Raw genomic sequence first — 222,167 nt, forward strand, 5'->3', positions numbered from 1 at the left:
AAGGTGATCGCGAGCAGGATCACGGCGTTGGCCGCGGCGGCGGGAAATTGCAGCGCATTCACCCGCGTCTCGATGATCTTGCCGGCGGCGGCGATCTGCTGGCCGCCCATCACGCCAATGGTGATGAAGTCGCCCATCACGATGGTGATGACGAAGATCGAGCCGATCACGATGCCGGGTTTTGCCAGCGGGATGATCACGTTGACGAGTGTCTGGAAGCCGCTCGCGCCGGCGTCATAGGCGGCCTCGATCAGCGACTTGTCGATGCGCACCATCGAATTGAAGATCGGCACCACCATGAAAAAGGTGAAGAGGTGGACCAGCGCCAGCACCACGGAGAATTCGGAGAACAGCAGCCATTCCAAGGGATGGTTGATCAGGCCCGTCTTGATCAAGCCTGAGTTCACCAGGCCGTTGCGTCCCAGCAGTGGAATCCAGGCGATCATGCGGATCACGTTGGAGGTCCAGAACGGGATGGTGCACAGCAGCGACAATCCCATCTGCCAGGTCTTGGACTTGACGTGGAAGGCGAGGAAGTAGGCGACCCAGAAACCGATGAAGAGCGTGATGGCCCAGACCATGAAGCAGAGCTTCAGCGTCTTCACATAGGTCTTGCCGATGGTGCAGAGATCGGGGAGCTGCGCGACGCAGCCTTCGAACGTATCGGTATAGCCGCGGCCGGAGAAGGCCGGCAGCAGCTGGTATTCGTTGTAATCCCAGAACGAGACGATGACGACGAACACCAGCGGAATCAGGAAGAAGGCGAGAAACACCAGCATCATCGGTCCGGCCTGCAGCCAGGAGATGAAGGACGGCGACAGGCGCGTCGCTTTCGCGGCGCGCGCTGTGCCCGACCCCGGGATCAAGCCCGGGGATGCCTGTTGCAGGACTTCTTCCGACATATCCATTACGCCGCGATGAACTCATTCCACTTGCGGACCATGTAGTCGTTCTCGTCCATCACGGCGTTCCAGCAGGCGACGCCGCCCATGCGGTCCTCATAGGAACCGCCGTCGCGCACGGCGCCGGCCTTCTCGAGCAGCGAGCCGTCGGGCGCCTTGATGTCCTTCTCGGCCGGCTTGCCCTCCATCCAGTACGCCCACTCGTAGGGCTCCATGTGGGCCTTCGCGGTGGAGAGCACGGCCGAGTAGTAGCCCTGGCGGTTGAGATAGGCGCCGGCATAGCCGGACAGGAACCAGTTCACGAACTCATAGGCCCAGTCGAGCTTGGGACCCGAGACGCCCTTGGAGACGCAGAAGCCCGAGGCCCAGGAGCGGTAGCCTTCCTTGAGCGGCTGGAAAGTGCAGGCAATCCCCATCGAGCGCACCTTGGTCACCGCCGGCGACCACATCGACTGGATCACGGTTTCCCCTGAAGCCATCAGGTTGACGCTCTCGTTGAAGTCTTTCCAGAACGCGCGGAACTGGCCGGCCTTCTTGGCCTCGGTCATCACCTTCATGGTGAGATCGATCTCCTCCTTGGTCATGTTGCCCTTGTCGGCATATTTGTATTTGCCGGTGGCTTCCACGACCATGGCGGCATCCATGATGCCGATCGAGGGGATGTTGAGGATCGAGGCCTTGCCCTTGAATTCGGGATTGAGCAGCTCGGACCACGAGCTGATCGGCCGCTTGATCAGGTCGGGACGGATGCCGAGCGTGTCGGCGTTGTAGACGGTCGGGATCAGCGTCACGAATTCGGTCGCCGACGTCGCAAACTTCTTGGAGTCCTTGCCTTCGAGATAGAGCACCTTCCAGGGCGCGGTGCCCTGGCCTCCAATCTTCTTGCCGCCGGGCGTCTCGCCCTTGGTGAAGACCGGCGTGATGTTGTCGAACTCCTTGATCTTCTTGGCGTCGAGGGCAAGGATGTTGCCCGACGGCACGATCTTCTTCAGTGAGAAATATTCGGTGTCCAGCACGTCGAAGGAGTTCGGCTGGGTCATCACGCGCTTCGTGACGTCGTCGGTGGTTGCGGTGATGTATTCGATCTTGATGCCGGTATCCTTCAGGCACTGTTTGGAGATGTCATCGCCCTCGTTCACGGCGGTGCCGAGATAGCGCAGCACCTTCGCGTCGGCCGACTTCACATAGGGGAAGCCGGTAATGGCGCCGGAGCCGGCGGCAAGGCCGGCGAGACCCGCGGTGCCCTTGAGCAGCGTGCGGCGGCTGACGCCCTTCGTCCTGGTGGTCTCGGTCATATCAGTCACTCCTCTGTTGCGCATTCCAGTGATCGATCGGCGCTATTGCAGGCGTTGCGCCTTGGCGGGATCCCAGGTGGCCAGCACGCGATCGCCCGGACGGAACGGGTGGACGTCGAAGCTGGCTTCGGGAACGTGGGAGAACAGGGCGGTGCCGTCGTCGAGCGTGAGCGAGACGGCGACGTAGGAGCCCTGGTACTCGGTCTGGGTCAGCAGCGCCGGCGCGCCGAAGGCGCCGTCGGTGAACGGGACGATGCCGAGTTGATCGGCGCGCACGGCGATGAGCTTGCCGGCGTCGCTGAGCACGTTGTGGCCGCCGATGAAGCGCGCCACGAATTCGGTGCGGGGATGGTGGAAGATGTCGCGCGCCGTGCCCTGCTGCTCGATCCGGCCGTGGTTCATCACCACGATATGGTCGGCGAGCGCCATTGCCTCTTCCTGGCCATGGGTGACCTGGATGAAGCTGATGCCGAGCTCGCGCTGCAGCCGCTTCAGTTCGCCCCGCATCTTCACCCGCAGGAAGGGATCGAGCGCGGAGAGCGGCTCGTCGAGCAGCAGGATCTGCGGCTCGGTGATCAGCGCGCGGGCAAGCGCGACGCGCTGCTGCTGGCCGCCGGAGAGTTGCGCGGGCAGGCGCCCCGCATAGGGGCTCATCGCCACCAGTTCGAGCAATTCGCCGGCGCGCTTGTGGCGTGTCGGCTTGTCGATGCCGCGCATCTTCAGTGCGAAAGCGACGTTGTCGATGACGCTGAGATGCGGAAACAGCGCATAGGACTGAAACATCATCGCCGTGCCGCGCTTGGCGGGCTCGAGGTCGGTGACGTTCTGCGCGCCGAGGATGATATCGCCCTCGCTGACCGCCTCATGACCCGCGATCATGCGCAATGTCGAAGTCTTGCCGCAGCCGGAGGGGCCGAGCAGGCAGCAATAGGTGCCGGCCGGGATCTTCAGGTTGACATTGTCGACCGCCAGCGTCGTGTCGTAGCGCTTGGTGACGGCAACCAGTTCGAGAGCGGCGGGAGTGGCCATGGCGTGTCCGACAGGAGGGCGATGCTTCCCGCCTCTCTCCGCAAGGTCCGTGCCAACGGCTCTCGGCCGGTCAATTTTTCGAAACTGTGCAGCGGAGTCAGATCGTTAGATCAAATCTGGCGCAGCCAGGCTGCCTGCCGCATGCGCAGTCATCTGCACACAAAACGGGCGAAGATTGTATAAACTTTCGCCTGTGATTGGATACAGCTCGTCGACTAACATTCGCAGCGGAACGTTGTCGATCGAGCCTTACAACCATGGCCGCCAAGACCCGCCCGAAATCCGACGCGCCGGACGCTAGCGATCGCGTCAGCCGTATCCGGGAGGGCGTGACCGCGGCGATCCTCGAGCACCGCCTGTTGCCCGGCACGAAGCTCGGCGAGGACGAGATCGGCGACATCTACGGCGCCAGCCGAACGCTGGTCCGCACCGCGCTCCAGCAGCTCGCGCATGAGGGCATCGTCAATATCGAGAAGAACCGCGGCGCCTTCGTCGCGCGCCCGACACCCGCCGATGCCCGCGAAGTGTTCGAGGCGCGCCGCCTGATCGAGCCCACCATCGTCGATCACGCCATCGATGCGGCATCGCCGGCCTGGCTCGATCGCCTCCAGCGCCATCTCGCTGAAGAGCGAGAGGCCGAGCTGCGTGGCGATGCGCGCGCCTCGGTCCGCCTCTCCGGCGAGTTTCACCGCCTCGTCGCCGAGATGAGCGGCCACAGCATCTATCTCGGCTTCCTCAAGGAGCTGATCGCGCGCTCCTCGCTCATCATCCTGCTCTACCGCCGCCATGACACGCCGGCCTGCGGCACCGATCACCACGCAGGCATCGTCGCCGCGATCCGCAAGCGTGACAGAGAGGCGGCACGTGCGCAGATGCTGTCGCATCTGACCGAGATCGAGGCCGAGCTGTTCTTGAAGGATCCCGCCGCCGACGAGCTTCGGCTGGTCGACGTGCTCGGCGCCTGACCGGCACGGATCGCAAAGTCTGTAGGAGAAGTTGCGGCCGGACCTGCGCGACCGCATCAGCGGCTGAGCTCGCTCTCGGCGGCAAGCTGCCCGTCAGGCGTGATCTCGTATTCGCCGTCGTGCTTGGTCATCCATCCTGACCTGACCATCTCTCGTGCAAGCTGTATCGAGCAGATCGGATGATTGCCTCCTGGGTAATACAGCCTGTCATTCCGGACGAGCAGATGTCCGTACAATTGAGCCTGACGTAACGCCCTGCGCATTCCGGGTGATGGATTTTTCATGTCGTTTCAAGCGCGAGCGCGATGAAGGTTCCTAATGAACGCGGTGTCTCAATGCGATTTCCGCTCGCCGGCCGCCGGGGAGGAACCCTGTTCCTGCCGCCTCGTTTTTTCTTGCGAGGAGTACTGTCATGAATGTACGGGACGAGCACACCCGATCGCTCTGGATGGATGTTTCGGTTGCCGACGCGCCGGCGCTATCCGGTACGGTGGGTACGGACGTCGTCGTTGTCGGTTCTGGAATTGCCGGGATGTCGGTCGCCTATGAGCTTGCCAGCCACGGACGCTCGGTCGTGGTGCTGGACCGCGGCGGCATCGGCAGTGGGATGACGGCGCGCACCACCGCTCACCTGGCAACGGCGCTCGACGACGGCTACGACGAGTTGGTGAGGGTGCGCGGCCCTGACCGTGCGCGGCACTACTATCAGAGCGTCGCTGCCGCGATCGATCGCGCCGAGGTCATCCAGCTTGCCGAGCATATCGATTGCGATTTTCAACGCGTCGACGGTTACTGGGTGCTGTCGCCCGAAACGCCCGCATCCGAACTTGACGAGGAATTGGTTTGCTGTCGCAAGCTCGGAATTCCGGTCGAAAACCGGATCGAGCCAACGCCGTTCCATGCCGAGGGCCAGGTGCGTTCGCTACGCTTTGCCCGGCAGGCGCGCCTGCACCCGACCAAATACCTCGCGGGTCTGGCGAGCGCACTCGAGCGCCGGGGGGCGCGGCTCTACGCCGACACCTGTGTTGAGAGCATCCGTCAACAGCATGGCGACATGGTCGTGACGACCGCCTCAGGCCACGAGGTCCACGCTGCCGACGTGGTGGTCGCGACGAACTCGCCCGTCAATGTGCAGGTGGCGATCCACACCAAGCAGGCGCCTTATCGCACCTATGCGCTCGCCGCGAAGATTGCGGCCGGCGCGCTGGAGGATGCGCTCTATTGGGATACGCTCGATCCCTATCATTATGTCCGACTCCAGCCGTTCTCTGCCGACGAGGATATCGTGATCATCGGCGGGGAAGATCATAAATCGGGCGAAGCGAACGACGGCGTACAGCGCCTTGACGCGCTCGAGCGCTGGGCACGCGATCGCTTGACGGGGTTGAGCGAGGTCACCCATCGCTGGTCCGGCCAGGTGCTGGAGCCGGTCGATTTCACCGGCTTCATTGGCCGCAGCCCCGGCGAGGAGCATCTCTTCATCGTCAGCGGCGATTCCGGGCAGGGGATCACGAACGGGCTCGTCGCCGGCCTGTTGGTGACGGATCTGATCACGACGGGCGCGAGCCCTTGGGAAGAAGTCTACGCTCCGTCACGGAAGATTCAGAAGAACATCGGCGAGTTCATCAGCGAGAACATCACGCCGCTGAAGAATTTTGCGGAATATCTTGCGGCGAGCGAGATGGCGAGCGTCGAACGGCTGCGGCCGGGCGAGGGGCGTCTGGTCCGCAGCGGCCTGAAGAAGATTGCCGCTTGCCGGGACCGTAACGGACGTCTGCATCTGCACTCGGCAAGCTGCACCCATCTCGGCTGCGTCGTGCACTGGAATGCGCTGGAGCAGTGCTGGGATTGCCCGTGTCACGGCTCGCAATTCGCGCCCGACGGCACCGCACTCAATGGCCCGGCGGTGTCGCCGCTTGCGAGCGCGGAGAAGCCGGTCAATCTCGAAGCCGCGGAGTGAGCGGCAATCCCTCGAAAAGCTGCGGGCAGGCCTTTAAGGACCTCCGCCGCCGCTGAGCTGTGGTTCGCGGATGTGCGTCGCATGTGGACGATGATGCATTGCGACGTAACCTGACTATTCCTCGCGGGGCTTGCCGGCTATATGCTCGCGCTCTGTCATCGAACTGTCATGTACCCCAAAATGCTGAAGTCAGACTCAACACCGGCCCGCAAGACTCCGGGCGCGCCGGATGGGAATCCTGCTCCAAAGGACAACAAGAGAACGCAAGTCGTCGCCGGCTTCCTCAGGCAGATTGAACCCGCCGGGCCAGGCGCAGAACCTCGGATCGAGGACGCCGTGAGTGATCAGACGTCATCGCAAGAGACGACGCCCGATCCGGAACCAGCCCCGTCGAGCGTTGACGCGCGTTCGGCCGGTGAAATCGAACTCAAGCTTCTCGTCGATGCCGATCGCATGGCGCATTTCAACGCTGCGCCGGTCATCACGGCGAACGCGCGCAATAAGGGCACGCGCAAGCATCTCAAGTCCGTCTATTATGACACGCCCGACCGCGCGCTTAGGCGTAGCGGCCTTAGCTTGCGCGTACGCCAGAGCGGCGCGCGCTTCGTGCAGACCGTGAAGACTGACGCCGCGGACGATCCGCTGCGCCGCGGCGAGTGGGAGGCGAGCGTGCCGTCGCTGGCGCCCGATCTCGCTCTGGCGATGCCTTTCATTCCGGAGAATCTTCGCTGCCACCTCGAGGCGCGGCCGCTCGAAGCCGTCTTCACCGCCGACGTCCATCGTCATGCGCGGATGGTCGATCTGCCGTCCGGCACGGTCGAAGTCGCCTTCGACCAGGGCGAGCTGACGGCCGGCGATGGTTCGCTGCCGGTGAGCGAGATCGAGCTGGAGCTCAAGAGCGGCAGCGCAAGCGCGATCTATGAGGTCGCGCTGCGGCTTGCGGAACGCGGGGCGGTGAAGCCGTCCATCCGCACCAAGTCGGAGCGTGGCTTCGACCTTGCCGCCGGCAAGCCGCCCTCGGCACGGCGCCCGCGGAAACTTCGCCTCGATCCGTCCGTGACCCTTGACGAGGCCTTCGCGACGATCCTGCGCTCCTGCTTCCATCATCTGCTTCAGTCGCTGCCCGCCGCCGAGGACGGCCGCAATCCGGAAGGCGTCCATCAGCTTCGCGTTGCGCTGCGCCGGTTGCGCTCGGCGCTGGACCTGATGCGATCGGTCGGCGCGCTCAGCAATCTCGATGCGTTGCGGTCGGAGGCGCGCTGGCTGGCGCAGGATCTCTCCGCCGCGCGAGACTGGGATGTGTTCCAGCTCGAGACATTGCCGACAATCGCAAAAGCCTGTCCTTCGATCGCCGGCTTCGATGCGCTCGGCCGCGCCGCGGCCGGGCGTCAGGCTGACGCCTATCGCAAGGCGCATGATGCGCTCGCCGACCGCCGCTGCGCCGTGTTCCTGATCGGCCTCGGCGGCTGGATCGAGACACGCGGCTGGCGCAACGACGTCGCCGCCGAAGATCTCGGCCAGCTCGCCGAGCCCGCCGTCAACTTCGCGCAGCGCATCTTGTCGGAGCGATACGCCAAGGTGCTCAAGCGCGGGCGCCGCTTCAAGTCGCTCACGATCGAACAGCTGCACCGGGTGCGGCTCGCGACGAAGCGGCTGCGCTATCTCAGCGAGTTCCTGCTGCCGCTGTTTGCCGATCGGAAGTCTGCGAGAAAATTTGCCCGCAGGCTCGCCGGTTTGCAGGAGGAACTCGGCGCATTCAACGACATGGTCGTCACGGCATCGTTGCTGGATCGGCTCGATGCCGAGCCCGACAGCGCCATCGCCGCGGCGGCGATCGCCGGCTGGCAGGCGCGCGCGTCGGTTGGCGTGCAGCCCGCCTTGCAAAGTACGTGGCGCGATTTCACCGCGGCGCGCGTGCCCTGGTCTCGCCGGACCGCACAAGACTGATCGTATTCCTCAAAAAGTTGCGGCCAGCCATTGGGGGATGGCTGGCCGCGCGCGAACCGGTCTGGGACGGGGAGGGGTGGGGATGTGACCGGGTCGCGTAACCTGTTGTCTCGTTCCTAATCTCTGGCGCTGGCGGTGGAGACCGCCGGCTTGGTATCGCCGAGCGAGACCCAGACGTTGGGATCGCTCTGCGACTGGCGCTTGACGAAGCGGTAGCCGGTCTCGGTCCAGGCAACGACGCTCTCGTTCTGATTGTCGAGAACGAACTCGCCCTTGTCGGTCTTCACCGTCAGCACCGCGTGGCCTTCGCCCTTCTTGTCGCGCACGACGGTGATGAGCAGGGCCTCGCGCGGCCATCCGGCATCGATCAGCATCTTGCGCTTCAACAGCACGTAGTCTTCACAGTCGCCGTAACCGTCCGTCGGCAGCGACCACTTCTCGATCACGCCCCAGTGCTCCTGATCGGTCAAAGGCTTCACGGTCTCGTTGACCCAGCGATTGACCTTGACGAGGTCGCGCCATGCAGCCTGCGACATCACGATGTCGCGTGCCTGCGTCGGCCCGCCCTTGCACTGAGCGGCATTGTCCGCACAGAACTCGACCCAGCCGATCGGCGCACGCGTGGTGTCGCCGAGGCTCGCGTAGAGCAGACGGCCTTCGCCGGCCTGCGCTGTCGCGCTGATCCCGAAGAGCATGGCGGCCAGCGCCAGCCCTTTCCCCTGTCCCCTGAAGTCAAACATTGCGGCCCCCGTTTCTTGTTGGGACCACATTTCGCACGGAGCTTTTGAGTTGCCGCTAAGTCAGCCAAGTCAAGTCGAGACGAATGCAAGTAAAAGGCGCGGCGAATTCGATCTATACTTGAATCGAATTCTCATAAAATTTGAGATGACTGCAATTGATTCAAATTTTATCTATTAACACGCAAACGCTGGCGGAGCCGTTGTTTGCGCGCACGTGCACCCCTCGCGTTAACTCGCGTAGAGCGGGTCGCAACGCACGAAAAGGCGGCGTCCGCATCGCGGAGGCCGCCTTCGAGGCTGGAAATGCAGTGGTTTTGACGTCGTCGCGCTTTACCGCGCGGTAACGCTCTCTTCGAGTGTCTCGGCCGGCTGCTCGTGCATGAATTCGAGGGCGAAGCCGTCTTCGAGGTTTCGGACCACACGGCCCTGGACCCGGCCGAGCAGAACCGTCGATTTCAGCGGCGGGCGGTTCTCCGCGGCAATCGCGGCGCCTGACAGCGACAGGTCGATGATGCGGCAGGTCATCTTGGTGCCGTCCTCGAGCGTCAGCACCGCGATCGGATTGCGCGGCACGATACGATCGTGACGGCGGTCCTCCGGCAGGTTGAGGATGTCGCGGTTGGCGAGCCAGGTCAGCTGGGCCGCGAGCTTGTCGCGCTTCCTCGGCGTTGCCCCGATCGTCATGGCAAAGCCATTGTCGATGATCCGGGTGATCTTGCCCTCGACCCGGCCGATATGGTCGAGATAGGCGACGACGCGGTCGCCGACATTGCCGATGCCGGGGGCCAGCAGCGCGAGGCCGCCCGGCGACATGTTGATCACCTGGCAGGGGAATTCACGGCGGTCCGGCAGCATGTAGCGGCCGAGCAGGTGCACTTTCACCCGCTGGAAACGCCGACGCTCTTCGGCGGCCGGAAGAAATTTTCTGTTCGCTAACGCCATTTCCAACACCCGACCCCCCGCCCGGGCGGAGTCCGGCACGACCCTAAGGTGCATAGGGTTAATGCCGCGTTAGGATCGGCGCGCCGGTAACGGACAGACACAATGCGCTCGAAAAGCCACATCAAGGGCGGGCAGGCGAGGCCGCCGGGCGGGACCAGTCAAGCCGCTCGCAGGCGCCGCCGATATAGAAGACCCAGCAGCGCCAGCAGCACCACCGCCGAGAGCCCGAGCGACCAGTGAATGCCGATCGCGGCGCCCGATAGCCCGACGGTGATGCCGCTGAAGGCCCGCATGCCGAGTCCGGCCATGTTGTAGAGACCGACGACGCGGCCGCGGATGTCGGATGGTGCGTTCAGCTGCACCAGCGCCTGCGCCATGGTGTTGAACGAGAGCTCGAAGAAGCCCGCGCAGAACAACAGCACGATAGATCCGCACGGAGGCGAAGCCGAAGAGCGCCACGCTCCACAGCATCGCCAGCATGATCGCCGTGCGCGGCGTGCCCTTGAGGCGTCCCCAGGACTCCAGCGCGATGCCGGCGAGCAGCGCACCAGCCGCGTCAGCCGCGAGCAGCACGCTGTAGGAGACGCCGGGATCGCCATGGCCGAGGTCGCCGGCAAAGCCCGGCATCTGGGCGTGATAGGCGTTGCCGATCATGAAGGACGTGAGGCCGGCGAGCCACGTCATCGCTGACAGCACCGGCTGGGTGCCGATGGCGCGGATGGTCAGCACGATGTCGGCAAGGCCGCGCACCGCGAAACGCCGCACGGCGACGCTCTTGTCGCGCAGCGGTGCCCAGAACAGCCAGAGCAGCATCGGCAGATAGAACAGCGTGTTGAAGATGATGCCGTGCGAAGTGCCGAGCGTGAGCATGATGATTCCGCCGACGGCGGGGCCGACCAGGATGCCGAGATAGCGCGCCATCGCGTTCAGCCGCACCGCGCTCGGAAGATCGGCGGGGCCGACGAGGTCGTAGAGCAGCAGCTGGTTCGGCGTCTGCCACAACACGCCGGCGCAGCCGTGGATCACCAGCAACAGCATCGCGTGCCACATCTGGATCGTATCGGTGAGGAAGAAGAAGCCCCAGCCGGCGGAGGCGACGATGAACAGCACCATGCCGCACTGGATGATGCGGCGCGGATCGAACCGGTCGGCGAGCCCGCCCACCGCGACCGAGAACAATAGGAATGGCAGCCAGTGCGACAGCACCGCAAAGCCCGCCAGCGCCGGCGAATGGAATTTCTGGAACACCACCCAATAGCTGATCACATGCTCGACATTGTCGGCCATCATCGCCAGCACGTAGGCGACGAACTGGAGTCGGTAGGGCACCGACTTCATGGCCGCGAACGAGCCGGACGCGACCATGGGATTTTGAGGGAGGGGGTTCAAGTGGGCACCAAGGTAGGACTTGGGCCGCCTTACACGTTCGGCGTCAATGGCTCAAGACACTTGGGTGTGTGAGTTAGGAGCCCGTAGCCCGGATGGAGCCGACGCGTAGTCCGGGGCCGCCGGTCTCGCATTCCGCTTTGCTCCATGCGGGCTACGAGGCTGCCCGCTTGGCACCAGCCCGCATCTCACATACGCTTCGCTTCAGCCCGCACCAATCAATCATAACAGACGGGCATCGAGGAAACAGCCATGGAATCCATCCGCGTCTGCACCCATGCAGGGCCGGGCTCGGAGCCCGTCATCCGCACCGTGCCGTGGCCGAAGGTCGGCCGTAAGGCGGCGCTGATCAAGGTTGGCGCCTGCGGGGTCTGCGGTACCGATTTGCATATTCTCAAAGGACATTGGCCGAAGCCGCTGCCCTGGCCGTTCACGCTCGGCCATGAGCTCGGCGGCATCATCGTCGAATGCGGCGACGAGTTCACGGAGGACTTCATGAGCAAGCCGCTTACAGTCGGCTCGAAGGTGATGATCCCGCCGCTGATGCCTTGCGGACGCTGCTATTACTGCATCCACTATCCGCAGACAGCCAACAAGTGCCTGACGCCGGTCTATTACGGCCGCTATCTCGGCTTCGAGAAGCCACCTCACATGTGGGGCGGCTGGGCCGAATATGTCTATGTCGATCTCGACATGCTGCCGGGCACCAAAATCTACAAGCTGCCCGACGACATGTCGCTGCGGCTGGGTGCGCTGTCCGAGCCGCTGACGTCCTGCATCCGCGCCTTCAACCGCGCCAGCCGCGCCGGCGGTTTCAGCTGGGGCGTCACGGTGGTGATCCAGGGCTCGGGGCCGATCGGCATTCTGGCGATCGCGGCCGCGCAGGAGATGGGGGCAGGGCGGGTAATCTGCATCGGCGCGCCGGAGGAGCCGCGGCTTCGCCTCGCGCGCGAGTTCGGCGCGGAGGCGACTGTCAACATCGAGGAGATCAAATCGCCGCAGGAGCGCATTGCCCGGGTGCGCGAGATCGTCGGCGGCTTTGGCGCCGACCTGGTGATGGATTGTTCGGGACACCCTTCGGCCGGCCCCGAAGGCATCGAGATGCTGCGCGACGGCGGCACCTATGTCGAGATGGGTCAGTTCACCGACGCCGGCTCGATCGAGACCTCCTGGCACCGCATCTGCACCTCGGCTCCTGGGGGTTTACCGGCAACGACCTGCCGCTCGGCGTCGACATGCTTTACCGCACGCGCAACAAGTATCCGTGGCTGAATATGCAGACCATCTATCCGTTCACGGAAGCGGGCGTCGCGCAGGCGGTCAAGGACGCGATGGCGATGAAGACGGTGAAGTCGACCATCGTGCCGTGGCCGGAGCTGGTGGAGTAGGTCATGTCCTCCGTCCCCCACGATCTCGCCGCGTTCCTGGTCGAAGCCAAGCGGCGCACCTATGCCGGGCTGGATGACGATGCGACTATCGCCGTCCCGCTGCTCGCGGGCTCCAAACAGCTCGAGCACCGCGCGCCGCCTTATGCCTATCGTGATATCTATTTCGGCATGGGGTTTTTCGTCGGGCAGGAGACCGTGTCGCGCGATGATCGCATCATCTGGTCGATGAGCTACAGCGGCGGCGCACGTGCGGAGATCAGAGATCGGGACACTTTCCTCGCGATCTACAAATTCCTGCGCCAGGCGCTGCTCGCCGTAAACGCGGACGAGCCCTATCGGGGACCGCGCCGGTTCGAACAGAGCGGCATGGTCTACCGCAACGAGGTCGAAGGCGCACTGGATCGCTTCCACGGTGCCGAGACGATTGCGCGGGATGACAGCGCGCCGCTCTATGAGCTGCGCTATGGTGGTGGGCTGCTGAGATAAAGTCTCGCAAACTTCGCAAAATATTGTAGCCCGGATGAGCGAAGCGATATCCGGGGTGCTTGTGGATGGAGTTGCCCCGCATTCCGCTTCGCTCCATGCGGGCTACGCGTCGGGCTGGAATGAAGGACGAGATGTCAAGCGAACAAACAACCGAACCAACCCCGCGCCGTCGCTCTCCCTTCACCGCCATCTGCGCGATCGACTACACCGTCATCTTCGTGCGCGACATGGCGGCGATGCGGCGCTTCTACGAAGACGTTCTCGCCTTTCCGCTGCTGCGCGAGCTCTCGCCGAACTGGATCGAGTACGGCATAGGCTGCAACACGCTGGCGCTGGCAAGGCCGAGCCGGACCGCGGCCGATGCGCCGACGCCGACGGGGAGCGCTTCGCTGCAACTGGCCTTCAAGGTGTCGGCAACTGAAGTTGATGCGTGCGCCGACGAACTCGTGCGGCAGGGGGTGGCGCTGCTGTCGCCGCCGACGAACCAGGCGTTCGGTCATCGCACGCTGTTCTTCCGCGACCCCGACGGAAATCTGCTGGAGGTCTATGCGGAGATCTGAACAGCCCAAAAAGTTCCATCGGGAATCCGCGAACTCTTCACGCCGCGGTGAAACTTAGGCCCTAGTTCCGGATTTCAGTTCACGGGAGAGGTGCCGTGAAGCGAATTCTGAAACCCGTCACTTACGTCCTGGCCGTCATCTACTTCCTGGTGGACGCGGTCTTCATGGCCGTTGCGCGGCCCATCGCGCTCTGGCTTGGGCGGAACTTCCAATTCGAGCGATTGCGGGCCTGGATCAGGTCGCTGCCGCCTTATCCTTCGCTGGCCTTGTTTTCCGTGCCAGTCATCATTCTGGAGCCGATCAAGCCGCTGGCAGCTTACCTTGCCGCAACTGGCCAGGTCCTGAGCGGCGCGGCGACGTTGATCGTCGGTGAACTGCTCAAGCTCGTGCTGGTCGAGCGCCTGTTCCATCTCACGCGGGACAAGCTGATGCGGATTCCGGCATTCGCTTGGACATACGGGAAGTTCACCGAAATGAAGGCGTGGCTGCAGGCAACCGAAGCTTGGCGCGCCATCCGCGCCTTGAGCTTTGCAGCGAGAGACAGTGTTGCGAAGTTGGTCGGGAGCTTTAGCAAGCTGGCGACCTCCAGGGATTAGATCCGAGCCAGGCGCCCCTTCGCAACGACAGGGAAATCGTCGGTGTCGTGCTTGTGCACTCGCTAGCCGCGGCCGAGCTCGTTCTCCTTCACCACCGTCGCACCCACCACCTTCGTGCCCTCCAGCTCGCGCACGATTCGTTCGTCGGGGCCGACAATTCCAAGATCGAACTCGCGGTCCGGCGTGACCAGGATCATGCGCCGGCCGATGATCACGACAACCGTCATGTCGTTGGTTTCGCCTTCGACCGCCCATGCATGGATGTCTCCGGCATAGGGCTCCTTGCGCCAGGCGTTGGGCGAGCCTGGGTCGCATCGGATTTCGACGCCGTCCCCCGACGTCGTCACGACGAGCTTCGAGCGGCTCGGCTTCCAGCACAGGCAGGCGAAGTCCTCGCATTCGGTGGGCCGCGCAGCGTAGATCGCGCAGCCGCGGCCGGGCTGACAATGCGAGCACCAGGCATTAACCGGCTTGGCCAGCGCCTCGATGGCCATCAACTTGCAGCAAAGCGTGCAATCGCCGCAGCTGCGTTTGGCGGAGGACGTCACGCGGTCATTCCCTTGGGATCCGGTTGTGTTTCAGCTTAGTCGAGGTGGCCGCAAAAATCCGCTGCAACCTTCAGGCGCGGTTCTCATTGCAAAGCCATGCATCACAGGCATGGTGATTTCTGAGCGCTTGGCGTAAAGAGCGCCCAGATCAAATCCCGCGTGCGGTCGGGCCGTTTGCCGCGCATGCAGCTCAGGTCCGCCGGTCCACCGTTTGCGCGCCTGAATCAACCAAGGTTCTCCATCTCGTGTCTTTTCCGGCCCTGACCCCGCCGCTCGCCCGAGCTTTGGCCGAGCGGAACTATGATTCCCCGACTCCCGTTCAGCTCGCCGTGCTCACGGACGAAACCTCCAGGCGCGACCTCCTGGTTTCGGCCCAGACCGGCTCCGGCAAGACCCTGGCTTATGGCCTTGCCATGGCCAAGGGCTTGCTGGGCGAGGCCGAGGGGTTCGACCAGGCCGGCGCACCGCTCGCCCTGATCGTGGCGCCGACCCGCGAGCTCGCCTTGCAGGTTCAACGCGAACTGGCCTGGCTGTATGGGCATGCCGGCGGGCGCGTCGTCTCCTGTGTCGGCGGCATGGATCCGCGGCGCGAGCAGCGCGAGCTTGCGGCCGGCGCGCATATCGTCGTCGGCACGCCCGGCCGGCTGTGCGATCATTTGCGTCGCGGCCGCCTCGACATCTCCGAATTGAAGGTGGTCGTGCTCGACGAGGCCGACGAGATGCTCAATCTCGGCTTTCGCGAGGACATGGAATTCATCCTCGAGACCACGCCTGAGGCGCGCCGCACCCTGCTGTTCTCGGCGACGTTTCCGCGCGGCATCGTCGCGCTGGCCAGGCAATATCAGCGCGACGCATTCCGCATCGAGGTCGCGGGTGACGAAGGCGGTCACGCCGACATCGAGTACCGCGCGATCCGGATCGCGTCTGCCGACGTCGAGCACGCGGTCGTCAACGTGCTGCGCTTCTACGAGGCGCCGAGCGCGCTGGTGTTTTGCAGCACGCGCGAAGCCGTCAGGCATTTGCAGGCAGCGCTGCTGGAGCGCGGCTTCTCCGTGGTCGCTCTGTCGGGCGAATTGACGCAGAACGAACGCACCATGGCGCTGCAGTCGCTCCGGGACGGACGCTCCCGCGTCTGCGTCGCGACCGACGTCGCCGCCCGCGGCATCGATTTGCCGAGCCTCGACCTCGTCATCCATGCCGATCTGCCCAATGACGCCGAGGTCATGCAGCATCGCTCGGGCCGCACCGGGCGTGCGGGACGAAAGGGCACGAGCGTCCTCCTGGTGCCGCCGGCACGACGCCGGCGCGCGGAATTGCTGCTCAATCTCTCCGGCATCGAGGCGGCCTGGGGCATGGCGCCGCAGGCGGAGGACATCCGCAAGCTCGATCACGCGCGCATGAAGGACGTGCTGTTCACCGAGGACACCACCGCCGACGATCTGGTGCTGGCGCAGGCGTTGCTGGCCGAGCGCTCGCCCGAAGATATCGCCGCTGCGCTCGCGCGGCTCTATCGGGCCCGGCTGCCGTCGCCCGAGGACATCATCGATCCCGGCGAGCGCAGCGGCAAGCCGCGCGACGATCGCGGTCGTGACAGGTTTGAAGGTGAAGGCGGCGGCGATCGCCTCGGCAAGCCGCGATCGAAATCTGGCAAGTCATCGTCGAAACATGGCATGGCGGAGGCCAGTGTTTGGTTCCGTGCCGCCATCGGCCGGCGCAAGAATGCGGAGGCGCGCTGGCTGCTGCCGATGATCTGCCGCCGCGGCGGCATCGACAAGCGCGACATCGGCGCCATCAAGATCATGGACACCACCACCGAGTTCGAGATTTCCGAGCGGGTCGCGGATTCCTTCGCCGCCAAGATCAAGCGCCCGGACAAGGAAGACAGCATCCGCATCGAGCCGATGGCGGACGCACTGCCGCGGCAGGCGGCTTCGGAGCAGCGGTCATATGCGCCTCGGCGCGAGGCCCCTGACGATGATCACCGTGAGCGTCAGAGCGATCGCGCGCGCGAGGCAGGTGGATTCAAGCCACGCAGCAAGTCTCACGGCGAGCGTGGCCCGAAATTCGGCGAGGCTCCTTTTTTCGGGAAGAAAAAGAAGCATAAGAACAAGCAGGGCCACGCGGAGCCTTCGGTCACGCCGTGGCCTGTGAAGGGCGCGCCGGGAAAGAAGGCGAGGAAGAAACGGCGAGGCTGAGCGTCCGCCGTTCAGCTCAGACGGCAATGATACCGCCGGATTGCACCGGCGACATCATCTGAAGAGAGAGGCGTGAGTTCAGCGGCCACCACCGCCGCCGCCACCACCTCCGCCGCCGGCATCACGCATCGCGGAGCTGTAGCGAGGATCGCTCTGCTTCATGTAAGTCGGCGAGGTGTCGCGATGGGTGACCGTGCGTCGTCCGCCCTGGCTCGGCGTCTCGATCAGGCCGCTGCAGCCCTCGAAGAAGGCGAACTCGCAGCCGTAGGTCCGGTACTGCGCGGCGTTGGCACTGGTCGCGGTGAATGCGGTCGCCGCAACGAAGGCAATCAAGGCAACTTTCGGCAACGTGAGTTTCATGGACATTCTCCAGTCTCGGTTCGGCGAGACCAGAACGGCCCGCACGTTTCTTCGACGGAGGCTGCCTGAACCCGGTTCGAACTGGTGGCTTCACGCCCGCGTGAGCCGCGATCGGGGAGGGGGCTCACGTCGCAGCGAGATCGCGCAGCATGTAGGTCGCGCCTTCACCGTAACATGCGAGCTTTGCGCGCAACTCCGCATCCGTCGTGACGGGCCGAAAGCCGAAACGTTCCCATAGCGGCCGCGTAGCATAGACCGAGACCAGCGCGAGAGCCGCAATGCCCATTGAGCGTGCGAGTTGCTCGATCGTCGCGATATAGGCGCGCGCGACACCACCCCGGGCATCGGGCAGCACGGCGACGTCGTGCACGTAGAGGCAGTCAGCATCATCGGGCAAGCTTGCGAGGAAGCCGTCGAGCGGCGGGATCTGACGCTGCTTCCACGGATGGGCGAGCCCGTAGCCGACGATCCCTTCGTCCCCCGCGAGCACGCGGCAGCCATCGGGACAAAGCCGCATCTTCTCCGCGAACACATCAGGGCGCTCGGAAAGATCAGGATGGATGCGCGCCGCGATCGCGCCGATCGCAGCAAGGTCGGCCGTGCGCGCGCGACGCCAACGCGGCTTGCTCATGTGGATCCGTTCCAATCTATTCCGCCGCTAAGAATGAGATCAATCCGGCTTCGGATATTCCAGCTGCATCGCCACGAAGTCGGCCGTGCGCGATCCGTAGCGCGCGTCGATCGCACGCAGCGTTTCGTTCAGCGCCTGTGCCGGCGGGGAGGTGCCGGCTCCCGGCAGCGCCTGCTGCGCCGGCCAATCGTCAGCGATCCGATCCGGCAGGATGCCGAGGCCTCCGCGGCTCGTGCGCGCCTGCGCCGTGGCGGCGAAGGTGAGGGCGCGTGAGCGATAGGTCCGCGACCATGCATCGGCGATCAGTGCGAGCGAGACCTCGTCGACATCAGAGGTCAATGCGATTCCGAGCTGCTCGCGGTTCCAGAAGGCGAGCGTGTTCGCGATCGCCGTCAGCGCGAAGGGGCGCGTGAAGCTGAACGCGTCGCTGCGGTGGCGCGCATCCCACGCCGCAAGGCCGATGTCGCGGGCGACCGCCTCGGCCTTGGCCCGATCGGCAATGGCCTCGATCAGGGTGAGGGCCATCGGCATGGATGCGCTGATTCCGGTGGTCGTCGCGACGCCCTGGTCGACGACCAGTCTGCGGTCGGCCGTATAGCGGATCGTCGAATGCTTCTGCAGATCTCGTACGGAATACCAATGCGTCGTGGCCCGCTTGCCGTCGAGCAGCCCGGTGTTGGCAACGACCGTGGCGCCGACGCAGACGCCGATCACGATCGCGCCCTTGCCGGCCTGGCTCCTGATCCACTGCAGGGCGACTGCGTCGTCGTCGCGGCTCATCGCGGGCACGATGACGTAATCGGCGCCGTCGGGGTGCGCGGCGTCGAACTCGGCGATGGTCGCATGCGGCTGCACCCTCAGTGCGGGATAGAGCGTGACAGGTCCCGGCTGCGTCGCCAGGGTGAGGACGTCGGCGACGTTCGCCCGCGCGAGGATGCCGTAGGGCATCAGATAGTCGGTGGTCTCGCTCATGTCGTTGATGCCGACGATGGCGATCAGGGGTCGCTTTCGTTTCGGCGGTTTCAGCGCCGCCAGCGTCGCCTCGGCCTCGTCTCTGGAGATCGCAGGCGCGGTTCCCGATGCCGGCGTACCCGGCAGCAGGAGCAGCCAGGTTCCGCCGATCGCCACCAGCAATGCCATGCCGCCGAGGGCGGTCCACGCCAGAATGCGCCAGCTCATGATGTCACCCGCTCGTCGTCTCACGCGGCGCGGAAGCTATCCGGTCGCAACGATTTCAGGAATGACGCAAATCCGGCAGAATCGGTCATGGCGCGCGACGATCCATCGCACGATCACCGCCTGCGCAGGAGCTTTCGAAATCTACCGCAGGCCCTCATACACCATCAGCCCGCGTGCGATCTGCAATTTGCGGATCGCGCGCGGCAGCAGTTTCTCCGGCTGATGCAGATAGCGCCAGGAGCTCAGGGTGAAGGGGCCGAGCGCGCCGCATTCGTCGTCGAACGGAGCGAGCACGCCGGTCACGCTGACAGGCGTATGCGGACGGGCATTGAAGGGGAGCAGCAGCAGCTCGAGATGCGCCTTGCTGCCGTTCTCGCGTGTGGCCGTGACGCCGGCGATCGCACCCAACGTCTCGTCGGCGACAATCGTGGTGATCTCCTCGATCTCGCCGCGGCTGGCTTGTGTGAACAGCGCCGTAAAGCTCTGGTCCTTGAGATCGCCTCCGGCGAGCGCGCACACGCGTGTGCCGGCGACGCGGAACGGGAAGCCGAGGTGCTGCTCGCAGGACAGCACGAAGATGTCGCCGAGCAGGTCACGGACCGCGGCCGGATCGATGTCGGCGCGGTCAGGGGCCCGCGCCGTGCCGCGCTTGTCGTCCCAATACGCGAAGAACTCGCGGCTTGACGGATGTTTCATGACTGAACGCTTACCCCGGGGCGCATCCTCACGGCACAAACCTGTCCCGCTTCAGTGCACCCGCGATCCCTTTCGTTGTTGTGCAGGAGGGGATCTGCAGCGTCCATGCCGCGAGGGCGTTTTCGCACCCCTGGGCGCTGCTTTTGCGTCGTTAACGTTAAATTAACTATGCGCTTTGCGCCGGCGGCCCGCCTGCTATGGTGATCGCGGTCGCAAGTCCCGCCGGTTTTTCCAGGTTCTCGGCGAGGCCTGTACTTTTGCGTCAAACAGTTTGGTCACGGGACCGCGGGGAGGGGTGGGGATACACCTTATTCCCAGGGGTACCGGAAGTCCGACACGGACAGGCAGGGCTTTCCCAGGGCCCTGCCTTTTCCTTTTGTGCACTTGCGCAACGCCGGCAAAGGCGACTATCTCCAAGTGGATCGCTCCGATCGCGCCTGAAAGCGAAGCTGCCTTGGATTCCCCGCAAAATTCTCCGCCGCAGGATTCTCCGGATCTGCCGGCCGTCCAGGAGGCGCCGCGCGAGCCGATCCTGACGCTTCCCGTGGCGCTGACCGCCTATATCGCCCTGCTGGCGCTGATCCATCTGCGGGTGCTGCTGCCGCCGGAGATCGAGAACTGGACCATCGACGTCTTCGGGTTCATCCCGAAGCGCTACGATTCCTCGCTGCTCAATTTGCAGATCCCGGGCGGGGCGGGTGCGAAGGTCTGGACCTTCGTCACCTATTCGCTGTTGCACGCCAATTTGACCCATCTCGGCTTCAACGTGCTGTGGTTGCTGCCGTTCGGCAGTGCGCTGGCGCGGCGCTTCGGCGCCATCAGGTTCTTCGTGTTCATGGCGGTGACGGCGGCGGCCGGCGCGCTCGCCCATCTCGTCACCCATGAGCATGCGGTGGCGCCGATGATCGGCGCCTCGGCCTCGGTGTCGGGGGCGATGGCGGCGGCGATCCGCTTCGCCTTCGCCCGCGGCAGCTTCCTGTCGTTCAGCCGTTCGGACGCCGATACCGCCGCAAAGGTTCCGGCGCTGCCGCTGTCGCGCGCGCTGCGCGACGGACGGGTCGTCGGCTTCCTCAGCGTTTGGTTCGGCCTCAACATCATCTTCGGTGTCGGTGCGATCGGCGTCGATGCCGAAACCACGAGCGTGGCCTGGCAGGCGCATATCGGCGGCTTCTTCGCAGGGCTCCTGCTGTTCGCGCTGTTCGATCCCGTGCCGCGCGTGCGAAGCGATGCTGCGGATGCGTCATCACAGGACGTTTCAGACCGAATTTGAAGCGGCGCTTGCGGCGCGGCCCGAATTCATCCATCATTCCCGAGAAGAATGTTCCGAAAGCGAAGCAATGCTTCGCAAAGCGCACGAGCGTGAACCGGCGCTGAAACTGTTAGTTGAAGACTCGCGAACAAGTTCCGAACCGCCAAATGGCGGACGGCTCCGATTCAGGGAGACGACAATGACGGTACGTTCCATTCTCAACACCAAGGGCCATCAGATCATGAGCGTCGAGCCCGACGTCAAGCTGTCGGCCGCGATCAAGCTGCTCGTTGAGAAGAAGATCGGTGCGGTGCTGGTGATGAACCAGAGCCGGCTCGAAGGCATCCTGTCCGAGCGAGACATCGTGCGCGTGCTCGGCGAGCGCGGCGCCGGCGTCCTGGAGGAGCCGGTCGCAGAGGTCATGACCCGCAAGGTCGTCGCCTGCAAGGAGACCGATACGGTCGCCGAACTCATGGAGATGATGACGACAGGCAAGTTCCGCCATCTGCCCGTGATCGAGAATGGCAAGGTGGTTGGCCTGATCTCGATCGGCGACATCGTCAAGCGCCGCGTCCAGGAATACGAGGCCGAGCAGGAAGCCCTGCGCGACTACATCAAGACCGCCTGAGTGGACTTCACTCGTGTACTGTCGGCGCTGCGCCTTCAGGCGGCGGCGCCAGCACGTGGATCGCTTCCTGGATCGAATCCAATGCACGCTCTGCGGCACGCACGCCGTGCGCGATCAAATCCTCGGCGCGGTGGAAGTCGAACCAGCCGAACTGGCCGACCCGTGGCGTGATCAGCATATCGGGCGGATCGCCGGCGAGGCGGGCGCGGGTGATGCGGTCCTGCATGATGTTGAACGCATCCACCATCACCGAGGAGATGCCGGGGCGTCCGCCACCGCCGAAGAACTCGCGCTTCATGGTCTTCTCGGGCGAGAACAGCCGCGGGAAACGCCGTTTGGTCGTCGTCTCCTCGGCCACCGGCGCCACCGGAGTGGGCATCGCGCCGTGTGAATAGATCGTCGTGGAATGGGTGAAAATGTCGCTGGAAAGATTTGCGGCGATGACGATTTCGGCGCCGAGCGCGCGGGCGGCCGAGACCGGCACCGGATTGACCAGCGCGCCGTCGACCAGCCAGCGGTCGCCGATCAGCACGGGCGAGAAGATGCCCGGCAGCGCATAGGAGGCGCGCATCGCATCGACCACGCGGCCGCGCGTCAGCCAGATCTCGTGGCCGGTGCGCACCTCGGTCGCCACGCTGGCGAATTTGGCCGGGAGGTCCTCGATCAGGGTCTGGCCGACGGCTTCCTCGAGCCGGGTCGCCAGCTTCTCGCCGCCGATCAGGCCGGAGCCATTGAGGCGGATGTCGAGATAGCCGAGGATGTTGCGCATGCCTTGCAGGCTGCGCCCCCATTCTTCCAGCGTATCGAGCTGGCCGGCCGCATAGGCGCCGCCGACCACGGCGCCGATCGAGGTGCCGACCACGACGTCAGGCACGATGCCGTTGGCGAGCAGGGTCCTGATGATGCCGATATGGGCGAAGCCGCGCGCCGCGCCGCCCCCGAGGGCAAGGCCGATGACCGGCCGGCGGATGCTGCCCAAGCCAACTTTCTCGCCAACTTTCTCGCCGTTTGAGCCGTTCGCGCCCCGACCCTTCAAGATGTCCAGCACTGAAAAACTCCCCTACGCCGGGGCCAGGCCCGTATCACCAGACTAGGCGTCACACTGCCGCTCCGCCAGAACCGCGGCGAAGCATGGTTTATGCCGCTTTGGGAAGCGCACAGGGCAGGAGTATGGCGATGGACGGTTGCTTCGGGACTAATCACGCAGGCGTCAACCGGGTTCCAATGACCGTATTCGATCGGGTTCCTGAGGCTTGAATTTGCCGCGTTTTCGGTGAAAAGCAGGGGCATGACACGCGGGGGTGACGGCATCATCGGATGGCGGCGCAGCGTTCGGCTGCTGCCGGCGTTGATCCTCGCCGCATGCCTCATGTCCCTCGGCCCGGTTTTCCTTGGCCAAAACGCCGCGCAGGCGCAGCTTTTCTCCGATCGGCCGCCGCCGGTGCCCCCTGCATCGGTGCCGGATCCCGGCGGCGCCATCAATCTGGCACCGCCCTCCGGGCCGGGCGCCGGCCCCCCGAGCCTGCCGCCGACCCTGGCGCAGCCGGTTACGCCCAGCATGCCGCCGCCCGCAGTCACCTCCGTGCCGCCGGCCGCGCCGCTCAATGCGGCCGCGCCCGGTCAGGGCGTGCTGTCGCTGACCGCGAAATACGGCAAGGATTCTCCCGCGATCACCAGCGGCCTGGTCTGGCGCGTATTCGCCGACCGTCCCGACGAGAACGGCACCTTCAAGCTGATCCGCGAGGACCGCAACGCCACGCCCAACATCGTGCTGCCGCCGGGCACATACGTCGTGCACGTCGCCTTCGGCCTCGTCAGTGCAGTGCGCACCGTCAGCCTGAAGGCCGAGACCGACCGCGAATCCTTTGTGCTGCCGGCCGGCGGCCTGCGCATCGAAGGCCGGGTCGGCACCAGCCGCATCCCGCAGAATCAGATCTCATTCGCGATCTACAAGGGCAGCCAGTTCGAATCCGGCGAGCGCGCCTCCCTGGTACCGAACGTCGCCGCCGGCGACGTCGTGCTGATACCGGAGGGCACCTACTACATCGTCTCCAACTATGGCGATGCCAATTCGGTGGTGCGCTCGGACATCCGCGTCCAGGCCGGCAAGCTCACCGACGTCACCATCACCCACCGCGCTGCCGTCATCACACTCAAGCTCGTCAGCGACAGGGGCGGAGAGGCGCTCGCCAACACCGCCTGGTCGGTGCTGACCCCGGGCGGCGACGTCATCAAGGAATCGATCGGCGCCTTTCCGCGCGTCGTGCTCTCTGAAGGCGAATACCGCGCCATCGCCAAGAACGAGGGCAAGGTCTACGAGCGCGGTTTCAACGTCGTGAACGGCGTCGACGGCGAAGTCGAGGTCGTCGCGCGGTGATGCCTCGGCGGCGATGCCGCCGGTGGTGGTCTGGTCCGGATGCTGGGCTTCACGCCTCGGAAAATCCTCCGCTTCTCACATGGCGCACAAGCACACCATCTCCTGTTACCTCTGCGGTAGCGCCCAGGCCGCGTCTCAAGGCGCGAAGAAACCCGCCATCCGCGCCTTATTCCGGAAAACCACGTGAGTTCACCACGCCGGTGGACGATGCCCGATTCCGATCATCAATTTTATTCTCTTTCTATCCCGCTGGGTTATATGTCGCATCGGTCCAGGGGAGCCGGATGCGCAGACCATCGACGGCTGCACCAGCGGCAATGAGCAGGGGGCCCAGCCGGTCGGGATGTTCGAAGTGATCCTAACGAGGCGCAAGCGGTTTGGCTGGCGATGGCAGGTGAGCGACCAGTCCGGCAAGATATTTGCGGACGGGTTCGAGCGCACGCGTCCGTCCGCCAAATATCACGGCGAGCGCGCGCTGTTCTTCCTGCTGTCACAGGCCCATCTGAACGACCGCTCCGCCGCCTCGAGCGAGGAGTAGCGGCGGGAGAGCGCCTCGCCTTGCTTTGAGCGAGTACGGGCTACAAGACCTTGCGACTCCGCTCGCAATGATGACGTTGAAACAGTTGCGCGACAAACTCCGCTCTCGTGCCCCGGACGCAGCGCAGCGCTCCTTCAGCGGTGCGCTGCAGAGCCGGGGCCTACGCATCAGCGAATGCTTGGCTTGCTGGGTCCCGGCTCTGCGCAGCAACGCTCGCGCGTTGCAGCGCGTCCGGGACACGAGAGAGTCGCTCGCTATCGCCACATACTCCGTCATTGCGAGGAGCTCGCGACAAAATTGCAAAGCAATTTTGCGCTGATGCGACGAAGCAATCCAGACTGCCTCCGCGGAGGGATTCTGGATTGCTTCGCTGCGCTCGCAATGACGATGTTGATGCAGTCGCGCACGCTACCTCCCCACGTCGTCCTGGCGAAAGCCAGGACCCATTACCCGGTCAGCATTGTCGAAGCACGCTAACGGCCAAAGCGATCGCAACAACGATCTGCGGTGGTTATGGGTCATGGCTTTCGCCAGGACGACACCGGGGACGGCGACGCCGTCGCCAATGTCTCAGCACGTTTCGAAAACACAACCGTCATAGTCTCTAACGCCGACTAACCAACACCTGACTTAAAACTGTCATAATCACCGAACGGACCCCGCGTCCGTGTGCTCTTTACACGCCGTTAAGCGCAGCTGCATTGGATGCGCCGGGATAGTGCGTTGGGGACTGCCATGAGTGCCGCGAAGAAAGTGTCGGGAAAACCGGCCGCCGAAATGTTCGATGACATCCCGGTGCTTCAACGCAAATGGCGTGCCGCGTTGAAGCCGGGCGAACGGCTGCCGCGCTACGAGGACGTGATGCTCGGCAGTCTCGGACGGCTCGCCGATCACATCGCGCTGCTCAGGGGTGACGGCGCGCTCGAACTGTCGCGCAGCGGACGTTATGTGCAGAAATGGCTCGGCGAGGAGCGCTGGGACATTGCCGTCGCAGAGCTGTCGCCCGATTGCGCCACGGCGCTGACGGAAGCGGCGGCGATCGCGCTCGCAACGGGGCAGCCACATCATGCCAACGCGCATTGCGTGCGCGACGGCATGGTCAGGACCTACGACGTGCTGGCGCTGCCGACCGCCTCGCGCTGGGGCGCGACGCTGGTCGGCGCCTACATCAACGAGCGCGGCACGCAATACAATCTCCTGGATGCGATTTTCTCCGCGACCGACGACGCGGTGGTCTCGCTGGCGACGCTGCGCGATGCAAGCGGCAAGGCGTTCGATCTCCAGATCGTGCACCACAACAAGAGCGCGGGCGCGCTGCTGAAGGCCGCGACCGGAAGCCTGCTGTGGCGGAGGGTCGGTGAGGAGAGCACGCTGCTGGCCGCACCCGAGATCATGGACTTCCTGCTCAAGGCCGTCTCGGGCGACCGCGGCGAGCAGCTCGAGATCGAGAGCGACGGACGACACCTCCGCCTCGGCGCCACCGCCTTCGCCGACGTGGTCTCACTGACGATCTCCGACGTCACCGCGTTGAAGCGGCGTGACGCCTCGTTCCGCCTGCTGTTCGACAACAACCCGATGCCGATGTGGGTGTTCGACGCCGAGACCAAGCAGTTCCTCAGCGTCAACGACGCCGCGGTCCAGCATTACGGTTACAGCCGCGCCACCTTCCTGCGCATGAAGCTGCACGAGATCTGGCCCGAGGACGAGTGGGAGAGCCACGCCGAGGCGCTCGAGCGCGTCGGCGATGCCTATCATTCCTCGCGCAACTGGCGGCACTTGCGCGCCGACGGCAGCGAAATCGAGGTGCTCACCTTCGGCCGCCGCGTCGCCTTCGATGATCGCGATGGCTATCTGGTCGCGGTGGTCGACATCACCGAGCGGCGCAAGGCCGAGGCGCGGATCGCCCACATGGCCCATCATGACGGGCTCACCGACCTGCCGAACCGCGAATATTTCCAGCAGCGGCTGAAGCAGGCGCTCGACCAGGCCGGCGGAAAGCGGGTCGGCGTGCTCTACATCGATCTCGACTTGTTCAAGAACATCAATGATTCCTTCGGGCATCCATCGGGCGACCGCCTGCTCAAGCAAGTCGCCGAACGTCTGACCACCGCGGTCCGCGGTGCCAATCTCGCGGCCCGGCTCGGTGGCGACGAGTTCGCCGTCATCCTGGCGGCCGACGTCTCGCCGAACGAGGCCAGCGCCTGCGCGACCTTGCTGATCGACATGTTGAAGGCGCCCTATGAGATCGACGGCCAGGAGATGGTGATCGGCGCCAGCATCGGCATCGCGCTGTCACCGGGTGATGGCACAACGTCCGAGGAGTTGATGCGCAACGCCGACATGGCGCTGTACCGGGCCAAGTCCGACGGCGGCGGTGTGCACCATTTCTTCGAGCGCGAGATGGACCTCCAGGCGCAGAGGCGCCGCGACATGGAGCTCGACCTGCGCCGCGCCTTTGCCAATGGCGAGTTCGAGCTGCACTACCAGCCGCTGGTGTCGATCGCCTCCGACCGCATCTCCGGCTTCGAATCGCTCTTGCGCTGGCGGCACCCGGACAAGGGCATGATCTCGCCCGCCGAGTTCATTCCGGTCGCCGAGGACATCGGCCTGATCACCCAGCTCGGCGAATGGGTGCTGCGCGAGGCCTGCGCCGAAGCCGTGAAATGGCCTGTCGACATCAAGGTCGCGGTCAATTTGTCGCCGGCGCAATTCCGCAGCCGCAACCTGGTTCACGTCGTGATCTCGGCCCTGGCGCAGTCCGGCCTGTCGCCGAGGCGGCTCGAACTCGAGATCACCGAGTCGATCTTCCTGGCGGAGACCGAAGCCAACCTCGCCACGCTGCATCAGTTGCGCGAGCTCGGCGTCGGCATCTCCATGGATGATTTCGGCACCGGCTATTCCAGCCTGAGCTACTTGCGCAGCTTCCCCTTCGACAAGATCAAGATCGACCGGTCCTTCGTCAAGGATCTGGCGCAGCGGCCCGATTGCAGCGCGATCGTGCGCGCGATCTCCGGTCTCGGCCGCAGCCTCAACATCACCACCACGGCGGAAGGTGTCGAGACCGAGGATCAGCTCGACTGGCTGCGCGCCGAAGGCTGCAACGAGGTGCAAGGCTTCCTGTTCAGCGCGGCGCGGCCCGCAGCCGAGATCGGAAAGCTGCTCGCCGATTTCGGCCAGCGCGCCTCACGGGCGGCGTAGCGGAGGCGGGTAGCAATCGTAGACCAGCGCTTTGAACGCCGGCGTGATGCGGCCGCGCTCGCTCTGAGTCTGTTGCATCATGAGGTAGACCATGTCGAGCTTGGGATCGACGCCGAAATAGGTGCCGCTGCCGCTGTCCCATTTCAACTCGCCGATCGAACCAGGCGGCGGCGGTTTCGCGTTGCCGGGATCGGTGCGCACCGCAAGGCCGTAGCCATAGCCAAAACCGTCGCCGGGGAAATAGAAATAGTCGCGTCCGACGCCGGATCCGGGCCCGATGTGATCGGTCGTCATGGCCTTGAACGCAGCAGGGCTCAGATAATGCTTGCCCTCGAACTCGCCGCCGTTGAGCAACATCTGCGCGAAGCGCTGATAATCGGTGGTGGTCGAGAGCAGCCCGCCGCCGCCCGACTGCCATTCGGGATGGTCGAGGCGCTCGCGCTCGGCGGCGAGCAGGATGAAATCGTTCGGCAGCGGCCGCGCCATCCGCGCCAGTTCGTCCTCCGTCGCCAGCGCGAATTTGGTGCTGCTCATGCCGAGCGGATCCAAGATGCGTGCTTTCAGGAATTGGTACAGCGTCTGGCCCGAGATGATTTCGATGACGCTGCCGAGCACGTCGGTGGAATGACCGTAGCGCCACAACGTTCCCGGCTGCCGCGCCAGCGGCAGCTTCGCGATGCGGTCGGCGAATTCCCTGTTGTTGAACTGACCTTCGAAGATATCGGCAGCCTTGTAGGCCTGCTCGACCCATTTGCCGCCGATATAATCGTAGCTGATGCCCGAGGTGTGCCGCAGCAGATCCTCGATGTTGACGGGACGGACCGGCGGCACGAGATCGAGCTCCAGCTTGCCGTCCGGCTTGGTGATCTCAAGGCCCACCTTGGTGTCGGCAAAGAGCGGGACGTATTTCGACACGGGATCGGTGAGCGCGAGCTTACCCTCGTCGATCAGCATCATTGCGCCGAGGCACGTGATCGGCTTGGTCATCGAGTGGATGGCAAAGATCGTGTCCGGCGTCATGGCAAGGCCGGTCGTGACGTCGCGCACGCCGAACGTCTTGAGGTAGACCGGCTTGCCGTGCTGCTGGATCAGGATGACGGCGCCCGGCAGCCGGCCGCTCGTCACCTCGTTGTCGAAGAATGCCGTGATGCGATCGAGGCCATCGGGCGTTGGAGCGGGAGTCTCGGCGGCGCGGCCTCGCGCCATGGTGCTGGCCAGCAGCGTAGCCCCGACCAGAAATTCACGGCGTCTCATCCGGGCTTCCTCCCTGGGCGGGATGAAAGCCGGAAGACGCCAAAGGCGTCAACAAAACATCGCTTAAAAACGCGTCACGATTTCCGAAAGGAACGGTCGCGGACGGTCTTCGCTCGGCTTGGTCGGCGTGCCGATGTGGACGAAGCCGGCGAGCTTTTCGTCCGGCTTGAGGCCGAGGCCGTCAAGCACGTCGCGATCGAAGGCGAACCAGCCGGTCAGCCAGCAGGCGCCGTAGCCGAGGGCGGTTGCGGCCGTGACGATGTTCATGGCGCTGGCGCCGGCCGACAATTCCTGCTCGAAGGCCGGCACCTTCGGATGTGGCTTGGTGAAGCTGACGATGCCGATCACGAGCGGCGCGTCGGTGAGGCGCTTGCGCTCGGTCTCGACGTCGGCGGCAGGTGCGCCTGGGTTCTTCCGGGCGAAGACTTTTGCGATCACCTCGCCGGCGCGCTGGCGGGCATCGCCCTCGAAAATGATGAAACGCCAGGGCGTCAGCTTGCCATGGTCGGGCACGCGCGCGCCGATGGTGAGGATGGTCTCGAGCTCGGCTGCGGAGGGGCCGGGCCCGGTCATCTCGCGCGGCTTGACCGAGCGGCGGGTCTTCAGGAGTTCGATGGCATCTCGCACTGCGATATCCTCTTCAACTGGTCGGCGGACGTACAGACCCGAGATAGGTATGCACGCCCGCAACCGGAAGCGAATTTAGATCGATTTCAGGGCTCAGACGGCGCCACGCGCCCGCTGCACGTCCGGCGGGGTCGCCTCGTCGAGGAGGGCGGCGATCGCCTCCTGCGTCGTCATCACCTTCTGGCCGTCGCTGCCGAGCCGGCGGACCGAGACCGAATGCGTCTCGGCTTCCTTCTTGCCGACCACGAGCAGCGCCGGGATCTTGGCCAGCGAGTGCTCGCGGACCTTGTAGTTGATCTTTTCGTTCCGCAGGTCGATTTCGACCCGAAGGCCCGCGCGCCGCGCCTGCTCGACGACCTGCTTGGCGTATTCGTCGGCCTCCGAGGTGATGGTGGTGACCACGACCTGCACCGGGGAGAGCCAGAGCGGGAAGCTGCCGGCATAGTGCTCGATCAGGATGCCGATGTAGCGCTCCATCGAGCCACAGATCGCGCGGTGCACCATCACCGGCGGTTTCTTGCCGCCGTCATGGTCGATGTAGAACGCGCCGAACCGCTCCGGCAGGTTGAAGTCGACCTGCGTGGTGCCGCACTGCCAGTCGCGGCCGATGGCGTCGCGCAGCACATATTCGAACTTCGGGCCGTAGAAGGCGCCTTCGCCCGGATTGATCTCGGTCTTGATGTGATTGTTCTGCGACTGAATCTCGCGCAGCACGGTCGCCATCACCCGCTCGGCGTGATCCCACATCGCGTCGGTCCCGACGCGTTTCTCCGGCCGGGTCGACAGCTTCACGGTGAGATCGCCGGTGAAGCCGAAGTCGGCGTAAGTCGACAGGATCAGGTCGTTGATCTTCAGGCATTCCTCGGCGAGCTGATCCTCGGTGCAGAAGATGTGTGCGTCGTCCTGGGTGAAGCCGCGCACGCGCATCAGCCCGTGCATGGCCCCGGAGGGCTCATAACGATGCACCACGCCGAACTCGGCGAGGCGCAACGGCAGATCGCGATAGCTTTTCAGGCCGTGCTTGAAGATCTGCACGTGACCGGGGCAGTTCATGGGCTTGAGCGCAAACCAGCGCTTGTCCTCGGCCTCGTCGCCGGCCGACTGCGCCGCGAACATGTTCTCGCGATACCAGCCCCAATGGCCCGAAGTCTCCCACAGCACCTTGTCGAGGATCTGCGGCGCGTTGACCTCGCTGTAGTCGCCGGTGAGGCGCCGCCGCATATAGGCGATGAGCTGCTGGAAGATGGTCCAGCCCTTCGGGTGCCAGAACACGACGCCTGGACCTTCCTCCTGGAAGTGGAAGAGGTCGAGCTCGCGTCCGAGCTTGCGATGGTCGCGCTTCTCGGCTTCCTCGATCTGCTTGAGGTAGGCGTCGAGGTCCTCCTGCTTGGCGAAGGCGGTGCCGTAGATGCGGGTCAGCATCGGGTTGTTGCTGTCACCGCGCCAATAGGCGCCGGCCACCTTCATCAGCTTGAAGGCATTGCCGACCTTGCCGGTCGAGGTCATGTGCGGGCCGCGGCAGAGATCGAACCAGTCGCCCTGGTAGTAGATCTTGATCGGCTCGTTGCCGGGAATAGCGTCGACCAGCTCGACCTTGAAGGCTTCGCCCTTGTCGCGGAACACCTGTTTGGTCTTTTCGCGATCCCAAACCTCTTTGGTGAAAGGTTTGTCGCGCGCGATGATCTCGCGCATCTTTTTCTCGATCGCGGCAAAATCTTCCGGGGTGAACGGCTCGTTGCGGAAGAAGTCGTAGTAGAAGCCGTTCTCGATCACCGGGCCGATGGTGACCTGGGTGCCCGGCCACAGCGATTGCACGGCTTCGGCCAGCACGTGCGCGCAGTCGTGACGGATCAGCTCGAGCGCGCGGGGATCCTCGCGGTTGACGAGCTCGATCTTCGCATCGGCCTCGATCGGGTCATTGAGATCGGCGAGCGCGCCGTCGAGCGCCATCGCGACCGTGCGCTTGGCGAGCGACGGCGAGATGCCCTTGGCGATATCGAGGCCGGTGATGCCCTTGTCGAACTGGCGCTGGGCGCCGTCTGGGAAGGTGAGGGTGACCTTGGGGGCGGGAGACACGGGCTTCAGATTGGAGAGGCTGTACTGGAATCCGGATTCGGATTTTGGCTGGTCGGTCATGCTTTTCTCCTGAGGCTCACTCCTGCGAACGAGCGCAGGTAAGCGGGAACGAGCGATATATCAGGCGATTCGGCCTGCGCAATCCGGCAATTCCAAGAAAGTGGCGCGCAAAAGCTGGGACGGTGCACCAACTATTTCAGAGCGCGCCCTTTAATCGACCGCAGCTCTGCTCTACATGCACTTGCATGGAAAGATCGTCTGCTGCCCGCCGCTTCGCGCCAACCGCCCTGATGCTCGGCAATATCGTCACCGGCTGCTCGGTGCTGGCGCCGGCGGGCATGCTACCGGAATTGGCAACTGGGCTCGACGTCAGCATCCATGCGGCCGGGCTCCTGATCACCTTTGGCGCGATCACGCTGTGCATCGGCTCGCCGCTCACGGCCTGGCTGACCAGCCGCATCGAACGGCGCACGCTGCTCACGACCACGCTGGCCGTGCTCGCCGTCGGCAATCTTGCCTCGGCGTTTGTGCCCGACTATGCGAGCCTCCTTGCTATCCGTCTGGTGATGCTCGCGGTCGGTGCGCTCTATACGCCGCAGGCCGCCGGCACCGCGGCGCTGATCGTGCCGGTAGAGCGGCGCGGCAGCACCATCGCCTACATCTTTCTCGGCTGGTCGCTCGCTGCCGCCGTCGGCCTGCCGCTGATCACCTTCGTCGCCAGCCGCTACGGTTGGCGCGCCGCCTATGGCGAGATCGGCGCGCTCGCCTGCATCAGCTTCCTGTTGCTGCTGCTGCGCCTGCCATCGGGCCTGAAGGGCGCGCCAGTGGATATCAAGACCTGGACCGAGGTCGGCCGCAGCAAGACAATTCTGCTGCTGCTTGCGATCACCATGCTGCAAATGTCCGGGCAGTTCGTGGTGTTCACCTTCATGGGCCCGCTGCTCAACAAGCTCACCGGCGCCGGACCCGATGCCATCGGCATGGTGTTCGCGATTTACGGCGTCTGCGGCTTTCTCGGCGTCGCCATCGCGACCCGCGTTGTCGACACCTCGGGCCCTTATCGCACCTCGCTGCTGTTCACCTGCCTGCTGCTTGCGGGGATCACCGGCTGGGCGCTTGGCGCCGGCACGTTCGCATTGATGGCGGGCGCGGTCGCGGTCTGGGGCCTTGGCTTTGCCTCGACCAATTCGATGCAGCAGGTGCGGCTGGTCGCGGCCGCGCCGTCGCTGGCATCGGCGACCGTCGCGCTCAACACGTCCGTTCTCTATATCGGTCAGGCGGTCGGCTCGGCCATCGGCGGATTGCTGTTCGCCCGCGAGCTCCTGCACACGCTCGGCTTCGTCGCGGTCGGTTTCGTCGTGTTGGCGCTGCTCCTGGTGCTGTTGACCCGGCCCCGGTCGGCTGCCGCCGTGATGGCCTGAATCCCGCGGCTTCCGCGTGCAAGATGCTTGGCAAACCGCGCGGGAGAGCGCTAGAACGCCCATCATGGGGACCAGAGAGAGTTGACTGAGATGAGGATGATTTTGGCGGTTGCCGCGGTGCTCTATTCAGCCTCCGCGTTCGCGCAAGCCGACAAGCCACCGATGGTGGGGGACAAGCCGCTGGTGCAGGTCAAGCCCAAGGGGACTAAGGAGGCTGCGGCCAAGCCCGCCGCGGCGGCGAAGGGCAAGCCGCAATCGATCGCGGCGCGACTCCAGGCCTGCCTCGAGATCGATGACGGCACCAAGGACCGTCTCGACTGCTACGACGCCGTGATCCCGCCGGCGCCGAAGCCGAAGCCGGCGAAGGCCAAGGGCTACGCCGATTGCCGTTTCTTCAAGGAAGAGGACGAGCGGCTGGCCTGCTTCAACGGCTTTGCCGAGAGCATTCCGAAGCTGCCGAAAACCTAAGCGATAGACCGGGCCCTCAGCGCGCCACGGTCACGTCCGTTTAACGGCCCGATGCGGATGGATTGGTGGAGGCGACGCGCGTGAGCGCAAGCGCGGGCGTCGCCGACATCTTCACCAGGACGTCCTTGAGCGGATCCCGCGTCCAGGCCCTCGTCACGTAATCGCGATGAGTGATGCCCTCGCCAGTCTCGACGAACACCACGCTGCCGGGCCGCAATGGCCCGTCCATGTCTTCCGAGACGCTGATGCCCTTCTGCCTCAGCATGCTCATCAGCTCGCGGTCGCGCCGCGCGGTGTAGCGGGTGTAGGCACTGACGAAGAAGCCGGAACGGTGGCTCTCGATCCAGGACGCGAACTTGTCCATTTCGCCATAGACCGCGTCGAGCAGCACGACGCCGCGGACGCGGTCGCTGATGCCGCCGACCTCCAGGCTCCAGGCCGTCGGCAGGAAGCCGCCGCTGTAGCCGACGATCACGATTGGCATGTTGGCGAAGGCCCGCGCGCTGTTGGGATCGCCGGTCAGGCGGGCGAGGTGGTTGGCCGATTCCTCCATGAAGCGCTTGAGGCCGCCCGCCTGCCAGAACTTGCCGGCGCTGGAATCGGCGGCATCGACCGCCATCTGCGGCGCAAGCAGGATGGCATTGGCGCCGGAATCGGTGATCTGTTTCGGCACCAGCTGGCGGTCACGCACGTCGCGCTCGAGCGTCGCGCCATTGCCATGGAAGAACACCACGATCACGCCCGGCTTGCGGACGTCGAAATGCTCGGGGACGTGCACCAGCACGCGGCTGTCGCTGTAGGTTTCGTCCTGCCAGTAGACGCGCCCCGAATAGCTGCGGTGGCCGCGGCGGTCGCCCTTGGAGATGTTGAGGAAGGGCGCGTCGGAGGCGGGGTTGTTGCCGAAATAGGGAAAGGCCGACGACTTCATGCTGACGAGCGTCGTTAGGTCTTCGCGCGGCGGACGCTTGTAGGGGAGCTGCGGCTCGAGCGAAGCGACCTTGTAGGGTGCCTGCTCAGGTTGCGGCTGCTGGACGGCGCGCTTGGGCGAGAAGTCCGACATCTGCCGTTGCAGGAAGCTCTCGCTCGCCGAGGGGAAACGCTCCCTGAACTGCGGGGCAGGGAAGCGATCCTCGAACGTGTCGCCGCTTGCCGCCTGCGTATTTGTCTTGGCGACCACCTGCACGTTGGCCTGCGAGTTCGCCGCGAGCGCCGCCGGATTGGGCGCCTTGCCGCATTGAACCAGCGTCAGCGACATCGGTACCAAGGCTGAGATCAGGCCGATCCGGAGCACGCGACCGCGCGCGCCGGACATCGTCCGGTCTACACGAGTGTCAGCTCTCAATTTCGGAACGGCCCCGACCATCCACCCATGACCCCAAGTCACGTCCATCAAGTCGCGTCCATCGGCAATCTTGAGAAAATTGCGCCGACTAGCGTTTAGGCGACGTTAAGCGTCCGGTGAAACTTCCCCACATCCGGAACGCTCAAAGGGACCATGCAATCGTGTCCTGATTGTGGGGGATGAGAACGGGATTGTCCGGGATTTGCGCAGGTTTATTGCCCAAGACCGTGCATAAGAGGTGTCAAAATACCCGGTTCGCCTGCCTCATTTAACCCTTGTTAACCCTGCTTGAATTGACTGACCAATCTGCATGATGCTCCCCATGGGGCGAGACGCCTGAGGCTTGAGGACCCGATGACAGCATCAGATGCGGGTACCGCGCCCTGGACTGGCCGGCTGACCGGAAACGGGTCGGGGGTCTCCGTTCTGGTCGCAACCGCCATTGTCGTCGCCGACATGATCGGGGTCGGCGTCTTCACCAGCCTCGGCTTCCAGGTCAAGGACATCCCATCGGGCTTTTCGATCCTTCTGCTCTGGACAGTCGGCGGTATCGTCGCGCTGTGCGGGGTGTTCTCCTACAGCGAATTGGGCGCGATGTTTCCGCGCTCGAGCGGGGAATACAATTTCCTCGGCCGCGCCTATCATCCCGCCTTCGGCTTTCTCGCCGGCTGGGTCTCGGCGACGGTGGGATTTGCAGCGCCGGTCGCGCTCGCCGCAATGGCGTTCGGCGAATATGCTAAATCGGTCGTGCCCGAACTGCCGCCGATCCCGCTCGCCATCGGCGTGGTGTGGCTGGTTTCGCTCGTGCAACTGACCGGCGTCAGGCACTCCTCGACCTTCCAGCTGATCTCGACGATTATCAAGGTCGTGCTGATCGTCGCCTTCCTGGTGGCCGGCTTCGTTATCGGCGTGCCACAGCAGATCACCTTCATGCCGCAGTCGGGCGATCTCGCCCACATCGTCAGCGCGCCGTTCGCGATCGGGCTCGTCTTCGTGATGTACTCGTTCTCGGGCTGGAATGCCGCGACCTACATCATCGGCGAGATGAGCACGCCGCAGCGGAGCCTGCCGCGCGCGTTGCTCGCGGGCACGCTGATCGTGCTCGTGCTCTACGTCGCGCTGAACGCGGTGTTCCTCTACTCGACGCCTGTCAGCGCGCTGGCCGGCCAGCTCGACGTCGCCAGTGTCGCCGGCAGCGCCATCTTCGGCGGCCTCGGCGGCCGGATCGTCGGCGCGATGATCTGTGTCGGTCTGATCTCCTCGATCAGCGCGATGATGTGGATCGGCCCGCGCGTGATGATGACGATGGGCGAGGACATTCCGGCGCTGCGCGTGTTCTCGCAGAGGTCGGCGAACGGTGCGCCGGCCTATGCGATCCTGTTTCAGCTCGCCGTCGCGACCCTGCTGCTGTTCACGCGCAGCTTCGAGGCGGTGCTCGACTTCATCCAGTTCGCGCTGCTGTTCTGCTCGTTTTTCACCGTCGCCGGCGTCATCAAGCTTCGCATCACCGATCCCGATTTGCCGCGGCCCTATCGCGCCTGGGGATACCCGTTCACGCCGCTGGTTTTCCTGCTCGTGACCGCGTTCATGATGTACTACCTGTTGACCGAGCGGCCGGTGCAGTCGCTGTCGGGGATGCTCGTCATGCTCTCGGGCCTGCTGATTTATGTTGCATTCCGCAGGCGGCCGGTTGCCGCTGGCAATTCATCACATCGCGAATAGACATGTTTCGACCCCTGAGAATTGCAGCCATAGCCCTTGCCCTGCTGGCTGCGGCCGTCTCGTCCGCACGTGCCGCCGAGGTCACCTACGACGACACCGCGCGCTTCCTTGCAGGCATGCAGCCTTCGGCGGACTCGCCGCTGGTGCCGCTCACGAAGGATCCGGGCTGGCAGCGTCATGCGAAATTCTTCGATGGCGCCTTCGCCCAGCTCGAGCAACGGCAGCTCTCCAAGATCCGCAGCTGGGCCGACGTCAATCTCGCCGCGCCCCGGCCAACCATGTTCTACATGTTCAGTGGTCCGGATTTCCTCTATGCCAACGCCTTCTATGCCAAGGCCAGCACCTATGTGCTCGGCGCGCTCGAACCGGTGGGGGCGGTGCCCGACCTGACGCGGCTGCCGCGTGGTTCGGTCGGCACTGCGCTCTACAACGTCGAGCGCTCGCTCGCCTCGATCCTGAGTTTTTCGTTCTTCATCACCAAGCAGATGAAGGTCGACCTGCACGCCAATCAGGTCAACGGCACGCTGCCGATCCTCTATGTCTTCCTGGCGCGCTCCGGCAAGACCATCCGCAACGTCGAGATGATCGCGCTCGACGACAAGGGCGGGGTGCATACGGCCGGCGACAATCCGGGCCCCAACGCTACGCGCGGCGTCCGCATCACCTTCGCCGGGAGCGATGGGGAGGCGCGCACGCTGTATTATTTCTCGAATGATCTTTCCAATGCCGGTGCACGCGCGACCGGCTTCCTGAAATTTTGCGAGACGCTCGGGCCCGGCAACAGCCTGCTCAAGAGCGCGTCGTATCTGCTGCATTCCGGCAATTTCACCGTCGTGCGCGATTGGCTCCTCGCCAACAGCGCCACCATCATCCAGGACGATTCCGGCATTCCGCTCGCGAACTACAGCGCGCGGCAATGGCGGTTCTTCCCGTTCGGCCGTTATCTCGGTCCGATCGATGAATTCCCGGGTCGCTACCAGGAGCGCTACGCCGAACTGTTCACGCGCGCCCAACCGATCGATTTCGGCGTGGGCTACCGCTGGCGGACGCACGAGTCGAACCTGCTGCTCTCGGTGAAGGTGCCGGGGAGCGAGGCCGCGCCGGCGGAGACCACGTTCGCCGAGCCGTCGCCAAAGCCGCTACGGCCGAAGCGGCTACGTCCGCCCGAGTCGATCCCGCCGCAGTCCGGACGTTTCTTCTGGTTCCGTTAGCTACCAGTGCACGCTCTGGCTCGGCACGATGAACGCCGTCGTGCTTGGCGGCGTTGCGAGGCTCGTCGCTAGATACCAGCCGGAGCCGAGCACGAGCGCCAGCAGGGCGACGATTGCGAGCAGATCCATGGTTCTGGGGTCGTGGTGCCGCCTGGAGCCAGGATTTGGCTTAATCCTGAAGGGAAAATGAGGGCTGATTTTCCAGCGCATTGTTGTTTCCTCCCCTATGGGAGCATCACATCAACGCGAGCTGAGAGTTCCGGTTCCAGTCAAGACAGCGATGCGCGACGCACCGCAGCAGCTTAGGACGCGTTGACCCCGCGCCAACGGCCGTAGCGCCAAGGCAGGTACCAGCGCGCGCTTTGCGGCGCGGTGAGCGGTACGTTGTCGATGCCTGAGGTGCCGAAGGGATTGCAGCGCAATAGGCGCGCAAGCGTCATCCAGCCGCCGGCCCAGAGTCCGAACCGTTCGATCGCTTCGTCACCATAGACGGAGCAGGTCGGCAGGTGCCGGCAATTGTAACCGACCAGCGGCGAGAGCGTATGGCGGTAGAGCCAGATCAGAGCGCGGCCGAATCTGCGCGGGAGCCGGAGCGCGCCCGCAACGGGATTGGAACAATGCTCGCAGGCTGAATGCTTCTCGCAGGCTGAATGCTTCATGTGCGCTTTGCTGCAACGTTAAGCGACGTACTGCTCGGTTCCAATGCAGGGAACCGTAAGCTGTTGTTTGCGCGCCATATTTTGCCTGCTTTCTGGGAGCAGTGCAGCAAGTATCTGTGGACGAGCTGTATTCGCCCGGATACCATTTTTATGACGCCCGTGTGTAGAAACATACGCCTGTATGATGGACTCAGAGGGCGCTACCGGGGATTGTTTGGGGACCTTTGGGGCTTGGGGAAGGAACCAGATTGAAACTTCTGAACTCCCTTAATCTTCGCGGCTGGTTGCTAGTGGGAACCGCCGTCTGTGGAGTCGCGCTGGCTGGAGCCGTCGCGACATTCGGGTCGTCAGCGCGAGCCGGTGCTGCCCTCGAAGAGCGCAAGCTGCCGATGAAGTTCAGCTGGGTGGCGTGTGAGCCGAACTGCCGCGGCTGGGTCAGCGCAGTCGGCATCATCACCGCCGATACGCCAAAGGATTTCGAGGAGTTTTCTCGCGGACGCCAGCTCGGCGGCGCCACCGTGGTGCTCGACTCCAGCGGCGGTTCGGTCAACGATGCCATCACGCTGGGCCGGCGCTTCCGCAATCTCGGACTTCTGACCACGGTCGGCATTAGCCTGCCAAACCGCGGCGGGCAAGGCGCCCGTCCGGCGGTCGCGTCCGGGGCCTATTGTGAATCCATGTGCGTGTTCCTGCTGCTGGCCGGCAAGAAGCGCTACGTGCCGGAAGCCGCCCATGTCCGCGTTCATCAGATCTGGATGGGCGATCGCGCCGACGATGCCAAGGCTGCCAGCTACAGCGCGCAGGACCTGATGATCGTGGAACGCGACATCGGCCGTCTCGCCAAATACACCTTCGACATGGGCGGCGCCGGCGATCTGCTGTCGCTCGCGCTCAGCGTGCCGCCGTGGGAGGATTTGCACGAGCTCGACGCCGGTGAGCTCAAGCTCACCAATCTCGTGACGACGGACCTCGTGGCCGACGTGCTGCCGCATGTGGACATCTCCGCGCCGGCGATGGCGGAGCTTGCACCGAAGACGCAGGCCAGGTTCGGCACGGGACCGGAGCAGCCTGCCAAGTCGACCAAGACCGCGGAAGCCTTGGCACCGACCGCCGGCGGCGTGGCCACACCAGCCACACCAGCCGCGGCGACGCAGAAATAAGCTTCTTCTACCGTCGAAACGACGAACCCGGAATCTAGAGATTGCGGCACGAGATTCCGGGTTCGCGCAGACGCGCGCCCCGGAATGACACTGATGAACTAGCCCTGCGCCGCCGCCGGCTGCTTCGCCTTGGCCTCGATCTGGCCGATGGCATCCACCACCGCATCGAAGGTCAGGAGCGTCGAGGCATGCCGCGCCTTGTAATCGCGGACCGGCTCGAGGAACTTGATCTCTTCCCATTTGCCTTGAGGAGGCGCTCCGTTCTCCTTCAGCATCTTGCGAACGGTTTCGCGTAACTCACGGAGTTCGCTCGCAGTCGAGCCGACCACGTGACTTGCCATGATGGATGAAGAGGCCTGTCCGAGGGCACAGGCCTTCACGTCATGGGCGAAGTCGGTGACGGTGTCCCCATTCATCTTGAGGTCGACCTTCACGGTCGAGCCGCACAGCTTGGAGTGGGCAGTGGCGGAGGCATCGGGGTCCGACAGCCGCCCGAGGCGCGGAATATTCCCGGCCAGTTCGATGATCCGCTTGTTGTAGATGTCGTTCAGCATGTGATGGAGTCCAACACTTCCGCACCGGATCGGCCTTGGCGCGCGCCGTCCACGGTCCTATATAGGGGCGGAACCGGCGGAAAAATAGTCCAGCGGGGGTGGCCCAGACCATGCGGCCGACGTTGGTGGAGAGGATCTTTTCCACCAGGTTCAATTATTCTGTTCAGGCGTCCGGCGGCTTGCCGCCCCGTCTGCCGGTGACACTCCGGCCGCAAGGCCGTCGAACGGAGTCGATATGGACGCCACGATCAAATCCATCCGCCCCAACAAGCCTTCCGATCGGCAGCCCGAGAGCCGCCCCGCCGAGCTTGATCCTGCCGAATTCCTCGCGGTCGCCGTCCGCGCCGACCAGCCGCGCCCGGCGCGCGCCGAGGCGGAAGCGGCGGTGAAGACGCTGCTCGCCTATATCGGCGAGAACACCGAACGCGAAGGCCTGCTCGACACCCCGCGCCGTGTGGTCGAGGCCTTCGACGAGCTCTATCAGGGCTATCACCAATGCCCGGCCGAGGTGCTCGACCGCACCTTTGGTGAGACGGCGGGCTATGATGATTTCGTCCTGGTCCGCGACATCGAATTCACCTCGCAATGCGAGCATCACATGATGCCGTTCTACGGCAAGGCGCACATCGCCTATACGCCGGTGGAACGCGTTGTTGGCCTGTCCAAGCTCGCGCGCCTGACGGATATCTTCGCCCGCCGGCTGCAGACCCAGGAGCATCTGACGGCCCAGATCGCGGCCGCCATCGACGAGATCCTCAAGCCGCGCGGCGTGGCGGTGCTGATCGAGGCCGAGCATACCTGCATGTCGGTGCGTGGCGTCGCCAAGCATGGCGCCTCCACCTTCACCAGCCGCTTCACCGGCATGTTCCGCGACAATCCCGCGGAGCAGGCCCGCTTCCTGTCCCTGGTGCGAGGCACGACGCGCTGACCTCGCAAGGCCTTATTTTTTTGAGCATGATCTTTTCGGAAAACCGCTTCACACTTTTCCGGATCATGCTCGAGCGAGGGTCCCGTGTCCGCTCACTCCCATGAGATCGAGGAAGGTCTCGCCTTCCTGCCCAAGTTCGACGCGAGCGGTCTCGTGACCTGCGTCGCGACCGATGTCGCCACGGGCGATGTGCTCATGGTCGCGCACATGAACGCGGAGGCGCTGCGCAAGACGATCGCGACCGGCGAGGCTTGGTACTTCAGCCGCTCGCGCAATGCCTTGTGGCGAAAAGGTGAGACATCGGGTCAGACCCAGCGCGTCGTCGAGATGCGCACCGATTGCGACCAGGACGCGATTTGGATCCGCGTCGAGCAGATCGGCGCGGCGTGCCACACCGGGCGCAGGTCCTGCTTCTACCGCAAGGTGGAGGGAGAGGGCACCGGTGCGAAGCTCGTGTTCGTCGATGCGGAACGGCTGTTCGATCCGGACGCGGTCTATAAGAAATAGCAAGCTGTCATTCCGGGGCGCGCGCGTAGCGCGAGCCCGGAATCCATTGCAGGGCATCGCGCGCGGCTCAATGGATTCCGGGCTCGCACCTACGGTGCGCCCCGGAATGACCGTGAGGGCTAAATTAACCCGGCATTAACCATACCTGTCCCACGGTGAGACGACAGGGCGCCGAATTGCCGGCGCCGCTCAACGCCGCGCGGGGCGGGCACTTCATCATGTCGGTCGACAATTTCAGTGCGACGCAGACGGCCGGTCTCGATCCGTCGCGGGCGCGCGTTGCCGGCGCGATCAAGCAGGCCTCCAATATCTCCGGCGTCAGCTTCCAGTACATGTTGACCACTGCCAAGATGGAATCGGATTTCGATCCGACGGCCGGTGCCACCACCTCGTCTGCGCACGGGCTCTATCAGTTCATCGACCAGACCTGGCTTGGCACCGTGAAGGAGGCCGGCACCCAACTCGGCTATGGCAGCTATGCCGACGCCATCACTAGGACCTCGTCGGGCACCTACACCGTCGATGATCCCCTGGTGAAGCGGTCGATCATGAAGCTGCGCGACGATCCGGAGGCTGCATCCAACATGGCTGCGGCGCTGACGCAGTCGAACAGTTTCAAGCTCACCGGCCTGCTCGGGCGCAGGCCGAGCGACAGCGAACTCTACATGGCCCATTTCATGGGCGTCGGCGGCGCCGCGAAACTGATCGCCAATGCCGAGGACAATCCGCAAGCCGTCGGTGCGCGGCTATTTCCCAACGCGGCCGCCGCCAACCGCTCGATTTTCTACGCCAAAGATGGCCGCGCCCGCAGCGTCTCCGAAGTCTATTCGGTGCTCGACGCGCGCTATGCCAGCGCGGCCAATTCGAAAGTGACGCGCAGCGCGATGGCGATGTATGGCGATACGCCCACGACGACGCAGGTCGCGAGCGCGAATGGCGTGCAGCCCGCTGCGCCGGTCATCGACAACGCGGCTTATCTCCAGACCTTCCCGAATACTCGCGCCGTGACGCCCGTCGGTGCGACGTCGCCAGCGACGCTCGCGGACAATGCGCCGAGCACGCCGGTGTTTCGTTCGATCTATCAGCCCGGCGACGTCACGCAGCCGGTCTCGACCACCGTGCAGAAATTGTGGGGCAACAACGCCTCACTCACTTCGGTCGCATCCGCGACGCCGGACATGCGGCCGCCGCAGCCGCTCGATCTCTTCAGCGATCGCAGCGGCACGTTCTCGAGCTAACTCACTGATCGAAGAATAATCGCTCGCGTCCCGGACGCGCCGCGCTGCATCCGTGCACGAAATCCAGATCTTTGTGCGGTGCGTGGGCGAGGGCTCGCGCTCTCTCGTGTCCCGGACGCCGCGGCCTTTGTTCCCTTAACAAAACGTCAATAAAACCAGCCAGTTATGGTGAACGCTTTGTTAAGCGTCGTGGTTTATTTTGTGTTGCAGGTGACAAGCCGTCACCATTTTTCGTTTTCGTTGCGTAAGCCGGAAGCACCATGATTGTTCGGCAGTTCATTAATTGGATCAGGACGGCGTCCGCCGGGGAGCGGGCCGAGGCGACGCGGGCGTTGGCCCGGGCCTGGCTGATCTCGGATCTTTCTCATGACGATCGCGTCGCCGCCGAAGGCGCGCTCTTGATGTTGCTCGACGATCCCTCGCCGCTGGTGCGGCAGGCGATGGCCGAAGCCTTTGCGCGCAGCACCGAGGCGCCGGCTGCAATCGTGCGGGCACTGTCGGCGGATCAGCCGACGGTTGCGCTGCCCGTGCTCGAACATTCTCCGCTGCTGATCGATGCCGATCTCGTCGACATCGTCGCCACCGGCAATGACGAGGTGCAGTGCGCGGTCGCCCGCCGTATAGCGCTGCCGGTATCGGTCTGTGCCGCCATCGCCGAGGTCGGCTGCGCGGCTGCGGCGCTGGAGCTGATCGAAAATCCCCATGCCGAGCTCGCGCCGTTCTCCTGGAACCGCATCGTCGAGCGCCACGGCCATCTCGCCGCGATCCGCGAGGCGATGCTGGTGCTGGAGGATCTGCCGGCCGCAACGCGCGCGGCGCTGGTGACCAAGCTTTCCGAGACCCTTGCGCAGTTCGTCGTGGCCCGAAACTGGCTGAGTGCCGACCGTGCCGAGCGCATCACGATCGAGGCGCGCGATCGCTCCACCATGAACATCGCAGCGCGCTCGCGTGGCGAGGACATGCAGGGCCTGGTGCGTCACCTGCGCATCACCGGCCAGCTCACCGCGGGTCTGATCCTGCGGGCGCTGCTGTCGAGCAATCTCGACCTGTTCGATGCGGCGCTCGCTGAACTCGCCGATCTGCCGCTGGCGCGCGTCTCGGCGCTGCTGCACGACCGCGGCGGCAACAGCCTGCACGCGCTGCTCCGCCGCGCCGGGCTGCCCGAGGCGACATTCGCGGCATTCCAGGTCGCACTCGATGCCTGCCACGAGCAGGGCTTCGTCGACAGTGATGATGGTGCGGCGCGGCTGCGCCGGCGCATGGTCGAGCGCGTGCTTACCCATTGCGAGACCGACCGCGGCGCGACCGAACCGCTGATGGTCCTGCTCCGCCGCTTCGCCACCGAGTCCGCGCGCGAAGAGGCACGACTGTTCTGCGACGAGCTCGTCGCCGAGGATGCGGTCGATCCGGTCTATGATGATCTGATTGCGGCCTGACGAGACGCCGTAGGGTGGGCAAAGGCGCATCGCGCCGTGCCCACCGCTTCTTCACACAGATCATGTTGATTGGTGGGCACGCTCCGCTTTGCCCACCCTACGATTCTGATCGTGTCGATAGAGCGGAGTCGAAGCCCCAAACTCCATCATTGCCAGAGGAAAGAGCTGAGCCCTTACTCCGTCGGCGCAATGCTTGGTGCCAGGATTACCTCGAGATGCTCGGGGCGGTCGCGGTTGACGTGGGCGAGATATTCGTCGGCGACCTTGCGCAGGCGCCGGCTGAGCTCGGCGGAGACGCTGATGCTGTCGAGCCTGGTGTTCTCGTGCACGATGGCGAGGATCGCGTTGATGTGGTGCGTGAACAGCTCGGCCGGCACCTTCGAAAGATCCGGCGCATGCTCGATGACGCGGCACAGGCTCTCGGCGATTCCCGCTGCCGAAGCAAAGCCGAACGTCGCCGCATCGCCCTTGATGTCGTGCGCGGCGTGGAACAGCTCATCGCGCAGCTTCTTGGTGAAGCCATCCCGCTGCACGGCGGTCCAGGCGGCGGACAGTCTCTGGACCTCGATCGTCATCCAGTTCCTGAATTCGCCGGAAAGGCCCGCCAGCGCCTGCTCGGCGCGGGCGACCGGATCGTCCATGTCCTTGTCTTCGACCCGGCGCAGCACCTTTCGCAAGGGATTGGGCTGCCTGATGACGTGATGCGTGGCGAAGGCCGTGACCTCGATGTCCTTTGCGCTGTTCTTCGCCATGATGCCTGCCTCGTGTGCGCTAGATGGAGGAGCGGGCCTTGTCGAGCAACGAGGGCTGCTGGAGCACCTCGTGCTTTTCGCCGACGCGGCGTTCCGGGCCCATATAGGCGGAGTTGGTGTTGCGGCGCCGGTCCGGGCCGAAATAGGTCTTGGTCTTGATGAAGGGGCGGGGATTGGCGACCACGTTGAGGATGCGCTGATAGAGCCCCTTGGCAGAGATCGGCTTGGCCAGGAATTCGGTGACGCCGGCATCGCGCGCGACCGTGACGCGACGCTTCTCGGAATGGCCGGTCAGCATGATGATCGGCGCGTAGGGATTACCCTTCGACTCCGGCTGGCGGATCATCTGCGCAAGCTCGAGCCCGTCGAAGATCGGCATCGCCCAGTCGGTGATGACGATGTCGGGCACGTAATGGCTGTACATTTCCAGCGCCGTGGCGCCGTCCTCGGCCTCGTAGACTTCGCGTGCGCCGAACGAATGCAGCAGCGTCCGCAGGATGCGGCGCATATGCGGATTGTCGTCGCAGACGAGGAAGCGCAGCTTGTTGAAGTCGATGCGGAACATGACGCCCGGGCCAAAGCGGTCAACCTTCGTTAACCATATCGTGGCGGGGGTTAATGAAGGGTTGCGATCGGCTCTCCGGACGGGGCTGACCGGCGGCTCAATAGCCGAACTGTTCGCGCAGAATCCGCTCTTCCAGGCTGTGACCGGGATCGAACAGCATCCGCATCGAGATGGTCTTGTCGGAGAGGACCTCGACCCGGAGGACGTCGCGCACCTCGTCGTGGTCGGCGACCGCCGCGACGGGGCGCTTGTCGCCCTCGAGCACCTCGATCACGACATAGGCTGTGTTGGGCAGCAGCGCGCCGCGCCAGCGGCGCGGGCGGAAGGCGCTGATCGGCGTCAGCGCCAGCATCGCGGCGTTGATCGGCAGGATCGGCCCCTGGGCGGACAGGTTGTAGGCGGTCGATCCCGCCGGCGTCGCCACCAAGATGCCGTCAGCGATCAGCTCGGACATGCGCTCTCGCTCGTCGATCAGGATCCTCAAGCGTGCCGCCTGATAGGTCTGCCGGAACAGGGCGACCTCGTTGATGGCGTGATGCAGGTGGACGCGGTCGTTGACGTCGGTCGCCCGCATCAGGAGCGGATTGATCTCGGATTCGTGCGCCGCCTCGAGCCGCCTGCGCAGATCGTGCGTCGAGTATTCGTTCATCAGGAAGCCGACCGTGCCGCGGTGCATGCCGTAGATCGGCTTTCCCGTGTGCATGTTCTGGTGCAGAGTCTGGAGCATCAAGCCGTCGCCGCCGAGCGCGACGACGACATCGGCTTCCCTGGGGTCGCAATTGCCATAGTCCCGGGTGAGCTGGGCGAAGGCGGACTGCGCCTCGCTGCTCGGGCTGGCGACGAAGGCGATCCGGTCGTATCGCGAGGTCTTGGTCATGGCTTCCCGGGCAGGTGCCGCTGGCTCGAGTAAGTTCCGCCCGGCTCGTCTATACGACCTGGGCCTCGATTGTCGAGGAGGACCGCCTTTCAAGGCAAACGGGCGACCGCCGGGTTCAGGACAAAACAGGGGCGTTTCAAGCCCGGTCGGCCTCTTCGAGGGGCGCCGGGCCGATGATCCCCCAAACCGTCGTAATTTCGCGCTAGTCTTTCCGTTGGCACCGGCTTTCAGAGCCGGGCACGGAGAACGATCATGGTTTTGAGTTTGCCGGTGCTCCGCCACGTGATGCTGGTGCTGGCGGTCTCGGCTTTCGGGTTCGCAGGATTGGCGCGTGCGGATGATCCGCCGCAGCCCCGCTCCGAGGCGGCGTCGCCAGCCGGACAGAAGGGCGGGCGTGGCGGTGGCGCGCAAAGCACTGCGCCGGCTTCGCCGTCGGCGGCCGAGTTGCACCGTCTGCCGCCGGATTCGACCACGAGGCAGACGCTCGAACTGCCTGGCCGGACGCTCAACTTCGCCGCGACCGCCGGCTCGATCCGCGTGTTCGACGGCAAGGGCGAGCCGCTGGCTGACATCGCTTACACGTCCTACGAGCTCGACGGTGCCGACCGCGCGACGCGGCCGGTGACGTTCCTGTTCAACGGCGGGCCGGGCGCGTCCTCGGCATGGCTGCAGTTCGGCGCCGCGGGGCCATGGCGGCTGCCGCTCGACGGCGAAGGGCTGTCGCCGTCGGCCTCGCCCGAGGTGAAGCCCAACGCGGAGACCTGGCTCGACTTCACCGATCTCGTCTTCATCGACCCTGTTAGCACCGGCTACAGCCGCTTCGTTGCGAGCGGCGAGGACGCGCGCAAGTCCTTCTATTCCGTCGACGGCGACGTCAATTCGATCGCGCTCGTGATCCGTCGCTGGCTCGAGAAGCACGACCGGCTGACCTCGCCGAAATACGTCGCCGGCGAGAGCTATGGCGGGATTCGCGGACCGAAGGTGGTGCGTCAGTTGCAGCTCCAGCATGGGGTCGGCGTCAGGGGATTGATCCTGGTCTCGCCGCTGTTCGACTTCCGCGAGTTCGCCGGCACGAGCCTGCTGCAATATGTCGCGACACTGCCGAGCTATGTCGCGGTCGCGCGCGAGGCCAAGAGACCGGTCACGCGCGCCGATCTCGCCGACGTCGAGGCCTATGCGCGCGGTGAATTCCTGGCCGATCTCGTCAAGGGCGAAGCGAACAAGGAGGCGACCAACCGGCTCGCTGACAAGGTCGCCGAGCTCACCGGTATCGACCAGGCGGTGAGCCGCAGGCTCGCAGGCCGGTTCGACGTCGGTGAATTCCGCCGCGAGTTCGATCGCAGGAACGGCAAGGTGACGGGACGCTACGACGGCTCCGTGCGCGGCTTCGATCCCTATCCGGATTCCGGCAGCTCGCGCTTTGGCGACCCTTCCGGCGATGCACTGCAGGCGCCGCTCACGAGTGCCGCGGTCGACGTGCTGACACGCAAGCTCAACTGGCGGCCGGACGGGTCCTACGAAGTCCTGAACGGCAGCGTCGAGGGGCATTGGGATTTCGGCCGCGGCCTCAACCCGCCGCAATCGGTGTCGGAGCTGCGCCAGATTCTCGCCACCGACGCGAAGCTGAACGTGTTGGTCGCACACGGCCTGTTCGATCTCGCCACGCCCTATTTCGGATCGAAGCGTGTGCTCGACCAGTTGCCGGCCTTCGTCACGCAACGCGTGAAATTCGTCGTCTATCCCGGCGGCCACATGTTCTATTCGCGCGACGGATCGCGGCAGGCGATGCGGAGTGAGGTCGAGGCGTTGATCAGGGAATAGGCCGGCGCTTGCGCGGCTGATATCGACGGCCGATCTCGCGGGCGACGACTTTTTCCGGCTTGACGTTGGCACCGGCGATCCAGATGTCGCCCACCTTGCCGCGCTTGTCGCGGACGCGGCGGACAGGCTCGCCATGGCTGGAGTAACCGGCGGCCCAGGCGAGCTTGCCGGTGTCGCGGCCAGTGACTTCGATCTCGGCGGCATCCATGAATGGGTTATTGAATTGCGAATTGGCGACGAGCACGCGGTTGCCCGCGGGCACGAGATCAGTGGCTCCCCAGATCGTTCACCAGCGGCCGGTCCAGTCGCGCACGCGCCGGTCCGGCGCGCCGCGCGTCTTGAACACGCGCAGGATCTGCAGCGCGCCGTCCATCCAGAGCGGCGCGGCGCCGTCGATGGAGTTGCTGAGGATGCTGATCGCGAGCTCGCAATCAGGAATGGAGCAGGTCCGGGAGATGTAGCCCTGGAAACCGCCGCCATGGCCGAACCAGTCCCAGCCGTCGGTCTTTCCGGCGTTGATGCCGAGGCCATAATAGCCCTCGAAGCTCTGCGGGATGCGCCAATGGTGGCGCGTCATCTCGCGGCGGCTCGCGGCCGACAGCACGCTCTTTTTCGCATTGGGTGCGAGCTGCGCGAAGAAGCGGGCGGTGTCGCCGGCAGTCGCGACGAAGCCTGCGGCGGAGGCCATCGCGTGCGCGGGATTGTTGCCGGGGATCACGCAGCGCTCGCCGAACGGCACTTTTCGCGTGTGGCCGCACGCGAATGGCTTGCCTTTGGCAGGGGGGGCATTCGGTTCGGTCTCACGTAAGCCGGCCGGCTCGATGATCTCGCGCCTGATCCAGACCGGGTAAGCCTCCATCGTCACCGCTTCGATGACGAGACCGAGCAGGCCAAAGCCGTGATTGGAATATTTGAAGCGCGTGCCGGGTTCGACCGCGGTCGGCAGCTTCAATTCCGCGAGCAGCTCGTTCGCGTTGAGATAGGGGCGGGTGTCGATGAACTGGCCGGAATCGGCGCCATCGCGCGTCAGTCCCGCGCTGTGCGAGAGCAGTTGCGCGATCGTCGTCTCGGCGACGCGCGCATGCAGGCCGCCGACATATTGGCCCACGGGATCGTCGAGCCGGAGCTTGCGCTGCTCGCGCAGCTTCATGATGCCGGCGGAGGTGAAGCTCTTCGAGTGCGAGGCGATGCGGAAACGGTGGCGGGGCGTGAGCTTCTCGCCGGTGTCGAGATTGGCAAGGCCGAATGCGTGCTCGGCGACGACCTCGCCGCGATGGGCGAACGCGACGATGACGCCGGGCTGTTGGATTGTCCTCAGCTGGAATTCGATCCAGGAGCTAATGTAGTCGATCGCGGATCGCAGCCACGGGTCCATTGCAGGGAAAGATTTGGTGCGGGAAGCTAGCCGAGAAAGTGGAACGGGCACAACCCCAAGGTTGTGCCCGTTCAATTCATTCAAGGATGCGAGGTCTCAGTAGACCGATGGCTCAGTAGACCAGCGTCGCACCGGTCGGCTTATCGAGCGCGGCGGCGAGCGAGCGATATTCGGAGCTGTCGGTGCCGGCGAGCGAGGCGATCTTGTTGAGGTGATACTGCGCCTGTTCGCGGTTGCCCTGCTCGAGCTGCCAGAGGCCGTAATACTGCCAGGTGCGGACGTGGTTCGGATCGTCCTTCAGCGCCAGCTCGTAATAGGCCTTCGACGACTGGTAATCACCGAGCTTGCGATAGGAGTAGCCGATCAGGTTTGCGACATCGGCGACGTCGTCGCGCTTGAGCGATTTCAGCTGGTCGATCGCGCCCGTGTAGTCGTGGCGGTCGTAGATCGCAGTATAAGCGGTGCGATAGGCGGCCAGGAATTTGGGATCGCTGACGGAGGAGCTCTTCTTTTTGCCCTTTTTGGACGAGCTGTCCGACTTCGGCGGCGAGGAGGGCTCGTCGCTGCCCGCGGCATAGGCGCCGGACAGCACCGGCGCAGCCGCCAGCGTCATGGCGACAAGTCCCGGCACAACAAGCATTGAGAGTTTGCGCATCTAAGTTCTCCGGTATGGAACGTGGCGATCCTACACGATTGCCCGAAGACCGGAACACCCATGGGGCGAAAACATTCCCGCTTCGCACGATCTATTCGTCCTGCCGCAGATGACAAACTTGTCATCGAGATGAACGGAAGCCTGCAGCGGCCTTCAGATCGGGTTCAGTGCGCAGCCCCTAGGCTCCAACCTACGATCGAAGAGGTGACGAGAGGGCGCCGCCTCAAGATCCTTCCAAGAGGAGACCACCATGTTGAAGACCATTTCCGCAGCCTTGCTCGCCGCTTCTGTGATCGCAGCCCCGGCCTTCGCCGCTGAGGCCGGCAAGACCACCACGACCGCGCCGGTGATCAAGGCGGATCAGAGTCAGACCAAGGCGGCGAACACTGCCGTCAAACCGGATGCGGGCGCCAAGGCCGACACGAAGACTTCCGACGTCAAGGCGGACGCCAAGGTGGACACCAAGTCGAAGGCGATGAACGCCAACGCTGCCGTCACCCCGGCCGAGCACAAGTCCGTGCACAAGCATCGCCATCACCACAAGCAGGTCACGGCCAAGGAGTCGCTGAAGGCGCAGCCGGACGTGACCAAGCCGGCGACATCGGACAAGCGCAACTGACGACTGATCCCGCGAGGCGGCATCCCTGGCATTGCCCCGCCGCCGCGTGCGGAATTCAGGTCCGGTCCGTTCGCCGTGCCTTGTGCGAAAGCTCGAGGTATCGGCGGCGGGCCGGTGCGTCGTTGCGCCGCTGCAGGCGAATTCCCTTCATGCAGGGTTGGGATCGTGCGGGCTTGGGTTCGTAGAAGCTTGGGGCTAGAACATCTCCGAATCTGATCGAGCGGAGAGCGGGGCCTGTGGGGCGATTGGCGAGATGTGCGGTGATCCTGGCGTTGCCGTTGGCGCTTGCGGCATGTTTCGGCAGCGAGGGTGACCGTCCAACGCTGTTGGGTGGGACCCAGGCCGGAGGGCCGCAGCCGTTTCCCGACAATTTCCGCGGCGACACGCTGGCCTTGATGCGCAGCTATCTGAACAATCCGGTCGGAGTGCGCGACGCCAGCATGGCTGATCCGGTGCTGCGCGAGGTTGGCGGGCGCCAATTCTATGTGAGCTGCCTGCACTTCACTCCGCGCGAGACTGATGGCAGCTATAAGGGCATGCGCGAGCGCGCCGTGATTTTCGTCAACGGGCGGAGCGACCGCGTCGTCGATCGGACGAGCGAGCTTTGTGCGGGTGCGGTTTACGCACCCTTTCCGGAACTGGAAAAGATGACGCGGTAGCGCAAAGCCCGCCTTCATCGCCTCGTGATAGGACAGTCCGCGCCGGAGCCGCTGGATCACATTTTGGCGAGCTTTGAACGGGGCGGTTTCGTCTCGCGACAAATCCTTTACGGCAGGCCCTGCACAGGCGACGAGAGCAGCCAGCGCAAGGCGACGTGACGGAACAAAATCGCGCTGTTGCCACCCCGTCACAGTAACGAACGATCAACGTTCCGGCATCGTCGCGAAGCAACCAAATTCACGCCACGTTGTTTGCTGAGGGTCGAATTTGAAAGCACGGGGATTATCATGAACAGGCTTTTGCTCGGAGCAGTCGCGCTGCTGGCGCTGGCCGCGCCGGCCGCTGCTGCCGACATGCAGCCGCGCACCTACACCAAGGCGCCGGCCTATACGCCGCCGCAGGTGATCTACAATTGGACCGGTTTCTACATCGGCGGCCATGTCGGCGGCGCCTTCGCCGGCGACAACAGCTTCCAGTCGAGCGACGCCCGCTTCCTCGGCGGCGTGCAGGGCGGCTTCGACTACCAGTTCGCGCCCAATTGGGTGGTAGGTATCGAGGCCCAGTATTCCTGGCTGCCGACCAACAACAACGGCGTCACGTTCCCGCTGGGCACGCAGGTGACGTCCAACACCGACCAGCTCGGGTCGGTGACCGGTCGCATTGGCTACACCTGGGGACCAACGCTGCTCTACGCCAAGGGCGGTTATGCCTGGCGCAATAACGGTCTTGGCGTGAACATCGCCGGGGTGCCGCAGACCTTCACCACCACCGGCAACAGCAAGGACGGCTACACCGTCGGCGCCGGCCTCGAATACATGTTCGCGCCGAGCTGGTCGGCCAAGGCCGAGTACCAGTATTACAACTTTGGCAGTACAACCTTCACCTCCGGCCCGGCTGACATCGTCGGCGTTCGTGGCCGGGAGGACGAGCATACCGTCAAGGTCGGTGTGAACTACCGGTTCGGCTGGGGCGGGCCGGCGGCCGCGCGCTACTGACCTACCGCCCACGACCAGGATCTGCAAAGGCCGGCTCCCGCCGGCCTTTCGTTTGTCAGCATCTGTTCGCCGGCCTTCCGTTTGCTTTGCGTGAACCATCTGGCGCGTCATTTGCTTGCAAGCAGTGCGGGCGCGCCTTCTCACGCGCGTCATGGGGCCGGGGTAAAGCAAAAATAATTTTTGCGATTTACGGACCTCGCGCTCCTCAACGCGTTATATGAGAATTATCGGGCTGGTGGGACGACGGACATGCGTATCTTGGTGTCGGCAGTGGTGCTCTCGTGCTTCACCTGCCTGCCGTGCTCTGCACAGACAATCCTCAAATCCGAACCCCTGATGCTGGCGCCCTATGAGGTCGCCTTCGTCAAGGACGCCTCTTGCCCGTCGGGCAAGGTGCTGAAGGTCACCGGCGCGATCCGCGGGCTGCATCGCCGGAAGGCCTGCGTGGCCCTGGCAGGCGAGCAGGCGTCTCTCGCGACCGCGACCCCCTGAGCAACGCCGGTTTGGCGTCGGACCTCAATAATTCAGCTCAAGCTCCATCCTCGACTGCTGGTCGGCCTCGGCCTTGTTCTTGGCGGGGTCCTCGCCCTGGGCTGCCTGGCAGGGCGCAATCTCGTAGTCGTTGTCGAGCACCCGGCGCGGTCCCCGCTGCTCGTCGTCCGCGATCACGTCGACGACAAGGCCACTTCGCTGCGCGAGCTTCCAGACGTCGGACTCGCTCGGATAGGCCTTGCTGATCTGGGCCTCGTTGCAGAACAGGGCGTAGGGCATTCTTCCCACTCCAGGAAAGCCCGTTAACGACTTTGCGGGTGAGGGGTTCCGGCCAGCGGCCCGATCACGGCGCCGTGATCAGGGGCGGTAGGGCCCTGAGTCCTTGCCCTGAGTCCTTAATGAGTCCTGAATCCCCAAAAAAAGAATCCCTGGGACTCTCCGGCCGGAATCAGCGGATGTTTTCGGCCATGACGAGCGACCTGAAAACCTCTTGCGGGCACATGCTCCTGCCCCTGACGCTGGCGCTGTTTGGCGCCTGCGCGGCCAATCTCTGGCTGGTGTGGTCCTGGCTGTAGCCCCCGACTGGAGAGCCGGCCCTACTTTTCGGCCGGTGGGCGGAGGGAGGGGTCACAGATGGCGGCGCGCAATTTGGTCAGGGTGGCCGCGCAATATTCCTCGCGCTCGCGCTCGAACCGCTCCTGATGCTTGCGGAAATTGGCGATCCGGGCCTGCATCTCGCTGCGGAAATCGCCGCTTGCCCGCGCCGGCGGGAGCTTGACGGGCTGAGGCTGCGGAGTGGGGTGGGGCGGGTCGATCTCGGCCGTGACGGCCTCGACGGCGACGATCTCGACGGTCGCCGCGGGCGAATCCGACGGCGCGCCCGGCTGAAGGATGTCATCCTTCTTGCCGGTCACCGATTGGACGAAGGCCAGTGTCTGCGCGATCAGTGCGTCGCGTTCCCTGATCCACTTCATAATCCACCTCAGTCGCGACCCATTCCAACAAAGCGGCCGCGCCGAATCAAGGGTCCGTTTGTAAGGGGGATTGCATATTTTTCCCGATCGCCCGACATTGGTCAGATGAATGCCGAAGACAAGCGGATGGACGAAGCGGAGGGCTTGAGGCTCGTCCGCGCATTCCTGTCGCTGCCGCCCGACAAGCGGGCGGAGGTGATCGCGTTCGTCGAGGAATTGGTGCGTGCCCATGGCCGGCCCGAAAAGGGCAAGGAGGTATCGCCGCAGTGATGGCTAGCGCTGGCGCGGATTGACGTTGGGCTCGAACGGCGCGCCGACCACCCGAACCGGCGTCTGAGCGCTGACGTCGGCCGCCATCCGCTGGGCCACCTGCTGTGCCGGATCAGGTGCTGGCGCCGGTTCGAACAGCGCAACTGTGCCGGCGACGGCGCCACAGCACAGCGTCACCGTCGCCAGCAGAAACATGTTTCGGTTTTCTTCCCTGATCCACATGGATCGAGAACCCATGACGCAGGGCTTTGGTTCCGGTCAGACCCTATCGGAGCGGCCGCCTACAAGTCCGCCCAACGCTGCCAAGCGATGGCGACTAGCTGAATGGTGAAGTCCGAAAATTCCGGCGGGCCGTGTGCGCCTGGTGAGCTTGGGCAGCGGCGCATGCCCGCGGTGCCGATGCCATCTATAGCGCGAGCAGAAACCCCATTGCGATTGCAAACAGCACGGCCGTCATCACGATGGCCGTAACCGCACCGGCGGCGATCCTGGCCTTCTCTTTGAGCGTGGTGGAACGCATCGTATGCGCATGCTACCTCATGTTGAACTCTGATCCAATCTGTGCTCAGTAACTGCGCCCGCGCTGCGCGCGGCCAACCTCCATTCCTGCAGGTCTGCCTATGAACGAGGACGTCAGCGACGGCTGGGCCGCGTCCGCGGCTGCCTGGATTGTCGAGCAGGGGCAAGATGGCGACTATGGTCGCCGCTTCGTGCTGGACGCGCCGATGAGAGAGCGCATCGAAGGGCGCGGCTTTCGCAATGCGCTCGATGTCGGCTGTGGGGAAGGGCGCTTTTGCCGCATCATGCAGCGCGGCGGCATCCGTACCACCGGCATCGATCCGACCGAGGCGCTGCTCGCGCGCGCCCGCCAGCTGGACCCGGATGGCGACTATCGGCTCGGCCGCGCCGAGACGATGGAGCTCGATGCGAGCTTTGACCTGGTCGTCAGCTATCTCAGTCTGATCGACATGCCCGATCTCGATGCGGCGATCGACAGGATGGTGGCGGTGCTGCGCCCGGGCGGCACGCTACTGATCGCCAACCTGACGAGCTTCAGCACCGCTGGCCAGCCGGACGGCTGGACGCGTGATGGCGAAGGCCCGTGGCGCTTCGCGATCGACCACTATATGCAGGAGCGGCCGATCTGGGCCGCTTGGCACGGCATCCGGATCCGGAACTGGCACCGTCCGCTCAGCACCTACATGACGCTGTTGCTCGATCACGGTCTCCAGTTGCGCCTGTTCGTCGAGCCGCAGCCAACGGGCGGCAGTCCCGAGCAGGTTGCCCGTCATCGCCGCGTGCCCTTCTTCCACGTCATGGAGTGGCAGAAGCCGGCCTGAGCGAAAAGACAGGCGATTCCAGAGGCGACGGATCGCCTATACACTGGCCTCGCGACTTGATTTGAGCCTAGTCCGATGATCTCCAATCGTCCTCCCGTGCTCGCTCACGAACGTTTCCTCGCCGACCACGAGAATTTCGCGGGCCTCGATCTCGCTGCCCGGTTCGAGCGGATCGAGCGGACCAACCTGTGGGGCGCGGCGACCTCGGTGTCGGGCCTCGGCTCGGAGGACCCCGCGACCGCCGCGATCCGGGAGGCGCTTGCTCCATTGCTGCAACGGCTCGGCGCGCGCTCGCTGCTCGATGCGCCCTGCGGCGATGCCGGATGGATCGGCCGCCTGAAGCTCGGCGTCGATTACACCGGCATCGACGTCGTGCCGTCGCTGATCGAGGCCAACCGCCGGCGTGTGGGCGGGTCGCCGGGCCGGTTTCTCGTTGCCGACATCACGTGCGATGCGCTGCCGCGTGCGGATGTCATTCTCTGCCGGGACTGTCTGGTGCATTTGAGCTTTGCGAATATCGATCGCGCCCTCGCGCGATTTCGAGAGAGCGGCGCGCGCTTCCTGCTGGCCACCACCTTTCCGGAATGGGATGCAAATCGCGATTGCGAGGACGGCGACTGGCGGGCGCTGAACATGGAGAAGCCGCCGTTCGACTGGCCGGCGCCGCACGCACTGATCAACGAGCGTTGCGAGAAGGGCGGCGGCTGGCGCGACAAGAGCCTCGGGCTCTGGCAGCTGGAGGATGTCCGATGATTGATGCCAGATGCAGTTGCGGTGCTGTTTCACTTTCGCTTCCGGGACCGACCAGGCTGGTCGCGGCCTGTCATTGCATCGACTGTCAGCGGCGAACCGGAGCGCCGTTCGGCGTCGGTGCGTTCTATCCTGTCGAGGACGTCACGATCTCCGGCGCGCCGAAGCAGTACGCTCGCGCCGCCGCAAGCGGCGGCGAGGTCCGCTTCTATTTCTGCGCCGACTGCGGCTCGACGGTCTGCTGGAAGGCTGACAATCTGCCTGACATGATCGGCGTTGCCGTCGGCGCCATCGCGGATCCGGATTTTCCCGCGCCCGTCAGATCGGTGTTCGAGCAATCGAAACATGCCTGGGTCGAGATCGGTGGCGCCGGCGTCGCGCACTTCGAACAGGGCGCAGCGCGCAAGAGTTCAAGCTGAGGCACAGGCATCGAGTCCTGGTGCCGGCGCGGCCGGTGTTCGGTCAAGGACGCTGCCGATGACTTGCGTCGGACGGCGCTCCTGACGTCTGTATCGGTTCACCGGGAGCACGGTCCAGTGGCGGGTGAGGCCTGGCGAGTCCTACCGTTCCGGGAGGTGCGTCGTTGCTGGCGGTACGGGTATTGACGCGCTCTAACGTGACTGTCGATGCAACCACAATGGCGATGGCCAAGGCGACAGCGGATAGAGCTAAGGCTACCCGATCATTCGGGTCCATCGCTAGACCTCCGCGAGACGGCTCTATAGCACGAGGATAACGGCAAACCGATGATTTAGTTCTTGCGGTGGTCGCCGATGAATAAGGAGCCGTGGCAATTGACAGGCTTCGATCTGCGGTCGCGGAGGGCGGTGGAAGCTTTGCCGCCCGGGTCGATTGCAGGTTCGACATAGCACGTCAGGCCACGACGCGGTGTCGGCTAAACCAATGGTGCCGGCTGAGGGGATTGAACCCCCGACCTTCGGTTTACAAAACCGCTGCTCTACCGCTGAGCTAAGCCGGCGACGCCTGAGAAAGCGGGCACGGCCGGCACATGCCGGGGCCGTCCACCCTTGCGCGCCGCAATATCAGACTTGGTCGGAAAGTGCCAGAACCGCGATCGTCGTCGCAAGACATGAATCAGGCGGCCTTGCGGGCCGCCTGATGGGTCGCGTTCAATGTGAGCCGCTTACTGGCAGATGTGCCGGCGGCCGTCGTCGCCCTTGAACCAGGTGCCGGGCGTGCAGACGAAGCCGTTACGCTGGGCATAGGTGCGGGTGTCCCAGCCGCGATTGTCCCACGAACGATCGTACGCGTAGGAATTGTCCCAGGCGCGGAACGGAGCGGTTGCGATCGCGCCCGCAGTGCCGATCGCGGCACCGGCTACGCCCGCCGCGACATCGGTCGGCCAGAAGCCGGTGCGGCTCCTGTTCCAATCGTTATTCCAGTCGCCGCTGTTGGTCTGCCGATAGGACATGCGGCGATGGCGATAACCCCTGTCGGTGTACGGGTTTCCCGGTCCGAGGTTCTGGCAGTTGGCATTCGGGAACTGGGCCGAGCAGCGGGCAGGATTGTTGACCACCGCCTGTGCCATCGCGGGGCCCGCGAGAGTGGTGGTCGCGATCGCGACGGCGCCGAGGAGTTTGATATTCATGATTGTTGGCTCCCGTTGTGGTTGAACGGGGGCTAAATGCCGAGCGCGCCGGACGTTCCGGTGAAACCGGTTGATTTTCGCAGCTGGACGGTCAAACGGATGTGAGCATACGGGTGGTTCCGGCCGGTGCGCTCGATGCCGTTAACGCTTCGCTAGTGCGCTGCAGCATTTGCGCAGCGCGCAATCCTTGCACATTAGGCTTACCGGAAATTGGCGAGCGGGCCTTAACCCTCTCTGCGTCGCGATCGGATAGGTTGTGGCCGGACAACCGGGGCCTTCTCATGCGCGCTGTGGCGCTCGCTGCCTTTCTGATCGGACTGCCTGCGACGGCGCTTGCCGACGGCGGCTTCGATATCGTCGTTCCCGGCCGTCCCGGCGTGCCGATCATCATCAACAATATCGACGCGTCCTACAGCGTCGTCGAGGGCGTCTGGGGCCTCGGCAAGAACCAGCAGGTGCAGCCCACGATCTATGGCGGGCGCTATATCGCCGAGCGGCAGCCCGACGACGTCGGCCATTATTATCCGACGCTGGGCCTGCGGCCCGGCTACGGCCGGCTCGAGGTCGAGCCGCCCGCGAACCGCAAATTGCCGAAGCCGGCCGAGAGCTACCACCAGAGCTGGGGCGCGTCGTCCGCGCCGCTACCGCCGCAGATGGACGTGCCCGTCGATCCGCCGCCAGTGATCCTCGCGCCCGAGATCAACGACCATCCTCGGCGCCCTCGGCCACGGCCGCATACAGAGATCCCCGGCAAGCCGCCGGGTTAGCAAACGTGAAAAGCCAAAAAACGGAAATCAACAGGAGAGAGTAATGCGTCAAATGATTTCGGGACTGGTCGCGGCGGCTGCCGTGATGTTCGTCGCTACCGCGCCCGCCGCGGCCTGCGGCTTCACCACGTGCGCGCCAGTTGCGCCGGTCTATTCCGGCTGCAACACCGGCTGCGGCGGCTATGGTTATGGGTATGGCTATGGCTATGGCTATGGCTATGGAGCATATGAGCGCCTCGCCGAGCCGACCACGCAGTATTATTACGTCAACCAGGGGCCGACCTACACAGGCCCGGGCGCCTTCGCGCCGTATCCGACGTATCGTGAAGACGCGGTCGTCGCGCCCGCCAATTATGGCTATGGTTACGGCTATCGTGCCGCTTATCGCTATCACCGCCCGTACTATCGTCCGTATCGCTACGGCTATGGCCCGCGCTACGGCTATCTGCCGCGCGTGCACTACGGCTACGGTCCGCGCTACGGCTACGCTCATCGCCACGCACCGTACTACGGCGGCCATCGCGTGCTGCGCCGCTATTACTGATCTCTGATCGGTTCAGCCGACGAGGCACCCGTTCGCGTGATGCGGACGGGCGCTTTGCTTTTTGGTGTGAGCGTGCCGTGGTGGCGATCACACGAATGCAGTTATGAGAAAGTCGTCATGTCCGGGCTTGGCTTCACGCCATGACGTTGTGCCCTGGCTTGCCAAGCCGAAGCTCGCGAAGCGAGCGAAGGCTGGTGGGGGAGGCAGGACTCGAACCTGCGAAGCCATGAGGCGGCTGATTTACAGTCAGCTCCCTTTGCCACTCGGGACACTCCCCCGCTCGACGGCAGCACAATCGGGCCGGACCTTGCCGGCGGACCGAAGACGGCCATGGAACGTGAAGACCGCGACAACCCTGATCGGGGCGCGACCGGGCGCGTTTATGGGCGAAGCAGTGGGGCAAAGTCAACCGAGGCGAACAGCTAAAATCGTTCCTGACGGCACCGAAATTGCCATATTCCGGGACCCGTGACACAAGCGAGCCCATGAAGGATCGAAAATTCGGCCCCAAGGGGGCTCGCGGCGGGGCTAAGCCCTTCAACAGACCCGGGAAATCGGCCGGCCGGCCGGCCTGGCGCGACCGCGATTCGCACCCCGACGGGCCTGTCATCCTCTATGGCTGGCACACCGTCACGATGGCGCTCGCCAACCCCCGGCGGCGGATCCGCAAGCTGACGTTGACCGAGAACGCCGCAAGGCGGCTCGCGGACGAAAACATCGCAACCCGCATCGCGCCCGAGATCGTCCGGCCCCAGGAGATCGACCGTCTGCTGTCGCCAGACGCCGTGCATCAGGGGTTGCTTGCGGAAGCCGATCCGCTGCCTTCGCCTGATATCGAGACCTTGAAGCAGGAAGGCATGGTGCTGGTGCTCGACCAGATCACCGATCCACACAATGTCGGCGCGATCTTACGCTCCGCCGCGGCCTTTGCGGTGAAGGCGATCGTCACCACCGCGCGTCACAGTCCGGAAGCCACCGGCGTGCTCGCGAAGGCAGCCTCCGGTGCGCTCGAGCTCGTGCCGCTCATCACCGTACAAAACCTCGCCCGCGCGCTCACCGCGCTGAACGAGCGCGGCTTTCAGACCGTCGGGCTCGACAGCGAGGGCAGCGAGGATCTCAGCGACGTCGCGCTGCGTGAGCCGCTGGCGCTGGTGTTAGGGGCCGAAGGCAAGGGCCTCAGGCAGCTGACCCGCGAGACGTGTAGCGTCGTGGCGCGGCTCGACATGCCCGGCGAGATCAAGAGCCTCAACGTCTCCAACGCCGCTGTGCTCTCGCTCTATGTCGGCGCAAGCAGGCTCGGGCTGATGAAGCAGGGCGCGACGTCGTAGACCAAAGGCAGACTTACCCGATCATCTCCCGCACCATCGGCACCACCTTGCGCCCATAGAGCTCGATGCTGCGCATCAGCTTCTCGTGCGGCAATGGCCCCGCCGAATACTTCAGCTGGAAGCGCGAGATGCCAAGGGCCTTCGCCGTCTTGGCGATCTTGCGCGCAACGGTCTCGGGCGAGCCGACATAGAGCGAGCCGTGCTCGGCTTCGCTGACGAACTCGTCGCGGCCCATCGGCGGCCAGCCGCGTTCCTTGCCGATGCGATCGCGCATGGCCTTGTAATCGGGCCACAACTCTTCACGCGCCTGTTCGTCGGTCTCGGCGACATAGCCGGGGGAATGCACACCGATCGGCTGTGCTGGGCGGCCGAACTCCCTAGACGCGCGGTGATAGAGCTCGACGTAGGGTGCAAAGCGCGCTGGATCGCCGCCAATGATCGCGAGCATCAGGGGCAGGTCGTAATGCGCGGCGCGCACCACCGATTGCGGGCTGCCGCCGACGCCGATCCAGGTCTTGAGCGTGCCGTTTTCGACCGGCGGATAGACCAACTGATCCCGCAGCGGCGGACGCAGCTTGCCCTCCCAGGTCACCGGCTGCTGCGGCAAGAGCGCGGCGAACAGGTCGAGCTTCTCCTCGAATAGCTCTTCGTATTTGCGCAGGTCGAAGCCGAACAGCGGGAAGGATTCGGTGAACGAGCCGCGGCCGAGGATCACCTCGGCGCGCCCGTTCGAGAGCGCATCCACTGTCGCAAAGCGCTGGAACACGCGGATCGGATCGTCCGAGCTCAGTACCGTCACCGCAGAGCCGAGATGGATGCTTTTGGTGCGCGCCGCGATGGCCGCGAGCACGGTCTCGGGGGAGGAGATCGCGAAGTCGGCGCGGTGATGTTCGCCGAGGCCGATGAAGTCGAGACCGAGCTCGTCGGCCAGCACGGCTTCATCGACGACGTTGCGGATCACCTGCGCATGCGAAAGCATCGCGCCGGCGGTGTCCTTGGTGACGTCCCCAAAGGTATCCAGTCCGAATTCGAGCGGTGCGGTCATCGATGAGGTCTCTGCGGGCGCAACAGGCGCCTGTCATTGAGGGAGGGATCGTTTGCGGTGGAGCTAGGCCGCTAATGCCGGCGCAACAATGCTGCTTCGAGAAACGCACCGTTTCCTTTTTGGAGGGTGTTAGGTGCGTGTTCAGTCGGCCTCGGCGAACATCCCGACCAGAGTTTCGCGCAGCCAGCGTTGCGCCGGTACGGTGTCGTTGCGCTGGTGCCAGAACAGGCTGACGATGCGCGGCGGCGCGCGAAGCGGAAGCGGCATGGCGTGCAGGAACGGCGCGTGCCGGGATTGCGAGCGCAGGTCGCTCGGCAGCACGGCAATCAAGTCGGACTGCCGGACGACCTCGTAGGCGGCGCTGTAGTGATTGACGGTCGCGACCAGGTTGCGCGATAGCCCGCGCGAGGCCAGGAAGAGATCGTAGGACGGCAAGGTCTTGCCGGCGAGACTCACATCGACGTGCCCCGCGTTGAGGAAGGTCCGCGTGCTCAGCCGTTTCTGGGCCGCGAGCGGATGGCCGCGCCGCATGAAGCAGGCGTAGTCGACGGTCCAAAGCGAGCGCGAGCGGATGGCGGCCGGCTGTTGCGCCTCGTTGACATAGACGCTGAGCACGCAATCCACCCTGTTGTCCTCGAGCTGGTCGGCGATCTCGACGACGGTATTGGGCACGGTGTGGACGCGCGACTTCGGCGCAACCTTGCCGAGATGGCCGAGCAGGTTCGGCATCACCAGCGAGGAGACGTAGTCAGACATCGACAGGCTGAATTCGGTCTGTGCACGTGCAGGATCGAACACCTGCTCGTCGAGCGCACCGCGCACGCTTTCCAGGGCCTCGCCGATCGGCTCCCACAGTACCACGGCGCGCTGGGTCGGGCGGATACCGGTGCCGGCTCGCACGAACAGGGGATCGCCGAGCGCGTCGCGCAGCCGCGCGAGCGCGTTGCTGACCGCGGGCTGGGTCATCCGCAACGCATTCGCGGCGCGCGTGACGCTGCCCTCGGTCATCAGTGCCTCGAAGACTTTCAGGAGGTTGAGGTCGAGCGCGCGGAACGACACGTGCATTCACCACGGTGATATATCAGATCATAATTATAAATTATGACGATAATGTCGTTTTGTCTATGGTTCCCTCCCGAGCGGCGCGCCGGGCCCGTGACAATCGAGGGGGACTTTCATGTCGATGATATCGGCGCGCATCGAGCGCCTTCCATTCGCGCGCTTCCACACGCATCTGCTGTTGATGGGCGGGCTCGGCTACATGTTCGACGCGATGGACGCGGCCGTGCTGGCGTTCATCCTGCCGGTGCTGCGCACGGCCTGGAATTTGTCGAGCGTCGAGATCGGCGTGCTCGGCAGCAGCACCTATATCGGCTTCCTGTTTGGCGCGTTGCTGGCGGGCACGCTGGGCGACCTGATCGGCCGCCGGGCGGTGATGATGTCGGCGCTGGCGCTCTATTGCGCGGCATCGATCGTGAGCGCGGCGGTCGACACCTGGCCATCCTTCTTCGCCGCCCGCGTCGTCGCCGGCATGGGCACCGGTGCCGAGAGCGCGATCATCGCGCCCTATCTCGCCGAGTTCGTCGCGCGGCGCTTCCGCGGCAGCTTCACCGGCGCGCTGGCCGGCTTCTTCTCCTTCGGTTTCGTCGCGGCGGCCTTGCTCGGCTACTTCATCGTTCCCGCCTATGAGAACGGCTGGCGCATCGTGCTGGTGATCACCGCCGTCCCGGTCGTCATGCTGTTGTGGTGGCGCAGGGCGCTGCCGGAATCGCCACGCTGGCTGGAAAGCCGGGGCAGGAGCAAGGAAGCCGAAGCCGTGCTGGACAGGATCGAAGCCGGCTTCGCCCGTGAGGGTCATGCGCTGTCGCAGCCAGTCGTCGATGCGGTCAGTCCGCCCTTCGCCGGGGGAACGCTGCTGGCCAATTTCGCCGCGCTGCTCGCCGGCCGGCAGGCGCGCATCACCATCATGACCTGGATCATGTGGCTGGCGATCACCTTCAGCTATTATTCCTTCTTCGTCTGGATTCCTGGCCTTCTGGTCCAGAATGGCATGAGCATCACCAAGAGCTTCGCCTATTCGATCGCGATCTATTGCGCGCAGATACCCGGCTATTTCAGCGCCGCCTGGTTCAACGAGCGCGTTGGCCGGCAGGCGACGATCGCGTCCTACATGGTGCTCGGCGGCGCCAGCGCGCTCGGACTCGCGTTCGCGCACAGCGACCAGCAGATCATGCTCGCGGGCATCTGCCTGTCGTTCTTCATGAACGGCACCTATGCGGGCGTCTATGCCTATACGGCGGAAGTGTTTCCGACGCCGGTCAGGACCACCGGCGCCGGCCTCGCTTCCGCGATCGGCCGCATCGGCGCGATCGTCTCGCCGATCCTGGTCGGCTATCTCTATCCCAATTTCGGCTTTGCCGGCGTGTTCGGCATCACCACCAGCGTTCTGCTGATCGGCGCGCTGACCGTCGTCCTGATGGGCGTGCGGACGCGCGGCCGCTCACTGGAAGAGATTGCGGCGGGTGAAGTCGCATGAGGAAGGCGAGACGCCAGGCCGATCCGCTGCTCTGCAATGTGGCGGCCGCGCAGGGCAGGGTGGAGCAGCCGAATGCCCTGTTCTCGGCGCTGGACGACGCGTTGAAATCGGCGATTGGGCACAAGCTGTTCACCATCCTGACCTATGACGGCGACAGCGGCGAAGCAGCGCGGGTCTATTCCAATCTCCCCGGCCCGTATCCGACCGGCGGACGCAAGCGCCTGGCGCCGGGCCCGTGGACCGAGGCCGTTCTCGATCGCGGCGAGGCCTATATCGGCCGCACGCAGGATGATTTGCGCAACGTCTTTCCCGACTACGAGCTGATCGCGTCGCTCGGCTGCGAGAGCGTGCTCAACATGCCCGTGCGCTGGCGCGGGCGCACGCTCGGCTCGCTCAACCTGCTGCACGAGTCAGGCTGGTACGGCGCGGACGACATCGCGGCGTGCCTTCCCTTTGCCCAGCTCGCGCTGCCCGCGCTGCTCACACAGTCCTGACCAGACAGGAAACGACCATGCCCAGCACCCTCTTCAAGAACGTCGCTCTGCTCGATCCGCTCCAGCCGGACCTGCTGGAGGGACATCACGTGCTGGTCGAGGACAATCTGATCAAGGAGGTCTCCGACCGGCCGCTCCAGGCCTCGGCCGATCGGACGATCGACCTGAAGGGCAAGACGTTGATGCCCGGCCTGATCGACCTGCATGTCCATGCGGTGGCGGTCGAGCTCAATCTGGCGCAGCAGGTGCACATGCCGAACGTGCTGGTGACGCTGCGCTCGACGCTGCTGCTGCGCGGCATGCTCCGGCGTGGCTTCACCACCGTCCGCGACGCCGGCGGGGCCGGCCATGCGCTGAAGCAGGCGATCGAGACCGGCCTGACCGAGGGCCCGCGACTGTTCGTCTCCGGCCGCGCATTGAGCCAGACCGGCGGGCATGGCGACATGCGGGCGCGCTCGGATTACCTCGCCAGCGACGCGCCGTGTCCCTGCTGCGTGCGTGTCGGCGCGCTGGCACGCGTTGCCGACGGCGTCGACGGCGTGCGCAAGGCGGCGCGCGAGGAGCTGCAGATGGGTGCCGACCAGATCAAGATCATGGCATCCGGCGGCGTCGCCTCGCCAACCGATCCGGTCGGCGCCTTCGGCTACTTCGAGGACGAGATCCGCGCCATCGTCGAGGAGGCGCACGGGCGCCAGACCTATGTGCTGGCCCATGCCTACACCGCTGCCGCCATCGCGCGCGCCGTTCGCTGCGGCGTGCGCACGATCGAGCACGGCAATCTGGTCGATGCTCCGACTGCGCGCTTGATGGCCGAGAAGGGCGCCTATGTGGTGCCGACGCTCGTCACCTATGAAGCGCTGGCGAACGAGGGCGCCCAATACGGTCTGCCGCCCGAGAGCGTGGCCAAGATCGCCGATGTTCGCGACGCCGGGCTGCGTTCCCTCGCGATCTACCGCGACGCCGGCGTGAAGATGGGGTTCGGCAGCGATCTGCTTGGCCCGTCGCAGCGCCTGCAGAGCGACGAATTCCGCATCCGCGCCGAAATTCTCGGCTCGCGCGCCGTGATCGCCAGCGCGACATTGATCGGCGCCGAGGTGCTGGGCATGGAAGGCAAGCTAGGCCGGATCGCGCCCGAGACCATCGCGGACCTGCTGGTAGTCGACGGCAATCCGCTGCGCGACGTTTCCTGCCTGCTCGGCCAGGGCGAGCACATTCCGCTGGTGATGAAGGCAGGCAAGGTCCAGTTCGACAGGCTGAACGCCTAGCAGGCTGTTGAAGAAGTCTCTGGCGGGATGGCAGTGGACGTGATTCTCTCGATAGTTGAATCGGGAGGCCATGATGCGGGGATCGGACGAGCGGTCTGGATCGCTCTTCAGTTACGTGGATCTTGAAGCGCGGGTTCGCCCGGATCACGCCTTACGGAAGATCCGGGAGATTGTGAACGCTGCGCTGGACGATCTATCGAAGGCATTTGCGGGGCTTTACACGGACTTTGGCCGACCCTCGATTGCACCGGAGAGGCTGCTTCGGGCGATGTTGTTGCAGGCGTTCTATGGCATCCGCTCGGAACGACAATTGATGGAGCGGCTGGAGTTCGACCTGTTGTTCCGCTGGTTTGTCGGTCTTGGCGTGGACGATCCGGTGTGGGACCACTCGACCTTTTCCAAGAACCGCGACCGGCTGCTAGAGGGTGAGATCGCCGCTAAGTTCCTCTCCGCGGTAATGGCTCAGCCGAAAGTGAAGCGGCTATTGTCGAGCGACCACTTCTCGGTGGACGGCACGCTGATTGAGGCGTGGGCTTCGATCAAGAGCTTCCGCAGAAGGGATGGAGGCGACAACGACAGTGGGGGGCCGGGACGTAACGCTGAGCGCAGCTTCCACAAGGAGAAGCGTTCAAACAAGACGCACCAAAGCACCACCGATCCGGAGGCTCGGCTGTACAAGAAGGGCGATGGGCAGCCGGCCAAGCTCTGCTACATGGGGCATGCTCTGATGGAAAATCGCCATGGTTTGGCGGTCGGCGGCATTGTCAGCCAGGCCACCGGTACGGCCGAACGAGAGACAGCGCTGGCGTTGATTGATAATTGCCATCCCAGAGGCCGGCGGTCACGCTCGGCGCGGACAAGGCTTATGACGTTACGCAGTTCGTGCACGACTTGAGAGAACGATCGGTGACGCCGCACATCGCAATCGACGGACACCTCAGCAAGACAGGCGTCCCGCGCAAGACGGCGGTCGATGCCCGCTCCACCCGCCATGCCGGCTACGAGATCAGCCAACGCTGCCGCAAGCGGATTGAGGAAGTGTTCGGATGGATCAAGAGTTCCGCCGGTCTGGCCAAGGTAAAGCTGCGAGGGCGCGAGCGTGTGGACGCCGTCTTTACGTTGGCGCTTGCCGCCTACAATCTGATCCGCCTGCCCAAGCTGCTGGCGGTGCAGCTATGAGCGTGCGGGGCAAATGGCGCGTCGTGGAAACGCCCGATCACGACATGGCCGGGTCGGGCTCTTACATCCTGTTCACAAACGATGGTGGCGAGTTCGCCCTGGATTGTCTCACCGGGGCAATATACGGCCGTTGCGAAGGCGATGCCGTCGAGTTCACATGGGATGGCAACGACGAGATGGAGCCCGCAAAAGGCCGTGGTTGGGCAGAAGAGCTCGCCGATGGCTCGCTCGAAGGTAAGATATGCCTCGAAGGCGGCGACGACATTCCTTTTATCGCCCGCCGATTGGCTACTTCTTCAACAGCCTGCTAGAGCATGATCCGGAAAAGTGTGAAGCGGTTTTCCGAAAAGATCATGCTCAGACCAAAAACTAAAGCGCGATGACGATTCATCCCAACCTCATCGCGCTTTAGCTCTACCGCCACATCCCCCGCATCTTCGCGCCGATGTCGATCTTCGGGCCCTGCGCCGCGGTGCGGCCTGCGCCGGCAGCGGCCTTCGGCCAGGCGGTGCGCTCGAACAGGTAGACCAGCTGCTCCGGGATGAAGCGGGTGCGCGAGGCGTAGACGTGGCGGTCGCCCTTGGCGGTCTGGCCGTGGACGAAGAAGCGCTGCGGCACGACAAGATGAAGATCGTCCTTGGCGCGCGTCATCGCGACATAGAGCAGGCGGCGCTCCTCCTCGAGCTCGGCGCTGGTGCCGGCGCCGAGGTCGGACGGCATGCAGCCGTCGACGACGTTGAGCACGAACACCGACTTCCATTCCTGGCCCTTGGCGGAATGGATGGTGGAGAGGATCAGGTAGTCCTCGTCGCGCAAGGGCGGCCCGGATTTGTCGCTGGTCGCATCGGGTGGATCGAGCGTGAGCTCGGTCAAAAATTTCTCGCGCGAGGCGTAGCCGCTCGCGATCTGCTCGAGCTGCATCAAATCGGCACGCCGCGTCTCGGCATTCTCATGAATGCGGTCGAGATGCGGCTCGTACCACAACCGTACGCGCTCGAGATCGACCGGCCATTCCGAGTAGCGCAAATTCTGGGTCGTGCGGACGAAGTCGGTCCAATCGGCGCCGGCGCGAGCAGGCGCCGGAAGCTGACCGAGCGCGGCCAGCGGATCGGTGCTTTCGGCCATCTGGTCGAGCACGCGCTGCGCCGTGGCGGGTCCGATGCCCGGCAACAGATGCAGGATGCGGAAGCCTGCGACGCGGTCGCGCGGATTCTCCGCGAAACGCAAGAGGGCCAGCACGTCCTTGACGTGCGCTGCATCGAGGAATTTCAGCCCGCCGAACTTGACGAAGGGAATGTTGCGGCGGGTCAGCTCGATCTCCAGCGGGCCGGAATGCGAGGAGGTTCGGAACAGCACCGCCTGGTGCTTCAAGAGCGCGCCTTGCTCGCGATTGGCCAGCACCTGTTCGACGATGTAGCGGGCCTGGTCGGCCTCGTCGTGCACGGTGACGAGCTGCGGCTTGTGCGACGAGGCGCGGTCGGTCCAGAGGTTCTTGGTGAAGCGCTCGCGCGCGAGCCCGATGACGCCGTTGGCCGCCGCCAGCACCGCTTGGGTCGAGCGGTAATTGCGGTCGAGCGTGATCATTTCCGCGCGCGGCGAGAAGCTCTGCGGAAACTCCAGGATGTTGCGCACGGTGGCGGCACGGAACGAATAGATCGACTGTGCGTCGTCGCCGACCACGGTGAGGCCGCGGCCGTCGGGTTTCAGCGCCAGCAGGATCGAGGATTGCAGGCGGTTGGTGTCCTGGTATTCGTCGACCAGCACGTGATCGAAGCGGCCGCCGATCTCTTCCGCGATCAGCGCATCGCTCATCATCTGCGACCAGTAGAGCAGAAGATCGTCGTAATCGAGCACGTGCTGGGCCTGCTTGGCCTCGACATAGGCCGCGAACAGGCCTTTCAGCTCGGCCGCCCAGCCGGCGCACCAGGGATAGTGCACCCCTAACACCTTCTCGATCTCCATCTCGGCATTGACGCAGCGCGAGTAGATCGACAGGCACGTGCCCTTGGCGGGGAAGCGGCTCTCGGTTTTCGACAGGCCGCGCTCGTGCCGGACCAGGTTCATCAGGTCGGCGGAGTCCTCGCGGTCGTGGATGGTGAAGGCGGGATCGATGCCGATGCGCTCGGCATATTCGCGCAAGAGCCGCGCACCGATGCCGTGGAAGGTGCCGGCCCAGGTGAGCGGATCGCGCATGATCGCGGCGTTGTTCTCACCCAGCACTTTTCGGGCGATGCGTTCCACGCGGCCGGCCATCTCGGCCGCGGCGCGGCGGGAGAACGTCATCAACAGGATGCGGCGCGGATCGGCGCCTGCGACGATCAGATGCGCGACGCGGTGGGCGAGCGTGTTGGTCTTGCCGGAGCCGGCACCGGCAATGACGAGCAGGGGAGCGCCCACGGTCGCGCCTTCGGCCACGCCATGCTCGACGGCGCGGCGCTGCTCCGCATTGAGCGTGTCCAGATATGTCGCCACGAATCGCCCCGGTGAAGGGGGGAGAGTCGGCGATCCCGTCGCGAATCGCAATGCAGCTGGACGAAACCGGGTTTAGGATTTAGGGGGAAAGACGGCCCGAAGTTCCAGCCCGAGAAACGCGTCCCTGGCATGACCGAGCTCAAGCCCGACCAGTTCGAGATGCGGCGGCTGGAATCGCTCAGCAACACCATTTTTGGTGTCGCCATGACGCTGCTCGCCTACGACCTGCCCAAGGCCGCGGTGTTCACCAGCGCCCCCGGCTGGAGCGATCTTGCCCATGTCTATTCCGGCAAGCTTGCCGGCTTTGCGCTCAGCTTCATCATCGCCGGCGTGTTCTGGATCAGCCATCACCGGCGCCTGGCGCGCCAGCCCATTGGCAGCCGCGGCGCGGTGATCCTGAATTTGTTCTTCCTGCTCTCGATCGTGCTGCTGCCGGTGACCAACGGCCTCTACACCAATTACGGCATGAGCAACGCGGTGGCGGTGCTCTACGGCCTGCACCTGACCGCGATCGCCGGCCTCAATGCCTGGCTGTGGTGGACCATCCTGGGCGGCTGGCGCCACGAGATCATGGCCTCGATGTTTCCGCTGCTCGTGTTCATTCCGGGCACGGTCGTTGCCGCGTTCGCGCCGCATATCGCGCCCTTCGTCTGGTTCATCGCCTTTGGCGGGCTCGTGATCCAGCGCTTCACCATCGCGCGGTCCGAGCTAGACCCGTAAGCGGCACCTCACGGGGATGTCGCGCCGAACCCGTCGGCCGGCACGTAAAGCTTGACCGGGCGGATTTCGTAGACCGCCGTCGGATTGACTGCACGCAGCTTCCGCGCCGCCGCGATCGCCTCATCCTCGGTGGCGCATTCCATCAGGTGAAAGCCCAGAAGCTGCTCCTTGGTCTCGGCAAACGGGCCGTCCAGCACCATGCCCGCGCCGGGGCCCCGCAAGGTGCGGGCTTTCCGGGTCTCGTCCAGACGGGCGGCCGGCCCAAACTGTCCGCTTGCTCTCAGGGGCGCCTGAACCTCGATGACTTTGGCCACGACCGCGGCGTCCTCCTCCGGCGTCCAGGACAAGACCTCGTCTTCCACGTGATAGGCCAGGATGGCGTACAGCATCGTCACCTCTTTTTTTCTGCGCAAGCCCCAAGGACGTAGCACGGCAGCCCGTGCCGACAATCCCGAAGCAAAATATTGCGCGGCAAGCAAGCGACGAAACCGTCCTGAAACCCGATTGCGGCCGCGCCGTGTGAACGCCCCCGGAAGCGGTCGCGACTGATGACCACAAACAACAAGGTTTTTGCTGGAGGCGGCTATGTCGGGTCACACCATCAAGATCATCTGCGACGCGCGTCGGGCGGGGCAATCGGAGCCGGCCGAGCTGCACGACCAGGCCGGCCATCACCGCTATTACGGCAGCTCGGCCGAGAACGGCGGCGAGCGGATCGTGGAGAGCCGGCGCGGCAAACGCCCGCGTGCGCTCAACATCTGCGGCTTTTGAAGGCGTCGACGAGACCGTGACTCGACATGGACGTCCTGCATATATCGATCGCGGCGATGCCGTTCCTGCTCTCGCTGGCGAGCCGGACCGGCAAGGCGATCGCGCCGTGCCTGCTTGCGAGCATCTTCACCGTGCTCCTCTCCGGAGAGCCCCACCGCGCCGTCATGGCCTGGTGCGTCGGCATGCTGATTGCCTCCGTGGCATTCCGTGAGCGGCTTCGCGCGAGCTGAGCCGGCGGGCGGTCTCGACCCTCGATTAAGACAAATCGCAAAAGAAAAGGCGCGGCGGGGAGGCCCCGTCGCGCCCGATTTCTTGCTCGCTGGTCCAGGGCTGAGAGCGCCCCGATGCCAAGCTTTGTCGAGAGCTTAGCGGGCGATCCCAGCGAGGTGACAGCGCTTGAGATAAGACACTGGATCACCTCCTTTCGTTGGTTTCGGGAGATTCCAATATAGGTTGTAAGGCCGCAGCTGTTAAGGGCAGCCCGATTGGCCGGAACCGAGGCCTGTTCGTAAGGCCGGCAAGCTGCGAAAAGTCACCGTCGCGGCAGTTGAGACCGTCGTCCGGCCGTGTTAGGGAGCCCCTGTCGCGGGTGTAGCTCAATGGTAGAGCAGCAGCCTTCCAAGCTGAATACGAGGGTTCGATTCCCTTCACCCGCTCCAACGAGATTTCCCCAACGAAAGCAGCCTTTAAGCATTTTTTCTGAGAAAGTTTTTGCCGTCTTTATCAATTTTCATACAACCCCCGTACAACGAGACACGAATCCTGCGTTAGCGGTAGCGAAGCCTTGTTCGACGAATGGCTAAAGGAAAGCGGCAGTCGAATCCGTGGAATTGCCGGCGGCATTTTCATCGGGACGCGCGCTAAATTGGCTGCGCCTTTGTCGCACCAGAGGCCTCGCCGAGCGTCGTCGATCACACAATCAAGACAGCAGACGCGGTCATCGTCGTCAGGCGGAACCATCGATTATATTTATCAGAATCCTTCCGGCGCCGAGGCCTGCCCAAAAACCAGCCATCACTGCAACACCGAGCTTCCAGCGAGTTTGTTCCGTGCGACCTCCCGCCATGTCTTGAGATCCAGCGCGGACGGCGCCGACGAAAATCCGGGATGCGCACGCCACTCGCCAGCGAGCGTGTGAGTGAGCCCGCTCTCGGTCCGTCGCGAGACCCTGATGCGCGCGATCGTCTCGACTAAGCCGCAGTCTTGCCTGAGGCGAGCGGCGTCGAAGGCAGCCAAAATGCCGGATTGTTTCACGAGGTGTGCACGAGCGGGTCGGCCACGATCATCTGGCTGCCAATGTCGAAGCATCGCTCCCGGTTGCACGCCATCAATAATACGCCGCGAGTGGGCTGCGCAGCCTGTGCGCTGAAGATCAAAAGACGCGGTTTCCGCTCCCCGGTTCATGCATATTTGGACCTCGAAAAACTCAGCCGCGGAAGCTCAGTCGGGCCAATGATGGATTGGAACGAGAGTTCAAGTTTTTCAACTGCTTAAGGGCCGGCGTGTGCACGACGTGTGCACCGGGAGATCAAGAAAAATCTTGCGAAAGCCAAGGTGAGCAGGGCAGGCGTATGGGTTGAACAGACCGGCATTGCTATTTTACCTGCGCTGAACTTCTGCTTGGTGGGAGCGAGGTGTGAGGAGTAATCCCGACACACGTCTTCAATCGGGATGATGGCCTTACCTCCGTACTGCGCCATCAAAAGGAATGCAGTATTCATTGGGCGAGATCTCAATCGCTCATTATTCTATCTAGCTTGAGAGCTTCCGGCTTGTGAGATCTATCTCCGTCGGCAGCGGCGTTTGGCTTGCCTAGCGTAGTAATAGGAGCGCTCGGCGCGTGCGGCTCTCTGCAATCGGCAAGAAGGGCCGTGCATGGCGCGGCTAACTTGGGGCACCTCAGTAGCTTTCTTTGAGTTCGAACCTGCAAGCACACCGTTATGAGCGACGGGATAGCGATTGGCTTCGGTGATTTTGCTGACTTTTTGTTTGAATCTGATCGCGTTCGTTGCGCTTCGGCTGGGTCGTTTCTGGTGCCAAACTGGGGCAGTAACGCGTGCTCATGCAGACGAGCGTGAAGGATAGCGAAGCCGCATTTAGCTTCACGAAGCTGCGCTTCTCCTTCTCTCCGTAAACGATGTTGAGCGTGTCGAATAGCGACTTCATGGCCGCGTTCGCGCTCCAGAGCGAGATAGCAAGGCCGATCGCGAAGGTGAGACCGAGCGTCTGATTGCCCTTCGAGGCCACGCGCGTGAGCTGCTCCCTCGCGACCTCGACGGGCGCCGGCGGGAAGCAATCCGGGAGATCTGGTCGAGCTGCTTGGCGATGCTGCCGGGATCCGAGAAGAGCCGGTAGATCGCGACGAGAGCCGCAAGCGGAAAGATTGCGAGCAGGCTGTAGTAGGTCATGCTCGGCTCGACCACATGCACTGGGGCATCGAGATGGCCCGCAAGGGCGGTGTCCCTGCCGACCGGGTCCTGAACGCGATGACGCTTCCCGAGATCATGCGCTACCACCGCCAGAAGCGCCGCTCGATTGCTCGCGCCGCCTGATGTCGAGTGGCGACGATCTGTCGCTCGAGGGAAGGGTGGTGGCGGTCGCCGCCGATCGCGGGCACCACTTCAGCAAGCCAACACAGGACCGCATACTCCTGGTGGAAGGCCACAGCGTCGAAGGCGAGGCCCATGCCGGTCCCTTCGTGCGGCACCGCTATCTCGCCCGCCGCCGACCCCGACTTCCCAATCTGCGGCAGGTCCACCTGATCCCATTCGAGCTCTTCGCATGAAGGCCGATTTCGAGGTCGGCGGCCTTTGTCGGATCCCAGGCGCGCTTCGTCCAGTCGAGATCGTCCAGCGAGCCCTTTCCGCCGCGGTGCAGGCCGCTGCTGACCAGCCGACCGGGAGGCCCGATCAGCGCCGTCAGTATGTACGGCGCCAGTGGATGGCCCCCGGGGGTCGTGCCGGGGCTCCGCTCCGCGTAGACGCCGGAATTGTGAATGACCGCATGGCCGATCGCGTTGACCTGACCCGCGTGCCGCGAGCGCGTGGAAGCACGCCCTTGACGGGGGAGGGTGGTCATCCATATACCATCCCTTAGGACGCTAGCTGGATGGTAGTTCGGTGCCAAGCAACATTCACGAAATCGGGCGAAAGCCGTCCGACACCGAAAAAATCACGATCAATCTTGGTTTTGTCGATCTCGGTCAGGTCGATTTGATGGTGCAGGAAGGCTTCTACTCCAACCGCACGGATTTCATCCGGACCGCGATCCGCAACCAGCTCGAACGCCATGCCGACGTGGTCAAGCAGTCCACGGCGCGAAAGAGCCTGGACCTGGGTTTGCGAAACTACAGCCGCGAGGATCTCGAGGCGGCGCGGCGGGCGGGCGAGATGCTGCACATCAATGTTCTGGGCCTCGCCACCATCGCCCCGGACGTCACGCCCGAGCTTGCCCGCGCGACGATTGCATCGGTCTCTGTGCTGGGGGCCCTGCATGCCAGTCCGGCGGTCAAGTCCGCTCTCGCCGACAGGACGAGGTAAGGTCATGCTGAACCAGGACATCATTCGCGAAGCCACACGCCTCACGCGCGCGGGCCAACTCGTCGAGGCCACCGCGCTGCTTCAGCGCATGCTTCGGGGCGAGAAAGAGCGGGGCGCTGCCGCACCGAGGACCGGCCACCCTTCCCTTGCTCCAGGAAGAGAGCCGCCGACGATCGACGCCAAGGCGAAAGCCGCCGAGACGAGGCGTCCGCGTCGCACGGCCCGGCCGCCAGCGGACCTTGCCAACAGCATCCACGGGCTCGGACTCGGACGATCGCTGGGCCGCGCCCCGCCGTCTACGGCGGATATCGTACCGGACGGCGCCAGGTTCATCGAAGGCGTCTACGCAAATGCCGCGGGAAGCCGCACCTACCGGCTCTTCATCCCGAGCGGCTATCATGGCCAGGCCATTCCGCTGGTAGTCATGCTCCACGGCTGCACGCAGTCGCCGGAGGATTTCGCCGCCGGCACGCGGATGAACTTCATCGCCGAAGAACAGACCTGCTTCGTGGCATATCCCGCGCAGCGGGTGGAAGCGAACCAGGCGAAATGCTGGAACTGGTTTCGGCCGGCCGATCAGCAGCGCGGCAGAGGCGAGCCCTCGCTCATCGCCGGCATCACCCGCCAGATCATGCGCGACCATTCGGTCGATCCGGAACGCGTCTACGTCGCCGGACTGTCCGCCGGGGCCGCTGCCGCGGCCGTCATGGGATCGACGTACGGCGATCTGTACGCAGCGATCGGCATTCATTCCGGACTGGCCTGCGGAGCAGCCAGCGACCTTCCCTCCGCGCTGATGGCCATGAAGCAAGGCGGCGGACTTGAGGAAGCGCCGAGCGATGGCCCGCCCGTGCCGACAATCGTCTTTCACGGCGATCGCGACACGACGGTGCATTCCAAAAACGGCGTTCGGATCGTCCGCCAGTCGATCGGCGGGTCCTGCACGAAGGCCAAGGTGCATCGCGGGCGGGTACCTGGAGGACATGCCTACACCCGCACGGTCCACACCGACGCCGGCGGGCGCGGAATCCTCGAACACTGGGAAATCCACGGAGCCGGACACGCATGGTCGGGAGGCAGCCCCGCTGGATCCTACACCGATCCGGACGGACCGGATGCGACGAGGGAGATGCTGCGATTCTTTCTCGAACATTCACTGCAGCGGAGACGAAACTACTAGCGTCACTGAGGACCCAACGATCAGGTCTTGGGCTTGTGCTTGACGGCCGCGTCGCGAGCCAGCCGCTCCGCCTTCAGGCGCTCCCGGTTCGCATGGAATGCCTGTTGGTCGCGTCTCATACTCTGACGCCGGCGCCTTGGCGCCCGCATCTCGAAACACCTTTCGAGCTTCGGCCGCGGTCGGCACTTTCCGGCCCGATATGCTATTGCTCATTGCTCCTTCCTCCGGGCGCAAACGGTCCTTGCGCTATAACTGCGCATTCGGACCGCCAACCTAGTGGGTAGGTTTTCCCCCGGCGGGCTTTGGGGGAAGTGCCAGGGGCGGAGATTCGACGTCTCGCAAAGCCGTTAGTTCCAATCGGTTCACGGTGCTCGCACCTGACCTTCACGCGCCTCAGGCCGACCTGCGCTGCGGCTTGGAGGCCGGCCTCTTGGCTGCCGCCTCCTTCGCCGGCTTCTTGCCCTCGATCGGCATCAGCATCTCGCGCTGGCCGCTCGCCGCCTTCTTGGGCTTCTTGGCTGGCTTGCCGCCTTCGCTGACGCGACTTCCTGACCCACGCTCCGCCGCAGCGCCTCAGGTCGACCACGTCGCCGCCCGCGGCCCCTTCGCCGTGATCGGCTTGCCTGCGCGCTTCCGGTTGACCAGATCGATCAGTTCGGTTTCGTAGTGGTCCTCGAATTGCGCGATCGGCCCTGATCTGCTTCCGCACGGACTCGTCATCCGGTTTTGGCCTAAAGATCGGTGTCTGAGCCGCCGTGACTGACGACCACAGGATGAGTAGTGCGACGATGAGGGGTGTCTTCAACCTGCCGTTGGCGCGTCGCGGCTGGGTCGCCCGATTTTGTTTGGGCCGCTTGCTAAGTCAGATAACGGCCGAAACGCTCCCCCGCGGCGTCAACGGCGACCTTTGCGAGGCCCAATTCCTCAGTGAGAGAAGAGGCAGCCTCCAAATGGTGAGCTAACATTCTATAGCGGGCGGAAGCCCTATGCTCCGAATGGAGGGTCGCCTTCTCGTCCGTCAGTTCACTGATGTCGTATCGAAGGAGCGTCTGCGCGAGCACTTCTGTCGCGCCATCAAGCACGGAATTAAGATCGACTAACTGAAGATCGACCGCGTCACATCTGGCACACATTCGAAGTTTCCGCTTCAGCAAAGGGTGGGAGAGCGCACCTCCCCGCCGGCGCTCGTAAGGCAGGTGCCAAGACCGGCGATGCGGACTAAAGCCCTACAGGCCGAAATGTTTCAAAATACCTGGGAATTGGTCACTAACCGCTCCACGGGATTGATAGGTTCCACCTGTTCGAGCGCGCCATGGAGGTGCTGAAACCAATACCGGCACATTGCAACGAGGGGCCTGATTCTGCCCCTGAAGTCGCCGGCTGCCAGGGAGAAGTGCGTTCCTTCAGGACAGCTATCGCCTCTCAGGCGCGGCATTAGCGAAGTCCGCTTGGACCGACCCTAAGGGCCGACAGATGCAACTGGTCTTGCGGTGCCCGCGGATAGCAACCAAGCATGCGTCAGCCTGTTCACATACATGGAAGCGCATCTTCTGCGGGTCATTACTGACGATGGCGAGTGCCGGTTTTGGTTAGCGGCCGGTACGGAGGAAGAGGCCGTTCAGCTGGTCTTGGACGCCGTCCCAGAGGGGTGGACTGCTAAAGTGATCAATCGTGGATAGTTCAGCGGATACGACGAAGCTGCTGAACTCGCCTTAACCGGCGGCCTCGCGCCGGGAGAAGTCCGCGAGGTAAGCAGAGGAATCGGTCTTAGCTGAAATGTGTCTCCCCTGGTGCGATGCGCCATCGGCAACAACGAAAACGGTTCGGGAAGGCCGGATGATTACAAAACTAGCCTACAGGGAGCCTCAGATGAGCGAACGACGTGAGCTCTATCGAAGTACCAACGGCGATGCCTGGTTTCTCGGGCGCGAGCCCGCCAATGGCCATGCTTTCGTCATTCATCAGCCAAATGCGCCTTCTGGCGGTCGACTGACGCATATCGAACTCGGCGATTTTTTACGGAGCGAGCCGAAAGGACCTGAGCATCAGGCCCTCCTCCGCCTGATTGGGACCCTCGTGAACGTGCCGCCGTACGCTTAGGTTTGATGATCGGGGAAACTTAAGGCACACACAGAGACTGCGTGGGCAAGGAGAATCTAGAGCACCTAGCGCTCGTTCCGCATGTATGGGCTGTTCTCAGACACCAGAAGCATAGATGGATCGGTGTGCGGCACGCCTCCATGGTCAAACGAAGCTTTCGGCAGAGCCACAGTGCAGATCCCCGCGATCAGAGCGACCGAGAACAAAGCACCCAATACAATACAGCGCTGCCTCTGCATTTACTTTTCCTGGGCAGAGTACCAATGGCAGGGCCAACGCGAGTCCTCGACGAGCCGTTCCTATTTTCTGAGTCCGGATGGCCGCCGAGCCGATAGACGCCCAAAACACGCTCTGGCCTAAAGGTTGACGTACGATCAGAGCCGATGAAAGGGCGTGGGCAATGAGTTCCGTGATGCCGCTCGCATGACCCGCGAGGTAGGCTCTATCTGCTCGGCTCTATGCTACTTCTTCTTTGCATGCCCGAAATCAGGCTGCCAAGCCGCTTCCTTGCGGCTCGGCGCTGCGGCGATCACTTTGGCCTTTTCCTTTTTCGGTTTCTTGGCTTCGCGATTGCCGCGTTGCTGTCCCTTCGCCATGTCGCTCTCCTTTGGTGATTTGAGTTCGTCGAGTTCATCCGACTACAGCACGCGACCCCGCGGAGTGCAGACCCTGACGTCCATGTAGCCTTCACGCAGAAATCTTCTGGCGAGCCGTAGCGCGACTGATGCACTGCCACGCCCGAGATTGGAGCCGCCGTATTCGTTGGTCCCACTGACCAGATACGGCACCCGGGTTGCCCTAGCCATTGAGTACGGCGGCTCCGCACACGAGAAGTAGAAGAAACAAGGGAACGATCACCGGCGGCACGATCCATTCCGAAAGGCGAAAACGCTGCATCGAACGCTCCTACGAAACCTTCGGCGGGAGCACACGTGACCCTCAGTCACCGGTCGAAGCCGTTGAGAGGTGCGGTGATGGCAGCGACCCTACGCCCCCGCTGAGCCTTTAGCGAGCGCTAAATGCGTCCCAGGCGGCGGTCGCGCCGGGAGGAAGTCGTTTACCGCGGGATGAGGATAGTGCTGGCTATTGTCGGACCATGGGAGCATGGTCGTCCCGGCCGGGATTGGTCGGGCTTCACTTGCGAAGGGCAAGCTTGCATAACTATGCGCTCGCGGCGAAACCATTACGTTCGGGCATTCTTTCTGAATCCGCGGCATCGAATGGCTTGTGTCCGCAGGGCCCAACCGGGATGCGGGTGTCACCAGTGACTGACCACACTGTCGATCTCGACAAGCATCGCGGCATGGCCGCGCAGAAAGCGACCGATTTGCGCCGAGCGCTGGCCGAGGTCGAGAATAATGTCCGCGAGCTGCGCGAGCGCGAGGCCGATTTGGAGAACCGTCTGCTGACAGTAGCGGCCGCGTCATGGCCGGAGGCCGCAGCCAAAGCGCGTTATCTTCTCAACCTCTATGCTGCAAGCCTGCCCCCCGAGGACACGCGCCACCGCGCGCTAGTGACAGCACTGTTCGACGATTTCGTCCGGTTGTCGGGGGTGGACTGAGGCGAACGAGCGCTGCCTGCATCAGCGCGCGACCGGGAAGCGCATAATCAGGGGAGGCCGTGATTTGAGCGCGCGATAATGCCGCACGCAATCAGGAGCGGAGTAAGCCATGACACTGACCAGCGGCCGTTTCATCGGCCACGAATACGACCGGATGATCGTTCGGTTCTCGATGCACGATGGCGCCAAGGAGATTCCCTGCGCGATCTCAACCTCTGCGATGGACCATCTCGAGGGCGGGCCGCAAGTCAGACCCGAGCAGCGCGAAGCCCAGTTCACCCGCCTGCGGGATCGTATCGAAGCATGTGCCGCAAGCAAATATCGCGCGACGGAGTTCGAAGGCACGCCACCGGGCATCGTGCTGCGAGGCATCGATTTCAGGTCGTAGAAGCGCGTGCTTTGACCTCTGGCAAGGGCGGCTTGCGCTCGAAAGGCTTCTTTTTCGGCGGCGCGGGCAGCAGTCCTTCTCTAATCGCCTGCTTGCGGGCAAGCTTGCGCGCTCGTCGAATAGCTTCGGATTTCTCGCGGGTCTTTCTCTCCGACGGCTTTTCGTAGGAGCGCCGCTGCTTCATCTCCCGGAACACGCCCTCGCGTTGCATCTTCTTCTTGAGAACACGAAGGGCCTGCTCAACATTGTTGTCTCTGACAAGTACCTGCAATCGATGTCCTCCCCTGTGGCTGCAAATGCGGTACTTCCTGCATGCAGCCAATGCGCAGGAGCTTCATTGCGATTTTGAGGGATAGCGGCGGCGACATTCGTCACCGCAGTCGAGGTGCTGATCTGCTTGCAGCAGCGATGCAGCCTGGACATTAACGTGCCCACTCTCGTTGACCACTGTCAATCAAGAAAGCGCTTCATGAAGACCTACGGAAACAATCAAATCCTCCCTGGTCGGAAAGCCAGAAAGGGCCGGACGAAAACAAAATAGCTTCCCACCTTGCAAAATCCGAAAGGTGATGTATATTAGGAGTTGTTCGATTAGCCGCTGTGCCTTGTTGAATGCGCCCGCGGGCTCCTTTTCCAAAGACATCGACGAAGTTGAAGATCACCGTGTGACTGTCACGCGGCACGCGCTTGCGCGCTTTGGAGAAGAAAATGACGACAGGTACTGTTAAGTGGTTCAATGGCCAAAAGGGCTTCGGTTTCATTCAGCCGAACGACGGCGGCAACGATGTGTTCGTTCACATCAGCGCTGTCGAACGCGCTGGTCTTTCCGGACTCGGAGAGGGTCAGAAGGTCGCTTTCGAGATCAAGACCGACAAGATGCGAGGCAAGGTCAGCGCTGAGAACCTCTCGCTGGCTTGATATCGTAGCGCCGTTTCACGGATGTACTGAGACGGCAGTGCGGCCCGCTCGATCACAGGGTTGAGCGGGCATTGCGCGTTTCGATTTGGATGAGACATGACTGGCAAGAGGACGGGCGAGCCTTCCCCTGGTAGCGTCGCGCGCGCCAACCGGCAGCGTGTGGCCCGGGAGGAAGGCGCGCAAGCTCTGGCAGATGCGAACCGCCGGGCCGTCGAAGTCCGTCTGAACATGCAGCGGCTTCGCGCGTTGCGGGAAGCCAGGCTGTTGGAGGAAGCGAGTGCGCGGACAGCTCTGCCGCCACCAAAGAAGAAGCGCAGCAAAGGGAATGCTGGATAGCTGCCGAGTTCAGCCGCTATCGGCACCGATAGAAGTCAGGGCTTCGTCAAAAGGTGGAAGACGGCATATGCTGAACGATGTGCGGATCGCTCCCGAGGTCAACTCGCGTAACGGACATTCTGTCACCTTTGTGCTGGCCATCGGCACGGTACGGCAGATGTGCCACCTTCAGACCAACTTCGCGTCGCAAAATCAGGCTTTCAACTATCTGCACAAGCACCGCAAGCGGTTCGAGCAACTAGCTCGCGAGCGGTTTGCGCTTGGCCAGATCGAAGACGGCTTGATCAAGTTGACGATGTTGTAGGTGAACAAGCGGCTAACCCGGCTTGCCGCGTTGCGAGCGCGCGCGAGGTTCATTGCGCCAGTCCCTCGCTCCACGGTGAGGAAACCGATGCAGGCGCCGCCTGTTGTCCCTGGTACGTAACGCGACGCCGACCATCCCACCCACCACAAACCTGCAGCGACCGACATTAATCCGCTTTCCGACGCGCTTTGCCGCTCGCGTAGTCCACGCTCGGCTCTAGACATCCGTCATTGCGCGGCGGATATCCGTCGCTTTCTGCGCCGCCATCCCGCGAGATCGAGCGGCTCGTCAGTCATCCGGCGTGCTCGCGTCCATCCGTTGTGCATCCGCCAGATCGATGGAGCCGATGGAAAACATTTCCATCCTGGAACCATGCGAGTCTGCCGGCACGATGATCATGGTCGCAACGCGGCGATAAGATGCGAAGGAAAGTCCCTCGATCATCTCCTCGTCTGTGATGACCTGGTAGCTTCCGGCAGGCAGAGGATGATCGATGTCCCTGATTTGGAACGAATGCTTGAAGGTGACGATTTCCCGTCGCGAGCGAGTTGTCATGTACGCCCGCCTTTTGCCGATGCTTTGGGCGCCGGTGTCGGGTTAGCCCTTCAAGCCACCATGCGCTCTTTCGATGGTATTAGCTACCGCTTTCTCGCGGCCCGATCTCACGGCCGGAACGCCGCAAAGCGCTCGCAATTCTACCGGCGGACGCGTCATGGTGCTCGATAACGGCTCCTTCGTCGGCATCCGTCGGTCACCGAGCGTTAAGTGCGCTCCCACCGGCGACGAGAGCGTCCATTTCCACGGCTTGGCCGGGTCGACCGCATTGTGCCGCCGGTGGTCGCCCCACTTTTCTCCTGCTTTTGACGACCTCCCGCCCGAGCGAGCGGCGGATACGGCCTCACTGAAAACGTCTGATCTCGAAGGTGAACGTCGCCCGTAAGACCGATCCATCTTCGTCGCGCACATTGATTGCAAGACGGCGTGCAGGAGCATCGATGGTGCAGAGGCGAATTTCATCTTTGGCCAAGTGTGCCAGCGCCAAGGTTGCTTCGTGCAGCATAGCCTCAATCGAAACGAGATCTATCCCCTGTTCGTCGGGGATCATCTCGTCACCTTCGCGCTGATCAAAAAAGTGCCGATTCCGATGATCTCGCCCGGGTATTCCGATTTGATCTCGCCCAGGATTCCGAGATGATCTCGCCCACCTTTCCGATTTGATGTCGCCCGGGGCGGGAGCGTTCTGGCAGTCTGGTTTCTGGCATCGGCGGAGCCGCGTGGTCAATCTTGAATCGCGGCTCGAAGGGGTTGTTTTCTGCTGCTCCTGCTGTGGGCATGTGGGCAACGCCCTTCGCGTTGTCCAAGTGCAGCGGCATGTCCACAGCGCCACGGGCTCAGGCCTTCCGGCCGGGTTTGCGGGTTCGCCGCATGCTCTCGCCGTTGAGGTCGATCCGGTGGGCGTTATGGACCAGGCGATCGAGAACGGCGTCGGCGTAGGTGGGGTCGCCGATCAGCGCGTGCCATTGATCAACGGGGAGTTGGCTGGTGACGATGGTGGAGCGGCGGCCATAGCGGTCCTCGAGGATCTCCAGGAGGTCGTGACGGCCGTGGCATCGAGCGGCTCGAGGCCCCAGTCGTCGAGGATGAGAAGATCGACGCGGCCGAGGGCACGCAACAGACGGGGGTGGCGGCCGTCTCCGCGCGCCAGAGCGAGATCGGTGAACAGCCGCGGGACGCGCTGATAGAGCACGGAACGGTTGTCGCGGCAGGCCTTGTTGCCGAGCGCGGAGGCGAGCCAGCTCTTGCCGACGCCGGATGGCCCGCAGATCAAAAGGTTGGCGTGGTCATCGATCCATTGGCATTCGACCAGCATCGTCAGCAGGCTGCGGTCGAGGCCACGCGGGGTGCGATAGTCGATGTCCTCGACGCAGGCCTGCTGGCGCAGCTTGGCGTATTGCAGCCGCTTCGAGAGCCGCTTGTCGCGTCGCAGTGAGGCTTCGCGTTCGAGCAGGAGCGCGAGCCATTCGGCGTGGCCGAGGCTGGCAGCCTCGCCGCCGGCTTCGATGTCGGCGAAGGCCTTGGCCATGCCGTGAAGGCCGAGTTGATGGAGTTGATCGAGGGTCGGATGCGTGAGCAAGGCATGATCTCCTAGTTGTAGTAGCGCGGCCCGCGGATGTTGGGATGGAGGATCGGCGTCGTCCGCGGACGCTTGGGTGAAGGCCGCCGATCGAGATTGTTGGCGAGGATCGATTTGACCGAGCCGTAGGTGCGCGCGCCGATGTCGATCGCCCGCATGGCGGCGGCATCGAGCCGCTCGTGCCCGTAGGATCGGGCGAGCCGGATGATGCCGAGACAGGCCCGAAAGCCCTGCTCGGGGTGCGTGCGTTCATCGAGGATCAGGTCGCACAGCGCCGCGGTGGCCGGTCCGATCGAGGCGGCGTCCTTGCGGATGCGCTCGATGGTCCAGCCGGCGTGGCGCCGATGACTGGACGCCATGTGCTCCGGCACGGTCGTGTGCTTGTGGTTGCCGCTCATGCGCTGATGCGCGGCGATCCGCTCACCCTTGTGGAATATCTCCACGGTGCGGGCGGTGAAGCGGACCTCGACCTCGGCGCGGGCGAAGCGATGCGGGACGCTGTAGTAATGCGCCTCGACCTCGACGTGATAGTCGATGCTGACCCGGCAGATCCGCCACTCGGCGAACACGTAAGGGCTCTCCGGCAAGGCCTTGAGCGCCGGCCGGTCGATCTCCTCCAATAGCTTGCGGCGGGTGACACCGAGCCGCCGGATCGGTCGCTCCTCGTTGAGCCGGATCATCAACTCGGCGATCGCCGCGTTGACGTCGGCGAGGCTGTGGAAGGTGCGGTGGCGCAGCCGCCCGAGCAGCCAGCGTTCGACCATCAGGACCGCCTGCTCGACTTTGGCCTTGTCCCGCGGCCGTCGGCCTGGCCGGCAGAATGGCGGTGCCGTAATGTGCCGCCATGTCGGCGTAGCTGCGATTGATCCTAGGATCGTAGAGGCAGGCCTTGATCACCGCGACTTTGGTGTTGTCCGGCACCAAGAGCGCCGGCACGCCGCCGATCGCCTCGAAGGCGCCGACGTGGCCGCTGATCCAGTCGGCGAGCCCCTGCGTCCAGGTCGCCTGCGCGTAGGTGAAGCTCGATGCGCCGAGCACCGCGACGAAGATCTGCGCGGCGCGCCGCTCGCCGGTGAACCGGTCGATCACCACCGGCACGCCGTCGCCGGCATAGTCGACGAACAGCTTGTCGCCGGCCGCATGCGACTGGCGCATCGTCACCGACAGGCGGCCTTCCCAGGCGCGGTAAAGCTCGCAGAAGCGCGAGATATGTTCACGATCACATATTTCGCGTTATGTTGCGGCCAGATTTATGTTGTGCAAGGAGCGATAATTGCGGGGAGCCTGAGCTCTGCGGGCATTGTTCACGCAACATAATTCGACGTCTGGGTAGCGAACCTTTTGTCCAATGGAGGCTCGCTATGGATCAGACGATATATTCCATTCCCTTGACCGTACCCCACCGTGATGACGCGCCATTCACCGACGAGCGGTACCGGTACCTTCGCCACTGTGCAGAAGCCGGTGCGACCGCAGCTTCTCTCAAGATCAAGCGCAACGAGCTGTTGCGGATTGCCGCACGTCTCGGTCCAGATGCTTCGCAGGGCATCGATATCGAGGCACTCCAACGGATCGCGACCGAGCGTCTGCGCCTGACGGGGGCTGCCACCGCAGCACGAAGAGTGGTCGACATCGGACGGCCTTGGCTTCGATTTCTCGGTTGGTGGCGTGAACCAACCGTCGTGTTTCAGTACCAGAGCCAACTCGACCAGTATGTGACATGGATGCGCAATGAGCGCGGATTCTCGCCATCGACGGTGGAGCAATGGAGCCGGATAATCGGCAGGTTCCTGCGCTGGTGCGACAAAACCAACCGGCAACTCAGGGACCTTCAGCCTGAAGACGTTGACGCCTATTTTGTCGCCCAGGCGACGGGACGATGGTCCCGCGTTTCGGTGGCCAACACAGCCTCTGCCTTGCGGGGATTTCTGCGCTACGCGGCAAAGCGGGGAATGTGTACGGACCGCTTAGCGGCCTCGATTTGCCGGCCTCGGCTTTATCGTCAGGAGTCGCTGCCGTATGCCCCAGATTGGTTCGACGTGCAGCGCATGTTGGCCGACGCCGAGACTGACAACCCCCGGGACATCCGCGATCGTGCGATCCTGCTGTTGCTCGCGGTCTACGGGATGCGCAGCGGCGAAGCGGCGGCATTGCGCCTTGATCAGATTGACTGGGCCGGTAGGACGCTACGGCTTTTCCGCCTGAAGCGCCGGCAGCCGCAGATCTATCCCCTGGTTCCCTCTGCGGCTGAGGCGCTCGCCCGCTACATCGACACGGTGCGGCCGCTATCATCGTGCCCGGAAGTGTTCCTCTGCATGCACGCGCCCGTCGACCGTTGAAGGCAGGGAGCATTTATGATGTCGCCAACCGCAGATTTGTTGCACTTGGAATCGACGCTGCCCACCGCGGTGGCCATGCGTTGCGCCACGCCTGCGCCTCCCGGCTTCTCGCCGAAGGTCTGTCGATAAAGGAGATCGGGGACCATTTGGGACATCGCAGCGCGGCGTCAACCAGCATCTACGCCAAGGTGAACATGCAGGCGCTTCGCGAGGTCGGAGCGTTCGACCTGGGAGGCCTCCAATGAGGCTGACCCATGTTGTCGACGCCTATCTGGCCAAGCAGCGCTCACTGGGGGCGCGTTTCGAGTCGGCTGAGGTTCTGCTCCGTAGGTTCTGCCGAGCGATGGGCAATCGAGATATCGGCGAAGTCACCCCAGAGGCGGTAGCCGAGTTCCTCCAAGGCAAAGGATCGCTCAGTGCCACCTGGATGCTGCGATATAGGGTTTTGAGCGGCCTTTATCGATTCGCCATCAGTCGCGGGTACGCAGCATCCTCCCCACTGCCGACATCGTTTCCAAAGCTGCTGCCGCAACAAACGCCCTATGTTTATTCCACGGAAGAACTGCGCCGCCTGTTGGACGCGACCTCGATCCTGGAGGTTGGGCATCGCCCTCATGTGCCAGCTATGTACCGTACGCTCCTCTTATTGCTGTACGGAAGCGGCATGCGCATTGGCGAGGCGCTTCGTTTGGTCCTGCAAGACGTGGATCTGACTGATCAGGTCATCACCGTCCGTGACACGAAGTTCTTCAAAACGCGCCTCGTGCCTATCGGACCAAAGCTCAACCAGGAATTGGTCGAGTACGTCGAGCGCCGTCGCCGGCTCCCTCTGCCGCGCGGGCAAGAATCTCCATTATTCACTACGCGCGGCAGTCGACCGTGGCACTATGTGCGGGTCATCTCCTGGTTTCAGCATGTCCGCCGGGCCGCCGGAATCAGTTGCCCTGTCGGCGAGCCTCGACCTCCACGGCTGCACGATATTCGCCACACAGCCGCGGTGCACCGGGTAATTGCATGGTATCGCTCCGGCCAGGAGGTGCAGCGACTGCTTCCGCAACTCGCCACCTACCTTGGCCACATCGATATCCGTTCAACCCAGCGCTATTTGCAGATGACGCCAGATCTCCTCCAGGCGGCCAGCGAGCGCTTTGCCCTGTACGCGATGGAGGCCGACCATGAAGGATAAGAGCCTGCTTGGTCCGTGGATCCGGCGGTTCTTGCTGGAACATCTGGTCGCCGAGCGCAATCTTTCCCGCAACACCCAAGCCAGCTACCGCGACACGCTGACATTGTTGCTGCCGTTCGCCAGCAAGCAGGGAGGCTGCGCCATCGATCGCATGACCGTGGAAGAGCTGACGCCGGAAGTCGTCCGCAAGTTCCTGGACCACCTGGAGCGCGATCGCCGGTGCAGCGAGGTTACCCGCAACCAACGGCTGGCGACCATCCATTCACTGGCGCGCTTTATCGGGACGCGTTCGCCGATCCACCTGGCCTGGTGTTCCGAGATACGGGCAGTGCCGTTCAAGAAGACGGCCAAGACCGCGATCGGATACCTCGAAAAGGCCGAGATGGACGCGTTGCTAAATCAACCTGACAGACGCACGAGTCTTGGGGTGCGGGACCATGTTCTGCTGCTTTTCCTATACAACAGCGGTGCTCGCGCCGATGAGGCAGCAAAATTGACGGTCGGCAATCTCCAACTGGGTGCGTCTCCGTCAGTGCGACTTCACGGTAAGGGCAACAAGGTTAGAATCTGTCCATTGTGGTCAACGACCGCAACCTCGTTGACTCGTCTTGTGGCCGACCGGAACAAAAGTGAAGCGGTCTTTCTCGGGCGGACGAACCAGCCTTTGACGCGCTTCGGAATACACCGTCTCGTGACGCAATATGCCGCCATGGCGGGCGAAACGGTGCCGACGTTGGCGACGAAGCGCGTAAGCCCACATACGGTTCGGCACACAACGGCGGTGCACCTGCTGCGCGCCGGCGTCGACATCAACACGATCCGTGCTTGGCTGGGCCACGTGTCATTAGACACCACGCACATCTATGCTGAAGTCGACCTGGAAATGAAAGCAGAGGCGTTAGCCAGGGTCGACATCAGCAGTCTGAGGCCGCCGCCTCGGCAACCCTCTCTCCCGTCGTTGATGGCATTCCTGAAGGCCCTGTAGGTCGAAAGGTCACACTCTTATGTTGCGGAGCGAGCCGAGGAAATTGGCGCAATCCTTGGCTCGCTCCAGCAGCGACAACATAAATCTGGCGGCAACATAACGCGAATAGCGATACCCGCCGGGTTCGCCCGCGATGTACTCCTCCCACAGGATCGCCAGCGTCACGTGCTTGCGCCGGAGTTCGCGGTGCACCGCCGCCCAATCCGGCTCCGCCTGCCGGCGATGGCCCCGCCGCGTGCCGGGCCCGGCTCCCGCGCTGGCGAACAGCCGGGCCTCCAGCTCCGTGTCGGTGATGTCGTCGGTCAACGGCCAGCTCAGCCCCGCCGCCTCGAACCGGCGGATCGTCAACCGCACCGTCGATGGGGCCGTCCCCACCCGCCGCGCAATCTCACGGGTCGACATTCCCGCCGACTTCAATCTGATCACATCGCGCACGTGGCGCATCGCAAGCCTCTCCGTCGGCATCCAGGTCCCCCTTCGCAAAGCCGAAAGGCGGGACCGTATCGGAGCCAGAAGAGGCCTCGTCACCCCGGGCGACATCATCCCGGAATGGTGGGCGAGATCATCTCGGAATGGCGGGCGAGATCAAATCGGAACGGTGGGCGAGATCATTCCGGAATGGTGGGCGACATCGAGCGGAATCAGCAAAAAAGTACCTACGCATGCAATTGCTCCCGGATAAGGCGGGAGCGCTGCAGCGTCTCTGTGTCACCGGAAATGCCCAGATCGGATCGGTGATGATGCCGAGCTGGCCGACTTCCAAGCATTCCTCAACCTTGGACGCTGAGTCAGTTCCGATTGTGGTTAGGTTCGAGCTGGCATGTTGGCCGGCCACGGCGCATACTCGACGAATGAAAAACCGCATCGGCTGGACGACTTGCCCCTCCATTGGAGGGAAATATGCAGTGGCCGAACTCCTCGAGGGTGGTGTAGTCGGCAATGAACTCATCACCTTCGCCACCAAGGCGCAGGCCCAGGAATTCATCGATTCTGGCCAGGCCGATGAGCTGGGGGCGCGGGGTTCCGTGCCAAAAAGCCGCGAATGACCAGGCGCGAGACCCTGCGCGACAAATGGACTGTAGATCTCGAGTGTCCACGTTGTGGGAGGCTGGACGTGGCGCGGCTCTCACAGGCGGACGGCTACGCCTATGTGAGGGGGAAACCGCTACCCGCGTCGATCATGTGCCGTTCGGCTTTGCCTACATTGATCCGGTGACCTGCAGCTTTCAGTGCTCGAAATGTCAGGTCCCAATACTGTGACGTTGCTCCCGCGAATGAGCGACAAGCAGGTCATGACTATTCTTCGCGAATTGCACGCTGCGGAGGAGGGTTTCGTCGGGATGGCCGTCGCGCTGACCGGCGGTGACGGGCAGGCCACTTCGAGGACCTTATCCGATAAGCGCCGCAATTCCTCTCCGGCAGTTCGTCCCAGGATTTTGCGACGTTCGACTAACGCTTGCGCCGTTTCAAGTCACACCGTCAACGGAGGCGCAGCGTAAAGGATATCACCCCAAGGAAACCATGGTGCGCCGTTCGTACGCAGAGCGCTACCGGCAGCGTTCACGACACGCGTGACAATCTGCGCGCGCAGCCCACCCCAGAACAGAACGCCCTTTACACTATCGAGCTAGCCATATAGCGTCCGTGTACAGGTCAGCAAAATGCTCACCTCGAAGCTGCCCATGAAGTAGCGACTTCCGAAGTCGCCGCCAGTCGTCGTAGCAGCAGCTCACGTGCCATCGGAAGGCGCAATCATAACATTGTGTTTATCACAGCGCGTCAGCGTCGCAGGTGCGTCTCTGCGCGCGCTCAAGAAAGGCGACCTTCATGAAACTTCCTGCAATCTTGCAAGGCGAGGCACGGACCCGCTTCCTTCAAGGAATCGCGTTCGGCGCAGTGGCGACCATGGCGATTGGATTCATGTGGGGCGGTTGGGTCACGGGGGAGAACGCCAGAATCATGCGCACCACGGCGGAGACCAGCGGCCGAATGTCCGTTCTGGTACCGCTTTGCGTCGCTCAGTTCACAGCCGCAGACGGCGCCCTCGCTAAATTCAAGGCGGCAAGCGCTTACTCCAGAGAGAACGTCGTCAGCGAATTCGTGAAGAAGGTGGCATCCACGAGCATGGATTACTCGTTCGCCAAGGCTTGTGCCACCGGGATCGAAACTGAACTCGCAAGCGCAGCGACAAAGAGTTGACGAGCGTACCCGCAAGCCGCACCGAGGCTGTGCGTAGAAAATACATAGCTGTTCGGTAGAAAATGGGCGACGACGCTGAAGAGCGTCATGATTGCGCCACACGCCCTTTCTCGTTCAATGCTTTGACGCTGCGAAAGTTGATCAGTTAAAGGCCGATGTGCCAATTGCGCGCCGGACCAAGGGAGGTGCGCGTCGAACGGCCGAAAGGCTCGCCATAAGCAGGGTAGGCGTCGCATCGCCGCCTTACTGGCGCTCATGATCCTAAGGGGGCCCACTTGCGGTCTCCACTCATGATCAAATACAATTAAAAGCGGCGGAACGTCGCTTCGAAGCGAATGTTGGTTTGACGGAGACAGAATCTTCGCGAGCAGCGGGGCAGTCCCCGTCGCGGCCGGAGCGGTGCAACGCCCGCCTGGTCGCGCCGGTCCTTCCTTTATCGCGAAAGAAACATATGAACAGGCAAAAGCCGGTCGATTTCAGCAATTCGCTGAATCTCGCCAATAAAGTGCAGGTCAAGATCCTGCGCAGGCGCCTCAAGCTATCGGATGAGCAGTTTAGAAGCGTCGTTCGCAAGTCGGGCAGTTCAATCTCAGCCATCATCAAGGAATCCGCCAGTCTGAAGTAGGAGCTTAGGTCGCGCTTGCCTCAGCACCGACCTAAACAGCGACCCGCCAGAAACGACCGGGCTGCGGCCGTGCCAGAGCGCTGGAAGCAGGCAGCCAAGACAGTCTGCCCGCGCCGCCGCTGCCAACGAGATCATCCCTGGAGCCAGTTCGAGCTTATCCAGTCGGGGCAGGCCCTAACGCATGAAAATACAAGTTGGCTTTGAAATGACCTACGAATTCCAGCAAGTCACGCCATTGATTGCTGTCGTCGGTGTGCATTTCACCCGGGCATCCGACATCATTGTGCCGGATTACCTCATCACTGAGCCTTCCGTGCCGATCTCGCCATACCGCGACGGCTTTGGAAACTGGTGCAGTCGGTTCGTTGCGCCACCCGGCCGCATGCGCCTTTCCGCCAACGGTACAGTGCGCGATAGCGGGCTGCCTGACGTGATCATGCCTTCCGCCACGCAGTGCCCGGTGCAGGATCTGCCGCCTGATACCATCGTTTATCTGCTTGGCAGCCGCTACTGCGAAACCGATCGGCTTTCCGACATTGCATGGAAGCTGTTCGAGAAAGTGGCGCCGGGTTGGCCGCGGGTCCAGGCGATCTGCGATTTCGTGCATAATCACATCGCGTTTGGCTACGAGCACGCGCGGGCCACCATAACAGCTTGGGACGTATTCAACGAAGGCAAGGGCGTCTGCCGCGACTATGCGCATCTTGCCATTGCATTCTGCCGTTGCATGAACATTCCAGCCCGCTATTGCACCGGCTATCTCGGCGACATCGGCATCCCGCCGCCCCACGCTCCCGGGGACTTTGCAGGCTGGTTCGAAGCCTATCTTGGCGGCTGCTGGTACACATTCGATGCACGCAACAACACTCCGCGAATCGGCCGCGTCCTGATTGCGCAAGGCCGCGATGCGGCGGATGTTCCGATCGTCCAAACTTTCGGACCCAACAAGCTCCTCAGCTTCAAGGTGTGGACTGATGAACTTGTCTAACGCGCTCACCCCTGGGCGATTGGGTACCAGGCGGAGATTGATCTCGCTAATTGGTTAGAAGGCTGCTACACGGTTCGCATCACCGCGCGCTACGTGGCTGTTATCGGTGACTGAGAGCGTTGTGCTCCCGCCTCAACCCAAGAGAAGGCGGTCAGATGTCAAATTCCGACAAATTCGACATTCGTGAGTGGCTCGTACCACCTTTGTTGGTACCGGTCTTCCTCGTACTGCTGGTTGCGGTGACGGACCTTTTATAGCGGTAAGTCCGTCAATCTCCATGTGTCAGACCTGCAAACCGGGGCGTTGAGCCAGTTCAAGGCAAACAGGAGACCCAAAATGGCAAACACGGCAATCATCAGGGATGCCTACGGGGTTCCGGCAATCTTCGTTGGTTCGAAGACTGGCCGGGACGATGCGCCCTTTGTTTTCGTGAGGGTCGGAGGTGAGGAGCGCCGGATGCGGTGGTCCGAATGGGATGCTCTTCCGGCCTGGACCGGCGAGAGTCCCACCTGGGCGAGTAAAACCAAATAGCTATGGAGTGCTCAGCATGAGGATGGTTCGAACAGGCATATTGACCGCGGCGCTTTTGCTGACATCCGCACTGGGCACATTCACGCCAGCGGCTGTTGCCGCGGAGCCGAACTGCCGTGCGGTCGAAAGCACCAGCGCCCGCCTTTCCTGTTACGATGCGGCATTTCCTCCAAAAGCCAGGAAGCCCAACGAAGCCGGCGTCGACTCGTCGTCAGGCTACAAGGATCCATTTCTTGCGGAAGAAGCCCGAACCGCCGCGAAGCTAAAGAATATCTGCCGCGGTTGCTGAGTTTCGCTTCCGAACATGCGCGCCAATTAAGAGAGCCCGTAAGATGACGTACGATGCTAAAGATCGCCGAGTGGGCCGCCAACGAAAGCGTGCTCTTCATCTGGCGGGCAGGGTTTTGGATGGGAGGGCAGACCGCTCTGCGAGTTCTAAGGACCAATCGGCCAGAAGGCAGCACCTGCTTGACGGGCCAGCAGAATTCAAAGCGGTCCGCGTCGATCGTTCGAGGAAGACCTCAAACGATGCTGAGTGATCGAGGTTTGTCACCGCGTATGGTCGCTTCGGCCCAGAGTCATGATGACGCATGGAACATCAGGGTATTAAATACACGGTGGTCCAAACGATCAAGCCGCCCGGCTGGAAATGGTCGTTTGAGCGAGACGGTCGGTCAACCCGAACCGGAATTGCCTTCAATCGAGCGGAGGCTGTCAGCGCAGCTGAACGAGCGATCAGCCGATCGCTCAGAGATCAGCAACGCCAATAGAAGCGCTCGGTTTGCAGCTCCTGCTTCAATTTGAATTTGGTCTCTGTCCTCGGCACGTTGCCTCTCGACGCCGGCGTCGCAAAGCGCAAGTGCGGATCACAAGAGCTCGGCGTCACGGCGGAGAATTGCAGGGAGTTGCTCCCGGCCTGTACCGCATTACGGACCATCGATTAACTCCCAGCAATTCGCAAATAGTTCCTGCCAGGACCGAACAAAGCGCTCGCTATTCGGCAGATAAAGGCGCACTGTCTCACTACCATCGAGCGGCCCTTAGCATCTATCGGTGGTGTGAACGCAAGTTGCGCTCCCGCTCAACCCCGCAGCGGAGCGTCAAACATGCCGGCTCAACGGTCCCCAGGACAATCCTTGACATTCGAATACCGCCTCGCGCAAGAGGCGATCAATCTCCGCCTACAGGCCAAGGGGATGCCCGTTGGCGTCCGCCGCACGGAGCTTCTGCGAAAAGCCCGGCAGATCGATGTTGCCGGGGAGCTCAACAAGTGGCTGACCTCGCCGGGACTACAGCCGCCATCTTGAATTTTGGCCTCACCGACGTGATGAACTTCAGCACTCCACGTGGAGACTAACCTTTATCGGGATTTTACTCTCACCCTCCCGGGGCTGGTAAGCCGCCGCCTGCGCTCTATTTAAGCGGGCGGCGTTTTTGCTCGAGATGGTATTGGATGTGACTTCTAGCGGCTGATCGTGATTTCCATGTGGCTTTCTAGGAACGCCGCTGGGAGAACGGCTTTAAGCTTAATCACCTTTTCGGATCATGGGCTACTATCGGTGACTGAGAGCTGGTCGCTCCCGCCTTCAAGCCGCGGGATGCACATGTGCAACAAGTGCGACCAGATAGACAACGAGATTGAACAGCTCCGCGGGTTGATAGCACCGGGAATGGACGCGCTTAGCCTGGCGTTGATCCGATGCGCCATCGATAAGGCCGCCTTTAAGTGCCACGGGAGCGCGCACAGCTAAGTGTGCCCTGCCAAAGATTGGCATCCTTCCGGCTGGCGCTCTTCGCACGTTCGGGCCTTGCACCCCCGGTGTCTACCAATATGAGGTGACGGTTAAGTCGGCCTGCCGGCGAAGTACTGGGAAGGGCGCGGCAATTGCGTTCGTTCCCGGACGATAACGATTCCAAAGCGCCGCCGAACTAGCGACCCTGAAAGGACGATTGGCCGTGACTGGCCTTAGCTCAGAGCACCGCGACGGGGAGGTGAGCCGAACCAGGTCATGCAAGCTGCCGAGAGCGGCCTTTGTCCCATTGCGGATCCAGCGCGCTGCTAAAGTCCCGGCGCTGGCCTATTTCCGACCACGATGTTTTTCAATCCAGCGGCGGCTTTTTTGTCGTATGGTGGCGGATGGACCGTGCCATGCTTCAAAAACACCTAGCGATAGCGGAGCGCCACATCGCCCAGGGCGTGAAGCTTCTTGCAAAACAGGAAGCGCTGATCGCCGAACTGGCCCGGCACAACCACGACACCGAGGGCGCAAGGGCCGTGCTGGCGACAATGAGGGAAACCCAGACCCTGCACATCGACGACCGGGATCGCATTTCGAGGGCATTGGAACAGTAGGCCCTTGATTAGGTCAAAGGCCACTAGCCTCTCGGGTCAAAGCTTCAGGCATGGATGAGCCCATGCCAGAGAAACGTCCAGACCCCAAGCCGACGCGTTTGGAAGAGGCTCGACGTATCCTCGAGGAGTACGCGGTTATCGAAGGCGGAGAGCTGCACCTCATGGTCGTGTTGACGGCTGTGCAGCGCATTGAAGTCGCTGATGCCGTCCACGCCGAGGATCACGGCCTCGCCATCGATCACAAAGCGCTTCTGCCGGTTCTTCAGCGCGGCCTCAGCAATCTAGGGATAGCGCTTGGTCCAGTTGGTGCCGTTGCGCGAGAGGAGGCGCACGCGCTCGTTCTCCCGGATGACAAGCATCCGGTAGCCGTCGTGCTTTACTTCATGAATCCAGTCCGGCCCGTCGGGGACCTGCTTGGCGGCGACGGCCAGGCAGAGGTCGTACCCCATACGCATGGGCCGAAGATAAGTTTTCCCGCGGCGTTTACGAGTCAGGAACAAGTGGCAATCTAGCGAATTTCTTCCTTGCTCCGGCGTCCCCCAACCCCCCCCGAAACCGGAGCGCAGCCAACGGCCTCAGCTGCCGACCAGTTGAGGCCGCCCTTTTGAGTTACCGTACCAAGCTTTGCCACCTCCCTCGTGGGTCAGCGTTTCCTACTTTTCCCGCTTACATGCCGGCGCTCTAAGCGGCGGGGAGGTGCAAATGCCAAACGGCTGCCATCATCACAATAGAAGCCTTGAATACGGTGCTCCGGCAATAACCCTTCTGTCCTTCTGAGCACCCGTAATTTCCTCAGCATCAGAGGCCGCCTCAGTTGGCGGCCTTACTTTGGCGGCTGCAAGCCGGGAGACTTGAGCCATTCGCTCATATGCGCGCCAGTCTCGTACTGGCGGGCTCTCCGCAACAGGTGCTCACGTTCGATGCTGTGAGGAAGAGCCTTGGCCTTCTCCCGCAGCCGTTCGGCTTCCTGGCCTAGGCGTTCTTCTAGAGTTTTGGTCTGCTTGATGCGGCGGCGCACTGTCATGGCGCTATTCCCTGTTCAGTAGGGCGCGAGCGCTGTGATGGGCGTTCTCATCACCGACGCGCGGTGATAGCGCTTTAACGTTCCTGTAAGGGAACGGTTGCTGGGGTTCCAACCGAAGCCGCGGCGTACTGGATGCCCCGGTCAAGCCAGGTAGTTAGGACAAGAATTCAACTTAGCACACTAGCGGGATAGTACCTGACGGCGCGTCAGAATATTGAAACGAGAACAAAGGGGCCCAGCGCGAACTAGGGCAGGCCGCCCGACGGCGGCCCCTCTTCGGGCTCCAACGTCTCGATTTTGGTCGCGCCTTCCCAGAGCTCTCTACAGGATGCCCGTCGACAAGCTGCTTGGCTCTTTCCCTTGCGGCTGCCTCGTCGCGCATATCGAGGTCAATCCGCAGTTCTATGTGTCCATCGGCACCGATTATGTAAGCTCGATATACGCCCATGATCTTGCTCCAAAACAGCCGTTCCGAAGCCGGAACCATCTTAGAGCCGATCCAGATTCGCGTTACCATGGGATATTCACTTCGGGGACTGGGACCGCGACCTTTGAGCTTTCTCCGCCATCGCCAACCACTCTTCCCTCAGCTTTAGCCAAGCCTCTCTGTCGACCGGGCTTGTGGCCTTCTCTGCCTCCTTGAGGCAGTCCTTCGCCAGGCGGAAGTATCTCGCGGCGTCATCGCTCATCGCCGAATAATCTGCCCGCTTAAGAAAGATGCCATCCAAACGAAAGCCGCAGGCGCCGATCTGGCACGACCCTTGCGGCGGTGCCACGACGTTCCGCACGATCGGCGGGACTCCCGAATGTCGTCATCGTCCTCGGTTTCTGTAGCCTTCAGGCCCACCACCATTGGCAGTGCGTCCCCGAGACGTTTCCGATAGGTTTCATAGGCTGCTTTGAGAGCGGCGCGAAGGGCGCTGCCGATCCGCTTCTTGCTCGTCTCCTTCAGCTTTGAGGGCAGATCTCCCCTCCATGTCCGTAGATCATTTTCCGTTAGCGCACGCAGCGGCACGCTGGCCAGTGGTGCTGGCGGGACGTCCTCGCGTTTCGGTCCAGCTTTTCGCCCGATAACATAGCGCGAAAGGCGGTTGTCCACGTCCGATCGCACCATGCGCCCGGCGCGTCTGCTATGACGGGCATTGAGTGCTGCAATGTAGGACTCGACGGCCGATTGCACAGTAAGTAGCGGTCCATCTGCTTTAACTTTAGCTTCTGCGCGCTCTGCCTCAACCTGCGCTCGCGCGACGCGAATGGCGGCATTGTAGTCCAGCGTCCCGGTTGCAATCGCATCGTCCGCGGTGCCGATCGGCGCCTGGCGGTAACCAGCCCCATTCCGCCAGCGTGCCGGCCAGGTGGCCCTCTCTAGGCGGTCGCATGCGGGAGAACGTCCTTATCCCGGCACTCATCGTCGTGCTGCTGATTACTTCGTCGGCGTTATGACCACCTTGGTAACAGCAGGATCACGAGCAGCGCCAACGTGAAATCCAAGGCGAGGGCGAACCCCAGATGGTCAGCCACGATCAAGAAAGCTCTGCTGGCCGTCGTTACCGGCCGCCCCCTGCGATTGGCATCTGGGCTGCCGTCTACGGGTTCTAAGTAGGGCGCGTAGGCCAGATATTCGGCGCGGCGTTTTTGTGTAATGATCCCTCGGGTTCCATAGCCGATGGCGAAACCCAATCCCAGCGCTGCGAACAGAATTGCTAATCCGAGCATCTGATCATCCCTTGGGTAGGTCTTCCAGCCTGGCCCGAGCACGGTCGGAATAAGTAGGACGATCGGCCGTGGTTCCTAATGGGGACGCGCGCCTCGTGCGGCGGCTCGTCGAATACGAGCTAGCGGCCCCGCGCGCAAAGTCATCGAGATAAGATACCAGCGGCGTCACCGACGCGGTCGCGATCGGATCGGCTTTCCGTTATTGGACGTGCCGCGTCGCCCGCAAAGAATACTGTGCCGCCTCCTCGCAATCACCAATTCATATTCGAGCGCACCACCGCCAACGTAATCGGCGCGGTGCCGAGCTCCCGCATCGCAGCGCGCATTTCGGCAGCGCTGCGGACGTCGTGCTCTTCCCGTCGTAGATCTGCGCCTTTCTCGCGCTGCGGATTTGGCATGTGAAGCACCGCGCCCGAACTGAGCGCGAGGCCGAGGACCGGCTGCACGATTCCGATCAAGTCGGCGCCAGGACCGAAGGGAATGAAGGAGATGAACATGAAAGGGATGAAGGGCACGTAGCTAACTCAAATCGCATCGATCAACAGGATCCTTCTCGGATCAGCGGATCGTCGGCGGCCGTGCATGTGGCCGCAGCGCGAGCCGCCGCTACCGCCATCCAATCCCGCAGCAGGCCTCTGTCCTCCTTCGAAAAAGACGCGCGCCGCTTGAGGTCGGCCAGGGTGTCGTCGGGATGGCATCGCTCGAAATCCTCGCGGATCAGCGACTCGAGGTAGGTCCGGTCCCAGGCGCCGGCTGAATCGAGATGCTGGTGTGGGTCGGTCCTCATGGTGCACGCGGTCGAGAGCGGTCCCGATGCGGCACAACGGCAAGAGCGATTGTTGGTTCACGCATGTACCTGCCGGGTCGACGAGGACCGCCTCGAGACCGCCTCCGAGCGGGAACCCGCAAATGTCCAGGCCGTTCGAATCACAGGGGCTGGCCTTGAAGGAGCCGTCGCGATGATTGCCCGTGCTGTGGCGCCTGGCCCATGGCCGCGAACCTGCAGCGGACGTCATCCGCGCAGCCGGTTGTCCGGTTCAGGTGTCCAAGCTGCCACGGTGACGAGGCGGGCCGGCTGCGGCGCCCATTCGTGCAGCACGACCCGCCGCGGAGTCTGGATGCGGCCTGATGAAGATCCGGTCCCATTCCGAAAGCCACATCGTCGAACTCGAAGACGGATCGCAATGGCTGGTGTTTCCAGGCGATCTGGATCTCACGCTCGCCTGGAAGCCCGAGACTGATCTGACGGGGACGATGACGTGGCCTCGCACGCGCCGGTCGGCGGCGGCGTGAAGGTCCGCGTCATACCGGCCGGCGAAAGCCGGCCTGTGCGCGAGGTCAAGGACGCGCTGAAGCAAGGTTGATCGCGGGAACCCGGTCCGATGTGATTGCGGTCTCGCACCTCGCTCTTGAGGCCGCCCTCTCCGTAGACTCACGGAATCCAAAACGCGCCGCCGACGGGCTATCTATCCCGCAGCACCGGGGCTGGCGTATTTCATCCGTGCTCATATTTTTGCCGGTGGGCCGCAGGCTGTCAGTCTGCGGCCATTTTGCATCCGGACCTTCGAAACACGGCCACGGGCCGCCGCCTGGATCATCAGGCGCTGCGGGCCGCGCCTACCGTATCGGCCATCCTGGCGCCACGTGCGCCCATAGGTTTCTCGCTGCCCGTCGTCGTGTCGCGCGCGGTCTGGTGCTCCATCTCGGCATCGAGCTCGGCTCCGAGCAGGATCACGATCGCGGAGATCCACAGCCAAGTCATGAAGCCGATCGCGGCGCCGAGCGAGCCGTAGGTCTCGTTGAACTTGCCGAAGTTGGCGGCGTACCAGGAGAACAGCGCCGATGCGCCGAGCCACAAGACGGTCGCGATTGCGCTGCCCCACGTGATCCGGCGCCAGCGTGGCGCTTCGCGGCTTGGTCCGAAGCGATAGATGAGCGCGAGCGCCAGCGCGACCGCGACGAACATCGCGGGCCACCGGGCGATGCGAACGAGAAGATCGGCGGCGTTCGACAGTCCGACGAAGTTCAGCGCCACCGGCAGGACCACCACCGCGCCGAGTGCGATCAGGACGAAGGCGATGCCGGCGAGCGTGAAGGAGAGGGAAAGCGCGTTCAGCTTCACGAAGCCTCGCTTCTCTTTCTCGCCGTAAACGATGTTGAGCGTGTCGAACAGCGACTTCATGGCCGCGTTCGCGCTCCAGAGCGAGACCGCCAGGCCGATGGCGAAGGTGAGACCGAGCGTCTGATTGCCCTTCGAGGCCACGCGCGTGAGCTGATCTCTGGCGACGTCGATGGCGCCGCCCGGAAGGAATCCGGAGACCTGGTCGACGTGCTTGGCGATGCTGCCCGGATCCGAGAAGAGCCCATAGATTGCGACGAGGGCCGCCAGCGCCGGGAAGATCGCGAGCAGGCTATAGTAGGTCATGCCGGCGGCGAGCGCGAGGACGCGGTGCTCGGAGATGTTGCCGTAGACCCGCAGCAGGATGTCCTTCCAACCGCGCGCCGGAATCTCGGAGGGCGCGTCGGCGAGCCGCCCGCGGTCATCGCCTTCCGTCGCGACGGCGGCCGGGAAAGCGTCCCGATCGCCATCCTGCTTCTTAGGAAATGCTTCCCTTCTGTCGGGCCGCGCTACGTTCTCGGGCGGGGCGAGGCGATCCAACAGAAACGCGACCGCAAGAAGTCCCAGGGCTGGCGCCAGACTCCATCCGCCGCCCTCTGGGCGTGCAGCCGACTTCCGGACCTTGGCCATCGAACTCCTCCGCCGGAATTAAATTAATGGAAGCCCAGAGAGGGAGTTCCTTTCTGATGCCCGTGGCGTTTCGACCGTTCGTCAGAACGCAAACACCCATTGGCCGCGGCTTTCTCGGTTGACAACAGCCGTTACGCGGAAACTCACAAGCACCTCTGCGTCGCCTTGGCTTGGCTAAAACCGCCGCGCGCATCTGGACAAAATCACACGTCGGCGTTTAGCAGGTTGGAAAGTTTAGGATCTCTATCCTTCCTAGCGGGGCGCTTCGTAGCGATCCGGCATCTGCCAGGATCTGCGTACCGTGGGCGAGGCTACTGTGATGGCGCGGTTCCGAGCGGCTTCGGCGGATCAATCGCATTGACCGCGAGCTCGATGGTGGCATACAGATTGGCGCCATGAAGAGCGCGATCTTACTTGCCGTGGAGGACATTCTGACCCGGGGTCGAATGGTCCCGACATGCAGAGGTGCGCCTCCCTGCATGCGTCTGGTTTTACCGACTAACGTTGAGGTTGGGACGGCGTTGAACCCGTAGCCGCTCACTCGCGTTCTTTGAGTCTTCCAGAAATCCGAACTCCGACGGTGAGACGCCTACCTTTGTTTGTTTGAGCTTTCAAACCTTTCTCATGAATACTTGAACCCTGCGCTGCCAAGCAAAGACGATTCCATGTACGATGGACTCCCTTCGAAACTCGCCTGAGAAGACGCAGCCGGTCATGCAGGTGGTACCTATTCACGACCTCGGCTCCGGAATTGTTACGCGCAGCGCTTGGCGGTACGGAGGTTGACAACAAGCTGGAATGCTGTGGGTTGCTCGACCGGCATGTCTGCCGGATTGCCGCCTTTTAAACGTAAGTGGCCAAGAAAGGCAGTCGCCGATATCTGCCTGTGCCACGTCCATCGACCGCGGCGGTATCGATCGAGACAGTCGCAATGCCGGAATCTGCCACCCCGTCGTTAGCTTTGCAGGCAACGAGTCGGTGCCGTTGAGGTTTACTGGCGTACTGCTGAACGAAGCATCGTCATCAGCATGAAGCTTCCTGCCCTTGAAGGTCCGGAAACCATCGCACCATCAACAAGCTCAACGCCGCTGTCGTTGGCCAACACGTTGCCGCTGGCGAACACGAGTATCCTCTGCAGTAGTAAAACTGTCGTCAGCCGCAACCGGCGCGTCGTTCACCGGATTTACCGTGATCTTCACCGTCGATGTTGGAATCGGGCGTCCCACCGTGCGTGGCGCAGCTCTATCTCGCACCTCGTTTCAACCTATCGCTTCAATCCGCTATAAGATCAACGTGTGTTGTGCTGGTGCGCCACCGTTCAAACTCTTGAAGCGTGACTTGTCATGTCCCTGATGCAGGCGAGGGCGGCCCTCATTCGACACAAAACGGCCATCGTCGGCAACAAGGTTAATATTACGGCGTCTAGAGATGGCCGCCGTCGTTCGAAAGTAACGACAGGCCGAACACCGGAATAACGTACGTTATTACAGACAGCAGAGTGCCAACCGATAGATCGTTGGTTGGAAGTCAAGCAGGTGTGGGAGTGACTGAATCCGCATTTGTGGAGACCGTGTATTGCGTTGGGAGTTAAATCATTGTTGGCGCGAAGGAAGCGGATTCTGGTAACGGGCGGCGCTGGCTTCCTGGGTTCGCACTTGTGCGAACAGCTGATTGGCGCGGGGAGCGAAGTTCTGTGCGTCGATAATTTCTACACCGGCGCGAAAGAAAACCTAGGTGCGCTGTTGGGTTCACCTCAGCTCGAAATCATCCGGCACGACATTACGTTTCCTCTCTATGTGGAAGTCGATGAGATATTCAATCTGGCGTGCCCTGCCAGTCCGATTTACTACCAGCACGATCCCGTTCAAACGACCAAGACGAGCGTGCACGGCTCGATCAACATGCTTGGACTGGCGAAGAGAATACGGGCAAAGATTCTCCAGGCATCGACCTCGGAAGTCTACGGCGATCCTGAGACTCATCCACAGGATGAGACCTATTGGGGCAGGGTTAATCCAATCGGGCCGCGCTCGTGCTACGACGAGGGGAAGCGTTGCGCTGAAACACTGTTTTTCGACTATCGGCGCCAACATAACCTTTCGATAAAAGTTGCTCGCATTTTCAACACCTATGGTCCGCGAATGCGGCCCTACGACGGACGCGTCGTTTCGAACTTCATTGTGCAGGCGCTCACCAATCAGCCGATTACGATTTACGGCGATGGCAAGCAGACGCGCTCATTTTGCTACGTTGACGACATGATTGACGGTCTCGTCAGACTTATGAATACGAGCGACGGCGTTGTCGGTCCGATGAATCTCGGAAACCCTGCCGAGATCACGATGGTGGAGCTGGCCGCGCTGGTAATCGAACTCACAGGGTCCAGATCCGAGATCAACTTCAAGCCGCTTCCGATCGATGACCCAAGGCAGCGCCAGCCTAACATCAAGATGGCACGAGATACGTTGAGATGGGCTCCAACTGTTCCTCTGCGAGATGGCCTGGACAAGACCATTGCGTTTTTCGAGACGTTGATGATTGCGCGCGGTGCGGGTGCGGCGAGATGAACAAGACCGTGCTGGTCACCGGCGGTGCCGGCTACGTCGGCTCGCATTGCTGCAAGGCGTTTGCGACGGCGGGTTGGAACGTCGTGACGCTCGACAATCTTTCCCGGGGCTGGCGCGATGCGGTGCGCTGGGGACCGTTGGTCGAGTGCGATATTCGCGATTCAGCCGGCGTGCGCGCAGCGCTGGACACCTACAAGCCGGATCTCGTCGCGCACTTTGCGGCGCTGGCTTATGTCGGCGAGTCCGTGGCTGATCCCGCCATCTATTACGATAATAACACGAGAGGAACGCTTGCCCTCCTGGAGGCAATGCGAGCGGCCGGCTGTTCGCGCGTGCTCTTTTCCAGCACGTGTGCCAGTTACGGAGTTCCCAAGCACACCCCGATAGACGAAACACATCCGCAGGCGCCGATTAATCCCTATGGGTGGTCCAAGATGATCATCGAGCGCATGCTGGAGGACTTTGATCGCGCGTACGAGATGTCGTCGGTTTCGCTGCGCTATTTCAACGCGGCGGGCTGTGACCCTGACGGCGAGCTCGGCGAGCGCCACGAACCGGAAACGCATGCCATTCCGCTGGCGATCGAAGCAGCGCGCCGACCCGATCGGCCTTTCACCATTCTGGGAACGGACTTTCCGACGCCGGATGGCAGTGCAATCAGGGACTATATCCACGTCAATGACCTGGCGCAGGCGCACCTTCTCGCAGGTGACATGCTGGTGGCTCGAGGCGGTACTCATGTCTTCAATCTCGGTACAGGGGTTGGCACGAGTGTGCTCGAACTAATAAAGGCCGTGAAGCGTGTCTCCGGAACCGATCCGGTCGTCCGCGCGGCCCACGCCGCTCGGGCGACCCGCCCATGCTCGTCGCCTCCTTTGCCAAAGCCAAGCGGGAGCTCGGTTGGAGCCCGCGGCAATCCGAGATCGATTTCATTATTGAGACTGCACTCAGGTGGAGCGATAGCAACCCGCCGGCATATTTCGCACGACGATGATCGAGACCCCATTCGCAGGAATTGGATTGGGAAGAGGCGTGACGCATGTTTCCGTGAGGTCGGCGTCCGATGTTGCGGAAACGACGTTGAACGAGGGCATGACGGTGTTCTGGCGCGCCGACCAGCCGATCGGCCATGTGCTGATGCATGAGGGCCAGATAACGGACGCCAGGATTGATCATATCAACGACGCCTTTCTCTCAACGGTCGACGCCAAACTGCGAACCCCGAGGAAAGAGAGGCTCTCGGCGAGCGTGGTGATCTGCACGCGCGACCGTCCGGAGGAGCTGAAAAAATGCTTGTCGTCGTTGCCGCGGCAGACCCATCCCCCCCGAGAAATCATTGTGGTGGACAATGCATCGCGCGATCGGCGGACGCGGGATGTCGCGTCGGCCGCGGCAGCAACCTATATTCGCGAGGAGCGACCCGGTCTGGATATTGCGCGCAATGCCGGCGCGCTCCAGGCGACCGGAGATATTGTCGCCTATACGGACGACGATGTGCTGCTTCACCCGCGTTGGCTGGAGCAACTGACATGTGCGTTTGACTCCCCCCAGATCGGTGCGGTGACTGGGCTGGTGCTTCCCGCCGAGCTCGCGACCGAGGCGCAACGGCATTTCGAGACGTATTGGGGATTTGGCAAAGGCTATCGCGAACAGGATTACGACAGCGCAGCCTTCCGATCGCATCGCGGCCAGGTCCTTCCCGCGTGGGACATCGGCGCCGGAGCGAGCATGGCGTTCCGGCGCGAGGTGTTTCAGGCCGTCGGGCTCTTTGATGAGCGCCTGGACGTCGGTCAGGCCGGCTGCTCGGGCGACTCGGAGTATTGGTATCGATTGCTCGCGGGCGGCTACACGTGTCGTTACACTCCGGCGTCAGTCGCATTCCACTTTCACCGCAGGACAATGGATGGCCTGGCCAGCCAGATCTATCACTACATGCGCGGTCATGCGGCCGCACTTTTGGTGCAGTATGAAAGAACCGGAATCTCAGCGAACCGGCGTCTGGCCTACTATCACAAGCCGCGTTGGTATCTCTATCGGTTGCTCCGGAAAGCAATAGAAGGAAGGAGCATTGGCGACCGCTTCCTCAAAGAGGAGATGATGGGGTATCTCGCCGGATTGCTGTTCTATCATCGTCGAAGGTTTCGCAGATGACAGCCGATCCGCGTACGTCCGTCGTGATCGCCGCCCGCGATGCTGCAGGGACCATTGCTGAAACGCTTGACAGCGTGCTCGCGCAGAGCGCCGCCGACTGGGAGGCGCTGGTCGTGGATGACGGTTCGATCGATGCCACGGCCGCGATCGTTGCTGAATATGTGGCGCGGGATTCCCGCTTTCGGATTCTGCAGTCTGGCGGAGCAGGCGCTTCCGGTGCCCGCAACAAGGGAATTGCAAGCGCGCGCGGCGAACGAATACTGTTCCTGGACAGTGACGATTGGATTGATCGATCCTTCCTTGCGCAGATGAATGCTGCGCTGGATCGCGATCCCGCGGCGGTGGCCGCCTATTGCAACTGTTGCCGGGTTATGCCTGACGGCAGTGAAACTCCCGTTCGCCGCGATCCGGCCATCCAGGACAACGCATTTGAACGGTTCGCCCGCACGTGTGCCACGTTCATCCATGGCGTGCTCGTCCTAAAGAGCGCGGTCGCAAAGGTCGGTGGCTTTGAGACCAGTCTCCGCACGTGCGAAGATTGGGACCTATGGCAACGGATCGCTCGCTGCGGCGGCAGGTGGATCCATGTCGATGAGAAATTGAGCTATTATCGGACAAGCGACCATTCTCTGACACAGGACGTCAAACGGATGCTGACCGACGCGCGGGTGGTCATTGCGCGCGGATTTTCGAGCGATGATCGCGTCAGCGAGCCGGCGCCCGCACATCGGGCTGGAGCTTCAACTGCATACGGTAGCGCGGCAGCGGCGTACGCGTATTTCGCGCTCTGGTGTGCCGGATTTGAATGCGGCCGCAGGAACGCCAGCGATCCATCGCTGGAAACGCTCAGCGACATCCCAAAGACCGAGACAACGGCGGACTTCATTGCCGCTGTTCTGCTCGATGCCGTGACGGTCGGGGCCAGAACGGTGCCCGCCAAGCTGGCGGAACGGTGGCCGCAATACGGGGAGGGCGTAACCAACCTCATTTCAGCGATCGGTCGCGCATGGAACGACCCGGCGGCAGGGCGAAAGTGCCAATACCGCTTTGAGCGGAAAGTGCTCGACTATGACGACCTTTCGGCGCCCAGGGTCCTCACGTTGACGTTCGGCACGCGCGTTGACCTTCGCCGTATCGGCACCATTAGGCCGATCGGGACTGTTGATCGATTGTACGTCTATCTCTGTGACGGGCCTCGCATCCTGACGCTGCTCGATATTGGTGCCCTCGGCACTGTCGACAGCCGCTTCTGGATCGCGCTGGCCGGCCATGGCCTCGTTCATTTGCAGGTCAAAGACCAGATCGGAAGGCTGGTTCGGGCGAAAATCGCACTCCACAAGCGGACCGAACGGGTTCGATCTTTGATGCGAGACGGCCGAGATACTCACCGGGGGCGCTTGCGCGAGTTGGCCACGCGGGCCTCGCGTGAGGCGCGGCCGCTGGCCATTTCAGGTATCCCCGATTCCAGCAGACGGAAGCGATGTGCCGAAAAGCCTCGAGACACCGCACGCCAGCAATTTTGGGAGGGCTTCTTCGAGCAAGAGGATCCCTGGAACTACGGTTCGCCATATGAACAGGAAAAGTATAGCCGGCAGCTCGAGCTCCTTCCGGACCAACCAGTGGATCACGCGCTTGAGCTTGCGTGTGCGGAGGGACATTTCACGCGGCAATTGGCACCCAGGGTCAAGCGCCTCAGGGCCGCCGATATTTCGACCAAGGCGCTCGATCGTGCTCGAGTCCGATGCAATGGGCATCAGAATATCGAATTCTCTCAACTGGATTTGTCCGCCGATCCGCTCCCGCAGGACATCGATCTGATCGTCTGCTCCGAGGTCCTTTACTACCTTAATGATGAGGCCGAACTAGAGTCGGTCGCGACGCGACTGGTGCAGGCGCTGCGTCCTGGCGGTCACCTTGTGGCGGCCCATGCCTTTGTGTTGAAGGACAACATGTCGCGAACGGGGCTCGACTGGGAGAGTCCGTATGGGGCGGAGACGATCACGCGAATTCTCCGGGGCGTACCCGGACTCGCCCTGGAGACATCGATCGAGACGGAGCTGTACCGTATCGATCGGTTCAGGCGGTTACTTCCGGGTGAAGCGTCCCCTGACACACAGGTGACATGCGCGGCTATCGACGCGCCGATTGAGGTCGAGGTTGCGCGATGCATCGTGTGGGGTGGGGCCGTGGCGCGCAGGTTTGACGTCGCGCAATCCGAAAGACGCGCGCACGTTCCGGTCCTGATGTACCACCGAATTGCGGCAGGAGGACCAGGCGAACTGGCGCGGTACCGCTTGTCTCCGAATGCGTTCGGGCAACAGATGCTGTGGCTGCGCCGAAATGGCTACCACACGATCAATTCGGATCAGCTCGCCTGGTTCGTGGCAAACAATCATCCGTTCGTCGGCAGGCCGGTGCTGATCACTTTCGACGATGGTTACGAGGATTTCGCCGAGCATGGATGGCCGATTCTCCAGGAAAACGATTTATCGGCAGAGGTGTTCGTCGCGACCGACTTGGTGGGAAAGCGGGCGGAGTGGGATGCGCCGTTTGGACAGCCCGCTTCGCTGCTTGCGCCGACCAGGATAGCCGCGCTTGCGGCCGAGGGCGTATCCTTTGGCAGTCATTTGGCGAGTCACCCGCGGAGCGAGCAGCTTGCGACCCAGGCTCTCGCCGAGGAATTGACGCGATCTCGCGCCCAGTTGGAACAGTGGCTTGGGCGATCGATAACGTCGCTTGCCGCCCCGTTTGGCTCTACCGATCAGCGGCTTGAAATTCTCGCCGCCGAATGTGGTTACAAGACCCTGTTCAACACGGTCGGACGGGCCGCGACGCTAAAGGACAATTTGCTGGATCTGCCGCGGATTGAGGTCAGAGGCGATTTTAGCCTGGACACATTCGCGCGTTGCTTGGAGCAGTACCAATGAGCACAGGTGCGCTCCTCGTCAGTGTGGTTATTCCTGCCTACAACGCCGATGCAACGATCGACGAGACGCTTCGCAGCGTCAGATCCCAGTCGCATCGGGAGCTGGAAATCATAGTCGTGGACGACGGCTCCACCGACAATACGATTGCGGTCGTCCAGCGACATTTGGCCGAGGATTCTCGAATAATCATCATAGAGCAGCATAACGCAGGGGTAGCGGCCGCCCGCAATGCGGGCTGGCAGGCGGCGCGCGCGGACTTCGTCGCGTTCATTGATGCCGATGATCTCTGGACGCCCTGCAAGATTGAGCAACAGCTTCAAGCCTTGCTTGACGGAGGAGAGCGGACTGGTCTTGTCTACAGCTGGTATGACTGGATCGATGCCGATAGTCGCGTAAGTGCCAGGTCCGATCCCGTCTTTCATGCGGGCGAGGTGCTGGACTATCTCTGTCAGGGAAATTTCATTGGCAACGGCAGCTCGGCGCTGGTCCGCCGGGAAGCCCTCATAGTTGCAAAAGGTTTCGAGAGCGGACTCAGGGCATCGGGGGCAGAAGGCTGCGAAGATCTGCTGTTCTATTGCCGTGTCGCGGAGGCGTACCAGTTCGCGGTCGTGCCCGAGTACCAGATCGGCTATCGCTACCTTCCGAACAACATGTCAAGCAACATGCCCCGGATGTTTCGGTCGTGGATGCTGGTCGCCGATGAGATCATGACGCGGCACCCTGAGCGCACGACGCTGCTTGAGCTAGGCTTCAGAAACTATGCGCGTTGGCTGCTTCGGAGAGCTCTGACGGGCGGTCAGTTGTGGTACTTCGCTTCAATCTTTGGACTCCTGTTCAGACGGAATCCCTTGCTCGCGCTCAGGATCGCCGTACACGATGTGCCGCGGGATACCGTCTCGGAAATCCGGTGGAAATGGCGTCATCAACGTCGCAGGGCGGTTCGACCCCCGGCTTCGTCGTTTGCCATCGGCGATCCAAGTCAATCGCTATGACAGAGCACGCGAACAACATACGAAAACCGAGAGCTGCTCGCCGTGCGGCGTTGGTCGAACTGTTCAAGCTGCTCAAGCTTGCGCCTTTGCCCCGTTGGGTGACGCCAGCGCTGATCGTCCTGGGCTTGGCTTCATCTTTGGCGGAGACGGTCGGGATTACCCTTGTGCTCCTGTTCTTCTATCTCGCTATGGGGCAGGTGGAGCTAGCGACGTCGACCAGCGGCCTCCTGGGCGAAGCGCTCCGGTATGCGGTGAACTGGTTTCACAGCTCGACAGAAACTGCCGTCGTTCTGCTCTTTCTCATCGTTGCTCGTGGTGCTCTTTCCTTCATCAACACATTAATCAGTGCGCGTGTTGGGGAGAAGATCAATGAAGTCGCGCGCAACCGCGTTCATCTGCAGTATCTGTCAACTTCGTATTCGTTCTTCCAACGCCATGACGAAGCGTACCTCATGGAGGTGTTGGGAACCGAGACATGGGTGATCTCCGGGGCATACGCCAGTCTTACCCGCATTATCGTGAGTTCGTGTTCGGTTTTTCTCTTCGCGTCATTTCTGTTGGCGCTCTCGATCAAGATAACCGTCCTCGCCGTCGCGGCCTCAATGCTCGTGTCGGCTGGATTGCGTCATCTTTCGTTGCCGATTCAGCAGTTGGGTGCCGGCGTCAAGCTGGTTCATCAAAAACTGGGTGAGCATATGCTGATGACACTCCAGGGTATGCGCACGATCCGCGCATATGGCCAGGAGGAGGTTCACCAGAAGCGCTTCGAGCACGCGTCGACGCAGGCACGGCAGGTCGCGCTGCGGCTTGCGCGTCTGTCCGCTCTGGTCTCGCCCCTGACGGAGGTGGGCTATCTTGCCGTGCTGTTTCTCGTCATCGCGTTCGCTGGTTTGTGGGGAATCGGCTTCGCGACGAGCCTGACCGCGGTCGCGTTGCTCTATCGATTGCAGCCGCATATGCGAGATCTGGAAGGGAACCTGCTGTATATGGCGCAGATCGAGCCGCAGCTGCGGTCCATCAGACACATGCTGTCGACAGATGACAAGGAGTACCCGAAGGCCGGGCACGTGGCCGTGGCTAAACTGGAGAACGGCATTTCATTTCGCAACGTGACGTTCCGCTATGATGCCGGTACCGAGCCCGCGCTTTTGGATGTTTCGTTTGACATTCCTGCGGGGAAGATCACTGCGCTCATTGGAGCCAGTGGAGCGGGCAAGACCACGATCGTAAATCTATTGTTGCGACTCTATTCGGCCAACGAGGGTGTCATACGGGTTGATGGGCGATCCATCGAAGACGTTCGTCGAACCGATTGGCTCGACATGCTCGCGATTGCGGGCCAGGATGTCGACCTGGTCGAAGGCACGGTGATCGAAAACGTGCGGATGGCTAAAAACGACGCCTCCGAGGAAGAGGTTCGGCAGGCGCTGCGGGTCGCGGGCATTTCAGAGGTCGTCGAGGCCTTACCTCACAAATACGACACCTGGATAGGACAGCATGGCCTGCGCTTCTCGGGCGGTCAGCGTCAGCGACTTGGTCTTGCACGTGCGATTGTGCGCAATCCAAAGTTTCTCATCCTCGACGAAGCGATGAGCGCGCTCGATCGAACCCTGGAGGAAAACGTTCGACGTGCGATCCAGCAGCAGTTGAAGGGCCGAACCTTATTGCTCATTACGCATCGCATCGAGTCCGTGCTCGATGCAGACCACGTGGTTTCTATCGAAAATGGCCGGGTGTGTGCGGAAGGCCCCCCATCGAAGGTTCTGGCGAATGCAAACCGTATGCTTTCGAGGAATCCCTCGAAATCTTCGGAACCGGCATCAAGTCCCGCTTCCAATATCTAACCGCGCCTGAGGCGAGCCTGGTCAAAACGTTGTCCACACACAGAGGTTGCGTCGGGGACTTGCAAGACCACATGGTCGGCGTTTTGCGGGTAGCGAGACGGATGCTGCTTCGCGCCGATCGTCAGCTGCAGCTGGTCGATATAAAGGTCCCAGTGAAGCCGGATTTTCGCCAGCCGCTGCGATCACGCGCGCGTGACGGGTTTTTCTAACTACCGCACGGCACGAAGATCGGCAACACCTCGGGACCGTAGCCGGTCGCAAAGACAAACGGATGCGACGGCGCACCAGTTCGTCGGCGAGGGAGAACGCTCGATCTCCACGCAAATCGATATTGACCACTGCGTCGAAGCCACCATTCGCAATCTGGTCGTTCGCCTCGTCGCTTCGTCGAATGGACCGATCACCGCCGCTTCATGCGCCTTCAATTCCTGCTCCAAATCACCGCCGTCGGATTGGATAAAGAGCGCTCCACAGATCACCGTCGCAATGTGCGACGATCTCATCCACAGCTTGCCAGTATTGGTCAAGAATGAAGTTGGTACCAACGTGTGACATGCGAACCTCCAAGAAGTGTTCGTGGAGTAGATCGCTGATGCATTCTGCAAAGCAAACGATTTAGATATCTCGCCCGAGGCAAACATGGGGGAGGGCCGATAGATTTCAAATTCTCAAGTGGCTATCAGGCCCGCGTGTTTGTCGAGATGAAACGATCAGGCGGCACGGTCGTTCACGGCTACGAGAAGCAATTGGAATTCCATAAGGCCGCCTCACAAACCGAATTTGGTGTGTTTGTGATCATCGACTACGGTGATCTTGGCAATAAGCTGAATGAGGTCAACCGCATTCGAGATGAACGTGTTAAAAATGGCGAACGCGCTTCAGAAATCATCGTAATCGACACCACTCGGAAGGCTTCGGCAAGTAAGAGAAAATGATACGGGGCGGTCTACGCGCCGCGAACGAAATGAGAACAAACAGCAAGCCGCTAGACATCGGGCCCGTGTCCTTCGGGGACGCTAAAAGCGGTAGTAATGGGCCGCCGACGATCGCCAACCGCTCGATGAGGGCAGATTTGGGACCGCAAGGAAGAAGCCGCCACCTACGGCAGGAACGGTCGGAGTTCACTCCCGTTACACCGGTTCACCCCCAAGGGAGCACTCGCACATGTTGAAGATCGCTCTTGTTTTGGCCGCGACCGCAGCGGCACTGACAACTATCCCGCTCGCCATTCCGGCCAACGCCCAAGGCGTCAAGATGGCCCAAGGCGTTGATGTTCAGATTGGCCGGGATCGCGAGGACCGCTACTACAGGGACCGTAACTACAGGGACCGCGACCGCTACGACCGCGACACGACAGTTGGCGTCGGTCCGGGAGGCGTTACGGTCGGCCCAAGACAGCGCTGCCGCACAGAGACCGTCACGGTCGAACGGGATGGCCGCATGGTTACACGCAGGGAGCGCCGCTGCGACTAGTTCCGTCCGGAGCGAAGGCGGAATTGATCCGGGGCAACACCATGGTGCACGCCGCATGAAAGCGCGCGAGCTTGCTACTCCACGCCTTATGTTGGCGGCCAGAGGCCGATTTGAAGCTCAATGCGGCACTGAAACGCTGGCAGTGCAAGAAGGACCGACGCGCACCGCTGGTCAAGCCGATCCCGCTGACCGCGACATGCGGGATCGCGCCCTACATTGGAACGCGGCTACCGGCAAGTTTGTTGGCTTTCCGTCCATTTTGAACAATGGACGGCAAGACTGGCTCCGATCCAGCTTCCCCCATTGCCCTTGGTGTCGGGGCCAGCCCATGTGGATTCCATGTGGATAGAGACCATGGACGGTAGGAGCACGGCCCGGATCGTCGCTTTCAGCATGGCGGGTATATACTTCGTTTGCATGGTGCTCGCGGCGATCAGCATGACTTGACTGCGTCCGAGCCCTTCACGCCCCATGCTTCCGCCAGGAACAAGCGGCCAATTCAGCGCGTTGGCATCGCTACTTCGACCCTTGCTGCCGGGCCTCGGAGCGTTTGCCACGTTGTGCGATCTCTAGCGTCCAACGGCGGCCATCTCATAAAGCAGTTATGGGCGTGCAATGGGTGATCGCGGTCAGGCGGACAGCCGTACGACTGTTCTGTACCAACGCCTTGAGGTGCTCGTTGCTCAGCGCGCTGAGCTTGAGCAGCTTCGCAGGCAAGTTCTGAGTGCTGAGCAAAGAACCGTTAGCACAAAGCGACAACCCATTTTTGGGATCACCAAAGTGGGCCAAGAGGGCAAGCAGAAGCTTTAAGCCGCGCGTTCAAATGGATTGACGATAAGCGCTCACTAAAGGCGCAGATCGTTTCTTCACGCGCTCGATAGGCACACCGGTTTCAACGTGTTTCGTAGAAAAAGCCCGAGCCAAAAGATCGGATCGGGCTCCGGAGCGATCAGGCCGCGAGCAGCAGCTTCGGATCAACGGCCTTCACAGGAGGCTCGCCGATGATCCGCCGCAGTTCTGCGGCCCACGCGTCCAGGACTTCCCGCTTCTCTTTCACCTCGCGATCCTCGGCGTGGACGTAGTGCTTGCCGGTCACGGGTGGCAGCTTGATGCCGTCCTCCGTCGTCACGAGATGGTCCAAGCAAAGCGCAATCTTCGCCATCGGCTGACCGATCCGACGCGCTCAACTCGCCGCTGTCCGCCGCAGATCGTGTGGCGTGAACGACCGCAGGCCGAGCAACTGGCAGATGCCGGGCGTTCTCACCTTGCCCTTGCGCTTGTCGCCACGCAGCGCGTCAGCCATCGCTTTGCGGTGCATCGGCTTGTTGTCGAGCGGGCTGGCGAATACGAAATCCTTGTTATTGCCCTTCAAGGCCTCGCAGATGATCTCCACCGCGAGGCTCGGCAGCGGCTGTTGGATCACTCGCCGTTTCTTCACCCGCTTGAGTGGCACGTCGAGGCGCGGCTGCTCGCCGTCGAGGTCGATCAGTTCGTTGCGGTGCGCGCCGAGCAGTTCGGCCGAGCGCAGCATGGTGACCGCGTCCCACACCCATTCCTCAAGATTTCTTAGGATGTCTCTGCGGAGGAATTTGATGAACAAGCCATCCGGAATTGGCAGCAGCAATGCTGGCAGCAGCAATGCTGGAAGTTGTATTGTGTGCCGTGACAAGCTGAGCACCGCACAACCCTTGAGACCTGCACGAAACCTCAAGCAGGCGCAACGGAGGGGGCCTATTCGGCGCGTCCAGCGCAGTCAGTCCCAGCCGGCGCTCATGCCCCTCAATGGACGGTCGGTTGACATTTCTGAGTTCGAGAGCCGAAACAGTAAGGCGGTCTTTCCCTATAGATGGAAACCGATGCGTGTTCTTGGCGGTGGGATCAATGGACGATGACAATCTGCAAGCTCGCAGCGAACAAGCTCTCGTCGTCATGACCCTCAGCAAGGCGACGCTGATCGCCTGCGTTACACTTTTAGAATCTCAATTGTAAGCTTCATCGTGATTGAGTAGTTCGCCGCGATGGCGCGAGTTGGCCTGGGCGAACACGTCCGGTAAGGAGGGCGACGCGGACCTCGCGGGGCGTTCTAGCCCCGAATGGGCACACTGAGCTAGAGCGCTCAGTTACAAGGAAAATGCCACCGGAGGCGGCTAGTCTTGGTCTTCCCTTTTGCTTATTTTTCGAGGGCGTCAGCGGCGTCCCGCGCGAGCAAAGTCGGAAAATGTGCGGGTGAAATATCCTCAAAGAGGGCGGTCACGCCCTAAAGGCCGCGTCGTAAGACCTGCCAAAGCGCAGACACAAAATTCCAGTGTGGTCGGGGTGACGTATCGTCCTGGCGATGCGCGGCCGACGGTGCACTGCCGTCCAATTCGGTCAGCCGCTCCACCATATTTTGCAGTTGCAATGGTAGTGGGTTGCAATGGTAGTGGGGTGAGATCGTCCGTGACGGTGCCGCGAAGTTGCTCACCAGTCTCGTTGCAGATCGCCGGCGATGCTCCGGATGATCTAAACTGGGGGGATGGACCACGGACGCGGTCGGAGGGGGGCCGCCATGGCTGCCACTGTTGGCTTGATGTGCACAGCCTCCTTGCCATGCACGGGTATCCTGCCGCCGCCCTGGTAACGCGCGACATGCTACCTTGATCCCGGCTTTGCACTAATACCGCTGCTCCAAGCGTCCGAAGTTCTCCGATAGCCAATCGGTTCCTCGTGCTATCATGCTCTCCCGCGTGGGCTTAGGAGGCAAGAAATGTCTACCTACCTGCGATTACAAACCGCCGACTTGAAGCCCGAAATGGTCAGCCGCATCACGGCAGCTTACGAGCAGGCGCTCCATACGCTTTGCGTTAAGGATCGCGACGATCCGCTCACGGAAAAGGTTGCAAGCAAGATCATCAGGATCGCCCAAACGGAGGCTTTCGCCTCAGCCGAAATTGCGGCTTTGGCGATCAAGGAACTCGAAATGCGTTAGGCATTGTGCTTAACGCCCTTGGAACCCGAAACATTTCCGCCATCGGGAGGTTCGCTAGTGGGCTTCGGGGCTTCGCAATATGCGAGGCACGCCATGACCTCTTTACCGCCGGGCGAAGCAATTCTTACAGTCGCCATCATGGGTCTCACTGTCCTAATCGAGATTGCGCTTTTCGCCTCGATCGGAATGTTCTGAGAGACCCGCGTATGGCCCTTCGGCCTGAGCACCCCTCAAGTCTGGCCAAGCTTGTCGGCGTTTCCCGCAACCATCGACCTGCCAACGGAACTAATTTTCAGCGAACACAATTGTCTTGTCATAGCGATGGAGGATCATCGCCATGAGGATCGAATATTTCTCTGCGATTGTGATAGCTGTTCTTGCCGTTGGGACCGGGCTGGCCGTCAATTCTCTCGGCTCGCTGCCTACCGAACAGCAGTCCACGCCGGCCGCGACGCAAGTTGCGGACCGATTAGCTCTGTCAATGGATCCGTTTCTGATGCGGTCTGGTGGCTAACAGATTGGGGTGAGGCGACGCCCGGCACGCTCAGCCTTGTGCCCGCGCTTTGAGCGCTCTTCCAACCGATGCGCGACTGGCTGGCGGCCAAGACGTGGAGCGACGGCCTCAGCGCGACATCTCGGTCTGCATTGCAGCTAGTAGTAAGTCGTTCCGCGCTGCAGTTGGATTTTGTTCGTAGTCGGTCGGCGACGCGCGAGAGGACCTTTCATCGACTCGGCAGGCGGTAGTTAGTGGACTGCCTACAGGTGCAGGCATTTGCTGATCAACACCCATTTCGCGTTTGGGTCGCGACAGGCTATGTTCAACTTTCTTAGATTGAAAATAGGCTTGAGCTGCAGAGTGTTAGCCACTTCATAATTCTTGTCGAGCCTGCCGGCTTAAGCTTGTAGAGACAACGCTCGGGAGGCAACGATGACACCCGGCTGGCTCATTTTCCCTGCGAATATCGCCTGTATCTACTTCCTGACCATCGTGAGCTTGATCATCCTTGGCGCTTGGTAGGCAGCTGACGAGAGAATCTTCAGAGAGCGCGCTCTGAAGATTCGTCCCTAGACCGACGTGCACTCATGTAGGTCAGCAATTCGATCGGGTGCGGCATGGATTGCCCGAGTTGCGGCAGAATCAACCCAGAGGGAAAGAAGGTCTGCGGCGACTGCGGCGCGCCGCTATTCCTTCGCTGCTCGGCGTGCGGGGCAGACAATCCGCCAGGCAAGAACTTCTGTGGCGACTGTGGCGCAGCACTCACGCTGCGAGTAGCAGCAGGGGCGGGCGCACCGACGTCCATCGTGGCACGGGTCGCGGAGCGCTTGAGCTTGTCACCCGCACCAAGTTCTTCCGCGGAGCGTCGCCAGCTCACAGTGATGTTTTGCGACCTCGTCGACTCGACGGCACTTGCGACAAAGCTCGATCCAGAAGATCTACGAGACATAATCGCCGAGTACCGCGATAGCGTAGCGGCAGTCGTCCGCAAATACGGTGGCACCATCAGCCGCTACATCGGCGATGGCATGCTCATCCTGTTCGGCCATCCTTCAGCGCATGAGGACGATGCCGAACGCGCCGTGCGCGCTGCGCTTGAGATCGCCGCGCCCAGGCACGCGTCGGGAGCCCCACCTGAGTTCGAGCTGCGGGTTCGCCTTGGGCTCGCGACTGGTCTCGTCATCGTAGGTGACCTTATCGGCAGCGAAGCTGCAGAGGCACAGGCGGTCCTTGGCGAGACGCCGAATCTGGCCGCTCGACTCCAGGCCCTCGCCGAGCCAGATGGAGTGGTAATCGCTGAGGACACGCGGCGGCTCATCGGCGGGCTCTTCGACTACGAGGATCTCGGCGCGGTCACGCTGAAGGGCTTCGCCGCGCCAGTGCAAGCCTGGCGGGTGCTGCATGAGGGAACAGCGGAAGGCCGCTTCGAGGCGTTGCACCCTTCAGTCCTCGCCCCGCTGGTTGGGCGTGAGGAAGAACTCGCGCGGCTGGAGCGGAGCTGGCGCCGTGCGCGGGCGGGTACCGGTCAAGTAATATTGCTAGTCGGCGAGGCGGGGATCGGCAAGTCGCGCCTCGTTGCGGCTCTCCAGGAGCGTATCAAGCGCGAGCCGCACACCTGCTTGCGCTATTTCTGCTCGCCACGTCATCAGGAAAGCGCGCTCTATCCCTTCACCGCACAACTCCAGCGAGCGGCTGGTTTCGATCGTGAGGACACACCGAGGGCAAAACTCGACAAACTCCGAGTGCTACTATCCCCCGCATTGCCATCCGACGAGGACGTGGCGATCCTGGCCGAGCTGCTGTCGATCCCGAACGGTGATCTGGACCTGCCCGTTATCGTTACGCCGCAAAAAAAGAAGGAGAGAAGCTTCGCCGCTCTGGTTCGCCAGCTTGAAACTCTCGCGCAAAGACATCCAATCATGGTCGTGTTCGAGGACATGCAATGGATCGATCCGAGCTCGCGCGAGCTGCTGGACCGAACGGTCGATCGAGTAGCGAGCCTACCGGTTTTGGTCCTGATCACCTGCCGCCCCGAGTTCCAGTTGGTATGGACCGGAAAACCGCACGTCAGCTTGCTCGTGCTGAACCGGCTTGACCAGAACGCGGGCGCTGCGCTGATCCGGAGCGTGGTTGGCACCCGGACGCTGCCGACCGAAATCGTCAATGAAATTGCTGAACGAACGGATGGCGTGCCGCTGTTCGTCGAGGAGTTGACCAAAGCGGTGCTCGAAACGAGCCCCGAGGGGGCTGCGCGAGCCATCTCTTTCGCGCCCCTGCCCGGACTTGCTGTGCCGGCCACATTGCATGCTTCGTTGATGGCGCGGCTCGACCGTATCGGTCCGATAGCTAAGGAGGTGGCGCAAGTCGGCGCGGCCATTGGCCGCGAGTTCTCCTACGATCTGCTTGCCGCGATCGTACAGCGGTGTGACAACGAGCTGCAAGCGGCGATCGATCGGCTGATCAACAGCGGGCTCATGTTTGGGCGTGGCGAACCGCCCGACGCCAATTTCTTGTTCAAACACGCACTGGTCCAAGACGCGGCATACGGCACACTGTTGCGCGGCCAACGCCGCGAGTTGCACGCGCGGATCGCTGGCACGCTTGAGGAGAGGCTCGCTCGGGGCATCCAAGAGCAACCGGAGATTCTCGCCCACCATTGCGGGCATGCGGGTCTGATCGAAAAGGCGGTTTCCTATTGGCAGAAGGCTGGTGAGCGTTCCAAGGCTCGATCGGCAATGACGGAAGCAATCGTGCAGATGCGAAAGGCGCTCGATCTGCTATCCCATCTGCCGGATACCCCCGAACGCCAGGGTACCGAAACGGACCTTCAACTCGCGCTCGGCGGCGCATTGATCGCCGCAAAGGGCCATGCGGCCGAAGAGACCGGCAGGGCCTACGCCCGGGCGCGCTGCCTCTGCGAGTCACTGAACGACACGCCGAACCTGCTCAAGGCGCTCTGGGGCGAGTTCGTGCATTATCACGTGCGCGGTGAAACGGACCGATCGCATCGCATCGCCGAGGACCTGCTCGATTTGGCAGGACGACAAAACGACGCGGCCATTCTTGTCGCCGGTCATCGGGCAGTCGGCGACAGCTGGCTTCATCGCGGACAATTGGCCTTGGCGCGTACCCATCTTGAGCGGGGGCTCGCCCTCTACGATCCGGAGCAGCAGCGCTTTCTGACGGCTCTGTTCGCAGAAAACGCCCGCGTAGCGATGCTTTCGTTCCTGTCGCTGACGTGTGGCCTACTTGGCTTCGCCGATCAGGCGCGCGTGCAGAGCAGTGACGCTCTGTCAGAGGCGCGCGATTCATCACACCCAATCAGCCTCGCATTCGCGCTGAGCGTTGCCTGCCGATTGCATTTCGTGCTCGATGATGCGGATATGGTTAGGCGACGGGCGGAGGAGCTAGTTGCGCTCACCACCGAGCAGAGCTTTGCCTTCTTTCTCGCGATGGGGACGGCATATCGCGGCTGGACGCTGGCCGAAGCCGGCGACGCCGAAGCCGGGGTGGACCTACTGCGGCGCGGTATCGAGGGATTCCAGGCGTCGGGCGCAGCATGGACCCTTCCGTTCTACCTCGCGCAGCTCGCGGCAGCCGAGGCAAGGGCGGCACGATTTGAAGCCGGGCTCGGCCAACTATCCGATGCCTTGGCATTAACCGAGAAATTGGGGGTGCGATGGTTCGAGGCCGAGCTGCATCGGCGACGAGGCGAGTTGATGCTAATGGCTCGGCCGGGCGCCGCGGCCGAGGCGGAGATCGAGTTTCACCACGCCATTGCGATTGCTCGTCAGCAGGAGGCGAAACTCTGGGAACTTCGGTCTGCCGTCAGTCTCGCCCGGCTCTGGCGTGATCAGGATAAGGTTGACGAAGCACGCGGTCTTCTCGCGCCGATCTACGGTTGGTTCAACGAAGGCTTCGACGTTCGCGACTTGAAGGAAAGCAAGGCACTGCTGGAAGATCTCTGGGCGTAGACAGTTTCTGAAGGCAAGACGGACGGACTTCGTCTAGCACGTCAGGCCAATCTTGCGATAATGTCATTTCAGCGGGACTCGGCCAGACCTGCGTTCAGGCGGAATCCGAACCAAAGAGACCGTCGTCAGTGCCTCTCTTCCGGCAGCACTCGGGACAAGTATCGCCGATCCCGTCCAGAACTTCCGCTACCGCGATGGCGGCCGCCTCTGGCGAGACCCCGGGCGGCGGCATCTCTCGAGCAATCTCGATCGCGCGATGATGAGCATGCGGATCCGTGCGGTCCTGCATCCAACCATGCTCCTCGCACTCGCGAATGGCGCCAACTTCCAACAACACCGACCGAGCCCAGCCCTCGATCGTGCGATAAGCAAGGCGCCGCTCCCGGAACATCAACATCACGAACTCCTTTGACGCGGAAGGAATCGCCATCCATGCCCGTTGTTCCGGCGCATAGCACAGAGCGGTATCCGAAATGCGCAGAGCCTTGTCCACCTGTTCCAGTGAAAGGTCTGTGGACAGCTATTGTCCGATTTCATGAGCTTCCCGTGTTCGCAGGCTTGGCGCTAGCTGAAGTCGCGGAGCGTTGCACATTTGCAACCCGCGCAGACGTTCGAGGTAGTAAGCTGCTCGATCAGAGTGATCGAAGCATATTTGGTGTTTACTTCGACAGGCATTAGCGGGGGCGAAAAATGTTTGATGTCTATCGCAATGGGAAGCGTGACTTGCTCGTTCTAAGCACAGGCTCCGCGATACCCGGGGCTTACTCTGCAAATAAGTGGCGCAAGAGCAGAAAAAAGAATTCTCAAAGTAAGCGACGAGATTAGGTCAACGGTTCAGCGACAAGGGTATTACGTTCGTAGCTTGCGGGCCACGAAGAAGGGGATGATTTAGTTCGACGTCGAGCGCTACTTGGCCAAGTTGCAGCCGATGCCCGGCGTATTGCGCAGCCATTGTTCGCCGAATTTCGATAGCGTTCTCGACGCAACTTGCATGCTACAATAGCGGCTGCTCGCAACCTCGTAACCGTTTGTCAATCGCTTTGGCATAATTCTGAACACGGACATTCTACAGATGGCCGGCGTGGTCATGGCTGGTATGGCAAGCCTAGTCCGAGTTGGCCTGTCCTGTTGTACTCGCGTAAAGCTGTATTTTTCATCATCTCTTTTTTTGATTGCGTTCCGGCAAAGCAACGCCGACTCGCGAATAGAGAGTTGCGACGATGATGTGCTGCGCGAGCTTCATCATTTCGGACGGCAGCTTCATTTCCGGAATTTCGCTGAAATAGTCCGCCTCATTTCGGATGTCCTGCGCGAAGCGCAGCGTCACGCCGAGAAGGCCGCGACCTGCCGGTTCGAGGAGAACTGGCCGCTCGCGCGAGGACGGCACCACGCGCGCAAGCCCGACAACGCCTCCCGGCTCATTGCGTCTCGAATCACCGCAAACGATTCTTGACTGATCTCCTCCCGCGGCACGATGTAGTACGGCTTCTCAAAATATTGCGCATCGATCTGCCCTGCGGGAATGAAGCGTTCGATCTGGATCGTGCGCGTATTCTGCGGCCGCGGGCGAAGGACAGTTTCCTCCTGTTCCCCGTCTTCATCCTCATAGTCGCAGGCGCTTTCGTCGGCCTGGTCGCCAAGGCGGCGGGAGCGGTTGGCGGGCTTTTACGGTGGCGTGGCGCGGTAAGCTCCTCCTCACCAGGCGCCGAGCGCATGCGTCTGGCCCGCTCAAGGTCTCGATCCTCGACCAGCAGAAACTCCTTCTCACCGACCTCATACCCCGGCGCCTTGTCTGTTGCATCAACGGTTTGGCCTGTGACTGAATCGATCAGTCTGTGTTTGAGGCGATGGCCCGTTCGGCGGTTGACCTGCCGAAACGAGATACGCTCGGCCGCCGAGATTGCGGGATAGAGTGCAATCGGACATGAGACGAAGGACAGCTTCAGATAGCCCTTCCTGTAGGGGCGGGAGGCCGGCACCGGAAACTCCAACGCAACAGGAGTATAAACGCCAAGCTGGTAGGCAAAGACCGCGGAATTAATGGCCGGAATGGACGGGAGTTTCAAGCGCTTGAGAATCGTCCCGCGTGTCGGCGGGATGGCATCGCTCGAAGTCCCTCTGATCAGGGTCTCATGCTAGGTCCTTTCGTTCTGAGCGAAGTAGGGGTTGGTCGGCATGACTGACCTACAGTACTCGTTCGGGGGAGTGCTGGCACAACAGAGACGGAGGCGACAGTTCGCGAGCACGGCGTGCGGATCCGAGTTGATCCGAGTGGTCTGTGCGGGCCAACTTCGCTTTGGGAGCCAGTCCTCCGATCTGACTTGCGCCTTGGCACCAGCGTTCGCACGCATGCAGGCTATAAAGCAACCGATAGGACCCTGTGCGCATTCCCGCACCAATCGCCTATATAGTCCTCTACGTCGCCCTCTACGCGGCGTTCGGCGCCGCATCTCCGTTCTGGCCAAAATTTTTCGAAACGCGAGCTCTGGCGTCTCACCAGATCGGTCTGATCCTGGCTGCCGCAATGCTGACGCGGCTCGTTTTTGGACCGTTAGTTGCTATGCTGGCAGATCGGCTCGGGTCATTGCGCCTCGTGCTGGCGGGCTGTGCTGCCGTGGCGGCCGCAGCAGCCGTCGCATTGCTTTGGGCCGATAAATTCTGGTTCTTGCTTCTTGTCGCGTTGGTTCAGGCTGCCGCTCTCGCCCCCACCACCTCGATCGCTGATGCTTTATCGGTCAATACAGTGAGACCTCGGTTGGCGGGAAGGCCATTCGAGTATGGGTGGATACGGGGGGCTGCCTCCGCGGCTTTCGTTCTGGGAACACTGATCGCCGGACAACTCGTAAGCCCGCCCGATCTCACTCCGGTTATCTGGATGAACGCCGCCTTCCTGGTCGCCGCCGCTGGCGCCACTGCACTGCTACCTGGGCAAGCCCGATCGCAGAGGTCGCCATCCTTTGTTGTGTCAGAGATGAAAGCCCTGATCAGCGTATCGCAGTTTCGCATCATGATCATCGCATCGGCTTTGATCTATGGCAGTCATGCCGTGCACGATGCATTTGCAGTGATCAGGTGGAGCGATGCGGACATCAGCACCTCGGCAATTAGCTTCTTGTGGTCGGAATCGGTGCTTGCTGAAGTGTTGGTGTTCATGCTGGCCGGTCCAGCGCTCCTGGATAGGTTTGGCGTACGTGGCGCGGCTATCTTGGCAGCTGCGGCCGGAATCGTCCGCTGGTCCGTAGCAGGCGTGACCACCTCAGTGTTGCTGCTCTCGCTGATACAGCCGTTGCACGGACTAACGTTCGCTCTGCTTCATCTCGCTTGCATGCGAATGATGGGGACGCTGGTCGCAGCAAGCGTCGCCGCAACTGCTCAATCTCTCTATGCGTTTGGCTCGGGGTTGCTAACGGCAGTACTAACCTTCTTGTCCGGCGAACTGTATGCTTCCTATGCCGGGGCGGCGTTCTTTCCTATGGCGGCGCTCTGTGTCCTGGCACTCCCATTCGCCTGGTTTGGCTTCGCCAATGGGAGGGGCTGATCCTTCGGTCGAGCGAACGGGGGAGGAGCCGTCGGTGTACGCACCGCCGAAACGCAGAATTCGAACTGCGTCTCATGCCTCGGCCAGTTCGGCGTTCGGGCGAAATCCTGTTCGAGCCAACTGACGTCGTCTGCAACGGCATCTCATGCTCCGTCGAAGGAGACGGCAGTCTAAAAATCTACACTGACAGCGACGTAGCCTCGAATTTTCAGCTTAGTTGCTGGCTTCGTGCGGGCCTTGCAGACAGGTGTCCCGATCCATTAGGCACGCCCTGAATCTCCGATACGGCACAACTTTCGCCGATGCCCAAGCGAGGACCGTGGCGGCTCAACCAAGGAGTCGAAACATGAAACCGGTCGGTGCGAACCTTCTGGCTACCTCCAGCGCGCGATTCTCGCAGCATCCAGCGCGATCTTTTGGGAAAGCATAATATCTCCGACCGGCAGATTACCACGCGGCATGAAACACAGGCCGCGCGTAGGGCGGCCCTTTTCGTCGATCTCGCAGACGTTCGTCGACGCGCCCGCGTAGATCCGATATTGCCTGCCAGTGTCGCCACCGATGACCTCGAAATAGCCCTTTCCCGCGAACTGTGCACGCTGGGCCGGCGATAGCCACGTCCGCAAGAGCTGCAGCGAGCGGCCCTCCGGAGTTCTCTCGGCGCCGTGTCTGATGAAGAGAGCCCGAACGGCTCTCGCCCGCCGGCGTTCATGTCGGCGAGATTATCTGAAGCCCAACATGACGCGGGCCGATCACCCGCCGACCAGCCTAGGGAAGAAGACGGTTTCTTCCGCGTTCGGGTCAAACGATCGCATTTGCGAAACTTGACCCGGACCCGTCCGGACGGCCGCGGTGAAGCCGGCATCGGTCAGTTCGTAGAACCGCCGCTCCCCCTTCGCGAGCTCTCGTGCGTCGTCTGGATTGAAAAAGTGACGGCTGTCACCGGTGCTGTCCATCACGATCTGGATCGCCATGATCGTCTTCCTCGGAATGATGATGGCTAAGGACTTGATCCAAGTATCCGCCCGAAGTCGCGAAGTTTCAAGACAAGAAGAGGTCATCGCAACGCCGGTCTTGCCCAAAGAAGGCTATGCCGGTGACGCCTGCGATAAACCCGGCATCAACAGTGAACCGATTGCCGAGCGGTATTAACTCCGATCGTATAAATGCAAGGGCGGGCTGTGGATGGTTGACCGCTCCGAGCGGAGCATGTGCCGGAGAGCCAAGTAGGAACCAGCCGGAGAAAGGAGATTTAGTGTACTAGATGCATTTCGAAGGGTTTACCAATGGCGATCGATGCTTTTAGAGGAACAACGCCGCTGTTTCTTCCCGAGCGTTTTTTCATCGGGCGGCTAGAAGGTTGGGCAGTGCTCGAAAGTCTAGTTGGTGGACTACTGAAGCGCGCAACGATTGCTGGTCACGGCGAACTAGATGCGGACACGGATACAGTGCTGTTCGTCGAGTCATACACATTTGACGATGGTCATAGTGATACTCTGCATTGGACGTTCCGAAAGGGTGAGGAAGGCAAGTACACCGGCTTGGAAAACCGACTGGAAGGTGAAGCCATTGGGGAGCAAGCTGGTTGCGCATTCCATTGGAAATACACGCGCGATACACCGCAAGGGGACGGCAAATCGCTCAAGTTGAATTTCGACGATTGGTTTTATGGAATCGATGAACGAGCTTGCATAGTCCGCGGCCGTGCTGGCCGTGCTGGCATCCCGTTTGCGACGGCGCACGTTACTTACCATAAGCTTTAGCTTCGCTGGTGTCCGCCACTGCCACAGGGAGAGCGGGTGAGGACTCAGGGGAGATCGAACCGCGAACGCGTGGGTCGGCAACTGATGGCCAGACGTTTCCGGATATGGAACGCCGGGTACGGCTGCAACGACGGCGTAGTCCTGGCGACGCTGCAGAATTGCTCGTGGAGCACCTCCGCTGGCCGATGCGCTCAAACTAAATCGTTCCTTGTTGGTGACCTCTAGGCTACGAACGAAATACCGTTCTGGACGCTTGGCCTAATTTCGTCGCTTATTTTGCGGATTCCGCTTCTGCTCTTGCGCCAGTTGTTTGCAGAGTAAGCTTCGGGTGTCGTAGCTCCTGTGCTTAGAACGGGCAATTCCCGCTTGCCATTGTGATAGACCTCGAACACTTCTCGCCCCCGCTCATCGTATCGAAGTAAACGCGAAATATGTTTCAGTCATTCTGATCGACCAGCTTACTACCTCCAATGGCTGTGCGGGCTGAAAATGTGCAACGCTCCGCGACTTATGCTTCGGCGGCATTGTCATGACCTCGGAATAAACAGGCGTCCCGGTCTGCCGAGCTTCTCAAGACGGGTCTCGACGTTGAGCATTGGAACCTGCTCGGGATCAAAGCCCTCAAGCTCAACCCAGCCTCGCACCGCCCTTTCTGCGGGACATCCTGGTCGAGGCTGTGATAAGCTGCTTTTCAGCGCGCCTTGGCCGGGCCGGACGAAGATCAGCGTCCTTCTCAGTGGCTTGCCTGACGGCGGAGTCCGGCAATTTGGCCCGCCTTTTCGGCTCGGCGCTGATAGCGATAGTGGCTTCCAGGTCCAGCGGGCATGTCGAGCGAGACTTTTGCCCGAAATGGCGCCGGGCGCGCCGATGGCAAGCGAAAGGCTATCCTGGCCGCGTTGTCCGCGGCGGGCCACTCGGTGAGGTCAACCGTTGCTCTACAACTCTATCCAAGTACCTTCTGAAATCATCCATAAATGGCAAGAGGTCGTGGATGTGCTTGCCGAGATCATGCACGTTCCTTCTGCTTTGATCATGCGAGTAGAGCCGCCCAACATCAAAGTTTTCGTATCCAGCGAGTCCAAAGGGAATCCCTACGAACCGAATGAACTCGCACCCCTTAACACGGGGCTTTATTGCGAAACCGTGATGAAGACGTGCCAACCTCTGCTCGTTCCAGACGCCCTTCGCGACGAAGCGTGGAAATCAAACCCTGACATCAAGCTGGGGATGATTTCCTACCTTGGGGTACCGATCAGTTGGCCCGATGGCGAGGTATTCGGAACGATTTGCGTTCTCGACAACAAAAGCAACGAGTACAGCAAGCCCTACCTCAGACTCCTGCATCAGTTGCGCGACGCGGTGCAGATTGATTTGCAAAGGTTAGCGGCACAGCACAGACAGCTCGAAGAACGTGAGACGAAGATCCGGCGTCTGGTCGATGCCAACATCATCGGAATCTACATCTGGGAGCTCGATGGTCGGCTCCTTGAGGCCAATGATACGTTTCTGCGTCTGGTGGGATACGATCGCGAGGATCTTATCTCGGGTCGTGTGCGCTGGACGGACCTCACGCCGCTGGAATGGCGAGATCGCACCGCACGCGCCCAGGAAGAATTAAAGAGGACTGGCGCGGTGCAACCCTTTGAGAAGGAGTACCTTCGCAAGGACGGCAGCCGCGTGCCCGTGCTGATCGGCTCGGCGGCGTTCGATGAACAGCGAGACCAAGGCGTCGCGTTCGTGCTCGATCTGACCGAGCGCAAGCGGGCGGAAGCGGAAGCCCGCGAAAACGAGCGGCGCTACCGCGAAGCGCTGATGGAGCTCGCGCACGTCAATCGCGTCACGACAATGGGCCAACTGACGGCTTCGATTTCACACGAAATGAAGCAGCCGATCGGGGCGGTTGTCGCCAACGCAGAGGCTGGGTTGAACTGGCTTGATGCTCAACCGCCAGAACTGAATCGGATTCGCCAGACGCTTGGTTGGATAATAACTGATAGCCTGCGAGCCGGCGAGATCATCGGTCGGATCCAAGGGCTTATCAAGAAGGCACCTCCGCGGCGAGAGGAAATGGAGATCAACGCGGCAGTGCTTGAGGTCATAGCTCTGACCCATGGCGAAGTGGTGAAGAACGGCGTCTCGGTGCGGACGCACCTCGCGGAGGGCTTGCCGCTCATTCGAGTAGATCGGGTCCAACTGCAACAAGTGGTCCTCAACTTGATCATCAACGCCGTCGAAGCGATGAGCGCCGTCCGCGAGGAGCCGCGTGAGTTGCTGATCAGCACCGACAGAGATGCCCTGAATGGCGTGCTCGTCAGCTTGCGAGATTCGGGCCGGGACTGGATCCGGCGAGCCTTGAGCACGTCTTCGATCCATTCTACACGACCAAGCCCAGTGGCATGGGCATGGGATTATCAATTTGCCGTTCAATCGTGGAAGCGCACGGGGGACGCATATGGGCGGGCGCCAATGAAACTCGGGGTGCCGTTTTTCAATTCAGCCTGCCTCTAGAGCGAGAGGAGACCAGTTCCACTGAATACGCTGGCCAATGCCGGCGGTCCGAGAAGGCGGATACGGATCGCGAAAACGAGAGCCCGTTCTACGCGACGGCGGATGTCCCTACCTAGATCCGCCGCCCCGCGCTGGCGTCAGGCTGCGCGGTAGGGGTAGACCAGCACAAGCGGAGCCTCCACAGGGGGCGGGCGACGCCCAACTAAGCCGTGCAGTCGCGGTTCTATCCGGGACATGAATATCCGGTCGGCTTACTCATTGGCAAAGCGGGGGCAACGCGAGTCAGCAATTGGAGGCACGCCCCGGTTCGCCAGCGCAGGCCTTTGTACTTCAGATCGCAGTTCGTGCGCCTTCGGCGCGTGACATCAGGACGATCCAGCCTCTTGATGCGGCTCGCCTTCAGGACTCAGCACGGCTTGGTCGAGCCTAACGCCGCCGAGCCGCTCGCGAGCGCGCGCGGGCGAAAGCGACCTGATAGACCTACCGAGCGCTTCTCCGCCAAAGGTATCGAAGCTTCGGGAAACACCGGAAACTTTCGCCATCGCGTTGAGTTGGCAGCTTCGACTGGGTGCGATCGCTTGGAGCGGGAGGATGGTCGACGAAGTCACGGTGAGAACGGCGGCAGAGACGGCCTGGACCGTATACCGGGCGGCGCACCCTGACGTCGACGTTCAGGACAGCCGCCGTTGCCTGCTTGAGCGCTATCTGCAAAGGAGACGGGAAGAGCGAGAGAGCGATGCCGAAGAACTCGCCAGCTTCGGGATAGCCTACCTGCACCAGCTTCCCGAGGACGAATGTTGACGGGCATGAAGATGCTCGTCGCGCGCGTGGTTCGCGAGAGCACAAGGCCCGGTTGGACGCTGCTCGCGATTTCATACCTTATTTCCGCGGTCATCGTGATTGCCCTGCGGTTCGTGATCGGGGCCTAGCCGATGCGGATCGCCCAGCTTGCTCCGTTGGCCGAGAGCGTCCCCCGAAGCTTTACGGCGGCACGGAGCGGGTGGTCGCCTGGCTGGTCGATGGACTGATCGAGCTCGAACACGACGTCACCCTGTTCGCAAGCGGGACTCCAAAACGAAGGGAAAGCTCCACGCCACGCGCGCTACGCCTGGGGCGGAGGGATGCGGATCCGAACGCCGCCTGCGCGCTGCCGATCGAGGCCATCGCCGCGCGCGGTCGACTTCGACGTGATCCACTCCCACGTCGACTGGCTGCCGCTTCCGGTGCTGCGGCGGACGGAAGTCCCGTTCCTCACGACGATGCACGGCCGGCTTGACCTTCCAGGTCTCTCCGATGTGATGGGGGCTTTTCCGAATGCGCCATTCGTCGCTATTTCCGACAACCAGCGTCGGCAGCTTCCGGACGCCAGCTGGATCGCGACGATCCGGCACGAGCTGCCCAATGATCTGTTTAGGCCGTCCTACGAACGTGGTTCGTACGTGGCCTTTCTAGGGCGTCTGACGGCGGACAAGGGACCGGAAGCCGCCATACGCATCGCACGCGCCGCGCGGCTACCGCTGCGGATCGCCGCCAAGATACCTCGCGCGGAGACGTCCTACTTCAAGAAGAACCTCGAACCTCACATAGATGGCCAGAAGATCCAGCTCGTGGGCGAAGTCGACGACGCGAAGAAGCAGCCTTTCCTCGCGAACGCAGCGGCCCTGCTGTTTCCGATCGATTGGTCGCCTGCGCCGTGCTGCAGATGGCCCTGCAGATGCAGACCGGGGCAGCGGGATATTTCCTGCTCCTCCCGGGCGTGTTTCTGTCGGGCCTGATCTTCGACCGCGGCTCCGGAATATTCGCAGCGATCATTGCCATCGGCGTCGGCGCTTACCTCAGTTACGCCGGCAGTAGCGGCATCGATTATATTTCGACCAACGCCCTGTTCGCGACCACCGCAGCCGGAACGGCCACCGTCGCGGAATTTCAGCGCGCGGAATTGCGGCGGGTCATGCTGGCGGACAAGACAAAGGCCGTGCTGCTGCAGGAGATGGCGCATCGGACCAAGAACAACCTCGCAATCCTCGGCGGGATGATCCGGCTGGAGGCAAGGCACGGCGGGCCGGAAGTCGCGGCCGCGCTGGAAGCCACGGCGCGCCGGCTGCAGGTGATGGCGGAGGTCTACGATCACCTCTCGCTCAAGCAGGATTCGCGCTAGGTGAACATGCGCTACTTCCTGAACGACGTCGTCGAGAAGGTCTTCCAGTCCTTGGCTCCGTCTGGACCCATCGCTTTCCAGGTGGTCTGCGAGGACGTCTACCTGGCAAACAACCACGCGCTCGCGATCGGCATGATCGCGCTTACATCGAGGGCTTTCATTGATAGGCTGTGCGGCCGGCATGTCCGCTCTTGATGCTGTGGACGGCTCCTCCACCGGCACGAGAGTGCCAAGGTATGGGCGCCGTTTTTGCGCAGCCTGTTCACGGCCGGCGCACTCGCCGTGATCCGCTATGCCAAAATCCATGGAGCGGGGCGTCGACCCTGGCTCTCCGCATTGCTGGCGCGGCGAGCAACTAAGGTCGCTGCCATCGCGCTTGCCAACAAACTCGCCAGGATAGCCTGGGCGATGATGGCGAGGAACGAACGCTACAAGGAACCCGCCGCTCTCATGGCGTAAATGAGATTACGCCGGACATGCCGGTGTGACGTAACGGTTGCAAGGGCGAACAGCACCTATGCAGCGCCGGTCGATCCGGCGATCAGGACAACCCACAAGGGCCACGGCATCTCCGAATGCGTGCTTTTGAACGGGACCTGATCCGCGGAGGGCATTATGGCCAGCGGTCACGTGAACCGCGCAAACAGGCCGAACACATGGCCGCTCCGACCAACGCCGCAAAGTGAAGATTCTCCTTGCCAACCAGGAGCCGTCCACACATGGGCCCTTAGCCGAAGAAGGCTAAGGCCATCGCGGTGTCAGCTGTCGGGGGTACAGCGGCACGACAACGGACCCGCCGGTTCACGCTGGCGGGCCTTCTACTTGATCCCGTGCCACGTCCGCTCCCAGCGAGCGGAGATCGGCGCCCGTTCAGCATCGCTGAGCGGCCGGCGCGCGAACATCTCTGTTGCCTCTCTGGGGCTCTTGGCCCGCAATTCCAACGCTACCACCACGACCATCGCGGCCGGCTCATCATCCGGGAATGCCCGGATGTACCGCTCTGCGCGACGCCTCCTTATTGCTCTAGTGATAAATTCTAGCATCTCAAGCCTAGGCTAGAGTGACCCAAGAAACTGCTAGATCAACAGCAACACCACAATCACCAGCATGGCGTAGACCGTTCTGCGGCCGATCCGGTTCATTCTAGAACCTCATATTCGAGCGCCACGCTCTCGGGGGCATTCTCCTCGAACCTCGGTCTGCAGGACTTCGGCGTACATACCTTAGTTTATTGTCACAGTGTTTTCCAATTCTCACCAATTTTGCGGGTCAGCAAACGAGCGCAAATGCGAACAAGGAGACTTACGGGGGACACATTTGTGGCCATCAAAAATGTCGTCATTCCTTTGGACGATGAATATCTGCAGAAGGCAGCAAAGGAGCGCGGAATCTCCCGCTCCAAGCTTGTGCGATTTGTTATGGAGAAGGTTGTGAGCGACGAACTCGTTCCCGCTATTCTCGGAGAGGGCGACTTGTCGAACGTTGAGCCGCCTCCGCAAAAGTATCGACGCTTTCGGCATCCAGCATAGGCGTGACACTCGATCCAACACAAGCGCTCCTAGGCTACCGCACCTACCAAGGGACAGCCGACCTTGGACGATCATCATCTGGAGCAACTAATTCAGTGGCTGGTCACAATGCTAATGGGGCAATCGATCGTGCGTTGCACGAGGTGCAGGCCGCGCGGCGTGATCTCACCTTAACCGCCTTCAGCGTGCGGCAGGCAGAAGCTGTTCGCAGAATAGATAGAGCCCAAGCCAGGCTTGCTAATCTGTGCAGTCCCGGAACCGCGGGGCATACCGGCCTTCTCACGACAACGCGTCCGTCACGCGATCCATAGCGGGATGACTGCGGCGGGCCACTATCCGACGCCCTCATTCCAGCACATCGTACTCGAAGGCGACGCCTTCCGGATCGTTTTCATCGAGCCAAGCCTGAGCGATTTCCTCGGTGGCAAAGACCTTCAGATCCTTACCTTGATCGTAAATCCAAACCGTCACAGTTCGCGCTCCATCGCGGGGTGACTACGGTTCTTGACCTTGATCCAGAATTTTTGCCGCCCGCCGCGGTAAGGCCGATCGCGATGTTTGGAGACCAGGCCCTCTAGGCCCATCCGGCAGGCCGCCCGAAAGAGGTCAGGGCCGATCTCGCCGCGCTCGAATGGTGCCACCGTGATCCCGTCCGGCCGCCGCGCCAATAGCCTCTCTAGGTTTGTCTTCCGGAGGTGTAGAGGCAGAGCGCGCAAATCGTCGCCGCCCATCGCGAGAATATCGAAGGCGTAAAGCTGGACTTCGTGATCGTGCCTGCGGGAATGAAGCGCGTTGAAATCGGAGATGCCGTCAACACCCAGGATCACGGCCTCGCCGTCGATGACGAATTGCTTCTGCCGGTTCTTCAAAGCAGCTTCGACAATCCAGGGATAGCGGTTGGTCCAGTCGCTGCCGTTTCGGGAAAACAGACGCACGCGTTCGTTCTCCCGGATGACTAGCATCCGGTAGCCGTCGTGCTTCACCTCATGAATCCAGTCCGGCCCGTTTGGGACCTGCTTGCTGGCGATCGCCAAGCAGAGCTCGTATGCCATACGCAGGAAGATGAAATAGACGCAGACGCCGGAAAAAGCGAATCCGATAGCCGCCCGACGAAAAGGCCCCAGCGCTGAGGGAGGAAAGCTGAGGCCTTCGCGCGCTATCCTGAGGAGGAGACTCCACAGGGAGAAATCAGTTCCTTTCTGAATGTTCCTTCATGTGACTCAAAAAACCTGCCTCACGCGTTACAAGGTTCCTCCGCTGGAACCATTAACGCGCATGTTAGTTTTGCCTGAGGTGGCGTGGACGGTCGTAGAGGCGACCATGGAGCAAAAGCACGAATTGCAGCTCCTATCCGCTGAAGAGTTGCGGGCGTTGCGGAAAGACGTCGACGCGACGCCGGCGCGCACCCCTATCAAGAGAAAGAGCATGCTCGAAAAACGCCTGCAGCAATTGCTGCCGCGTCAGGTGGAAAGCCGAGCCAGGAGCGTCGAAACCTAGAGCGAACCGGAGATCGCGATGCCTAAGCAGATTGCGATTGCCCTCTGGTCATTGGCAGCTGCTTGCGTGCTGGCATTCAGTTTGGCGGCGATCGTTTCTTCTCACTGACCGCTCAAGAGATCGCAAACTGCCTCTTTCATGTTGATGCCATTGCGGCTACCTATTTTGAACACGTCAGCCCATTTCTACTTTCCCCGATCTGGGACAGCCGTCGAATCGTCGAATGGCGGATCAAAGGAGAAAAGGGGGGCAATTAAACGCGTGTTCGTAATCGTGGCTGCATTGGTGGCTGTTACATCGGCGGCTCATGCGCGCGGCCCAGGAGGAGGATTTGGTGGGGGTGCCTCCAGCTTCTCGCCGGGTCATTCGTTTCAGAGCAATGGTCCCGTTTCCGGGTACCATGGCGCATCGGGTTATTCTCCCTGCCACCAGATGCGCTTGAACGGCTCCGGTAGCGCCGAGCAGCGGGCTACGCGCCCGGTAAGCTCAAGCGTTAGGCACAAGAATACGCGGAGGCCGCCTCAGTTGGCGGCCTCTATCGTCAAGAAACGGACACAGGTGCCGCTCTCGTGCAGCTCGAGCCAGCCGCGTTCGACGGCATACCTGATGTCGGCGCCAAACTCCTCGCCGGTGGCCTTAAAAGTGTACAGGAACGGCGCGTTGATCTTCTCGATATGAATGCGGCCGTCTTGGACGGGTTCGATGCTGGCGGCGAGCTCGACCAGCTTACGGCCGGCGGCTTCCGGGTCGGCGTAGGGGCGTGCCTCGACGTGTTTCATGCGCCGTCCCGGCAAGCCAGCACGTGGTCCAGCTTGGCCTCGACATCGCGATCTCGGAAGGCGCTGCCGTCGCTGGGAAGAGGGATGTACTCGAGGAGAACGTGCAGCAGATCGTTCAGGTCCCGATTGCGCTTGGCGCCGAGCGCGATCTGTTCCGCAACGTATCGGGCGTCCTCCAGCGAGAGCTCGCGAACATCCCTGAGGCGAAGCGTCTTCTCCTTTCTGCGGATGTACCAGATCGGCTTGTGTGGCGTGATGCGGATCGTCAGTCCTTTAGACTTGTCGTCTCCCAGCTCAACGACGGTGCGAGCCAGCCGCTCGTCTTCGCTCATGGCGACAGCGTCGTAGAGATGGTCTTCCGTCAACCGGAGCGACTTGCGCAAGAACTTCGGCGGGGGCGTCGGGAGGGCCAACCTTGTACAACGTTCATACAAAACAGCCATAAAAATAACCCCCGCGTTCTTGGAGCGTTCCCAAACGCTATTGTTGCAGTATAAACAGCAATATCAATAACTTATTAACGCCGGGTCATCGCGCTGGAGAGGGCAGGGATTCAGCCTTCCAAGCTGAATACGAGGGTTCGATTCCCCTCACCCGCTCCAATGTTCTCAACAGCTTAGGCGTTTCATTCCGGCACGTCGCCCTTCGCCGACGACCAGCGGCATTTGCCCCTGTGCCTTCGGCATGACGGCCATACGTGGTCAAAGAAAATTATCGCAATGGTCTGAACAGGCCCCGCCGCTGCCGGCATGTTCGATGACGTGGACCTGGCTCAGGCTCTTCGGTGGTTGAGGTAGCGAAGCGCGAGCCTGATGAAATTGTGCACCACCATCGACGTCTCGTCCTCCCTGAACACCAGAAACACATCGGCCGTGGGGGGCGAGGGCCTGATCGGGCGAAATACGATGTCGGTGGTTGTGAACCGCGCAATCGACTGCGGCACGAGTGCCACACCAAAACCTGCGGCAATCAGACTTGGGATCGACTGGGCGTCGACGACTTGCTGGGAAACCTTTGGGAGGAAGCCGGCGTCGACACAGCACTTCTGCACGTAGCGGGCGAAATCCGAGCTGCCCGGATCCAGGACGACGTGATCCTCGGAGGCGAGATCACCGAGGGCGATGCGCTTGCGGTGCGCCAGCCGATGGGTGCGGGGCACGGCGAGGACGACCTCTTCGCGCCACGCCAGCTTGCTGGTCAGGTCGCGCTCCGCGGGAATGCCGCGAATGAGACAGATGTTGGTGGTACGGCCAAGGAGCGCGGCGATCTGCAGCGCCGGCGCCTGCTCATGCACGGTCATCTTGACCTGCGGAGCGACCTTCCGGTAGGCCGCGAGCAGCTCGGCGAGACGCCCGCGCAAGATCGAGCCGGTCGCGCCGACATCCAGCGTTCCGACCAAGCCGGCGCCTATCGACCGGACCTCGTCTTCGGTGGCTTTGACTTGCTGCAGGATCGCGCGCCCACGCACCAGCATGGCTTCGCCGGCCTGCGTCAACTCAACCCTGCGGCTGGTCCTGTAGAGGAGCTGGGTCCCGAGTTCGGCCTCGAGTGCCTGGATATGTTGGCTGAGCGGCGGCTGCGAGAGGTTCAGCCGTCGGGCGGCGAGGGTGAAGCTGCGCTCTTCGGCAACCGCGATGAAGTACCGGAGCTGGCGCAGATCCATAGCGAAACCCTATCAATCGTGTCGTTCTATATATTGGACTTGGCAGCGAGGCTGGTCAACGAATGACCGGCGGAGACCTCGCGCGTGCTGCCGCGACCGAATGGCTCCGTCCGCGGCGACTTCGCGTCGCCGCCAACGATAAGAGTGGCGAAGGCTAAAGGCCGACCAAGCCAGACAAATGGAAGCCCAGCGAGCGAGGAAAGCCATGCCCAAGATTTTCAAGTCACTCTTCTTCCAGGTGGTCGTTGCACTCGCGGCCGGTATCGCTCTCGGCATGGCCTATCCGGACACCGCGCTGCAGATGAAGCCCCTGGGCGACGGCTTCATCAAGCTCATCAAGATGCTGGTGCCCGTCATCGTGTTCTGCGTGGTGGTGCAGGGAATATCAGCGGCCGGCGACCTTTCAAAGGTAGGAAGGGTCGGTATTCGCTCGCTGCTCTATTTCGAGATCGTCACCACCATCGCCCTGATGTTTGGCATTGCGCTTGCTTATTATTTCCAGCCCGGCGCCGGAATGAACATCGATCCGAGGACGCTGGACGCCAAGGCGCTCAGCGGATTCAGCCAGACCGCGGCTCAGGTCGCCGGCGGGGGCGTCTCCGAATTCCTGATGAAGCTCATCCCGTCGACCATTGTCGGTGCCTTCAGCTCCGGCGATGTTCTGCAGGTCCTGATCGTGTCGATCATGTTTGGCTGTGCCATGTCGTTGTGCGGCGAGCGCGCGAGGCCAGTCGTCGATTTCGTCGAGCGGGTGAATGAGATCATCTTCAAGATGATGAACTTCGTCGTCCGGCTCGCCCCGCTCGGCGTCTTCGGCGCGATCGCCTTCACTGTCGGCAAGTATGGCATCGGTTCGCTCAAGCAGCTCGGGGGACTGGTTGCCCTGTTCTATCTGGCAGTGTTCTTCTTCGTGGTCCTCGTGCTCGGCGCGATCATGCGGCTCTCGGGCTTCAGCCTGTTCAAGCTGCTCGTCTATCTGCGTGAAGAGCTGATGATCGTTCTCGGCACGGCCGCAGGCGACAGCGTGCTTCCGCAGACCATGCGCAAGCTCGAACAGCTCGGGATCAAGCGGTCGACGGTCGGTTTGGTCATCCCGACGGGGTACTCATTCAATCTGGATGCCTTCTCGATCTACCTGACCTTGGCGGCGGTCTTCATTGCCCAGGCGACGAACACACCGCTCGCCACGGGCGACCTCCTGGCGATCCTCGGCGTCGCGCTGCTCACTTCCAAGGGAGCTCATGGCGTCCCGGGCTCGGCCATTGTCGTTCTCGCGGCGACGCTGGCTGCCATTCCGGCCATCCCGGCGATCGGACTGGTGCTGATCCTGTCGGTGGACTGGTTCATCGGCATCGCCCGCGCGCTCGGCAATTATGTCGGAAACTGCGTTGCCACGGTCGTCGTCGCCTCGTGGGAGGGGGACCTCGATCGCGCGAAGGCGCATCGCATCCTCGATGGTGAGGTCGTTCCTTCCAGCGAGGACGTGCAGATCGATCCGGCCGGCGCGAACGCTCCCGTCGCGGGTCTGCAGACGCTTTGAGCGCAGAGGCATTCGGTTGACGATGGCGATACTCTCGATTGAGCCGTTGACGAGACAGGCGTTCGCTCCGTTCGGAGAGGTCGTCGAAACGGAAGGGTTGACGCCCCTGTCGATCAACCAGGGCTATGCCGAGCGCTACAACGAACTCGCCACTATCGATGTCGGCGCCGAAGGCGGACAAATCAACATCAGCTGGTTTGTCGCCTCTGCGCGGCCCGCGCCGATCGCCATTCGCCTGATGGAGCGCCATCCACTTGGAAGCCAGCTGTTCATGCCCTTGAATGGAGGGGACTGGCTGGTCGTCGTCTGCACGGACCCGCACACACGATCGAGCTATCGGGCGTTAGCCGCCAAGGGCAACCAAGGCGTGAACTATGCCCGAAACTGCTGGCATCACCCGCTTCTGGTCCTCAAGGACGCAAGCTCGTTCCTCGTCGTCGATCGAAAGGGTGGTGGTGACAATCTCGAAGAATATTGGCTGGACGAGACGATGCAACTCGATCTCAGGACAGCCGCAAGCTGACCCCGGTAACGTCCACGAGGCTTGATGATGTCATCGCAAACCTATCACATCCCGCAAGGGGGCCTTCCGCCCCAGACGGATCTTCTGAGTGGCCGGGCGGTCTTTACGAATGCCTACGCCGTCATTCCCAACGGCGTGCAGCGCGATATCGTCGTCAGCCACCTGCCGCACTGGGACGACACGCGCGTCTGGGTCCTGGCGCGACCGCTGTCCGGATTCGCCGAGACGTTCTCCCACTATCTCATGGAGCTCGCGCCGGGTGGAGGAAGTGAAGTTCCCGAGCCGGACAAGGATGCCGAGGGCGCGTTGTTCGTCTTGGGCGGCCAGTTGGTCCTCACATTGGCGGACAGGGAGCGTGAGCTCAGGCCCGGCGGCTTCGCCTATCTGCCACCCGGCTGCGCCTGGAGCATTCGCAACCGGGGGCAGAGCCCGGCGCAGCTTCATTGGATCCGCAAGCTGTATCAGCGCGTGCCAGGATTGGCCGAGCCCGAGGCGATTGTGACACATGCAGACTCGGTTGAACCGGTCGCGATGCCGGGCACCGAGGGAAGGTGGGCAACCACGCGCTTCATCGATCCGGCCGACATGCGGCATGACATGCACATCAATATCGTCACGTTCGAGCCGGGTGCGACGATCCCCTTTGCAGAGACGCACGTCATGGAGCACGGATTATATGTCCTCGAGGGCAAGGCCGTGTATCGTCTTAATCGGGACTGGGTCGAGGTCGAGGCCGGAGACTATATGTGGCTGCGCGCCTTCTGCCCGCAGGCCTGCTACGCAGGAGGTCCCGGTCGGTTTCGCTATCTGCTCTACAAGGACGTCAACCGGCACATGAATCTGCGGCAGGGAGCTCCGCTGATCTGACCTCGCGCGTCGGCTTCGGGTAGCGCTCGACGATCCGGCCCGGATCGCCGCCTTCCACGCGGCGGCGGCTGCCGACATGCAGGCGCGCCCGCACGATCGATCCGTCCAGGAACCATCACGGCAAGCATGAGTTGGCCGGTCGGGCAGGGCGAAAGTCACGAGGCCGACCGTGCAAGACGACATGCGCGTCCGTTCCACGGCGCAGATCGCGGGGCATCCGATTCATCCGATGCTGGTGCCGATCCCGATCGTGTGCTTCATCGGGGCGCTGTTCACTGACATCGCCTATGTCGCGAGCGCCGAGATCATGTGGGCGGATTTTTCCGCCTGGCTGCTGCTCGTCGGCATCATCTTCGGCGTGCTCGCGGCCATCGTAGGCCTGACCGATTTCCTCGGCAACCGGCTGGTGCGGACGCAAGCGCCGGCCTGGCCGCATCTGATCGGCAACGCGGTGGCGCTGGTCCTTGCGATCTTCAACACGATGATTCACATGCGCGATGCCTGGACCTCGGTGTGGCCAACCGGGCTCGTGCTTTCGGCGCTGACCGTGCTGATCCTGCCTGTCACCGGCTGGCTCGGCTGGGCCATGGTCTATCGCCACGGTGTGGGAGTTGCGCGATGAAGTTCTCGATTGCCCGCGCGCTGTTGTGCTCTTCGTTGCTGTGTCTGGCCGGCTGCAATGACGGCAGCGGCGATCCGAAGGCGCAAATCGGTGCCAATCCGACGCTGCCGGAGATCCAGCAATATCTGCTGCCGCCGGTCCATATCGCCCGCATCGTCGGCTGGAAGAAGGATGAGACGCCGGCCGTTGCGCAGGGCTTGCAGGCCAAGGCGTTTGCGACCGGCTTGCAGCATCCGCGTTTCCTCTACGTGCTGCCCAACGGCGACGTGCTGGTGGTGGAATCCAAGGCGCCGAAGGGGGCCGCGATCAAGCGGCCCAAGGAAATCGTCATGGGATATATCGAGTCCTGGGCGACATCGGGCGGCGGCGACACCGGGCCGGGTAACCGCATCACGCTGCTGCGTGACAGCAACGGCGACGGCGTGCCTGACACGCAAAGTGTCTTCCTCGACCATCTCAACTCGCCGTTCGGCGTCGCGCTGGTCGGCAACGATCTCTATGTCGCCAACACCGATGCGATCGTGAAATATCCCTACACCGAGGGCGATACCAAGATCACCGCGCCCGGCACGGTGCTGACGCCGCTGCCAGGCGGGCCGATCAATCATCATTGGACCAAGAGCCTGGTCGCGAGCCCCGACGGCTCAAAGCTCTATGCCGGCGTCGGCTCAAACAGCAACATCACCGAGAACGGCATGGAGGCCGAGCACAATCGTGCTGCCATCCTCGAGGTCGATCGTGCCAGCGGCCGCTGGCGCGTCTTCGCAAGCGGCCTGCGCAATCCGAACGGCCTCAGCTTCGAGCCGCAGACCGGTGCGCTGTGGACGGTGGTGAACGAGCGCGACGAGATCGGTCCCGATCTCGTGCCCGACTACATGACGTCGGTGAAGGACGGCGGCTTCTACGGCTGGCCTTACAGCTATTGGGGCCAGCACGTCGATCCCCGCGTCAAGCCGGAGCAGCCGGACCTCGTCGCCAAGGCGATCGTTCCGGACTACGCGCTGAGCTCGCATGTCGCCCCACTCGGGATGGCTTTCTCCAGCGGCACGAGCCTGCCGGCCGCTTATCGCAATGGCGCCTTCGTCGGTGAGCACGGCAGCTGGAACCGGCAGGTGCTGAACGGCTACAAGGTCGTGTTCGTGCCGTTTGCGGACGGCAAGCCGAGCGGGCCGGCGCAGGACGTCGTGACCGGCTTCCTCAACAGCGACAATCAGGCGCGCGGACGTCCCGTCGGCGTCGCCATCGACAAGACCGGCGCGCTGCTGGTGGCCGACGACAGTGGCAACACGGTATGGCGGGTGACGGCGGTGCGTCCGCAGCTGACGCAACGTTAAGCGCGCCGGCGCGTTATCGGGCAGACGGTCTCTGAACGCCAAGCCAGGAGTTGGACCATGGGCCTTGCTCAATATGCCATCGTGCCGGTGCAGGACGAATGGGGCGTGCTGCACGACGGCGACGTCAAGAGCAGATACGCCACCAAGGAAGCCGCATTCGAATCGGCGGTTGCTGCGGCATCCCTGGCCCTTCGCGAGGGACATGAAGTCCATGTCAGCGTCCCTGGCCGCGAAGCCGGCGAGACTGCACTCGGCGTCTAGAGCGCCGCGACGCGGATAGCTTTCGAGAGAAGGAAGCCGAATGACCAAGCCTCGTGAACAGAACGGCGTCGAGCCGCCGCTGTCCGAAGACGACATCCAGCGCGACCAGCTGGGCCCGCGCGGCGTGCCCGGCGCGCCTGACCCGGCCAGGATGACCCCGCAGCGCGACAAGAAGACGCCGAAGCACATCGAGCCAGGCCACACCGCGTGACGCGGGATCTGCGGCGGCTCATGATCAGACGATCAACCGCTCGCGCCGCGCGGCAATCCCAACCGCAACCTCGGCACAGGCGTTGAAATCGAGACGGGCGGCTTCGATGCCATCGGGAGTGCCGGCCGCCAGTCCGCGCGCATAGCCGCCGCCCGGGCGTTCGCCCCGCATAACATCATGTTAGGTTTATCGCATAACTGGGTAATTGTGTTAGCCCGGCGAAAGCCTATTGTCGCCCCCAATCAGACACCGACCGGCAGTGACAAGCGCTCGCGAAACTCCGCAGAGCGCCCGGAGATTGCTGCCCAATTTTCAACGAAGCCCGCCAACGGGCCGTCAGCAAACCAGATTGGGAGGATTTTGAGATGGTCACGACGCGCGCGATCCATGACATGACTCAGTCCAGGAAGGCTGCCGCAAGCGGCTGGATCGGGTCGGCTCTCGAATATTATGACTTCTTCATCTACGCGACAGCCGCCTCGCTGATCTTCCCGCAGATCTTCTTCCCGTCGGACAATCCCACAGTCGCAATCGTCGCATCGCTTGCGACCTATGGCGTCGGATACGTGGCGCGGCCCATCGGTGCCTTCGTCCTCGGACATTGGGGCGACACGCATGGCCGCAAGACCGTTCTCATCCTTTGCATGTTCCTGATGGGCCTCTCGACGATGGCGGTAGGTATCCTGCCGACGTATCAACAGGCCGGCATCATGGCGCCGATCCTGCTCGTCATCCTGCGACTTGTGCAGGGATTTGCGGTGGCCGGTGAAATCTCCGGCGCGAGCTCGATGATCCTGGAGCACGCGCCGTTCGGTCGGCGCGGCTTTTATGCAAGCTTCGCGCTCCAGGGCGTGCAGGCCGGACAAATTCTCGCGGCAGCCGTCTTCCTGCCGCTGGCGGCCTATATGCCGACCGACGCCTTCAACAGCTGGGGCTGGCGGATTCCGTTCCTGCTCAGCTTCTTCGTCATCGTCGCCGGCTACATCATTCGCCGCGAAGTCGACGAAACGCCTGCTTTTGCCCGAGAGGACGAGCGGGGAGAAACGCCACGGGCTCCGATCGTCCAGGCCATCAAGCTGAGCTGGCCCGACATGCTGCGGGTCATCTGCATGGCGCTCATGAACGTCATTCCGGTCGTTGCGACCATCTTTGGGGCGGCCTACGCGGTCCAGCCGGCCTATGGCATCGGCTTTGCCAAGGACGTCTATCTGTGGATTCCGGTGCTCGGAAACATGCTGGCCGTGTTCATCATTCCCTTCGTCGGCCATCTCTCCGACAAGGTCGGCCGCAAGCCCCCGATCATCGTGGGCGCGCTGCTCTCCGGCCTGCTCGCCTTCGGCTATCTCTATGCCATCAGCATCAGGAACGTGCCGCTCGCGATCCTCCTGTCGCTCCTGATGTGGGGCGTGGTCTATCAGGGCTACAACGCGATCTTCCCGAGCTTTTACCCGGAGCTGTTTCCGACGCGTACCCGTGTGTCGGCGATGGCGATCTCGCAGAACATCGGCACGACCATCACGGCATTGCTTCCTGCTCTGTTTGCGACCGTGGCTCCTCCCGGCTCGACCAACATTCCCTTGACGGTGGGGGCGATCGCCTTCGGCATCACTGTCATCGCGGCACTGGCGGCCGTCACGGCGCGCGAAACCTATCGGGTCAGCATCGACGATCTCGGTAATCCCCAGGCCGTTCCGATGGCGCGGGCCGATTATGAGCGGCGGCGTGCGGCGGCAGCGGGCGGTGCCACCGCGATTCCGACCTGATCCGGACAGAACAAGGCCCTGCCGCTGCGATTGACGAAGGTTGCAGCGGCAGGGCTTCACGCATAGCGTGACTAACTACTCGAACTTTGTGCGCGCGAGCGCTGGAATCATGAGGTTGTTGGATGAACCCCGCTGTCGTTGCTGTCGCGATCACCGGCTCCGTTCCGCGCAAGAAGGACAATCCGGCGGTCCCCATCCTGCCGTCCGAGCAGATCGAATCGACGCAACAAGCCTTCGAGGCCGGCGCCACGCTTGCGCATATTCATGTTCGAAACGATGACGAGACGCCGTCCTCCGACCCCGAGCGTTTTGCCCTGGTGCAGGAGGGGATCAGGAAGCATTGTCCGGGGATGGTCGTCCAGTTCTCGACCGGCGGGCGGGGCCGCGATCCCTCGGCGCGCGGCTCAGCGCTTTATCTCAAGCCCGACATGGCCTCGCTCTCCACCGGATCAGTGAACTTTCCGACGATAGTTTACGAGAATAGCGCCGCGCTGGTCGAAACGCTCGCCACCAGCATGAAGGCGAATGGCATCCGGCCGGAAATCGAGATCTTCGATTTGTCGCATCTGCATGGCGCCCGCCGCCTGATCGAGGCGGGCCTGATCGACCAGCGTCCGCACGTGCAGTTCGTCATGGGCGTCAAGAACGCAATGCCGGCGGACGAACATGTCCTCGACATCCTGTTGGGAGAGCTCAGGCGGCTGATCCCGAAAGCAACCTGGACTGCAGCCGGAATCGGGCGCCATCAAGCCGAGGTCATGGGCTGGGCGCTCGCGCGGGGCGCCGACGCGGTTCGCACCGGGCTCGAGGACAATATCAGGATCGACAAGGCGCGCCTGGCCGCCAGCAACGCAGAGCTGGTGGCCATCGCGGCCGAGGCTGTCGCACGGCACGGCCGGCGCGTCGCGACCGCGACTGAGGCGCGATCCTTGCTCGGGATCGCAGGGTAGGGCGACCGTCCACCGGTCGACATGCTCCCGGCTGCCTCCTGCCATTCGGCGGCCGGCGTTTCCGTGCGCCGAGTCTCCGGGTATGACGGGGGCACAGGCGTGATCGGCGCCTGCCGGGCAGGCGATATTTGGAATGCGGTTCTTGAAATCTGACAGCAGGCTCATTGGGGTCCTGCTGGTGCTCGCGATCACGCAGCTGGTCGGATGGGGCACGATCGGGCTTCCCGCCATCATCGGGCGCGACCTTGCGGCGGACCTCGGCATGAGCCTGCCGGCGGTATTCGCGGGGACGTCCGTTCTCTATGTCGCGATGGGACTGTGCGCCCCCTGGCTCGCCAAGTCGTTTGCGCGGCATGGCGCGCGGACGGTCATGATGATCGGCACGGTCGTCACTGTGCCGGGCTTCGTGCTGCTGTCCCTCGCGCGCGAGCCGATGCTCTATTTCGCGGCCTGGATCGTGCTCGGCATCGCCGGCAGCGCCACGTTGTCGACCGGCGCCTATATCATGCTGAACGAGGTTGCCGGGCGGCAAGCCAAGAGCGCGATCGGCGCGCTCATGCTGGTGACGGGCTTGTCCAACAGCATCTTCTGGCCGGCCACATCGTTCCTGAGCGGCCACCTCGGCTGGCGTGGAACATGCCTCGTCTATGCCGCCACGTTGATCCTCGTTTCGCTTCCCCTCTATGCGTTCGCGGCTCCGCGCCGGAGAGGCGCCGAAGGCGATGGCGGTGCGCCGGCCAAGCCTGAGGATGCGCCGCCAATTGCGCGGAGCACGTTTCGTCTCGTCGTGGCCGCGATCACCCTCAATGCCTTCGTCAATTTCGGCCTTTCCGCCATTCTCATCGAGCTGCTCCGGGCGGAGGGCCTGGCGCCGGCCCAGGCCATTGCCTTCGGCTCGATGCTCGGTGTGATCCAGGTCAGCGCGCGCGGGCTGGATTTCCTCGGGGGCGGGCGATGGGACGGCATCACGACCGGCCTCGTCGCAGGCACGGCCCTGCCGGTGGCGATGCTGCTGCTGATGATGAGCGAGGCCACGACCTGGGCAGTCGCGGTCTTCATCCTGCTCTATGGCGCCGGCAGCGGCGCAATGGCGGTGGCGCGGGCGACCATCCCGCTGGTGTTCTACGACCAGGCTGAGTTCGCCAAGGCCATGTCGATGATCGCGCTGCCGCTCAATCTTGCATCCGCAATCTCGCCGCCGCTTCTCGTCGGCTTGCTCACGGAGTTCGGCAGCCGCAGCGCCCTCGGTCTCACCTTCGTCTGCTCCTGCGCGACCGTGCTGATCCTGGTCCTGCTCGGCCGCCGCCGGCCGCGAACTGTCGCTGCAGCCCTGACCTAAGAAAAAATATTCACCGCGCGGAATTCGACGTCCAGAGCCGATGCTGTCGCCGGGCAGGGGATGGCCGTATGCCGCCAGTGCAGTGCTCGACGCCCGAAAATAGTGTATCGGCAAGGTGCGCGGCCAGGGCTTCGAGCCGCCGCGCCAAGATTCCAGTTCCCCGGAGGAAATCGTCATGTCGGCCTTGCCGCTTTCAGGCATCAAGATCCTTGACCTCACCCGCGTGCTCGCAGGACCCCTGTCGGCCCAGATGCTGGGGGACCTGGGCGCGGAGGTCATCAAGATCGAGCGGCCGGGCACCGGCGACGACGCGCGCGCCTTCGGCCCACCTTACCTCGCCGATCCCGAAGGCAAGGCGAACAACAACAACTCGTTCTACCTCTGCGCCAACCGCAACAAGAAGTCGGTCACGGTCAACATCGCCAAGCCGGAGGGGCAGGCGATCATCCGGGAGCTCGCCAAGGACGTCGACGTTTTCATGGAGAACTACAAGGTCGGCGATCTCAAGCGCTACGGCCTCGACTATGAATCGATCAAGGCGATCAATCCCGGCGTCATCTATTGTTCGGTGACCGGCTTTGGCCAGACCGGCCCATACGCGCCGCGCGCCGGCTATGACGCGATCCTGCAGGCGATGGGCGGCCTGATGAGCGTCACCGGCCATATCGACGGCGAGCCTGGCGAGGGCCCGATGAAGGTCGGTCCCTCGATTGTCGACTACATGACCGGCATGAACTCATCGATTGGGATTCTCTCGGCGCTCTACCATCGCGACGCCAATGGCGGGGCGGGACAGCACATCGACGTCTGCCTGTTCGATACTGTGATCGCGTCATTGTCGCACTGGCTCCAGATCTACCTCGTCAACGGCAAGACACCGCCGCGCCGCGGCACCTGGGGCAATGGCGGCATGCCGGCCGGCGTGTTCCGCTGTACCGACGGCGAGCTGATGCTGGTGGTCGGCAATGACGGCCAGTTCCAGCGCACCTGCGCCGTGCTCGGCGAGCCCGAGCTCGCCAGCGACAAGCGCTTCATCAAGAACAACGACCGCGTCGTGCACGGCAAGGAGATCATGGCGATCTTCGCCGGCCTGTTCCTGAAGAAGCCGGTGGCCTACTGGCTGGAAAAGCTCGAGGAAGCCGGCGTGCCCTCAGGGCCGATCAACAATTTCGAGCAGGTGTTTTCCGATCCGCACGTCCAGTCGCGCGGCATGCGGGTGAAGGTCAACCATCCCTTCGAGCCCGATCTGTCGCTGGTCCGCAACGCGCTCACTTTGTCCGAGACCCCGATCAAGGACTACCGCGCGCCGCCGCTTCTGGGCGAGCACACCCAGGAGGTGCTCACCCGCAAGCTCGGCTATGATGCCGGCAAGATCGAGACGCTGAAGCAGCAGGGCATCATTTAGCGCGCTTACCCTCCGAGGGGCGGCGGTCGCGACCGCGGATGAGGCCCGTGCGATGCTCGGGCTTGCCTGAAGCTTGCCCGCAATCCCCAGATAATCCCGGTCCGTAGTCGCACAGGCTTTCGCTGCGCGCCCGATTCTGATCCGATCTCTCCACTTGAGCGGGAGGGAAGCGAATGTCCTACACGATCGGGTTCCAGGCCAAGAACCAGAAGGGAATTCTGGCGACCGAGGCGGCGACCGCAAATCAGGCCGTCGCCATCATTGCCGCGCTGCGGCAAAGTTCCGATGAGATCAAGTTCATCCGTTCACCGCAGGAAGGCGAGATGGGCATCGAGATGCTGCTGCTGCTCGCCAAGGAAGAGGCCGAGGAGATGCCGCAGCGGATCTAGAGTCCGCCGCCACACTTCGATCGAAAGCGAATCATGCCGGCTGCAATATGGTGTAGCACGGCGCCGTCTCGCTCGAACCGAAGGTGGCCTCCGATGAAACGCGAAGCGCTCCGCGTCGAACCGATCTCGACGTTTCTCGACCGCTGGAAGGCGCCGACCTCGCCACTGACGCGCGCCGGCAACATGATCTTCGTCGCCGGCCTGCCGCCGTTCGATCCGGTGTCGGGCGAGATCGCCTCCGTTTCGATCGAGCGGCAGAGCGAGCTCGTCATGGAGCAGATGAAGCTGTGCCTTCAGACGGCCGGCGCCTCGCTCGACAACGTCATGAAGTGCAATGTCTACTGCACCTCGACGAAGCATTTCGCCGCCTTCAACACCGTCTATGCGCGCTACTTCCCGCTCGATCCGCCGGCGCGGATCTTCGTCTGCACGCCGGAATGGTTCGGTCCCTTCGACGTCGAGATCGACTGCATCGCGATGATGTGAGTGGCGATCCTTTCGCTTCTCCCCGCAAGCGGTAGGGCTATCGCATATGGCGTGAATAATGCTTCGGCATCGGCAGTGGGCTCCCTCTCCCGCTTGCGGGGGAGGGCTGGGGTGGGGGTGCCTCCGCGTCGGGATTGTCGAGAATTGCGGAGGCGATCCCAGTGCGGTGAGAGCCCTCACCCGCCGCGCTCGGGACGATGCTTCGCATCGCCCGGGACGCGTCGGCCTCTCCCGCAAGCGGGAGAGGCGGAGCAAACTCGCGGGTGGTCCCCGCGAAATGCATATGCGATAGCGCTACCGCAAACGGGGCGAGGGAGCGCAGCGTCGGTGTGGCTACCTTTTCGACTAACGCGCCGCCACCTTTGACGACACCTTCGTCTCGGCCTTTCCCGCCGTCAGGGCCATCGTCGCGACGCTGACGACGCGGGCGACCACGTCCTCGACGTCGTCGAGATCGCATTTGCCTTCCGACAGCTTCGTCAGCCGCTCGCTCTCGCGGATGGTGTGGTGCGCCATGGCGAGCGCGAAGTTCAGGCCCCAATAGATCTCGACGTCGCTGCGCTCGGGCAGGGATCTCCGCATCGCGCCGGCGAATTTGCGCAAATGGTCGATCTCGCGGTTCTTGATGCGGCGGATCGGCGGCACGGATTCGATCGAGGCGCGGATCATGAAGCGCGCCGCGGTGGAGCGCTGGTTCTCGGGGCCGAGGCAGCCGCGCAAGGTCGGGCCGACGAGCGCGCGCAAAATCACCTCGATCGGCGCGCGCCCGCCGCCTTGCTCCTCCGCCGCCTTCAGTTCGCGCAGGCGCTCGCGATTGGTCGCGATCGAGCGCGTGACGAACAGTTCCGCGATCAATTCATCCTTCGAGCCGAAATGATAGTTCACCGCGGCGAGATTGACATTGGCCTCCGCGACGATGTCGCGGAGCGTCACGTCGCCGAAGCCTCGATCGGCGTAGAGCCGTTCGGCGGCGGCGAGAATGGCAGACCTCGTATGATCACTGGCCATGAGTGCCCTGGATGAGGGGAGTTGCAATTCAAACAGTTGTATGAAACTATCGTTTGAAGGCCGGAAATGTCAATCCGCAATCGGGACTCGTTCGCAACTCGCGATCTCGTTCCGAAGTGGCCGCAAAGTCACGCGCATTCGCGCTTGCGGGTCGCACGCGGCGGCGGGACAGTCCGGCGCAAGAGATTGTTCAAAGAGCAAGACGAGGAGCGTCCCATGGATTTCGATCTGTCCCCCAAGCAGAAGGAATGGCTCGACCGCGTGCAGTCCTTCATGGCCAAGCACGTGCGCCCGGCGGTGCCGGTCTACGACCAGCAGGACAAGAGCGGCGACCGCTGGAAGGTGATTCCGGTCCTGGAAGACCTCAAGAAAAAGGCCAAGGCCGAAGGCCTCTGGAACATGTTCCTGCCGCCGTCCGAGCACGAGGATGACGAATTCCGCGGCGCGGGACTGACCAATCTCGAATACGCGCTGCTGTCGGAAGAGATGGGCCGTATCACCTGGGCCTCGGAGGTGTTCAACTGCTCGGCGCCCGACACCGGCAACATGGAAGTGTTCATCCGTTACGGCTCCAAGGAGCAGAAGCGCAAATGGCTGCGCCCACTGATGGACGGCGAGATCCGTTCCGCCTTCCTGATGACGGAACCGGCGGTGGCCTCGTCCGACGCCACCAACATCGAGACCCGCATCGAGAAAGACGGTGACCACTACGTCATCAACGGTCGCAAATGGTGGTCGTCCGGCGTCGGCGATCCCCGCTGCAAGATCGCGATCCTGATGGGCAAGACCGATTTCAAGGCGGCCAAGCACCAGCAGCAGTCGCAGATCCTGGTTCCGCTCGACACCCCCGGCATCAAGGTCGAGAAGATGCTGCCCGTGTTCGGCTTCGACGACGCGCCGCACGGGCACGCCCAGGTGCTGCTCGAGAACGTGCGGGTGCCGAAGGAGAACATCCTGCTCGGGGAAGGCCGAGGTTTCGAGATCGCGCAGGGCCGTCTCGGTCCGGGACGCATTCATCACTGCATGCGCACCATCGGCAAGGCCGAGGAGGCGCTGGAGAAGATGGTGAAGCGGCTCGCCTCGCGCACCGCCTTCGGCAAGAAGATCGTCGAGCATTCGGTGTGGGAACAGCGCATTGGCGAAGCCCGCACCAACATCGAGATGACGCGTCTTTTGTGCCTCAAGGCGGCCGACATGATGGACAAGGTCGGCAACAAGACCGCGCAGGCCGAGATCGCCATGATCAAGGTCGCGGCGCCCAACATGGCGCTGAAGATCATCGACGAGGCGATCCAGGCCTTTGGCGGCGGCGGCGTCTCGGATGAAGCCGGCCTTGCCAAGGACTACGCCCACATCCGCACGCTGCGGCTCGCCGACGGTCCGGACGAGGTGCACAACCGCGCCATTGCCAGACTTGAACTTCGGAAGTATGCAAACTCTCCAAGTCACTAAACAAGTCATCGAGAGGGAGAGCCGGACGGCGCTTCCGACTTGAAGACACGACAGGGCATGATCCGTGTCGGATGACCGCTTGACGCAAGTGCGTCAGTGGTTACCGATTAGGATCATGCTCGACCTGAAAAGGTCAGGACTGAAGAGGGAGCGTCATCGTGGCTGACGGCGTCAGGAAAGACGAGGAGTTTTCGGGCACCAAGCCGGTCGAGGAGCGGCATCGCTTCGACGAGCTGCGGCTCGAGGCCTGGATGCGCGACAACGTCGAAGGCTATGAGGGGCCGCTGGTCGTCCTCCAGTTCAAGGGCGGCCAGTCCAACCCGACCTATCGGCTCGACACGCCGAACCGTTCCTATGTGATGCGCCGAAAGCCGTTCGGCAAACTGCTGCCTTCGGCGCACGCCGTCGATCGCGAATACCGCGTGATTGCAGCCCTTGGAAAGCAGGGCTTTCCGGTCGCGCGCGCCTACGCGCTGTGTCAGGACGATAGCGTCATTGGCGCTGCCTTCTACATCATGTCGATGGAGGAGGGCCGGGTGTTCTGGGATCCGACGCTGCCGAGCCAGGATGTCGATGCGCGGCGAAAGATCTTCACCAGCAAGATCGAGACGCTGGCGCAACTCCACATGTTCGATCCCGTTGCGATCGGCCTTGGCGACTTCGGCAAGCCCGGCAACTACTTTGCGCGCCAGATCGACCGCTGGACCAAGCAGTACCGCGCCTCCGAGACCCAGCACATTCCGGAGTTCGAGAAGGTCGCCGAATGGCTGCCCAAGACCGTGCCGGAGCAGGCGCGCGTCTCCATCGTCCACGGCGACTATCGCCTCGACAACATGATTTTCCATGCGACGGAACCGCGTGTGCAAGCGGTGCTCGACTGGGAGCTGTCGACGCTCGGCGATCCCATGGCCGACTTCACCTATCTGTTGATGCAGTGGATCATGCCGGGCTTGCACGGCGTCGATCTCAAGGCGCTCAACATCCCGAGCCTGGAAGAGGCCGCGCAGATCTACTGCAGCGTCACCAAGATGAACGTGCCGGACCTCAACTGGTACTTCTCCTACAATCTGTTCCGCCTCGCCGGCATCACGCAGGGTATCGCGGGACGCATCCGCGACGGCACCGCCGCGAATGCAAAAGCGCTCGAATCCGCCAAGCGCACCGTGCCGCTGTCGAAGGCATCGTGGGAATACGCGCAGAAGGCGGGCGCGGTTTAGGAAAAGCGAAGGCGCGGCCGGTGGCCGCGCCTTTTTCATTTGTGGTTCGCTGCCCCCCACAAACTCGGTGTCATTGCCCCCGAAAGCGGGCAATCCAGTATTCCAGAGGCGTAGTGCTTGAGCCGAGAAGCCGCAGCGTACTGGATGCCCCGGTCAAGCCGGGGCATGACACCGGGTGATGAGGCGAGCTCGTTCCACCGTCATTGCGAGCGAAGCGAAGCAATCCAGCATATCTCCGCAGAGACAGTCTTCATTGCTTCGTCGCAAGAGCTCCTCGCAATGACGAGGAGGTGGGCTACCCCTTCACACAATGCGCGATCAGCTTCTCCACGAACACCGCGCATTTCTCCAACTCGGCCATCGCGACGAATTCATCCGGCGTGTGCGCCTGTGCGATCGATCCCGGGCCGATGACCACCGAGGGGATATCCGCCATGCTGGCGAACAGGCTCGCCTCGGTGCCGAAGGCGACCTTGGCGTGGTCGTTGCGCCCCGCGAGGCTCTTGGCCAGCGTGACGATGGCGGCGTCGGCGGCCGTGTCGAGCGCGGGATAGTCGAGAATCTCCTCGAAATCGATGCCGCAATCCGCATTCTTTGCCTTCATCGCCGGCTCGAGCTCGGCCTTGGCCCAGGCGACGATCGCATCGGTGACCTCACGCGATTCCGTGATGCCGATGCCGCGACATTCGAACTCGACCGTGCAGGCATCAGGCACGATGTTGAGCGCGGCGCCGCCATGCACGATGCTGGTGAGCAGCGTCGAGTGCGGAACATCGTAGAGGCTGTCCGTTGATCGCGCGGCCGCGAGCTTCACAGCGCGACGGCGGATCTCGGTGATCAGCTCGGCCGCATATTCGATCGCGTTGACCCCGTCGGGCGCGATCGAGGAGTGGCGGGCGAGGCCGCGAAACGTGGCGCGGACACCGTGCTTGCCCTTGTGGCCGATGATGACCTTCATCTCGGTCGGCTCGCCGATGAAGGCGCCGAGCGGCTTGACCTTCGTCTTGGCGATTTCGCGCAGCATCGGCCGCACGCCGACACAGCCGATCTCCTCGTCATAGGAGATCGCGAGATGAATCGGCGTCTTGAGCTTCGCCTCCACCATCTCGGGCACCATCGCGAGGCACACCGCGACAAAGCCCTTCATGTCGGTGGTGCCGCGGCCGTAGAGCTTGCCGCCACGCTCGACGAGCTTGAACGGATCGTGGCTCCAGTCCTGGCCGACGACGGGCACGACGTCGGTGTGGCCCGATAGCACCAGGCCCGGGCGGTCCTCGAGTCCAATGGTGACCCACAGCGAAGCTTTCTTGCCGGTCTCATCGATGATGCGCTCGCCCTTGATGCCGAAGGCGGCGAGATAGCTTTCGATATGGGCGATCAGGGGCAGGTTGGTGCGGTCGCTGACGGTGTCGAAAGCAACGAGGTCGGCAAGCAGCTTGCGGATACGGTCGGGTCTTGAGCTCTGCATTTTTAGAATCTTGTCAGGAGATTGCGGAAGGTGAGGCGGCTTGCATGAACCATACCAACGTGGTGGCCGGTCGCGCAAATCAACACAGATCCGTAGCCCGGATGGAGCGCAGCGTAATCCGGGACCGCTGTGTCCGCACGGATGGAATCCCGGATTGCGCTGCGCTCCATCCGGGCTACAAGACCTTGCGTTGCTTGTCGGGCAAAACACGCAAGCCATGGGTCAACGCGCGCCATCCAAAATATTCCGCTTTACCGAAATTCGGAAATGGCGTATGTGTCGCGCAACCCGGCCCAAGGAAGAGGGGCGTATCGCGATCGTCACGAACGCGGGCCGGGCGGCGGTGGACATGGACCACACCGGCGCGAAAGGCTTCGCAAGGCGGGCAACCGTGAGCGAAAGCGTCACGCCAACGACAGGTGCGGTTCGCGTACGGCCAAATCGTGTGGTCCTGGCGCCCGGGGTTCTGTGCGCCAAGTCTGGCGGTGATGTGGCGGCCCGACCGGGTTCGCAGCATCAGCGATCCGCAAGCAGGGAAGGCCGGGATGTCTCCCGTTGCCCTGTTTCCCGCTATGCATTGAAGCACACGCAATCTGCTCTTGGCATGGCGGTCCATAGGAGCCAACCGGCTCCCGGTCTTCCCTGCGCCCTCTTTCATTGAGGGCAAGGCACCGAAGCAAAGCTCGGGCGAACAAGCCGCGAGGATGCGAAGGTGTGTCTGCGATCGAGATGTGCGTTGGAGGAACGACGGTGCCATCCACATATTCCGTCATTGCGAGGAGCTGTTGCGACGAAGCAATCCAGATTGCCTCTGCGGAAAGACTCTGGATTGCTTCGCTGCGCTCGCAATGACGATGTTGAGGCAGTTGCGCGACAAACTCCGCTCTCGTGCCCCGGACGCAGCGCAGCGCTTCTTAGCGGTGCGCTGCAGAGCCGGGGCCCATGCAACAGCGAAACGCGCGGCCTGCGGGGTCCCGGCTCTGCGCCGCAACGCTGCGCGCTGCGTCGCGTCCGGGACACGAGACCCCCTTGCTACACCGGCTTGCCCGTATACGGCATCGATGCCGTGAGACCGCCGTCGACCGGGAAAGCCTGGCCGTTCACATACGAGGCCTCGTCGCTGGCCAAAAACAGTCCCATCGCCGCGAGCTCGTGCGGCTGGCCCGGGCGCTTCAGCGGGTTGAGCTGGCCGATCTTGTCTTGGGTGCCACGCTCCTTGGCGCGGTCGAAGATCGGTTTGGTCATGCCTGTTTCGATCAGGCCCGGGCATACCGCGTTGATGCGCACGCCGGTGCCGGTGAGCGAATAGGCCGTGGTCTGCACCAGGCTGATCACGCCGGCCTTGCTCGCCGCATAGGGATGGCCGCTGGCGCCGGCCTTGAGACCCGCGACGGACGCCGTCAGCACGATCGCGCCGGACTGCTGCTTGACCATGTGCGGCATGGCGTATTTCACCGCGAGGAACGGTCCGATCAAATTGACGCGCAGAATCTCCTGCCAGTGCTCCACCGTCTGCTCGGCGAGCGGAACGAGCCCGCCCGAGACGCCGGCATTGGCCCAGATCACATCGAGCCGGCCGTGCGTCTTCACCGCCTTGTCGATGACAGCGATGACGTCCTTCTCGGAGCCGGCGTCCGCCACCATGGCTTCCGCGACACCGCCGGCCGCTCTGATCTCCTCGACGGTCTCCTTCACCGCCTCGGTGCGATCGACGGCAATGAGCTTTGCGCCTTCCCTGGTGAACAGCAGCGCAGCGGCGCGGCCGATGCCGCTGCCGGCGCCGGTGATGATGACGGATTTGCCTTGCAGGCGGCCCATGCGCTTCTCCCTTTGGCTCGCACGCGGCCCTTGCCGCGCGACGGAATTTCAAACAAGATTTCAAACGGTAAAGTGTCTTGAGACACGTTCGCTACTGACGTACAGCGACATCACACGGGATGGAAGGGTTTCGATGGCAGGCGCAGACAAGCCGAATGTGGTCATGACACGATGGTGGTGGGTCCGGCACGCGCCCGTGCGCAATGACGGCGGCAACATCTACGGACAATCCGACATCGCCTGCGACACCAGCGACACCTATGTGTTCAACGCTGTTGCCAAGGTGCTGCCACGCAAGGCGGTCTGGTATTCGAGCAATCTGATGCGCACACATCAGACGGCCGAAGCGATCTGGGCGGCCGGCTTTCCGCGGCCTGCGGCGATGAAATGGGAAGCGGATCTCGCCGAGCAGAATCTCGGCCGCTGGCAGGGCATGAACCGCGCCGAGTTCATCGCGAGCCGCCCCGTCGGCACCAGCTGGTTCGCCGATATCAACGAGCCCGCGCCCGGCGGTGAAAGCTTCATGGACCTCTATAACCGCACGCGCCGCACCATCGAACGGATCAATGTGGAAGCGGCCGGGCAGGACATCATCGCGGTCGCGCATGGCGGCACCATCAAGGCGGCGGTCGGCCTCGCGCTCGGTGACTTGCCGGAGCAGGGGCTCGCATTCGATATCGACAATGTGTCGGTGACGCGGCTCGATTATTTCGCGAGCCCCGAGCGTACGGTCTGGCGGTTGCCGATGGTGAACCAGCAGCCGTGGATCGCCGACGCTGCGCACGCAGCGATGCATCAGCCTGCGGGACCGGAAGTCAAGAAACTCGCTTGAGCCATTGTCCGGCCGCGCGCCTGCGGCGTAAGGTTCAAGCCAATCGATCATACTCTGGGAGAGAAACATGACCTTGTTCGACATGAAGGGGAAAGTTGCGGTCATCACCGGCTCGACGCGCGGCATCGGGCTCGCGATCGCTGAGCGCATGGCCGAGCACGGCGCCAAGGTGGTGATCTCCTCGCGCAAGGCCGACGTTTGCGAGCAGGTGGCCAAGGGCATCAACGACAGATTCGGCAAGGGCACCGCGGTCGCGATTGCCGCGAACATCTCGTCGAAAGAGAATCTGCAAAACCTCGTCGACGAGAGCAACCGCGCCTTCGGCAAGATCGACGTGCTGGTCTGCAACGCCGCGTCGAATCCGTACTATGGTCCGCTCGCCGGCATCTCCGACGATCAGTTCAGAAAAATCCTCGACAACAACATCGTCGCTAACAATTGGCTGATCTCGATGGTGGTGCCGCAGATGATCGAGCGCAAGGACGGCTCGATCATCATCGTCTCGTCGATCGGCGGCCTCAAGGGCTCGACCATCCTTGGTGCTTACGCGATCTCGAAAGCCGCCGACATGCAGCTCGCGCGCAATCTCGCCTGCGAATACGGCAAGGACAATATCCGCGTGAACTGCATCGCGCCCGGCCTGATCAAGACTGATTTCGCCAAGGCGCTGTGGGACAATCCGGAGAACCTGAAGGCCTCGACCTCGCGCTCGCCGCTCTTGCGCATCGGCATCCCCGACGAGATCGCGGGCGCGGCCGTGTTCCTCGGGTCGAAGGCCGGCGACTTCATGACCGGCCAGACCATGGTGATCGACGGCGGCGCGACGATCAGTTGAGTGCTGGCGATTAGCTGACGCGCAGCTCGGGGAAGGGGCAAGCGCGTGCCCCACCATCGGTGTCATCGCCCGCCTTGTGCGCAATTGCGCACTGGGGCGGGCGATCCAGTATTCCAGAGGCCTTCGTCGAAGAGCTCGCTCTCACCACATCCGCCGCGGAGCACTGGATGCCCCGCCTTCGCGGGGCATGACAGTGAGTGTGGGGAGGCAGCGTCGGCACCCGCGATACCAAGCTTCGCCTCACTCCACCGCGGCGTAAACCAGATCCCGCACCAGCGTGCGCGTGTAGTCGCGCTGGCCGGGACCTTGGCTCATGAACACGGCGAATAGGTCCTCCTTCGGATCGATCCAGAAGAACGTGCCCGCAATGCCGCTCCAGAAATACTGGCCGACGCTGCCGGGGAAGGGCGCGATGCCCGGCTTGCGCCGCACGGCAAAGCCGAGGCCAAAACCGTGGCCGGGCGACAGCAGCGTGCCATTTGTGACAACGTGCGGGCCGAGATGATCGGACGCCATCAGCTCCAGCGTCTTGCGGCCGATGATCCTGTTGCCGTCGAGCGTGCCGCCATTGCGCAGCATCAGGCAGAAGCGGGCATAATCCATCGTGGTCGAGGCCAACCCGCCGCCGCCGGACTCCATCACCGGCTGTTCCAGCATGTTGAAGAGCGCGACCTTGTCACCGGTCCAGGGATCGGCCGCGAACGGTTCGGCGAGGCGGCCGGCATTGGCCGCGGCTGTCGCAAAACCGGTCTCGGCCATCTGCAACGGCGCGAGAATGCGCTCGGCGAGGTACGCGCCGAGCGGCTTGCCGGTGACGACCTCGATGATGCGGCCGAGGATGTCGGTGGAGCGGCTGTAATTGAACTCGTCGCCGGGATGGCAGACCAGCGGGAAGCTCGCCACCAGCGCGGCGTGCTCGGCATTGGTGATCTTGCGGCTGCGGACGCGCGACTCCTGATAGAGCTTGTGCACGGGGCCGTCGCCCTGGTGCTCGTAGGTCAGGCCCGAGGTGTGACGGAGCAGGTCCTGCACCGTCATCGGCCGCTTGGGCGGAACCAGGTCCAGCTTGCCGCCGCTGACCACGCCGACCTTTTGGTCGGCGAACTCCGGAATGAACTTGGCGACCGCGTCGCTGAGAAGGAGATCGCCGTCCTCGACCAGCGCCATGATGCCGACCGAGACAATCGGCTTGGTCATCGAGAAGATCCGGAAGATCGAATCGCGCGCCATCGGTGCGGCACCCGTCGGGCTCTGCCGGCCCAGCGCCTCGAACCAGCCGATTTGGCCGCGGCGGGCCACCAGCACGGTGACGCCGGGAACAGTGCCCTTGTCGATCTCGCGCTTGAAGGCGTCCGACATGGCCTGGAGGCGGGGACGCGACAGCCCGAGCGTCTCGGGGCGGGCTTCCGGCAAAGGCGGGGTCTGCGGCGCGATCGTGGCCTGTGGGGCGGCTGAAGCGGTCGCTGTGGCGGTCATTGGCACTCCCGGTTGCTCTTGATTGTCGGGAATGGACTGTGGCCCCAAAACCCCGGCACAAACAAGCGAAGCTGGCGCGGTTCACCCTTGCAAACCGGCCGTCCCCTGTGCTTGAAAGCGGCCCTGATCCTAAAGCGACGCAGGGTCTGTAGGAGTGTAGCTCAATTGGTAGAGCACCGGTCTCCAAAACCGGGGGTCGCAGGTTCGAGCCCTGCCACTCCTGCCAGCTAATCCAGACAATTAGTCTACAGGCAGGACGGCGCCGGCCCTAAGAGGTTTCGTCGATCACGGCATGGGTAAGCCATTGATCCCGATGAGGGCCGCAGGCGGCGGCCACGCGTATCCCGGGCTCCCAATATCTTGACCTTTGGCCCCATCCGCAGTATCTACCCCGCACTCGCAGCCGGCCCGTTAGACGCGGATTTCCGGCGCGGCTTTGAAATCCCCGAACAATCGAGCCCGGTTTCCGGCTCATCCTTCAGACGAGGGCTGGGCCAAAGGCGCCTGTTCGGATCCCTTCGAAATCAGTAGCCGTCTTGCGACGGACGTTGGACATCAAACGATGGCAGTCAGCCCGTTCAAGTTCTTGCAGGAAGTGCGCTCGGAGACCGCCAAGGTCACCTGGCCGACCCGTCGTGAGACCACCATCACCACCATCATGGTGTTCGTCATGGTCGCCGTGGCCTCGATCTTCTTTTTCGCATCCGACCAGATCATCCGTTACCTCATCACTTTCCTTCTGGGCATCCACTGATGGCAACAGCAACCGCTCAAGTGTCTGACAAGCGCTGGTACATCGTCCACGCCTATTCGAACTTCGAGAAGAAGGTCGCCGAATCGATCCGCGAGCAGGCCAAGCAACGCGGGCTCGAGGAGCTGTTCGAGCTGGTGCTGGTGCCGACCGAGAAGGTCACGGAAGTGCGCCGCGGTCGCAAGATCGACGCCGAACGCAAGTTTTTCCCCGGCTATGTGCTGGTGAAGATGAAGCTGACCGACGAGGCGTTCCATCTGATCAAGAACACGCCGAAAGTAACGGGATTCCTCGGCGCTGAAAACAAGCCGATGCCGATCTCGGAAGCCGAGGCCATGCGCATCCTGCATCAGGTGCAGGAGGGCGTGGAACGGCCGAAGGCGTCGGTTTCGTTCGAAATCGGCGAGAACGTGCGCGTGGCCGACGGCCCATTCGCCTCGTTCTCGGGGGTAGTCGAGGAAATCGACGAGGCGCGCTCGCGCGTGAAGGTCGCGGTGTCGATCTTCGGCCGCGCCACGCCGGTCGAACTGGAATTCGGTCAGGTCGAGAAGGTCTGACCGGGTACGCGTGAGACTTCGGTCTTGCGCAGCAAGAGGCCGTGGGAGGGCGAGGGCGGTTGCCAGCCGCATCCGACCCAGACCACGAACCTGAAACCGCCGGCCATGCCGGCACAACAGGAGTGATACATGGCAAAGAAAGTGACCGGATACCTGAAGCTTCAGGTCCCGGCCGGCGCGGCGAATCCTTCGCCCCCGATCGGTCCCGCGCTCGGTCAGCGCGGTCTCAACATCATGGAGTTCTGCAAGGCGTTCAACGCGCAGACCCAGAAGGAAGAGAAGAACACCCCGATCCCGGTGATCATCACCATCTATGCGGACCGTTCCTTCACCTTCGAGATGAAGACGCCGCCGATGTCCTACTTCCTCAAGCAGGCTGCCAAGATCCAGTCCGGCTCGAAGGCGCCGGGCCGCGACAAGGCCGGCAAGGTGACCAAGGCGCAGGTGCGCGAGATCGCCGAGAAGAAGATGAAGGACTTGAATTGCGACAGCATCGAATCGGCCATGAAGATGGTCGAGGGCTCCGCCCGTTCGATGGGTCTGGAAGTTGCGGGGTAAGCGGTCATGGCAATCGGAAAGCGTTTGAACAAAGCCCGCGAAGGCATTGACCGCGAAAAGCTTTACCCGCTCGCGGACGCCATCAAGATGGTCAAGGAGCGCGCGAAAGCGAAGTTCGACGAGACCATCGAGGTCGCGATCAATCTCGGCGTCGATCCGCGTCACGCCGATCAGATGGTCCGCGGCGTCGTGACCCTGCCGAATGGCACCGGCCGTACGCTCCGCGTCGGCGTGTTCGCCCGTGGCGCCAAGGCCGATGAGGCCAAGGCTGCGGGTGCTGACGTCGTCGGCGCCGAGGACCTGGTTGAGAAGGTGCAGAATGGCTCGATCGATTTCGACCGCTGCATCGCCACCCCCGACATGATGCCCCTGGTCGGCCGTCTCGGTAAGGTGCTCGGCCCGCGCGGCCTGATGCCGAACCCGAAGATCGGCACCGTGACCATGGACGTCACCGGCGCGGTGAAGGGTGCCAAGGGCGGCTCGGTCGAGTTCCGCGTCGAGAAGGCCGGCATCCTGCAGGCCGGCGTCGGCAAGGCCTCGTTCTCCGAGGAGAAGCTGGTCGAGAACATCAAGGCCCTGGCAGACGCCGTCTCCAAGGCCAAGCCGGCCGGCTCCAAGGGCACCTACATCCAGCGCGTGGCGGTGTCCTCCACGATGGGCCCCGGCGTGAAGGTCGAGCCGGGCACCATCCTCGGCTAAGGTTCAAATATAGCATGAGGTGAGGGGCGGAATTGGGCAACCGATTCCGCCCCTCGTCGTTTGTGACCGCGTTCACCGGAAACAAGAACGATGGCTGACAAGGTCCTGATCTACTCCCGCTTTCCCAAGACGATGATGGTGCGCTTCGCCGAACGGTTCGAGCTGCTCGACACTGGTGGCAAGCCCGCGCGTGAGGTGTTTTCGGCGGATGAACTAGGCGGCATCCGCGCGATCCTCACCGCAGGCGGCACGCCGCTGGGGGCCGACGCGATGGACCTGTTTCCGAAGCTTGGCGCCATCATCTGCTACGGCACCGGTTATGACGGCGTCGACCTGAAGGCGGCCGCCGTGCGCAACATCGCGGTCGGCCACAGTCCGGGTGCCAACGCGGCCTCCGTCGCCGACATCGCGATGACCCTGATGCTGGCGACGACGCGGCGGATCCTGGTTGCCGACCAGTATGTCCGTAGCGGCGATTGGGCGGCGTCAAAACCCTCGCCAATGATGCGGCCACAGGCCGGCATGCCCGGCCGCCGCATCGGCGTCTACGGCATGGGCGAGATCGGCCGCAAGATCGCGGCGCGCTGCGCGGCCTTCGAGAGCGAGGTCGGCTATTTCAGCCGCACCAGATACGATCTGCCCTATCAATATTTCCCGTCGCTGGAGGCGCTGGCCGACTGGTGCGGCGTCCTGATGATTGCGGTCCGGGCGGGGGCCGAGACCCAGCATGTCGTCAATGCCGATATCCTCAGGCGTCTCGGCGCGGACGGCTATGTCGTCAACATCTCCCGCGGCTCGGTGATCGACGAGCAGGCCCTGGTCGCCGCGCTTACCGACAAGACCATCGCCGGCGCCGGCCTCGACGTCTACGAAAGGGAACCGCACGCGCCCGATGCGCTGACCGCGCTCCCCAATGTGGTGCTTGCCCCGCATATTGGTGGCCACACCCTCGAATCGCACGTCGCTATGCAAAATTGCGTCCTGGCGAACCTCAGCGCGTTCTTCGAGGGCAAGCCGCTGCCTCATGAGGTCAAAAAGGCCTGAATCGGCCCTTGTCGGCTCGCCTCAGGCCCAGCCGGCAACGGATTGGAACTGGTGTGAATTTTGCTCTTGGCAAGCCGGCTCCGAGCGGTTAAAGAACCGCTTCCGGACGTTCCGGCCTCGGCTGGCGCGTTCGTGCACGCATTCCGAAAACCGACGCAACAGGAGATCATTCCTTTCCAGGCCGTCCGCAAGGATTTGCCCGGAAAAAGGAAGGGGACCTTGTCACTTGGTGGAATGCGGGCAGAGGTCGGGCGGTTCGCCGGCTGACCTTGTCCTGTCCAAGACTGCAGGCGCCCGGGGGGAATTTCGATTTCTCAATGGCTTAATCGCATGGCCTGCATAGACGGGTGAAGACCGGATTTCACTTCGCACCCAGCTTTAGGGGCTGGCTTCGCGAAACGGGTCTGGTTCGGACCTCGACACGCCGTGGGCCTCATGGGCTCGCGGAGGGCAGGCTTGAATTGTCGTCTTGCCCGGCGTGTCCGATGGGTTTTGGCCCGGAGGTTCAGGTTTGGGCGGGACGATGGGTGCAACCCGGCGGTCCCGCTTCTCGCGATGACCGCCAACCGGAGAGAGCTTGCTGTGGAACGAGCGGCAAAAAAGGAAGCGGTCGAACAGCTCAATGAGGTCTTCAAGACCACGGGCGTCGCGATCGTTGCTCAATATTCCGGCCTCACCGTTGCCCAGATGCAGAAGCTGCGCACGCAGATGAAGCAGGCTGGCGCCTCGGTGAAGGTCTCGAAGAACCGTCTCGCCAAAATTGCTCTTGAAGGCACTGACGTCGTTGCCATTGGCCCCATGCTGAAGGGGCCGACCGTGATCGCGACTTCCAACGATCCGGTAGCGGCGCCGAAGGTCGCCATCGAATTCGCCAAGGCGAACGAAAAGTTCGTCATCATCGGCGGCTCGATGGGCAAGACCGTCCTGAATGTCGACGGGGTGAAGGCGCTTGCCTCACTGCCGTCGCTTGACGAACTGCGCGGCAAGATCGTCGGCCTCATCGTGGCCCCGGCGACCAAGCTCGCTCAGCTCGCCAACGCGCCCGCGGGCAAGCTCGCGCGCGTCATCCAGGCTCATGCCTCAAAGGGCGAAGCGGCCTGACGCCCTTCGCAAAACTCAAACCCGAACCAGACTTACACCTAAGGAAACTGAACAATGGCTGACTTGCAGAAGATCGTTGACGACCTCTCGAGCCTCACCGTGCTCGAAGCTGCCGAACTCGCGAAGCTCCTCGAAGAGAAGTGGGGCGTTTCGGCTGCCGCGGCTGTTGCCGTGGCCGGCCCGGCTGCTGGCGGCGGCGCTGCCGCTCCGGCTGAAGAGAAGACCGAGTTCACGGTCGTTCTCGCCAGCGCCGGCGACAAGAAGATCGAGGTGATCAAGGAAGTCCGCGCCATCACCGGTCTCGGCCTGAAGGAAGCAAAGGACCTCGTCGAGGGTGCTCCGAAGCCGCTGAAGGAAGGCGTGAACAAGGAAGAAGCCGAGAAGATCAAGGCGCAGATCGAGAAGGCTGGCGCCAAGGTCGAGCTCAAGTAAGCGGAAGCTTACTGGCGAGGTCTCGGGCGAGCATTGGCGCGCCCGGGATCTTGGTCCGCCCCTCATCGAAGGGGTGGGCCGGATGCAAAAGGCGTGCGACGGAACGTGCCGGCGCAGGCCGAACACGAAAAAGTGTGGGGATTTGAGGGTTTACCCCTCGAATCTCCATTATTGTCGCCCCATATCGGGTCGGCAGCACGAAAGCGCGGTGGGCAGGGATGCCGGATTTCCCTGTAAGCCGTTGGGAGAGCAGGCTATTTCGGGCTTTTGCAGTCCGTGAAGACGATCGTTGTGACGGGCGGGCGCGCTTCTGCGCCCCGCGCGTCGTTTTGCGTTTTGAAGGTCTGAAGAACAGATTCAGGACATTCCCGCCTGAAACTGAGCTTCCGGCCCCCAAGACGGGTTCGAAAAATTCAACCCGGGGAGCGGTGGCAGCCGCGTTCCGGACGGCGCGCCCAGAGCGGGCGACGAAATGAGAGGCCACGATGGCGCAGCAGACATTCACCGGTCGCAAACGCGTTCGCAAGTTTTTCGGACACATCAAGGAAGTCGCCGAGATGCCGAACCTCATCGAGGTTCAGAAGGCGTCCTATGACCAGTTCCTGATGGTCGACGAGCCCCAGGGTGGCCGTCTCGACGAGGGTTTGCAGGCCGTGTTCCGCTCGGTGTTTCCGATCTCCGACTTCTCGGGCACCTCGATGCTGGAATTCGTCCGCTACGAGTTCGAGCAGCCGAAATACGACGTCGACGAGTGCCGCCAGCGCGGCATGACCTTCGCGGCTCCCCTCAAGGTGACGTTGCGCCTCATCGTGTTCGATATCGACGAGGAAACCGGCGCCAAGTCGGTGAAGGATATCAAGGAGCAGGACGTCTACATGGGCGACATCCCGCTCATGACGATGAACGGCACCTTCATCGTCAACGGCACCGAGCGCGTCATCGTCTCGCAGATGCACCGTTCGCCCGGCGTGTTTTTCGACCACGACAAGGGCAAGACCCATTCCTCGGGCAAGCTGCTGTTCGCCGCCCGCGTGATTCCCTATCGCGGTTCCTGGCTCGACATCGAGTTCGACGCCAAGGACATCGTCTATGCGCGTATCGACCGTCGCCGCAAGATTCCGGTGACGTCGCTGATGTTCGCGCTCGGCCTCGACGGCGAGGCGATCCTGTCCACGTTCTACAAGAAGATCCTCTACAAGCGGACCAAGGAAGGCTGGCGCGTTCCGTTCGACGCCAACCGCTTCCGCGGCTACTCGACCGTCAACGATTTGATCGACGCCGATACCGGCAAGGTCGTGCTCGAGGCCGGCAAGAAGCTCACCGTCCGTGCCGCCCGCCAGCTCCAGGAGAAGGGGCTGAAGGCGCTGCGCATGGCCGATGAGGAACTGGTCGGCAACTACGTCGCCGAGGACCTCGTCAACCCGAAGACCGGCGAGATCCATGCTGAAGCCGGTGAGGAAATCACCGACAAGCTGATGAAGGCGCTCAACGAGCAGGGCTACAAGGAGCTGCCGCTGCTCGACATCGACCACGTCAATGTCGGTCCCTACATCCGCAACACGCTGTCGGCCGACAAGAACATGACGCGTGAGGACGCGCTGTTCGACATCTATCGCGTCATGCGTCCCGGCGAGCCGCCGACGCTGGAATCGGCGCAGGCCATGTTCCAGTCGCTGTTCTTCGACGCCGAGCGCTACGACCTTTCCGCGGTCGGCCGCGTCAAGATGAACATGCGCCTCGACCTCGATGCGCCCGATACCCAGCGCACGCTGCGCAAGGAAGACATCCTCTCCGTCATCAAGACGCTGGTGGACCTGCGCGACGGCAAGGGCGAGATCGACGACATCGACCATCTCGGCAACCGCCGTGTGCGTTCGGTCGGCGAGCTCATGGAGAACCAGTACCGCATCGGCCTCCTGCGCATGGAGCGCGCGATCAAGGAGCGCATGTCCTCGGTCGACATCGACACGGTGATGCCGCAGGACCTGATCAACGCCAAGCCGGCGGCTGCGGCTGTGCGCGAGTTCTTCGGCTCCTCGCAGCTCTCGCAGTTCATGGACCAGACCAACCCGCTCAGCGAGATCACCCACAAGCGGCGCCTGTCGGCGCTCGGACCGGGCGGTCTGACCCGCGAGCGCGCCGGCTTCGAGGTGCGCGACGTGCATCCGACGCATTACGGCCGCATCTGCCCGATCGAGACGCCGGAAGGTCCGAACATCGGCCTGATCAACTCGCTCGCGACCTTCGCGCGCGTGAACAAGTACGGCTTCGTCGAGACGCCGTACCGCAAGGTCAAGGACGGTCGCGTCACCGACGAGGTCGTGTACCTCTCGGCGATGGAGGAGGGCCGCTACACGGTCGCGCAGGCCAACGTGCCGCTCGACCCGAAGGGCCGCTTCACCGAAGATCTCGTGGTCTGCCGTCACGCCGGCGAAGTCTTGCCGGTGACGCCTGATAAGGTCGACTACATGGACGTGTCGCCGAAGCAGCTCGTTTCGGTCGCTGCGGCGCTGATCCCGTTTCTCGAGAACGACGACGCCAACCGCGCGCTGATGGGCTCGAACATGCAGCGCCAGGCGGTGCCGCTGGTTCGCGCCGAGGCGCCGTTCGTCGGCACCGGCATGGAAGGCGTGGTTGCGCGTGACTCGGGTGCTGCGATCGCGGCGCGCCGTTCCGGCGTGATCGACCAGATCGATGCGACCCGCGTCGTCATCCGCGCCACGGAAGATCTCGATCCGACCAAGTCGGGCGTCGATATCTACCGGCTGATGAAGTACCAGCGCTCCAACCAGTCGACCTGCATCAACCAGCGTCCGCTGGTGAAGGTCGGCGACATCGTGAAGAAGGGCGACATCATCGCCGACGGCCCCTCGACCGATCTCGGCGAGCTCGCGCTCGGCCGCAACGTGCTGGTCGCGTTCATGCCGTGGAACGGCTACAACTTCGAAGACTCGATCCTGCTCTCCGAGCGGATCGTGAAGGAAGACGTCTTCACCTCGATCCACATCGAGGAGTTCGAGGTGATGGCCCGCGACACCAAGCTCGGACCTGAGGAAATCACCCGCGACATTCCGAACGTCTCGGAAGAAGCGCTGAAGAACCTCGACGAAGCCGGTATCGTCTACATCGGTGCGGAAGTGCGCGCCGGCGACATCCTGGTCGGCAAGATCACGCCGAAAGGCGAAAGCCCGATGACGCCGGAAGAGAAGCTCCTGCGCGCCATCTTCGGCGAGAAGGCTTCCGACGTTCGCGACACCTCGCTGCGCGTTCCTCCGGGCGTGCAGGGCACCATCGTCGAAGTGCGCGTGTTCAACCGTCACGGCGTCGACAAGGACGAGCGCGCGCTGGCGATCGAGCGGGAAGAGATCGAGCGTCTGGCCAAGGACCGCGACGACGAGCAGGCGATCCTCGACCGCAACGTCTACAACCGTCTTGCCGAGCTGCTCGAGGGACGGCAGGGCATCGCCGGTCCGAAGGGCTTCAAGAAGGACACCAAGATCACCCGTGCGGTGCTCGAGGAGTACCCGAAGTCGCAGTGGTGGCTGTTCGCCTCCCCGAACGACAAGCTGATGGCCGAGATCGAGGCCATGCGGAAGCAGTACGACGAGTCGAAGAAGGGGCTGGAACAGCGCTTCCTCGACAAGGTCGAGAAGCTTCAGCGCGGTGACGAGTTGCCGCCCGGCGTGATGAAGATGGTCAAGGTCTTCGTCGCGGTGAAGCGCAAGATCCAGCCCGGCGACAAGATGGCCGGCCGCCACGGCAACAAGGGCGTGGTGTCGAAGATCGTGCCGATCGAGGACATGCCGTTCCTCGAAGACGGCACGCATGCCGACATCGTGCTCAATCCGCTGGGCGTGCCCTCGCGCATGAACGTCGGACAGATCCTCGAGACCCATCTCGGCTGGGCCTGCGCCGGCCTCGGCAAGCGTATCGGCCAGACGGTCGATGCGTACCTGTCGAAGCAGGACATCAAGCCGCTGAAGGAAACCTTGAAGAAGGTCTACGGCGAGGACGAGACGATCAAGTCGCTCAACGACAACGAACTGATCGAGCTCGGCCACAACTTGAGCCGCGGCGTGCCGATCGCGACACCGGTGTTCGACGGCGCCAAGGAAGCCGACATCGAGGAGATGCTGAAGCTCGCCGGTCTCGACGCTTCGGGTCAGTCGACCGTCTATGACGGCCGCACCGGCGATCCGTTCGATCGCAAGGTGACGGTGGGCTACATCTACATGCTCAAGCTGCACCATCTCGTCGACGACAAGATCCACGCGCGTTCGATCGGTCCGTACTCGCTCGTCACCCAGCAGCCGCTGGGCGGCAAGGCGCAGTTCGGCGGCCAGCGCTTCGGCGAAATGGAGGTGTGGGCGCTCGAGGCTTATGGCGCGGCGTACACGCTCCAGGAGATGCTGACGGTGAAGTCGGACGACGTCGCCGGCCGCACCAAGGTGTACGAGGCGATCGTGCGCGGCGACGACACGTTCGAGGCCGGTATTCCGGAATCCTTCAACGTGCTGGTCAAGGAAATGCGCTCGCTCGGCCTCAACGTCGACCTGCACAACTCCAAGATGGGACCGGCGCCGACGTCGGAAGCGGCCGAGTAATTCGACCTGTCATGCCCGGCCTTCGCGGCCGGGCGTTGGCGCCCGGCCTGAGGCCTTGAGGGGCAGGGCGCCCCGCTAAGTGATTTTCGAATTTGCGGCCGGAGGCGACCGGCACGCGAGGAGAAGACGATGAACCAAGAAATTATGAATCTCTTCAATCCGACGACGCCGGCTCAGGTCTTCGACCAGATCCGGATCTCGATCGCGTCTCCAGAAAAGATTCTGTCCTGGTCCTACGGCGAGATCAAGAAGCCGGAGACCATCAACTACCGTACCTTCAAGCCCGAGCGCGACGGGCTGTTCTGCGCCCGCATCTTCGGGCCGATCAAGGACTACGAGTGCTTGTGCGGCAAGTACAAGCGCATGAAGTACAAGGGCATCATCTGCGAGAAGTGCTCGGTCGAGGTCACGCTGTCGCGCGTCCGGCGCGAGCGCATGGGCCATATCGAGCTCGCAGCCCCCGTCGCCCACATCTGGTTCCTGAAGTCGCTGCCCTCGCGCATCGGCCTCCTGCTGGACATGACGCTGAAGGATCTCGAGCGGATCCTCTATTTCGAATACTACGTCGTGCTGGAGCCGGGCCTCACCGCGCTGAAGGACCGTCAGCTCCTGTCTGAAGACGAGTATCTGAAGGCGCAGGACGAGTACGGCCAGGATTCCTTCACCGCCATGATCGGCGCGGAAGCGATCCGCGAGCTGCTCAAGGGCATGGACCTGGAGAAGCTCGAGGCCTCCTTGCGCGTCGAGATGCAGGAGACCGACTCCGACATCAAGCACAAGAAGCTCGCCAAGCGCCTGAAGATCGTGGAAGCGTTCCGCCACTCCGGCAACAAGCCGGAATGGATGATCATGACCGTGGTCCCGGTGATCCCGCCGGACCTGCGTCCGCTGGTGCCGCTGGACGGCGGCCGCTTCGCGACCTCGGACCTCAACGACCTCTACCGCCGCGTCATCAACCGCAACAACCGCTTGAAGCGGCTGATGGAGCTGCGCGCGCCGGACATCATCATCCGCAACGAGAAGCGCATGCTTCAGGAAGCGGTCGATGCGCTGTTCGACAACGGCCGCCGCGGCCGCGTCATCACCGGCGCCAACAAGCGCCCGCTGAAGTCGCTCGCCGACATGCTCAAGGGCAAGCAGGGCCGCTTCCGTCAGAACCTGCTCGGCAAGCGCGTCGACTATTCGGGCCGTTCGGTGATCGTGGTCGGTCCCGAGCTGCGTCTGCATCAATGCGGCCTGCCGAAGAAGATGGCGCTGGAACTGTTCAAGCCGTTCATCTACTCGCGGCTTGACGCCAAGGGCCTGTCCACCACCGTGAAGCAGGCCAAGAAGCTGGTCGAGAAGGAGCGTCCCGAGGTCTGGGACATCCTGGATGAGGTGATCCGCGAGCATCCGGTGCTGCTCAACCGCGCGCCGACGCTGCATCGCCTCGGCATCCAGGCGTTCGAGCCCGTGCTGATCGAGGGCAAGGCGATCCAGCTGCACCCGCTGGTCTGCTCCGCGTTCAACGCCGACTTCGACGGCGACCAGATGGCCGTGCACGTTCCGCTGTCGCTTGAAGCGCAGCTGGAAGCGCGCGTGCTGATGATGTCGACCAACAACATCCTGCATCCGGCGAACGGTCAGCCGATCATCGTGCCGTCGCAGGACATCGTGCTGGGTCTGTACTACGTCTCGATCATGCGTGAAGGCCTGCCCGGTGAGGGCAAGGTGTTCGGCGACATGGCCGAGCTCGAGCACGCGCTGCACGCGAAGGTCATCCACCTCCACACCAAGATCAAGTACCGGTGGGAAGGCATGGACGAGACCGGCAAGGTCTCCAAGCGCTGGATCGAGACCACCGCCGGCCGCGTCATGCTGGGCAATCTGCTGCCGAAGAACCCGCGGATTTCGTACGAGATCATCAACAAGCTGATGACCAAGCGCGAGATCTCGGGCGTGATCGACCAGGTCTACCGTCATTGCGGCCAGAAGGAGACGGTGATCTTCTGCGACCGCATCATGGCGCTCGGCTTCTACAACGCGTTCAAGGCCGGCATCTCGTTCGGCAAGGACGACATGGTCGTGCCGCACGGCAAGTGGAAGATCGTCGATACCACCCGTACGCTGGCGAAGGATTTCGAACAGCAGTACAACGACGGTCTGATCACGCATGGCGAGAAGTACAACAAGGTCGTCGACGCCTGGTCGAAGGCCACGGAAGAAATCGCCAAGGCGATGATGAAGGAGATCTCCGCCACTAAGAAGACGGCGAGCGGAGCCGACGCCGACATCAACTCGATCTACATGATGGCTCACTCCGGTGCCCGCGGTTCGCCGGCCCAGATGCGCCAGCTCGCCGGCATGCGCGGCCTGATGGCCAAGCCGTCGGGTGAGATCATCGAGACGCCGATCATCTCGAACTTCAAGGAAGGCCTCTCGGTGCTCGAGTACTTCAACTCGACCCACGGCGCCCGCAAGGGCCTCGCGGACACCGCGTTGAAGACCGCGAACTCCGGCTACCTGACCCGTCGTCTCGTCGACGTGGCGCAGGACTGCATCATCACGCAGAGCGACTGCGGCACCAAGCTCGGCATCAAGATGCGCGCCATCGTCGATGCCGGCACCGTCGTTGCTTCGCTTGGTTCGCGCATCCTCGGACGCACGGCCTGCGAAGACGTGCGTGACAGCTCGGGCAAGGTGATCATCAAGCGCGACACGCTGATGGAAGAGAGCCATCTGGACGCCATCCAGCAGGGTGGCGTGCAGGAGGTTAAGATCCGCTCGGCACTGACCTGCGAGCTCGTCAACGGCATCTGCGGCAAGTGCTACGGCCGCGACCTCGCCCGCGGCACGCCGGTCAACCACGGCGAAGCGGTCGGCGTCATCGCGGCGCAGTCGATCGGCGAGCCGGGCACCCAGCTCACCATGCGCACCTTCCACATCGGCGGTGCGGCGCAGCTCAACGAGCAGTCCTTCGTCGAAGCCAACTTCGACGGCAAGATCGTGATCAGGAACAAGGCCATCGCCCGCAACAGCGAAGGTCATCTGATCGCGATGGTGCGCAACATGGTGGTGGCGATCGTCGATGCCGACGGCACCGAGCGTGCGACGCACCGTGTCCAGTACGGCTCGCGCCTGCACGTGGACGAAGGCGATATGGTTAAGCGCGGCCAGCGCGTCGTCGAGTGGGATCCCTATACCCGTCCGCTCCTCACCGAAGTCGAAGGTACGATCGGCTTCGAGGATCTGGTCGAGGGGCAATCGATCTCGGAAACGCTCGACGAGGCCACCGGTATCGCCAAGCGCGTGGTTATCGACTGGCGCTCGACCCGCGGCGGCTCGGACCTGCGTCCGGCCATCGTGGTCAAGGGCAAGGACGGCAAGGTGCTCAAGCTCCCCCGTGGCGGCGATGCCCGCTACATGCTGTCGGTCGACGCCATTCTCTCGGTCGACGTCGGAGCCAAGGTCAATCCGGGCGACATCCTCGCCCGTGTCTCGACCGAAAGCGCCAAGACGCGTGACATCACCGGCGGTCTGCCGCGGGTGGCGGAACTGTTCGAGGCACGGCGTCCGAAGGATGCGGCGATCATCGCCGAAATCGCGGGCACCATCCGGTTCGGACGCGACTACAAGAACAAGCGTCGCATCTCGATCGAGCCGATGGACAAGACCGAGGAGCCGCGCGAGTACCTGATCCCGAAGGGCAAGCACATCCACCTTCAGGACGGCGACGTCGTCGAAAAGGGCGACTTCATCGTGGAAGGCAACCCGGCGCCGCACGACATTCTTGCGGTGAAGGGCATCGAGGAGCTTGCGGCTTACCTGGTCAACGAAATCCAGGAGGTCTACCGGCTCCAGGGCGTGCTCATCAACGACAAGCACATCGAGGTGATTGTCCGTCAGATGCTCCAGAAGGTGGAAGTCACCGACCAGGGCGACACGGACATGATCTCCGGCGAGCAGGTCGACAAGATCGAGTTCGACGCGCTGAACGAGAAGGCCAAGGAAGAGGGCAAGAAGCCCGCCACGGGGACGCCGGTTCTGCTCGGCATCACCAAGGCGAGCCTCCAGACCCGCTCGTTCTTCTCGGCGGCCTCGTTCCAGGAGACCACCCGCGTCCTCACGGAAGCGGCGGTCAACGGCAAGATCGATCCGCTCGAAGGCCTCAAGGAGAACGTCATCGTCGGCCGGCTGATCCCGGCGGGCACCGGCGCCTCCATGGCCAAGATCCGCGAAGTCGCCATGAAGCGCGACAAGCTGATCCTGGACGAGCGCGAGAAGCAGGCGGCCGTCGTATCGCCCGCGCCGGAAGCGGAGCCAATGGCGCTGCCGCCGGCTGAATGATGGTTCATCCGTAAGAATACCGAGGACAATGAAAAGGCCGGCTTTTGCCGGCCTTTTTGCTGCTTTCTGTGTTTGCTGCTATGCGGGATCAGCCTTTGTTCATCTTTCCTTCAGCCGCAAAAGCGCTTCTGCTAGGAGAGCTTAGACCGGTGGTCCCGTGACGGGGGCAGGGCCGGAGACCACGGAACTCACATGCTTGATCTCGCAATCGTAGGCGGCGGCCCCGGCGGGCTGATGAGCGCTTGGTATCTGAAGCGCAAGCTCGGCGACCTCTGCCGCGTCACCATCTTCGAGGCGTCCGACCGGCTCGGCGGCAAGATCGTCACGCGCAAATTCGATTCCGCGCCCGCGATGTACGAGGCCGGCGTTGCCGAGATCTACGACTACTCGATGACCGGGCCCGATCCGCTGCGCGAGCTGATCCAGCATTTCGGGCTTCAGACCATTCCGATGGATGCCGAGCAGGTGCAGTTCGGCGGCGAGCTCCTCAACGACATCGCTGGCATGCGCCGCAAATACGGCGCCAAGACCGCGGCCGCGATCGAGGCGTTCCGCAAGCGCTGCACCGAGGTGATGTCGCCGATCGAGTATTACGAGGGCGTCGGCGCGCACGACAACGAGAACCCCTGGGCCTACAAGACCGCCGAGCAGGTGCTCGACGAGGAGGTCGAGGACGAGACGGCAAAGCGTTTCTTCAAGGTCATGGCGCGCTCGGACATCGCGACCGAGAGCCACAACACCAACGGCCTCAATGCGCTCAAGAACTATCTGATGGACGTCGACGGCTATATCGGCCTCTATTCCATCCAGAACGGCAACGAGCAGCTGATCGAGTGCCTGCAGTCGGAGGTCAACGCCGACATCCAGCTCAATCACCGGGTGCTCACCGTCGGCAAGGCCCCGACCGGCCGTTATCAGCTCAAGATGATGAACGGCAAGGGGCCGGAAACGCGCGACTTCGATCTCGTGCTGATGTGCCTGCCGCATTCCTGGCTCGCGACCGTCGGCTGGGAAGGCGAGCAGCTGCGCAAGTCGATGGTCAAGCACGTCTCGTACTTCGACCGCCCGGCGCACTACTTGCGCGTCTCGATCCTGTTCGACACGCCGTTCTGGGGCGAGAGGATACCCGGCGCCTGGTTCATGTCGGAGGCCTTCGGCGGCTGCTGCGTCTACAACGAGGGCGCGCGCCACGACGTCGGCAAGCACGGCGTCTTGAACTGGCTCATTCCCGGCTCCGACGCGCTGGCCTTCGCCAACCTGTCGGACCAGGAGCTGATCGAGGCGGCGCTGAAATCGCTGCCGGCATCGCTCGGCGATGCGCGTTCGCATTTCATGGAAGGCAAGATCCACCGCTGGCTGTCGTCGGTGAACGCGCTGCCGGGCGGTCTGCCGGTGCGCGACGTCATGACCAATCACCGGCCCGAGCCGAAGCAGCATCCCGGCATCGTGGTGGTCGGCGACTACCTGTTCGACTCGACGCTGAACGGTCTGCTCGACTCCTCGGACGCGGCGACCGACATCATCCTCACCGAGATGATGCGCCTGCGACGCGAGCGCGCGCAGGAGGACAAGCCGCTCTCCGACAAGATCGACCGCGATTATTTCGAGAACTATCGCGGCCTCGGTCCCTATGACGAGGCGTGGCGCCACTTCACCGATCCCGATTATCTCACGAGCCTGATCGGCATCGTCTGGGGCGAGGCGAAGGGCGCCAAGCTGCTGGTCGCGGGCTCTGCCAGCGGCGAGCTGGTCGGTGCGCTGCGCGATCGCGGCATCGATGCATGGGGAATCGAGAACAACCGCGCCATTCACGCCAAAACGCCGAAGGCGCTGAAGAAGTACAACAAGCTCGGCTCGATCACCGACATGCCGTTCAAGGACGGTGCGTTCGACTTCGTGTTCGAGACCAGCCTTTGCCACGTTTCGCCGAAGCAGGTGGTCCGCGCGATTCGCGAGCTGCATCGTGTGGTCAAGACCGGCCTCGTGTTCGGCTCGATCACGTCGGACATGGCGCCGGCACTGATCGACCGCTACGACCTGCTGCGCGGGGTCAAGAAGCTCGGTACCTGGTGGGAATGGTCCGAACTGTTCTTCGGCAACGGCTTCGATCTGTCGATGCACCGCAAGGACTGCACCGATGCGCTCTGGGAGGCGACGCTCGCCGCGAGCAAGGGGCCGGGCCAGTGGTACGCCGACGCTGACAGCTTGCGCTATTCCTTCTTCGACAAGGTCGAGGACGACGACTAGCCCAAGACGTCGGGCGCCTTCGCCAATTGCTTTGCCGAATTCATCTTGATGGCATAGAATCGGTGCAATAGCGGCTGCCGCTATTGCTGCTTTCTCTGCGGTCATGCCGGCCGTCAGCATCGGTTGGTTTTATGGCGTCCAAGCCCCTCTCGCCCGACAAACAGAAGCTCGCCGCGGAAGAGGCGGCCGAGCTCGACGACAAGCTCGCCGCCGCCGCGAAGCCGGAACTCGAAGACGAGGAGGGCGAAGACGAGCTGGAGCTCGATGACGACGATGAGGACGAGGACCTCGTCGTCTTTACCGCGCGCGAGGCTGCCGGCGCGCTCGCCACCATCGTCGGGTTCATCAGGCCCTATCTGACCAACTACAAGCGGATGTTGTCATTCGTCGCGTTCGGCGTCTGCGTCGAGACGCTGTTCAACGTCATCATGCCGCTCAGCCTGAAGTATCTGATCGACGACGCGCTCGGCGAGGAGGACTTCCAGGCCCTCTACAAGATCCTCGGCGTGCTCGCGGCTGCCGGCATCTTCACCTCGATTGTCGCTGTCTGGTACGAGCGCTGGGACGCGCGGCTCGCTGCCTGCATCATTTCCGACGTGCGCAAACGCCTGTTCGAGCATGTCCAGGATTTGCCGGCGGCCTATTTCGGCCGCACCAAGCGCGGCGAGATCCTGTCGCGCTTTTCCGTCGATCTCTCGGCCTTCGAAGGCTCGGTCAAGAGCTTTGCCAACAGCGCAGCGCTGCCGTTCCTGGAACTGATCGCCGGCATCATCCTGATGGTGTTCCTGAACTGGCAGCTTGCGGTGGTCGCGCTGCTGGTGTTCCCGATCACGCTGATCGGCCCGCGCATCCTCACCCCGAAGGCGGTGCAGGCCAATTACGAGCAGAAGCTCAACGAGAGCGCGCTGCTCGGCATGGTGCAGGAGAACGTGGCGGCCCAGGCGGTGATCAAGGCGTTCAGCCTGCAACGCAAGATGTTCGGCTTCTTCACCTTCCGCAACGACGAGACACGCAACAAGATCGCCTCGGCCGCATTCCTGTCGACCATGGTGGAGCGGACGGTCACCATCTCGGTGCTGCTCCTGCACCTGGTCGTGCTCGCGATCGGCGCATATCTTGCGACCAAGGGCCAGATCACCATCGGCACCTTCGTCACCTTCGAGAGCGCGTTCTGGGAGGTCTCCTACAACATCGCCCATGTGATGCATTTCATTCCGGTGTCGATCTCCTCGGCCGCTGCGATCCGGCACATCCAGGAGCTGCTCGACGAGCCGACGCGCGGTGCCGATCGCCCCGGCGCGCCCGACCTGCCGCGCATCACCAACGACATCACCTTCGACCACGTGACGTTCCAATACGAAGGTAGCCAGACGCCGGTGCTGGACAATCTCAGTCTCAAGCTCAAGGCCGGCAAGCGCATCGCCATCGTCGGTCCCTCGGGCTCCGGCAAGAGCACGCTGCTCAATCTGATCCTGCGGCTCTACGTGCCGGACGAAGGCCGCGTCACCATCGACGGCGTTGACGTCCGCAAGGTGACGCTGGATTCGCTGCGCCGGAGCATGGCGGTGGTGTTCCAGGAGAACATGCTGTTCAACATGTCGATCCGCGAGAACATCCGGCTCGGCAAGGAGGGCGCGACCGACGAAGAGGTGGAGGAGGCGGCCAAGAAGGCCGAGATCCACCGCTACATCATGGGCCTGCCGCAGCGATATGACACGCCGGTCGGCGAGCGTGGCGAAACGCTCTCAGGCGGCCAGCGCCAGCGCATCGCGATCGCGCGCGCGATCATCCGTAACCCATCCGTGCTGCTGCTGGACGAAGCCACCTCGGCGCTCGACCAGACCACGGAAGCCGCGATCAACCGCACGCTGCTGAAGGTCGCCAAGGGCCGCACCATGATCTGGTCGACCCACCGCCTGGCCTCCGTGGTCGAGATGGACGAGATCATCGTGATTTCAGGTGGCAAGGCGATCGAGCGCGGCTCCCATGCCGAGCTGCTCGCCAGGAACGGCACCTATCGCAAGCTGTGGAACGATCAGATTCACCAGCCCCATGGCGCGGCGGCTCACGCCGACGACGACAGCGACGATGATGACGAGGATGAAGACCTCGAGGGTGATGAGGACGACGAGGAGGAATGACTGGGGGCGTTCGGCTCCGGGGGGAGCGCCGTGTCCGATCCATATCTCGTCGCCCAAGCATGCGCGGCCCAGCACCGACTCAGTGATTCCCTGGCGCAAGGGTTCGGCCGACGCCAAGCCGCGGACTTTTTCGATATTTGGCTTGGACGCATCGGCCCGTCGCGGGTCGACCAGTGCTGCCGAAATCCCCGCGAGACCGGGCATCGCGGCACGCCAGGGAAGCTGGAAAGCCGCCGCCAGCCGGCTGATTTGTGCATTGGCAGGAAAAAGGCCTCAGTTTTGATAATAAAACTACATTTCGCCCGGGTATAATTTCGTTCGGATCTGACAAACCAAGCGCTTCGTCCCCATCTCAGGCAGGCGCGGGGAGGCGGCCAAGAGGCTATTTTTGCAGGCTCCTGAAGCGCTTTGTGACTGTCGTTTCACCTTGACTTGACCGATTCTCACTTATAGAAAGCGCCTCACTTAACGACAGGCGGTGAGCATCGCCAGCGTCGGAACGGGCCACCCGTTTGATCCCCAAGGACTAGATCCACAAGGGTCGTAAAGGCGGGCACCAACCTCGACGAATGCCGCTCAAACGCTGTCGATCATAGCTAGGCAATGCCAGTGCGATTTTAGTTCTCTTGAGCACGTTCTCATGAGATCGAACTCGGATGCATGACCTCAGTGCGCGGGCCGCGGCATTGTGCTGACCGGTCTAACTACTGCGGTCCTCTGTGGCGTCGAAGCGCTTTCCGCTCGTTGATGGAGCGGTTGGCGCAATTTCGCTTTGCGCGGATTGATCCGCGCAGGGCGGCCTCGTCGGGCAGGTAGCTCGAGCAGAATTTGCGGTCCCGGCAACGGGCTGCGGCAAGAAAGCGGATCCGGAAGGGTCTGCGCTAGAACAAAGGGTAAGGCCAGGATGCCGACGATCAACCAGCTGATCGCTCAACCGCGGGAAGTGCAGAAGTCGCGCAAGAAGGTGCCGGCGCTGCAGCAGTCGCCGCAGAAGCGTGGTGTTTGCACTCGCGTCTACACCACGACCCCGAAGAAGCCGAACTCGGCGCTTCGTAAGGTCGCCAAGGTGCGCTTGACCAACGGCTTCGAGGTGATCGGCTACATCCCCGGCGAGGGTCATAACCTCCAGGAGCACTCGGTGGTCATGATCCGCGGTGGCCGCGTCAAGGACTTGCCCGGCGTGCGCTACCACATCCTCCGCGGCGTTCTGGATACCCAGGGCGTCAAGAACCGTAAGCAGCGTCGTTCGAAGTACGGCGCGAAGCGTCCGAAGTAAGCGGGAACCAGCTCAATGTCTCGTCGCCACTCAGCGGAAAAGCGCGAAGTTCTTCCCGATCCGAAGTTCGGGAACATCATCGTCACGAAGTTCATGAACTCGGTGATGTACGCCGGCAAGAAGTCGGTCGCGGAAGGTATCGTCTACGGTGCGTTCGGCATCATCGAATCCAAGACCAAGCAGAACCCGCTCGGCGTGTTCGAGCAGGCGCTCGAGAACGTCATGCCGACGATCGAGGTTCGCTCCCGCCGCGTTGGCGGCGCGACCTACCAGGTGCCGGTCGAGGTTCGCTCGACCCGCCGTCAGGCGCTGGGCATCCGCTGGCTGATCTCGGCCGCGCGCGAGCGCAACGAGAAGACCATGACCGAGCGGCTCTCGGCTGAGCTGCTGGATGCGTCGAACAACCGTGGGAACGCCGTCAAGAAGCGTGAAGACGTGCACCGGATGGCGGAAGCCAACCGCGCCTTCTCGCACTATCGCTGGTAACGGCGAAACAAACGGACTCGCAAGGAACACCCCATGCCCCGCCAACATGCCATCGAGGACTACCGCAACTTCGGTATCATGGCGCATATCGACGCCGGCAAGACGACGACGACCGAGCGCATCCTCTACTACACCGGCAAGAGCCACAAGATCGGCGAAGTGCACGAAGGTGCCGCGACGATGGACTGGATGGAGCAGGAGCAGGAGCGTGGCATCACGATCACCTCGGCTGCGACCACCGCCTTCTGGGCCGGCAAGCGCCTGAACATCATCGACACTCCCGGCCACGTCGACTTCACCATCGAAGTCGAGCGTTCGCTGCGCGTGCTCGACGGCGCCGTCTGCGTGCTCGACTCGAACCAGGGCGTCGAGCCCCAGACCGAGACCGTCTGGCGCCAGGGTGACAAGTACAAGGTTCCGCGCATCGTCTTCGCCAACAAGATGGACAAGATCGGTGCGGACTTCTTCAAGTGCCTGTCCGACATCGTTGACCGTCTGGGCGCCAAGCCCGTCGCGATCCAGCTTCCGATCGGTGCCGAGAACAACTTCAAGGGTCTCGTCGACCTCGTGAAGATGAAGGGCGTCGTCTGGAACGATGAAGCGCTCGGCGCTAAGTTCGACTATGTCGACATTCCGGAAGACCTGGTCGACCAGGCCAAGGAATACCGCGAGAAGATGGTGGAAGCCGCTGTCGAGCTCGACGACGATGCCATGGCCGCCTATCTCGACGGCAAGGAGCCGGACGAGGCGACCCTCAAGCGCCTGATCCGCAAGGCGGTGCTGACCGGCGCGTTCTATCCCGTGCTGTGCGGCTCGGCCTTCAAGAACAAGGGCGTGCAGCCGCTGCTCGACGCCGTCGTCGACTACCTGCCGTCGCCGCTCGACGTGCCCGCGATCAAGGGCACCGACGACAAGGGCAACGAAGTCGTGCGCAAGGCGGACGACAAAGAGCCGCTGGCGCTGCTCGCGTTCAAGATCATGGACGACCCGTTCGTCGGCACCATCACCTTCTGCCGCATTTACTCCGGCGTTCTGCAGAGCGGCACCGGCGTCGTGAACTCGACCCGCGAGAAGAAGGAGCGGATCGGGCGCATGCTGCTGATGCATGCGAACAACCGCGAAGACATCAAGGAAGCCTATGCCGGCGACATCGTCGCGCTGGCCGGCCTGAAGGAAGCGCGCACCGGCGACACGCTGTGCGATCCGGACAAGCAGGTGATCCTGGAGAAGATGGAATTCCCCGAGCCGGTCATCGAGATCGCGATCGAGCCGAAGTCCAAGGCCGACCAGGAGAAGCTGGGCGTGGCGCTGGCCAAGCTCGCTGCGGAGGATCCGTCCTTCCGCGTGTCGACCGACCACGAGTCCGGCCAGACCATCCTCAAGGGCATGGGCGAACTCCATCTCGACATCAAGGTCGACATCCTCAAGCGCACCTACAAGGTCGACGCCAACATCGGCGCGCCGCAGGTCGCCTTCCGTGAGCGCGTCACCAAGCGGGTCGAGCACAGCTACACCCACAAGAAGCAGACCGGCGGTACCGGCCAGTTCGCGGCGGTGTCGTTCATCGTCGAGCCGAACGAGCCCGGCAAGGGCTACGAGTTCGAATCGAAGATCGTCGGCGGCGCGGTGCCGAAGGAATACATCCCCGGCGTCGAGAAGGGCCTGGAGAGCGTGCTGTCGTCCGGCGTGGTCGCGGGCTTCCCTGTGGTCGACGTCAAGGTGCAGCTTGTCGACGGCAAGTATCACGACGTCGACTCGTCGGCGCTCGCCTTCGAAATCGCCTCGCGCGCCTGCTTCCGCGAAGCGCTGCAGATGGGCAAGTCCGTCTTGCTCGAGCCGATCATGAAGGTCGAAGTGGTGACCCCGGAAGACTACACCGGCTCGGTCATCGGCGACCTGAACTCCCGGCGCGGTCAGATCCAGGGGCAGGACATGCGCGGCAACGCCAACGTCATCAACGCGATGGTGCCGCTCATGAACATGTTCGGTTACGTGAACAATCTGCGCTCGATGAGCCAGGGTCGCGCAACCTTCACCATGCAGTTCGATCACTACGCAGAAGCGCCGGCCAACGTGTCGGCAGAAGTCCAGAAGAAGTTTGCCTGATTGTCGTCGGTCTCAAGCTGACGATTGAACGGAGAGTCAAATGGCCAAAGCAAAGTTTGAACGTACCAAGCCGCACTGCAACATCGGCACCATCGGTCACGTGGACCATGGCAAGACGTCGCTGACCGCGGCGATCACCAAGATCCTCGCCGAGACCGGCGGCGCGACGTTCACCGCGTACGATCAGATCGACAAGGCGCCGGAAGAGAAGGCTCGCGGCATCACCATCTCGACCGCCCACGTCGAGTACGAAACCACGAACCGCCACTACGCCCACGTCGACTGCCCCGGCCACGCCGACTACGTCAAGAACATGATCACCGGCGCCGCGCAGATGGACGGTGCGATCCTGGTCGTGTCGGCCGCTGACGGCCCGATGCCGCAGACCCGCGAGCACATCCTGCTCGCCCGCCAGGTCGGCGTGCCCGCGCTGGTCGTGTTCCTCAACAAGTGCGACATGGTCGACGATCCGGAGCTGCTCGAGCTCGTCGAGCTCGAAGTCCGCGAGTTGCTCTCGAAGTACGAATTCCCCGGCGACAAGATCCCGATCATCAAGGGTTCGGCGCTCGCCGCTCTCGAAGATTCGGACAAGAAGCTCGGCCACGATGCCATCCTCGAGCTGATGCGCAACGTCGACGAGTACATCCCGCAGCCGGAGCGTCCGATCGACCAGCCGTTCCTGATGCCGGTTGAAGACGTGTTCTCGATCTCGGGCCGCGGCACCGTCGTGACCGGCCGTGTCGAGCGCGGCGTCGTCAAGGTCGGCGAGGAAATCGAGATCGTCGGTCTGCGTGCGACCCAGAAGACCACCGTCACCGGCGTCGAAATGTTCCGCAAGCTGCTCGATCAGGGCCAGGCCGGCGACAACATCGGCGCGCTGCTCCGCGGTACCAAGCGTGAGGACGTCGAGCGCGGTCAGGTTCTGGCCAAGCCGGGTTCGGTCAAGCCGCACACCAAGTTCAAGGCCGAGGCCTACATCCTCACCAAGGAAGAGGGCGGTCGCCACACCCCGTTCTTCACCAACTACCGTCCGCAGTTCTACTTCCGCACCACCGACGTGACCGGTGTCGTGCACCTGCCGGAAGGCACCGAGATGGTGATGCCGGGCGACAACATCGCGATGGAAGTGCATCTGATCGTGCCGATCGCGATGGAAGAGAAGCTCCGGTTCGCGATCCGCGAAGGCGGCCGCACCGTCGGCGCCGGCGTCGTCGCCTCGATCATCGAGTAATTACGAGAATAGGGACGGCGAGTAGCGAATGGTGACATTCGCTACTCGCTACTCGCCACCCACTAAAGAAAGCACGGCAATGAACGGCCAAAACATTCGTATCCGTCTCAAGGCGTTCGACCATCGTATCCTCGATACGTCGACCCGTGAGATCGTGAACACGGCGAAGCGCACCGGCGCGCAGGTCCGCGGACCCATTCCGCTGCCCACCCGCATCGAGAAGTTCACCGTCAACCGTTCGCCCCACGTCGACAAGAAGAGCCGCGAACAGTTCGAGATGCGCACTCACAAGCGCCTGCTCGACATCGTCGATCCGACCCCGCAGACCGTCGATGCTTTGATGAAGCTCGATCTGGCTGCCGGTGTCGACGTCGAGATCAAGCTCTGAGCAAGACCCCGAAAAGTGGGCAACGGTTTTCGGACCGGGTCTTGCTCACAACGAAGATTAGCTAGTCCGCAAGGACAGAAAGAACAGGAAGCAAGCCGATGCGCTCCGGAGTGATCGCACAAAAGGTCGGGATGACGCGGGTCTTCACGGAGGCCGGCGAACATATCCCCGTGACCGTGCTGAAGCTCGGCAATTGCCAGGTCGTAGGCCACCGCACCGAAGAGAAGAACGGTTACGTCGCGCTCCAGCTCGGTTCTGGCAGCCGCAAGACCGTTTACATGCCCAAGGCCGAGCGCGGCCAGTTCGCCGTCGCCAAGGTCGAGCCGAAGCGCCGGGTCGAGGAATTCCGCGTCACCGCGGATGCCATGATCCCGGTCGGCGCCGAGATCCAGGCCGATCACTTCGTCGTCGGCCAGTTCGTCGACGTCACCGGCACCTCGGTCGGTAAGGGCTTTGCCGGCGGTATGAAGCGCTGGAACTTCGGCGGTCTGCGCGCCACGCACGGTGTGTCGATCTCGCACCGCTCGATCGGTTCGACCGGTGGCCGTCAGGACCCCGGCAAGACCTGGAAGAACAAGAAGATGCCCGGCCATATGGGTGTCGATCGCATCACCACGCTCAATCTTCGTGTCGTCCAGACCGATGTCGAGCGCGGCCTGATCCTCGTCGAAGGCGCCGTTCCCGGCTCCAAGGGCGGCTGGATCCGCGTGCGCGACGCCGTCAAGAAGCCGCTACCGAAGGAAGCTCCGAAGCCCGGCAAGTTCAAGGTTGCTGGCGACGCGGAAGCCGCTCCGGCTGCGCAGGAGGCGTGAGATGGAATTGAAGGTCACCACCCTCGAAGGTAAGGAAGCAGGCTCGGTCCAGCTGTCCGACGCCATTTTCGGCCTCGAGCCGCGCGAGGACATCATCGCGCGCTGCGTGCAGTGGCAGCTCAACAAGCGCCAGGCCGGCACGCACAAGGCCAAGGGTCGCGCCGAGATCTGGCGCACCGGCAAGAAGATGTACAAGCAGAAGGGCACCGGCGGTGCTCGTCACGGCTCGGCCCGCGTGCCGCAGTTCCGCGGCGGTGGCCGTGCCTTCGGTCCGGTGGTGCGCTCGCACGCCACCGACCTGCCGAAGAAAGTCCGTGCGCTGGCGCTGAAGCATGCGCTCTCGGCCAAGGCCAAGGACGGCGATCTCGTCGTGATCGAGAAGGCCGCGCTGGAAACCGCCAAGACCAAGGCGCTGCTCGGTCACTTCTCGGGCCTGGGGCTCACCAACGCGCTGATCATCGATGGCGCGGAGCTCAACAACGGCTTTGCCGCGGCGGCCCGCAACATCCCGAACATGGACGTGCTGCCGATCCAGGGCATCAACGTCTATGACATCCTGCGCCGTCAGAAGCTCGTTCTGACCAAGGCCGCCATCGATGCGCTGGAGGCGCGCTTCAAATGACGAAGAACATCGAGCCTCGCCACTACGACGTGATCCTGTCGCCGGTCGTGACCGAAAAGGCGACGATCGCTTCGGAGCACAACAAGGTGCTGTTCAAGGTGGCCGCGAAGGCAACCAAGCCGCAGATCAAGGAAGCGATCGAGAAGCTGTTCGACGTCAAGGTCAAGAGCGTCAACACGCTGGTCCGCAAGGGCAAGGTCAAGGCCTTCCGCGGTAATCTCGGTTCGCAGTCGAACACCAAGCGCGCGATCGTGACCCTCGAAGAGGGCCACCGGATCGACGTCACCACCGGTCTGTAAGGTCGTACGACGATGGCACTGAAGACATTCAATCCCACGACGCCGGGCCAGCGCCAGCTGGTCATGGTCGATCGTTCGGCCCTCTACAAGGGCAAGCCGCTGAAGGCGCTCACCGAGGGCAAGAAGTCCTCGGGCGGTCGCAACAACACCGGCCGCATCACCGTGCGCTTCCGCGGCGGCGGTCACAAGCAGACGCTGCGCACCGTCGACTTCAAGCGCGAGAAGGTCGACGTCCCCGCGACCGTCGAGCGGCTGGAGTATGATCCCAACCGCACCGGCTTCATCGCCCTGATCAAGTATCAGGACGGCGAGCAGGCCTACATCCTGGCGCCGCAGCGCCTGGCCGTGGGTGACACCATCATCGCCGGCAACTATGTCGACGTGAAGCCGGGCAACGTCATGCCGCTCGGCAACATGCCGGTCGGCACGATCATCCACAACATCGAGGTCAAGATCGGGAAGGGCGGCCAGCTCGCCCGTTCCGCGGGCACCTACGCCCAGCTCGTCGGTCGTGACCAGGACTACGTCATCATCCGCCTGAACTCGGGCGAGCAGCGTCTGGTCCACGGCCGGTGCCGCGGCACGATCGGCGCGGTGTCGAACCCGGATCACATGAACACCTCGATCGGCAAGGCCGGCCGCAAGCGTTGGATGGGCCGTCGCCCGCACAACCGCGGTGTCGCGATGAACCCGATCGACCATCCGCACGGCGGTGGTGAAGGTCGTACCTCGGGCGGTCGCCACCCGGTCACCCCGTGGGGCAAGCCGACCAAGGGCAAGAAGACCCGCACCAACAAGTCGACCAACAAATTCATTCTCCTAAGCCGCCACAAGCGGAAGAAGTAAGGAACGCCGGACATGGTTCGTTCAGTCTGGAAAGGCCCGTTCGTCGAGGGTTCTCTGCTCAAGAAGGCAGATGCCGCGCGCGCGTCCGGCCGTCACGACGTCATCAAGATCTGGAGCCGTCGCTCGACGATCCTGCCGCAGTTCGTCGGCCTGACCTTCGGCGTCTACAACGGTCAGAAGCACGTGCCGGTGGCCGTCAACGAGGAAATGGTCGGTCACAAGTTCGGCGAGTTCTCGCCGACGCGGACCTTCCATGGCCACTCCGGCGACAAGAAAGCCAAGAAGGCTTGAGGATTAAACGATGAGCAAACCTAAGCGCGAACGGAGCCTCGCCGACAACGAGGCCAAGGCGGTCGCCCGGATGCTGCGGGTGAGCCCGCAGAAGCTCAACCTGGTCGCCCAGCTCATTCGCGGCCGGAAGGCGTCTGCCGCGCTCGCCGACCTGCAGTTTTCGCGCAAGCGGATCGCGGTCGACGTGAAGAAGTGCCTGGAATCGGCTATCGCCAATGCCGAGAACAACCACGATCTCGACGTCGATGATCTCGTCGTGGCGCAGGCCTTCGTCGGCAACGGCCTCGTGATGAAGCGCTTCGCCGCCCGCGGCCGTGGCCGCTCGGGCCGTGTCTACAAACCATTTTCGCAGCTGACGATCATCGTTCGTCAGGTCGAAGCCGAAGCAGCCGCTTAAGGGCGCAGGAGAACACGATGGGTCAAAAGATCAATCCGATCGGTCTGCGTCTCGGCATCAACCGGACCTGGGATTCTCGCTGGTTCGCCGGCAAGCAGGAATACGGCAAGCTGCTGCACGAGGACGTCAAGATCCGCGAGATCCTGCACAAGGAACTTAAGCAGGCCGCCGTCGCCCGCATCGTGATCGAACGTCCGCACAAGAAGTGCCGCGTCACCATCCATTCGGCCCGTCCGGGCGTGGTGATCGGCAAGAAGGGCGCCGACATCGACAAGCTGCGCAAGAAGGTCGCGGACATCACCTCGTCCGACGTCGTCATCAACATCGTCGAGATCCGCAAGCCGGAGCTCGACGCGACGCTGGTGGCCGAGTCGATCGCGCAGCAGCTCGAGCGCCGCGTGGCGTTCCGCCGTGCCATGAAGCGCGCCGTGCAGTCGGCGATGCGTCTCGGCGCGGAAGGCATCCGCATCAACTGCTCGGGACGCCTGGGCGGCGCGGAAATCGCGCGCATGGAGTGGTACCGCGAAGGTCGCGTGCCGCTGCACACGCTGCGCGCCGACATCGACTACGGCGTTGCGACCGCGTTCACGACCTTCGGCACCTGCGGCGTCAAGGTCTGGATCTTCAAGGGTGAGATCCTCGAGCACGATCCGATGGCCCAGGACAAGAGAATGGCCGAGGGCGAGACGGGCGGCAGTGGTGATCGTGGTGGCCGTCAGCGCCGCGATACGGCTGCAGCCTGATCTGCACCAAGAATTTGAGGGCTTAAAGCCATGATGCAACCTAAGAAAACGAAGTTCCGGAAGGCGCATAAGGGCCGCATCCACGGCGTTGCGTCTTCGGGCGCGACGTTGGCGTTCGGCCAGTTCGGCCTGAAGGCGACCGAACCTGAGCGCGTCACCGCGCGCCAGATCGAAGCCGCCCGCCGCGCGCTGACCCGGCACATGAAGCGCGCCGGCCGCGTCTGGATCCGCGTGTTCCCCGACGTTCCGGTGTCGAAGAAGCCGGCCGAAGTCCGCATGGGCTCCGGCAAGGGCTCGCCGGAACTGTGGGTCGCGCGCGTCAAGCCGGGCCGGGTGCTGTTCGAGATCGACGGCGTCAACACCCAGACCGCGCGTGAGGCGTTGACCCTGGCGGCCGCCAAGCTGCCGATCAAGACGCGCTTCGTCGAGCGCATTGCGGAGTAATGGCCATGGCCCAGATGAAGATCGAAGACATCCGCGCGATGAGCCCCGACCAGCAGGATGACGCCATCCTGAACCTGAAGAAGGAGCGCTTCAATCTGCGCTTCCAGCGCGCCACCGGGCAGCTCGAGAACACCTCGCGCCTGCGCGAGGCCCGCCGTGACATCGCCCGGATCAAGACCGTCGCCGCGCAGACGCGCGCCAAGAAGAAGTAAGAGGCTTACGAAGATGCCGAAACGTACTTTGCAGGGCGTGGTCGTCAGCGACAAGCAAGCCAAGACCATCGTGGTGCGCGTCGATCGCCGTTTCACGCACCCGATCTACAAGAAGACGATCCGCCGTTCGAAGAATTATCACGCGCACGACGAGAGCAACCAGTTCAAGCCGGGCGACGTGGTGTGGATCGAGGAATCGAAGCCGATTTCGAAGTTGAAGCGCTGGGTCGTGATCCGGGGCGAGCACAAGAAAAGCGCCTGATCTGTTGGCTTTAGCCGACTGATTTCAGGGAAATGTTGAGCGCCGGCTGGGCTGGCGCAAAGAGAAAGAGGACGAGGTGCATCAATGATTCAGATGCAGACCAACCTCGACGTGGCCGACAATTCTGGCGCACGCCGTGTCATGTGTATCAAGGTGCTGGGAGGCTCCAAGCGCCGCTACGCGACGATCGGCGACATCATCGTCGTCTCGATCAAGGAAGCTATCCCGCGTGGCAAGGTGAAGAAGGGCGACGTGATGAAGGCCGTCGTGGTGCGCGTCCGCAAGGACATCCGCCGCGCCGACGGTTCGGTCATCCGCTTCGACCGCAACGCCGCCGTCCTGATCAACAACCAGGCCGAGCCGGTCGGCACCCGTATCTTCGGGCCCGTGCCGCGCGAACTGCGCGCCAAGAACCACATGAAGATCATTTCGCTCGCGCCGGAGGTGCTGTGATGGCTGCGAAGATCCGCAAGGGCGACAAGGTCGTCGTGCTGACCGGTCGCGACAAGGGCCGCACCGGCGAGGTGTTCGAGGTGCGCCCCGACGCCGGCACCGCGCTCGTGCGCGGCATCAACATGGTCAAGCGTCACCAGAAGCAGACGCAGGCCCAGGAGGGCGGCATCATCTCGAAAGAGGCGCCGATCCAACTGTCCAATATCGCGTATGTCGGCAAGGACGGAAAGCCGACCCGCATCGGATTCAAGATTCTGGCGGACGGCAAGAAGGTCCGCATCGCCAAGAGCTCGGGAGCTGAGATCGATGGCTGAGGCCGCTTACACGCCGCGCCTGCGCGCGGAATATGATGCGAAGATCCGCACGGCTCTGACCGAGAAGTTCGGTTACGAGAACGTCATGCAGGTTCCGCGTCTGGACAAGGTCGTGCTGAACATGGGCGTTGGCGATTCCGTCAACGACCGCAAGAAGGCCGAGACCGCCGCTGCCGAATTGACCCAGATCGCCGGCCAGAAGGCGATCGTGACCTATTCGCGCATCGCGATCGCGACCTTCAAGCTGCGTGAGAACCAGCCGATCGGCTGCAAGGTCACGCTGCGCAAGGCCCGCATGTACGAGTTCATCGATCGCCTGGTGAATGTCGCGCTGCCGCGCGTCCGCGACTTCCGCGGCCTGAACCCGAAGAGCTTCGACGGTCGTGGCAACTATTCGCTCGGTATCAAGGAGCACATCATTTCCCCCGAGATCGACTTCGACAAGGTCGCGGAAGCCCGCGGTATGGACATCACCGTCTGCACCACGGCCAAGACCGACGAAGAGGCGAGGGCCTTGTTGACCGCTTTCAATTTCCCGTTCCGGCAGTGAGACGCTGACCTAGAGCCTCTCAAACGCGGATACCCAGGAGCCAAGCATGGCAAAGAAGAGTTCAGTCGAGAAGAACAACCGGCGTAAGCGGATGGTGAAGAACGCCGCCGCCAAGCGCGAGCGGTTGAAGGCGATCATCGCCGACAAGACGCTGCCGATGGAAGAGCGCTTCGCTGCGACGTTGAAGCTGGCGGAAATGCCGCGCAACTCGTCGGCGACCCGCATCCGTATGCGTTGCGAACTGTCGGGCCGCCCGCGCTCGAACTATCGCAAGAACAAGCTGTCCCGTATCGCGCTGCGCGACCTTGGCTCCAGGGGCATGGTCCCGGGCCTCGTGAAGTCGAGCTGGTAAGGAGGGTCGTTTAGATGTCTACGCACGATCCAATCAGCGATCTGATCACCCGCATCCGCAACGCGCAGATGCGCTCCAAGACCAAGGTCTCCACGCCCGGCTCGAAGATGCGCGAGAACGTGCTCGAGGTCCTGAAGTCCGAGGGCTACATCCGCGGTTACGCCACGCTCGAGCATCCCTCGGGCCGCAGCGAGATCGAGATCGAGCTGAAGTATTTCGACGGCGAGCCCGTCATCCGCGAGATCGAACGTGTTTCCAAGCCCGGGCGTCGCGTTTACGCCTCGGTGAAGGCTCTGCCGCGGGTCAACAACGGGCTCGGCATTTCGGTGTTGTCGACGCCGAAGGGGATCATGGCCGACCACAGCGCGCGCGACGCGAATGTGGGCGGTGAAGTCCTCTTCACGGTGTTCTGAGAAGGATTTTTCATCCATGTCACGTGTTGGCAAAAAGCCTGTGGCGGTTCCGTCGGGTGTTACCGCGACCGTTGATGGGCAGACCGTCAAGATGAAGGGGCCGAAGGGCCAGCTTCAGTTCGTCGTCCATGACGACGTCGAGGTGAAGCTCGAGAGCGGCCAGATCAAGGTCAAGCCGCGGGCAGAGACCAACCGCGCGCGGGCCCTGTACGGCACCGCTCGCGCCCAGGTCGCTAATCTGGTCGAAGGTGTCACCAAGGGCTTCGAGAAGAAGCTCGAGATCACCGGCGTCGGTTACCGCGCTGCGATGCAGGGCAAGAACCTCCAGCTGGCGCTCGGCTACAGCCATGACGTGATCTATCCGATCCCGGAAGGCATCACGATCGCCGTGCCGAAGCCCACCGAAATCACCGTGTCGGGCAGCGACATCCAGCGCGTCGGCCAGGTTGCGGCCGAGATCCGCGCCTATCGCCCGCCGGAGCCCTATAAGGGCAAGGGCGTGAAGTATGTTGGCGAATTCATCTTCCGCAAGGAAGGCAAGAAGAAGTAACGGAGCCGGTCATGTCGAAAGCCAAGGTTACGAATGCCCGGCGCAAGCGGAGTGTGCGGCTGAAGCTGCGCCGCTCCGGTGGCGGCCGTCCGCGCCTGTCGGTGTTCCGCTCGTCCAAGCACATCTACGCCCAGGTCATCGACGACCTCAAGGGCGAGACGCTGGCCTCTGCCTCCTCGCTCGAGAAGTCGATGCGCGACGGCGGCAAGACCGGCGCCGACATCGATGCGGCGAAGGCGGTCGGCAAGCTGCTCGCCGAGCGCGCGGTGGAGAAGGGCGTCAAGGAAGTCGTGTTCGATCGCGGCGGCTATCTCTATCACGGGCGCGTCAAGGCTCTCGCCGACGCCGCGCGTGAGAGCGGGCTGAGCTTCTAACAGAATTTGAGGATTGAGGCGTAAGCCTCTGAAGGATTGGAAAAACCATGGCAGCTGAACGCGAACAACGTGGTGGACGCGATCAACGCGGCGGCGGACGTGAACGCAGGGAGCGCGAGGAGCGCGACAGCGAGTTCGTCGACAAGCTCGTCCACATCAACCGCGTGGCCAAGGTCGTCAAGGGCGGCAAGCGCTTCGGTTTCGCAGCGCTGGTCGTGATCGGCGATCAGAAGGGCCGCGCCGGCTTCGGTCACGGCAAGGCGCGCGAAGTGCCTGAGGCGATCCGCAAGGCGACCGAATCCGCCAAGCGCAACCTGACCCGCGTGTCGCTGCGCGAGGGCCGCACGCTCCATCACGACATCGCCGGCCGTCATGGCGCGGGCCGTGTCTACCTGCGTGCCGCCCCGGCCGGTACCGGCATCATCGCCGGCGGCCCGATGCGCGCCGTGTTCGAGACGCTCGGCGTCCAGGACGTGGTGGCGAAGTCGATCGGCTCGTCGAACCCGTACAACATGGTTCGCGCGACCTTCGACGCGCTGAAGCATCAGGATTCGCCGCGCTCGGTCGCTGCCCGCCGCAACATCAAGGTGTCCACCCTCCAGTCCCGTCGTATCGGCGGTGACGCCGAGGCGGCAGCCGACTAACGGAAGCTTTTCGGAGTAGACTCCCATGGCCAAGGCCGCAAAGACGATCAAGCTCGAGCAGACTGGCAGCGCGATCCGCCGCCATCACTCGCAGCGCTCGACGCTGATCGGGCTCAAGCTCAACAAGATCGGCCGCACCAGCGAACTGCCGGATACCCCGGCGGTCCGCGGCATGATCGAGAAGGTTCACCATCTCGTCCGCATCGTCGACGAGAAGTAAGAAGCGGCGCAGGATCCCGAAAAGCGGGCACCCGGTTTCGGTGAAGATCGTGCGCAAGACACAAGGAGAAGGGCGATGAAGCTCAGCGATATCGCCGACAACGCCGGCTCGCGCAAGAAGCGTATGCGCGTCGGCCGCGGCATCGGTTCGGGCAAGGGCAAGCAGTCCGGCCGCGGCGGCAAGGGCCAGACCGCGCGTTCGGGCGTGCGCATCAAGGGTTTCGAAGGCGGCCAGATGCCGATGCATCGCCGTCTGCCCAAGCGCGGCTTCAACAACATCTTCCGCGTCGAGTTCGCCGAGATCAATCTCGACCGGCTCCAGGAAGCGGTCGATGCCAAGAAGATCGACGCCGGCAGCGTCGTGAACGTCGAGGCCCTGGTGAAGGGCGGCGTGCTGCGCCGCGCCAAGGCCGGTCTGCGGCTGCTCGGCCGCGGCGAGCTCAAGTCCAAGCTCAACATTGAAGTGCACGGCGCCTCCAAGACCGCGATCGCGGCGGTCGAGAAGGCCGGCGGTTCGGTGAAGATCCTCGCCCCTGCCAAGGAAGAAGGCGAGGCGGCGTAACAACTGCGTCATCGGCCCGCGCCTCGCGGGCCTTTACGCATGCGGGACGATGGACTTATCGAAGCCGAGCCCCAGATAATGTCCGGCGTCCGCTAAAGTAGCCCGGCCGCGGGCATGACGGCGCAACAGGCGGCGGGAGAAAGTCCAAGATGGTCTCTGCAGCGGAACAACTGGCAGCCAGTCTCAATTTCGGCGCGTTTGCCAAGGCCGACGAACTGAAGAAGCGCATCTGGTTCACCCTGGGTGCGCTACTCGTTTATCGGCTCGGCACCTACATCCCGCTGCCCGGCATCGATCCCAACATCTGGGAACAGGTGTTCCGGTCCCAGGCGGGCGGCATCCTCGGCATGTTCAACATGTTCGCGGGCGGCGGCATCCACCGCATGGCGATCTTCGCGCTGAACATCATGCCGTACATCTCGGCTTCGATCATCATCCAGCTCCTGACCACCGTCTCGCCGCAGCTCGAGGCGCTGAAGAAGGAAGGCGAGGCTGGCCGCAAGACGCTGAACCAGTACACGCGTTATCTCACCGTCATCCTGGCCGCGTTCCAGTCCTACGGTATCGCGGTGGGCCTCGAGGGCGCCGGCAACGTCGTCAGTGATCCCGGCATGTTCTTCCGCCTGTCGACGGCGATCACGCTGACCGGCGGCACCATGTTCCTGATGTGGCTGGGCGAGCAGATCACCTCGCGCGGCATCGGCAACGGCATCTCGCTGATCATTCTTGCCGGCATCGTCGCCGAGCTGCCCGCCGCGCTCGCCAACATGCTCGAACTCGGCCGTCAGGGTGCGATGTCGACCGGTCTGATCCTGGTCGTCATCATCATGGCAGTCGCCGTGATTGCCTTCATCGTGTTCATGGAGCGCGCGCAGCGCCGCCTGCTGATCCAGTATCCGAAGCGCCAGGTCGGCAACAAGATGTTCGAGGGCCAGTCCTCGCATCTGCCGCTCAAGCTCAACACCTCGGGCGTGATCCCGCCGATCTTCGCATCCTCGCTGCTGCTGCTGCCGACCACCGTTGCGAACTTCAACGCCGGCAGCGGGCCGGAATGGTTCCAGTGGATCACCACCCAGCTCGGCCACGGCCGTCCGTTGTTCCTGATCATGTATCTGGCGCTGATCGTGTTCTTCGCGTTCTTCTACACCGCGATCGTGTTCAACCCGACCGAGACCGCGGACAATCTGAAGAAGCATGGCGGCTTCATTCCGGGCATTCGCCCCGGCGAGCGCACCGCCGAATACATCGACTACGTACTGTCGCGCATCACCGTGTTAGGTGCGATTTATCTGGCGATCGTCTGCTTGATCCCGGAGATCCTGATCTCCTACGCCTCGGTGCCGTTCTACTTCGGCGGCACCTCGCTGCTGATCGTCGTCAGCGTCACCATGGACACGGTGGCGCAGGTGCAGGGCTATCTGCTGGCGCATCAGTACGAAGGCCTGATCCGCAAGTCGAAACTGCGCGGCCGCCGCCGCTAAGCGCGGCGTCCCCTGAAGGCGGCGCGATTGCGCCGCCGATTCGCCGTGCCAGCAACGCGCGGCGCCTGCACGGCACCAGCCAGCCATCGGCCGCATCGGCAGAGCTGCTCTCACTGCAGCTCAATCACAGATTTCAAAGCCCTTCTTGGCGTCAGCCCATCCGCTCCCCTATGATATGGGTGGCGGTGCGGCGCCGATTATGGTTTGCACTGTCCTTGATATCTTCAAACACAGGTGCGCGACGTATCGCTCACCAATCCGGGGGGCGTACGCCGATGAGAATTATACTTCTGGGACCGCCGGGGTCGGGCAAGGGGACCCAGGCGCAGCTCTTGGTGCAGCGCTATGGCATCGTCCAGCTCTCGACCGGCGAGATGCTGCGCGCGGCCGTAGCGGCCGGAACGCCGGTCGGGCTGAAGGCCAAGGAGATCATGGCCGGCGGCGACCTCGTGCCCGACGAGATCGTGGTCGGAATCATCTCCGACCGAATCGATCAGCCGGACGCCAAGAACGGTTTTATCCTCGACGGTTTCCCGCGCACCGTGCCGCAGGCTGAGGCGCTGGACGAGCTGCTCAAGCACAAGCATCTCAAGCTTGATGCGGTGATCGAGCTGCGTGTCAATGAAAGCGCGCTCTTGAACCGCGTCGAGACCCGCGTCGCCCAGATGCGCGAGCGCGGCGAGGAGGTCCGGGTCGACGACACCCCGGAGGTCCTGACCAAGCGCCTCGCCAGCTACCGCAGCCAGACGGAACCGCTGATTCACTACTATTCCGAGCGGCGGAAGCTCTCGACCATCGACGGCATGATGGCCATCGACGAGGTCACCCGTGCCATCCACCGCCTGCTCCTGGCGCTTGGGGCGGTCGAGCCCAAGACCCATGCCAGAAGTGCGGCCAAGACGGCCCCGGCCAAGAAGGCCAAGGCGGGGAGGAAAGCGGCCGTAAAACCGGCGAAAACGACCAAAAAGGCCGCCAAATCCCCTAAAAAGGCCGCCAAGAAAGCCGTGATGGGCACAGGGAAGGCAACCAAGAAGACGGCAAAAATGAAGGTAGCCAAAAAGACCGCCAAGAAGGCTCTCAAAAAGGGTGCCAAAAAGGCCGCAAAAAAGGTCACGAAAAAGCGAGCCAAACGCTAGCAGCGGTTGACGAAAGCCCCTGGAATCCCTTAATAAGCCCCGCATCCAAGTCGGATAGTTTCAGACGATGCCGGGCCCCAGGAAGACCGGGGGTGGGCGTCGTGTTCGCGTTTGTGAACACCTGCCCGAGAAAGCAAGCACTTAAAGCCCGATCCTGACGAGGATCGGCGACAGGAGAGAAGGCCGTGGCCCGTATTGCCGGCGTGAACATTCCCACCAATAAGCGCGTGCTGATCGCGCTCCAGTACATCCATGGCATCGGCCCGAAGATCGCCGGTGACATCATGGAGAAGGTGAAGATTCCCGAGGATCGTCGCGTCAATCAGCTCAGCGACGCCGAAGTGCTCCAGATCCGCGAAGTGATCGACCGCGACTATCTCGTCGAGGGCGATCTGCGTCGTGAGGTCGGTATCAACATCAAGCGTCTGATGGACCTCGGCTGCTATCGCGGCCTGCGTCATCGTCGCGGTCTGCCGGTGCGCGGTCAGCGCACCCACACCAACGCGCGCACGCGCAAGGGCCCGGCCAAGGCCATCGCCGGCAAGAAGAAGTAAGTTTTCGAACTCAGTCGCGGCGTGCGGCGAACAGGGGATGACCCGTTCGCCGCGCGCCTTTCGTTCCACAGGTGTAGCCGCTGGCATTACGGCGGCGTTTGAGATCTCCAGGAAAGGTACTCAATGGGCAAGGAAGCCACCCGCGTTCGTCGTCGTGAGCGCAAGAACATCGCCTCCGGCGTCGCGCACGTGAACTCGTCGTTCAACAACACGACCATCACCATCACCGACGCGCAGGGCAACACCATTGCCTGGTCCTCCGCCGGCACGATGGGCTTCAAGGGCTCGCGCAAGTCGACCCCGTACGCCGCGCAGGTTGCCGCGGAAGACGTCTCGAAGAAGGCGCAGGAGCACGGCATGCGCACGCTGGAAGTCGAAGTCGCCGGCCCCGGCTCGGGCCGTGAGTCGGCGCTCCGCGCACTCCAGGCCGCGGGCTTCACCGTCACCTCGATCCGCGACGTGACCACGATCCCGCACAACGGTTGCCGTCCCCGCAAGCGTCGGCGCGTTTGATACGAGGTTGCGGGCGCATCGGCGCCCGCGACGACTTTTCTAAGAAGCCGCGGGAATGCTCTGCGGCCTTTCTCCAACGCCAGTATTTGAACTGTCAAATTGGCTGGCCTGTATGGGTGAAACAGTGACGATCCAGAAAAATTGGCAAGAACTGATTCGGCCGAACAAGCTCCAGGTGTCCCCCGGCAGCGATCCCTCGCGTTTCGCGACCATCGTCGCCGAGCCGCTCGAGCGCGGCTTCGGCCAGACCCTCGGCAACGCCCTGCGCCGCATCCTGCTCTCCTCGCTTCAGGGCGCGGCAGTGCAGTCGGTGCATATCGACGGCGTGCTGCACGAGTTCTCCTCGATTGCGGGCGTCCGTGAGGACGTCACCGACATCGTGCTCAACATCAAGGACATCTCGATCAAGATGCAGGGCGAAGGCCCCAAGCGCATGGTCGTGAAGAAGCAGGGCCCGGGCGTCGTCACCGCCGGCGACATCCAGACCGTCGGCGACGTCACCGTGCTCAACCCGGACCTGCAGATCTGCACCCTCGACGAGGGCGCGGAGATCCGCATGGAGTTCACGGTCTCGACCGGCAAGGGCTACGTGCCCGCCGAGCGCAACCGCCCCGAGGATGCGCCGATCGGTCTGATCCCGGTCGACAGCCTCTACTCGCCGGTCCGCAAGGTCTCCTACAAGGTCGAGAACACCCGCGAGGGCCAGATCCTCGACTACGACAAGCTGACCATGACGATCGAGACCAACGGCGCGATCTCGCCGGATGACTCGGTGGCCTACGCCGCGCGCATCCTGCAGGATCAGCTCAACGTCTTCGTCAATTTCGAAGAGCCGCGCAAGGAAGTCGCCCAGGAGATCATCCCGGACCTCGCCTTCAACCCGGCCTTCCTCAAGAAGGTGGACGAGCTCGAGCTGTCGGTGCGTTCGGCCAACTGCTTGAAGAACGACAACATCGTCTATATCGGCGACCTCGTGCAGAAGTCGGAAGCCGAAATGCTCCGCACCCCGAACTTCGGCCGCAAGTCGCTGAACGAGATCAAGGAAGTGCTGGCCCAGATGGGTCTGCACCTCGGCATGGAAGTGCCGGGCTGGCCGCCGGAGAACATCGACGAGCTCGCCAAGCGCTTCGAAGATCACTACTGATCGACTTCACCGTGACGGCCGGGCTCTCCGGCCGTTATTTTCATGGGCGAACGCAGGCAGCCCACCTGAGCAACATGTCCGACGAACCGTCGCGGCAGTTTTAAAGTAAGGACTACACACATGCGTCACGGCAAGGTTCATCGGAAGCTCAACCGCACCGCCGAGCACCGCAAGGCGATGTTCGCCAACATGGCGGCCGCACTGATCAAGCACGAGCAGATCGTCACCACGCTGCCCAAGGCCAAGGAGCTTCGCCCGATCGTCGAGAAGCTCGTCACCCTCGGCAAGAAGGGCGGCCTGTCGCTGCGCCGCCAGGCGATCGCGGAGCTGCGCGACGTCGACATGGTCAAGAAGCTGTTCGACACGCTCGCGACCCGCTACAAGGACCGCCAGGGCGGCTACACCCGCATCATCAAGGCCGGCTTCCGCTACGGCGACAACGCCGCGATGGCCGTGATCGAGTTCGTTGATCGCGACGTCGACGCCAAGGGCCAGGATTCGGGTCCGGTGCAGGAGAAGGAAGCCGAGGCGGCGTAAGCCGGATCGGCAGATACGGATCGAAAAACGGCGCCCTTCTGGCGCCGTTTTTGTTTCGAGGAATAGGGCGCGTCGGAAGGACTATTCCTCCTTGATCCCCGCCTTTTGTGCGATGTCCTTCATTTCAGCGGTCTCCTTGCCGATGGCTCCCGCCCAATCGCTGTAGCGCGCAAAGCCGGGCTCGAACCCGACCTTGGCGAAGCGTTCGGCCACGGATGGGCTGTTGATCGTATCCTCCAGCGTTGCCGTCAGCTTGTCACGAACGGCCGGCGGCAGCCCCTTGGGCGCGACCACCGCGCCCCATGAGGCGAAATCGATGTTGCCATAGCCGAGCTCGGCGAGCGTCGGCACGTCAGGCAGGAACGGCGTCCGCTTGGCCGAGAACACGGCGAGCACTTTGACGGTGCCTGCCTCGATCTGCGGCTTCACGGCGATCACTGTGTCGACGTGGTACTGAATGTGCTTGCCGATAAGGTCGTTCATCGCCGGCGCACTGCCCTTGTAGGGCAGGTGGACCATCTTGATTCCGGCGGCCGATTTGAACAGCTCGCCGGCGAAATGCGAGACGGTCGCAACGCCGAACGACGCCAGCGACAGCTTGTCGGGATTGGCCTTCGCCTCGGTGACGAGCGCAGCCACGTCTTTGATCGGGTTGTCCTTGTAAGTGACCAGCGCCAGCGTGATCTTGCCCACCTGACCAAGCGGCTCGAAATCCTTGGCCGCGTCGTAAGGCACGCTTTCTTTGACGGCCGCCGGCAGCGTGAAGCTCGAATTCGAGCTGAAGAACAGGGTGTATCCGTCGGGCGCCGAGCGCGCGACTTCCTTGGCCGCGATCGTGGTGCCGCCACCGGGGCGGTTCATGATGATCACGGGCTTGCCGAGACGCGTCTCCAGTTCGCCGCCAATGATGCGCGCGACCACGTCGGAGGCGCCGCCGGGCGGGAAGGGGACGATCAATTGCAATGGTTTTTCCGGATAGACCGCTTGGGCCTGCGCGAGCGAATTGCCGCTGATCAGACCCAGCAACCCGAGCGCAACAGTGAGGGCCGTTCTTTTCATCGCAAGGTCCTTCCGTGTTCACATGAGCAGAAGAGCTCGGTCAGGCTTAGCAATAATCGTTCCAGCCGCGACAGGGGCATACGAGGCGCCATGTCGCTGCCGGAACAGCTCGTGATCGTCACTGATTGGTGAGCGCCAATTGCGGCCCAATCCGCCACGTCCGATATCCCCGTCATCGTTCTGATGGAGATACTACATGAACATCGACCTTTCGGGAAAAACTGCACTGGTGACCGGCTCGACCGCCGGCATCGGCCACGCCATCGCCAAGGGCCTCGCCGCTTCGGGCGCCAGCGTCGTGATCAACGGTCGCGGCCGGGACAAGGTCGATGCGGCCGTCCGCAAGCTGGAAGGGACCGGCGCCAAGGTCCGCGGCATCGCCGCCGACGTCTCGACGGCGGAAGGCTGCAAGGCGCTCGTGGCGGCGCTTCCCGAAATCGACATCCTCATCAACAATGCCGGCATCTTCGAACCGAAGGAGTTTTTCGAGATTCCCGACGAGGACTGGACGCGCTTCTTCGAGGTCAACGTAATGAGCGGCGTGCGGCTGTCGCGCGCGTACATGAAGGGCATGCTGAAGCGCAACTGGGGCCGCATCGTCTTCATCTCCTCGGAGTCCGGACTCAACATTCCCGTCGAGATGATTCATTACGGCATGACCAAGACGGCCCAGCTCTCGGTTGCGCGCGGGCTCGCGCAGCTCACCCGCGGCACCGGCGTCACCGTCAATTCCGTGCTGCCGGGCCCGACCATGTCGGAGGGCGTCGAGACGTTCGTGAAGGATCTGGCGAAGCAGAACGGCCAATCGGTGGACGAAGCCGCTGCCAATTTCGTCAAGCAGCATCGTCCGAGCTCGCTGATCCAGCGCTTCGCCAGCGTGGAGGAGATCGCCAACATGGTGGTCTACATTGCGTCGAGAGAGGCGTCCGCGACCAACGGTGCGGCGCTGCGCGCGGAAGGTGGTATCGTCAACACCATCGCTTGAGGCCGTGCATGACAGCCTATGTGATTTCCGAAGTCGAGATGCGCGATCCCGATGGATTTGAAGCCTATCGTACGCTCGCCGCGAAAACGATCGCGCAATACGGCGGGCGTTATCTCGTCCGCGGCGGCAAGGCCGAACTCGCCGAAGGCAATCTTCCGCCGAAGGCCATCATCATCGTCGAATTCCCGTCGATGGCGAGGCTGACGGAATGGTACGCCTCGCCGGAATATGCCGAGGCGCTGAAGCTGCGGCAGACGGCGCTGGAGCGGCGGCTGCTGTTCGTCGAGGGGGCGAGGGAAACGTAGGGTGGGTTAGCCGAAGGTGTAACCCACCGCTGTGTGTTTCCGCAGAGATAGAAGAGGTAGGTTACGCCCCTGCGAACCGCGCTTCGCGCAGTCGCAGGGCTAACCCACCCTACGCACCGACATTGTAGCTGCTACCACCCCTCCAGCACGATCTTGCCGCGCGACTTGCCGCTCTCGAGCAGCGCGTGGGCGCGCTTGAGGTTGGCCGCATTGATCGTGCCAAAGGTCTGGTCGAGCGTGGTGCGCAACACGCCCTTGTCGATGAGGTCGGCGACGTCATTGAGCAGGCGATGCTGCGCGATCATATCAGGCGTCTGGAACGACGAGCGCGTGAACATCGATTCCCAGTGCACCGAGATCGCCTTGCCCTTGAATGTGCTCATGGCGAATTCCGGCGGATCGTCGATCAGGCCGAACTTGCCCTGCGGTGCCATGACCTCCGCGATCGCCTTGTAGTGCTGGTCGGTGAAGGTGAGGCTCGCGACCAGCGCGACCGGGGGCAACTTGAGCTTCTCGATCTGCTCCTTCATCGGCTTACCGTGGTCGATCACCGCATGCGCGCCGAGATCGAGGCACCATTTTTGTGACTCTGGCCGCGTCGCGGTCGCGAGCACGGTCAGCCCGGTGAGACGACGCGCGAGCTGGATCAGGATCGAGCCGACGCCGCCAGCGCCGCCGATGATCAGCAGCGTGCGCGGATCGACGCTCTTGCCGGGGACCGCGCCCAGCCGGTCGAACAGCAGCTCCCAGGCGGTGATGGAGGTGAGGGGAAGGGCGGCCGCTTGCGCGAACGACAGGCGCTTCGGCTTGTTGCCGACGATGCGCTCGTCGACCAGGTGGTATTCCGAGTTGGTGCCCTGGCGCAGGATCGAGCCTGCGTAAAACACCTCATCGCCCGGCTTGAACAGCGTGACGTCGGGGCCGACGGCATCGACCACGCCGGCCGCGTCATAGCCGAGGATCTTCATCTCGCCCTCGGGCGGGGCGGCGCGCTTGCGCACCTTGTAATCGACCGGATTGGCCGAAATCGCTTTCACGGCGACGCGGATGTCACGCCCTCCGGGCTCGGGTTTTGCGGTCTCGAAATCGATCAGTGAATCCGCGTCCTCGATCGGAAGCGATTTCTTGTAGCCGACGGCCTTCATGGCTTGTCTCCATCAGATGGCTTTGTTCGCCCGCCATCCTAACTGTCGCTCTGGCCCCGATTTGGCAAGTACTGTAAATTCGGGGATATAGTCCCTGTTTGGATACTATTGGAAAAACACGCATGAAACGGGGCAATTTTGCCCGGCGCCCGGGCTGCTCGGTCGAGGCGACGCTGGATCTGATCGACGGCAAGTGGAAGGGCGTGATCCTCTATCACCTCCAGAGCGGCACTCAGCGCTTCGGCGAACTGCGCCGCCGGATGCCCGGCATCACCCAACGCATGCTGACCAAGCAGCTTCGCGCGCTGGAGGAGGACAAGCTCGTCATCCGCAAGGTCTATGCCGAGGTGCCGCCGCGCGTTGAGTATTGCCTCTCCGAGCTCGGCGAGAGCCTCAGGCCCGTGATCGATATCCTGAAGGCCTGGGGCGAGAACCACCAACAGCGGCTGTCCTGCGCGCCCGCGCCGGTGGTCGCGAAGAAGCCAAAGCGCGCGGCGTGATGGGATGAAAGACGCCGGCTTTTTTTACCGCTCCCAGCGGGGGGTCGAATTGCATCTGGCGATGCACAAGCATCGTCCAGTGCAATTCGGGTGAGGGGGCGCCGCATCCTCGATCGAGCGTAACGCCTCACCCGCGCCGGAGCCTGTCATCGGGCGCGCCTTTGGCGCGACCCGTTGGGCGCGAGCTCTCCCAATGGGGCCCAATGGGAGAGGTGTAGAGCCTAGAATGCAAACTGCGTGCGCATCGCCACCGCGTCGAACTTCGAGCCGACATCGGCGGTCGAGATCGGCGAGGCCTGCCGCGACACCGTTCCGTGCAGATAGTCGAGCATGAAGCGGACGTTGCCGTTGACGTACCAGTTCAGTGCGAGCGTATAGACGGTCTGCCGACCGCCGGCGATGCCGGTCGCTGCTCCCAACTGATTGTTGAGGTCGATCGTCGAGAAGCGTCCCGCGATCTCCCACGCGCCCCAGCCGCCACCGTCGAGCGAGAACGGATGCGCCGGCTTGACACCGCTATAGGCGGCGTTCGCAGCATTGTAGGTCCGGCCTTCGCCCGTCAGCACGTAGCCGGCCTGGGCGTAGCCGCCCTGGAATTTCAGGCTCGGTGCGCCAACCAGCGGCACGCCGGTGTTGGCCGTGCGATCGACATTGTACCAGAAGTACTCGCCCTGGACGACGAAGGGGCCGTAGGTCGCCGCTGCCTCGACGCTGTAGACCTGCGCGCCCGAGGCATTGGCGATGGCGCCGGTGGAGATCAGCGTGGTCGGGTCGAGACGCAATTCCGGGCGGTCGCTGAGCGTGACCGCCTGCGTGTTGGCGATCAGGTTGCGCGGCGGCTGGATCAGCCATTGCGCGTCGGCGCCGATATGCACCGAGTAGTCCTTGCCGCTGATCGGATTGCCGGCCACGCGCGCCACGGCGCCATATTGCTCGCTGGTGCCGGCGGGCGCCGCGCTCGAGGCGGAGTGGATCGCACCGGTCGACGGTCCCGTGACATAGCCGCCGATCCAGAGCTGGTCGTTGAACCAGCGCGCACCGGCTGCGGAGCGGAAGTCACCGGCGGCGATGTTGGTTGCGATCACGCCGGGCGAGGCGCGCTCCATGAACATGATGTCGTTGGAGCTCGTGGCTTCGTCCATGGTGTAGGGCAGGTCCATGATGCCGGCCTCGATCGCCATTCGTCCGCCGAACGGCTTTAGGCCGGTATAGCTGAGATAGGCATTCTCGACGCCGGAGACGCCACCGCCCGGAAGGGATCCCGGCGCGGCGCCGCCAAATCCGTCGGATGAGCCGCCGAAGTCGTAGACCAGCGCGAAGTTCCAGTCGTTGAAGAACTTGCCGGTGACGCCGATGCGCGCGCGGCGAACGTTCTGGCCGCTGTCGAGCTTCTGCGGCACGGTCGCCGCGGTGTCGGGACGATAGTCATAGCCGCCGACATCCCAATGCAGACGGCTGGTGATGGCGACGCAGTTCGCCTGGTCAGCGGTGCAGATGGTTGGCCGGTTGTTCGGCATCGTTACGACGACGCCGGAGGCCGGCGCCGGTCCCTTGACCGGGATCGCCGCATTGGCGTTGGCAACCGCGGCCTTTGCCTCCGAGCGCGCCTCGGCCTTGGCTTCAGCCTTCGCTTCGGCTCTGGCTTTCGCCGTGGCCGCCGTGTTCGCTGCGGTCTGACTCTGGAGCTTGTCGAGCTTCTGCTCCAGCATCTTCAATTGCTGTTTCAGCAGCGCGATCTCCTGCTCGCTGCTGCTTGCCGATTGGGCCTGGGCCTGCGAGGCCGCCAGCACGCCGGCGAGTCCAATCGCCGTGGCTGCAATTCTTGTCCTGCTCACGTCATGACTCCATCGTTTGACGAACTTCCCCAAGTCGCAACGGGAGAGCCTAGGTATGATCGATGACTGCCCCGCGACGCTGCGCCCGGTTACGCGGTTCCCACTGATGCCAATTCGCCGCAACCGAATCCGCTCGACTCCACAATGCTAGATGACGCGCATCATGCCAATCCACCGCTCTGGCAAATTGCCGATTCGCACGCTGTGCTTGCATCTCGGACACACGGGAAAGGGGCTGAATATTGCCGCCTGGCGCCCTTCTATTGGCGGGCGAACGCGCCTATATTCCGGCGTCTTTTCCAAGAGGTAGGAATGTTTCGATCGACCTGGACCGCCGTCGCCACGGCCTTGTGCATAGCGTTTTCAGCCCATTTCAATCCGACTGCTGCGCAGGACCGCCGGGTCCCGTCGTCGCCGGCCGAGTTGCGGCTGTCCTATGCACCGATCGTGCAGCGTGTGCAGCCGGCCGTCGTCAACGTCTATGCCGCCAAGGTGGTGCAGAACCGCAATCCGCTGCTCGACGATCCGATCTTCCGCCGCTTCTTCGGCGTGCCGGGCCAGCAGCCCGAGCAGATGCAGCGTTCGCTCGGCTCCGGCGTCATCGTCGATGCCTCCGGCCTCGTCGTCACCAACGTCCATGTGATCGAGGGCGCGGACCAGGTAAAAGTGTCATTGTCGGACAAGCGCGAGTTCGAAGCCGAGATCCTGCTGAAGGATTCCCGCACCGATCTCGCCGTGCTTCGCCTGAAGGACACCAAGGAGAAATTCCCGACCCTCGACTTCACCAATTCCGACGAATTGCTGGTCGGTGACGTCGTGCTCGCCATCGGCAATCCCTTCGGCGTCGGCCAGACCGTGACCCACGGCATCATCTCGGCGCTCGCGCGGACGCAGGTCGGCATCACCGACTACCAGTTCTTCATCCAGACTGATGCGGCGATCAATCCCGGCAATTCCGGCGGCGCCCTGGTCGACATGAGCGGCAGGCTCGCCGGCATCAACACCGCGATCTATTCGCGCTCCGGCGGCTCGCAAGGAATCGGCTTTGCCATTCCCGCCAACATGGTGCGCGTCGTCGTCGCTTCCGCCAAGAGCGGCGGCAAGGCGGTGAAGCGGCCGTGGCTGGGGGCGAGGTTGCAGGCGGTGACGCCCGAGATCGCCGAAAGCCTCGGCCTGCGCTCGCCGACGGGTGCGCTGGTCGCAAGCGTGGTGCCGAATGGACCCGCGGCGAAGGCCGGCCTGAAATCCTCCGACCTCATCACTGGGATCGACGGCCAGACCGTGGATGATCCCAACGCCTTCGATTACCGCTTCGCGACCCGTCCGCTCGGCGGCACCGCGCAGATCGACGTGCAGCGCGGCAGCAAGCCGGTCAAGCTGACGGTGGCACTTGAGACCGCGCCGGACACCGGCCGCAACGAGCTCGTCGTCACCGCGCGCTCGCCGTTCCAGGGCGCGAAGGTCTCGACCATCACGCCGGCCGTCGCCGACGAGCTGCATCTGGATGCCGACACCGACGGCGTCGTGATCACCGATATCGGCGGCGATACCGCGGCTGCAAGTGTCGGCTTCCAGAAGGGCGACGTCATCCTGGCGGTCAACAACCAGAAGATCAGCAAGACCGGCGACCTCGAGAAGGCCGCGGGTGAACGGCCCCGAATCTGGCGCATCACGCTGGTGCGCGGTGGCCAGCAGATCAACGTCACGCTGGGCGGATGAGTCCGAAGCGACCACAGGAGACGCCAACCCTCTTCGCCGCGGCGGGGCTCGATCATGATGCTCCGCATCCGCTGCCGGATCGGCTGCGTCCGCGCGCCTTGTCGGAGGTCGTCGGCCAGGACCACATCCTCGGTTCCGACGGTGCGCTGACGCGCATGCTGGAAACGCGCACGCTCGGCTCACTCATCTTCTGGGGGCCGCCCGGCACCGGCAAGACCACGGTGGCGCGGCTGTTGGCGGATGCGACCGATCTGCATTTCGAGCAGATTTCCGCGGTATTCTCCGGCGTCGCCGACTTGAAGAGGGCGTTCGATGCCGCGCGGTCCCGCCGGGAGATGGGTAAGGGCACGCTGCTGTTCGTCGATGAGGTGCATCGCTTCAATCGCGCCCAGCAGGATTCGTTTCTGCCCGTGATGGAAGACGGCACGGTGGTCATGGTCGGCGCCACCACCGAGAATCCGTCGTTCGAGCTCAACGCGGCGCTTCTGTCGCGCGCGCGTGTGCTGGTGTTTCGCTCGCTCGACGCGGCCGCGATCGAAAAGCTGTTCGCGCATGCCGAGGAGGTCGAGGGCCGCAAGCTGCCGCTCGATGCCGAGGCGCGCGCGGTGCTGGTGCGCATGGCCGATGGCGACGGCCGCGCCTCGTTGACGCTCGCCGAGGAAGTCTGGCGCGCCGCGCGCAAGGACGAGATCTTCAACGCCGCGCAGTTGCAGGAGATTTTGCAACGCCGCGCCCCGATCTACGACAAGTCGGCCGACGGCCATTACAACCTGATCTCGGCGCTGCATAAGTCGGTGCGCGGCTCCGATCCCGATGCCGCGCTGTATTACCTCGCGCGCATGCTCGATGCCGGCGAGGATCCGTTGTTCCTGGCCCGCCGCGTCGTGCGTATGGCGGTCGAGGACATCGGTCTTGCCGATCCGCAGGCGCTGGTCATCGCCAACGCCGCCAAGGATGCTTTCGACTTTCTGGGTCACCCAGAGGGCGAGCTCGCCATCGCGCAGGCCGTGGTCTACCTCGCCACCGCGCCGAAATCGAACGCGGTCTATACCGCCTTCGGCACGGCGATGCAGGTGGCAAAGCAGGCCGGCTCGCTGCTGCCGCCCAAGCACATCCTCAATTCCCCGACCAGGCTGATGAAGTCCGAAGGCTACGGCTCCGGCTACGAATACGACCACGACGCGCCGGATGCCTTTTCAGGCCAGGACTATTTCCCGGAAGCCCTCGGCCGCCAGACCTTTTACGACCCGCCCGAGCGCGGTTTCGAGCGCGAGATCAGGAAGCGGCTGGATTACTGGGCCAAGCTGCGCAAGGAGCGGGGCGGCTGAGGCCAAATCGCCATTTCGTCGTGACGAAACGGCACTTTTGGGCTAGGCAGGCAGCCATGAGCCGCCGCATCAAGAGAACCAACCAAGAGCCCCGTTCGCGTGATCAGCGCAAGGAGGCGCGCCCGTTCAAGGCGCGCAGCGCGAAGAAGGCCGGACCGCGTCCGGGTGGTAAGCCCGGTGCCAAGCCGCCGCGCTTTGCGGGCGAGCGCGCCGAGCGGCGTGCGCCCAAGGCCGCAATAGAAAAGCCCACGCCGGCAAAGCCCGTCGAGGCATTGCTGCCGACCAAGGTGCAGACCGTCACCGTGACGGCCGACGAGAACAACATGCGTGTCGACCGTTTTCTCGAAGCGCGCTTTCCCGGTCTGTCGTTCTCCCACATCCAGCGTGTCGTGCGCAAAGGCGAGCTGCGTGTCGACGGCAAGCGCGTCGACAGCAAGGATCGCCTGGAGGAGGGGCAGAGCGTCCGCATTCCGCCGCTCAAGCTCGACACGCCGAAGACGGCCGGCCCGCTGTCGGAAGCCGCGCAGAAGACGCTTGCTGCGCTGAAGGAGATGACCATCTGGGAGGACGATGACGTGCTCGTCCTCAACAAGCCCGCCGGCCTTGCGGTGCAGGGCGGCTCGGGCATGACGCGCCACATCGACCAGATGCTCGAGGTGATGCGCGATTCCAAGGGCCAGAAGCCGCGCCTCGTGCACCGTATCGACAGGGAGACGTCGGGCTGTCTCTTGATCGCCAAGACGCGCTTTGCCGCCTCGCATTTGACCGGCGCGTTCCGGTCGCGCTCGGCACGAAAGGTCTATTGGGCGCTGGTGCCGGGCCTGCCGAAACCGAAGCAGGGCCGCATCTCGACCTTCCTCGCGAAGGAGGAGGGCGAGGACGATACCATCATGCGCATCGCCCAGCATGGCGACGAGGGCGCCAGCCACGCGGTGACGTACTATGCGATGGTCGAGACCGCCGGCAACAAGCTGACCTGGGTGTCGCTGAAGCCCGTGACGGGCCGCACCCATCAACTCCGTGCCCATATGGCCCATATCGGCCATCCCATCATTGGCGATCCCAAATATTTCAACATCGAGAACTGGGAGCTGCCGGGCGGCTTGCAAAACCGGCTGCATCTCCTGGCACGCCGGATCGTCATCCCGCATCCACGCGGCGGCGTGATCGACGCCACCGCGCCGCTGCCGCCACATATGCAGCAATCGTGGAATCTGCTCGGGCTCGATGCAAGCCGGTTTGATCCGATCGAGAACGCGCCGGAGGAGTAGGACTAGGCGCCGCGGCCAGCCAAAGCCCGGCGAGCAGGGTTGCAATGCCCGCAAGTTCCCTTATGCCAGCCGCTCGCTTTATCGGCCGCCGCTCTTATCTTGAAAGCTTAGCATTCAGCGACCGGGACCGAAGACTCAACATGCGCGAATTGTTCGAAGAAGCTGCAGGGCAACCCCCGCCGGATCCGCGGGAATCGGCGCGCGCCTCCGCGCGCACGTCCCCGCGCAAGCGCTTCTACAAGGAGGCCGGCGCGGGCGAGGCCGAGGGCGGCTTCGCCATCACCCTCGACGGCAAGCCGATCCGCACGCCCACCGGGCGTCAGGTGGTGATCCCCTCGCGCGACCTCGCCGATGCGGTTGCTGCCGAATGGGCTGCGCAGGGCGAGACGATCGATCCCGTGACCATGCCGCTGACGCGGATCGCCAACAGCGTGGTCGAGGGTGTGATCGACCGGGTTGATCTCGTCAGCGACGATCTCGCAAAATACTTCGAGACTGACCTGCTGTTCTATCGCGCCGGCCACCCCGAAGGGCTGGTCGCCCGCGAGGCCGCACATTGGGACCCCGTGCTGTTCTGGGCCGCGGAGACGCTGGGCGCGCATTTCATCCTGTCCGAGGGCATCATGCATGTGAAGCAGCCGGACGAGGCGCTGAAGGCAGCCCGCGCCGCGCTGCCAAGAGATGCCTGGTCGGTCGCCGCGCTCCATGTGGTGACCACCCTGACCGGCTCGGCGCTGCTCGCGCTGGCGCTGGCCCATGGCGCGCGCGATGCTGACCAAGTCTGGGCCGCCGCCCATGTCGATGAGGACTGGAACATCGACCAATGGGGCGTGGACGAGGAAGCGGCCGCTCGCCGGGCCACGCGCCTGCGGGATTTCGAGGCCGCCGTGGCGGTCTTGGCCGCGGTGAAGCCGCAAGCGGCCGAAGGTCCTTAACGAGAGGTTTACGACGGCGCCTTAGGGTGGGATGGCATTCCCTGGGCTGCCTCAAGATGCCGACGCCGATAAGCTCGATCGTTCCTGTCAGTGCCGCCGGCTCTGTGGCTGATGCGACGACGCCCGATCTCGTGCTTCAGGCCGGCAGCGTCGTCGACGCCAAAGTGGTCAGCCTGCTCGCGGACAATCTGGTGCGGATCGCGATCGCGAACCTCTCGATGGACGTGATGTCGGAAGTGGTGCTGACACCGGGGCAGAATCTCCAGCTCGCGGTGTCGCAAAACGACGGCACCATCCGGCTCGCGGTCGTCGGCGGGACAGGCGGGGCGGCGTCCGATCAGATTACGCTGACGCCGGCTGCGGCCTCGCTGGTGGAGAGCCCGCCGCTCGCGCCGTCCGCGAGCGCGGCGCGCAATACGTTGACTCTGCTGGAGCAAGTCGCCGTCACCGTGGCGTCCGCCGAGGCCGTGACCAGGCAAGGCAGCCAGGCGCCGCTGTTTGCCAATCTCGCAGCGGTCGTCACCAGCAGCGATTTGCCGGCGGGGCTGAAGCAGGCCGTGCTGGACGTGCTGGCGCAGCAGACGCCGCTCAACGCCGGGCTCGATGGCGGCGATATTGAATCCGCCTTCCAGAAATCGGGGCTGTTCCTCGAGGCTTCGCTGGCCGCCGGCGCGCCCCCGTCATCCGGTGCAGTGCCGGATTTGAAAGCGGCGCTGCTGGTGTTGCGACAGACGCTGACCACGATTGAGACGGCCGCGCCGCCGACCCAGGGCGCCATGATTCCGACTGGCGCCACGGCGACACCGCAGGTCGTTGCCGCCCCGGCCCAGGCAGCAGGCGAGGCCACGCAGGCCGCATTGCCGTCAACCGAACCCGAAATCGCCCAACCGCTGCAACCGCCACGCAGCGCCAATCCCACGGCTGCGGGGCTCGCCGACATCGCTGGCGGCGCTGCACAGGCGGCGATGCCCAGGACCATGTCCCCAGGCCTTGCCGCCAGCCTCTTGCAGGAGATGACGCAAAACCTGCCGCGAATGATCGGCAACATGCCCGGCTCCAACAAGGCCGTGCCGGATGGCCACATCTTCGAGGCGGCCACCCACGCGACCACGCCACCGCCGTTCCGTGGCGCGCTGCCGGCGCCGCAGTCCATCGCCGCGCCATCGCTCGCGCCGGATACGCCGCTCGCTGCCACCATGCATCGTCTGCTCGACGATACTGATGCCGCGATCGCGCGGCAGACGCTGTTGCAAGTTGCCTCGCTCCCCGATCGCACCGACGCCAGCGGGCACCGCATCGATCCGGTCGTACCGCAGTGGAATTTCGAGATTCCGTTCGCGACGACGCAGGGCACCGCGATGGCGCAATTCGAGATCTCGCGCGATGGCGGTAATGAGTCCGCCGATCCCGCCAGGCGCGCCTGGCGCGCGCGCTTCTCGCTTAATGTCGAGCCGGCCGGCCCGGTGCATGCGCTGATCACACTGAACGGCGACAAGACCTTCGTGCGGATGTGGGCGGAGCGGCCGGCGACGGCACAGCAGCTCCGCGCCGGCGTCGGTGAGCTCAGCCAGGCATTGTCCAGAGCCGAGCTCAAGCCTGGTGATATCATCGTGCGCGACGGCACCCCGCCGCAGGCCACACAGGCTCGCGCCGGCCATTTCCTGGATCGCGCCACATGAGCGACCCATCCAAGCTCGCGATTGCCCTGCATTATGAGAAGGGCACCAACGCCCCGGTTGTCGTCGCCAAGGGCAAGGGCACGATCGGCGAAAAGATCGTCGAGATCGCCAAGGCCCATGACATTCCGATCGAGGAGAACGAGGTTTTGGCCGGCGCACTCTCCAAGGTCGAGCTCGGCGAGGAGATCCCGCCGGACCTCTACAAGGCCGTCGCCGAAGTGCTGGTGTTCGTGCTGCGGCTGTCGCGGGGGCGCTGAACGCTGTCATCGTTTCACCACGTGGGGGCTGCATGGTTGCGGCCACTTTCATCGATTAGCGGATACCACCCTTGATCACCCGTCGTTCCACCCTCGGCCTGCTCGCCGCAGCCGCCACCCTGCCGTCACGCGCGCTCGCTCATGTCGCCCCGCCGCGCAACGAAATCCGCGACAGCTTGGCCAAACGCTTCACCGATCTCGGCACATCAGGCACCTTCGTCGGCTACAAGGTAGAGGACTATCTGATCGTCGCCAGCGACAAGGAGCGCTCGGGCGAGGGGAAGCTGCCGGCCTCGACCTTCAAAATTCCGAACTCGTTGATTGCGCTCGAGACCGGCGTTGTCGCTGACCCCGACAAGGACGTGTTTCCCTGGGACGGCGTGAAGCGGCCGATCGAGGCTTGGAACAAGGATCACACACTACGCAGTGCGATCGCAGTCAGCGCGGTGCCGGTCTATCAGGAGATCGCGCGCCGCATCGGCCAGGAGCGCATGCAGAAATATGTCGACGAATTCGACTACGGCAATCGCGATATCGGCGGCGGCATCGACCAATTCTGGCTCACCGGCGCCCTGCGCATCGATCCGGTCGAGCAGGTCGACTTCGTCGACCGGCTGCGGCGCCGTGCGTTGCCGATCAGCAAGCGCAGCCAGGATCTCGTCTGCGACATCCTGCCGGTGACCAAGGTCGGCGATAGCATCATCCGCGCCAAGTCGGGCCTCTTGGGCGCCGAGCGCGGCGAGCCGTCGCTGGGCTGGATGGTCGGTTGGGCCGAGAAAGGCGAGGCGCACACCGTGTTCGCGCTCAACATTGATTGCCGCGAGCCGCGTCTCATCAGTGAGCGCATGCCGCTGACGCAAGCCTGCCTTGCCGAGATTGGCGCGATCTAGCGCTACCGCGCTGGCGCCGCTCAACTAGCATCCTCCCGCCAAGGAAAAACCGGGAGGATAACAATGAACTCAACGCCGCTCTGGTTGTCGTCGCTCACGCTTGCGGCAGCTGCCGGCTGGCTCGGCGCCACGATGTATGCCGGCCCCGCCACCAGCAAGGAGCCACGCTTTCCGCAGCTCACCATGGATCAGCTGGACGCCAGGCAGAAGCCGCTCGGCGAACAGATCATGAAGGTGTCGAGCGTCGGCATCGGCGGGCCCTACAACCCGATGATTCGCAGTCCCGTGCTCGGCCAGCGCCTGTTCGACCTGTTCCACTACCTGCGCTGGGAGACCTCGGTCCTGGTCAAGCTCAACGAGTTCGCGATCCTGATCATCGGGCGGCAGTGGCGCTCGCAGGTGGAATGGTACGCACACGCGCCGCTGGCGGCGAAGGCGGGCCTGTCGGCCGACATCATCGCAGAGCTGAAGGCCAACAAGCGGCCCTCGAAGATGGCCGATGACGAGGCGGTGGTCTACGATTTCGTCACCGAGCTCACCACCACCAAGAAGGTCACCGACGAGACTTACGCACGCGCGAAGAAGGTGTTCAACGACCAGCAGATCGTCGACCTCACCGCAGTTGCCGGCAATTACGTGATGGTTGCGATGCTGCTTGCCATGGCGGAGGAGACCGTGCCGCCGGACAAGCAGGAACCGTTTAGGCCGGGTGAGCCGTAGGGCTCGCTATTGCGAGCGCAGCTCTCTCCACGCGTCATTGCGAGCGTAGCGAAGCAATCCAGAGCCCCTCAGCGGGAAGATTCTGGATTGCTTCGCTGCGCTCGCAATGACGGGGGCGTAGGGGGGGCAGCGCCGTGCCCACCTTCTCTCCGTGTCATGATCTGTGATTGGTGGGCACGCTCCGCTTTGCCCACCCTACGAGAGCTGGGGCGGAGCAAACAGTCTCAACCCAACTTCAACAGCACCTGCAAAAACTCCTCCACCGCCTTGCGCGCTTCAGCGGCTGTCTTCGGATTGCCGCCGACATGCGGGTTGAGCTCGACACAGGCGTCCTTGTAGGAGAAGGGCGCATTGGTATCGCCGTTCATCAGCACGCCGCCGTCACCTTCCTTGATGCGGCAGTTGCGCACGGTTTGCGCGTTCGTGGACACGGCGACGGTGTTGAGGCCGAGCAGGCCGCTATCGAATCCGTGCGCGCTATCGGGATATTCGGTCAGCACCACGTCGCGCCCGGCCGCTTTGAGCCGTTCGACAAAGGCCTTGCAGCTCTTCACCGGATTGTAGTCGTCGGGTGCGCCGTGGAAGATGCGGATCGGGCGCGCGGCGACCTCGGCATCGCTCTGATACGTCGTCGAACAGTCCGGATAGAACGGGATGTAAGCCGCGAACTGGATACCGGACTTGTTCCAGAGCTTGTGGAAGCGCTCGAGGCTCGCATAGAGCGTCGCCTGTCCGCCGCGCGAAAAGCCCATCAGCACGATGCGATCAGGATCGACGCGGGGATGCTTGGCCAGGATCTCCAGCGAGCGGTAGATATCGACGATCAGATTGAGCCGGCCGAGCAAGGCCTGGTTCGGCCCGACCACCGTGAGGCCGCGCCCCGTAAAACCATCGATCACGAAGGTGGAGATGCCCATGGCGTTGAGCGCGTGCACCCAGGCTTCCGTGGTGGCGCCGACGCCGCTCGAGCCGTGCATCAGCACCACCACGGGAAGCTTGCCGGTGCCCTGGGCCACGCGGAATTCGCCCGCGACCGTCACCGGCTTGCCGGCCGCCGCATCGCCGCTGAGGAACTGCTGATCGGAAATGGTGAGCGAGGGGATCGGATAGATCTCGGCCCGCGTGGCGACCTCCTTAGGGAGCGATTGTGCGTTGGCGCCAAGACCGACGAACAGAGTTGAAATGCAAAGCGCCATTGCGACGCGGAATGCCGTCGGCATCGGGTCCCCCCCCCTTGCGATTTTGATGGAGTAGAACAACAGGCCCGCGCGCTGTCAATTTGGTGTGCGGCAGCTCTCAGGCGGGATCGGCCGTTTTCTTCGCCGTCAGCGCCTGGTCGATCGCAAAGCCGCCGATCTCGCTCATCGCCTGCGAGATCACGTCGCCGCGTCTAGCAAAGCCGTTCGAGAGATACTCGAACTGCGTCCGCGCCAGCCGCAGCACCTCGATCGGCACGGAGACCACGGTCTCGTTGAAACTGTCGACAGAGGCGCGCAGCGTCTCGAGCTCGCTCGTGAACTTGCCGATATGGCTCTCCGCATGCTGCATCAGGCCGAGCAGCTTGCCGCGTTCGGCATCGAATGCGGCTCGCTCGGCCGCGCTCGCTGCGGTGACCTCGGCAAGCTGCGTCCGCAGCGCTGCGATCTGGCTCAACATGGCATCGCGAGCAAGCTCCGCGGCCTCGCGCAGCTCGGTGTTGCGCGTGCTCTCGACCTGCTGTTCGTGATAGAGCCGCTCGGCCGACATCGCCCGCTGCGCCAGCGATACGATCAGGCTTGCTGCGCGCAGCAGCATCTCGCCGTTCCGTCCCGACACCATGCTGGCCATCCGCCGCAGGAAGTCGATGGTTTCCGACGATGAGTTCGGCGGCAGGGGGACGACCGTCGCGGACATCTCAGTGATGCTTGCGTGATGCTCGAGCCGAGGCGTAATGACCGCCGCCGTACCGACTGGGCTCACGCAACATTCGGCGCCTGATCGTGAGCTTGAAGCAAGCCTGAATCGGCTGGCCTGGTCAACTGGGCCGGACCACCAAATTTGCAGGCCGCGCGCGGGTCAGGCGTCCTTCTGCCGGCCGATCCGCCCCAGATGGGTGAAGCCGAACCCCGCGGAATATTTCAGGCCATAGCCGAGCGCCCGGTCGATGCCGATATGGGCGAGCCAGATCAAGGCGATGGACAGGGTCAAAGGCGAGGCGAGGCCGAAGCCAAGTGTCAGCAGCGACACCGGCGCCATGTAGCTGTGGGCGGCATTGCAGACCAGTGCGCCGAGTTTGGCGTCGGAGAGGTATGCCAGGAAGCTCAGGTCGGGGACGAGGAAGAGCAGGGCAAACACTAGCCAGGAGCCGTCCCACGCCCAGTAGAGCATCACCATGCCAGCGAACAGGGTGAGGCCCTCCAGCCGCAGCAGGATGTTGACACCGCCCGTCGCCGCACCAGTCTCGGCCGTTCCTTCGTCCATGCTCGCCTCCCAGGCAAAACTTTGTAATCCCTCACGCTTTCAGCCCGGACAGGGCAGCCCTGCGAGGTCGAAAGGCGCTTTCCGGCCCGCAAAATGCCGTGTTAGAACCCCGCATCACTTAAGAACTGGCGGGAGCAAATGAAACACATCCTGGACGCCCTTGAAGATCGTCGTGCCGGTGCCAAGCTCGGCGGCGGGGAGAAGCGCATCGAGGCGCAGCACGCCCGCGGCAAGCTGACGGCGCGCGAGCGCATCGAGCTCTTGCTCGACAAGGGATCGTTCGAGGAATTCGACATGTTCGTCGAGCATCGCTCCACCGAGTTCGGCATGGAGAAGACCAAGGTACCGGGCGATGGCGTCGTCACCGGCTGGGGCACCGTCAACGGCCGCAAGACCTTCGTCTTCGCCAAGGATTTCACCGTGTTCGGCGGTTCTCTCTCGGAAACGCACGCGCTGAAAATCACAAAGCTCCAGGACATGGCGATGAAGGCGCGGGCGCCCATCATCGGTCTCTACGATGCCGGCGGCGCCCGCATCCAGGAGGGCGTCGCCGCGCTCGCCGGCTATTCCTACGTGTTCCGCCGCAACGTGCTCGCCTCGGGCGTGATCCCGCAGATATCAGTCATCATGGGCCCCTGCGCCGGCGGCGACGTCTATTCGCCGGCGATGACCGACTTCATCTTCATGGTGAAGAACACCAGCTACATGTTCGTCACCGGCCCCGACGTGGTGAAGACCGTCACCAACGAGGTCGTCACCGCCGAAGAGCTCGGCGGCGCCTCGGTGCACGCCACGCGCTCCTCGATCGCCGACGGTGCGTTCGAGAACGACGTCGAGACGCTGCTGCAGATGCGCCGTCTGATCGACTTCCTGCCGTCCAACAACACCGACGGCGTGCCGGAATGGCCGAGCTTCGACGACATCGGCCGGGTCGACATGTCGTTGGACACGCTGGTCCCCGACAATCCGAACAAGCCCTACGACATGAAGGAATTGATCCTGAAGGTCGTGGACGAGGGCGATTTCTTCGAGATCGCGGAAGCCTTTGCCAAGAACATCGTCACCGGCTTTGGCCGCATCGCGGGGCGCACCGTCGGCTTCGTCGCCAATCAGCCGATGGTGCTCGCCGGCGTGCTCGACTCTGATGCTTCGCGGAAAGCGGCGCGCTTCGTTCGTTTTTGTGATGCCTTCAACATCCCGATCGTCACCTTCGTCGACGTGCCGGGCTTCCTGCCGGGAACCGCGCAGGAATACGGCGGCCTGATCAAGCATGGCGCGAAGCTCTTGTTCGCGTACTCGCAATGCACGGTGCCGCTGGTGACCATCATCACCCGCAAGGCCTATGGCGGCGCCTTCGACGTCATGGCCTCCAAGGAGATCGGCGCCGACATGAACTACGCCTGGCCGACCGCCCAGATCGCAGTGATGGGCGCCAAGGGCGCGGTCGAGATCATCTTCCGCTCCGACATCGGCGACCCCGACAAGATCGCGGCGCGAACCAAGGAATACGAAGACCGTTTCCTGTCCCCCTTCATCGCCGCCGAGCGCGGCTACATCGACGACGTCATCATGCCGCACTCGACAAGGAAGCGCATCGCCCGCGCCCTGGCGATGCTGAAGGACAAGAAGACGGAAATGCCAGCGAAGAAGCACGACAATTTGCCGTTGTGAGAAAGATGTCGCCCGGATGAGCGTAGCGACATCCGGGCTTTGCTTAAGCCCCGCATGTCGCTTCGCTCATGTGGGCAACTGGTTTCTTCTGATTTGGTATCCTTGATCCAATGATCGAAGACGATCCGAGCGACGAAATCTCAGATATCGAGGATCGGATCGAAGCGCTCGCCGAGATCGCCGAGCGGTGCCGGAAGTACATCCTGGCATCCAAGATCGCGATCGGCGGCGGTGCGACGCTGCTCTTGATCACGATCCTCGGCCTGTTCGGGACCGGCCAGACCGCCGCGCTTGGGTCGATCGCGCTGGTGCTGGGCGGGATCGTGTCGCTCGGCTCGAATGTCAGCACGTTGCGGCAGACGGACGAGGCCATCAGTGCCGCGGAGGCGCGTCGTTCGGCGCTGATTGGCAGCATCGACCTGCGCGTCGTCGCGGATGCGCCGATGAAGCTGGTGTGACGCGCCGCACCCACGGTGCGTAGGGTGGGTTAGCCCAGCGGACTGCGCTTCGCGCAGCCGCAAGGCTAACCCACCCTACGAGATCCCGCGCGCCTTATCCGCCGCAGCAAAATGCGCCATCTGGTCCGCACGGGCCTTCGCAAAGGCTGGGCGGGCCGTGGCCCGGGCGAGGTAAGCACGGCAGGCCGGGTGGTTCGCCAGTCCCTCGAAGCGGTCGACGGGGCGCAGCACGTCCGACATCAGGATGTCGGCGACGGAGAAGGACCCCGCCAGCCATTCGCGGCGGGCCAGCACCAGTTCGAGATGCTTGAGACGAACCTCAAGGAACCCGTCCAGGAATTTCCATGCCCGCGTGTCGTCCGCATTGCCCATGAACTTCAGCATCGCCCAGGGCAGACTCGCCATCTCCACCGAATTGAGCGCGGCGAACACCCATTTCGTCGCCTCGACGCGGCCGCGCGGATCTGACGGCATCAGCTTGTCGCTGCGCTCGCCGAGATGCAGCAGGATCGCGCCGCTCTCGAAGATCGAGAGGTCGCCGTCGGTCAGCCACGGCACCTGGCCGAAGGGCTGGTGCGCGAGATGCGCGGGGCCGCGGTCGTCGAATGGCACGCTCGCGACGCGATAGGGCAAGGCGGCTTCTTCGAGCACCCAGCGCACACGGAGGTCGCGCACGAAACCTCTGGGCATCTCGGGAACCCAATCGAAGGTGGTCAGGGTGAGGTCGGCCATTTGGTGTCTCCGTGTCCTGGTTCAGATCAAGGACGCGCGAAGGGCGCACGTTCCGACACCGGTGCCAACTGTTTTTGTCGCCGGCCGATGAAGCGGCTAGTCTTGCCCCAAACAATGGGAGGAAACCCGATGCCATCAGCCTTCTTCGTCGTCCGCGCCATCGTCGCCGACGCGAGCAAGCGCGCCGCCTTCGACAGATGGTACGAGACGGAACATCTGCCCGACGCGGTGAAGGCGTTTGGCGTAGCCAAGGCCTGGCGGTACTGGAGCCTGGACGATCCCTCGCTGCACCAGGCCATGTATCAGTTCGATGACGAGACGAAGCTCGCCGCGATGCTGAAGGGTGATGCGCTCAAGCGCCTGACCGCCGACTTCAACCGCGACTGGCCCGATGTGACGCGCACGCGCGAGACGTTGGTGCTGGCGCAGGAGTTCGCGATGTAGGGCGGAGGGCTACGAATTCTCCAATTAATCTGATCACCTGATTCAGCTTTGGTTCATGTCGTGACCACGACACTTCTTCTGCATCACTGGCACGATGATCAAGAGGAAGAAGCCATGGAGCGCCGGAACTTTTTGAAACTTGCATTGGGGGTGACGGCGGGAGCCGCCGCCTTCGCTGCGACCGCGCAGGCCGCGCCGCTGTCACCGCAACCGGTCGCTGATCCCACCCGCATGCCGCAGGGCAGTTCCGATGCTCATCCCGCAGTCACCACCAGCGAGGAAGCCGCGCAGGCGAAGCCTGAGCAGGTGCACTGGCGTGGGCGCGGCCGGCATTGGGGCTGGCGCCGCCGACACTGGGGTTGGCGTCGCCGGCGCTGGCATCGCCGTCATTACTGGTAAGCTCGCGACAATTCGCGAATTGGACGGGGATAGCCGCTGGCGGCCCCCGTTTCGATTCTGGAGCCGCTCCGATTCCACGGCGGACGAAAGTCGGCAGCGGCGCCCAAACGAAAATGGCCGCGCAGGTTGTCCCGCGCGGCCATTTTGCAAGGCGAAAGGATCAGAACGGACGGCAGCGGCCGGCGTACCAGCGGAAGCCGTAGGGGCACACGCGCGCGCGGGGCACCACGACGACCGGCGCCGGGGCGACCACCACGGGGCCCGGGCGCACCACGACCGGGCCGCGCATCGGACGGCAGCCGCCATAGGGGCCGCGATACCAGCCGGGGCCGCAGCCGCCGGCGGCGCTGGCCGCCTCGCTGAAACCGATGACTGCGCTGGCCAGCATGACGGCGGCAAACAGATATTTCATTTGATCTTCCTTCTGGTCCTTGGGGCAGACTTAGGGGGATGGCGCTTGCGGCGCAGAATGAATCAAAAGACACGATTCGGCACGCTAAACCTATGCGTGTCGACACGTCGCGATCCAAACCTGCCAATCATGACCTGAATGCGGCATGAACGTTCCTCCGCATACGGCTTCAGGCGACAGCGATGGCGCTAGACTCTTTGCTTGACGCGTTTTCTTTACGCGAACCGGTGTCCACTTCGCTCGAAAACGCTTTACTGGCCGAGAAAGCCCAGCACCAACTCCCGATACTTCTCCGGCGCCTCCAGGAAGACGAGATGGCCGGTGTCCGGGATCACCTCGGCCCGCGCATTCGGCATCTTCGCGGCAAGCGCTTTGGCGAGTTCGGCGTTCTGTCCCATCTTGGCGCGCAGCGCCTCCGGCGCGTTCGGCCGTCCCGGAGCGTTGTGATCGTCGGCACCCATCACGAACAGCGTGGGCAGCGTGATAAGCGGGATCTCGTGCGCCACCGGCTCGCGATAGATCATCTGGCCGGAGCTGACGAAGGCGCGCAGCCACCGCGGATAGTCGGGGGCGCCCTTGATGTTGAAACGGGCATCGATGAACGGCGTGATCGCCTCCGGCGGCAGCTTGATCGCATAATTGGTCTGCAGCTGCTTGCGGTAGCCCTCCGCGGTGAGCTTGTCCTCGGTCTCGATCATTTTCTCGGTCGGCGTCGGCGGCACGTAGAGGCGGTAGTCCTCCAGTCCGATCGGCGCGGTCAGCACCAGATGGGCGATGCGATCCGGATAGGCGCGGGCGATGCGCACGCCCAGCATGCCGCCGAGCGAGTGGGCGACGATGTCGGTCTTGTCGATCTTGAGATGATCGAGCAGCGCAATCGTGTTGCGCGCCAGTGTGTCGAAGTGAAGCTCGCCGGCCGGCTTGGATGATTTGCCGAAGCCGATCTGGTCCGGCACGACGACGCGAAAGCCGGTCTCGCTCAGCATCTTGATTACGGGGCCCCAGTAGCTCGACGGGAAATTGCGCCCGTGCAGCAGCACGACGGTGCGGCCGTTCGGCCGTGCGGGGGACACGTCCATATAGGCCATGCTGAGCTGCTCGCCGTCATTGACGAGCGGCAAGAGGTGCACGGGATAGGGATAGGCAAAGCCTTCGAGTGCGACGCCATAGGGCTCGCGCGGCGCGGTGTCGGCGGCGCGGGATGCAAGCGGGATGCTGAAGAGGGCGGCAGCGAGTGCGGCCGAGAAGATGCGGTTCATTGAGGTCTCCGGTGTGCCCGGGCAAAAGCGCGAAGCGCGTCTTCGCGAACTTGTCCGGGGCATCCACGTGCCAGCCGCAATAAAGACGTGGCTTGCCGGGTCAAGCCCGGCCATGACGAGAGGCCGAGTTCACACGGGATTGTGTGCCGTCACGCAGCTTGCGTGATCAGTCCTTCCCATTCCCGAACAGCGCGGCGAACTGCTTCTCGCCGGTGCGGGTGAAATTCACGACGCGGCTGCCGGGCGTGGCGTCGCGCGCGGCCCATTTGAGTTCGGCGAAGCGCTGCATCATGGCGGCCCCCAGCGTGCCGGCGAGATGATGCCGCCGCTCGCTCCAGTCGAGACAGGCCTTGCACACCGGGCGGCGCGGATGGGTGAGCATGTCGGGCGAGATCTGCAAATGCTTGGCGAGGAAGCGCTCGCCCTCGGCCGTCAGCTCGATCTCCTGCTTCCTCTGCCTGATCAGCTGTCGCGCGCGCATGGTGTCGAGCATCTGCACGCCGAGATCGCCGGCGAGATGATCATAGCAGATCCGCGCGCGCCGCAGCGCCGGATCCTTCGGCCCGGTGCGCACGCGCATGTGGCCGGTCCGCGCGGCAAGCCCCGCGAGGCCTTCGAGCACGCCGGCGACGTCGTCGTCGGTGAGGCGGTAGTAGCGGTGCCGGCCCTGCTTCTCCGGCTCGACCAGGCCGCCGGCCTCGAGCTTCGACAGGTGCGAGCTCGCAGTCTGCGGCGTGATGCCGGCCTCCTGCGCCAATTCGCTGGCAGTGAGCGCGCGGCCGTTCATCAGCGCGGTCAGCATGTTGGCGCGGGCGGGATCGCCGACCAGCGAAGCGACCATGGCGATGTCAGGCCCTGATTTCATGCTTCGATGCTAGCCGAAGCATTGCGGTAGGGCAAGGGCGTAGTCTCTCACGGCGTCGTCATTGCGAGCGCAGCGAAGCAATCCAGAGATGTTTCCGCGGAGGGATTCCTGGATTGCTTCGCTGCGCTCGCAATGACGGAGAAACGACAGGAGAGCCCATCATGTCCGTCACCGTCTTCATCCGCTACCAGCTCGATCCCTTCAAGCGCGCGCAGTTCGAGGAATACTCGAAACGTTGGCTCACCATCATCCCGAAATGCGGCGGCGAGCTGATCGGCTATTTCATGCCGCATGAGGGCACCAACAACATCGCCTTCGCGTTGATAACCTTCGAGAGCCTGGCTGCCTATGAGGCCTATCGTGCGCGGCTGCGGCAGGACGCCGAAGGCATAGCGAACTTCCATTTCGCAGAGGAGAACAAGTTCATCCTCGCGGAGGAGCGCACGTTCCTGCGCAAAGTGGTATTGTAGGCCACGACATCGTTAGCAGGAGACGCCCATGATCGCCGTGATCTTCGAAGTCTGGCCGAAGCCGGAACACCGTCAGGACTATTTCGACCTCGCGGCCGACCTGAAGCCGATCCTGCAAACCATCGACGGTTTCATCTCGGTCGAGCGTTTCGAGAGCCTCACCGAGAAGGGCAAGATCCTGTCGGTGTCGTTCTGGCGGGATGAGGCGGCCGTCGAGGCCTGGCGCAACACGATGGAGCATCGCCGCACCCAGGCCAAGGGCAGGGCGAAGATATTCGCCGACTATCATTTGCGCATTGCCAGCGTCATCCGTGACTACGGCATGAACGATCGGGAGCAGGCGCCGAAGGACAGCCGCGCGGTGCACGATGCGCACTAGCGCTGCCCGGGCGCGCTACTAGCGCTGCCCTGAATGCGCGCCTATGTCTTCGCGGCCAATAAGGGAGAGAAACATGCATGTGACAACCGCTGACAAGCGCGCAACCTTCAAGAAGATGCACGAGAGCGGCTGCTTCATCCTGCCCAATCCGGTCGATGTCGGCAGCGCCAAAGCATTGCAGCATCTCGGCTTCAAGGCGATTGCGTCATCGAGCGCGGGCTTTGCCTGGACCATCGGCAAGGCCGATAATCACGTCAGCGTCGAGGACGTCTGTCAGCATCTGGCAGCATTGAGCTCCGCCGTCGACATCCCCGTCAACGCGGATTTCGAGGGCGGCTTTGCCGTCGAGCCGGACAAGGTCGCCGACAATGTCGAGCGCTGCGTGCGCACCGGCGTTGCCGGCCTGTCGATCGAGGATTCCACCGGCGACAAGGCCAAGCCGCTCTACGACCGCGCGCTCGCGGTCGAGCGGATCAAGGCCTCGCGCAAGGCGATCGGCGACAGCGGCACGCTGCTGGTCGGCCGCTGCGAGGCGTATTTGTGGGGTGTGACCGACCTCAAACTGGTCATCGACCGGCTCACCGCTTATGCGGACGCCGGCGCCGATTGCCTCTATGCGCCGGGCCTGAAGAGCCGCGAGGACATTGCGGCGGTGGTGAAGGCGGTGCATCCAAAACCGTTCAATCTCCTGATCGGCGGCGCCGGCCTGTCGTTGCAGGAGGCCGCCGATCTCGGCGTGCGCCGCATCAGCGTCGGCGGCTCGCTCGCCCGCGCCGCCTGGGGCGGTTTCATGCGGGCGGCGAAGGAAATGGCGGAGCAGGGAACCTTCACCGAGCTCGGCAACGGCTATTCTGGCGGCGAGCTCAACAAGATGTTCAGCTGACCCAAACGAAAAGCGGCGGGATCTGGGGTCCCGCCGCTCTCGCATCCTCTCGCTGTCATGCCCCCGTGCGCAATTGCGCACCGGGGGCGGGGTATCCAGTACGCCGCGGCTTCTCGATTTAGCCACGACTATCGCGGAGTACTGGGTCGCCCGGTCAAGCCGGGCGACGACAGCTATCGTGTTATTTTTACTTCGCGCCGTCAGACGGCGTCTGCGTATCCGGGGCCGGCTTGCTCGGTGCCGCACCCGTGGTCACGCCCGGCCCGGCGTTGTTGCGCGGCGTTACGTCGCGCATACCGGGAGGCGAGGCCGGATTGGTCGGCTGCGTCTGCGCGGTTTGCGAGGCCGGTGTGTTGCTGGCCTGGTTGGTCGTGCTGGTATTGTTCAGGCCGTAGAACACGGCACCCAGCACTAGCGCAATCGCAACGGCAAACAGCGCAACCTTGCCGCTGGAGGCGGGGCCTTCGCCAAGTTCGGGATCGGCCTGAAGGTCGGCGTCCCGGCGCGCCGCGCGAAGATACTCATCGTCGGCGAGGTTCGGGCGGTACGGATCGTTGGGAAAACGGTCGTCAGCCATCGATAGGTCTCCTCGGGTTATTGCCGCGGGACAACCCGTAGATGCGAGATTCTGTTCCCGGCGCTTTATGCTTTCGTCGCATGTTGCTCCCGCCTCGGGAATCAGGAACCTGTCCAGGGAACCGTGGACTAAGTTCCATGGCGGACCGGGGAACAAATCCATGTGGAGCCTGCCGCCGACCGATAGCGTGCTGCATCTTCTGGCGTTCGTCGCCTTGACGGCGGAGGGTATGACGGCGGCACTGGCCGCCGGTCGGCGCAGCATGGACTATGTCGGCGTTTGTCTTCTCGCCTGCGTGACCGCGCTTGGCGGCGGCACGCTGCGCGACCTGTTTCTCGGGCACTATCCGCTGGTGTGGGTCGCCAACCCGATCTACCTCGCGCTGCCGGGCGGGGCAGCGCTGCTGACGATCCTGATCGCGCGGCTGGTGCATCGACTGCACCTCGCCTTCATCGTTCTCGATGCCATCGGCCTCGTCGTCTTCACCATGATCGGCTGCAACGTCGGCTGGCAGATGGATGCCTCACTGCCGATCGTGATCGTCTCGGGCATGGTGACAGGCTGCGCCGGCGGCGTGTTGCGCGACGTGCTCTGCAACGACGTGCCGCTCTTGTTCCGATCCGAACTCTACGCCAGCGTCTCGGTCGTGACCGGGCTGTTCTACGCCACCGCCTTCGATCTCAATCTCAATGCCGAGCTCTGGACGATCTTGACCTTCGTGCTCGGCCTCAGCTTCCGTCTGCTCGCGGTGCGCTACCGATGGGAGATGCCGAAATTCGTGTTCACGGGAGATGAAAAGAGATAGCGC

Annotated in this window: 232 protein-coding genes, 4 tRNA genes and 14 pseudogenes (1 of these 250 cut by a window edge); 169 read left to right on the plus strand and 81 right to left on the minus strand. The window is 63.0% G+C overall.

Features of this window, described 5'->3' with window-relative positions; genetic code table 11:
* The 3 genes in view from XH85_RS18860 to XH85_RS18870 are tightly spaced (at most 42 nt apart) and all read right to left on the minus strand, a layout consistent with a single transcriptional unit that may run on beyond the window.
* A protein-coding gene (locus XH85_RS18860; protein WP_128933006.1) for an ABC transporter permease crosses the window boundary here: on the minus strand, positions 1-908 show its 5' portion. Its footprint begins 52 nt before the window's first position; 908 of the gene's 960 nt are visible here — the first part of the coding sequence; the start codon lies at positions 906-908; the stop codon falls past the left edge of the window.
* Complete coding sequence (locus tag XH85_RS18865; RefSeq protein ID WP_164940791.1) at positions 908-2,197, minus strand: ABC transporter substrate-binding protein; 1,290 nt, start codon at positions 2,195-2,197, stop codon at positions 908-910. The genes XH85_RS18860 and XH85_RS18865 overlap by 1 nt, the downstream gene beginning before the upstream one ends.
* A 42-nt stretch (positions 2,198-2,239) precedes the next feature.
* On the minus strand, positions 2,240-3,226 hold the full coding sequence (locus tag XH85_RS18870) for an ABC transporter ATP-binding protein (protein WP_128933008.1): 987 nt from the start codon (positions 3,224-3,226) through the stop codon (positions 2,240-2,242).
* 257 nt (positions 3,227-3,483) lie between these two features.
* Between XH85_RS18870 and XH85_RS18875 the strand changes: the two genes are divergently transcribed.
* The 3 genes from XH85_RS18875 (at position 3,484) to XH85_RS18890 (ending at position 8,098) form a co-directional block, all read left to right on the plus strand.
* Positions 3,484-4,191, plus strand: a complete 708-nt coding sequence (locus XH85_RS18875) for a GntR family transcriptional regulator (protein WP_128933009.1) — start codon at positions 3,484-3,486, stop codon at positions 4,189-4,191.
* 412 nt (positions 4,192-4,603) lie between these two features.
* Positions 4,604-6,151 carry an FAD-dependent oxidoreductase gene (locus tag XH85_RS18885; protein WP_164940792.1) on the plus strand — a complete coding sequence of 516 codons (1,548 nt, stop codon included), beginning with the start codon at positions 4,604-4,606 and terminating at the stop codon, positions 6,149-6,151.
* Between the two features lie 180 nt (positions 6,152-6,331).
* On the plus strand, positions 6,332-8,098 hold the full coding sequence (locus XH85_RS18890; RefSeq protein ID WP_128933010.1) for a CYTH and CHAD domain-containing protein: 1,767 nt from the start codon (positions 6,332-6,334) through the stop codon (positions 8,096-8,098).
* A gap of 116 nt (positions 8,099-8,214) precedes the next feature.
* Here XH85_RS18890 and XH85_RS18895 read toward each other — a convergent pair whose 3' ends face one another.
* The 3 genes and pseudogenes from XH85_RS18895 to XH85_RS18905 all read right to left on the minus strand — a co-directional run bounded on the left by XH85_RS18895 (position 8,215) and on the right by XH85_RS18905 (position 11,145).
* Positions 8,215-8,838 (minus strand): transglutaminase-like cysteine peptidase, encoded by a 624-nt coding sequence (locus XH85_RS18895; protein ID WP_164939481.1) that lies wholly within the window; start codon positions 8,836-8,838, stop codon positions 8,215-8,217.
* Between the two features lie 330 nt (positions 8,839-9,168).
* On the minus strand, positions 9,169-9,780 hold the full coding sequence (locus XH85_RS18900) for a PilZ domain-containing protein (protein WP_091889429.1): 612 nt from the start codon (positions 9,778-9,780) through the stop codon (positions 9,169-9,171).
* A gap of 158 nt (positions 9,781-9,938) precedes the next feature.
* Positions 9,939-11,145, minus strand: a pseudogene (locus XH85_RS18905) (MFS transporter).
* Between the two features lie 273 nt (positions 11,146-11,418).
* On the opposite strand from XH85_RS18905, the pseudogene XH85_RS18910 reads away from it, so the two are divergent.
* The 4 genes and pseudogenes from XH85_RS18910 to XH85_RS18925 all read left to right on the plus strand — a co-directional run bounded on the left by XH85_RS18910 (position 11,419) and on the right by XH85_RS18925 (position 14,196).
* Positions 11,419-12,554 (plus strand): annotated as a pseudogene (locus XH85_RS18910) (zinc-binding dehydrogenase).
* Between the two features lie 3 nt (positions 12,555-12,557).
* Positions 12,558-13,040, plus strand: a complete 483-nt coding sequence (locus tag XH85_RS18915) for a DUF5680 domain-containing protein (protein WP_128933012.1) — start codon at positions 12,558-12,560, stop codon at positions 13,038-13,040.
* Positions 13,041-13,159: 119 nt separating this feature from the next.
* Positions 13,160-13,600, plus strand: a complete 441-nt coding sequence (locus XH85_RS18920) for a VOC family protein (protein ID WP_128933013.1) — start codon at positions 13,160-13,162, stop codon at positions 13,598-13,600.
* Between the two features lie 95 nt (positions 13,601-13,695).
* Entirely contained in the window at positions 13,696-14,196 is a 501-nt protein-coding gene (locus XH85_RS18925) for a hypothetical protein (RefSeq protein WP_128933014.1), read from the plus strand.
* A 62-nt stretch (positions 14,197-14,258) separates the two neighbouring features.
* Here XH85_RS18925 and XH85_RS18930 read toward each other — a convergent pair whose 3' ends face one another.
* Positions 14,259-14,744, minus strand: coding sequence for a hypothetical protein (locus tag XH85_RS18930; RefSeq protein ID WP_128933015.1), 486 nt, complete (start codon positions 14,742-14,744; stop codon positions 14,259-14,261).
* Between the two features lie 245 nt (positions 14,745-14,989).
* Here XH85_RS18930 and XH85_RS18935 point away from each other — a divergent pair, with 245 nt between their 5' ends.
* On the plus strand, positions 14,990-16,939 hold the full coding sequence (locus tag XH85_RS18935) for a DEAD/DEAH box helicase (RefSeq protein ID WP_128933016.1): 1,950 nt from the start codon (positions 14,990-14,992) through the stop codon (positions 16,937-16,939).
* 78 nt (positions 16,940-17,017) lie between these two features.
* Here the strand turns inward: XH85_RS18935 and XH85_RS18940 are convergent, their stop codons facing one another.
* The 4 genes from XH85_RS18940 to XH85_RS18955 all read right to left on the minus strand — a co-directional run bounded on the left by XH85_RS18940 (position 17,018) and on the right by XH85_RS18955 (position 19,805).
* On the minus strand, positions 17,018-17,299 hold the full coding sequence (locus tag XH85_RS18940; protein ID WP_128933017.1) for a hypothetical protein: 282 nt from the start codon (positions 17,297-17,299) through the stop codon (positions 17,018-17,020).
* 124 nt (positions 17,300-17,423) lie between these two features.
* On the minus strand, positions 17,424-17,930 hold the full coding sequence (locus tag XH85_RS18945) for a GNAT family N-acetyltransferase (RefSeq protein ID WP_164940298.1): 507 nt from the start codon (positions 17,928-17,930) through the stop codon (positions 17,424-17,426).
* A 39-nt stretch (positions 17,931-17,969) separates the two neighbouring features.
* On the minus strand, positions 17,970-19,109 hold the full coding sequence (locus XH85_RS18950) for a DJ-1/PfpI family protein (RefSeq protein ID WP_128933019.1): 1,140 nt from the start codon (positions 19,107-19,109) through the stop codon (positions 17,970-17,972).
* Positions 19,110-19,250: 141 nt separating this feature from the next.
* Positions 19,251-19,805, minus strand: a complete 555-nt coding sequence (locus tag XH85_RS18955) for a PAS domain-containing protein (RefSeq protein WP_128933020.1) — start codon at positions 19,803-19,805, stop codon at positions 19,251-19,253.
* Between the two features lie 454 nt (positions 19,806-20,259).
* Between XH85_RS18955 and XH85_RS18960 the strand changes: the two genes are divergently transcribed.
* Together XH85_RS18960 and XH85_RS18965 are read left to right on the plus strand one after the other, a co-directional pair.
* Positions 20,260-21,075 (plus strand): rhomboid family intramembrane serine protease, encoded by an 816-nt coding sequence (locus tag XH85_RS18960; RefSeq protein ID WP_128933021.1) that lies wholly within the window; start codon positions 20,260-20,262, stop codon positions 21,073-21,075.
* Between the two features lie 178 nt (positions 21,076-21,253).
* Positions 21,254-21,682 (plus strand): CBS domain-containing protein, encoded by a 429-nt coding sequence (locus XH85_RS18965; RefSeq protein WP_128933022.1) that lies wholly within the window; start codon positions 21,254-21,256, stop codon positions 21,680-21,682.
* 7 nt (positions 21,683-21,689) lie between these two features.
* Here XH85_RS18965 and XH85_RS18970 read toward each other — a convergent pair whose 3' ends face one another.
* A complete protein-coding gene (locus XH85_RS18970; RefSeq protein ID WP_128933023.1) occupies positions 21,690-22,730 on the minus strand; it encodes a patatin-like phospholipase family protein in 1,041 nt (346 codons plus the stop codon).
* A 240-nt stretch (positions 22,731-22,970) separates the two neighbouring features.
* Between XH85_RS18970 and XH85_RS18975 the strand changes: the two genes are divergently transcribed.
* The 3 genes from XH85_RS18975 to XH85_RS18990 all read left to right on the plus strand — a co-directional run bounded on the left by XH85_RS18975 (position 22,971) and on the right by XH85_RS18990 (position 27,795).
* Positions 22,971-24,059, plus strand: coding sequence for a hypothetical protein (locus tag XH85_RS18975; RefSeq protein ID WP_128933024.1), 1,089 nt, complete (start codon positions 22,971-22,973; stop codon positions 24,057-24,059).
* A 343-nt stretch (positions 24,060-24,402) separates the two neighbouring features.
* The gene (locus tag XH85_RS18980) at positions 24,403-24,597 is read left to right on the plus strand and encodes a hypothetical protein (RefSeq protein ID WP_128933025.1); all 195 of its coding nucleotides are present in this window, start codon (positions 24,403-24,405) and stop codon (positions 24,595-24,597) included.
* A gap of 735 nt (positions 24,598-25,332) precedes the next feature.
* Positions 25,333-27,795, plus strand: coding sequence for a putative bifunctional diguanylate cyclase/phosphodiesterase (locus XH85_RS18990; protein WP_128933027.1), 2,463 nt, complete (start codon positions 25,333-25,335; stop codon positions 27,793-27,795).
* Here XH85_RS18990 and XH85_RS18995 read toward each other — a convergent pair.
* The 3 genes from XH85_RS18995 to thrS all read right to left on the minus strand — a co-directional run bounded on the left by XH85_RS18995 (position 27,781) and on the right by thrS (position 31,812).
* Positions 27,781-29,049 carry a serine hydrolase domain-containing protein gene (locus tag XH85_RS18995; protein ID WP_128933028.1) on the minus strand — a complete coding sequence of 423 codons (1,269 nt, stop codon included), beginning with the start codon at positions 29,047-29,049 and terminating at the stop codon, positions 27,781-27,783. The genes XH85_RS18990 and XH85_RS18995 overlap by 15 nt on opposite strands.
* 63 nt (positions 29,050-29,112) lie before the next feature.
* Positions 29,113-29,676: a nitroreductase family protein gene (locus XH85_RS19000; RefSeq protein WP_128933029.1), complete on the minus strand. Its 564-nt coding sequence runs from the start codon at positions 29,674-29,676 to the stop codon at positions 29,113-29,115.
* A gap of 93 nt (positions 29,677-29,769) precedes the next feature.
* Complete coding sequence (gene thrS, locus XH85_RS19005; protein WP_128933030.1) at positions 29,770-31,812, minus strand: threonine--tRNA ligase; 2,043 nt, start codon at positions 31,810-31,812, stop codon at positions 29,770-29,772.
* A gap of 185 nt (positions 31,813-31,997) precedes the next feature.
* Here thrS and XH85_RS19010 point away from each other — a divergent pair, with 185 nt between their 5' ends.
* Positions 31,998-33,173 carry an MFS transporter gene (locus XH85_RS19010; protein ID WP_128933031.1) on the plus strand — a complete coding sequence of 392 codons (1,176 nt, stop codon included), beginning with the start codon at positions 31,998-32,000 and terminating at the stop codon, positions 33,171-33,173.
* 90 nt (positions 33,174-33,263) lie between these two features.
* Complete coding sequence (locus tag XH85_RS19015; RefSeq protein WP_128933032.1) at positions 33,264-33,641, plus strand: hypothetical protein; 378 nt, start codon at positions 33,264-33,266, stop codon at positions 33,639-33,641.
* Between the two features lie 40 nt (positions 33,642-33,681).
* Here XH85_RS19015 and XH85_RS19020 read toward each other — a convergent pair whose 3' ends face one another.
* Positions 33,682-35,004, minus strand: a complete 1,323-nt coding sequence (locus XH85_RS19020; protein WP_164940306.1) for an alpha/beta hydrolase — start codon at positions 35,002-35,004, stop codon at positions 33,682-33,684.
* Positions 35,005-35,337: 333 nt separating this feature from the next.
* Here XH85_RS19020 and XH85_RS19025 point away from each other — a divergent pair, with 333 nt between their 5' ends.
* Both XH85_RS19025 and XH85_RS19030 read left to right on the plus strand, forming a co-directional pair.
* Positions 35,338-36,705, plus strand: coding sequence for an APC family permease (locus tag XH85_RS19025; RefSeq protein ID WP_128933034.1), 1,368 nt, complete (start codon positions 35,338-35,340; stop codon positions 36,703-36,705).
* Positions 36,706-36,707: 2 nt separating this feature from the next.
* Complete coding sequence (locus tag XH85_RS19030; RefSeq protein WP_128933035.1) at positions 36,708-37,916, plus strand: hypothetical protein; 1,209 nt, start codon at positions 36,708-36,710, stop codon at positions 37,914-37,916.
* Here XH85_RS19030 and XH85_RS19035 read toward each other — a convergent pair whose 3' ends face one another.
* Entirely contained in the window at positions 37,917-38,126 is a 210-nt protein-coding gene (locus tag XH85_RS19035) for a hypothetical protein (protein ID WP_128933036.1), read from the minus strand.
* 92 nt (positions 38,127-38,218) lie between these two features.
* Entirely contained in the window at positions 38,219-38,575 is a 357-nt protein-coding gene (gene yidD, locus XH85_RS19040) for a membrane protein insertion efficiency factor YidD (RefSeq protein WP_128933037.1), read from the minus strand.
* A gap of 248 nt (positions 38,576-38,823) precedes the next feature.
* On the opposite strand from yidD, the gene XH85_RS19045 reads away from it, so the two are divergent.
* Positions 38,824-39,735 carry a COG3904 family protein gene (locus XH85_RS19045; protein ID WP_128933038.1) on the plus strand — a complete coding sequence of 304 codons (912 nt, stop codon included), beginning with the start codon at positions 38,824-38,826 and terminating at the stop codon, positions 39,733-39,735.
* Positions 39,736-39,833: 98 nt separating this feature from the next.
* Here the strand turns inward: XH85_RS19045 and XH85_RS19050 are convergent, their stop codons facing one another.
* Entirely contained in the window at positions 39,834-40,289 is a 456-nt protein-coding gene (locus XH85_RS19050; protein ID WP_091889370.1) for an iron-sulfur cluster assembly scaffold protein, read from the minus strand.
* A 235-nt stretch (positions 40,290-40,524) separates the two neighbouring features.
* Between XH85_RS19050 and folE the strand changes: the two genes are divergently transcribed.
* The 4 genes from folE to XH85_RS19070 all read left to right on the plus strand — a co-directional run bounded on the left by folE (position 40,525) and on the right by XH85_RS19070 (position 44,398).
* Complete coding sequence (gene folE / locus XH85_RS19055) at positions 40,525-41,217, plus strand: GTP cyclohydrolase I FolE (RefSeq protein ID WP_091889368.1); 693 nt, start codon at positions 40,525-40,527, stop codon at positions 41,215-41,217.
* Positions 41,218-41,301: 84 nt separating this feature from the next.
* Positions 41,302-41,724, plus strand: coding sequence for a phosphoribosyl-AMP cyclohydrolase (gene hisI, locus XH85_RS19060; protein ID WP_128933039.1), 423 nt, complete (start codon positions 41,302-41,304; stop codon positions 41,722-41,724).
* A 176-nt stretch (positions 41,725-41,900) separates the two neighbouring features.
* Positions 41,901-42,962 (plus strand): lytic transglycosylase domain-containing protein, encoded by a 1,062-nt coding sequence (locus tag XH85_RS19065; protein WP_164940304.1) that lies wholly within the window; start codon positions 41,901-41,903, stop codon positions 42,960-42,962.
* Positions 42,963-43,222: 260 nt separating this feature from the next.
* Complete coding sequence (locus XH85_RS19070) at positions 43,223-44,398, plus strand: DUF2336 domain-containing protein (protein WP_128933041.1); 1,176 nt, start codon at positions 43,223-43,225, stop codon at positions 44,396-44,398.
* Between the two features lie 173 nt (positions 44,399-44,571).
* Here the strand turns inward: XH85_RS19070 and XH85_RS19075 are convergent, their stop codons facing one another.
* The 3 genes from XH85_RS19075 to XH85_RS19085 all read right to left on the minus strand — a co-directional run bounded on the left by XH85_RS19075 (position 44,572) and on the right by XH85_RS19085 (position 46,592).
* Positions 44,572-45,150, minus strand: coding sequence for an Hpt domain-containing protein (locus XH85_RS19075; RefSeq protein ID WP_128933042.1), 579 nt, complete (start codon positions 45,148-45,150; stop codon positions 44,572-44,574).
* Positions 45,151-45,169: 19 nt separating this feature from the next.
* A complete protein-coding gene (locus tag XH85_RS19080; RefSeq protein ID WP_008549760.1) occupies positions 45,170-45,715 on the minus strand; it encodes a response regulator in 546 nt (181 codons plus the stop codon).
* Positions 45,716-45,812: 97 nt separating this feature from the next.
* Positions 45,813-46,592 (minus strand): NAD kinase, encoded by a 780-nt coding sequence (locus XH85_RS19085; RefSeq protein ID WP_128933043.1) that lies wholly within the window; start codon positions 46,590-46,592, stop codon positions 45,813-45,815.
* Positions 46,593-46,844: 252 nt separating this feature from the next.
* Here XH85_RS19085 and XH85_RS19090 point away from each other — a divergent pair, with 252 nt between their 5' ends.
* Complete coding sequence (locus XH85_RS19090; protein WP_128933044.1) at positions 46,845-48,413, plus strand: S10 family peptidase; 1,569 nt, start codon at positions 46,845-46,847, stop codon at positions 48,411-48,413.
* On the opposite strand, the pseudogene XH85_RS19095 reads toward XH85_RS19090, so the two are convergent.
* Positions 48,403-49,788 (minus strand): annotated as a pseudogene (locus XH85_RS19095) (serine hydrolase domain-containing protein). The gene XH85_RS19090 and the pseudogene XH85_RS19095 overlap by 11 nt on opposite strands.
* Before the next feature lie 112 nt (positions 49,789-49,900).
* The gene (locus XH85_RS19100; RefSeq protein ID WP_128933045.1) at positions 49,901-50,443 is read right to left on the minus strand and encodes a tetratricopeptide repeat protein; all 543 of its coding nucleotides are present in this window, start codon (positions 50,441-50,443) and stop codon (positions 49,901-49,903) included.
* Positions 50,444-50,693: 250 nt separating this feature from the next.
* Here XH85_RS19100 and XH85_RS19105 point away from each other — a divergent pair, with 250 nt between their 5' ends.
* From XH85_RS19105 to XH85_RS19120, 4 genes are all read left to right on the plus strand, one after another.
* Entirely contained in the window at positions 50,694-51,062 is a 369-nt protein-coding gene (locus XH85_RS19105) for a His-rich protein BRANT (protein WP_128933046.1), read from the plus strand.
* 263 nt (positions 51,063-51,325) lie between these two features.
* The gene (locus XH85_RS19110; RefSeq protein ID WP_128937331.1) at positions 51,326-51,721 is read left to right on the plus strand and encodes a hypothetical protein; all 396 of its coding nucleotides are present in this window, start codon (positions 51,326-51,328) and stop codon (positions 51,719-51,721) included.
* 288 nt (positions 51,722-52,009) lie between these two features.
* Positions 52,010-52,717, plus strand: coding sequence for an outer membrane protein (locus XH85_RS19115; RefSeq protein WP_164940297.1), 708 nt, complete (start codon positions 52,010-52,012; stop codon positions 52,715-52,717).
* A 249-nt stretch (positions 52,718-52,966) separates the two neighbouring features.
* Positions 52,967-53,209, plus strand: a complete 243-nt coding sequence (locus tag XH85_RS19120; RefSeq protein ID WP_128933047.1) for a DUF6719 family protein — start codon at positions 52,967-52,969, stop codon at positions 53,207-53,209.
* 24 nt (positions 53,210-53,233) lie between these two features.
* Here XH85_RS19120 and XH85_RS19125 read toward each other — a convergent pair whose 3' ends face one another.
* Positions 53,234-53,488 carry a hypothetical protein gene (locus tag XH85_RS19125; protein ID WP_128933048.1) on the minus strand — a complete coding sequence of 85 codons (255 nt, stop codon included), beginning with the start codon at positions 53,486-53,488 and terminating at the stop codon, positions 53,234-53,236.
* A gap of 317 nt (positions 53,489-53,805) precedes the next feature.
* Entirely contained in the window at positions 53,806-54,183 is a 378-nt protein-coding gene (locus XH85_RS19130) for a hypothetical protein (protein ID WP_128933049.1), read from the minus strand.
* 126 nt (positions 54,184-54,309) lie between these two features.
* On the opposite strand from XH85_RS19130, the gene XH85_RS45185 reads away from it, so the two are divergent.
* The gene (locus XH85_RS45185) at positions 54,310-54,453 is read left to right on the plus strand and encodes a hypothetical protein (RefSeq protein ID WP_208758163.1); all 144 of its coding nucleotides are present in this window, start codon (positions 54,310-54,312) and stop codon (positions 54,451-54,453) included.
* A gap of 3 nt (positions 54,454-54,456) precedes the next feature.
* Here the strand turns inward: XH85_RS45185 and XH85_RS19135 are convergent, their stop codons facing one another.
* Positions 54,457-54,648: a hypothetical protein gene (locus XH85_RS19135; RefSeq protein WP_206734841.1), complete on the minus strand. Its 192-nt coding sequence runs from the start codon at positions 54,646-54,648 to the stop codon at positions 54,457-54,459.
* A 425-nt stretch (positions 54,649-55,073) separates the two neighbouring features.
* Here XH85_RS19135 and XH85_RS19140 point away from each other — a divergent pair, with 425 nt between their 5' ends.
* The 3 genes from XH85_RS19140 (at position 55,074) to XH85_RS19150 (ending at position 56,962) form a co-directional block, all read left to right on the plus strand.
* Positions 55,074-55,793, plus strand: a complete 720-nt coding sequence (locus XH85_RS19140; protein WP_128933050.1) for a class I SAM-dependent methyltransferase — start codon at positions 55,074-55,076, stop codon at positions 55,791-55,793.
* Between the two features lie 75 nt (positions 55,794-55,868).
* Positions 55,869-56,546 carry a class I SAM-dependent methyltransferase gene (locus XH85_RS19145; RefSeq protein ID WP_128933051.1) on the plus strand — a complete coding sequence of 226 codons (678 nt, stop codon included), beginning with the start codon at positions 55,869-55,871 and terminating at the stop codon, positions 56,544-56,546.
* Positions 56,543-56,962 (plus strand): GFA family protein, encoded by a 420-nt coding sequence (locus XH85_RS19150; RefSeq protein ID WP_128933052.1) that lies wholly within the window; start codon positions 56,543-56,545, stop codon positions 56,960-56,962. The genes XH85_RS19145 and XH85_RS19150 overlap by 4 nt, the downstream gene beginning before the upstream one ends.
* Positions 56,963-57,447: 485 nt before the next feature.
* Here the strand turns inward: XH85_RS19150 and XH85_RS19155 are convergent.
* Together XH85_RS19155 and XH85_RS19160 are read right to left on the minus strand one after the other, a co-directional pair.
* Positions 57,448-57,522 (minus strand) — tRNA-Thr (locus tag XH85_RS19155).
* Positions 57,523-57,687: 165 nt separating this feature from the next.
* Positions 57,688-58,152: a hypothetical protein gene (locus XH85_RS19160; RefSeq protein ID WP_128933053.1), complete on the minus strand. Its 465-nt coding sequence runs from the start codon at positions 58,150-58,152 to the stop codon at positions 57,688-57,690.
* A 281-nt stretch (positions 58,153-58,433) separates the two neighbouring features.
* Here XH85_RS19160 and XH85_RS19165 point away from each other — a divergent pair, with 281 nt between their 5' ends.
* Both XH85_RS19165 and XH85_RS19170 read left to right on the plus strand, forming a co-directional pair.
* A complete protein-coding gene (locus XH85_RS19165) occupies positions 58,434-58,919 on the plus strand; it encodes a hypothetical protein (protein WP_128933054.1) in 486 nt (161 codons plus the stop codon).
* 43 nt (positions 58,920-58,962) lie between these two features.
* Positions 58,963-59,463 carry a hypothetical protein gene (locus XH85_RS19170; protein ID WP_128933055.1) on the plus strand — a complete coding sequence of 167 codons (501 nt, stop codon included), beginning with the start codon at positions 58,963-58,965 and terminating at the stop codon, positions 59,461-59,463.
* Positions 59,464-59,655: 192 nt separating this feature from the next.
* Here the strand turns inward: XH85_RS19170 and XH85_RS19175 are convergent.
* Positions 59,656-59,741, minus strand: a tRNA-Tyr gene (locus tag XH85_RS19175).
* Between the two features lie 207 nt (positions 59,742-59,948).
* Here XH85_RS19175 and rlmB point away from each other — a divergent pair.
* Positions 59,949-60,791 (plus strand): 23S rRNA (guanosine(2251)-2'-O)-methyltransferase RlmB, encoded by an 843-nt coding sequence (gene rlmB / locus XH85_RS19180; protein ID WP_164940296.1) that lies wholly within the window; start codon positions 59,949-59,951, stop codon positions 60,789-60,791.
* 13 nt (positions 60,792-60,804) lie between these two features.
* Here the strand turns inward: rlmB and XH85_RS19185 are convergent, their stop codons facing one another.
* Both XH85_RS19185 and XH85_RS19190 read right to left on the minus strand, forming a co-directional pair.
* Positions 60,805-61,836 (minus strand): LLM class flavin-dependent oxidoreductase, encoded by a 1,032-nt coding sequence (locus tag XH85_RS19185; protein WP_128933057.1) that lies wholly within the window; start codon positions 61,834-61,836, stop codon positions 60,805-60,807.
* Positions 61,837-61,977: 141 nt separating this feature from the next.
* A complete protein-coding gene (locus XH85_RS19190; RefSeq protein WP_128933058.1) occupies positions 61,978-62,901 on the minus strand; it encodes a LysR family transcriptional regulator in 924 nt (307 codons plus the stop codon).
* 112 nt (positions 62,902-63,013) lie between these two features.
* On the opposite strand from XH85_RS19190, the gene XH85_RS19195 reads away from it, so the two are divergent.
* The 5 genes and pseudogenes from XH85_RS19195 (at position 63,014) to XH85_RS19215 (ending at position 67,621) form a co-directional block, all read left to right on the plus strand.
* On the plus strand, positions 63,014-64,372 hold the full coding sequence (locus XH85_RS19195; RefSeq protein ID WP_128933059.1) for an MFS transporter: 1,359 nt from the start codon (positions 63,014-63,016) through the stop codon (positions 64,370-64,372).
* The gene (locus XH85_RS19200; RefSeq protein WP_128933060.1) at positions 64,369-64,866 is read left to right on the plus strand and encodes a GAF domain-containing protein; all 498 of its coding nucleotides are present in this window, start codon (positions 64,369-64,371) and stop codon (positions 64,864-64,866) included. Before XH85_RS19195 ends, XH85_RS19200 begins: the two co-directional genes overlap by 4 nt.
* Before the next feature lie 17 nt (positions 64,867-64,883).
* On the plus strand, positions 64,884-66,131 hold the full coding sequence (locus XH85_RS19205) for a metal-dependent hydrolase family protein (RefSeq protein WP_128933061.1): 1,248 nt from the start codon (positions 64,884-64,886) through the stop codon (positions 66,129-66,131).
* A 73-nt stretch (positions 66,132-66,204) separates the two neighbouring features.
* Positions 66,205-67,310, plus strand: a pseudogene (locus tag XH85_RS19210) (IS5 family transposase).
* On the plus strand, positions 67,307-67,621 hold the full coding sequence (locus XH85_RS19215; RefSeq protein WP_128931407.1) for a hypothetical protein: 315 nt from the start codon (positions 67,307-67,309) through the stop codon (positions 67,619-67,621). The pseudogene XH85_RS19210 and the gene XH85_RS19215 overlap by 4 nt, the downstream one beginning before the upstream one ends.
* Before the next feature lie 103 nt (positions 67,622-67,724).
* Here the strand turns inward: XH85_RS19215 and XH85_RS19220 are convergent, their stop codons facing one another.
* The gene (locus XH85_RS19220; protein WP_128933062.1) at positions 67,725-69,782 is read right to left on the minus strand and encodes an ATP-dependent helicase; all 2,058 of its coding nucleotides are present in this window, start codon (positions 69,780-69,782) and stop codon (positions 67,725-67,727) included.
* A 129-nt stretch (positions 69,783-69,911) separates the two neighbouring features.
* Between XH85_RS19220 and XH85_RS19225 the strand changes: the two genes are divergently transcribed.
* Positions 69,912-70,502: a TMEM175 family protein gene (locus XH85_RS19225; protein ID WP_128933063.1), complete on the plus strand. Its 591-nt coding sequence runs from the start codon at positions 69,912-69,914 to the stop codon at positions 70,500-70,502.
* A gap of 8 nt (positions 70,503-70,510) precedes the next feature.
* On the opposite strand, the gene XH85_RS19230 is transcribed toward XH85_RS19225, so the two are convergent.
* Positions 70,511-70,891: a YciI family protein gene (locus XH85_RS19230; RefSeq protein ID WP_164934806.1), complete on the minus strand. Its 381-nt coding sequence runs from the start codon at positions 70,889-70,891 to the stop codon at positions 70,511-70,513.
* A gap of 196 nt (positions 70,892-71,087) precedes the next feature.
* On the opposite strand from XH85_RS19230, the gene XH85_RS19235 reads away from it, so the two are divergent.
* The 3 genes from XH85_RS19235 to XH85_RS19245 all read left to right on the plus strand — a co-directional run bounded on the left by XH85_RS19235 (position 71,088) and on the right by XH85_RS19245 (position 71,932).
* Positions 71,088-71,273 (plus strand): hypothetical protein, encoded by a 186-nt coding sequence (locus XH85_RS19235; protein ID WP_128933064.1) that lies wholly within the window; start codon positions 71,088-71,090, stop codon positions 71,271-71,273.
* Between the two features lie 26 nt (positions 71,274-71,299).
* Positions 71,300-71,503 (plus strand): hypothetical protein, encoded by a 204-nt coding sequence (locus XH85_RS19240; RefSeq protein WP_091889509.1) that lies wholly within the window; start codon positions 71,300-71,302, stop codon positions 71,501-71,503.
* Positions 71,504-71,858: 355 nt separating this feature from the next.
* Positions 71,859-71,932, plus strand: a tRNA-Gly gene (locus XH85_RS19245).
* Positions 71,933-72,763: 831 nt separating this feature from the next.
* On the opposite strand, the gene XH85_RS19250 is transcribed toward XH85_RS19245, so the two are convergent.
* A complete protein-coding gene (locus tag XH85_RS19250; RefSeq protein ID WP_128933065.1) occupies positions 72,764-72,994 on the minus strand; it encodes a pyocin activator PrtN family protein in 231 nt (76 codons plus the stop codon).
* Between the two features lie 217 nt (positions 72,995-73,211).
* Entirely contained in the window at positions 73,212-73,520 is a 309-nt protein-coding gene (locus XH85_RS48055) for a hypothetical protein (protein ID WP_420837896.1), read from the minus strand.
* Positions 73,521-73,696: 176 nt separating this feature from the next.
* Between XH85_RS48055 and XH85_RS47375 the strand changes: the two genes are divergently transcribed.
* Together XH85_RS47375 and XH85_RS19260 are read left to right on the plus strand one after the other, a co-directional pair.
* Positions 73,697-73,825, plus strand: a complete 129-nt coding sequence (locus tag XH85_RS47375; RefSeq protein WP_256477623.1) for a hypothetical protein — start codon at positions 73,697-73,699, stop codon at positions 73,823-73,825.
* Positions 73,825-74,058 (plus strand): hypothetical protein, encoded by a 234-nt coding sequence (locus tag XH85_RS19260; protein ID WP_245473677.1) that lies wholly within the window; start codon positions 73,825-73,827, stop codon positions 74,056-74,058. The genes XH85_RS47375 and XH85_RS19260 overlap by 1 nt, the downstream gene beginning before the upstream one ends.
* A gap of 20 nt (positions 74,059-74,078) precedes the next feature.
* On the opposite strand, the pseudogene XH85_RS46710 reads toward XH85_RS19260, so the two are convergent.
* Positions 74,079-74,309 (minus strand): annotated as a pseudogene (locus tag XH85_RS46710) (SDR family NAD(P)-dependent oxidoreductase); the annotation flags it as partial.
* 83 nt (positions 74,310-74,392) lie between these two features.
* On the opposite strand from XH85_RS46710, the gene XH85_RS19270 reads away from it, so the two are divergent.
* Both XH85_RS19270 and XH85_RS19275 read left to right on the plus strand, forming a co-directional pair.
* On the plus strand, positions 74,393-74,812 hold the full coding sequence (locus XH85_RS19270) for a CopG family transcriptional regulator (protein ID WP_128933066.1): 420 nt from the start codon (positions 74,393-74,395) through the stop codon (positions 74,810-74,812).
* Positions 74,813-74,816: 4 nt separating this feature from the next.
* A complete protein-coding gene (locus XH85_RS19275; RefSeq protein ID WP_128933067.1) occupies positions 74,817-75,992 on the plus strand; it encodes an extracellular catalytic domain type 1 short-chain-length polyhydroxyalkanoate depolymerase in 1,176 nt (391 codons plus the stop codon).
* A 20-nt stretch (positions 75,993-76,012) separates the two neighbouring features.
* On the opposite strand, the pseudogene XH85_RS48060 reads toward XH85_RS19275, so the two are convergent.
* Positions 76,013-76,205: pseudogene (locus XH85_RS48060) on the minus strand (hypothetical protein).
* A gap of 217 nt (positions 76,206-76,422) precedes the next feature.
* On the opposite strand from XH85_RS48060, the gene XH85_RS45190 reads away from it, so the two are divergent.
* A complete protein-coding gene (locus XH85_RS45190; protein ID WP_164940594.1) occupies positions 76,423-76,659 on the plus strand; it encodes a hypothetical protein in 237 nt (78 codons plus the stop codon).
* A 1,202-nt stretch (positions 76,660-77,861) separates the two neighbouring features.
* Positions 77,862-78,092 carry a hypothetical protein gene (locus tag XH85_RS19295; RefSeq protein WP_128933068.1) on the plus strand — a complete coding sequence of 77 codons (231 nt, stop codon included), beginning with the start codon at positions 77,862-77,864 and terminating at the stop codon, positions 78,090-78,092.
* 461 nt (positions 78,093-78,553) lie between these two features.
* Here the strand turns inward: XH85_RS19295 and XH85_RS47380 are convergent, their stop codons facing one another.
* Together XH85_RS47380 and XH85_RS45195 are read right to left on the minus strand one after the other, a co-directional pair.
* Positions 78,554-78,688, minus strand: a complete 135-nt coding sequence (locus XH85_RS47380) for a hypothetical protein (RefSeq protein ID WP_256477622.1) — start codon at positions 78,686-78,688, stop codon at positions 78,554-78,556.
* Between the two features lie 42 nt (positions 78,689-78,730).
* Positions 78,731-78,898 (minus strand): hypothetical protein, encoded by a 168-nt coding sequence (locus XH85_RS45195; RefSeq protein ID WP_164940593.1) that lies wholly within the window; start codon positions 78,896-78,898, stop codon positions 78,731-78,733.
* 458 nt (positions 78,899-79,356) lie between these two features.
* On the opposite strand from XH85_RS45195, the gene XH85_RS19300 reads away from it, so the two are divergent.
* Entirely contained in the window at positions 79,357-79,653 is a 297-nt protein-coding gene (locus XH85_RS19300) for a hypothetical protein (RefSeq protein WP_128937335.1), read from the plus strand.
* A 109-nt stretch (positions 79,654-79,762) separates the two neighbouring features.
* Positions 79,763-80,041, plus strand: a complete 279-nt coding sequence (locus XH85_RS19305) for a DUF1488 family protein (protein ID WP_128933069.1) — start codon at positions 79,763-79,765, stop codon at positions 80,039-80,041.
* Here XH85_RS19305 and rpsU read toward each other — a convergent pair.
* Positions 80,031-80,312 (minus strand): 30S ribosomal protein S21, encoded by a 282-nt coding sequence (gene rpsU, locus XH85_RS19310; protein ID WP_128933070.1) that lies wholly within the window; start codon positions 80,310-80,312, stop codon positions 80,031-80,033. The genes XH85_RS19305 and rpsU overlap by 11 nt on opposite strands.
* 437 nt (positions 80,313-80,749) lie before the next feature.
* On the opposite strand from rpsU, the gene XH85_RS19315 reads away from it, so the two are divergent.
* A complete protein-coding gene (locus XH85_RS19315) occupies positions 80,750-80,959 on the plus strand; it encodes a cold-shock protein (RefSeq protein ID WP_080140125.1) in 210 nt (69 codons plus the stop codon).
* A gap of 403 nt (positions 80,960-81,362) precedes the next feature.
* Entirely contained in the window at positions 81,363-81,599 is a 237-nt protein-coding gene (locus XH85_RS19325; protein WP_128933072.1) for a hypothetical protein, read from the plus strand.
* 288 nt (positions 81,600-81,887) lie between these two features.
* Here XH85_RS19325 and XH85_RS19330 read toward each other — a convergent pair whose 3' ends face one another.
* The 4 genes and pseudogenes from XH85_RS19330 to istA form a co-directional block, all read right to left on the minus strand.
* Positions 81,888-82,154 (minus strand): hypothetical protein, encoded by a 267-nt coding sequence (locus XH85_RS19330; RefSeq protein ID WP_128933073.1) that lies wholly within the window; start codon positions 82,152-82,154, stop codon positions 81,888-81,890.
* 343 nt (positions 82,155-82,497) lie between these two features.
* The gene (locus XH85_RS19335) at positions 82,498-82,704 is read right to left on the minus strand and encodes a DUF6894 family protein (RefSeq protein WP_245474155.1); all 207 of its coding nucleotides are present in this window, start codon (positions 82,702-82,704) and stop codon (positions 82,498-82,500) included.
* A gap of 286 nt (positions 82,705-82,990) precedes the next feature.
* Positions 82,991-83,733: pseudogene (istB, locus tag XH85_RS19345) on the minus strand (IS21-like element helper ATPase IstB).
* 11 nt (positions 83,734-83,744) lie between these two features.
* Positions 83,745-84,954, minus strand: a pseudogene (istA, locus tag XH85_RS19350) (IS21 family transposase); the annotation flags it as partial.
* A gap of 284 nt (positions 84,955-85,238) precedes the next feature.
* Here istA and XH85_RS19355 point away from each other — a divergent pair.
* The 4 genes from XH85_RS19355 to XH85_RS19365 are packed head-to-tail and all read left to right on the plus strand — an operon-like array spanning position 85,239 to position 88,243.
* A complete protein-coding gene (locus XH85_RS19355) occupies positions 85,239-86,072 on the plus strand; it encodes a tyrosine-type recombinase/integrase (protein WP_245474157.1) in 834 nt (277 codons plus the stop codon).
* Positions 86,027-86,317 (plus strand): tyrosine-type recombinase/integrase, encoded by a 291-nt coding sequence (locus tag XH85_RS47385; RefSeq protein WP_276486170.1) that lies wholly within the window; start codon positions 86,027-86,029, stop codon positions 86,315-86,317. The genes XH85_RS19355 and XH85_RS47385 overlap by 46 nt, the downstream gene beginning before the upstream one ends.
* Positions 86,314-87,258 carry a tyrosine-type recombinase/integrase gene (locus tag XH85_RS19360; protein WP_128930217.1) on the plus strand — a complete coding sequence of 315 codons (945 nt, stop codon included), beginning with the start codon at positions 86,314-86,316 and terminating at the stop codon, positions 87,256-87,258. Before XH85_RS47385 ends, XH85_RS19360 begins: the two co-directional genes overlap by 4 nt.
* Entirely contained in the window at positions 87,248-88,243 is a 996-nt protein-coding gene (locus XH85_RS19365; protein ID WP_128930216.1) for a tyrosine-type recombinase/integrase, read from the plus strand. The genes XH85_RS19360 and XH85_RS19365 overlap by 11 nt, the downstream gene beginning before the upstream one ends.
* A 96-nt stretch (positions 88,244-88,339) precedes the next feature.
* Here the strand turns inward: XH85_RS19365 and XH85_RS19370 are convergent.
* A pseudogene (locus XH85_RS19370) lies at positions 88,340-88,687 on the minus strand (helix-turn-helix domain-containing protein); the annotation flags it as partial.
* A 407-nt stretch (positions 88,688-89,094) separates the two neighbouring features.
* On the opposite strand from XH85_RS19370, the gene XH85_RS19380 reads away from it, so the two are divergent.
* The 6 genes from XH85_RS19380 to XH85_RS19415 all read left to right on the plus strand — a co-directional run bounded on the left by XH85_RS19380 (position 89,095) and on the right by XH85_RS19415 (position 94,939).
* Positions 89,095-89,289: a hypothetical protein gene (locus XH85_RS19380; protein WP_128933074.1), complete on the plus strand. Its 195-nt coding sequence runs from the start codon at positions 89,095-89,097 to the stop codon at positions 89,287-89,289.
* A gap of 781 nt (positions 89,290-90,070) precedes the next feature.
* The gene (locus tag XH85_RS19385; RefSeq protein ID WP_128933075.1) at positions 90,071-90,442 is read left to right on the plus strand and encodes a hypothetical protein; all 372 of its coding nucleotides are present in this window, start codon (positions 90,071-90,073) and stop codon (positions 90,440-90,442) included.
* A 451-nt stretch (positions 90,443-90,893) separates the two neighbouring features.
* Entirely contained in the window at positions 90,894-91,067 is a 174-nt protein-coding gene (locus XH85_RS19390) for a DUF3606 domain-containing protein (protein ID WP_128933076.1), read from the plus strand.
* 181 nt (positions 91,068-91,248) lie between these two features.
* Complete coding sequence (locus tag XH85_RS19395; protein ID WP_128933077.1) at positions 91,249-92,055, plus strand: transglutaminase-like domain-containing protein; 807 nt, start codon at positions 91,249-91,251, stop codon at positions 92,053-92,055.
* Between the two features lie 547 nt (positions 92,056-92,602).
* Entirely contained in the window at positions 92,603-92,875 is a 273-nt protein-coding gene (locus tag XH85_RS19405) for a type VI secretion protein (RefSeq protein ID WP_245473675.1), read from the plus strand.
* A gap of 1,860 nt (positions 92,876-94,735) precedes the next feature.
* Positions 94,736-94,939 carry a hypothetical protein gene (locus XH85_RS19415; protein WP_128933079.1) on the plus strand — a complete coding sequence of 68 codons (204 nt, stop codon included), beginning with the start codon at positions 94,736-94,738 and terminating at the stop codon, positions 94,937-94,939.
* Positions 94,940-94,983: 44 nt separating this feature from the next.
* On the opposite strand, the gene XH85_RS47675 is transcribed toward XH85_RS19415, so the two are convergent.
* The 5 genes from XH85_RS47675 to XH85_RS19440 form a co-directional block, all read right to left on the minus strand.
* The gene (locus XH85_RS47675; RefSeq protein WP_338025653.1) at positions 94,984-95,181 is read right to left on the minus strand and encodes a hypothetical protein; all 198 of its coding nucleotides are present in this window, start codon (positions 95,179-95,181) and stop codon (positions 94,984-94,986) included.
* A 39-nt stretch (positions 95,182-95,220) separates the two neighbouring features.
* Positions 95,221-95,394, minus strand: coding sequence for an ATP-dependent DNA ligase (locus XH85_RS47680; protein ID WP_338025654.1), 174 nt, complete (start codon positions 95,392-95,394; stop codon positions 95,221-95,223).
* A 368-nt stretch (positions 95,395-95,762) separates the two neighbouring features.
* Positions 95,763-95,963, minus strand: a complete 201-nt coding sequence (locus XH85_RS19425; protein ID WP_128933080.1) for a hypothetical protein — start codon at positions 95,961-95,963, stop codon at positions 95,763-95,765.
* Between the two features lie 1,437 nt (positions 95,964-97,400).
* Positions 97,401-97,679: a hypothetical protein gene (locus XH85_RS19435; protein ID WP_128933081.1), complete on the minus strand. Its 279-nt coding sequence runs from the start codon at positions 97,677-97,679 to the stop codon at positions 97,401-97,403.
* Positions 97,680-97,930: 251 nt separating this feature from the next.
* Positions 97,931-98,194: a hypothetical protein gene (locus tag XH85_RS19440; RefSeq protein ID WP_128933082.1), complete on the minus strand. Its 264-nt coding sequence runs from the start codon at positions 98,192-98,194 to the stop codon at positions 97,931-97,933.
* A gap of 613 nt (positions 98,195-98,807) precedes the next feature.
* Here XH85_RS19440 and XH85_RS19450 point away from each other — a divergent pair.
* Positions 98,808-98,972, plus strand: coding sequence for a hypothetical protein (locus XH85_RS19450; RefSeq protein ID WP_245474159.1), 165 nt, complete (start codon positions 98,808-98,810; stop codon positions 98,970-98,972).
* 304 nt (positions 98,973-99,276) lie between these two features.
* On the opposite strand, the gene XH85_RS19455 is transcribed toward XH85_RS19450, so the two are convergent.
* Together XH85_RS19455 and XH85_RS48065 are read right to left on the minus strand one after the other, a co-directional pair.
* Positions 99,277-100,428, minus strand: a complete 1,152-nt coding sequence (locus XH85_RS19455) for a YihY/virulence factor BrkB family protein (protein ID WP_128933084.1) — start codon at positions 100,426-100,428, stop codon at positions 99,277-99,279.
* Positions 100,429-101,507: 1,079 nt separating this feature from the next.
* Positions 101,508-101,681, minus strand: a complete 174-nt coding sequence (locus tag XH85_RS48065; protein ID WP_420837897.1) for a hypothetical protein — start codon at positions 101,679-101,681, stop codon at positions 101,508-101,510.
* Between the two features lie 342 nt (positions 101,682-102,023).
* On the opposite strand from XH85_RS48065, the gene XH85_RS19460 reads away from it, so the two are divergent.
* The 9 genes and pseudogenes from XH85_RS19460 to XH85_RS19495 all read left to right on the plus strand — a co-directional run bounded on the left by XH85_RS19460 (position 102,024) and on the right by XH85_RS19495 (position 112,382).
* Positions 102,024-102,995 (plus strand): UDP-glucuronic acid decarboxylase family protein, encoded by a 972-nt coding sequence (locus XH85_RS19460; protein WP_128933085.1) that lies wholly within the window; start codon positions 102,024-102,026, stop codon positions 102,993-102,995.
* Positions 102,992-103,989: pseudogene (galE, locus tag XH85_RS19465) on the plus strand (UDP-glucose 4-epimerase GalE). Before XH85_RS19460 ends, galE begins: the two are co-directional and overlap by 4 nt.
* Positions 103,990-104,075: 86 nt before the next feature.
* The gene (locus tag XH85_RS19470; protein WP_245474161.1) at positions 104,076-105,146 is read left to right on the plus strand and encodes a glycosyltransferase family 2 protein; all 1,071 of its coding nucleotides are present in this window, start codon (positions 104,076-104,078) and stop codon (positions 105,144-105,146) included.
* Positions 105,143-108,073, plus strand: a complete 2,931-nt coding sequence (locus tag XH85_RS19475) for a trifunctional glycosyltransferase/class I SAM-dependent methyltransferase/polysaccharide deacetylase (protein WP_128933087.1) — start codon at positions 105,143-105,145, stop codon at positions 108,071-108,073. The genes XH85_RS19470 and XH85_RS19475 overlap by 4 nt, the downstream gene beginning before the upstream one ends.
* Positions 108,070-109,065 (plus strand): glycosyltransferase family 2 protein, encoded by a 996-nt coding sequence (locus tag XH85_RS19480; RefSeq protein ID WP_128933088.1) that lies wholly within the window; start codon positions 108,070-108,072, stop codon positions 109,063-109,065. The genes XH85_RS19475 and XH85_RS19480 overlap by 4 nt, the downstream gene beginning before the upstream one ends.
* Before the next feature lie 50 nt (positions 109,066-109,115).
* Entirely contained in the window at positions 109,116-110,909 is a 1,794-nt protein-coding gene (locus XH85_RS19485; protein WP_208758132.1) for an ABC transporter ATP-binding protein, read from the plus strand.
* A 192-nt stretch (positions 110,910-111,101) separates the two neighbouring features.
* Entirely contained in the window at positions 111,102-111,461 is a 360-nt protein-coding gene (locus XH85_RS45205; RefSeq protein WP_164940652.1) for a hypothetical protein, read from the plus strand.
* A gap of 137 nt (positions 111,462-111,598) precedes the next feature.
* Positions 111,599-111,844 carry a hypothetical protein gene (locus tag XH85_RS19490; protein WP_206734917.1) on the plus strand — a complete coding sequence of 82 codons (246 nt, stop codon included), beginning with the start codon at positions 111,599-111,601 and terminating at the stop codon, positions 111,842-111,844.
* Between the two features lie 229 nt (positions 111,845-112,073).
* A complete protein-coding gene (locus tag XH85_RS19495; RefSeq protein ID WP_128933090.1) occupies positions 112,074-112,382 on the plus strand; it encodes a hypothetical protein in 309 nt (102 codons plus the stop codon).
* Between the two features lie 949 nt (positions 112,383-113,331).
* Here the strand turns inward: XH85_RS19495 and XH85_RS46730 are convergent.
* Both XH85_RS46730 and XH85_RS46735 read right to left on the minus strand, forming a co-directional pair.
* The gene (locus XH85_RS46730; protein WP_245473728.1) at positions 113,332-113,544 is read right to left on the minus strand and encodes a hypothetical protein; all 213 of its coding nucleotides are present in this window, start codon (positions 113,542-113,544) and stop codon (positions 113,332-113,334) included.
* A 21-nt stretch (positions 113,545-113,565) separates the two neighbouring features.
* Positions 113,566-113,913 carry a tyrosine-type recombinase/integrase gene (locus tag XH85_RS46735; protein ID WP_245473727.1) on the minus strand — a complete coding sequence of 116 codons (348 nt, stop codon included), beginning with the start codon at positions 113,911-113,913 and terminating at the stop codon, positions 113,566-113,568.
* A gap of 1,215 nt (positions 113,914-115,128) precedes the next feature.
* Between XH85_RS46735 and XH85_RS19510 the strand changes: the two genes are divergently transcribed.
* Entirely contained in the window at positions 115,129-115,350 is a 222-nt protein-coding gene (locus XH85_RS19510; protein ID WP_128933091.1) for a hypothetical protein, read from the plus strand.
* A 1,113-nt stretch (positions 115,351-116,463) separates the two neighbouring features.
* Positions 116,464-119,820 (plus strand): adenylate/guanylate cyclase domain-containing protein, encoded by a 3,357-nt coding sequence (locus XH85_RS19515; protein WP_128933092.1) that lies wholly within the window; start codon positions 116,464-116,466, stop codon positions 119,818-119,820.
* A 94-nt stretch (positions 119,821-119,914) separates the two neighbouring features.
* On the opposite strand, the gene XH85_RS19520 is transcribed toward XH85_RS19515, so the two are convergent.
* Positions 119,915-120,313 (minus strand): hypothetical protein, encoded by a 399-nt coding sequence (locus XH85_RS19520; protein WP_338025656.1) that lies wholly within the window; start codon positions 120,311-120,313, stop codon positions 119,915-119,917.
* Between the two features lie 197 nt (positions 120,314-120,510).
* On the opposite strand from XH85_RS19520, the pseudogene XH85_RS46740 reads away from it, so the two are divergent.
* Positions 120,511-120,712, plus strand: a pseudogene (locus XH85_RS46740) (hypothetical protein).
* A 264-nt stretch (positions 120,713-120,976) separates the two neighbouring features.
* On the opposite strand, the gene XH85_RS19530 reads toward XH85_RS46740, so the two are convergent.
* From XH85_RS19530 to XH85_RS48075, 3 genes and pseudogenes are all read right to left on the minus strand, one after another.
* Entirely contained in the window at positions 120,977-121,210 is a 234-nt protein-coding gene (locus XH85_RS19530) for a hypothetical protein (protein WP_128933093.1), read from the minus strand.
* Positions 121,144-121,365 (minus strand): annotated as a pseudogene (locus XH85_RS48070) (Ku protein); the annotation flags it as partial. The pseudogene XH85_RS48070 and the gene XH85_RS19530, both read right to left, overlap by 67 nt.
* Positions 121,366-121,547: 182 nt before the next feature.
* Positions 121,548-121,799: pseudogene (locus tag XH85_RS48075) on the minus strand (Ku protein); the annotation flags it as partial.
* Positions 121,800-122,200: 401 nt separating this feature from the next.
* On the opposite strand from XH85_RS48075, the gene XH85_RS19545 reads away from it, so the two are divergent.
* The gene (locus XH85_RS19545; protein ID WP_128933094.1) at positions 122,201-123,358 is read left to right on the plus strand and encodes an MFS transporter; all 1,158 of its coding nucleotides are present in this window, start codon (positions 122,201-122,203) and stop codon (positions 123,356-123,358) included.
* Between the two features lie 752 nt (positions 123,359-124,110).
* On the opposite strand, the gene XH85_RS19555 is transcribed toward XH85_RS19545, so the two are convergent.
* A complete protein-coding gene (locus XH85_RS19555) occupies positions 124,111-124,332 on the minus strand; it encodes a hypothetical protein (protein WP_128933095.1) in 222 nt (73 codons plus the stop codon).
* Between XH85_RS19555 and XH85_RS19560 the strand changes: the two genes are divergently transcribed.
* The 11 genes and pseudogenes from XH85_RS19560 (at position 124,331) to XH85_RS19600 (ending at position 131,316) form a co-directional block, all read left to right on the plus strand.
* Positions 124,331-124,510: a hypothetical protein gene (locus tag XH85_RS19560; protein ID WP_128933096.1), complete on the plus strand. Its 180-nt coding sequence runs from the start codon at positions 124,331-124,333 to the stop codon at positions 124,508-124,510. The two genes, XH85_RS19555 and XH85_RS19560, sit on opposite strands and share 2 nt — an antisense overlap.
* Before the next feature lie 134 nt (positions 124,511-124,644).
* Positions 124,645-125,121, plus strand: coding sequence for a DUF3833 family protein (locus XH85_RS19565; RefSeq protein WP_128933097.1), 477 nt, complete (start codon positions 124,645-124,647; stop codon positions 125,119-125,121).
* Between the two features lie 987 nt (positions 125,122-126,108).
* Positions 126,109-127,089: pseudogene (locus XH85_RS48280) on the plus strand (PAS domain S-box protein); the annotation flags it as partial.
* A gap of 368 nt (positions 127,090-127,457) precedes the next feature.
* Complete coding sequence (locus tag XH85_RS48285; protein ID WP_476727234.1) at positions 127,458-127,745, plus strand: ATP-binding protein; 288 nt, start codon at positions 127,458-127,460, stop codon at positions 127,743-127,745.
* A gap of 475 nt (positions 127,746-128,220) precedes the next feature.
* Positions 128,221-128,430 (plus strand): hypothetical protein, encoded by a 210-nt coding sequence (locus XH85_RS19575; RefSeq protein WP_128933098.1) that lies wholly within the window; start codon positions 128,221-128,223, stop codon positions 128,428-128,430.
* 5 nt (positions 128,431-128,435) lie between these two features.
* Positions 128,436-128,558, plus strand: a complete 123-nt coding sequence (locus XH85_RS47390; RefSeq protein WP_256477621.1) for a hypothetical protein — start codon at positions 128,436-128,438, stop codon at positions 128,556-128,558.
* 192 nt (positions 128,559-128,750) lie between these two features.
* Complete coding sequence (locus XH85_RS19580) at positions 128,751-129,404, plus strand: glycosyltransferase family protein (RefSeq protein ID WP_420837898.1); 654 nt, start codon at positions 128,751-128,753, stop codon at positions 129,402-129,404.
* Positions 129,344-129,787, plus strand: a complete 444-nt coding sequence (locus XH85_RS19585) for a histidine kinase dimerization/phosphoacceptor domain -containing protein (protein WP_245474164.1) — start codon at positions 129,344-129,346, stop codon at positions 129,785-129,787. The genes XH85_RS19580 and XH85_RS19585 overlap by 61 nt, the downstream gene beginning before the upstream one ends.
* Positions 129,788-129,982 (plus strand): hypothetical protein, encoded by a 195-nt coding sequence (locus XH85_RS19590; protein ID WP_128933100.1) that lies wholly within the window; start codon positions 129,788-129,790, stop codon positions 129,980-129,982.
* 54 nt (positions 129,983-130,036) lie between these two features.
* The gene (locus XH85_RS19595; protein WP_128933101.1) at positions 130,037-130,246 is read left to right on the plus strand and encodes a hypothetical protein; all 210 of its coding nucleotides are present in this window, start codon (positions 130,037-130,039) and stop codon (positions 130,244-130,246) included.
* An 860-nt stretch (positions 130,247-131,106) separates the two neighbouring features.
* Positions 131,107-131,316, plus strand: a complete 210-nt coding sequence (locus tag XH85_RS19600) for a hypothetical protein (protein ID WP_128933102.1) — start codon at positions 131,107-131,109, stop codon at positions 131,314-131,316.
* Between the two features lie 345 nt (positions 131,317-131,661).
* Here the strand turns inward: XH85_RS19600 and XH85_RS47395 are convergent, their stop codons facing one another.
* Both XH85_RS47395 and XH85_RS19605 read right to left on the minus strand, forming a co-directional pair.
* The gene (locus XH85_RS47395; RefSeq protein WP_256477619.1) at positions 131,662-131,787 is read right to left on the minus strand and encodes a hypothetical protein; all 126 of its coding nucleotides are present in this window, start codon (positions 131,785-131,787) and stop codon (positions 131,662-131,664) included.
* Complete coding sequence (locus XH85_RS19605; protein WP_128933103.1) at positions 131,784-132,368, minus strand: ATP-dependent DNA ligase; 585 nt, start codon at positions 132,366-132,368, stop codon at positions 131,784-131,786. Before XH85_RS19605 ends, XH85_RS47395 begins: the two co-directional genes overlap by 4 nt.
* 268 nt (positions 132,369-132,636) lie before the next feature.
* On the opposite strand from XH85_RS19605, the gene XH85_RS45215 reads away from it, so the two are divergent.
* Both XH85_RS45215 and XH85_RS45945 read left to right on the plus strand, forming a co-directional pair.
* Entirely contained in the window at positions 132,637-132,813 is a 177-nt protein-coding gene (locus tag XH85_RS45215; protein ID WP_164940605.1) for a hypothetical protein, read from the plus strand.
* Between the two features lie 62 nt (positions 132,814-132,875).
* Complete coding sequence (locus XH85_RS45945; RefSeq protein ID WP_164940606.1) at positions 132,876-133,070, plus strand: hypothetical protein; 195 nt, start codon at positions 132,876-132,878, stop codon at positions 133,068-133,070.
* Positions 133,071-133,334: 264 nt separating this feature from the next.
* Here XH85_RS45945 and XH85_RS19610 read toward each other — a convergent pair whose 3' ends face one another.
* The 3 genes from XH85_RS19610 to XH85_RS19620 form a co-directional block, all read right to left on the minus strand.
* Positions 133,335-133,592 carry a hypothetical protein gene (locus XH85_RS19610; protein WP_128933104.1) on the minus strand — a complete coding sequence of 86 codons (258 nt, stop codon included), beginning with the start codon at positions 133,590-133,592 and terminating at the stop codon, positions 133,335-133,337.
* Positions 133,589-133,975 carry a hypothetical protein gene (locus XH85_RS19615; RefSeq protein ID WP_128933105.1) on the minus strand — a complete coding sequence of 129 codons (387 nt, stop codon included), beginning with the start codon at positions 133,973-133,975 and terminating at the stop codon, positions 133,589-133,591. Before XH85_RS19615 ends, XH85_RS19610 begins: the two co-directional genes overlap by 4 nt.
* 389 nt (positions 133,976-134,364) lie before the next feature.
* Positions 134,365-135,255 carry a LysR substrate-binding domain-containing protein gene (locus tag XH85_RS19620; protein WP_128933106.1) on the minus strand — a complete coding sequence of 297 codons (891 nt, stop codon included), beginning with the start codon at positions 135,253-135,255 and terminating at the stop codon, positions 134,365-134,367.
* A 205-nt stretch (positions 135,256-135,460) separates the two neighbouring features.
* On the opposite strand from XH85_RS19620, the gene XH85_RS19625 reads away from it, so the two are divergent.
* The 7 genes from XH85_RS19625 to XH85_RS45220 all read left to right on the plus strand — a co-directional run bounded on the left by XH85_RS19625 (position 135,461) and on the right by XH85_RS45220 (position 140,613).
* Positions 135,461-136,795 carry a C4-dicarboxylate transporter DctA gene (locus tag XH85_RS19625; RefSeq protein WP_128933107.1) on the plus strand — a complete coding sequence of 445 codons (1,335 nt, stop codon included), beginning with the start codon at positions 135,461-135,463 and terminating at the stop codon, positions 136,793-136,795.
* A gap of 22 nt (positions 136,796-136,817) precedes the next feature.
* Positions 136,818-137,318 (plus strand): ureidoglycolate lyase, encoded by a 501-nt coding sequence (locus XH85_RS19630; RefSeq protein ID WP_128933108.1) that lies wholly within the window; start codon positions 136,818-136,820, stop codon positions 137,316-137,318.
* Between the two features lie 27 nt (positions 137,319-137,345).
* Complete coding sequence (locus XH85_RS19635) at positions 137,346-138,185, plus strand: bifunctional allantoicase/(S)-ureidoglycine aminohydrolase (protein ID WP_128937340.1); 840 nt, start codon at positions 137,346-137,348, stop codon at positions 138,183-138,185.
* Between the two features lie 181 nt (positions 138,186-138,366).
* Positions 138,367-138,807, plus strand: coding sequence for a DUF2231 domain-containing protein (locus XH85_RS19640; protein ID WP_206734904.1), 441 nt, complete (start codon positions 138,367-138,369; stop codon positions 138,805-138,807).
* Entirely contained in the window at positions 138,804-140,141 is a 1,338-nt protein-coding gene (locus tag XH85_RS19645) for a PQQ-dependent sugar dehydrogenase (protein ID WP_128933110.1), read from the plus strand. The genes XH85_RS19640 and XH85_RS19645 overlap by 4 nt, the downstream gene beginning before the upstream one ends.
* A gap of 57 nt (positions 140,142-140,198) precedes the next feature.
* The gene (locus tag XH85_RS19650; RefSeq protein WP_091889217.1) at positions 140,199-140,402 is read left to right on the plus strand and encodes a hypothetical protein; all 204 of its coding nucleotides are present in this window, start codon (positions 140,199-140,201) and stop codon (positions 140,400-140,402) included.
* Positions 140,403-140,442: 40 nt separating this feature from the next.
* Positions 140,443-140,613, plus strand: a complete 171-nt coding sequence (locus XH85_RS45220; protein ID WP_164934807.1) for a hypothetical protein — start codon at positions 140,443-140,445, stop codon at positions 140,611-140,613.
* A 24-nt stretch (positions 140,614-140,637) separates the two neighbouring features.
* On the opposite strand, the gene XH85_RS45225 is transcribed toward XH85_RS45220, so the two are convergent.
* Positions 140,638-140,784 carry a hypothetical protein gene (locus XH85_RS45225; RefSeq protein WP_164940604.1) on the minus strand — a complete coding sequence of 49 codons (147 nt, stop codon included), beginning with the start codon at positions 140,782-140,784 and terminating at the stop codon, positions 140,638-140,640.
* Between the two features lie 194 nt (positions 140,785-140,978).
* Between XH85_RS45225 and XH85_RS19655 the strand changes: the two genes are divergently transcribed.
* The 6 genes from XH85_RS19655 to XH85_RS19680 all read left to right on the plus strand — a co-directional run bounded on the left by XH85_RS19655 (position 140,979) and on the right by XH85_RS19680 (position 146,945).
* The gene (locus XH85_RS19655; RefSeq protein ID WP_128933111.1) at positions 140,979-142,376 is read left to right on the plus strand and encodes an MFS transporter; all 1,398 of its coding nucleotides are present in this window, start codon (positions 140,979-140,981) and stop codon (positions 142,374-142,376) included.
* A 122-nt stretch (positions 142,377-142,498) separates the two neighbouring features.
* Positions 142,499-143,326, plus strand: coding sequence for a 3-oxoadipate:acetyl-CoA acetyltransferase (locus XH85_RS19660; protein ID WP_128933112.1), 828 nt, complete (start codon positions 142,499-142,501; stop codon positions 143,324-143,326).
* 133 nt (positions 143,327-143,459) lie between these two features.
* On the plus strand, positions 143,460-144,665 hold the full coding sequence (locus tag XH85_RS19665) for an MFS transporter (RefSeq protein ID WP_128933113.1): 1,206 nt from the start codon (positions 143,460-143,462) through the stop codon (positions 144,663-144,665).
* Positions 144,666-144,840: 175 nt separating this feature from the next.
* A complete protein-coding gene (locus tag XH85_RS19670; RefSeq protein WP_128933114.1) occupies positions 144,841-146,070 on the plus strand; it encodes a CaiB/BaiF CoA transferase family protein in 1,230 nt (409 codons plus the stop codon).
* A 173-nt stretch (positions 146,071-146,243) separates the two neighbouring features.
* Positions 146,244-146,459, plus strand: a complete 216-nt coding sequence (locus XH85_RS19675; RefSeq protein WP_128933115.1) for a hypothetical protein — start codon at positions 146,244-146,246, stop codon at positions 146,457-146,459.
* Between the two features lie 93 nt (positions 146,460-146,552).
* Positions 146,553-146,945, plus strand: coding sequence for a RidA family protein (locus tag XH85_RS19680; protein WP_128933116.1), 393 nt, complete (start codon positions 146,553-146,555; stop codon positions 146,943-146,945).
* Positions 146,946-147,290: 345 nt separating this feature from the next.
* Here XH85_RS19680 and XH85_RS19685 read toward each other — a convergent pair whose 3' ends face one another.
* A complete protein-coding gene (locus XH85_RS19685; protein ID WP_128933117.1) occupies positions 147,291-147,953 on the minus strand; it encodes a TetR/AcrR family transcriptional regulator in 663 nt (220 codons plus the stop codon).
* 216 nt (positions 147,954-148,169) lie between these two features.
* Here XH85_RS19685 and XH85_RS19690 point away from each other — a divergent pair, with 216 nt between their 5' ends.
* A complete protein-coding gene (locus tag XH85_RS19690) occupies positions 148,170-149,405 on the plus strand; it encodes an acyl-CoA dehydrogenase family protein (protein WP_128933118.1) in 1,236 nt (411 codons plus the stop codon).
* A gap of 158 nt (positions 149,406-149,563) precedes the next feature.
* Complete coding sequence (locus XH85_RS19695) at positions 149,564-150,622, plus strand: phosphotransferase family protein (RefSeq protein WP_128933119.1); 1,059 nt, start codon at positions 149,564-149,566, stop codon at positions 150,620-150,622.
* A 295-nt stretch (positions 150,623-150,917) separates the two neighbouring features.
* On the opposite strand, the gene argE is transcribed toward XH85_RS19695, so the two are convergent.
* Together argE and XH85_RS19715 are read right to left on the minus strand one after the other, a co-directional pair.
* Positions 150,918-152,090: an acetylornithine deacetylase gene (gene argE, locus XH85_RS19700; RefSeq protein ID WP_128933120.1), complete on the minus strand. Its 1,173-nt coding sequence runs from the start codon at positions 152,088-152,090 to the stop codon at positions 150,918-150,920.
* A 1,032-nt stretch (positions 152,091-153,122) separates the two neighbouring features.
* Positions 153,123-153,908, minus strand: coding sequence for an SDR family NAD(P)-dependent oxidoreductase (locus XH85_RS19715; RefSeq protein WP_128933122.1), 786 nt, complete (start codon positions 153,906-153,908; stop codon positions 153,123-153,125).
* Positions 153,909-154,041: 133 nt separating this feature from the next.
* Between XH85_RS19715 and XH85_RS19720 the strand changes: the two genes are divergently transcribed.
* Positions 154,042-154,740, plus strand: a complete 699-nt coding sequence (locus XH85_RS19720; RefSeq protein WP_164934808.1) for a histidine phosphatase family protein — start codon at positions 154,042-154,044, stop codon at positions 154,738-154,740.
* A 67-nt stretch (positions 154,741-154,807) separates the two neighbouring features.
* Entirely contained in the window at positions 154,808-155,575 is a 768-nt protein-coding gene (locus XH85_RS19725; protein WP_091894773.1) for an SDR family NAD(P)-dependent oxidoreductase, read from the plus strand.
* 240 nt (positions 155,576-155,815) lie between these two features.
* Here the strand turns inward: XH85_RS19725 and XH85_RS19730 are convergent, their stop codons facing one another.
* Positions 155,816-157,051 carry a serine hydrolase domain-containing protein gene (locus XH85_RS19730; RefSeq protein WP_128933124.1) on the minus strand — a complete coding sequence of 412 codons (1,236 nt, stop codon included), beginning with the start codon at positions 157,049-157,051 and terminating at the stop codon, positions 155,816-155,818.
* Positions 157,052-157,201: 150 nt separating this feature from the next.
* Between XH85_RS19730 and XH85_RS19735 the strand changes: the two genes are divergently transcribed.
* The 43 genes from XH85_RS19735 to rplQ all read left to right on the plus strand — a co-directional run bounded on the left by XH85_RS19735 (position 157,202) and on the right by rplQ (position 195,722).
* Positions 157,202-157,277: transfer RNA gene (locus XH85_RS19735), tRNA-Trp, on the plus strand.
* A gap of 336 nt (positions 157,278-157,613) precedes the next feature.
* Complete coding sequence (gene secE / locus XH85_RS19740) at positions 157,614-157,805, plus strand: preprotein translocase subunit SecE (protein WP_091894769.1); 192 nt, start codon at positions 157,614-157,616, stop codon at positions 157,803-157,805.
* Positions 157,805-158,359 (plus strand): transcription termination/antitermination protein NusG, encoded by a 555-nt coding sequence (nusG, locus tag XH85_RS19745; RefSeq protein WP_018647229.1) that lies wholly within the window; start codon positions 157,805-157,807, stop codon positions 158,357-158,359. The genes secE and nusG overlap by 1 nt, the downstream gene beginning before the upstream one ends.
* A 129-nt stretch (positions 158,360-158,488) precedes the next feature.
* Positions 158,489-158,917: a 50S ribosomal protein L11 gene (gene rplK / locus XH85_RS19750; protein ID WP_128933125.1), complete on the plus strand. Its 429-nt coding sequence runs from the start codon at positions 158,489-158,491 to the stop codon at positions 158,915-158,917.
* Between the two features lie 6 nt (positions 158,918-158,923).
* Positions 158,924-159,616 (plus strand): 50S ribosomal protein L1, encoded by a 693-nt coding sequence (gene rplA, locus XH85_RS19755; RefSeq protein ID WP_018647230.1) that lies wholly within the window; start codon positions 158,924-158,926, stop codon positions 159,614-159,616.
* Positions 159,617-159,706: 90 nt separating this feature from the next.
* Complete coding sequence (locus XH85_RS19760; protein ID WP_128933126.1) at positions 159,707-160,660, plus strand: 2-hydroxyacid dehydrogenase; 954 nt, start codon at positions 159,707-159,709, stop codon at positions 160,658-160,660.
* Between the two features lie 582 nt (positions 160,661-161,242).
* Positions 161,243-161,761: a 50S ribosomal protein L10 gene (gene rplJ / locus XH85_RS19765; protein WP_128933127.1), complete on the plus strand. Its 519-nt coding sequence runs from the start codon at positions 161,243-161,245 to the stop codon at positions 161,759-161,761.
* 54 nt (positions 161,762-161,815) lie between these two features.
* Positions 161,816-162,193, plus strand: a complete 378-nt coding sequence (gene rplL / locus XH85_RS19770; protein ID WP_091894765.1) for a 50S ribosomal protein L7/L12 — start codon at positions 161,816-161,818, stop codon at positions 162,191-162,193.
* Positions 162,194-162,678: 485 nt separating this feature from the next.
* A complete protein-coding gene (rpoB, locus tag XH85_RS19775; protein WP_128933128.1) occupies positions 162,679-166,797 on the plus strand; it encodes a DNA-directed RNA polymerase subunit beta in 4,119 nt (1,372 codons plus the stop codon).
* A gap of 129 nt (positions 166,798-166,926) precedes the next feature.
* Complete coding sequence (rpoC, locus tag XH85_RS19780; protein ID WP_128933129.1) at positions 166,927-171,123, plus strand: DNA-directed RNA polymerase subunit beta'; 4,197 nt, start codon at positions 166,927-166,929, stop codon at positions 171,121-171,123.
* A 192-nt stretch (positions 171,124-171,315) separates the two neighbouring features.
* Complete coding sequence (locus tag XH85_RS19785) at positions 171,316-173,370, plus strand: FAD-dependent oxidoreductase (protein ID WP_128933130.1); 2,055 nt, start codon at positions 171,316-171,318, stop codon at positions 173,368-173,370.
* 131 nt (positions 173,371-173,501) lie between these two features.
* Positions 173,502-175,511: an ABC transporter ATP-binding protein gene (locus tag XH85_RS19790; protein ID WP_128933131.1), complete on the plus strand. Its 2,010-nt coding sequence runs from the start codon at positions 173,502-173,504 to the stop codon at positions 175,509-175,511.
* A gap of 904 nt (positions 175,512-176,415) precedes the next feature.
* Positions 176,416-176,787: a 30S ribosomal protein S12 gene (gene rpsL / locus XH85_RS19795; protein ID WP_007603006.1), complete on the plus strand. Its 372-nt coding sequence runs from the start codon at positions 176,416-176,418 to the stop codon at positions 176,785-176,787.
* A gap of 15 nt (positions 176,788-176,802) precedes the next feature.
* Positions 176,803-177,273 carry a 30S ribosomal protein S7 gene (gene rpsG / locus XH85_RS19800; RefSeq protein WP_008136420.1) on the plus strand — a complete coding sequence of 157 codons (471 nt, stop codon included), beginning with the start codon at positions 176,803-176,805 and terminating at the stop codon, positions 177,271-177,273.
* Positions 177,274-177,306: 33 nt separating this feature from the next.
* A complete protein-coding gene (gene fusA, locus XH85_RS19805) occupies positions 177,307-179,379 on the plus strand; it encodes an elongation factor G (protein WP_128933132.1) in 2,073 nt (690 codons plus the stop codon).
* Positions 179,380-179,419: 40 nt separating this feature from the next.
* The gene (gene tuf / locus XH85_RS19810) at positions 179,420-180,610 is read left to right on the plus strand and encodes an elongation factor Tu (protein WP_027574053.1); all 1,191 of its coding nucleotides are present in this window, start codon (positions 179,420-179,422) and stop codon (positions 180,608-180,610) included.
* Positions 180,611-180,689: 79 nt separating this feature from the next.
* Positions 180,690-180,998: a 30S ribosomal protein S10 gene (rpsJ, locus tag XH85_RS19815; protein ID WP_002712302.1), complete on the plus strand. Its 309-nt coding sequence runs from the start codon at positions 180,690-180,692 to the stop codon at positions 180,996-180,998.
* 98 nt (positions 180,999-181,096) lie between these two features.
* Positions 181,097-181,810 (plus strand): 50S ribosomal protein L3, encoded by a 714-nt coding sequence (rplC, locus tag XH85_RS19820; protein WP_025036993.1) that lies wholly within the window; start codon positions 181,097-181,099, stop codon positions 181,808-181,810.
* A 1-nt stretch (position 181,811) separates the two neighbouring features.
* Complete coding sequence (gene rplD, locus XH85_RS19825; protein WP_091894751.1) at positions 181,812-182,432, plus strand: 50S ribosomal protein L4; 621 nt, start codon at positions 181,812-181,814, stop codon at positions 182,430-182,432.
* On the plus strand, positions 182,429-182,731 hold the full coding sequence (locus tag XH85_RS19830) for a 50S ribosomal protein L23 (RefSeq protein WP_018647244.1): 303 nt from the start codon (positions 182,429-182,431) through the stop codon (positions 182,729-182,731). The genes rplD and XH85_RS19830 overlap by 4 nt, the downstream gene beginning before the upstream one ends.
* Positions 182,732-182,743: 12 nt before the next feature.
* Entirely contained in the window at positions 182,744-183,577 is an 834-nt protein-coding gene (gene rplB / locus XH85_RS19835) for a 50S ribosomal protein L2 (protein WP_060736369.1), read from the plus strand.
* A 12-nt stretch (positions 183,578-183,589) separates the two neighbouring features.
* A complete protein-coding gene (gene rpsS, locus XH85_RS19840; RefSeq protein ID WP_008136357.1) occupies positions 183,590-183,868 on the plus strand; it encodes a 30S ribosomal protein S19 in 279 nt (92 codons plus the stop codon).
* A 10-nt stretch (positions 183,869-183,878) separates the two neighbouring features.
* Positions 183,879-184,265 (plus strand): 50S ribosomal protein L22, encoded by a 387-nt coding sequence (rplV, locus tag XH85_RS19845; protein WP_008549264.1) that lies wholly within the window; start codon positions 183,879-183,881, stop codon positions 184,263-184,265.
* Between the two features lie 17 nt (positions 184,266-184,282).
* On the plus strand, positions 184,283-185,008 hold the full coding sequence (rpsC, locus tag XH85_RS19850) for a 30S ribosomal protein S3 (RefSeq protein ID WP_014494500.1): 726 nt from the start codon (positions 184,283-184,285) through the stop codon (positions 185,006-185,008).
* Positions 185,009-185,038: 30 nt separating this feature from the next.
* A complete protein-coding gene (rplP, locus tag XH85_RS19855; protein WP_008136349.1) occupies positions 185,039-185,452 on the plus strand; it encodes a 50S ribosomal protein L16 in 414 nt (137 codons plus the stop codon).
* A gap of 5 nt (positions 185,453-185,457) precedes the next feature.
* The gene (gene rpmC, locus XH85_RS19860; protein WP_011088144.1) at positions 185,458-185,664 is read left to right on the plus strand and encodes a 50S ribosomal protein L29; all 207 of its coding nucleotides are present in this window, start codon (positions 185,458-185,460) and stop codon (positions 185,662-185,664) included.
* Positions 185,665-185,677: 13 nt separating this feature from the next.
* Positions 185,678-185,926, plus strand: a complete 249-nt coding sequence (gene rpsQ, locus XH85_RS19865) for a 30S ribosomal protein S17 (protein ID WP_008549247.1) — start codon at positions 185,678-185,680, stop codon at positions 185,924-185,926.
* Between the two features lie 84 nt (positions 185,927-186,010).
* Positions 186,011-186,379, plus strand: coding sequence for a 50S ribosomal protein L14 (gene rplN / locus XH85_RS19870; RefSeq protein WP_008549246.1), 369 nt, complete (start codon positions 186,011-186,013; stop codon positions 186,377-186,379).
* On the plus strand, positions 186,379-186,693 hold the full coding sequence (gene rplX, locus XH85_RS19875; protein ID WP_024342453.1) for a 50S ribosomal protein L24: 315 nt from the start codon (positions 186,379-186,381) through the stop codon (positions 186,691-186,693). The genes rplN and rplX overlap by 1 nt, the downstream gene beginning before the upstream one ends.
* Entirely contained in the window at positions 186,686-187,243 is a 558-nt protein-coding gene (rplE, locus tag XH85_RS19880; protein WP_128933133.1) for a 50S ribosomal protein L5, read from the plus strand. Before rplX ends, rplE begins: the two co-directional genes overlap by 8 nt.
* Positions 187,244-187,289: 46 nt before the next feature.
* The gene (gene rpsN / locus XH85_RS19885) at positions 187,290-187,595 is read left to right on the plus strand and encodes a 30S ribosomal protein S14 (RefSeq protein WP_128933134.1); all 306 of its coding nucleotides are present in this window, start codon (positions 187,290-187,292) and stop codon (positions 187,593-187,595) included.
* A gap of 14 nt (positions 187,596-187,609) precedes the next feature.
* Positions 187,610-188,008 (plus strand): 30S ribosomal protein S8, encoded by a 399-nt coding sequence (gene rpsH / locus XH85_RS19890; protein WP_008549240.1) that lies wholly within the window; start codon positions 187,610-187,612, stop codon positions 188,006-188,008.
* Between the two features lie 16 nt (positions 188,009-188,024).
* Positions 188,025-188,558: a 50S ribosomal protein L6 gene (gene rplF, locus XH85_RS19895; protein WP_128933135.1), complete on the plus strand. Its 534-nt coding sequence runs from the start codon at positions 188,025-188,027 to the stop codon at positions 188,556-188,558.
* A gap of 11 nt (positions 188,559-188,569) precedes the next feature.
* Entirely contained in the window at positions 188,570-188,932 is a 363-nt protein-coding gene (gene rplR / locus XH85_RS19900; RefSeq protein ID WP_080137236.1) for a 50S ribosomal protein L18, read from the plus strand.
* A gap of 47 nt (positions 188,933-188,979) precedes the next feature.
* Entirely contained in the window at positions 188,980-189,576 is a 597-nt protein-coding gene (rpsE, locus tag XH85_RS19905) for a 30S ribosomal protein S5 (protein ID WP_014494507.1), read from the plus strand.
* A 25-nt stretch (positions 189,577-189,601) separates the two neighbouring features.
* Positions 189,602-189,796, plus strand: a complete 195-nt coding sequence (gene rpmD / locus XH85_RS19910; RefSeq protein WP_011088137.1) for a 50S ribosomal protein L30 — start codon at positions 189,602-189,604, stop codon at positions 189,794-189,796.
* 75 nt (positions 189,797-189,871) lie between these two features.
* On the plus strand, positions 189,872-190,357 hold the full coding sequence (gene rplO / locus XH85_RS19915) for a 50S ribosomal protein L15 (protein WP_008549236.1): 486 nt from the start codon (positions 189,872-189,874) through the stop codon (positions 190,355-190,357).
* Between the two features lie 149 nt (positions 190,358-190,506).
* Positions 190,507-191,838, plus strand: coding sequence for a preprotein translocase subunit SecY (gene secY / locus XH85_RS19920; RefSeq protein WP_128933136.1), 1,332 nt, complete (start codon positions 190,507-190,509; stop codon positions 191,836-191,838).
* A 275-nt stretch (positions 191,839-192,113) separates the two neighbouring features.
* Positions 192,114-192,974 (plus strand): adenylate kinase, encoded by an 861-nt coding sequence (locus tag XH85_RS19925; RefSeq protein WP_128933137.1) that lies wholly within the window; start codon positions 192,114-192,116, stop codon positions 192,972-192,974.
* A gap of 185 nt (positions 192,975-193,159) precedes the next feature.
* Positions 193,160-193,528 (plus strand): 30S ribosomal protein S13, encoded by a 369-nt coding sequence (gene rpsM, locus XH85_RS19930; protein WP_027574068.1) that lies wholly within the window; start codon positions 193,160-193,162, stop codon positions 193,526-193,528.
* A 123-nt stretch (positions 193,529-193,651) separates the two neighbouring features.
* Entirely contained in the window at positions 193,652-194,041 is a 390-nt protein-coding gene (rpsK, locus tag XH85_RS19935) for a 30S ribosomal protein S11 (protein WP_007603045.1), read from the plus strand.
* 112 nt (positions 194,042-194,153) lie between these two features.
* Positions 194,154-195,185, plus strand: coding sequence for a DNA-directed RNA polymerase subunit alpha (locus XH85_RS19940; protein WP_091894736.1), 1,032 nt, complete (start codon positions 194,154-194,156; stop codon positions 195,183-195,185).
* 120 nt (positions 195,186-195,305) lie between these two features.
* Positions 195,306-195,722, plus strand: coding sequence for a 50S ribosomal protein L17 (gene rplQ, locus XH85_RS19945; RefSeq protein WP_080137232.1), 417 nt, complete (start codon positions 195,306-195,308; stop codon positions 195,720-195,722).
* Between the two features lie 81 nt (positions 195,723-195,803).
* On the opposite strand, the gene XH85_RS19950 is transcribed toward rplQ, so the two are convergent.
* Complete coding sequence (locus XH85_RS19950; RefSeq protein WP_128933138.1) at positions 195,804-196,781, minus strand: Bug family tripartite tricarboxylate transporter substrate binding protein; 978 nt, start codon at positions 196,779-196,781, stop codon at positions 195,804-195,806.
* A 196-nt stretch (positions 196,782-196,977) separates the two neighbouring features.
* On the opposite strand from XH85_RS19950, the gene XH85_RS19955 reads away from it, so the two are divergent.
* Both XH85_RS19955 and XH85_RS19960 read left to right on the plus strand, forming a co-directional pair.
* Positions 196,978-197,766, plus strand: coding sequence for an SDR family NAD(P)-dependent oxidoreductase (locus XH85_RS19955; protein ID WP_128933139.1), 789 nt, complete (start codon positions 196,978-196,980; stop codon positions 197,764-197,766).
* Positions 197,767-197,774: 8 nt separating this feature from the next.
* Positions 197,775-198,071 carry a DUF1330 domain-containing protein gene (locus tag XH85_RS19960; RefSeq protein ID WP_128933140.1) on the plus strand — a complete coding sequence of 99 codons (297 nt, stop codon included), beginning with the start codon at positions 197,775-197,777 and terminating at the stop codon, positions 198,069-198,071.
* Between the two features lie 131 nt (positions 198,072-198,202).
* Here the strand turns inward: XH85_RS19960 and XH85_RS19965 are convergent, their stop codons facing one another.
* Complete coding sequence (locus tag XH85_RS19965) at positions 198,203-199,216, minus strand: zinc-binding alcohol dehydrogenase family protein (protein WP_128933141.1); 1,014 nt, start codon at positions 199,214-199,216, stop codon at positions 198,203-198,205.
* 122 nt (positions 199,217-199,338) lie between these two features.
* Between XH85_RS19965 and XH85_RS19970 the strand changes: the two genes are divergently transcribed.
* Positions 199,339-199,716: a winged helix-turn-helix transcriptional regulator gene (locus XH85_RS19970; RefSeq protein ID WP_128933142.1), complete on the plus strand. Its 378-nt coding sequence runs from the start codon at positions 199,339-199,341 to the stop codon at positions 199,714-199,716.
* Positions 199,717-199,937: 221 nt separating this feature from the next.
* Here the strand turns inward: XH85_RS19970 and XH85_RS19975 are convergent, their stop codons facing one another.
* On the minus strand, positions 199,938-201,551 hold the full coding sequence (locus XH85_RS19975; RefSeq protein ID WP_128933143.1) for an OprO/OprP family phosphate-selective porin: 1,614 nt from the start codon (positions 201,549-201,551) through the stop codon (positions 199,938-199,940).
* Between the two features lie 312 nt (positions 201,552-201,863).
* Between XH85_RS19975 and XH85_RS19980 the strand changes: the two genes are divergently transcribed.
* The 8 genes from XH85_RS19980 (at position 201,864) to XH85_RS20020 (ending at position 210,350) form a co-directional block, all read left to right on the plus strand.
* Positions 201,864-203,270, plus strand: a complete 1,407-nt coding sequence (locus XH85_RS19980; RefSeq protein ID WP_164939532.1) for a DegQ family serine endoprotease — start codon at positions 201,864-201,866, stop codon at positions 203,268-203,270.
* Positions 203,267-204,598, plus strand: a complete 1,332-nt coding sequence (locus XH85_RS19985) for a replication-associated recombination protein A (RefSeq protein ID WP_128933144.1) — start codon at positions 203,267-203,269, stop codon at positions 204,596-204,598. Before XH85_RS19980 ends, XH85_RS19985 begins: the two co-directional genes overlap by 4 nt.
* Before the next feature lie 56 nt (positions 204,599-204,654).
* A complete protein-coding gene (locus tag XH85_RS19990; RefSeq protein ID WP_128933145.1) occupies positions 204,655-205,869 on the plus strand; it encodes an RluA family pseudouridine synthase in 1,215 nt (404 codons plus the stop codon).
* A 140-nt stretch (positions 205,870-206,009) separates the two neighbouring features.
* Positions 206,010-206,804 (plus strand): ATP12 family chaperone protein, encoded by a 795-nt coding sequence (locus XH85_RS19995; RefSeq protein WP_128933146.1) that lies wholly within the window; start codon positions 206,010-206,012, stop codon positions 206,802-206,804.
* 56 nt (positions 206,805-206,860) lie between these two features.
* Entirely contained in the window at positions 206,861-208,483 is a 1,623-nt protein-coding gene (fliK, locus tag XH85_RS20005; RefSeq protein WP_164940446.1) for a flagellar hook-length control protein FliK, read from the plus strand.
* A complete protein-coding gene (locus XH85_RS20010; protein ID WP_128933147.1) occupies positions 208,480-208,740 on the plus strand; it encodes an EscU/YscU/HrcU family type III secretion system export apparatus switch protein in 261 nt (86 codons plus the stop codon). Before fliK ends, XH85_RS20010 begins: the two co-directional genes overlap by 4 nt.
* Positions 208,741-208,811: 71 nt before the next feature.
* A complete protein-coding gene (gene blaOXA, locus XH85_RS20015; protein ID WP_128933148.1) occupies positions 208,812-209,630 on the plus strand; it encodes a class D beta-lactamase in 819 nt (272 codons plus the stop codon).
* Positions 209,631-209,693: 63 nt separating this feature from the next.
* Complete coding sequence (locus XH85_RS20020; RefSeq protein ID WP_128933149.1) at positions 209,694-210,350, plus strand: carboxymuconolactone decarboxylase family protein; 657 nt, start codon at positions 209,694-209,696, stop codon at positions 210,348-210,350.
* A gap of 224 nt (positions 210,351-210,574) precedes the next feature.
* Here the strand turns inward: XH85_RS20020 and XH85_RS20025 are convergent, their stop codons facing one another.
* The 3 genes from XH85_RS20025 to XH85_RS20035 form a co-directional block, all read right to left on the minus strand.
* Positions 210,575-211,570 carry a dienelactone hydrolase family protein gene (locus XH85_RS20025; RefSeq protein ID WP_128933150.1) on the minus strand — a complete coding sequence of 332 codons (996 nt, stop codon included), beginning with the start codon at positions 211,568-211,570 and terminating at the stop codon, positions 210,575-210,577.
* A gap of 76 nt (positions 211,571-211,646) precedes the next feature.
* Positions 211,647-212,243 (minus strand): hypothetical protein, encoded by a 597-nt coding sequence (locus XH85_RS20030; RefSeq protein WP_164940445.1) that lies wholly within the window; start codon positions 212,241-212,243, stop codon positions 211,647-211,649.
* Between the two features lie 162 nt (positions 212,244-212,405).
* Positions 212,406-212,810 carry a DUF4260 domain-containing protein gene (locus XH85_RS20035; RefSeq protein ID WP_128933152.1) on the minus strand — a complete coding sequence of 135 codons (405 nt, stop codon included), beginning with the start codon at positions 212,808-212,810 and terminating at the stop codon, positions 212,406-212,408.
* A gap of 138 nt (positions 212,811-212,948) precedes the next feature.
* Here XH85_RS20035 and XH85_RS20040 point away from each other — a divergent pair, with 138 nt between their 5' ends.
* Together XH85_RS20040 and XH85_RS20045 are read left to right on the plus strand one after the other, a co-directional pair.
* On the plus strand, positions 212,949-214,481 hold the full coding sequence (locus XH85_RS20040; protein WP_128933153.1) for an acyl-CoA carboxylase subunit beta: 1,533 nt from the start codon (positions 212,949-212,951) through the stop codon (positions 214,479-214,481).
* 110 nt (positions 214,482-214,591) lie between these two features.
* Complete coding sequence (locus XH85_RS20045) at positions 214,592-214,939, plus strand: hypothetical protein (RefSeq protein WP_128933154.1); 348 nt, start codon at positions 214,592-214,594, stop codon at positions 214,937-214,939.
* Between the two features lie 75 nt (positions 214,940-215,014).
* Here the strand turns inward: XH85_RS20045 and XH85_RS20050 are convergent, their stop codons facing one another.
* Positions 215,015-215,671 carry a glutathione S-transferase family protein gene (locus XH85_RS20050; RefSeq protein ID WP_128933155.1) on the minus strand — a complete coding sequence of 219 codons (657 nt, stop codon included), beginning with the start codon at positions 215,669-215,671 and terminating at the stop codon, positions 215,015-215,017.
* 129 nt (positions 215,672-215,800) lie between these two features.
* Here XH85_RS20050 and XH85_RS20055 point away from each other — a divergent pair, with 129 nt between their 5' ends.
* Both XH85_RS20055 and XH85_RS20060 read left to right on the plus strand, forming a co-directional pair.
* On the plus strand, positions 215,801-216,115 hold the full coding sequence (locus XH85_RS20055) for a hypothetical protein (protein WP_128933156.1): 315 nt from the start codon (positions 215,801-215,803) through the stop codon (positions 216,113-216,115).
* Positions 216,116-216,229: 114 nt separating this feature from the next.
* Positions 216,230-216,514: a twin-arginine translocation signal domain-containing protein gene (locus XH85_RS20060; protein ID WP_091894783.1), complete on the plus strand. Its 285-nt coding sequence runs from the start codon at positions 216,230-216,232 to the stop codon at positions 216,512-216,514.
* Between the two features lie 160 nt (positions 216,515-216,674).
* On the opposite strand, the gene XH85_RS20065 is transcribed toward XH85_RS20060, so the two are convergent.
* The 3 genes from XH85_RS20065 to XH85_RS20075 all read right to left on the minus strand — a co-directional run bounded on the left by XH85_RS20065 (position 216,675) and on the right by XH85_RS20075 (position 219,050).
* Positions 216,675-216,926 carry a GCG_CRPN prefix-to-repeats domain-containing protein gene (locus tag XH85_RS20065; RefSeq protein ID WP_128933157.1) on the minus strand — a complete coding sequence of 84 codons (252 nt, stop codon included), beginning with the start codon at positions 216,924-216,926 and terminating at the stop codon, positions 216,675-216,677.
* Positions 216,927-217,177: 251 nt separating this feature from the next.
* Positions 217,178-218,185, minus strand: coding sequence for an alpha/beta fold hydrolase (locus XH85_RS20070; protein WP_128933158.1), 1,008 nt, complete (start codon positions 218,183-218,185; stop codon positions 217,178-217,180).
* Between the two features lie 166 nt (positions 218,186-218,351).
* Positions 218,352-219,050 (minus strand): winged helix-turn-helix domain-containing protein, encoded by a 699-nt coding sequence (locus XH85_RS20075; RefSeq protein WP_128933159.1) that lies wholly within the window; start codon positions 219,048-219,050, stop codon positions 218,352-218,354.
* 161 nt (positions 219,051-219,211) lie between these two features.
* On the opposite strand from XH85_RS20075, the gene XH85_RS20080 reads away from it, so the two are divergent.
* From XH85_RS20080 to XH85_RS20090, 3 genes are all read left to right on the plus strand, one after another.
* The gene (locus XH85_RS20080; protein ID WP_128933160.1) at positions 219,212-219,520 is read left to right on the plus strand and encodes an NIPSNAP family protein; all 309 of its coding nucleotides are present in this window, start codon (positions 219,212-219,214) and stop codon (positions 219,518-219,520) included.
* Between the two features lie 28 nt (positions 219,521-219,548).
* On the plus strand, positions 219,549-219,899 hold the full coding sequence (locus XH85_RS20085) for an antibiotic biosynthesis monooxygenase family protein (protein WP_091894692.1): 351 nt from the start codon (positions 219,549-219,551) through the stop codon (positions 219,897-219,899).
* Between the two features lie 73 nt (positions 219,900-219,972).
* Positions 219,973-220,782 (plus strand): isocitrate lyase/PEP mutase family protein, encoded by an 810-nt coding sequence (locus XH85_RS20090; protein ID WP_091894690.1) that lies wholly within the window; start codon positions 219,973-219,975, stop codon positions 220,780-220,782.
* A 187-nt stretch (positions 220,783-220,969) separates the two neighbouring features.
* On the opposite strand, the gene XH85_RS20095 is transcribed toward XH85_RS20090, so the two are convergent.
* Positions 220,970-221,359: a hypothetical protein gene (locus XH85_RS20095; RefSeq protein ID WP_128933161.1), complete on the minus strand. Its 390-nt coding sequence runs from the start codon at positions 221,357-221,359 to the stop codon at positions 220,970-220,972.
* 160 nt (positions 221,360-221,519) lie between these two features.
* Between XH85_RS20095 and XH85_RS20100 the strand changes: the two genes are divergently transcribed.
* The gene (locus tag XH85_RS20100; protein ID WP_128933162.1) at positions 221,520-222,164 is read left to right on the plus strand and encodes a trimeric intracellular cation channel family protein; all 645 of its coding nucleotides are present in this window, start codon (positions 221,520-221,522) and stop codon (positions 222,162-222,164) included.
* Positions 222,165-222,167 lie beyond the last annotated feature (3 nt).

Source organism: Bradyrhizobium zhanjiangense (assembly GCF_004114935.1).
Lineage (GTDB): Bacteria > Pseudomonadota > Alphaproteobacteria > Rhizobiales > Xanthobacteraceae > Bradyrhizobium > Bradyrhizobium zhanjiangense.

Excerpts from the sequence above, each read along its gene's own strand:
- XH85_RS19425 (WP_128933080.1), bottom strand. The coding sequence starts at position 95,963 with ATGACAGTGCGCCGCCGCATCAAGCAGACCAAAACTCTAGAAGAACGC.
- XH85_RS20080 (WP_128933160.1), top strand. The coding sequence starts at position 219,212 with ATGTCCGTCACCGTCTTCATCCGCTACCAGCTCGATCCCTTCAAGCGC.
- XH85_RS19070 (WP_128933041.1), top strand. The coding sequence starts at position 43,223 with ATGATTGTTCGGCAGTTCATTAATTGGATCAGGACGGCGTCCGCCGGG.
- XH85_RS19715 (WP_128933122.1), bottom strand. The coding sequence starts at position 153,908 with ATGGGCCGCCTGCAAGGCAAATCCGTCATCATCACCGGCGCCGGCAGC.
- XH85_RS19995 (WP_128933146.1), top strand. The coding sequence starts at position 206,010 with ATGCGCGAATTGTTCGAAGAAGCTGCAGGGCAACCCCCGCCGGATCCG.
- rpsH (WP_008549240.1), top strand. The coding sequence starts at position 187,610 with ATGTCTACGCACGATCCAATCAGCGATCTGATCACCCGCATCCGCAAC.
- XH85_RS19140 (WP_128933050.1), top strand. The coding sequence starts at position 55,074 with ATGAACGAGGACGTCAGCGACGGCTGGGCCGCGTCCGCGGCTGCCTGG.
- XH85_RS19830 (WP_018647244.1), top strand. The coding sequence starts at position 182,429 with ATGACGAAGAACATCGAGCCTCGCCACTACGACGTGATCCTGTCGCCG.
- rpsC (WP_014494500.1), top strand. The coding sequence starts at position 184,283 with ATGGGTCAAAAGATCAATCCGATCGGTCTGCGTCTCGGCATCAACCGG.
- XH85_RS19240 (WP_091889509.1), top strand. The coding sequence starts at position 71,300 with ATGGACGTCCTGCATATATCGATCGCGGCGATGCCGTTCCTGCTCTCG.
- XH85_RS19405 (WP_245473675.1), top strand. The coding sequence starts at position 92,603 with ATGAGGATGGTTCGAACAGGCATATTGACCGCGGCGCTTTTGCTGACA.
- XH85_RS19690 (WP_128933118.1), top strand. The coding sequence starts at position 148,170 with ATGGATTTCGATCTGTCCCCCAAGCAGAAGGAATGGCTCGACCGCGTG.
- secY (WP_128933136.1), top strand. The coding sequence starts at position 190,507 with ATGGTCTCTGCAGCGGAACAACTGGCAGCCAGTCTCAATTTCGGCGCG.
- rplP (WP_008136349.1), top strand. The coding sequence starts at position 185,039 with ATGATGCAACCTAAGAAAACGAAGTTCCGGAAGGCGCATAAGGGCCGC.
- XH85_RS18990 (WP_128933027.1), top strand. The coding sequence starts at position 25,333 with ATGAGTGCCGCGAAGAAAGTGTCGGGAAAACCGGCCGCCGAAATGTTC.
- XH85_RS45185 (WP_208758163.1), top strand. The coding sequence starts at position 54,310 with ATGGACGAAGCGGAGGGCTTGAGGCTCGTCCGCGCATTCCTGTCGCTG.
- XH85_RS19120 (WP_128933047.1), top strand. The coding sequence starts at position 52,967 with ATGCGTATCTTGGTGTCGGCAGTGGTGCTCTCGTGCTTCACCTGCCTG.
- XH85_RS19135 (WP_206734841.1), bottom strand. The coding sequence starts at position 54,648 with ATGTTTCTGCTGGCGACGGTGACGCTGTGCTGTGGCGCCGTCGCCGGC.
- rplV (WP_008549264.1), top strand. The coding sequence starts at position 183,879 with ATGAGCAAACCTAAGCGCGAACGGAGCCTCGCCGACAACGAGGCCAAG.
- XH85_RS19380 (WP_128933074.1), top strand. The coding sequence starts at position 89,095 with ATGAAAAACCGCATCGGCTGGACGACTTGCCCCTCCATTGGAGGGAAA.
- XH85_RS19980 (WP_164939532.1), top strand. The coding sequence starts at position 201,864 with ATGTTTCGATCGACCTGGACCGCCGTCGCCACGGCCTTGTGCATAGCG.
- rplK (WP_128933125.1), top strand. The coding sequence starts at position 158,489 with ATGGCAAAGAAAGTGACCGGATACCTGAAGCTTCAGGTCCCGGCCGGC.
- rpsN (WP_128933134.1), top strand. The coding sequence starts at position 187,290 with ATGGCAAAGAAGAGTTCAGTCGAGAAGAACAACCGGCGTAAGCGGATG.
- XH85_RS19020 (WP_164940306.1), bottom strand. The coding sequence starts at position 35,004 with ATGGTCGGGGCCGTTCCGAAATTGAGAGCTGACACTCGTGTAGACCGG.
- XH85_RS46735 (WP_245473727.1), bottom strand. The coding sequence starts at position 113,913 with ATGCTGCGCTCGGCCGAACTGCTCGGCGCGCACCGCAACGAACTGATC.
- rpmD (WP_011088137.1), top strand. The coding sequence starts at position 189,602 with ATGGCCAAGGCCGCAAAGACGATCAAGCTCGAGCAGACTGGCAGCGCG.
- XH85_RS19450 (WP_245474159.1), top strand. The coding sequence starts at position 98,808 with ATGAAGATCCGGTCCCATTCCGAAAGCCACATCGTCGAACTCGAAGAC.
- XH85_RS19635 (WP_128937340.1), top strand. The coding sequence starts at position 137,346 with ATGTCATCGCAAACCTATCACATCCCGCAAGGGGGCCTTCCGCCCCAG.
- XH85_RS20070 (WP_128933158.1), bottom strand. The coding sequence starts at position 218,185 with ATGAACCGCATCTTCTCGGCCGCACTCGCTGCCGCCCTCTTCAGCATC.
- rpsJ (WP_002712302.1), top strand. The coding sequence starts at position 180,690 with ATGAACGGCCAAAACATTCGTATCCGTCTCAAGGCGTTCGACCATCGT.
- XH85_RS47680 (WP_338025654.1), bottom strand. The coding sequence starts at position 95,394 with ATGCGTATGGGGTACGACCTCTGCCTGGCCGTCGCCGCCAAGCAGGTC.
- XH85_RS47380 (WP_256477622.1), bottom strand. The coding sequence starts at position 78,688 with ATGGCGAAGGGACAGCAACGCGGCAATCGCGAAGCCAAGAAACCGAAA.
- XH85_RS19125 (WP_128933048.1), bottom strand. The coding sequence starts at position 53,488 with ATGCCCTACGCCCTGTTCTGCAACGAGGCCCAGATCAGCAAGGCCTAT.
- XH85_RS19940 (WP_091894736.1), top strand. The coding sequence starts at position 194,154 with ATGGGTGAAACAGTGACGATCCAGAAAAATTGGCAAGAACTGATTCGG.
- rlmB (WP_164940296.1), top strand. The coding sequence starts at position 59,949 with ATGAAGGATCGAAAATTCGGCCCCAAGGGGGCTCGCGGCGGGGCTAAG.
- XH85_RS19965 (WP_128933141.1), bottom strand. The coding sequence starts at position 199,216 with ATGAAGGCCGTCGGCTACAAGAAATCGCTTCCGATCGAGGACGCGGAT.
- folE (WP_091889368.1), top strand. The coding sequence starts at position 40,525 with ATGGACGCCACGATCAAATCCATCCGCCCCAACAAGCCTTCCGATCGG.
- XH85_RS18955 (WP_128933020.1), bottom strand. The coding sequence starts at position 19,805 with ATGAAACATCCGTCAAGCCGCGAGTTCTTCGCGTATTGGGACGACAAG.
- XH85_RS20035 (WP_128933152.1), bottom strand. The coding sequence starts at position 212,810 with ATGGACGAAGGAACGGCCGAGACTGGTGCGGCGACGGGCGGTGTCAAC.
- XH85_RS19305 (WP_128933069.1), top strand. The coding sequence starts at position 79,763 with ATGACACTGACCAGCGGCCGTTTCATCGGCCACGAATACGACCGGATG.
- XH85_RS19075 (WP_128933042.1), bottom strand. The coding sequence starts at position 45,150 with ATGGCGAAGAACAGCGCAAAGGACATCGAGGTCACGGCCTTCGCCACG.
- XH85_RS19415 (WP_128933079.1), top strand. The coding sequence starts at position 94,736 with ATGCTTCAAAAACACCTAGCGATAGCGGAGCGCCACATCGCCCAGGGC.
- XH85_RS19990 (WP_128933145.1), top strand. The coding sequence starts at position 204,655 with ATGAGCCGCCGCATCAAGAGAACCAACCAAGAGCCCCGTTCGCGTGAT.
- XH85_RS19785 (WP_128933130.1), top strand. The coding sequence starts at position 171,316 with ATGCTTGATCTCGCAATCGTAGGCGGCGGCCCCGGCGGGCTGATGAGC.
- XH85_RS45195 (WP_164940593.1), bottom strand. The coding sequence starts at position 78,898 with ATGGCTAGGGCAACCCGGGTGCCGTATCTGGTCAGTGGGACCAACGAA.
- XH85_RS20085 (WP_091894692.1), top strand. The coding sequence starts at position 219,549 with ATGATCGCCGTGATCTTCGAAGTCTGGCCGAAGCCGGAACACCGTCAG.
- XH85_RS19360 (WP_128930217.1), top strand. The coding sequence starts at position 86,314 with ATGAGGCTGACCCATGTTGTCGACGCCTATCTGGCCAAGCAGCGCTCA.
- XH85_RS19025 (WP_128933034.1), top strand. The coding sequence starts at position 35,338 with ATGACAGCATCAGATGCGGGTACCGCGCCCTGGACTGGCCGGCTGACC.
- XH85_RS19215 (WP_128931407.1), top strand. The coding sequence starts at position 67,307 with ATGAGCGTGCGGGGCAAATGGCGCGTCGTGGAAACGCCCGATCACGAC.
- rplL (WP_091894765.1), top strand. The coding sequence starts at position 161,816 with ATGGCTGACTTGCAGAAGATCGTTGACGACCTCTCGAGCCTCACCGTG.
- rpmC (WP_011088144.1), top strand. The coding sequence starts at position 185,458 with ATGGCCCAGATGAAGATCGAAGACATCCGCGCGATGAGCCCCGACCAG.
- fliK (WP_164940446.1), top strand. The coding sequence starts at position 206,861 with ATGCCGACGCCGATAAGCTCGATCGTTCCTGTCAGTGCCGCCGGCTCT.
- XH85_RS19720 (WP_164934808.1), top strand. The coding sequence starts at position 154,042 with ATGGCAGGCGCAGACAAGCCGAATGTGGTCATGACACGATGGTGGTGG.
- XH85_RS19655 (WP_128933111.1), top strand. The coding sequence starts at position 140,979 with ATGGTCACGACGCGCGCGATCCATGACATGACTCAGTCCAGGAAGGCT.
- XH85_RS19510 (WP_128933091.1), top strand. The coding sequence starts at position 115,129 with ATGTCTACCTACCTGCGATTACAAACCGCCGACTTGAAGCCCGAAATG.
- XH85_RS19275 (WP_128933067.1), top strand. The coding sequence starts at position 74,817 with ATGCTGAACCAGGACATCATTCGCGAAGCCACACGCCTCACGCGCGCG.
- XH85_RS18895 (WP_164939481.1), bottom strand. The coding sequence starts at position 8,838 with ATGTTTGACTTCAGGGGACAGGGGAAAGGGCTGGCGCTGGCCGCCATG.
- XH85_RS19985 (WP_128933144.1), top strand. The coding sequence starts at position 203,267 with ATGAGTCCGAAGCGACCACAGGAGACGCCAACCCTCTTCGCCGCGGCG.
- XH85_RS20050 (WP_128933155.1), bottom strand. The coding sequence starts at position 215,671 with ATGGCCGACCTCACCCTGACCACCTTCGATTGGGTTCCCGAGATGCCC.
- XH85_RS20030 (WP_164940445.1), bottom strand. The coding sequence starts at position 212,243 with ATGTCCGCGACGGTCGTCCCCCTGCCGCCGAACTCATCGTCGGAAACC.
- rplC (WP_025036993.1), top strand. The coding sequence starts at position 181,097 with ATGCGCTCCGGAGTGATCGCACAAAAGGTCGGGATGACGCGGGTCTTC.
- XH85_RS19190 (WP_128933058.1), bottom strand. The coding sequence starts at position 62,901 with ATGCACGTGTCGTTCCGCGCGCTCGACCTCAACCTCCTGAAAGTCTTC.
- XH85_RS19575 (WP_128933098.1), top strand. The coding sequence starts at position 128,221 with ATGGTCGACGAAGTCACGGTGAGAACGGCGGCAGAGACGGCCTGGACC.
- rpsK (WP_007603045.1), top strand. The coding sequence starts at position 193,652 with ATGGGCAAGGAAGCCACCCGCGTTCGTCGTCGTGAGCGCAAGAACATC.
- XH85_RS19660 (WP_128933112.1), top strand. The coding sequence starts at position 142,499 with ATGAACCCCGCTGTCGTTGCTGTCGCGATCACCGGCTCCGTTCCGCGC.
- XH85_RS19390 (WP_128933076.1), top strand. The coding sequence starts at position 90,894 with ATGAACAGGCAAAAGCCGGTCGATTTCAGCAATTCGCTGAATCTCGCC.
- XH85_RS19925 (WP_128933137.1), top strand. The coding sequence starts at position 192,114 with ATGAGAATTATACTTCTGGGACCGCCGGGGTCGGGCAAGGGGACCCAG.
- XH85_RS19730 (WP_128933124.1), bottom strand. The coding sequence starts at position 157,051 with ATGACCGCCACAGCGACCGCTTCAGCCGCCCCACAGGCCACGATCGCG.
- XH85_RS19640 (WP_206734904.1), top strand. The coding sequence starts at position 138,367 with ATGCGCGTCCGTTCCACGGCGCAGATCGCGGGGCATCCGATTCATCCG.
- XH85_RS19250 (WP_128933065.1), bottom strand. The coding sequence starts at position 72,994 with ATGAATACTGCATTCCTTTTGATGGCGCAGTACGGAGGTAAGGCCATC.
- rplA (WP_018647230.1), top strand. The coding sequence starts at position 158,924 with ATGGCAATCGGAAAGCGTTTGAACAAAGCCCGCGAAGGCATTGACCGC.
- XH85_RS19010 (WP_128933031.1), top strand. The coding sequence starts at position 31,998 with ATGGAAAGATCGTCTGCTGCCCGCCGCTTCGCGCCAACCGCCCTGATG.
- XH85_RS19970 (WP_128933142.1), top strand. The coding sequence starts at position 199,339 with ATGAAACGGGGCAATTTTGCCCGGCGCCCGGGCTGCTCGGTCGAGGCG.
- XH85_RS19145 (WP_128933051.1), top strand. The coding sequence starts at position 55,869 with ATGATCTCCAATCGTCCTCCCGTGCTCGCTCACGAACGTTTCCTCGCC.
- XH85_RS19645 (WP_128933110.1), top strand. The coding sequence starts at position 138,804 with ATGAAGTTCTCGATTGCCCGCGCGCTGTTGTGCTCTTCGTTGCTGTGT.
- XH85_RS19435 (WP_128933081.1), bottom strand. The coding sequence starts at position 97,679 with ATGCTCGGATTAGCAATTCTGTTCGCAGCGCTGGGATTGGGTTTCGCC.
- XH85_RS20040 (WP_128933153.1), top strand. The coding sequence starts at position 212,949 with ATGAAACACATCCTGGACGCCCTTGAAGATCGTCGTGCCGGTGCCAAG.
- XH85_RS46730 (WP_245473728.1), bottom strand. The coding sequence starts at position 113,544 with ATGGCGAAGATTGCGCTTTGCTTGGACCATCTCGTGACGACGGAGGAC.
- XH85_RS18975 (WP_128933024.1), top strand. The coding sequence starts at position 22,971 with ATGACACGCGGGGGTGACGGCATCATCGGATGGCGGCGCAGCGTTCGG.
- XH85_RS20025 (WP_128933150.1), bottom strand. The coding sequence starts at position 211,570 with ATGCCGACGGCATTCCGCGTCGCAATGGCGCTTTGCATTTCAACTCTG.
- fusA (WP_128933132.1), top strand. The coding sequence starts at position 177,307 with ATGCCCCGCCAACATGCCATCGAGGACTACCGCAACTTCGGTATCATG.
- XH85_RS19185 (WP_128933057.1), bottom strand. The coding sequence starts at position 61,836 with ATGACCGCACCGCTCGAATTCGGACTGGATACCTTTGGGGACGTCACC.
- XH85_RS18995 (WP_128933028.1), bottom strand. The coding sequence starts at position 29,049 with ATGAGACGCCGTGAATTTCTGGTCGGGGCTACGCTGCTGGCCAGCACC.
- rpoC (WP_128933129.1), top strand. The coding sequence starts at position 166,927 with ATGAACCAAGAAATTATGAATCTCTTCAATCCGACGACGCCGGCTCAG.
- XH85_RS45215 (WP_164940605.1), top strand. The coding sequence starts at position 132,637 with ATGGAGCAAAAGCACGAATTGCAGCTCCTATCCGCTGAAGAGTTGCGG.
- XH85_RS19955 (WP_128933139.1), top strand. The coding sequence starts at position 196,978 with ATGAACATCGACCTTTCGGGAAAAACTGCACTGGTGACCGGCTCGACC.
- XH85_RS19685 (WP_128933117.1), bottom strand. The coding sequence starts at position 147,953 with ATGGCCAGTGATCATACGAGGTCTGCCATTCTCGCCGCCGCCGAACGG.
- XH85_RS19315 (WP_080140125.1), top strand. The coding sequence starts at position 80,750 with ATGACGACAGGTACTGTTAAGTGGTTCAATGGCCAAAAGGGCTTCGGT.
- XH85_RS18915 (WP_128933012.1), top strand. The coding sequence starts at position 12,558 with ATGTCCTCCGTCCCCCACGATCTCGCCGCGTTCCTGGTCGAAGCCAAG.
- XH85_RS18875 (WP_128933009.1), top strand. The coding sequence starts at position 3,484 with ATGGCCGCCAAGACCCGCCCGAAATCCGACGCGCCGGACGCTAGCGAT.
- XH85_RS19160 (WP_128933053.1), bottom strand. The coding sequence starts at position 58,152 with ATGAATATCAAACTCCTCGGCGCCGTCGCGATCGCGACCACCACTCTC.
- XH85_RS19030 (WP_128933035.1), top strand. The coding sequence starts at position 36,708 with ATGTTTCGACCCCTGAGAATTGCAGCCATAGCCCTTGCCCTGCTGGCT.
- XH85_RS19200 (WP_128933060.1), top strand. The coding sequence starts at position 64,369 with ATGAGGAAGGCGAGACGCCAGGCCGATCCGCTGCTCTGCAATGTGGCG.
- XH85_RS18870 (WP_128933008.1), bottom strand. The coding sequence starts at position 3,226 with ATGGCCACTCCCGCCGCTCTCGAACTGGTTGCCGTCACCAAGCGCTAC.
- XH85_RS19115 (WP_164940297.1), top strand. The coding sequence starts at position 52,010 with ATGAACAGGCTTTTGCTCGGAGCAGTCGCGCTGCTGGCGCTGGCCGCG.
- XH85_RS18885 (WP_164940792.1), top strand. The coding sequence starts at position 4,604 with ATGAATGTACGGGACGAGCACACCCGATCGCTCTGGATGGATGTTTCG.
- rpsL (WP_007603006.1), top strand. The coding sequence starts at position 176,416 with ATGCCGACGATCAACCAGCTGATCGCTCAACCGCGGGAAGTGCAGAAG.
- XH85_RS19620 (WP_128933106.1), bottom strand. The coding sequence starts at position 135,255 with ATGGATCTGCGCCAGCTCCGGTACTTCATCGCGGTTGCCGAAGAGCGC.
- rplN (WP_008549246.1), top strand. The coding sequence starts at position 186,011 with ATGATTCAGATGCAGACCAACCTCGACGTGGCCGACAATTCTGGCGCA.
- rplQ (WP_080137232.1), top strand. The coding sequence starts at position 195,306 with ATGCGTCACGGCAAGGTTCATCGGAAGCTCAACCGCACCGCCGAGCAC.
- XH85_RS19580 (WP_420837898.1), top strand. The coding sequence starts at position 128,751 with ATGCGGATCCGAACGCCGCCTGCGCGCTGCCGATCGAGGCCATCGCCG.
- XH85_RS18920 (WP_128933013.1), top strand. The coding sequence starts at position 13,160 with ATGAAGGACGAGATGTCAAGCGAACAAACAACCGAACCAACCCCGCGC.
- XH85_RS19100 (WP_128933045.1), bottom strand. The coding sequence starts at position 50,443 with ATGCGCAAACTCTCAATGCTTGTTGTGCCGGGACTTGTCGCCATGACG.
- XH85_RS19680 (WP_128933116.1), top strand. The coding sequence starts at position 146,553 with ATGAAACGCGAAGCGCTCCGCGTCGAACCGATCTCGACGTTTCTCGAC.
- XH85_RS19625 (WP_128933107.1), top strand. The coding sequence starts at position 135,461 with ATGCCCAAGATTTTCAAGTCACTCTTCTTCCAGGTGGTCGTTGCACTC.
- XH85_RS19365 (WP_128930216.1), top strand. The coding sequence starts at position 87,248 with ATGAAGGATAAGAGCCTGCTTGGTCCGTGGATCCGGCGGTTCTTGCTG.
- secE (WP_091894769.1), top strand. The coding sequence starts at position 157,614 with ATGGCAGTCAGCCCGTTCAAGTTCTTGCAGGAAGTGCGCTCGGAGACC.
- XH85_RS19230 (WP_164934806.1), bottom strand. The coding sequence starts at position 70,891 with ATGCTGTACGCCATCCTGGCCTATCACGTGGAAGACGAGGTCTTGTCC.
- rpsQ (WP_008549247.1), top strand. The coding sequence starts at position 185,678 with ATGCCGAAACGTACTTTGCAGGGCGTGGTCGTCAGCGACAAGCAAGCC.
- XH85_RS19630 (WP_128933108.1), top strand. The coding sequence starts at position 136,818 with ATGGCGATACTCTCGATTGAGCCGTTGACGAGACAGGCGTTCGCTCCG.
- XH85_RS18890 (WP_128933010.1), top strand. The coding sequence starts at position 6,332 with ATGCTGAAGTCAGACTCAACACCGGCCCGCAAGACTCCGGGCGCGCCG.
- XH85_RS19015 (WP_128933032.1), top strand. The coding sequence starts at position 33,264 with ATGAGGATGATTTTGGCGGTTGCCGCGGTGCTCTATTCAGCCTCCGCG.
- rplX (WP_024342453.1), top strand. The coding sequence starts at position 186,379 with ATGGCTGCGAAGATCCGCAAGGGCGACAAGGTCGTCGTGCTGACCGGT.
- XH85_RS19665 (WP_128933113.1), top strand. The coding sequence starts at position 143,460 with ATGCGGTTCTTGAAATCTGACAGCAGGCTCATTGGGGTCCTGCTGGTG.
- XH85_RS18965 (WP_128933022.1), top strand. The coding sequence starts at position 21,254 with ATGACGGTACGTTCCATTCTCAACACCAAGGGCCATCAGATCATGAGC.
- XH85_RS19950 (WP_128933138.1), bottom strand. The coding sequence starts at position 196,781 with ATGAAAAGAACGGCCCTCACTGTTGCGCTCGGGTTGCTGGGTCTGATC.
- tuf (WP_027574053.1), top strand. The coding sequence starts at position 179,420 with ATGGCCAAAGCAAAGTTTGAACGTACCAAGCCGCACTGCAACATCGGC.
- XH85_RS20065 (WP_128933157.1), bottom strand. The coding sequence starts at position 216,926 with ATGAAATATCTGTTTGCCGCCGTCATGCTGGCCAGCGCAGTCATCGGT.
- XH85_RS20020 (WP_128933149.1), top strand. The coding sequence starts at position 209,694 with ATGAACTCAACGCCGCTCTGGTTGTCGTCGCTCACGCTTGCGGCAGCT.
- XH85_RS19295 (WP_128933068.1), top strand. The coding sequence starts at position 77,862 with ATGAGCGAACGACGTGAGCTCTATCGAAGTACCAACGGCGATGCCTGG.
- XH85_RS19565 (WP_128933097.1), top strand. The coding sequence starts at position 124,645 with ATGGCGATCGATGCTTTTAGAGGAACAACGCCGCTGTTTCTTCCCGAG.
- XH85_RS45220 (WP_164934807.1), top strand. The coding sequence starts at position 140,443 with ATGACCAAGCCTCGTGAACAGAACGGCGTCGAGCCGCCGCTGTCCGAA.
- XH85_RS19555 (WP_128933095.1), bottom strand. The coding sequence starts at position 124,332 with ATGGCGATCCAGATCGTGATGGACAGCACCGGTGACAGCCGTCACTTT.
- XH85_RS19330 (WP_128933073.1), bottom strand. The coding sequence starts at position 82,154 with ATGACAACTCGCTCGCGACGGGAAATCGTCACCTTCAAGCATTCGTTC.
- XH85_RS19585 (WP_245474164.1), top strand. The coding sequence starts at position 129,344 with ATGCAGACCGGGGCAGCGGGATATTTCCTGCTCCTCCCGGGCGTGTTT.
- XH85_RS19760 (WP_128933126.1), top strand. The coding sequence starts at position 159,707 with ATGGCTGACAAGGTCCTGATCTACTCCCGCTTTCCCAAGACGATGATG.
- XH85_RS19335 (WP_245474155.1), bottom strand. The coding sequence starts at position 82,704 with ATGATCCCCGACGAACAGGGGATAGATCTCGTTTCGATTGAGGCTATG.
- XH85_RS19650 (WP_091889217.1), top strand. The coding sequence starts at position 140,199 with ATGGGCCTTGCTCAATATGCCATCGTGCCGGTGCAGGACGAATGGGGC.
- rplR (WP_080137236.1), top strand. The coding sequence starts at position 188,570 with ATGTCGAAAGCCAAGGTTACGAATGCCCGGCGCAAGCGGAGTGTGCGG.
- rplE (WP_128933133.1), top strand. The coding sequence starts at position 186,686 with ATGGCTGAGGCCGCTTACACGCCGCGCCTGCGCGCGGAATATGATGCG.
- XH85_RS18945 (WP_164940298.1), bottom strand. The coding sequence starts at position 17,930 with ATGAGCAAGCCGCGTTGGCGTCGCGCGCGCACGGCCGACCTTGCTGCG.
- XH85_RS19675 (WP_128933115.1), top strand. The coding sequence starts at position 146,244 with ATGTCCTACACGATCGGGTTCCAGGCCAAGAACCAGAAGGGAATTCTG.
- XH85_RS19395 (WP_128933077.1), top strand. The coding sequence starts at position 91,249 with ATGAAAATACAAGTTGGCTTTGAAATGACCTACGAATTCCAGCAAGTC.
- XH85_RS19670 (WP_128933114.1), top strand. The coding sequence starts at position 144,841 with ATGTCGGCCTTGCCGCTTTCAGGCATCAAGATCCTTGACCTCACCCGC.
- XH85_RS19325 (WP_128933072.1), top strand. The coding sequence starts at position 81,363 with ATGCTGAACGATGTGCGGATCGCTCCCGAGGTCAACTCGCGTAACGGA.
- XH85_RS20090 (WP_091894690.1), top strand. The coding sequence starts at position 219,973 with ATGCATGTGACAACCGCTGACAAGCGCGCAACCTTCAAGAAGATGCAC.
- rpsE (WP_014494507.1), top strand. The coding sequence starts at position 188,980 with ATGGCAGCTGAACGCGAACAACGTGGTGGACGCGATCAACGCGGCGGC.
- XH85_RS18950 (WP_128933019.1), bottom strand. The coding sequence starts at position 19,109 with ATGAGCTGGCGCATTCTGGCGTGGACCGCCCTCGGCGGCATGGCATTG.
- XH85_RS45225 (WP_164940604.1), bottom strand. The coding sequence starts at position 140,784 with ATGCGGGGCGAACGCCCGGGCGGCGGCTATGCGCGCGGACTGGCGGCC.
- rplF (WP_128933135.1), top strand. The coding sequence starts at position 188,025 with ATGTCACGTGTTGGCAAAAAGCCTGTGGCGGTTCCGTCGGGTGTTACC.
- rplB (WP_060736369.1), top strand. The coding sequence starts at position 182,744 with ATGGCACTGAAGACATTCAATCCCACGACGCCGGGCCAGCGCCAGCTG.
- XH85_RS20060 (WP_091894783.1), top strand. The coding sequence starts at position 216,230 with ATGGAGCGCCGGAACTTTTTGAAACTTGCATTGGGGGTGACGGCGGGA.
- XH85_RS19150 (WP_128933052.1), top strand. The coding sequence starts at position 56,543 with ATGATTGATGCCAGATGCAGTTGCGGTGCTGTTTCACTTTCGCTTCCG.
- rplD (WP_091894751.1), top strand. The coding sequence starts at position 181,812 with ATGGAATTGAAGGTCACCACCCTCGAAGGTAAGGAAGCAGGCTCGGTC.
- XH85_RS19050 (WP_091889370.1), bottom strand. The coding sequence starts at position 40,289 with ATGCTGAACGACATCTACAACAAGCGGATCATCGAACTGGCCGGGAAT.
- XH85_RS18980 (WP_128933025.1), top strand. The coding sequence starts at position 24,403 with ATGTTCGAAGTGATCCTAACGAGGCGCAAGCGGTTTGGCTGGCGATGG.
- XH85_RS18940 (WP_128933017.1), bottom strand. The coding sequence starts at position 17,299 with ATGAAACTCACGTTGCCGAAAGTTGCCTTGATTGCCTTCGTTGCGGCG.
- XH85_RS20045 (WP_128933154.1), top strand. The coding sequence starts at position 214,592 with ATGATCGAAGACGATCCGAGCGACGAAATCTCAGATATCGAGGATCGG.
- XH85_RS19725 (WP_091894773.1), top strand. The coding sequence starts at position 154,808 with ATGACCTTGTTCGACATGAAGGGGAAAGTTGCGGTCATCACCGGCTCG.
- XH85_RS20055 (WP_128933156.1), top strand. The coding sequence starts at position 215,801 with ATGCCATCAGCCTTCTTCGTCGTCCGCGCCATCGTCGCCGACGCGAGC.
- XH85_RS19605 (WP_128933103.1), bottom strand. The coding sequence starts at position 132,368 with ATGGCATACGAGCTCTGCTTGGCGATCGCCAGCAAGCAGGTCCCAAAC.
- XH85_RS20095 (WP_128933161.1), bottom strand. The coding sequence starts at position 221,359 with ATGGCTGACGACCGTTTTCCCAACGATCCGTACCGCCCGAACCTCGCC.
- argE (WP_128933120.1), bottom strand. The coding sequence starts at position 152,090 with ATGCAGAGCTCAAGACCCGACCGTATCCGCAAGCTGCTTGCCGACCTC.
- XH85_RS18865 (WP_164940791.1), bottom strand. The coding sequence starts at position 2,197 with ATGACCGAGACCACCAGGACGAAGGGCGTCAGCCGCCGCACGCTGCTC.
- XH85_RS19130 (WP_128933049.1), bottom strand. The coding sequence starts at position 54,183 with ATGAAGTGGATCAGGGAACGCGACGCACTGATCGCGCAGACACTGGCC.
- XH85_RS19455 (WP_128933084.1), bottom strand. The coding sequence starts at position 100,428 with ATGGCCAAGGTCCGGAAGTCGGCTGCACGCCCAGAGGGCGGCGGATGG.
- rplO (WP_008549236.1), top strand. The coding sequence starts at position 189,872 with ATGAAGCTCAGCGATATCGCCGACAACGCCGGCTCGCGCAAGAAGCGT.
- thrS (WP_128933030.1), bottom strand. The coding sequence starts at position 31,812 with ATGACCGACCAGCCAAAATCCGAATCCGGATTCCAGTACAGCCTCTCC.
- XH85_RS19080 (WP_008549760.1), bottom strand. The coding sequence starts at position 45,715 with ATGTTCCGCATCGACTTCAACAAGCTGCGCTTCCTCGTCTGCGACGAC.
- XH85_RS19205 (WP_128933061.1), top strand. The coding sequence starts at position 64,884 with ATGCCCAGCACCCTCTTCAAGAACGTCGCTCTGCTCGATCCGCTCCAG.
- XH85_RS19165 (WP_128933054.1), top strand. The coding sequence starts at position 58,434 with ATGCGCGCTGTGGCGCTCGCTGCCTTTCTGATCGGACTGCCTGCGACG.
- XH85_RS19515 (WP_128933092.1), top strand. The coding sequence starts at position 116,464 with ATGGATTGCCCGAGTTGCGGCAGAATCAACCCAGAGGGAAAGAAGGTC.
- XH85_RS19035 (WP_128933036.1), bottom strand. The coding sequence starts at position 38,126 with ATGCGCTGGAAAATCAGCCCTCATTTTCCCTTCAGGATTAAGCCAAAT.
- XH85_RS19260 (WP_245473677.1), top strand. The coding sequence starts at position 73,825 with ATGTCGAGTGGCGACGATCTGTCGCTCGAGGGAAGGGTGGTGGCGGTC.
- XH85_RS19960 (WP_128933140.1), top strand. The coding sequence starts at position 197,775 with ATGACAGCCTATGTGATTTCCGAAGTCGAGATGCGCGATCCCGATGGA.
- XH85_RS19105 (WP_128933046.1), top strand. The coding sequence starts at position 50,694 with ATGTTGAAGACCATTTCCGCAGCCTTGCTCGCCGCTTCTGTGATCGCA.
- XH85_RS19170 (WP_128933055.1), top strand. The coding sequence starts at position 58,963 with ATGCGTCAAATGATTTCGGGACTGGTCGCGGCGGCTGCCGTGATGTTC.
- rpsG (WP_008136420.1), top strand. The coding sequence starts at position 176,803 with ATGTCTCGTCGCCACTCAGCGGAAAAGCGCGAAGTTCTTCCCGATCCG.
- rpsS (WP_008136357.1), top strand. The coding sequence starts at position 183,590 with ATGGTTCGTTCAGTCTGGAAAGGCCCGTTCGTCGAGGGTTCTCTGCTC.
- XH85_RS19195 (WP_128933059.1), top strand. The coding sequence starts at position 63,014 with ATGTCGATGATATCGGCGCGCATCGAGCGCCTTCCATTCGCGCGCTTC.
- XH85_RS19560 (WP_128933096.1), top strand. The coding sequence starts at position 124,331 with ATGATCGTCTTCCTCGGAATGATGATGGCTAAGGACTTGATCCAAGTA.
- nusG (WP_018647229.1), top strand. The coding sequence starts at position 157,805 with ATGGCAACAGCAACCGCTCAAGTGTCTGACAAGCGCTGGTACATCGTC.
- rpoB (WP_128933128.1), top strand. The coding sequence starts at position 162,679 with ATGGCGCAGCAGACATTCACCGGTCGCAAACGCGTTCGCAAGTTTTTC.
- XH85_RS47375 (WP_256477623.1), top strand. The coding sequence starts at position 73,697 with ATGCACTGGGGCATCGAGATGGCCCGCAAGGGCGGTGTCCCTGCCGAC.
- XH85_RS19475 (WP_128933087.1), top strand. The coding sequence starts at position 105,143 with ATGACAGCCGATCCGCGTACGTCCGTCGTGATCGCCGCCCGCGATGCT.
- XH85_RS20100 (WP_128933162.1), top strand. The coding sequence starts at position 221,520 with ATGTGGAGCCTGCCGCCGACCGATAGCGTGCTGCATCTTCTGGCGTTC.
- XH85_RS19225 (WP_128933063.1), top strand. The coding sequence starts at position 69,912 with ATGACCGAGCTCAAGCCCGACCAGTTCGAGATGCGGCGGCTGGAATCG.
- XH85_RS19610 (WP_128933104.1), bottom strand. The coding sequence starts at position 133,592 with ATGAAACACGTCGAGGCACGCCCCTACGCCGACCCGGAAGCCGCCGGC.
- XH85_RS19235 (WP_128933064.1), top strand. The coding sequence starts at position 71,088 with ATGTCGGGTCACACCATCAAGATCATCTGCGACGCGCGTCGGGCGGGG.
- yidD (WP_128933037.1), bottom strand. The coding sequence starts at position 38,575 with ATGAAGCATTCAGCCTGCGAGAAGCATTCAGCCTGCGAGCATTGTTCC.
- XH85_RS20075 (WP_128933159.1), bottom strand. The coding sequence starts at position 219,050 with ATGAAATCAGGGCCTGACATCGCCATGGTCGCTTCGCTGGTCGGCGAT.
- XH85_RS19480 (WP_128933088.1), top strand. The coding sequence starts at position 108,070 with ATGAGCACAGGTGCGCTCCTCGTCAGTGTGGTTATTCCTGCCTACAAC.
- XH85_RS19090 (WP_128933044.1), top strand. The coding sequence starts at position 46,845 with ATGGTTTTGAGTTTGCCGGTGCTCCGCCACGTGATGCTGGTGCTGGCG.
- XH85_RS19495 (WP_128933090.1), top strand. The coding sequence starts at position 112,074 with ATGTTGAAGATCGCTCTTGTTTTGGCCGCGACCGCAGCGGCACTGACA.
- XH85_RS19385 (WP_128933075.1), top strand. The coding sequence starts at position 90,071 with ATGAAACTTCCTGCAATCTTGCAAGGCGAGGCACGGACCCGCTTCCTT.
- XH85_RS18900 (WP_091889429.1), bottom strand. The coding sequence starts at position 9,780 with ATGGCGTTAGCGAACAGAAAATTTCTTCCGGCCGCCGAAGAGCGTCGG.
- XH85_RS19085 (WP_128933043.1), bottom strand. The coding sequence starts at position 46,592 with ATGACCAAGACCTCGCGATACGACCGGATCGCCTTCGTCGCCAGCCCG.
- XH85_RS47390 (WP_256477621.1), top strand. The coding sequence starts at position 128,436 with ATGAAGATGCTCGTCGCGCGCGTGGTTCGCGAGAGCACAAGGCCCGGT.
- XH85_RS20010 (WP_128933147.1), top strand. The coding sequence starts at position 208,480 with ATGAGCGACCCATCCAAGCTCGCGATTGCCCTGCATTATGAGAAGGGC.
- XH85_RS19790 (WP_128933131.1), top strand. The coding sequence starts at position 173,502 with ATGGCGTCCAAGCCCCTCTCGCCCGACAAACAGAAGCTCGCCGCGGAA.